The sequence below is a fragment of the Acinetobacter sp. CY17 genome (genome assembly GCF_059515825.1).
In genome coordinates, this window is record NZ_JCAKMX010000006.1 from 1 (window position 1) to 162,327 (window position 162,327).

Consider the following 162,327-nt stretch of genomic DNA (forward strand, 5'->3'; position numbering starts at 1 on the left):
TATAGCTAAAAACTTAAGATGAGCTACAATAGAAAAAACTCTAATCTTTAAGATCATGCCAAAAACATATTCTGTCGATCTACGCGAAAAAGCCATGCAGTTTTATAAAGAGTCAAAGCATAAATCGAAGACGTGCGAAATATTTAATATTGCCAGAACCACGCTCGATGATTGGATCCTGATCGAACAGCAGACCGGTCAGCTCAAACAACCTAAATCTCCAAATGTAGGACGCCCCTCAAAGATTCTGGACCTGCAAGCCTTTGAAGCATTTGTAAAAACAACCCCATTTACCCAAGCCAAAGATCTTATTCCCTTGTTTGAACAGCAATTCGGTTATAGCGTTGGCTATCATGTCATTTTAAAAGCCCTGAATAAGATGGGTTGGACGCGTAAAAAAAGAGTTTTCTTTACAAACAAGCCTGCAAGTTAAGCCGTGCTGTATTTGAGTGGTGTTTGCCTCAGTGGAAGCAGCAATATGGTGAAGATCACATTCTTTATATCGATGAATCAGGCATCAACACCCATGAAACCGCACAATATGGTTGGTCTCCAAGAGGTCAGCGCTGTCATGCTTTAAAGTCAGGTGGACATGGCACGAGAATCAGTATGATCAGTGCCGTCAGATCGAATACACCATTCAATTTTATTCAACCTTTAGTATTTCAAGGCTCGTGTGATCGGAATGTTTTTGTCTGTTGGTTGGAATATTTGTTGAAGGATTTAAAACAAAAGGATGAGCAGACTCAAAAATATTTGCTGATCTTAGACAATGCATCGATTCATAAAGGTCCCGTAATTGATGACTTGGCAGCACGATATCAAACAAGAATTGTTTATCTGCCTGCATATAGTCCTGATCTAAATCCTATTGAGAAAGCATGGTCTGTCTTAAAAAGTAAAGTCAGACATATGGTTGCTCAGAATAATAAAACACTTCCGGAAGCTTTGGATATTGCGTTTAGGATGATGTAGCTTATGTTTTATATTTAGCTATACGAAGTTTTTGAATAACGTGTGATGGTTTACCCACTGCTTTTTCTACTTCTTTAAATACCAAGCCACCACGTTCACCCAGTAACGTTGCTGCATTCTTCATTACTTTTAAACGCTTAGCTAAGGCAGGATTTTGAATTTCATGGAGCTGACGTGTGTAATGTTGAACTTCAAGATCTGTTAAGCCTGAAAGGTATGATGGAGCACCTAAAAGAGCTTGAAGTGTTTGCAAGTCTTTTTTCTGCTGTGCTTCTTCAATGAATTTGCGACGCTTGCTGTTATTCATATTTTTAACATGCGAGCGTATTTCATTAGCCACAGGGTCATTAGCACCTGCTGTCAAAGGTGTGGTTAGTTCCTTTTCAATATGTGCAATGCTTTTACTTAGGTTTGCATTTGCAGAATCAATAGATTTAGTAATTTTAAGAAGCTTCTTATTTGCAAAATCATCAGTTTGGATTAATTGAGCTGCTTCATTCCAAACAGGATTTCGCTTACTTGCTTCACGTGCTTTATGAATATCATTGATACCTTCGTAGGCTTCACTCAATGCTTGTGCAGCAATGTGAACATAAGAAGCAGTTTCTTCATCATAGCCTTGAAGGTGCTTGATATTGTCGGGATGTAGTGATGGTGTAATTAGAGGATATATAGACATTTTGAACTCGCATACTGGTTGCATAATTACTTATTGCTTACAACATACGAAAAACAAATTAAAATGGCGACGAAATCAAATAGATACAAATTATTTACAGCAAATAACAAATTATATGGGGGTATAAACAAGCATTTTTTTAGTGCGAAAAATAGCCGTTTTAAGCGAGTTTTTAGGGTAGCCAGTACCCTTGTACCAACCGAGTCCTTTAAGAGGCTATTTACCCCTGAAAGTCGTGCTAATTTCGCTATGTTTAAACCTGTATTTGGGGTAAAGGGTTTAATAATTTAATTAGCAGTAAGTATTCGTATTTTTAACCACAGTCTTAATAATTATTACTTTGAGTATGTAATCTATTGAACTAATAAATGGTTAAAAGTAATTAGTGAACCCCTATAGGAAAAAAAATAATTTTGTATAGGGGGGGTGGGGTCACCAGTAGGGTTCGCTACCTAAAGGTATATACCCTCTAGCGAACCCTGTTCGCTAGGGTATCGGGGGGTAGGTCGGGTTCACCAAATTAACCTACAGGTGAACCCTTAGCGAACCCATAGTGAACCCTAATAATTTGGTGAACCCCCTAGTGGTGCTTGGTTCGATATAGCTCTTAAATATTTATTTCCATTTGGACTAAGGTCTTGGTCTTTGATTTTGTTTTGTGACAATAATCTTTCTACTGCCCCTGCAATCCTTATTTGAGTAATTTCATATCCAGTATTTTTCATTCCATTCAACTGGTTTTTTAATGAATTCCTACTTGGGTAATTACCTTGACTACACTCACGAGAAATCCAGTTCCAAATAAAAATATCATCGGATTTATCGAGCTCAGCTAATTCTTGTTTTTCTAGCTCTGACTTTTGTATTGTGGTTATCTCGACTACAGGGGAAACCGCTAATGAAGTAATTGCTTTACCATTATCCTCATTGCCAGTATTAATTATATTTAATGTAAAATTATAATCTAAAGAATCATCGCCATCTTTAGATTTGGCAATTTTAAAACTTGCTTTACGCTTTTTTTTATCTGCAATACATTCTAAAGCAAAGTCTAAAGAAGCATATAAACTGGAGTGTCCTCGCATACCTTTATCATTAGCTTTACCAGTGTGGTGAACAATCAATACAACGCCACCAAGCTCTTGTTGAATATATTGGAAAGTTTTAATCATATAGCCCATATCTTTACTACTGTTCTCATCCATGTCGCCCCCTGCCTGAGCAAGAGTATCAATGCAAATGACACCTCCATCTAACCCAGCATCTTTAATTTTTTCTATTAGATAATCAATATTAGAGTTGTCTCTAAAATTGATATTAATGTCACGATTAAGGTGATTGATATTTGAGCTAGTATGGTTAAGAATTTTCCAAGCTTTAATCCTTTTAGGTATGCCTGCATTACCCTCTAAAGCAATATAGATTACAGGTTTCTTCTTTGTATCTTTTCCGAACCAAGCTTTCCCATTGCCTATATGGGCTAATAGGTCGATTGTTAAAAATGACTTATATGAGCCAGATGCGCCATAAATAGCACCAATACCAGTTTCAGGGATAATATCATCCACTAACCAAGACGGAGGAGGTAGCTTTTCTAAATCTTCATCGGTCAGAAAAAATGGTAATCTAGGATTATTGAATTGTTGAATGAAAGCATCCGTATCTTTCTTTTCTTTTTCTTGCCTAGCTCGAATCTTTTTTAACATGTAGTTTAAAGATGTATCGTTTTTAGTTGCTTTTTCACGTTTGCCCAGTTCAGACATGCGGAATAAACGTCTACATTGTTCGTTACTTTCACTATAAAAACAAAACATAGACATTAATGCCAAATCAGCTTCACTTTGACTTGGGTAATCATACTCTTGCCATTTTCCGCTACATAAATTATTAAATTTTTCGGCATTGGATTGTTGCATTAATTTTTCAACAATTACATTATCATCTTCGACTTCATATTTTTCTACTAGCTCAATGTTACTTGATGGCTCTAATGATGATAATTGCGTCACCATATTATTCAATAATTCAGAACGTTCATTGATAGGTTCACTTTTAAAAGTATTACCTGTACAAACAATAAAACGTTCTTGACTGTAAACTTCAACACCATCACGACGTCGGCCTTCGCCAATATTTCCTTTAACCCATATATGGAAGCCTTTACCACTTCGAGAATATTCAGTATAGCTATTGAAATTCCCAATAATGCTATCAAAGCGATCGAATTGTTCTGGTGTAGTCCATTTGGAAGCATCTGTACAGTTAGTTGCATCCTTAACGTCAAGGTCAATACATGTAAACGGATCCTCAGCACTCAGCATATAGCCAATGGAATAACCCTGTTGAGTTGTCTTAATACCATCTTTATCAACATTTGTTGTAATAAGTTCGCGATTATTCCATGCAAAGGTACAAGCATCACTAAAGTTCATCCACGTGGTAGGGTCATTTGATTTAGCAGGAATGGCATAACCGTCTACAACGTAAAGGGGAGCTTTGCTTGCTCCGCTTACAGCCCATTGAGCACGCTCTTTTAATTTTTCGGGAATGTTAGCCCATTGATTTGAATCATTAATAATGAAAGAGGGTTGCTGTTGGGCTTGGCTGCCTTGTGTAGTTTGCTGTGGTAAAATGTGGGTACGGTTTAAGCTATTCATGCCAGTTTATTCCTATCAAAAAGACTGCTTCGGCAGTCTTTTTTTGATTGTATGTTTACGATAGGCTTAGGTCGGGAGAGGTGTTAGACACAGGTTTCAATAAGCACAATACGTTTAAGAGTTAGAACAGAAAATTAATTATTTGTCGGAGGTTTGAACTGAATACGAAGACGTACTCGAATGCGCTTGTGCTTCAAGCCATGCCATTAAGGTTGAACGTAAATAGCGGACACGTGACTGGGTATCAGATCCCACTTTAATAAATTGTGGTCCTTTACCTTTAGTACGCCATATTTCAAGGGTATTCTTTTTAAAGCCAAGTAATGAAGCGGCTTCTTTAGTCGTCAGTAAATCTTTATGATTGTTTGCTGAAATAGTCATGTCAAAAGTTCCTTTAGTAATGAGCTATCTGACATGCAATAAAAAAGGGACAGATAGCTCAAGTTTAAATTAACCTTGAAGCCTCTATCACATGATAGATACAAGCTTAATAATGTAACCCATGTTACGTGAATATTAAGCGAGGTGTTTGCAGTTAAAAACAACTATATTATGTTTTATGTTAATGCACAAATGATTTTTTATGATTTACTTTTATCAATCCAATCAGCTACTTGCTGAACTTCGGGGCGTAAATATTGCAAGTGCGTAGTTTCTAAATAATGAATTGCTGTAACCCCTTTAGGCACATGGTTTGTCAGCAATTCAACCTTGTTTAAATCAATACCACAATGCGCCACTCCTATTGTGGTAAACGTCCGTCTAAGGTCATGTGCTGTAATTGGTGTTCCAGCAACTTCACTCATACGTTTCAATGAATCTCTAGGGTCAATAATGTGTCCTGACTTTGACCATGAAGCAAAAACAAAAGGTGAACTCTCTGTTCTAGGTCTAGCTTTGAGCAGCTCTATTGCTTGAGTTGATAAGGGTAAATAGACAGGATTGTGGTTTTTAGGGTCGGGTATATGCCACCATGCTTCCTCTAAATTAACTCTATCCCAAGTTAAAGAACGAGCTTCGCCTAATCGTGCACCTGTGAGCATTAGGAAAATAATTAAATCAATGCTTGCTAGAGTTTCACGGTTAAAAGCAGTTTCCCTTGTTGACCACAGGTATTTCCAAACATCATTTACCTTAGAATCAGGAATACGACTGGTACGAGGTTTTAATTTCACCATTTTCTTTTTAAGAATATTTACAGGGTTTTCCTGAATTAATGGTGTGCCATCTTCCTTTCTATATTCATCCATTGCGTAATTAATTAATGCTCGTAATACGCTGAATGCTTGATTAGCTTGGGCAGGTGCAGGGGCATTACCACGTAAACCATGTTCTTTAAGTTGGTTGTAGCGTTTATTCACATCCTCACGGTTAATTGCTGCAATAGGGGTATCCTGCCATGCTTCAAAACTTGTGGTCACATGTCTGCGAATTTCACTTTGTGAACTTGCTTTAAGCGATCTGTCTTTAATGTAAGAGTCGCAAACTTCACGCAATGTAATAGACATTAATGCATGTGCTTTTGCCTGTGCTGTTGGGCTTGTACCCATGCGCATTGTGCGTAAATGCTCGCGGGCAATGTCACGTGCTTGGTCAGGGGCAAAGACACCATACTGCCCGATAGTAATACGCTCCGAGCGACCATTAACACGGTTTTGCACAATAAAGCTAACACGACCTTTAGGGGTAACTCGAATACCGAAACCTTTTAATTCAGTATCCCATTCAAATTTATCTTTGCTGATTGGTGCAGGGTATTTGTCGATGAAGCTCTTAGTCAACTTAGGCATGATAGAACTCCTCACCGACATTGTAGTTGGCGATAAATGTAGTATGATTCATTTGTTGTTTCCTAGTAGGGATATAACCACAGGCAAGGACTATTGGCGTAGTCGCTTGCCTTTTTTGCACTGTAACTCGTAAGCAATTTGTAAGCGATACAGGGAAAGCATAAACAAGCTACATAAAACAAAATATAGCTTCAAGGCATTGTTTTGTAAAGGAATGTATGGCTTACTAAATGTTAATAAAGCCCAGTAAAATGTAAGTCCCAATAACTTGAAAACCGACGAGGGCTTATACCCCTCCGTGAGTTCGAATCTCACCGCTTCCGCCAAATTCAAAAAACCCCTGATCATTGATCAGGGGTTTTTTATTGCTCTTATTTTAATGTAAGAAAAAATTTAATTTTGAGTGCACTAAATTAAATAAAACTAAAATAATAAAAAAGAGGGCTGAGAAATGAACATACTTCTTGATTTAATTAAAAAGAATGAAGATATTCATGGCAAGAATGAAAAACTCGGATATATACAGAAGATTCGACATCAGATTCAACAACAACCCATCTCCGATATTGTAGATCACCAAGGCAATCAATACATTGACTTGGTTTTAGAGGGCGGTACAGTTTGGGGGATTGCATTAATTGGCTATACCTACACGCTTGAAAAAGCAGGTATTCGTTTTCTAAACTTAGCAGGTACTTCGGCAGGCGCAATTAATGCGACGATACTCGCAGCCTTAGGTACATCATCTGAGCCAAAAAGCGAGAAATTGATTGAAATTTTTTCTGAAATGGATTTTAACAGCTTTATCGATAGCGGAAAAACGGCTCAAAATTTATTAGATGATATAAAAGATAATGTATGGACTGCAATGCTTCCCAAAATGCTTTGGTTAGGACTACGAGGTAAATTTGGTGGCAGTACATTGGGCATTAACGCTGGGAAAGCTTTTGAAAAATGGCTTGAGACCACCTTAGCAATAAAAGAATGCCAAATACATACAACAGCGGATCTATTTCAAAAACTCAAGAATGAAAATTTAAGTATTCGAAAGCATGCACATCGTACACAGGCAGATGCAGACAGATTTCATCAGAATTTTAAAGTCAATCATTTAGCGATTGTTGCAGCGGATATCACCACAGAAAGCAAAATTATATTTCCAGAAATGGCGTATTTATATTGGGATGAGCCGTTAAAAACCCATCCTAAAAAGTACGTACGCGCATCAATGTCAATTCCATTACTTTTTGAACCGGTACGAATAAAAGATTTACCTCAAGATAGAAGAGACCATTGGCGTATATTAACTGGCTATCAGGGGGCAGTACCCGAAACAGCTTATCTTGTAGATGGTGGAGTTATTTCTAATTTCCCAATCGATGTTTTTCACGCCAATGATGTGATTCCGCTATGTCCGACCTTTGGGGTGAAATTAGGCATTGATAGAAAACACGCATTGAAGATTAAAGATATAAAGGATTTTGGAGCAGCATTGCTCGATACAGTGACCAATAATAGTGATTACAGCTTTTTATTTCATAATGAAGACTATAGTAAATTAATTGCTTATATTGATACATCCACTCCTTATAAAGCAAAAGAGCAAGATAAAAAAGGCACTTTTTTGAAGAAAATTTTGGCTAAATTTAAGCAGCCTGAGAGTGAGACATTTAGTTCTTTAGATTTTAACATGTCGAATCCCAAAAAGGCGGCACTGTTTGCCTTGGGTGCACAAGCCGCCTATGAGTTTATTTGCGGGAATGATTCTTATCATAAAACTTTAGATAAGGAAAAATTACCTGCAAATGCAATTTGTCCATTTGATTGGGAAGACTATAAAAAATTGCGAGAAAAACTGATTGTGACTGACCCAGACTTATATAAAGAGAAAAAAGAAAAACGTAGGTTAAAGTCATTATTTCCTTAATTGCCGAGTTTTGAACATATTTTAAAAAATTACGCTTCTGTACATGCTAAATATAGGCGCGGAGAAATCAAATAGTCAGAGGTTGTGACAAAGCGTTATCATAGACGTAAATATGCTTTGGATGACATGCATGAAAATTATTGCCGATGAGAATTTGGCCTTTACTGATTATTTCTTTGCTGAATTTGGCGAGATCAGCCATAAAGCTGGACGGACTTTAACAGCTCAAGACGTACAAGATGTCGATGCACTCTTGGTACGTTCAGTGACTCAAGTCAATGCGAAGTTACTCAAAGACAGCCAAGTTAAATTTGTGGGCAGTGCCACCATTGGTACTGACCATTTAGATCTTCAAACTTTAGACGCTCATCATATTGCATGGTCAAATGCCGCAGGTTGTAATGCCCAGGCCGTTGCCGAATATGTCATTACGGCGCTCCTCCATGTGCAACCACAACTCTTACATGCCAAGCACAACTTTACTTTAGGCATTATTGGCTTAGGTAATGTTGGCTCGCGTTTGGTGAAAATGGCAAAACTTTTGGGTTGGCAAGTGCTTGGCTATGACCCATTTGTACAATTAGATGGGGTAGAACAAGTTGATTTTGATAGCCTATTAAAACGTGCCAATGCCATTTCGATTCATGTGCCTTTAACCAAAACAGGCATGCATCCAACTTATCATTTAATTGATGCTAAAGCCTTGGCCAAGATGCCAGCAGATACGATTTTAGTGAACTCAGCACGTGGGCCTGTGGTTGCAGAAGCTGATTTAATTGCAGATATTCAAAAAACAGGGCGTAAGGTCGTACTAGATGTGTTTGAGCACGAACCTGAAATTACGGCTGAAGTCCTAGATTTAATCACACTTGTTACGCCACATATTGCAGGCTATAGCTTAGAAGGCAAAGCGCGTGGTACAAAAATGATTTACGATGCCTTTTGTCAAACCTTTGGCTTTAGTTCAAATAAACGCTTTGAAAGCCAATTGCCAGTGTGTGACCAATACTTTAAAGATCAAGATTTAACAGCTGTTTTAGCACAGCATTTGCGCCAAATCTATGATATTGCGCGTGATGATGCCAATTTACGTGCTTGTGTCAAAGACGGCAAAGTTGAACAAAAAGCCTTTGATTATTTACGTAAAACCTATCCGCTGCGCCGTGAATGGGCAGCCCATGCAGGACCACAAGCATGAGTATTGATTATCAACCCACTTGCGATTTAAATGCCTTACGTGCGCGTTCCAATATGTATGCTCAGTTACGCCAGTTTTTTGCTGAACGTGATGTATTAGAAGTTGAAACGCCTGTTTTATCACAGGCGGGTGTGACTGATGTGTATTTAGCTTCGGTGCAAGCTAAGCGTCATCTACAAGGTAAAGCACGCACTCATTATTTACAAACTTCGCCTGAATTTGCCATGAAGCGTTTATTGGCCAGTGGCAGCGGGCCAATTTACCAAATCTGTAAAGTCTTCCGTGATGATGAGCATGGTCGGAAACACAACAGCGAATTTACCATGCTGGAATGGTATCGTCCCGGTTTTAGTCTCAAAGATTTAATGCTAGAAGTGACTGATTTACTCAATGTAGTGTTAAAACAACGCTTTGGAGAAGTACGTCCGACCATTTTAAGCTATAAACATGCCTTTATGGATCGTTTAGATCTCAATCCGTTGCAGGCCACCTTACAAGAGCTTAAAGATGCTGCGCGCCGTGTGGGTTTAAATTTAGATTTAGGCGATGATCGTTTAGGTTATATCGACCTTTTATTCTCGCATATGGTCGAGCCAAGTTTAGGTTTTGATACCCCAGTCTTTTTAACCGATTTTCCACCAGAATTAGCATCATTGGCCAAAACGCGTATTGATGAAGACGGTAAGTTAGTGGCAGCGCGTTTTGAGCTTTATATTGAAGGTTTAGAACTCGCCAATGCTTATGATGAACTGATTGATGCCGAAGTTCTGCGTAGCCGTTTTGAGGCGGATAATCTTGAGCGTAACAAACTCGGTTTACCTATCATGCCGATTGATGAATATTTATTGGCAGCTTTACCGCATATGCCAGAATGTTCAGGCATTGCCTTAGGCATTGATCGTTTACTGATGATTGCCACGCAAAAAATGCGTTTAGAGCAGGTGATAAGTTTTCCTGCGGATCGCGCCTAAAACAAAAAAAGCACCCGAGGGTGCTTTTTTTATGACTGAATAGTTTGCTGGGCTTTAAGTCCATCTAGCGCTTCAATCCGACGCTGAATCAGCATTTCTCCAATATCAGGGCCTTTAATATCAGCAGGTAAATCTTGTGCTTTAATACTGCGCACCACCTGCATGGCATCTAATAAATACTGCGCTTGCGGATAAGCCCGATCTTCTAAGCCTAAGCGACCACGCGAATCACATTCACAGGCTTGTACAAAAGCTTCGACCCGTTCAGGACGACGTAGCACATCTAAACGCTGTAATAAACGCCATAAGGTGCCTGGCTTTAAATTTAAAGCTTGATGGCATTTAAGATGTTCTTTACAGACTGCCAAAGCCAATTGCTTAGTATTGGTCGGGACTTTTAAACGTTCACAGACTTCGGTAACCGGTTGAATACCGCGTTCTTCATGCATGATATGTCGTGGTAACTCATCCTTCGGAGTGAGTGCTTTACCTAAATCATGTACCAATACTGCAAAACGGACATCTAAATCGTAACCGGCTTTACAGGCTTGCTGTAATGACATCATGGTGTGAATACCACAGTCAATTTCTGGGTGATATTCAGGGCGCTGTGGAATGCCAAATAGGGCATCAATTTCAGGGAACAGCACTTTTAAAGCACCGCATTCACGCAGGACTTCAAAATATACATCGGCATGTGGTTCCATTAAGGCACGCGAAGTTTCTTTCCAAACCCGTTCAGGTGTCAGGGCTTCAAGCTCACCAGAGGCTGCTAAAGTGTGCATGAGAGTAAGCGTTTCAGGGGCAACCTTAAAGCCTAAGCCATGATAACGCGCAGCAAAACGTGCAATACGTAACACCCGGAGTGGATCTTCGACAAACGCATCCGAGACATGTCTTAATAGCCTAAGTTCTAGATCTTGCTGGCCTTGGTAAGGATCATACAGCTGACCTTGATCATCCATGGCCATGGCATTAATGGTTAAATCACGACGGATTAAATCCTGTTCTAAACTAACGCTAGGGTCCGTGTAAAATTCAAAGCCATGATAGCCGTGACCTGCTTTACGTTCGGTACGTGCTAGTGCATATTCTTCTTTTGTCTCTGGATGTAAAAAAACCGGAAAGTCTTTGCCTACGGGCTGAAAACCATCCGCAAGCATTTGTTGTGGTGTCGCACCAACAACCACATAATCTTTTTCGTGATAGGGGTGTCCGAGTAAGTGATCTCGTACTGCGCCGCCTACTAAATAAACTTGCATGAAAAAACCTCTATTCTTGAGGCAATCATGCAACAGAATAGAGGTTTTCTCAAGTCAAGAAATACGCTTTTGCAAGATTTTGCTTAGAGCGCGTCTTGCTCGGCTTGCTGAATTTCAGCCACGGTTAATGCAGTCATATTCACTACACGACGCGTCGTGGCAGTTGGTGTTAAAATATGTACAGGTTTTGCCGCACCCAATAAAATTGGACCAATGGTGACGTTATTACCCGAAGTGGCTTTGAGTAAGTTAAACGAAATATTGGCTGCATCTAGATTTGGCATAATCAATAAGTTGGCCGAACCTTTAAAACGTGAGTTCGGGAAAGCAAACTGACGAATATTCTCATCCAAAGCAGCATCGGCATGCATTTCACCTTCCACTTCAAGTTCAGGCGCAATTTCACTTAAGATATCAAACACTTTACGCATTTTTTGTGCGCTGGCATCATTTTGATCTGAACCAAAGCTTGAATGTGAAACCAAAGCCACACGTGGTGTCATACCAAAACGACGCACTTCTTCCGCGGCTAAAATAGTCATTTCTGCCAGCTGTTCAGCACTTGGGTTACGGTTAATGTAAGTATCAGCAATAAACAAGTTACGATCTTCAAGCATCAACGCATTTAAAGTAAAGAAGGTATTGTGACCTTGTTTTAGACCGATAATGTTTTTCACGAAGTCTAAATGAATGTCATAGCTTGAATAGGTACCACATAACATACCGTCAGCTAAACCGTGACGTACCAACATTGAGGCAATTAAGGTTGAACGACGACGTGCTTCACGCTGCGCATATTCGGGTGTAACGCCTTTACGCTGCATGATGCTGTAATAGTCATCCGCAAATTTCTCGTAATCTGCATTTTTCTCTTGATCAACAATGTGAATATTGACGCCATTTTCTAAACGTAAGCCTAATTTTTTAATGTTGGCTTCAATGACTGCAGTACGACCGACCAAGATTGGTTTGGCTAAGTCTTCATCGACTGCAATTTGTACGGCACGCAATACGCGTAGGTCTTCACCTTCAGCATAAGCAATACGTTTAGGATCAGTTTTGGCTTGGGCAAAAATTGGTTTCATCATAAATGCTGAGTTATACACAAACTCAGATAAACGTTGACGATAGACCGAGAAATCTTGAATTGGACGAGTGGCTACACCTGAATCCATGGCCGCTTTGGCAACAGCTGGCGCGATTTCCAAAATTAAGCGTTGATCAAGTGGGCGTGGAATTAAGTAATCACGACCAAATGAGGCAGATTTTTCACCATAAGAGGCGGCATCTGCTTCCACATGTGCCATACGTGCAATCGCATGTACACAGGCAATCTTCATATCTTCATTAATGGTGGTAGCGCCGACATCTAGCGCACCACGGAAGATATAGGGGAAGCACAGGGCATTGTTGACTTGGTTTGGATAATCCGAACGACCAGTTGCCATAATCACATCATCACGTGCAGCATGGGCATGTTCAGGCAGGATTTCTGGATCTGGGTTCGCAAGCGCAAAGATAATTGGATCTTTGGCCATTTGCTTGACCATATCTTGACTTAAAATGCCGGCAGCAGATAAGCCTAAGAACATATCTGCACCTGTCATAACATCAGCAAGTTGCGTGCCTTGAATGTCTTGAACATAGCGTTTTTTTGATTCGTCTAAGCCGGTACGCTGCGTAGTGAGTAGACCGCGTGAGTCCGCCACAATAATATTTTCTTTTTTAGCACCTAATGCACAGAGCAAATCTAAACAAGATAAGGCAGCAGCACCAGCACCTGAGGCAACAATTTTGATTTCGTCAATTTTTTTGCCGTTTAATTGCAATGCATTGAGTAATGCCGAACCGACAATAATTGAGGTACCGTGTTGGTCATCATGAAACACTGGAATGTTCATGCGTTCACGCAGTTTTTGTTCAATATAGAAACATTCTGGTGCTTTAATGTCTTCTAAGTTAATGCCACCAAAAGTTGGCTCTAGTGCAGCCACAATATCCACAATTTTGTCTGGATCATTTTCAGCAATTTCGATGTCAAATACGTCAACACCAGCAAACTTTTTAAATAAAACGCCTTTACCTTCCATGACTGGTTTTGACGCCAGTGGACCAATATTGCCCAGACCCAGTACCGCAGTACCATTACTGACCACAGCCACCAAATTACCGCGTGCAGTATACAAAGCGGCTGTTGATGGATCACGTTCAATCTCTAAACATGGTGCAGCCACACCTGGAGAATAAGCTAAAGCTAAATCGTGTTGGTTGATCAGTTGCTTACTTGGGGTGACGCTAATTTTCCCTGGTGTTGGGAATTCATGATAATAAAGTGCTTGCTGTTTTAATGATTGATCGTCCATTTGAATCTCGTTTTACCTTAAAGTTGCCGACCAGCGTACTGGTGGTGTTTGACCAAATTTGATCGAATATAACATTAGTGACAGTGTTCTAATAGACACGCTTGCTGCTTTTATAGACAAACTTAGATTGTAGATCTATGAATTAATAGTTAAATGGTATTAAAAGAATTGTATAAATCTAAGTTATTATTTTTATAAATTTTTTTTCTAGATTATAAGCTTGCTTTATGCAGAATTGCACGGAGTATAAACAGTTTTAGTGCCTAAGCGTAGAGATCTTAGACTAAAGTACCTTTGTGGTTTAAGATTTATCAAGTCTATGCCAACACAGCGATTGATTACTTTAGCGCAAAGTCTAACATTCAGTGCAATGAGATCAGCGCTGGAATTTGACTGAATCAGGATTCAGTTGTTGAGAAAACTGCTGAAATGATCAAGTCGAAGTCAGCCCTTTAAGTCAAAATAAGTCTTAAGCGAATCTCATCATATGCAATAAGAGCTGCAAAACGCCCAATAAAAAAAGCAGCCCTGAGGCTGCTAATTTCTTGTTGCTGTGTTTAAGCGACAAAATGATAATTAAGAATTGAGAGTGCCACCACAGGCGCTGTTTCGGTACGCAAAACACGACGACCAATACACCAATTGATAAAGCCCTTCTGATTGGCCACCGCAATTTCTGCCTCGCTTAAACCGCCTTCAGGTCCAATCAGTAAGGCTAAATCAGGAGTGGCTTTGTTCAGCACATTTGATTGGTCTTTATTGGGTGCAAGCACCAATTTGGTGGCTGGTAATGCGCTGTCCAACCATTTTTCTAAAGGCATTGGCGCTAGAATTTGAGGGACAAGATTTAAGCCACATTGTTCACATGCTGCAATCGCGACCCCTTGCCAATGATCAAGCTTTTTTTGGTCGCGATCATATTTTAAGCGCATTTCACAGCGTTCCGAGGTTAAAAGCTGAATTTTGCTTACACCCAGTTCCACCGCTTTTTGAATAGCATAATCCATACGATCGCCTTTACTCATCACTTGACCTAAGAGGGCAGTAAACGCAGGGGTACGATTGTCGGGATCAAAGCTCATTACCTGTACAACAGCGGTTTTTTTATTGACTTCAATCAGCTCGACTTGGTATTCACCGCCTTGTCCATTAAACAAAGTGGCTGTTTCGCCCACTTGAGCGCGGAGTACTTTACACCAATGATGAAACACGGTCTCGGTTAAATCGGCAGACGTATCAACCGTTAACGTCGCTTCCATATAAAAACGTGGCATAAAATACTCACTTTAAAAACAATAAAATTACGCGAGACCTAAGTCTTTAACTAACTGACGCGTTGGGTCGGTGGTGTTCATGGTGTAAAAATGCAAACTTGGTGCGCCGCCAGCAATCAGGCGTTCACATAGTTTCACAATCACTTCATGACCAAAGGCTTTAATCGAAGCTGTGTCATCACCATAAGTGGCCAATTGCTTACGAATCCAACGTGGAATCTCAGCACCTGTACCATCAGCAAAACGAATTAAATTGCTGGCGTTGGTGATTGGCATAATGCCGGGCGCAACAGGAATATTGACACCTTCTTTTTGAATACGTTCTACAAAATAGAAATACGCATCTGGATTAAAGAAGAATTGTGTTAATGCAGCATTAGCGCCGGCATTGGCTTTATCGCAGAAACGTTGGATATCTAAATCAAAGCTGTCTGCTTGTGGGTGCATTTCAGGATAAGCCGCCACTTCAATATGGAAATGATCACCTGAATGTTCACGGATAAAACGCACTAAATCCGTAGCATAAGGCAGTTCACCTAAACCGACTTGACCTGAGGGTAAGTCACCACGCAGTGCCACAATACGGTCAATGCCTTGTGACTTGTACAAATCAAGTAATTCGGCAATACGTGCTTTGCTATCACCAATACAAGACAGATGCGGGGCAACAGGTGTGCCTTTACCGTTAAAATCCGCTAAGGTAGACAAAGTACGTTCACGGGTAGAACCACCTGCACCGTAAGTCACAGAAAAAAACTCTGGATTGAGCAGTTGTAGTTCTTGATGCACAACTTTTAATTTTTCCGCACCTGCATCAGTTTTGGTGGGGAAAAACTCGAAAGAAATTGGAATCTGTTTAGACATATTTTAAATCCTATTTTTATAAATACTTTTTATGTTTGCCCTCATCCCGGCCTTCTCCCAGAGGGAGAAGAGGGGTCACTACTCCATTAAGAGAAGTAAGGAAGTCCCTCTCCTAACAGGAGAGGTTAGGAGAGGTGAAAAAAACTTAGTATTTATAAGCGTCAGACTTAAACGGACCTTCAACAGCTACACCTAAGTAGTCTGCTTGTTCTTGAGTCAATTGAGTTAACACACCGCCAAAACCTGCAACCATTGCCGCAGCAACTTCTTCGTCTAATTTCTTAGGAATAAGCTCTACACGGATTTTAGCCGCTTTTTCTTCTTCAGGAAGATCAGCAAATTTTTCAGCAAATAAGTGCATTTGACCGAGTACTTGGTTAGCAAACGAACCATCCATAATACGTGATGGGTGACCAGTTGCATTACCAAGATTCACTAAACGACCTTCAGATAAAAGGATTAAATAATCATTTTCGTTTTCTGAACGATAGACTTGGTGAACTTGAGGTTTTACTTCAACCCACTTGTAACCACGTAAGTAGTTGGTGTCGATTTCAGTATCAAAGTGACCGATGTTACACACAACCGCACCTGCTTTTAATGAATCAAGCATTGCAGCATCACAAACGTGGTAGTTACCTGTTGTGGTTACGATAAGGTCAGTGTTTTGCAAAAGATCAAGATTGACGTCTTCTTTTTTACCTGTTTGTACGCCATTTTTGTATGGAGATACAACTTCGTAACCATCCATACATGCTTGCATTGCACAGATTGGATCAACTTCAGTCACACGTACAATCATGCCTTCTTGACGAAGTGATTGTGCAGAACCTTTACCTACGTCACCGTAACCGATCACAAGCGCACGACGGCCAGATAACAACATATCTGTACCGCGTTTGATGGCATCGTTTAGAGAGTGGCGGCAACCGTATTTGTTGTCGTTTTTAGATTTAGTCACAGAATCGTTGACGTTGATTGCAGGCACTTTTAAAGTACCGTCACGTAACATTTCATACAGACGTTGCACACCAGTGGTTGTTTCTTCAGTTACACCGTGGATTTTCGCAATCACTTCCGGGTATTTTTCATGAACAAGGAGAGTTAAATCACCACCATCATCAAGAATCATGTTGGCATCCCAAGGTGTGCCGTTTACATTGATTTGTTGCTCAAGGCACCACATGTATTCTTCTTCAGTTTCGCCTTTCCAAGCAAAAACAGGAATACCCGCAGCAGCAATTGCAGCAGCAGCATGATCTTGCGTTGAGAAGATGTTACAAGATGTCCAACGAACTTCTGCGCCGAGTTCTACCAAAGTTTCAATTAAAACCGCAGTTTGGATTGTCATGTGAATACAACCCAAAATTTTTGCACCTGCAAGTGGCTTCGCCGCAGCATAACGCTTACGTAAACCCATAAGGGCTGGCATTTCAGCTTCTGCAAGTTTGATTTCTTTGCGGCCGTAGTCCGCTAAAGTGATATCCGCTACTTTATAATCTGTAAATGAAGCATTAACCGCGTTCATCACGATCTCCTTAATATTCATAGAAAAATTGATCATTCAGTTCGCGGATGCCGTTGTTGGTTAAGCCAGAAAAGTTTAACCGATCGTCGAGCCTGGCAAATCTTACATTTAGTGCCTGTAAAATAAGTCGCAGCATCCCTCGACTAGCGAAGTATTGTACTTGGAAAACTGCCAAGGGGAAAGCTATGTGCCTCAGTTTTGGTTGAATATTTAAGCACTAAATGGGCTTTGTTTTATATCTTTAAGGTATTAAATCTATACTTAAATAGTGGCGCAGGCCGATCTTCACTTCGCTTATGCTAAGTGATCGAAAACAACAGGAACAAGATCATAATGCGAAAAATTGTCCAGTATGCTGTGATGGGACTTACATTTGCCAGTAGCCCATTGGCTTTGGCGGATTGGGTGAAAGATGCCGCACAATCGGTAGAAGGCAAAACTATTCAGCTACGTCAGCATATTCATCAACACCCTGAACTGGGCAATATGGAATTTGAAACCTCAAAATTAGTACAAAAAGAACTTAAATCTTATGGTATTGAGGTCAAGACTGGTTTTGCTAAAACAGGGGTGATTGGTATCTTAAAAGGCGCTAAACCCGGCCCTGTGATGGCATTGCGTGCCGATATGGACGCATTGCCTATGCAAGAAAAAACCAATTTAAGTTTTGCAAGTCAAGTTAAAGCGATATATCAAGGCAAAGAAAGCCATGTTATGCATGCCTGTGGGCATGATGCACATACTGCAATGTTGTTAGGTGCAGCCAAAGTATTGGCGGAAAATAAAGCCAATATCGCAGGCACAGTGGTGTTTGTGTTCCAACCTGCAGAAGAAGGCGGGGCTGATATTGATAACTTTAGTCAAGGTGATCAAATTGGTTCACGTAAAATGATTGCTGATGGTGCATTTAAGCAAGTGAAGCCAGAGGTGATTTTTGGCTTGCATGTGATTGCGGGTATTCCAAGCGGACATTTACATTATAAGTCGGGGGCGATTTTAAATAGTGCTGATAATTTAAGAATTAGCGTCAATGGACAACAAGTACATGGTTCGATGCCATGGGCAGGGCGTGACCCAATTGTTGCATCTGCGCAGATGATTAACAATTTGCAGAGTATTATTAGTCGTCGCACAGATTTAACCCAAGGCATGGGCGTGGTGAGTATTGGACAGATTCAAGCGGGTACCGCAGGCAATATTATTCCTGAGCAAGTGTCGATGCTGGGTACGATTCGCTCCAATAATGAAAGTATTCGCGAGAATATTTTAAAAACGATCCCACAAGTGGTGGAACATACTGCGGCTGCACATGAGGTAAAGGCTCAGGTTGAGATTGCCGCCTATGCACCTGTGACCATGAATGACGCAACTTTAACAGAAGCCATGACAGCCACTTTAAAACAAGCAGCCAATGGCAATGTGAAAATTTTAGCCAATAATGCCAGTGCCAGTGAGGACTTTGCTTATTATGGCAAGCTGATGCCATCTTTATTTGTGTTTTTAGGGGCAACGCCTGCCCATCAAGATATGAAAAAAGCCGCGCCAAACCATAGCCCTTACTTTTTGGTGGATGATGCGACTTTAAAAACGGGTGTAGAAAGCCATATACGTTTTGTTTTGGATTATCCAAAAGTGGCAAGCCAAGTACAAAATGCTTGGAGAAATAAGATCTAGTTTTTAATTACTTAGGTTTAAGTTATTCTATGCGTAGGGTAACTTAACTATTTTATATAATGAAAAAACTAATTATTAGCTTGGCTGGTGCTGAGAATACAGGAAAGACACAAACTTTAACTTTATTGATTGAGATGTTGGTCAAGGATGCTTTTGCACAGCCTGATACTTTGGTCAAATGTTTAAAGATGGAAAATGCAGATATGCGTTTGATTGTAGCAATAGGTGATATCAAAGTTGCTGTGGATACCAAGGGTGATCCCGATACCAAATTATTCGAGCGCATAAGTGAATTAGATAGCTGTGATTACATTATTTGTGCGTGTCGTACACGGGGTGAAACATATGATGCAATTCAAGACTTTGCTCAAAAAACAAAACGCAAGCGTATTAAGCTACATACTTATGAAGTTGAACCTTCATTGAATCGAACTAATACAGCTGCGAGTCAAATTTTGAATGAACTGAAAGCGCAACATATCTATCAATATTTGATGAGTAAAGTGCATGAGCAACAAAAAGCCCTCAATTGAGGGCTTTATTTTTATGCATCTTTGGCTTCTAAAGCATCGGCTTTTTGGGTCCAAAAGTCGGCTTTTTCTTCATCGGCATCTACACCTAAAGCATTGGCATAAATAAAGGCTAAATCACGCATCGCTTGTAATTCGCCTAAGTTTGCAGCTTGTTCAACCAATTCCACAGATTTAACTACATCTTTTTCAACCACATCGCCACGGCGGTAAAAACCTGCCAATTCTAAAATCGCAGCAGCGTGCTTGCGTTCTGCAGCTTGTTTGAGCCAATTATGGGCATGTTCAAAATAAGTTTTCGCTTCTTCAGGATCTTCTTCTGCGACTTCTTTGGCATACACGGTATAACCTTCGCCTAGCCAATACATCGATTCAACATGACCTAAAGAGGCAGCTTTTAGCGCCCATTCTTCAGCACGTTCAATATCTTCATCGTGTTCGCTGCTCATATATAGTTGAGCTAAATCAAATTGCGCTTCTAAGTTACCAGCAGTGGCACGGTTTAATAGCGCTTTAGGCACAGAAATTGGAGTAGTCATGGGAAGATCTCAATAGAAAACCTACTAAGCCTAAGCTGCTTTATAAAAAAAGCAATCATCGTGAGATAAATTTTTACCAATGCGCTGCAAATTAAAATCTAGACAACAAAAAAGCCCGCACTAGGCGAGCTTTGTTAGACTTAAGCAATTAAAGCAAATGGATGAGCAAGGCTAAGCCACTTAAGATAATCGAAACAATAGCCAGTAATTTTACTTTATTGGCAAAATAGCTCAGCGTTAGGCCGACCATCAGCGCAGAAAAACTCAGTACCCCAATCCAATAGCTGATCATATTACTGATACTATCGCCATGAATGATACAAGCCACTAAGCCCGCAATCAGTAATAACCAACCCATGATGGTCGCAAGTTTGGTTTGCTTGGCATTCAATTCTTTGCCAAAAATCTGTTTTTGATGCTTGGACATCGAAGTGGCTAAGCCAATAAAACCTAAGTTACATAGCGCCCAAATGAAAATAAACCAACTCATTCGTTATTCTCCTGTGGTGCTTTGCCCGCTTTGGCTTTTTTTGCCGCTAGACTTTGGTGATTTTTAACTTTGATGAAGCTAAATCCAAATACGACTGCCAACACCCACATGGCTAAATCAAACGATGCAATCACCCATTGACCATTGGCAATACTGCTCCAGAGTGGCGCACCACCAGTGATAACGTTGAGTACGGGTAATAATGCAAATAGAGCAGTGGCAAGGGTCAGCATTTCTAGCCATGCTTGACGATGCTGACGCACTAAGGCATAGACAAACACCAAGCCCCAAGCGATAAAGAAAGCTCGAATCTCTAAGGCACTGCGTTTTTCAAGTTCAGCATCAATGAAACGGTTGGCATAAAAATACACTGCACAGGCAATCGGTAAACCAATAATCGCAGTGACGTTTAATACTTCTACTGTACGGTAGCCAAAAGATTTATAACCTTGTTTTTCTTGTTGCGGGGCACGTTTTACACACCACAATAACAAGCCAGTAGCGACCATCATAGTGCCTAAAATACCGGATAAGAACAGAATCCAACGTAACGATAAATCTACACCGCGTGCTTCATGCAAAGTGGTGGTGACGTTATAAATTGCTGCAGGAATGGTTGGATTTTTTAGCTTAGAACCATCATCTGGATTTTCAAGGCCAGTAACCCCGTTATAGCTTAAAGTTTGGTAAATATTACGATGGGCAACACTTTCACCATGTAAAGCACGTAGTTCAATTTCGGCTTTCGTGGTATTAGGTGCCACGATGGTAATTGTGCCGACACGATTGTTTGGCCATTGTTGCTGTGCATCAGCAATGATTGGGGCAAGATCAGTAAGTGGTGCAGGTTTGGGTTCGGCCTTAGGACGACGTTCACCGCGACCTTCGCCACGCGCTTGTTGACCTTCAGCACGTTCACCGCGATTTTCACCGCGTGCTTGTTGACCTTCAGGACGCGCTTGTTCAGGTGTTTCAATTAATGCTTTACGTTGTTCTTGTAAAAATGCGCCGCGGTTTTCATAAATTCGTTCTACACCCCATGGCATGAGGGTAAATAACAGCAGTAACAAACCACTAAAGGTAATCATTAAATGAAACGGTAGGGCAAATACCGCAGTGGCATTATGCGCATCTAACCAAGAGCGTTGACCTTTACCTGGGCGGAAGGTAAAGAAATCTGTAAAGATTTTTTTATGGGTAATAATACCACTAATGATGGCCACAAACATCAGCATGGTGGCGATGCCGACAATCCAACGTGCCCAAATTCGATCTAAACCGTACAGCTCAAAATGGAAACGATATAAGAAGCCACCACCACGGGTTTCGCGTGCTTCTAAAACTTCACCCGTTGCACTATCTAAAGTAATGCGTTGACCACCACGACGCGCGCGCGGGTCTTCATTCGCACCACGAATACTTAAAACCGTAGTATTTTGCCGTGATGTCGGCAATTGAATCGACCAACTGCCTGCCTGAGGATGGTTTTTTTGTAAATAATTTAAGGCAACTTGAGTTTGCTGAATTTGCGATTGACTTGGTACTGACTGATGCAGCTCAGGCTTCATCCACACACTAATTTCATTTTGGAAGAAACTGAGTGTGCCGGTCACAAAAATCGCATACAGCAGCCAACCTAAAATAAGGCTGGCCCATGTATGCAACCAAGACATTGACTGGCGTGGGCCTTCTGCTTTTCCATCTACACGCATTTTAGTTCCCTAAAAACTGAATTAAAATCCACAGCAACATGCTGGGTACAATAATGCCAAGACTGGCTTTTACGGTTTTTTGCACCATAAACACCCAAATAAATGCACCGCAATACACACAAAATGCAATTAAGGTGGCACTCATGGCAGCGTTGGCAGGCGTAGCAGAAAATAAATCGGCAATGCACATTGCACTTAAGGCAGCCAGAATATATCCCCCCACTAAAGCTAAAACAAAGCGATAGAGGATCATGAGGCGATAACTTAAAGGAGTTGCGGGCTTGGTTTTCTTTTTGACATTCACGCGTGGACTACTCATTGGGTCAAATGAATCCAATTGGGCTGGATTGTTCATGGGGCTTTAATCTGACACTGAATAAAATTTGCGAAATGATAACAATTATTATTTATGTTTCCTATCTGTTTTTACCAATAAAACTTAAAAAATTCATACTCTTTTATCTTGAAAGCCTAAGCAGATGCGATTCTGCGGCATATATCTTGCAAATAGCTTGCTTAGCATCACAATCAGGACAGATATGAACACACGACTTTATCCTTGCCACCGCACACAGGCAGAATATATTTTATTGTCCGCAGGGCTAGGCGGGCATGGCACATTTTGGCAGCCGCAAATTGCTGCGCTACAGCAATATTTTCATGTGTTGGTCTATGACCAAGCCGGCTGTCATGCAAATAGCGCTGTGTTAAAAGATGGCTATAGCATGACTGATATGGCACAAGAGTTATTGGATTTAATCCAACAAGAAAAAATTCAGCGTTTGCATTTTATTGGACATGCTTTGGGCGCTTTAATAGGCATTGAACTAGCACGCTTAGCACAAAGTTTAAATATTGATGTTTTAAGCTTAACGGCAATTAATGCATGGGATCGCCCTGATCCACATACGCTCAAGTGTTTTCAAGCCAGAACCCGACTCTTACAATATGCAGGGACTACAGCTTATGTCGAAGCACAAGCTTTGTTTTTATATCCACCGGCATGGATTTCTGCGCATCATCAAACGATTGCCAAACAAGAACAAAAGCAGTTACAAGATTTTCCACCGCCTGCCAATGTTTTGGCACGAATTCGGGCTTTAAGTGCTTTTCAAGTCAATGCCGAGCATCGTGCTGCATTGGCTAAAACTCGCCTGCATTTTATTGCCAATCGCGATGATTTTTTAGTGCCATATCAAAAAAGTGAGGATTTAAAACAAATTTTAGCGCATGGTAAGCTCAGTATTTTTAATCATGGCGGACATGCCTGCACCGTGACAGAAACAGAGCAGATCAATCAAGCGATTTTAAACTTTTTACAACCCAGTTTTGCTTGATGGTCTTTTTGATTAATACCGTCCTCAATGGGCGGTTTTTTTATGGCGCATTTTTTACCAAAAGTTCAAAAAACGCACCACTTTAAATCTGTGCTTCATAAAGCACCTTGCGATGAAAATCGTATATTTTACTTAATAGTCAAAAAAATATCTTCTAATTGATTGATTTAAATATACTAAATATATGTTGGCACAGCCTTTGCTAAATCTACTATGAAAAATAAAACTGCAATTGCAGTCAAAAATTAAAAGCAGAATAAACAGTGAGGTGTGTGATGAAAGTTGGCGTTTTTTGTCCTATTGGAAATAATGGTTGGTTACTCTCGGAAAATGCACCGCAATATCAGCCGAGTTTTGAACTCAATAAACAGATTGTGCAACGTGCAGAACATTACGGTTTTGACTTTGCTTTATCCATGATTAAGCTGCGCGGCTTTGGTGGTAAAACAGAATTTTGGGATCATAATTTAGAAAGTTTTACTTTAATGGCGGGCCTTGCCGCTGTGACCTCAAAAATTCAAATTTATGCCACTGCAGCAACCTTAGTCATGCCACCTGCGATTGTAGCGCGTATGGCATCCACCATTGATTCAATTTCCAATGGTCGTTTTGGTTTAAATGTGGTGACTGGTTGGCAAGCACCAGAATATAGCCAAATGGGCATGTGGCCGGGCGATGAGTATTTTGGCAAACGCTATGAATATTTGTCTGAATACGTGCAAATTTTACGTGAACTGTGGGCCGATGGACGTTCAGATTTTAAAGGTGAACATTTCACGATGAACGATTGCCGCGTCAGTCCCAAACCACAAGCCGATATGAAAATTATTTGCGCAGGACAATCGGATGCAGGTTTGGCGTTTTCCGCGCAATATGCCGACTATAACTTTGTATTTGGCAAAGGTTTAAATACCCCAACGGCTTATGCCGAAATTAACGAGCGTTTAAAAACCCATACCGATCAAACCGGTCGTGATGTACAAACTTATGTGTTGTTTATGGTGATTGCAGCCGAAACCGATGCTGAAGCCTTTGCGAAATGGCAGCACTATAACGAGGGTGCCGATGTAGAAGCGATTAATTGGCTGATGAACCAAGGTGGTAAAGACACTAAATCTGGCAGTGACACCAATATTCGCCAAATGGCATCGAGTGTCTCGCCGGTGAATATCAATATGGGCACCTTAGTCGGCTCTTATGCCAATGTCGCAAAAATGTTGGATGAAATTGGGGAGATTCAGGGCACAGAAGGCATCCTACTCACCTTTGATGACTTTATTCAGGGGGTGGAAGATTTTGGACAACGCATCCAGCCCTTAATGCAATGCCGTCAGCATGTTGTAGTGGAAGGTCAAACTTTGGAGAAAACCGCATGAGTATTATTTGTAGTGAATTTACCCAAGCCATTGGCACAGGCAAAGTGTTAAGTGCACGTCCTGAAGCGATTCAACTCGCGCCTGAGCAAACCGCATTGATTGTGGTTGATATGCAAAATGCCTATACCTCGCGAGGCGGCTATTTAGATTTGGCGGGTTTTGATGTATCACAAACGGCACCCGTAGTGGCCAATATTCAAAAAGCGGTGGATGCAGCACACAGTGCAGGCATGCAAGTGATTTATTTTAAAAATGGTTGGGACAAAGACTACCGTGAAGCAGGCGGAATCAATTCGCCTAACTTTCATAAATCCAATGCCCTCAAAACCATGCGCCAAAATCCAAAGCTGTATGGCAAGTTATTGGCCAAAGGGGAGTGGGATTTTGAACTGATTGATCAACTTAAGCCACAGCCACAGGATTTAGTTATTGAAAAACCGCGTTACAGTGGCTTCTTTAATACGGCTCTAGACAGCATGTTACGTTGCCGTGGTATTCGTAATCTGGTCTTTGTGGGTATTGCCACCAATGTTTGTGTGGAATCGACCTTACGTGATGGTTTCTTTTTAGAATATTTTGGTGTGGTGTTAGACGACGCCTGCCATCAAGCAGGGCCAAGCGAAGCACATGCTGCCAGTATTTATAATATTGAAACCTTTTTTGGGTGGGTTAGTACTACCGAAAAATTCTGCAACACCTTTCAAAACAATAACTTAAAATAATCTGCATAACGAGGACAACATGCCAAAACAAGTGATTATTCCCGCAGGAACTGCCAAGCCGCTAGCGCCTTATGTGCCTGCCACCCAAGCCGACAATATTGTGTATGTGTCAGGAACCTTGGCTTTTGATGAAAATAACAACGTACTGCATGTCGGCGATGCCGCAGCACAAACGCGCCATATTTTAGACACCATTAAAGGTGTGCTTGCGGCGGCGGGCGGCAGCATGGAGGACATCACCTTTAATCATATTTTTGTCAAAGATTGGGCCGATTATGCTGCGATAAATGCAGTTTATGCCGAATATTTCCCCGAAGATAAGCCAGCACGTTATTGCATTCAAGTGGGTTTAGTCAAACCTGAAGCTTTGGTTGAAATTGCCTCAACTGCACATTTATAAAATAAAAAACAGAGGTCAGTCATGAACAGTAAACTGCAATTCAAGAACAGCCTAGATGCTTTAAGTTTTCGACAGGGTATGGCACATTTAGCTGCGGCTGTGAATATTATTAGCACACGTACAGCACACGGTCAGGCAGGCTTTACCGCATCGGCAGTCTGTAGTGTGACTGACCAACCTGCCACCTTATTGGTCTGTATAAATCAGAATTCTTCGGTGTTTGAATATTTTCAAAATAGCGACGTGTTATGTGTCAATACCTTAAGCCATGAGCAGCAAGCACTGGCCAATTTATTTGCCAGCAAGACCGCACAAGCCCAACGTTTTAACTCACATGTATGGGGCACACTGCAAACAGGTGCACCCGTACTGCAAGAGGCTTTAGTGGCCTTTGATTGTCTCATTCGAGAGCGACATGCAGTAGGCAGTCATCTGCTTCTCATCTGTGAAGTACAGGCCATGCAAAGCCCCAAAGACACGAATGCTTTAGTGTATTTTAATCGTCAATATTGTGCGCCCATTGCAATGCCACATTAGGAGGGCAGCCGATGTCAAAAGAAGCTTGGTTTGCAAAATTTAAACCCTATCAAGGCAATTTAGATACTACGCCTGTGCAAATGGATGAATATTTACCCGCAGGCAAAAGCATCGTGCTTGGCTTGCAGCATGCCTTTGCTATGTTTGGTGCCACAGTGCTGGCACCATTACTGATGGGTTTTGACCCGAATCTGACGATCTTAATTACTGGGATCGGCACCATCTTATTTTTCCTCATGACGGGTGGGCGTATGCCAAGTTATCTTGGCTCAAGCTTTGCCTTTATTGGCGCAGTGGCTGCGGCAACAGGTTATGCTGGCGCAGGTTCTAACCCCAATATTGCCTTAGCCTTAGGCGGTACCATTGTCTGTGGCTTAATTTATGCGGCAATAGGTTTAGTGGTGATGAAAATAGGCACGGCATGGATTGAAAAACTGATGCCACCTTTAGTCACTGGCGCCATTGTGATGATTATTGGCTTAAATCTAGCGCCTGTGACCATTCAAAGTGTATCGAGTAATAGCTTTGATAGTTGGATGGCTGTCGTGACCATCTTATGTATTAGCCTTGTTGCAGTGTTTACCCGTGGCATGTTACGACGTTTACTGCTTTTGGTCGGTTTAGTGACGGCTTATGTGCTGTACTTTGTGTTAACTAATCTTCTAGGGCTAGGTAAGCCTATTGATTTTGCACCAATTGCCAATGCTGCGTGGTTTGGTTTGCCTAACTTTTACAGTCCTGTGTTTGAAGCCAATGCTATTTTACTGATTGCACCTGTGGCTCTCATTTTAGTGGCAGAAAATTTAGGTCACTTTAAAGCGGTGTCTGCCATGACGGGTAAAAACTTGGATCCTTATATGGGACGGGCTTTTTTTGCCGATGGCGTATGTACCTCATTGTCAGGTTCGGTGGGGGGTACAGGTATGACCACCTATGCGGAAAACATCGGGGTGATGGCTGTCACCAAAGTGTATGGCACCACCATTTTCGTGATTGCAGGTTGTTTTGCCATATTACTCGGTTTATCGCCTAAATTTGGCGCCGTGATTAGCACCATTCCTGTGGCATTATTAGGCGGTGCTTCAATTGTGGTGTTTGGGTTGATTACCATTGCTGGGGCGAAAATTTGGATTGATCATAAAGTTGATTTTACGCAAAACAGCACGTTAATTATTGCAGCGGTGAGTTTAATTATGGGTGCAGGTAATTTAAGTCTTAAAATTGGCAGTTTTGATTTGGGTGGGATTGGAACCGCAACTTTGGCGGCAATTTTACTGAATTTATTATTAAATCGTGGGGCAAAAAATAGCGTGTTGGATGCTAAACAAGCCGTATCACATTAAAAAAAAGAGCAGCTGAACGCTGCTCTTTTTAAGATTTAATCTTCAGGGTAAGCGACACGTTTTAAGGCGCGAATATCAGCTTCTGGTGAACACAGTGAAATAAACTCATAACCATAGCCACGCAGCAAGTGACCTTTACGTACTGCAAGCCAAGTGGTATTCACCCCAAAAATGTCGGTTGGGATTTGTTTTAAACGATAGTCACGTTCTTGGTCGTAAGCCACGTCGTTCACAATCCCAATCCCCATACCGAGTTCCACATAAGTTTTAATCACGTCGGCATCCAGGGCTGACATCACAATATCAAAATCTAAACCTGATTCTTCAAACGCTTTGTCAATTTTAGAACGCCCGGTAAAGCCCCCATGGTAAGTAATAATTGGATATTGCGCTAGTTCGCGAATGCCAATATTGCTTTTTTGCGCCAGTGGGTGATTTTGTGGGGTGATGATGCTGTGCTGCCAATTATAAAACGGCACACTGGCTAAGTTATCTTCTGTGGTTAAAGACTCGGTGGCAATACCAATATCCGCCTCACCTTGTAACAACATATCGGTAATTTCCACTGGACTCGCTTGTTGCAAAATCAAGTGAACCTTTGGAAATTCCTTTTTAAACTTATTCACAATTGGGGGTAACACATAACGCGCTTGGGTATGTGTGGTGGCAATGGTTAAGGTGCCTTCATCGACCTTGTTAAAATCGTCGGCTAAGCGTTTGATGTTATCTGCATCCACCAACATTCGTTCTACGATTCCCAGCAGCGCCTGACCGGGTTCAGTTAAACCCAGTAAGCGTTTACCTTTACGAATAAAAAGTTGTACGCCAAGTTCATCTTCTAAATCTTTAATATGCTTACTAACGCCTGATTGCGAGGTATACAACGCAGCCGAAGCTTCAGTCAGATTAAAGTTTTGTCTGACGGTTTCGCGAATAATCCGTAATTGCTGGAAATTCATATGTTGTTTACCCTTTGATACATGGGGCTAAAATTGCCCCATCTTTTTTGGTTTTATGCGACTTGATTTGCAAATAAGTGTAAGGCCGATGCAGTGAGCCATACAGTTTGATTTGGGCGGAACTGATGCAGTCTAGCTTCATCAGGGGTCAAAGAAATCTCAATCAGATTACCTTCACGACCTTCAAGTTCTGCCACAACTTTGCCTGCAATCCACAATTCACGAATAAATGTGGCTTGAATGGCATTGTCTTGAGGTTGAGCATGGATTTTTAGCTCATCTGGACGCGCAAAGGCAATCACATCGCCTTGTGGTCCATTTTTAGCGCTCGCCAATTGAATACGGTCTGCGCCAAATTGAATACTGCCGCCTTGATTCGTGCCTTCAAAACGGTTGGCTTGACCTAAGAAGTCAAATACAAACGGTGTTGCAGGGCGCTCATAGACCTCACGCGGCGAACCAATTTGTTCGACATTTCCTTTGTTCATGACCACAATTTGATCAGCTACTTCTAAAGCTTCTTCTTGGTCATGAGTCACAAAGATAGACGTAATATGTAATTCATCATGTAGTGTGCGTAACCAACGACGTAATTCTTTACGTACTTTGGCGTCTAAGGCACCAAACGGTTCATCAAGTAACAAGACACGTGGTTCAACCGCTAAGGCACGTGCGAGTGCAATACGTTGACGCTGACCACCCGAGAGCTGCGCTGGATAACGATCTGCGAGAAAGCCGAGTTGGACTAAATCAAGCAAACGCGTTACGCGTTTTTTAATTTCAGCTTCATTTGGACGTGTTGCACGCGGACGTACCCGTAAACCAAAAGCAATGTTGTCAAAGACCGTCATATGGCGGAACAATGCATAATGTTGAAACACAAAGCCGACTTCACGTTCACGTACATGTACGTTGGTGGCGTCTTCGCCCTCCAAAATCACTTGACCAGAATCCGCAGATTCAAGACCGGCAATAATACGCAGCAATGTTGTTTTACCACAGCCCGATGGGCCAAGTAGCGCCACCAATTGACCGTCTGGAAAATCTAAAGAGATGTTGTTGAGTGCATGGAATGCACCAAAGTGTTTTTCAATATTTTTAACTTGAATACTCATGAGGTCATTCCTTAAGAAGCTGAATCGTCATTTTTTTGGCTTTGTTTTTCTTGGCGAATTTCAACCCAACTTTTTAAAATTAAGGTCACAATCGCCAATAAAGCCAACAGCGAAGATACGGCAAATGCGGCACTAAAGGTATATTCGTTGTAGAGAATCTCTACATGTAAAGGCAAAGTATTGGTTTCACCGCGGATGTGTCCTGACACCACCGATACTGCACCAAATTCACCCATGGCACGCGCATTACACAAAATCACGCCATAGATCAAACCCCATTTAATATTGGGTAAGGTGACTTTCCAAAAAGTTTGCCAACCTGAAGCACCTAAAACAATCGCTGCTTCTTCTTCTTCAGTGCCTTGTGCTTCCATTAAAGGAATCAATTCACGCGCTACAAAAGGTACAGTAATAAAAATAGTGGCTAAGACAATGGCAGGTACGGCATATAAAATTTTAATGTCGTTGTCCATCAGCCAACCGCCAAACCAACCTTGAGTACCAAACATGAGCACCAGCATTAAACCTGCAATCACAGGTGATACCGAAAACGGCATATCAATAATGGTGGTTAAGATCGATTTACCACGGAAGTTAAATTTGGCTACAGACCATGCTGCGGCCACACCAAACACCACGTTGAGTGGTACCGCAATTGCTGCAGTGAGTAAAGTCAGTTTCACTGCCGATAAGGTATCCGGATGCACCAAGGCTTGAGTATATACACCAAGACCTTGTTTAAATGCTTCTACAAATACCAAAACCAGTGGCAATAATAAGCAGCTGACAAAGAAAATTAAGGCAATGCTAATTAAGGTATAACGTACCCAAAGCGGTTCTCGGGTCGCATCACGCGATTGCAACTTGTCGGCCAAAGCATTGGCATTGATATTCATCGTGCAGTTCTCCCAGTACGACGGCTGGCCCATGCTTGTACTAAGTTAATCAAGAACAAAATCGCAAAAGAAATCACAAGCATGACCACTGCAATGGTGGTGGCACCGGCATAGTCATATTCTTCTAAACGCGAAATAATCATTAACGGCGCAATTTCAGTTTCAAACGGTTGGTTACCGGCAATAAAGATCACCGAACCGTATTCACCCACACCACGTGCAAAGGCCAAAGCAAAGCCGGTTAACAGCGCTGGGAATAAAATGGGTAAAATCACTTTAGTGATGGTTTGAAAACGCGTGGCACCGAGTGCTGAAGCTGCTTCTTCAAGCTCGGTTTCTAAATCTGCCAGTACCGGTTGGACGGTACGCACCACAAATGGAATACCAATAAAAATTAAGGCTAACGTAATACCAATTGGGGTATACGCCACTTGAATACCAATCGGTTCTAAATATTGACCAATCCAGCCGGTTGGCGCATATAAAGAAGTTAGGGCAATACCTGCAACCGCAGTAGGGAGTGCAAAGGGTAAATCGACTAAAGCATCGACAATACGTTTGCCTGGAAAACGGTAACGTACTAAACACCACGCCAGTAATAAACCAAACACCACGTTAATAAACGCGGCCAATAGCGCAGTGGTAAAGCTGAGTTGCAGCGACTTTAAAATTCGCTCTGAACTAATAATTTCAATAAAACCGTCCCAACCAATGCCCAGTGATTTAATAAACACTGCAGACAAAGGAATCAAAACGATTAAGGATAGATACGCTAGGGTAAAGCCTAGGGAAAGACCAAATCCTGGCAGCACTCGGGATCGCTGCGACATGATTACTCCTCAAAGAGAGAATGTTGACCCAAATCAATCAACGCAAAATAAAAATCGAACTTTGTCATAAGCATAGAGAGCCATGCTTAAATTGCAAATTTAAAAAAATACTTGCCATCATCAGTAATGCTGATATGAGACATCTCGTTTTCTGAGATCAGATAATCAAAAATCTGCGGAAAAGGTCCAAAGCCTGAAGCAACATTAATATGACCGACTTGACCGAGATTCACAGGCTTGATTTGCCATGATTTGGCCAACTGTTTGGCATCATCAAATTGTAACCATGGATCATTTTCACTGATCAGCATGCTGGTCGGCGCTTGTGGCGAAATATTATGGAAAAAATCCGCATAATGATTAAGGCTATCGCGAGCAAAACCATTGTCACCAAAACGGGTAGGATTGGCAGGCGCCACCAACACGACATGTTGAATCTTGGCATTCAGCTCAGGAAACATATGCAGCGCGGCCATAGTGGTTAAACAGCCGAAGCTATGCGCCACAATTTGAAGCGGTGCTTGAAGCGGTACCACTGTGTTGACAAACTGTTGAACCCATTCATGTAACACAGGATGATTCCAGTCATTTTGTTGAACGCGGGAGCATCTTGGCAATTGATTTTCTAACCATGTTTGCCAATGCTGGGCTTCGCTACCTGCAACGCCAGGGACGATCACGGTATGAATCATGCGGATGCTCCTTATTCAATCTCAGCGTTTATTTAGCGCTGTTGGCTTTCACGATTTGGTCGAAGATGCCGCCATTTTCAAAATGAGCTTGTTGTACTTTATTCCATCCGCCAAATTCTTGGTCAATGGTGACCAGCTTTAATGGCTTAAAGATATGCTTATTTTTTTCTAAGGTGGCGACATCACGCGGACGGTAATAATGTTTGGCTGCTAAATATTGACCATAAGGTGAATACAAGAAGTTTAAATAACCTTTGGCTAAATGCTGGGTGCCGTGTTTAACCACGTTTTTCTCAACAATGGCCACTGGCGGCTCTGCCAAGATCGATAAACTTGGAGTAATAATTTCAAATTTACCCGGTTGCTCACGTACCGCTAAATATGCTTCGTTTTCCCAAGCCAATAAAACATCCCCAATGCCACGTTCAGCAAAGGTCGTGGTGGCACCACGCGCGCCAGAATCCAATACTTTGGTATTTTTATAAATTTTACGTACAAATTCTTGTGCAGTTTGCTCATTGCCACCCGCTTGGTGTTTAGCCCAAGCCCATGCCGCTAAATAGTTCCAGCGTGCGCCCCCTGAAGTTTTTGGGTTAGGCGTGATAATCCCCACATTATTTTTAACTAAATCGCCCCAATCCTGAATATTTTTCGGGTTGCCTTTACGTACTAAAAACACGATAGTTGAGGTATAAGGCGTCGAGTTATGCGGTAATTTTTTTTGCCAATCTTGCGGTAATAGCTGGGCTTTTTGTGCTAAGACATCAATATCAGCAGCCAAAGCCAAAGTCACCACATCGGCAGATAAACCGTCAATCACAGAACGGGCTTGTTTACCTGAGCCACCATGTGATTGCTTAAAGTTAATTTTTTGACCGGTACGCTGTTGCCAGTATTGACCAAATTGTTTATTGACGTCTTCATATAACTCACGTGTGGGGTCATATGACACATTGAGGAAGTCTTTGGCTGCAGCAAGGCTAGAAACAGATACAAGCGCGGCGATAATTCCTAATTTTAATGTAGCTAAGCGCATAGTCTTCCTCAAAAAAAGTTGGTGCTGTTGAAGTGGATGCAGCATAGCGCGAGTGTTTTTGCATAAAAAATAATAAAAAATGAATTTTATATAAGTAAAAAAGAAATAGAATCTGCACTCGATTAAATCCAAGCCGTTTTACAATAAAACTTAAAGAAGAGGGAGCTTCCACAATGCAATGTTTTAAAAACGGCAAAGCAGTTACACAGCTCGATTTAAATGACCGTGCCTTTCATTATGGGGATGGTTGTTTTAGCACCGCACGTATGATTGACGGTCAAATTGAACTACAAGTACGGCATATTGCACGGCTAGAGCAAGCCTGCCAAGCCTTACAGCTGCGCGCCAATTTAGTCTCTTTACCTGTGAGTTTGGCTCATTTACCCAAAGCCACTGGTACCTTAAAAATTGTGATTAGTCGTGGTGTGGGACAGCGTGGTTATAGCTTGCCTGATCAAGATGCGGATGTGTGGCTGTTTTTTTATCCTAAACAGGTACAGCCTTTTGCCCCTGAAACTATTCAAAGCGACGTGTTGAATCTAAGACTGGGACAGACCATGCCAGCTTTAGTCGGCATTAAAAGTTTAAACCGTTTAGAACAAGTCATGCTCAAAGCCGAAGCTGATGAACGTGGTTTCAGTGAAGCTTTGGTTTTAGATCATCAAGATCAAATTGTTGAAGGGGTGAGCAGTAACTGTTTTTTAAAGTTAAACAATACTTGGGTGACGCCAGAACTTCGCTATAATGGCGTCCAAGGTGTAATGCGTGCTGAAATTCTAGCGCGGATGCAACAACAAGGCATTGCCTGTGAAGTGCGCTCGGTGCATCACGACGAATTACAGCAGTTACAAAGTTTATTTTTCTGTAACGCCTTAAGCGCGATGAAAATGGTGACACAATTTGCCGATCAACAGTTACAGATCGACAGTTGTCAGACCTTATTCGCACAACTTCAACTCAATCAAATTGCTTAAATTATGGCGTCAAAAGCGAAAAAAAAATCATCTTATATTGGCTTAAAAGCGTTTGTTGTGCTGGCCTTGGCTATGTTGATGATTGTACTGGGGATGATATGGTCAAGTTTGTTTAAAGCCTATCCACTGGAGGGGAAAAAACAAATGCTGGCGATTAATCAAGGGGATACCTACTCAGGCTTTATCGATCAATTGGCCAAAGAAGACAAAGTGAGTTTTCCAGTGCTGCTTAAACTTTATCAAAAGTTTGTGATTAAAGACTCTTTAAAAGCTGGGGTGTATGAAATCACGGATCAAATGAGTGTGCGTGATGTACTTGGTATGATTTCAGATGCCAAAAATGCGCAAATGAACCGTATTTTAGTGATTGAAGGCACCACCTTTAAGCAATTGATTGAGCGTTTGAAAAAAGACGATTTGGTTAAGCAAGAAGTATCGCATTTACCCTATGATCAACTGCTACACGCTTTAAATATTCCTTATGCTCATCCTGAAGGTTTATTTGCCCCTGATACCTACTTTTTTGCCAAAGGCGAAAGTGATCGAAAAATCTTAATCGATTTATATCAACGCCAAATGAAGGCTTTAGATGCAGCATGGCAAAATCGTGCTGAAGGCTTGCCGTATAAAACGCCGTATGAAGCCTTAATTATGGCGTCAATTATCGAAAAAGAAACGAGTATTGACAGTGAGTTGCAACAAGTATCTGGCGTGTTTGCGCGTCGTTTAAAAATAGGGATGCGCTTACAAACTGATCCAACCGTGATTTACGGCATGGGTGACAATTATAATGGCAATATCACGCGTAAAGATTTACGCACGCCAACTGCATATAACACCTATACTATCAATGGCTTACCACCAACGCCAATTGCTTTACCAAGTAAAAAAGCCATTGAGGCAACCATGCATCCAGATAACTCTGATGCGCTGTACTTTGTCGCCACCGGCAATGGTGGACATAAATTTAGCGCTACATTGGCAGAGCACAATCGTGCCGTGCAAGAATATTTGCAAGTCTTACGCGCCAAAAAGGAATAAGCATGTTTATTAGTTTTGAAGGCACCGAAGGTGTCGGAAAAAGCACACTCATTCGTCGCATCTTTGATACTTTGCAGGCACAAGGTCAAGAGGTGATTTTAACCCGTGAGCCGGGTGGCACACCTATGGCAGAGCAGATTCGTAGTCTACTGCTGAGTGTCAATCACGATGAAGCCATGAGCCATGACACTGAATTATTACTGATGTATGCTGCACGTGCACAGCATCTCGCACAGGTGATTTTACCTGCCTTAGCTGCCGGTAAAACCGTGTTGTGCGACCGATTTAGCGATGCTAGTTTCGCTTATCAATGTGCGGGCCGCGGTTTAAGTGCAGAAAAATTAGCTTTATTAAACCAAAACTTTGTCGCCAAAATGCCAACTTTAACCTTTTGGTTAGATGCACCAATTGAAGTGGGGATGTCACGTGCCCGTGCCCGTGGTGAATTGGATCGTTTTGAGCAAGAAAAAGCAGTTTTTTTTGAAAAAGTGCGTTCAGGTTATGCCACGCTTTGTCAAAATGAGCCAAATAGAATCAAACGTTTAGATGCAACACAAACCGCCGATGCAGTATTTGCAGCGGCAATGCAGCATATTCAGGCCGTATAATTGGCAGAATATGCGATTTAGTTGAAAGTTACACTATGTTAAGGTGCATGCCTAATTGCTGTGCTGATTGGGCAGAAACACTATCACCAAGCACGCTGCTTTAATGTGGGAATTTGAGGACGAGCATGTCAAATGTAGATCATGAGTTAGTACGCTGCTATCGCGAGCAGGGCTACTCATTATCAGAAACGCTGGTTGAAATGTTAAATGAACATTACAGCCATCAAACCGAACGTCGCGGCTGTGGGTATACGCAAGCCACACGTGTTATTGCAGAATCAGTCAATGTGCCACGTTATCCAGATGAATATAAAGATTTACGCATTTTTCAAGATGTTGATAGCAAGCCGTTCAAGCAATTAATCTCACAAGCGGCCAGTCAGGGTTTAATTTTAGATTCATGGCGTAACCTAGATCAAAACCCTCATGTCTTGGCTTATCTTGCTCAGCATCAAAATGACTATGCACAAGCCTTAAGCGAGCAGGTAGAATGGCAAAAAAAATTACGTAACATGAGTGCCTTGCTTGAATTTGAAGAAAGTAAAGTTTTAGCCAATTTAATTGAAGATATTATTTTACCCAAAACAGCACAGGACACGGGTTATATCGAACTCGAGACCTTAATGGATAAGCCTAAAGTCGGTTCTTGTCCAATGGCAGAGAAATTCTTTTTAAAAATTGCCCATAATCAAGTGTTACGTCGTGGTGAAATTAATATTTTTGTCGATCATCAGCAACAACCGGTATTAATGGAAAAGCTCAATATGGGCGATAACCATTCTTGTATTAGTTTACAGCCTGTATTAATGAATGGCGTGCGTTTGCCACAAGGTTCGCTCTTTTCAGTGCGTTACGATGCAGACGCGATTGACAATAAACGCAGCAATAAAGGCTATAACGGCTTTGTAGCCCCTGTGAATGAAATGCCAGGATTTCATTTTTTGCGTTTGACCACGTTGGCCATTTCATCACAAAATCGTCGTCGTGCGTTTAGTAGCCATTTTGAGCAGCAAGTTCAAAATGGTTTATATAGTCCTGAAACCACGCAATTATCACAAATTTTACAGGTCGCTCAAGCGCAATAGGGAAATCGCCGTGCTTCATGTGTGTTATTCAGCGCAGTATTTTGCTCATACTCCAAGCAATAGTATGGAAAAATTGGCTTTAGTGGCTGAGGCATTAAGCCAATATGACTATGTGCGCTTTTATGAGCCTGAAGAACTAGATGTTGCAATGCTTAAACAATTGCATGAAGCAAGCTATGTCGAGGCGTTTTTAACCGGAGAGCCACGCAAATTAGCCACTATTCAAGGCTTTAAACCTTGGAATGCACAGCTAAAAGACGCAGTGCTTGCAGTAAATGCCGGTCAACTCAAAGCAGCTGAATTGGCCTTTAAACATGGCTTGGCAGCCAATATTGCACAAGGTTTTCACCATGCTAGTCCTGATTTTGGCTGTGCTTATTGTACTTTCAATGGTCTTGCCTTGGTTGCGCAGCAATTTCCAGATAAACGTATTTTTGTCTTAGATTGTGATCAACATGGTGGCAATGGTACTGCCGAATTTGTGCTCAAAATGCCCAATTTATATAACTTTAGCATCTATGGTCAGGCCTTTGGCTGTGGGAGTTATACGCGTGCTGAGACACGGCATATTCACCAAACTCAAGGGAGCTTTACTGAATATCAACAGGCAATTCATGAAGGTTTTGCAGCCGCCAAAGCATGGGGTGCAGATTTAATCATTTATCAAGCAGGTATGGACTGTCATCAGGATGATCCGCATGGCTCAACGTGGTTTAGCCGCGATCTGATTGAACAACGTGAACAGTTGGTCTTTGGTCTAGCGAAAAACAGTCAAATTCCAATGATGTTTGTCTTAGCAGGGGGCTATCAGCAACTCGCTCAGCTGATCCCACTGCATGTACGCACCTTTGAGATTGCACAAGCGGTTTATTATCCAGATGAATAAAAAAACGGATGCTTTGCGCATCCGTTTTGGTGGGCTTTAAGCCGTCAGTTCAACATTCACCAAAGGCTGATCGACCTGAAAATCAGGTGGATTGAGTACGGTTTTACGCAATTCAGGCGCAAGGTCTGGATAATCAAGCGTGTAATGTAGGCCGCGCGATTCTTTACGCGCCAAAGCACAACGTACAATCATTTCTGATACCAACACCAAATTACGTAGTTCAATCAGATTCTTACTGACTTGATAATCTTGATAATACTCTGCAATTTCTTTTTTGAGCATTTCGATACGATGTAGGGCACGTTGCAAGCGCTTAGTGGAGCGTACAATGCCCACATAGTTCCACATGGTCTGCCGTAATTCATCCCAGTTTTGTAAAATCACCACATCTTCATCTGGGTCAATGACTTGAGAGTCATCCCAAGCTGGTACTTGGGGCAGAGTAACAGGTCTGGTAAATTTCGCTTGAATATGTTGTGCTGCCGCCATGCCATAGACAAAACACTCTAATAACGAGTTACTTGCCATACGGTTGGCACCATGTAAGCCTGTATAAGAGGTTTCCCCAATGGCATACAAGCCTGCAAGATCAGTTTGGCTATGCTCATCCACGACCACACCCCCACAGGTATAGTGCGCCGCAGGCACCACAGGAATCATCTCCTTGGTGATATCAATGCCCAGTTCCATTAAACGTGCATATAGCGTTGGGAAATGCTCAATGATAAATTCAGCAGGTTTATGGGTAATGTCTAACCACACATGACGAATCCCTAAGCGTTTGATTTCATGGTCAATGGTGCGTGCTACAATATCACGTGGAGCTAATTCGGCACGTTCATCAAAACGTAACATAAAACGCTCACCATCAGGTAAACGTAAATAAGCCCCTTCACCACGCATGGCTTCAGTAATTAAAAACGAACGCGCTTGGGGATGGTAAAGACAAGTCGGATGGAATTGATTAAATTCCATATTGGCCACGCGGCAACCCGCGCGATACGCCATAGCGATGCCGTCGCCTGTGGCAATATCAGGATTGGAGGTATATAAATAAGCCTTCATCGCACCACCACAGGCAAGGGCAGTAAAGGGTGCTAAAAAGCTATGTACTTGTTCGGTTTTGTCATCGAGTGCATATAATCCTAAGGCACGGTTTTCACCTGCTTGCCCAAGTTTTTGTGTGGTAATTAAATCAATGGCAATAAAATTTTCAAAAATGTGAATATTGGCTTGTTCGCGCGCGCGTTCAACCAAGGTGGTGGAAATAGCACGTCCTGTTGCATCCGCTGCATGGATAATACGGCGCTGTGAGTGCCCCCCTTCACGAGTTAAATGTAATTGCTGCTGTTCATCTAAAGTAAATTGAACACCTTGATCTAATAAGAAATCAACAGATGGTTTGCCCCCTTCAACGGTTTGGCGCACTGCATTTTGCTCACACAGTTGTGAACCAGCAATCATGGTGTCATTAATGTGTTGTTCAATCGAGTCGGTTTGATCAAGCACGGCAGCGACACCACCTTGGGCATAAAAGGTACTCGCATCAGTCAAATCTGATTTGGCTAAAACTGCAATTTGCATGCTGTTGGGGAGTGATAAGGCCAGACTTAAACCGGCACCGCCGCTACCGACAATAATGACATCAAAATGATGGGTTGTAGGTAAATTAGACATGTCCATCCGCTAATTTAAAAAAAGTCCGATCATCTCAGCGCTTTTTTAAACAAAAGGCAAGTACAAAAATACAGCGGCGAAAAGAAAAATCATGAAAATGTGACTGTAGTCACATAAAAAATAACTACTTGTTTCTTCATAACTAATTCAACATATTGTTACTAAATAAAGACTTGGTTTATGTTAAAACCTTAATTATTCCTCCCAAACTGATAAAAACATTTGTGATCTTGCTATGAATAATCGCGTGTTAAAACAAAGTTTCTATGGCGTGCTGGTCACCTCAGCAGCAATGACAACCTCAGCAGCAACAGTGGATTTTTCTGACTTGGTGGCTCAGGTGAGCCCAGCTGTGGTCAGTGTAAGCGTCACTAAAAAAATGACTGAGCAAGAAGTGTTGCAGCAGCAAGTACCTGAATTACTGCGTCGTTTCTTTGGTCCCAATATTGTAGTGCCGCAACAGGCGATACCACAGGAAAAAAATAGTTATGGCACCGCATTTTTTATCGACAAAGATGGTTATTTATTAACCAATCATCATGTCATTGAAGATGCATCTAAAGTCACTATTACCTTAAATGATCGGCGTGAAATTGATGCCACTGTGGTCGGGAGTGATGAACGTACCGATGTTGCTTTGCTGAAGGTGACCGGCAGCCATTATCCACAACTTAAAATGGGCAATGTTGATCAACTCAGAGTCGGTGAGGCGGTATTGGCCATTGGTTCACCTTTTGGTTTTGACTACTCCGCCTCGGCTGGAATTGTCAGTGCCAAAATGCGCAATGTGACGGGTGAAAATGCAGTACCGTTTATTCAAACTGATGTGGCGATGAACCCGGGTAACTCAGGTGGGCCACTGTTTAACCAACGCGGTGAAGTAGTTGGGGTCAACTCTCGGATCTTTAGTGGTACTGGTGGTTATATGGGCCTATCTTTTTCGATTCCCATCGATGTAGCCATGGATGTGGCAGAACAGCTTAAGAAAAATGGCCGCGTGATTCGTTCTTATTTAGGCGTGCAACTGCAAGATATAGACCGTACTTTGGCTGAATCTTACCAACTAGATAAACCTGAAGGGGCTTTAATTACCCAAGTTGCGCCCAACTCACCAGCTGCACGGGCAGGTCTTAAAGCGGGTGATGTGATTTTACAGCTGAATGGCAATCCTATTCGTGAAACCTCACAATTATTAAATCTGCTCAATCGCACTGCACCGCAGCAAGTGATTCAACTACAAGTCTTACGTAATGATAAGCGCCAAACTTTATCGGCTACATTAAGCACAGCCCCTGATAATACGCCTGCTAAGCAACAAAGCAGCAGTCAAACCAGCCATAAAGGTCCAGTATTAGGCATTGCGATTCGTAATTTAACTGTGGATGAGTTAGGTCGCAGTGGCGTAAAAGGCGGTGTTTTTGTTCAAGAGGTGAGTCGCAGTGGGATAGCAGCTGAGGCGAGAATTCAAGCGGGTGATATTATTACCGCTTTCAATAATCAGCCGATTCAAAATAGCCAAGCCTTTATTGAAAGAGTTGCTCAATTAAAATCAGGACAAGTGGTACGTGTGTCTTTATTACGTAAAGGTCAAGCCATGATTTTAGGCATGCGGATTCGCTAAAATCAAAAGCCATGTTAAACATGGCTTTTTTTATCAACCGCGTTACACTGCAGCAAAAAAAAGGAAGTGGCACAAATGAGTGATATTTTTGATTTAACCATTCAGGTGCAACCTGAACATATTGATAGTTTAGGTCACGTCAACAACGTGGTGTATATGCATTGGATGCAAGATGTGGCAACAGCACATATCGAAGCTTTAGGTTTAGGCTTAACAGAATACCAACAGCTTAAGCATGCCATGGTTGCGGTTGAGCATCATGTGCAATATCGCAAGGCAGCATTTTTAGCCGATGAAATTATTTTAAGAACATGGCTCAACGATCTAAACAGCTTATATTCATTTCGCCAATATGCATTTTATCGTCAAAAAGATCAAAGTCTTCTTTTTACTGGATCAACCAAATGGGCATGTATTGAGCTGGCCACAGGTCGACCAAAACGGATGTCACCGACGTTTTTACAAGCCTACCAACCGCTGAGTGGTGATGAAAATCCATACGACTTTGGCATAAAACAACATTCTGCTTAAAAACTACCCATTTATTAACAAATGAGCATGATTTAGCTAGATTAAATATAGATGTTAGTAAAATTAATCATCTATAATAGCCTTAAGTCTATGCCAAGCATCCCTCTTCTCGCTTGGCATAGACTTAAAAATAAGCGCTGTCTTATTTTCACCTGTCTATGATTGTATGTTTTTAATGCACTTTGTTACTGCTGTATAAATGCGTGACTGCCAATTTTCTGAACGATTTCGAGCGATATTTGTTTAGCTCTATGTATTTTTAACGCGCGCCTGCTTATACTGTGCAGCATCTTCGGAATATCCTTTTTGCACCTTACGATTGCTGATGTAGTCTTGTGATCTGAATGTGTACACATTTTTAGAGTAGTTTATGGCAGTTGCTAAAAAGTCTGTAAATATCAAAAACATACGTAACTTCTCCATCATCGCGCATATCGATCATGGTAAGTCGACCCTAGCGGATCGTTTTATTCAAACCTGTGGTGGTTTGCAAGATCGCGAAATGCAAGCTCAAGTTTTAGACTCTATGGAGCTAGAACGTGAGCGTGGCATTACCATTAAAGCGGCATCTGTAACCTTATATTACACTCACCCAAATGGTGAAGAATATCAGCTGAACTTCATTGATACGCCGGGACACGTGGATTTCTCGTACGAGGTATCACGTTCATTGGCAGCTTGTGAAGGTGCACTCCTTGTCGTAGATGCGGCACAGGGTGTAGAAGCCCAATCAGTTGCTAACTGCTATACCGCGATTGAGCAAGGTTTAGAAGTTTTACCGGTTTTAAATAAAATTGATTTACCACAAGCTGAACCTGAGCGTGTCATTCAAGAAATTGAAGACATTATTGGGGTAGAAGCCACCCATGCGCCAACTTGCTCGGCAAAAACTGGTTTAGGTATTGAAGGTGTATTAGAGACACTGGTGGATACCATTCCTGCGCCTACAGGTGATCGTGATGCGCCATTACAAGCCTTGATCATTGACTCATGGTTTGATAACTACTTAGGCGTGGTGTCTTTAGTGCGTATTAAACAAGGTCGTGTGCGTAAAGGCGACAAGATGTTGATGAAATCAACCGGTCAAACGCACATTATTACCTCTGTAGGTATCTTTAATCCAAAACACACCGAAACCGATATCTTAGAAGCAGGTGAAGTGGGCTTTGTAATTGCCGGCATTAAAGACATTTTTGGTGCGCCAGTGGGTGATACCATTACCTTAGCCAGTACGCCAGATGTGGCGACTTTACCCGGCTTTAAGAAAGTGAAACCACAGGTTTATGCTGGTTTATTCCCAATTGATGCCAGCGACTTCGAACCGTTCCGTGAAGCACTACAAAAACTTCAAATTAACGATTCTGCATTGTTCTTTGAACCTGAAAGTTCAGATGCCTTAGGTTTTGGTTTCCGCTGTGGCTTCTTAGGCATGCTACACATGGAAATCGTACAAGAACGTTTAGAGCGTGAGTACGACTTAGACTTAATTTCATCTGCACCAACGGTAATTTATGAAGCAGTGATGAAAAATGGTGACACCATTTACATCGATAGCCCATCAAAAATGCCAGATGGTTCAACTGTTGAAGATCTACGTGAACCGATTGCTGAATGTAATATCTTGGTGCCGCAAGAGTACTTGGGTAACGTGATGACTTTATGTGTTGAGCGCCGTGGTGTGCAAAAAGACATGAAGTTTGTGAGTAACCAAGTAGCGATTACCTTTGAAATTCCAATGGCAGAAGTGGTCATGGACTTCTTTGACAAGTTAAAGTCATGTTCACGCGGTTTTGCCTCACTCGATTATAACTTTGTGCGTTTTGAATCATCATCATTGGTGAAAGTCGATGTACTGATCAATGGTGATAAAGTCGATGCTTTAGCGATGATTTGCCACCGTCAAGATGCACGTCACCGTGGTATTGCTTTAGTTGAAAAAATGAAAGATTTGATTCCACGTCAAATGTTTGATGTCGCGATTCAAGCGGCCATTGGTGCGCAAATTATTGCCCGTTCTACTGTAAAAGCAATGCGTAAAAACGTATTGGCAAAATGTTATGGCGGCGACGTGTCGCGTAAGAAGAAACTTCTTGCCAAACAAAAAGAAGGTAAGAAACGTATGAAACAAGTGGGTAGCGTTGAAATCCCACAAGAAGCGTTCCTTGCTGTGCTTAAAGTAGAACGCTAAAACATAAAGGAGTCGTATTGCCCATGGATTTTGATTTTAATTTAATCCTCGTTCCAGTCACATTACTGTTTATTGTGGTGTGGTTGCTCGACAAGTTTGTCTTTAAACAGCGCGAGCTTAAAGGTCGAGGCAATGAAAATTTTATCATTACCTGGGCATATGACTTTTGGCCAGTACTGGCGGTAGTGCTGGTACTGCGCTCATTTTTATACGAGCCGTTTAATATTCCATCCGATTCTATGGTACCTACCTTAGAAACAGGTGATTTTATTTTGGTCAATAAATTTGAATATGGCGTACGTTTGCCGATTATCAATCAAAAAATTATTGATACGGGCGAACCTGAGCGTGGCGATGTTGCGGTGTTCCGTTATCCACCCCAACCAAGTATTAGCTATATCAAACGTATTGTGGGTTTACCAGGTGATCATATTGTTTATGATCATGGGCAACTAAGCATTAACGGTGAAAAAGTGGCAAAAGTGCCATTTGAGTTTAGCCGTGAAAAAGATATTCAAGACACACCAAATTCGATTTATCATCAAGAAACTTTAGGCACGCATACCTTTACTATGCGTGAACTTGAAGGCGTAAACGTGGCACGTCAAGCACCCTTTATCAACTATGTTGAAAATGGTAAGTATGTGGACATGCAAGGTTTATATTGGGAAGTCAAAGTACCCGAAGGTCATTACTTCGCGATGGGGGACAACCGCGATCAAAGTGCTGACAGTCGTTTTTGGGGCTTTGTACCAGAAGAAAATTTAACTGGTCGCGCATTTTATATTTGGATGCATAAAGAACCAGGTTTCAAGCTGCCGTCATTTAGTCGTAACGGGAGTATTGATTAATACTTTAGGATAAAAACATGCGTCGCGCACAACAGGGCACCTCTTATATTGCAGTTTTATTGGTCATTATTGCTTTTGCGTTTATTGTAAAAGTGTTGGTGGCGGTGTGGAGTCCATATTGGGACAACCACGTAATTAACTCACAAATTGAGCAAGTCTTAGCTACGTCTAATCCACGCACCAGTCCTGCTCAATTTAAATCGCAGTTGGAACAACGTTTAGACATGAACAATGTTCGTGATGTGCAAACAGACGACATTCTTCGTGTAATGAATGCTGATGGTTTAAAAGTAAAAACCAATTATGAAGTAAGAAAACCATTCTTACTGAATGTTGATTTGGTATTAAAGTTCGAGAAAAGTTTTGATCAAAGCTCAGTCAAAAATTAGTGATATGCGCTTCGCAAGTCGTATCGGTTATCAGTTTAAACAGCCTGAATTGCTGCAACTGGCGCTGACGCACCGATCGGTTAGTCATAAATACAACTATGAACGCCTAGAGTTTTTAGGTGATGCGTTGTTAGGCATGATCATTGCCAATTATTTGTATCATGCTTATCCGACTGAAAATGAAGGTCGTTTAACCCGTATGCGTGCGACCTTGGTACGCCAAGAAGCTTTGGGTAAAATCGCTAACGATTTAAAGCTAAGCCAACAGTTAATTTTAAGCACGGGTGAGTTAAAATCGGGTGGTCATCACCGTGAATCCATTTTAGCCGATACTGTTGAAGCAATTATTGGCGCAATTTACATTGATTGTAACGACCTGAATGTACTACGTCCAATTGTGCTAAAATGGTATGAACCGTATTTAGATCACATTGAGCCAACTGATCAACTCAAAGATCCAAAATCACGTTTACAAGAATATCTACAAGCCCGTAAAAAACCTCTCCCTGTATACGAAGTGGTGGATATTCAAGGCGATGCCCCAAACCAGCATTTTAAAGTGCAATGTCAGGTTCAGGGTCTTGGCCTCATGATGGGTGAGGGCGCAAGTCGTCGCTTTGCTGAGCAAGCAGTAGCGGCGGATATTTTAAAATTATTGGAGCAGTAATCTGCCATGACACATTCTTCCGATCACATTGATGCTGATCACGAGTCGCAAGACAGCTCGAACGACTTAATTAGTCAATTTTTTAGCGAGCAAGGTACCGATATTCCGTCAGACTACCGCAGTGGCTTTGTTGCCATTGTGGGTCGTCCAAACGTAGGTAAATCGACGCTGATGAACCATATTTTGGGTCAAAAGCTCTCTATTACTTCACGTAAACCGCAAACCACACGTCATAAAATTGTGGGGATTGATTCACGCGAAAAATCGCAAGCGGTGTTTGTGGATACCCCAGGTATGCACAAAAAAGAAGTCCGTGCCATCAATAAAATGATGAACCGTGCCGCACATTCTGCGCTGCGTGACGTCAATGTGGTGTTGTTTGTTTTAGATGCAGATAAGTGGACACAAAATGACGAGCTCGTTTTGGAAAAACTTAAAAATGCAGATATGCCTGTGATTTTAGTGATCAATAAAATTGATACACTAGAAAACAAAAACCATGCTTTACCGCTGATCCAAGAACGCGCAAAACTCATGAATTTTGCAGAAATCGTACCGGTATCGGCATTACGTGGTGCTAATCTTGATCACTTACGTGACACGATCGCCAAATACTTACCGTTCCAGCCACCCCTTTACTCATTAGATCAATTAACCGATCGTTCAGAACGTTTCTTAGCCTCTGAAATTATTCGTGAAAAGATCATGCGTCAATTGGGTGAAGAACTGCCATACGATTTAACCGTACAGATCGAATCATTTAAAACTGAAGAAGCAGCTTTAAATGAAAAAACGGGTCGTATGAAAGCACCGTGTACCTATATTGATGCCACCATCTTTGTTGACCGTCCGGGGCAAAAAGCCATCGTGATTGGTGAAAAAGGTTCGAAGCTGAAAAAGATTGGTATGGATGCACGTGTCGACATGGAAAAAATGTTCGAACAAAAAATCATGCTAACGCTTTGGGTGAAAGTCAAAGGCGGTTGGTCAGATGACGAACGTGCTTTAAAGAGCTTGGGCTATAGCGATATCTAAACCTTAAACGAGGCAGAGTGATGTTAAGAATAATTGCAATTGTATTGTCTGTGGGATTATTACAAGGCTGTATTCATAAAGTGGTCACTGTGCCCGTGAAAGTGGCCTACAAAACCACCAAGGGCGTTGTCAAAGGCACAGCGGCCGTGGTGGGTGCTGTTATCCCAGATGGGGATGACGACGAAGACGATAAAAAAAATAAGCAGCGAGACTAAACGGTCATGCGCAATCAAGTATTGCATGGTTATTTAATTCATCACCGTAAATACCGTGAACGCAGTCATATTGTGCATTTATTTACCCAAGAATACGGCCGTGTCGATGGGCTACTTAGACAAACTCCACCACCACAATATCAGCCTATTAGCTTACAAGCCTCAGGAAAATCCGAACTTAAAAATTTTTCTAAACTCGAAATTATTCATCAGCCAATTTTTTTCTTTGGTGATGCTTTCTTTGCTGGCTTTTATTTAAACGAACTGATTTTAAGACTTTGTCCACTCGAAGAGCCAATGCCCAATACGTTTATTCAGTATGGGATCACCTTAAATGCCTTGCAAAATTTGGCTAGTCAAAGCGATGCCAAGCACTATTTAAAACAAATCTTACGCCAATTTGAGCATATTTTATTAGAAGAACTCGGCTATGCCATCGATTTTAATGTCGATAGCAACGGTCAGGCGCTTATGCCAGAACACTATTATATTTTTCAGCTGGGTGATGGTTTTTTGGTGACGCATTCAGCACAAAATAGTTTTTTAGGGCGGGACTTACTCAGCCTGTGTGTTTATGAAAAAGGTAGGGATTTTAGTCCACAGCAGTTACAATTGGTGTCGAAATTATATCGGCAAATCTTGAGTGCCTTACTTGGCGACCGTCCATTAAAGAGTCGTCAATTATGGATTCAAAATACGCAAACGCAGGATAAATAGGAACAGATTATGGCTGCATTATTGGGTGTTAACATTGACCATGTCGCAACATTACGCCAAGCGCGTGGCACGACTTATCCAGATCCAGTCAATGCTGCATTGATGTGTGAACAAGCAGGCGCAGAAGGGATTACCTTACATTTACGTGAAGATCGTCGTCATATTCAAGATGATGATGTACGTCGTATGCGTCCATTGCTCAAAACGCATATGAACCTTGAAATGGCAGTGACTGATGAAATGGTTGCCTTTGCCAAAGAAATCTTACCGCAGCATGTGTGTTTTGTGCCAGAAAAACGTCAAGAAGTCACCACTGAAGGTGGTTTAGATGTTGTTGGTCATTTTGAAGATGTGAAAAAAGCCACGCAAGAATTGGTGGCTTTGGGCTGTGATGTGTCGTTATTTATTGATGCAGATTTCGCGCAAATTGATGCAGCAGTGGCTTGTGGTGCACAAACCATTGAAATCCATACAGGTGCCTATGCTGATGCAGAAACTGGTGAGGCACAACAAGCTGAGCTTGAGCGCATTATTAAAGGCGCAGAATACGCAGCAGCCAAAGGTTTAGTGGTCAATGCTGGTCATGGTTTAAACCTAGACAATGTGACGCCAATTGCAGCTATTCCACAAATCCACGAATTAAATATTGGTCATTCTATTATTGCGGATGCCGTGTTTATTGGTCTACCACAAGCTGTACAGCAAATGAAAGCTGCGATTAAAGCGGCACGTTAAGAGTTGTTATGTCAAACATTGATTATGATGATCTAATGAAGCCAGTCATTGGCTTCTTAGGCTGTGAAACCCCAAAAGCATGGCTTGATGAAGCAGTGAATAATCTTGATATTTTAATGCAAGATCACGCCAACTGTGAGAAAAAAGCCGCGAGCACCGCTATGAACCTCATGTTCCGTTATAACTTCTTCTCGGACTTACAAGTACGTTTAGCGCAGCTAGTACGTGAAGAAATGTTGCATTATGAGCAAGTTCTGGAACTGATGAAAAAGCGCGGTCAAGCATGGATTTCTTTAAGCGCAGGACGTTATGCGGGTGGCTTACGTAAAGAAGTACGTACCTATGAGCCTGAAGCCTTAATTGATATTTTAGTCATTGGTGCTTTTGTAGAAGCGCGTTCTTGTGAGCGTTTTTATGCGCTCGCACCGCATGTCGATGAAGAGTTAGGGCGTTACTACCGTTACCTACTTAAATCTGAATCACGTCATTATGAAGACTATTTGACTCTTGCGGTGGATGTGGCCAAAAATTACAAGCTCAAGAATCCGCAAGAAACCATTCAAGATCGTATTGATCATATCCGTGAAGTGGAAAAAAATCTGATATTAACGCCAGATGATACCTTCCGTTTCCATAGTGGTGTGCCAGTACAAGCAGCCTAATACAAAATCCCTCCGTGTGGGGGATTTTTTAATGTATAGATTTGAGAATAATAATTATTTGCAAAATTAAAGCAAGCCACGTAGCATAATGTTTAAATGATATTTTAGTTTAAACTTTATGAAAATTTTCACACGTTCTTTAGCTATTATGGCGACACTAGCCGCTACTTATAGCCATGCGCATTATCCTTTTGTAGCCCCATTAAGCTATCAAACTTTTAATAATCACACGGCAGTTCTTGCAGGCTTTTATGACAATCCATTTGCTTCAGAAGTGGCGATTAAAAACTTTAAATTTCATTACCATACTCCAGAAGGTAAAAAGATTTACTTACAAGATGACGCCTTAAGCCAAACCCAAACTGTGACGAGTTTTAGTCTTGAAAATAAAATCGATGGTACTTACCGTATTCGCGCTGAAAAGCAAGGTTCGACTAGCCGTTTTGCTTTAGATGGCAAAACATGGAAGCCACTTATTGCTGCCAAGTTTGATCCTGCTAAAGCCAATGATAAAGTGTTTTATGCAGAACATTTAAAGAAAAACACTCAAGTAAAAACTGTTCAAACATTTGAAATCATTGAAACTTTTGTATCGCGTCGAGCAAAGTCCAACCATGTGATTCATCATATTCATGATGGTTTTGATGTGCAGTTTATCAGCCATCCAAATGCGATTAAAGCTGGCCAAGCGGTGCAATTTAATGTCTTAGACAATAAAAAAGGCGTGGCCAATGTAGAAGCGAAAATCTTGGCGCAAACCACAGATTTTAGCCGTGAGCAAAAAGTGTTAAAAACACTCAAATCGAATGCCAAAGGTGAGCTACATTTTAATGTAGAGCAGACAGGGCAATATTTACTCACCATTGATTATCAACAAGCTTTGACTCAAAAAGGTGATCAGCTTAAGCGTTATAAATATACTTTGGCATTTAATGTGACTGAGTAAAATCTAAACCTGCTGTGGCAGGTTTTTTATGCTTTGGAGATAGGAATTGGCATATCTGCTTTGGTTGAGCAAAATATTATTCCTCACAGCTTTGGCAATCATCGTATTGTTACTATTGAATTATTGTTCGATGTACTGGGGCAATTATAATGAGGGCAGTATTGGCAGTATGTGTCAATATGATCAACAGCAGCAACGTCATATTGCTATTGAACATTATAAAATTGAGCAGGGTGAAAAAGTTGCCTTGCCTTTGCATGAAGCAGATTGTTTAAAAGATTAGGCATAAAAAAAGCCCAAGTCTTAAATGCTTGGGCTTTTTAATATTTGGCTCTCCAACCTGGGCTCGAACCAGGGACCTGCGGATTAACAGTCCGTCGCTCTACCGACTGAGCTATTGGAGAATCTGAGTGCGATTATAGAGAGATTTTTCAAGTGGTCAAGATAAATCTACGAAAAATCATGTGAATGTATAGTATTTAAACAATATTGAAAAATATCATATTTTTTGGGTATGACTACTTGTCAAAAGTGAAGCTGCTTGTTAGTCTAAAAATAACAACAGCGTTTAGGTTTAACCTAAACAGTGTGGATTTAAACCAACTTGCCAGCACTAAAATGGCTAAATCGGAGACAGCGCATGCAGACGCTTACCATTTCAGAAATTTTCTCTCAATTTGCTTTTTATCAAGCCGAATATCTCAATATTTTAAATACTCCAGCCCAATATGCTACTCCTGTGCAACAGGCCAGTCTCGACCTATGGCCATTTAATCGTGCTGAATTGTGTTTAGGTGAATTGTTACAGTTGTGGTTGGGTAATAAGTGGGTGATTCAGCCTGCTGCACAAATTTTTGATGCCGATCCTGTATTAAAACGCCATTTGTCCCAGCAGCAAGATTTATATTTATATGATATTCATGGCAATATTTTAAACGGAAAATATGAAGCTTGGGCGTGGTCAGTCAGCCAAAATCAAGCCGTTAAAGTAGAAGTCGAAAGTGCAGTTCAGTATTACAGTATCTATAAGAGTTTAAGCGCACCGCAAGCGGCGTGACGCATGGTTTCTGCACGCTTTACAAGCGAGAACTGCTCGATTATGGTGTTTGCTCAAGAATAACAAGAGCCAAGCAACGATGACGCCCATCAGTCATGAACAATATATTCAAACTCAACATGGCCAACTGTATAGCAAATGTTGGCAAGTTGAAGGCAGCTTAAAAGCCCCAATTATTTTACTGCATGATTCACTGGGCTGTGTGGCACTTTGGCGGGATTTTCCAGCCCAACTTGCACAAGTCACCCAGCGTAGCGTGATTGCTTATGATCGTTTGGGGTTTGGTCAATCGAGTGCGCATCCCAAGTCCTTAGCATTAGACTTTGTGGTGGCTGAAGCAACACAAGATTTTAGTGCTGTTTTAAAGGCCTTTAATCTTCAAGAGTTTGTGGTACTTGGTCATAGTGTGGGTGGAGGGATGGTGGTCGCTTGTGCTGCAGCTTATCCAAGCCAATGCGTGGCTTTAATCACCGAAGCTGCCCAAGCTTTTAATGAAGATCAAACCAAGCAAGGCATTCAAGCTGCTGCAAAGATTTTTCAAGACCCTGAGCAATTGGCGCGTTTAGCCAAATATCATGCTGATAAAGCACAGTGGGTATTAGATGCATGGGTCAATACATGGTTAAGTGCAGGCTTTAGTGATTGGCATTTAGATGAACACGCTCAAAAGGTTCAAGCACCGAGCTTAATTTTGCATGGTGAGCATGATGAATATGGCTCAAATGCACATCCACAGCGTTTAGCTCTCAATATGGGTGAACAAGCCACAGTTAAAATTGTGGCGGGTTGTCATCATGTGCCGCATAAAGAACAACCCGATTATGTCCTGAAAACCATTCAGGATTTTTTAGCCAATTTGGCTTAAGGGTGAATTAGCATACAAGTTGCTGTGGCATAAGCATAAATTTTACCATCTTGGTCGACGATTTTTGCTTCCGAAATACCTAGGTTTTTGCTCATATTTAGCACTGTGCCTGTGGCAAGGAGTTCGGTATTTTTTGGAATAGGGCGACACATTTTGACATTCAGGTCAATGGTACCATAACCCACGCCTGCATCTAACATGGTATGGATGGCGCATCCTGTGGCTGAATCAAGTACAGTTGCGGCAAAGCCACCATGTACTCCGCCCAAAGGGTTTAAATGCCGTTCATCTGCTTTGACCTTAAAGCGCACCACACCCTCTGTGACTGCAAACAATTGCATGGGAATGGTTTGACTGATGCTGGCACGAGGTAGTTTTCCCAGACACATCGCGGTCAGCATCTCAAGGCCTGTCATTTGCTTGATATTCATTTTTATACTCATGATTTTTATTATGCTTTTAACTTAATGAAAATAAGCAGCTTTGGTCAAGTGTTAATGGCGTGACATATAAGTTTTGTCAAAGCTATCAAAATGACTTAATACTTTCATGCCAATGTGTTCACCCATCGCAGACGAGGCATGTTGATTATCGTCACTGACATCTAAGATATCTAAGTCGAGGCATAAGATCCTTGGACTTTGCACAATAATAAATTGCGGGGAATGCGGTTTTAAACACTTGGCAATATAGTGTTTAAGATTATGTTTGTGATAAACATCAATAACCTGATAACGCATAAAAGGCTCGTTATGGGAAAGATGGGGCTATCTTAGGCTGATGTGGCTGAGCTGAACAGCGAAATTACGTTGCAAAATATGTAGGCTTGGTAAATTTAAGTATTTATTTTTTAAAAACTCAGTTAAAAAATAAGCAGTTAATCTAAATGAAATCAATTGAAGCTAGCCAAAATATAAAAAACCCGCGACTGGCGCGGGTTTTTTATATTTAAATTATTTTTCAGCAGCAATTGAAGCAATCGCAGCGTCTACGCCTTCGATTGAATCAGCTGCTTTTTTGATACGTGCAAGCGCATCAACTAATACTTCGTCAGCTGTTGCATAAGAGATACGCATGAAACCGCCTAAACCAAATGCATCGCCAGGTACCACAGCAACGCCAGTTTCTTCTAATAACCATTCAGAGAATTCTGTGCAAGATTTTAAACCTTTAGCACGAATTAACGGACGGATGTTTGCGTATGCATAGAATGCACCGTCAGCAGGTAGGCAAGAAATACCATTGATGGCATTTAAACCGTTAACCACTAAGTCGTGACGACGTTTGAATGCTTCAATCATTGGCTCAAGCACGTCTTGAGGGCCATTTAATGCAGCTTCAGCAGCAACTTGCGAAATTGAAGTTGGGTTTGAAGTTGATTGAGATTGAATTTTCTTCATCGCACCGATAAGTTTTGCAGGGCCCGCTGCATAGCCAATACGCCAGCCAGTCATTGCATAAGCTTTAGATACACCGTTTAACACGATAACGCGGTCGTAAAGGTCAGGTGCAACGGTTGCGATGTTGTAGAACTCATCATCCCAACGGATTGGTTCGTACATATCATCAGAGGCAACAAAGACTTCTGGGTATTTACGCAGAACCTCAGCTAAGGCTTCTAGTTCTTCTTTGGTGTAGATCATACCTGTTGGGTTAGATGGGCTGTTGAGTACCACTAAACGTGTTTTGTCAGTGATTGCCGCTTCTAATTGTGCAGGGGTGATTTTAAAACGCTGTTCTTCACCGCATTTAACAATAACAGGTGTACCTTCAGCGATGATCACCATATCTGGATAGCTTACCCAGTACGGTGCAGGAATAATCACTTCGTCACCTTTGTTTAACAAAGCTAAAGCCAAGTTAAAGAAAGATTGCTTACCACCGCAAGATACCAAGATTTGGTTTGCAGCGTATTCTAAGTTGTTGTCACGTTTTAATTTGGCAATAATTGCTTTTTTGAGACCTGGCGTACCGTCAACAGCTGTATATTTTGTAAAACCATTGTTGATTGCTGCAATTGCGGCATCTTTGATGTGTTGTGGTGTGTCGAAATCAGGTTCGCCAGCGCCCAAACCAATCACGTTTTTACCCGCAGCTTTTAATTCTGCTGCTTTATTGGTCACAGCAAGAGTAGGGGACGGTTTGATACTATTTACACGATCAGAGAGACGTACGTCCACGGCAGTATTCCTTCTTATAGGGATTAAAAAATAAAAAGCATACTATCTTAGCCCAAAAATATTGCTTGTGCTGAAAAAAAAGAGAAAAAATGAAATTTAATTCGATATATCAAGCTTTTCTTTTGAAAAAGTTTAAGTCACTCGCATCAAAAGTAAAAAAACCTTAAAATAACGCTTAATTTGATATGAGCTGTTGTCATGACTAAGCAAACTGCTGTAAAAAAGCCGTTGGTAAATCTCCCATTTCCGACACAAACTGCGGAAGAAAAAGCCAAATTAGAAAAAGCACATAATGATGTGCGCCCTAAACCTGAACAATATGCTGACCGTACGTGGATGCCACCACGTGGTACACGTCGTTCAATGGGCAAACGTTAAAAAAAGCGCTCGATTGAGCGCTTTTTTTTTAGCCATTTTGACGTCTTTCATAACTCGGATTTTGTTGATAGTAGTGTTTTTTGTGTAAATACATATTTTGATCAGCGCGTTGTAGCATGCTGTGAATGCTCTCGTTGGGGTAGAGGGTGGCAGCCCCTAAAGAGACATTTAAACCATGCTGATATTGTTGTTGGTCGCGTTGTAACAGTTGCGTGAGCTGGGCTAAGTGTTGAGCCAACTGCGCTTGGTTGACTTCTGGCATTAATACAATAAACTCATCACCGCCTAAACGGGCCGCAAGGTACGGATAGCCCGCGATAAACCGCTGTAATAATTGACCGGCACGTTGTAATAATTGGTCACCTACCGCATGACCATATTGGTCATTAATGGGTTTTAAATGGTTTAAATCCAAGTAAATGCAAGACAAATCTTGAGGAGGTTGGCGCTCAAGTCGCTCTACTTCTTGCGTATAATAACCGCGGTTATACACGCCTGTTAAACTATCATGTTGACTTAAGTGTTCCAAAATATGTTCCGCCTGTTTTTGTGCGCTAATATCCGTTAGCGCAATTTGTAATAGTTGCCATTTAGGGTGGCTTGGGAAAATATTAAATTGCATATAAACGTGGCATGAACTGCCATCTAATCGAATAAAATAACTTTCTCCTTGTTGTTGTTCGGCACCTTGCCAAAGTGCCCATAATGACTGGCAAAAAAACTGTTTTAATGCCTCCTGCCAAAAAATCACATTTAAATTTTGTTTAAGGTGTTCAATATGATGCACCTGTATGAGGTCTAAAGCAGCCTGATTGGCCTTGATTAATTCAAGCTGATCTAAACAGCTACTAATCTGAGTTGTACACTCGGCTAAGGTGTGCTGTTGTAAATCGAGTTGTTCTAGGCACTGTTTAATGGCAGTGAGGTCGTATAGCAATAAGGCTGCTGGCGAGCTTTGAAATAAGGTTTCGGCAAGCTCACGATTTTTTGCTTCTAAACTTAAACTCTGTTGATAGGCACTAATATCTTCTGTAATAAAAAAAACTTTTGAGAAGTCATGCTGATGTTCGGGTAAAACGCAACCCCGGACTTGTAAATTTAAACGTTGGCCCTCTAAGGTATAGTGAATCGTGTCGCCAATAAATTCTAGCTGTCGTTGCCAGAGGGCCAGCAGCTGTGCGCTATGCCAAGGCACAATATCTTCACGAAAAATTTGAGTTAAATTGTTTTGCAGCTGATGAATATCTTGAGCTGCAAATAAATCTAAGGTTTTTTGATTAACGTCTAGAATTTTCACTGCACGAGCGCAGTGCAAGACTTCATCGGGGTGCTGTGCCAAGTAAGCCGCTAAATCGTTAATCCCTTGAGCGCGTAATTGATCCAGCCGTGCCAGTACTGGGCTAAAATCTTCAAGCCACATGGGGACTGGTGCAAGCGCAAAAATCACTGAATCAAAGCGTTCCATGAAAGTTCCAGTGCTATTGTTGTTATATAAAATTTATTTTACAGATATCTAGACTAGGGCTACAAAGCAAAACGTTGAAGATTAACATTTTGCTCTGTGCGCTGCTTTTGGTGGTGCAATTTCGCGACGTCCATGCCAAACATCCGCAAAATCTTGCTCATTGATGCCATAGAGTTCGAGTAAAGCCAAAATGACACCGCCAAATACCATAGGTGCTTCAGTTTTACGGTCAAAATCAAAAACTTTATTGTTTAGATTATGCAGAATATCAGCAATTTCAAAAACACGATCGCGTCCATTACTGTCAGTTGGGTACATTTGAGTGTTTAAAATAATCCGCGCCAAACTTTTTTCATTTTCAGAGAGGGCCAATACTTCAATGACATGCTCGCTATTTTCAGAAAAGATAATTCCATCGCGGAAAATAGTTTGTAAGAATTGCTGGCTCAGTTTGGGTAAGGCTTTTTCGACAAAAGGGCGGAAGGAGAGAGGGAAAATCACATTACGTGAAATGCCTTTAAACATCGGTGCAATTTCTTCTACGGTATAACCGGCAATCCCGCAGCCCACTGCTGTTAAAAAATATTTTTGTTTAGGATGATTTTTGGTGTAAATCTTGAAGTCATCCACATAGTGTTGAATTTGTGATAAAGGCATTTGCTGCAAATGTTCATTCATGGTGGGAATGGCAAAGCTCTGCCCAGACCAGCCTCGCCCGACACCCAAAAGTGCACCAAAATGTTCTACTGCAATCGCGGCGGCACCGCCATGATGTTTGCCAGCGAGGTTGCTACCAAACACAAATACCGTATCTTCAGGTAATGTTTTAACAATGCTTTCATCGTGATATTGGTAAGTCATAATGCTGCTTTTTGCGTCATATTTGAGTTTATGTTGCCCTTGAATAGGGAGGGGGTCAAGAGCTGAGTAAGAAAACACCTGAATAATCCTTAAATTAAACTGCAAGTAAATTTTTCAAGCAATTTTTTCAGGCTTTTCAAGTGATAGCAGGGCGTTGATATTTTTTTAAATCATATTGTAGCGTTTGAGATTCCCGTCATTTAGATACATTGTTGACATTGAGTATTTCGAGTTGAGTCCCATACAATACACGCTTATCTTTATCATAGTCTTCTTGTCTTATGCATGAACGTCAGCCGTTTCAACTCGTTACCGATTATCAACCTGCGGGGGATCAGCCACAGGCCATTGCCAAGCTGGTGCAGGGCGTGCAACAAGGCATGCATGATCAGTTACTACTTGGTGTAACGGGTTCAGGTAAGACCTACACGATGGCCAATGTCATTGCGCAAACCCAGCGTCCGACCATTATTATGGCGCATAACAAAACTCTAGCCGCACAGTTGTATGGTGAATTTAAAGCATTTTTTCCACATAATGCTGTGGAGTATTTTGTCTCTTATTATGATTATTATCAGCCTGAAGCTTACGTCCCCTCTTCGGATACCTTTATTGAAAAAGATGCGGCCATTAATGATCATATTGATCAGATGCGTTTATCGGCCACACGGGCTTTATTAGAACGCCGTGATGCGATTATTGTGGCATCCGTTTCTGCCATTTATGGTTTGGGTGATCCTGAAGCCTATATGAGTATGTTGTTGCATATTGTGCAAGGCGACCGTGTGCATCGTGATGAGATTATTCGTCGTTTAGTGGAAATGCAATATACCCGCAATGAACTTGAGTTCTTACGTGCTACCTATCGTATTCGTGGCGAAATTATTGATATTTTCCCCGCCGAATCTGATCAACATGCCATTCGTATTGAACTGTTTGATGATGAAGTTGATTCGATCCGTTGGTTTGATCCACTCACGGGTAAAATGGTAAAAAAAGTACCGCGTGTCACCATTTACCCTAAAAGTCATTATGTAACACCACGTAACCATCTTGAGCGTGCTATCGGTACCATTAAAGAAGAACTCAAAGAAAGACTCGAATTCTTCCGTGCCCATGACAAATTATTAGAAGCGCAGCGGATTGAACAGCGCACGCGTTATGATCTTGAGATGATGCAGCAACTGGGCTATACCAATGGTATTGAAAACTACTCACGGCATTTATCTGGGCGTCCTGCAGGTGAAGCACCGCCTACGCTCTTTGATTATGTACCTGATGACGCCTTACTGATAATTGATGAGTCACATGTGACGGTGCCACAAATTGGCGCCATGTATAAAGGTGACCGTTCGCGTAAAGAAAACTTAGTCAATTATGGTTTCCGTTTGCCAAGTGCTTTAGACAACCGACCCATGAAGTTTGAAGAGTGGCAGCGTATTACCCCACAAACCATTTATGTGAGTGCCACACCAGCCAAATATGAGCTTGAAAAATCTGAGCAAGTGGCCGAGCAGGTGGTGCGCCCAACAGGACTGGTCGATCCTGAAATTGAGATTCGTCCCGTACTGACTCAAGTCGATGATGTGCTGTCAGAAATTAATTTGCGTAAAGATTCTGATGAGCGTGTCTTGGTCACCACCTTAACCAAACGTATGGCAGAAGATTTAACCTCCTATTTAAAGGAATATGGGGTAAAAGTCGCTTATTTACACTCCGATATTGATACTGTAGAGCGAGTGAAGATCATTCACGAACTACGTACGGGTGTATATGATGTTCTGGTAGGGATTAACCTACTGCGTGAAGGTTTAGACATGCCTGAGGTATCCTTAGTGGCCATTTTAGATGCCGATAAAGAAGGCTTTTTACGTTCGGAACGTTCCTTAATTCAAACCATTGGTCGTGCTGCACGTAATTTAAAAGGCAAAGCCATTTTATATGCCGACCGTATCACCGATTCGATGCAAAAAGCCATCGATGAAACGGATCGTCGTCGCCGTAAACAAATTGAGTTTAATGAATTGCATGGCATCACACCACGTAGTGCCAAACGTCAAGTGATTAAAGAAATTGATACCGGTGAAGTGTTAGATGACGATCAAATTGAAGAAAATATCTCTGCACAAGCCAAAGCCTTAAATGCCGACGAGCAGCATCTATTGGCCAATCCAAAAGTCTTGGCCAAACATATGGCGAAACTAGAAAAAGACATGCTTAAAGCCTCTAAAGAATTGCAATTTGAACAGGCCGCACGTTTAAGAGATGAAATCTTGCGTTTAAAAGCGCAGATGCTGCAATAACTCTTTACATAACGCCACAGTCTTGTGGCGTTATTTTTGTTTAAGGTAGAAGCATTGGGCAATAGGGATATTGAACTATGCAACAAGCACAATTAATGTGGGCTTTAATATTATGTCTTGTGGTCAGCAGCGCCAAAGCACAGCCTTTGCATGCGATTTCTGACTTGCAGCTCGATCGTTATTTGGGGGTGTGGTATGAAATTGCACGTAAACCCTTTGCAGCACAAAAGCATTGTGATCAGGCTGCACGTAGTATTTATACTTTAAATGAAAATGGTCAGATGGCCATTGAACAACGTTGTCTTACGCGGCAAGGACGTCACTATCAACAAGTGGCGGAAGGATTTATTGCCAATCCACCGTTTAATTCAAAATTTAAAGTCAGTTATTTACCTGAAGCAGTGCGTTGGATTCCTGTATGGCGTGGTGATTATTGGGTACTCAAAATTGATGAAGACTATCAAACGGTGTTAATTGGTGAACCCAAGCGCCAGTATCTATGGCTATTGGCCCGTGAACCTGTGCTCAGTCCTAAAATTACCCAGCATTATTTAAATTATGCGGAGCAGTTAGGTTATAACTTAGATGACTTAATTTATAGTCAACATAAATAAAAGCACTTTTCGGGCCTTAAACTTCGGTTTATACCTAGGCTTTGACTATAATAGCGCGCTATGGCTTGGGTCTTGGGGAGAATAAACGATGTATAAGGGCGTGATGTTGTCAGTATTGGCATCGTTTACCTTTGGGGTCTTGTATTTTTACACTGAATTTTTAAAACCACTGGATAGTGAACAAACCTTCGCATGGCGCATGTTATCTACCTTGCCATTTTTAACCTTATTTATGTGGTGGAGTGGCGACCTAAACCGCGTGGCAGAGATCTTTAAACGTCTACTCAAACAGCCCCAGCTGATTTTTTGGCTGATCTTAAGTTCTTTTTTATGTACCACACAATTGTGGTTGTTTTTATGGGGACCTATTAATGGTCGGGGCTTAGAAGTATCTTTGGGCTATTTCTTGTTGCCTTTAGTGATGGTGCTAGTGGGCTGTGTTTTGTATAAAGAAAAACTCAGTGCTTGGCAAATTGCTGCGGTGGTGTTGGCGGTCATGGGTGTGTCGCATGAAATTTGGCGTATGGGACAAATTGCATGGGAAACCGCTTATGTCGCAGTGGCTTATCCTTTATATTTCTTTCTACGCCGTGTCTTTAAAACTGACCACTTAGGCGGTTTTTGGTGGGACTTAGCCTGTGTGATTCCGGTTGCAATTTATTTGGCGGCTTTTCATAGCAATAGTTTTGCAGTAATTGCGGATTTTCCACATTTAATTTGGGCGGTGATTGGTCTTGGTTTCTTAAGCTGCTTGGGCTTGGGGAGTTATATGCTCGCGAGTCGTTATTTACCTTTTGTGATTTTTGGTTTGCTTAGCTACTTAGAACCTGTGCTGTTGGCATTTGCCTCGATGATGCTCGGTGAGCGTATTGGTGCAGACGAATGGTTGACCTATGTACCGATTTGGCTGGCAGTGATTTTATTGGTGATTGAGGGAACCTTACACGTGACTAAGCAACAACAAAAGCAGCGTGCTTTGGCAAAAAATGTAGCCGCTTTTGAAACTCGTTTAGAGGAAAAACCACCTCAATAAGCATCTTTTAAGTTTTGAATGATTAAGCAGCACTTAGAGCGCTGCTTAAATTTTACTGAAAAATAACGTTTTTTTGCTTTTTAATAGCAAAATCATAAAAATAATTACAACTATTTTGCAATTTTATACTGAATATAGCGCAAAATCAGGCAAGCACAGGCAGCTTTTGATTCAAACTTTGGCAGAATTCCATTACAATTGTCGGGTTTTGAAATTTATGCCTAGATATACAATTAATTAGAGGACGTATCTGTGAGCAAAGAGACTATCATCGCCCTACATGCAGAGCACCAAGGTCGCTGGAAAAACCGTGAAGAACTTGCGGAACAAATGATCGCGTTAATCGGTCAGTTATACCGTGAAAAAAACATCGTGGTTTCAGTATTCGGTCGTTCTTTAGTTAACCGTTCTGTGATCCAGATCTTAAAAGCACACCGTCGTACTCGCGTACTTGACGTTGAACTTTCTGTTGTTAATACGTTCCCAATCATTGAAGCATTGGCGAAGTTAGACAACATCGGTACAGCTGAAATTGATCTAGGTAAACTTGCTGTTGAATTTGCAGCGCAAGGCGGCGACGTGAATGCATTCGTTGCAAACGCAGTTAAAGCAGCTGAAGGTCGTCCAACTGCTGTAGAAGGCAAAGACGTTGTACTTTATGGTTTCGGTCGTATCGGTCGTATCCTTGCACGCTTGATGATCAGCCAATCTGGTCTTGGTCGTGGCTTAAACCTAAAAGCAATTGTGGTACGTAAAACTGCAGATGGCGATTTAGAAAAACGTGCGTCTTTATTACGCCGTGACTCAATCCATGGTCCATTTGCTGGCACAATTTCTGTAGATGAAGAAAACGAAGCAATTATTGCCAACGGTCAATTCATCAAAGTGATTTATGCGGGTAAACCATCTGAAGTAGATTACACAGCTTACGGTATCAACGATGCATTAATCATTGATAACACAGGTAAATGGCGTGATGCTGAAGGTCTTGCTCAGCACTTAGAATGCCCAGGCGCTGCTCGCGTGATCTTAACTGCACCTGGTAAAGGTGACATGAAGAACGTGGTATTTGGTGTGAACCAAGCAGACATCTTAGATGAAGACAAAATCATCTCTGCTGCAAGCTGCACCACTAACGCGATTACACCAACACTTAAAGTATTAGAAGACAAATACAAAGTGTTAAATGGTCACGTTGAAACAGTTCACTCGTTCACTAACGACCAGAACTTAATCGACAACTACCATAAAGCAGACCGTCGTGGCCGTGCTGCAACACTAAACATGGTGATTACAGAAACTGGCGCGGCGAAAGCAGTTGCGAAAGCACTTCCTGCACTTAAAGGTAAGTTAACAGGTAACTCTGTACGTGTTCCTACACCAAACGTATCTTTAGCGATTTTGAACTTAACTTTAGACAAAGAAGTGGATCGTGAAGAAGTGAATGAGTACATTCGCCAAATCTCAATCAATTCAAGCCTACAAGGTCAAATTGGTTATACCAACTCGACAGAAGTTGTATCATCTGACTTTATCGGTTCACGCACTGCAGGTGTATTTGATGCGCAAGCAACAATCACTTCAGGTAACCGTTTAACCGCTTATGTTTGGTACGATAACGAAGTGGGTTATAGCTGCCAAGTATTACGTATTGCTGAACAAATGGGCGGCGTAAGCTACCCTAAAATTCCTGCGGAACAAACTGCATAAGTTGTAAAGTAAGAATAAAAAAGCGTCTCAGTTGAGGCGCTTTTTTTATGTTGAAATCAATGACGAGGCTGGTGCTCTTTGCTAGCCACATGATTCAAGCAAACTGATGGGGTAAAATAGGGGCGTTTCGCTAGGCTTTCAGCACTTAAAAATTAACGAAATGCAAAATACCTGCATTCTGGCTTAAATCTATTCGAGAAATTCTTTAAAATATGGCAGAATAGGCGGTTTTAAAGTTTTTAGAGGATTGGCAATATGCGCTTTGTTGATGAAGCAGTCATTACCGTAGAGGCTGGCGACGGTGGCAATGGCGTAGCCAGTTTTCGCCGTGAAAAATTCGTACCATTTGGTGGTCCAGATGGTGGTGACGGTGGTCGTGGCGGTAATGTCATTATTCAAGCTGACGAAAACACCAGTACCCTCGTAGATTATCGTTATACCCGTCGATTCCGTGCCGAGCGCGGTAAAAACGGTCGTGGCGCAAACTGTGCTGGTCGCGGTGGTGAATCTGTAGTGCTTTATGTGCCAGTAGGCACGACCATTGTTGATACCGAATCTGGTGACATTATTGGCGACTTAGTACAAAGTGGTCAAAGCGTAATCGTGGCACAAGGTGGTGATGGTGGTTTAGGTAATACACACTTTAAATCATCGACTAACCGTTCTCCACGTAAATGTACGCATGGTTTTAAAGGCGAATTCCGTGAAATTCGTCTGGAATTAAAAGTATTGGCGGATGTTGGCTTACTGGGTATGCCAAATGCGGGTAAATCAACCTTTATCCGTGCGGTATCTGCAGCAAAACCAAAAGTGGCAGATTATCCATTTACCACCATGGTCCCTAACTTAGGTGTAGTAGATGCCGATAGTCATCGTTCATTTGTGATGGCGGATATTCCGGGTCTGATCGAAGGTGCATCAGACGGTGCAGGTCTTGGTATTCGTTTCCTAAAACACCTTGCACGTACCCGTATCTTATTACACATTGTAGATGTTCAACCAATTGATGGTTCTGATCCTGCTTATAACGCGAAAGCGATTTTAAATGAGCTTGAGAAATTCTCCCCAACGTTGTCGAAATTACCAATTGTATTGGTACTTAACAAAGTCGATCAATTGGCAAGTGATACCCGTGATGAATGGTGTGACCATTTACTTGCAGAAATGCAGTGGACAGGTCCTGTCTTTAAAACGTCAGGTCTAACCTTTGAAGGCACCAAAGACGTTGTGTACTACCTGATGGATCAAATCGAATCACAACGTGAACGTGAAGTTGAAGATCCTGATTATGCAGCCGAAATGAAAGCCTTCCGTGATCAGCTTGAAGCTGAAACACGTGAGCAAACCATTGCTGCGAAAGAAGCGTATCGCGAAATGCGTCGTCAACAACGTCTTGCTGGTATTTTGGGCGATGATGAAGATGACGAAGACGATGAAGATAATGATGTGGAAGTGTACTACGTACGCTAACTGGTAAAACAAGTCTGAGGACAAGATGATAGAAGTGGTAGATGGGCAACGTCAGCTCAAGGATTGCAAACGAATCGTTGTAAAAATCGGATCATCTTTACTCACAGCAAACGGGCAGGGTTTAGATCTAGATGCTATCTCGCATTGGGCGGGACAAATCGCAGATCTACACAATGCTGGACACGAAATTATTTTGGTGTCATCAGGTGCTGTGGCTGAAGGGATGGTGCGTATGAAGCTTGACAGCCGACCCACAGATTTACCGAGTCTTCAGGCCTGTGCCGCCATTGGTCAAATGGGTTTGATTCAAACCTGGTCGAGTGTTCTTGAACAACATGAAATTCGTAGCGCGCAAGTGCTATTGACCCATGATGACCTAGCTGATCGTCGTCGTTACCTTAATTCATGTGATGCCTTACAGCATTTGATTGATTGGCGTGTGATTCCGGTCATCAATGAAAATGACACCGTATCTACCGATGAAATTCGCTTTGGTGACAATGACACACTTGCTGCCATGGTTGCAGGTCAAGTGCATGCTGATTTGTTGATTATTTTAACCGATCAAGAAGGCATGTTTGACGCAGATCCGCGTTCTAACCCAAATGCCAAACTGTTTACTACAGTACGTGCGATGGATGAGAGTCTGTTTGATATGGCAGGCGGTGGCGGGAAGTTTGGTCGTGGTGGTATGCTGACCAAAGTTCGTGCTGCACGTTTAGCGGCTAAATCAGGTTGTCCAACTTTAATTGCCAGCGGTGATAGTGACGCAGTATTGTCACGTTTAATGGCGGGTGAAATGCTTGGCACATTATTTATTACCGATGATGATCGTGTCACGGCACATCAGCAATGGTTAGCCGCACATTTACAAACCGCAGGTCGTTTGGTGATTGATGATGGTGCCATTAAAGCCATTAAAGACAATCATCGTAGTTTATTGCCTGTTGGTGTCAAAGCTGTGGAAGGGCATTTTGAGCGCGGTGATGTGGTGGAATGTGTCGATGCCCAAGGCCATCGTATTGCAGTAGGACGGGTGAACTTTAGTTCGCGTTCGGCTGAAATTGTTAAAGGTTTAGCCTCAGATAAAGTCTACCAAGTGTTAGGTGAAGCACGCTCGCTAGAGATGATTCATCGTAACCATATGGCGATTTACTAATATCAATTTAAAAAAATCCCGCCTTCGAGCGGGATTTTTTATGCCTTATTTAAATTGAATACTGCCATTGGCACTCACGCTAATCTTAGATTCACCTGCGGCAACTGTTTGTTCAGGCACGCCATCACTCGAGGCTTTGGCCATCATTGCCATACGTGGCATGGGTGCGCCATAATTGTTGGTATTTATGTTTAAGCTCACCAATTGATAGCCTGTTTTTTGCCATGCTTTACGCATGGTGTCAGCACGTTGTTGAAAGTTTTTAGAAGCTTCTAAGATTAACTCATTCTCAACTTTTTGACGCAGTTGCTCAGAGACTGCAAAATTAATCGCGCCAGTTTGTAACTCGGATTGCAACTCGCTAATCAGTTGGCTCATGGCTTTAAAATCAGTACTTTGTAAACGTAGTTCACTGCGTCCACGCCACTCTTTTAATTTACGATTATCAGGATCATAAATTGGGTAAGTGCTTTGTGCACCAGTTTCAATATTGACATGCGGATATTTTTTGGCCTGTGCCAAAGCTAAATTCATGGCGCTATTGATTTGAGTGGCCAGTTGATTGGGTTGTTTATGGGATTTTTCCACATATAACACGGCATGCATTTCGTCATTAGCCACTTGACGTTCAGCCTCAGCTTGTAAATTTACCACATTATAATTGAGCGGTTCTGCATGCAAGGTCGCCAAAGGTAAGCTTGCCACAAGGCTAAAAATCACCCATTTTTTCATCATCATTTTTACCATCATCCATTTTCGTACTGCAGTGAATATTAAAATTGCTTTGAGGAAAATTATGGCGTAATTTGTGGTAAGAATGTAAAGATTTAAACTCATTATGCATCTTGGATTATTTTAATAAGATTTTATAAAACAAAAGCTTAAAGTGGTTGAGTCGGTCTTTTAACTCCCAATTGAGTCGCAAAAAAAATATTCATCCATCGCTAGGGATTTCTTTCAACTGTCATAATGTGAGATGATAATTTAAGTCGTTGATACATGTGATTGTTTTTTTTCATGCATCTAGTCACGATTAAAGACTAAAAGTTATTTATTTTTTTTTTAAAATCTGTATCATCCGCCCTCTAGTTAGCAATTGCATCACCATGCACAAAACTCTAACTAGAACCTATAAAGCACCGAGTCAAAGGACCAAAAGTCACCAGACTTATTTCTTTCAACCCATATCAGAGATGGTAATTCGATATGAGCGTTACTTCAGTAAATCCTGCCACCAATTCCACAAACGAATACTACTTGACTCGCCAAAGTCAGATGGAATCGAATGTGCGTAGTTATCCACGTAAACTTCCACTTGCGATAGCGAAAGCACAAGGTTGTTGGGTTACCGATGTTGAAGGTACACAGTACCTTGATTGTTTAGCTGGGGCGGGTACCTTGGCTTTGGGCCATAATCACCCTGCAGTGATTCAAAGTATTCAAGACACACTTGCAAGTGGTCTACCATTACATACTTTGGATTTAACCACACCTTTAAAAGATGCGTTTACTGAAGCGTTACTTGAGCAATTACCTGGTGGCAAAGAAGAATATTGCTTACAGTTCTGTGGTCCATCTGGTGCAGATGGTACAGAAGCGGCGATTAAACTTGCAAAAACCTTTACAGGTCGTAGTTCAGTGATTAGCTTCTCTGGCGGTTACCACGGTATGACACACGGTTCATTGGCAATGACAGGTAACTTGTCTGCAAAAAATGCTGTGAATGGTTTAATGCCGGGCGTTCAGTTTATGCCTTACCCACACGAATACCGTTGCCCATTGGGTCTTGGCGGTGAAGCGGGTGTAGATGCTTTAACTTACTTCTTTGAAAACTTCATTGAAGATGTTGAAAGCGGTGTAACTAAGCCAGCAGCTGTGATTCTTGAAGCGATTCAAGGTGAAGGCGGTGTGGTAACAGCACCAGTAAAATGGTTAAAGAAAATCCGTGAAGTGACTGAAAAGCACAACATTGTCCTTATTCTTGATGAAGTTCAAGCGGGCTTTGCACGTTCAGGTAAAATGTTTGCCTTTGAACATGCGGGTATCGAACCTGATGTTGTGGTGATGTCTAAAGCAGTAGGTGGTAGCTTACCACTTGCAGTACTTGGTATTAAACGTAAGTTTGATGCTTGGCAGCCAGCAGGTCACACGGGTACATTCCGTGGTAACCAATTGGCGATGGGTACAGGTCTTGCAACGATCAAAACCATTAAAGAGCAAAACTTGGCACAAAACGCGCAAGAGCGTGGTGATTATCTACAAGCTGAATTGAAAAAATTAGCAGCGGAATTCCCATGTATCGGTAACGTTCGTGGCCGTGGCTTAATGATCGGTGTTGAAATTGTAGACGAGCGTAAAGCTGCGGATCATATGGGTTCTTTACCTGCTGATTCTCAATTAGCTGCGGCAATTCAAACGGCTTGTTTCAATAACCAATTGTTGCTTGAAAAAGGCGGTCGTAACGGTACAGTAATCCGTTTACTTTGCCCATTGATCATCACTCAAGAAGAATGTGTTGAAGTGATTGTTCGCTTCAAGAAAGCTCTTGCTGAAGCTCTAGTTGCTGTTCGAGGCGCGTAATAATGGTTGATTTTGCAGAACATCGTAAAGCGTTGCTCTGTAATGATGCTGCATCTATTGCTGACTATACGTCGGCAATGGAACAAGCAACTCAAGCAGTTGCAGCATGGTTACAAGACGACAAAATGTACACGGGCGGTAGCATCAAAGAGCTACGTAGCGCGATTGCATTTAATCCTTCTAAAGAAGGCTTAGGTGTACAAAAGTCTCTTGATCGTATGGTTGAGCTTTTCTTAAATAAAAGCTTAAAAGTACATCACCCACACTCACTCGCGCATTTGCATTGTCCTACGATGGTAACAAGCCAAATCGCGGAAGTGCTGATTAACGCAACCAACCAATCTATGGACTCATGGGATCAAAGCCCAGCGGGTTCTTTGATGGAAGTTCAGCTGATTGACTGGCTACGTCAAAAAGTGGGTTATGGTGCAGGCCAAGCTGGTGTGTTCACTTCTGGCGGTACCCAGTCTAACCTGATGGGTGTGCTTCTTGCACGTGATGCATGTATCGCAAAAAACTGGAAAGACGAAAACGGCAATCCGTGGTCTGTTCAGCGTGATGGCGTGCCAGCGGAAGCAATGCGTAATGTTAAAGTCATCTGTTCTGAAAATGCGCATTTCTCTGTGCAAAAGAACATGGCGATGATGGGGATGGGCTTCCAATCGGTAGTGACTGTTCCTGTTGATGAAAACGCACGTATGGACATGGACGCACTTGAGAAAACCATGGCTCACCTTCAAGCAGAAGGCAAGATCGTGGCGTGTGTGGTTGCAACTGCGGGTACTACTGATGCTGGTGCGATTGATCCATTGCATAAAGTACGTGAAATCACCAACAAATATGGCGCGTGGATGCACATCGACGCAGCCTGGGGTGGTGCTTTAATTCTGTCGAATGATCACCGTGATATGTTGGCTGGAATCGAATTATCGGATTCGGTAACACTTGATTTCCATAAGCATTACTTCCAAACCATTTCTTGTGGCGCATTCTTGCTCAAAGATGAAGCGAACTATCGTTTCATGCATTATGAAGCAGAGTACTTAAACTCAGCGTATGATGAAGAGCATGGCGTACCTAACTTAGTGTCTAAGTCATTACAAACCACACGTCGTTTTGATGCGTTAAAATTGTGGATGACTGTTGAAGCATTGGGCGAAGAGCTTTATGGTTCAATGATCGACCACGGTGTGACTTTAACACGTGAAGTTGCAGATTATATTACTGCAACTGATGGTTTAGAAATGCTGGTAGATCCACAGTTTGCATCGGTATTATTCCGTGTAATTCCTGAGGGTTACCCAACAGAATTACTTGATACCTTAAACCAGAACGTTGCAGATGAGCTATTTGCTCGTGGTGAAGCCAATATTGGTGTGACTAAAGTTGGTCAAGTTCAATCGCTGAAAATGACGACTTTAAGCCCTGTTGCAACTTTAGACAACGTGAAAAACTTGCTTGCACTTGTGCTTAGCGAAGCTGATCGTATCAAAGGCCCAATCGCAGATGGCACTTATACACCACCAATTGACTAAATCTTAAGATTGAAGCAATGAAAAAAAGCACCCCGTGGGGTGCTTTTTTTATGTCACAAGCTAAGTTGAAGTCATATATTTATTTCATATTTTTAAAGAGATAAGGGGTTAAATTTGCTAAGATAAATATATAAGATATTGTAAATAAAGATAAATTATCTAAAATTTTAAATATTAAAGCATAACGCTGAAAGTTAAATATCATCAAAGCGTCATCTACTTGTCACTTATCTGTCATATTTTAAAATCAAAATGCTTCTATCGAAAAAAGTACACAACTTAACAATTCTAGTGCTGTACTTTCGGGCTAATCAAGAGAGATGAGAATGCGCTTAACTCACATTGCTATCGCACTGGCAGCAGGTACTTTGGCAGCAACGACTGCCAATGCAGCACGAGACACAATTCAAATTGCTGGTTCTTCAACAGTTTTGCCATATTCAAGTATTGTGGCAGAAGAGTTTGGACATACCTTTCCCCAGTTTAAAGCCCCTGTAGTGGGTTCTGGTGGTTCATCAGGTGGTTTAAAGCAATTTTGTAATGGTGTTGGTGACAATACTATTGATATTGCGAACTCATCGCGCAAAATTAAAGACACTGAGCTTGCGAGCTGTAAACAAGCTGGTGTAAATCAAGTTTTAGAAATTAAAATTGGTTATGACGGCATTGTCTTTGCCTCAAATTCTAAAAAAAGTGAATATAAATTAAAGCCTTATCATGTGTTTGCTGCACTAGCTGCTGAGTTGCCATCTAAAGGTAAGATGGTGGCGAACCCGTATACACATTGGAACCAAATTGATAAAACTTTACCAAATGAACCGATTACCTTGGTAATTCCGGCATCGAATCATGGTACGCGTGAAGTGTTCCAAGAAAAGATGGTTGATGCAGGCTGTAACGCCTATGCTGCAATCAAGTCTTTAGACAAAGATGCACATAAAAAAGCGTGTACGACCTTCCGTAAAGATGGACGTGTGGTTGAGATTTCAGGTGACTATACTGAAACTTTAGCACGTTTAACGACATCACCAAGCGCTGTAGGTGTATTTGGTTTAGGTTTCTATGATCAAAACCGTGACAAGCTACGTGTAGCAACAGTAAATAATGTGGTACCGTCTGAAAAGACCATTTTAAATGGCGCTTATGCAGTATCACGTCCACTTTACTTTTATGTGAAGGGTGAACACTTAAAGTCGATTCAAGGCTTAAGTCAATTTACTGAATACTTCTTAAATGCCAAAGTATCAGGCAAAGGTTCAAAGCTTGAAAAAGCAGGTTTAATTGCTTTGTCGGATGCAGAGCGTGCTCAAATCTTGGCTAACTTTAAAGCTGGTCAAGCAGTGCAATAATTGATATCACAAAACCGCCAAGTCGCCTCAAAGCGTACTTGGCTTTTTTGCAATCTTTTTTCAAGTCATTGAAAAAAATGCTGGAGAAGACATGAATCTGCTGCTTATAGGCGTATTACTAGCTTTGATTGCCATTGCTTATCAAATTGGTTTACGCAAAAGTCGTCATTTAGCAGGTCAAGGCAATAACTCGGCGATGCTACATTCTCGCCCAGGTTATTACGGGGCATTGGTGGCCTTATGGTGTGGTATCCCTGCGATCATCATTTTATTGCTATGGAACCTCATTGAACCGAGTATTTTACGCCATGTGGTGTTAAACAATGTACCTGCTGATATTGCTGCAGGTTTAGATCCAGCAGGCATGAGCGTGTTGATGGATCGCGTACAAGCCATTGCTTCAGGCTTTGGGGTAAGTAATCAAGCGGCAAGTTATGAATTGGCCGCGGCAGCACAACTGGCAAAAATGGCCAGCATTGCCACCTTTGCCAAATGTGCAGTGGTGTTAACTGCGGCAATTGCTGGTTTATTAATCGCTAAAAAACGTTTAAGCCAGCACTACCGTGCCCGTAATCAAGTTGAAAAAGTGGTCAATATTGCACTCGCACTGTGTTCTGGTGTTGCAATCCTAACCACCATTGGCATTGTCATGTCAATGTTCAGCGAAGCGATGCGCTTTTTTAGCTTTGTTAGTCCTTTCGACTTTTTCTTTGGTACTCAGTGGAACCCAGGTTTTAGTACCTCAGGTTCAGCTGATGGTCAATATGGTCTCTTGCCACTGTTATGGGGCACACTGATGGTCAGTGGTATTGCACTATTAGTTGCTGTACCTGTTGGCCTCATGATTGCAATTTATTTAGCCGAATATGCTTCACCACAATTTCGATCTTGGGCCAAACCTGCCATTGAAGTGTTAGCGGGTATCCCAACCATCGTTTATGGTGTGTTTGCTTTAGTGGTGATGGGCCCATTTATTAAAGCTATAGGGGCAAGTATTGGTTTAGAAATTAATGCCACCAGTGCTTTAACCGCAGGTTTTGTAATGGGGATTATGATCATCCCATTTGTCTCATCCCTCTCAGATGACATTATTACCCAAGTGCCGCGTGCACTGCGTGATGGTTCTTTAGGCTTAGGTGCCACCAAATCGGAAACGATTCGTCAAGTGGTATTGCCGGCAGCTTTACCGGGTATTATTGGGGCATTTTTATTGGCAGCCTCACGTGCCATTGGCGAAACCATGATTGTGGTGTTAGCCGCAGGTAATAGCCCATTATTGCATGCCAATCCTTTAGAAGCGATCTCGACCGTTACTATTACCATTGTCAACCAGTTGACTGGCGATACTGATTTTGCCAGCCCACAAGCACTCGTCGCTTTTGCCTTAGGTTTAACTTTATTTGTGATTACCTTAGGTCTCAACATCATTGCACTGTATATCGTGCGTAAATATCGCGAGCAATACGAATGAGTACATCAAATCCATCCACCACTGTGCCTGAGTTTGATGCTAAGGCCGCGGCAGGTGCCCGTGAACAACGTAAGCTTAAAATTGCCAGTTCACTTGCTAAACGCCATCGTAAAGAAAAAATCTTTAAAGCTTCAGGCTTTATGGCGGTCATGGCTGGTCTGTTCTTTGTTGCGTTGCTATTTAGTAGCATTTTAGCCAAAGGTTTGCCTGCATTTTGGCAAACCAGCATGACTTTACCAATCACCTTTGATCGTCAAGTGATTGATGCTGGACCTAAACCAACCGCAGCTGCAGGTGAAACACCGGCACAATATGAGCAGCGTTATATTGCATGGCAAACCCAAATGGGCATGGTGGATTGGGATGCTTTAATCGTCAATGCGATGATTGCTAAAGATCCAAGTTTAACCAATTATCGTGATCAATTGTCGAGTCTGTATACCAGTTCAGAAGCCTATCGCATTCGTGACATGGTGTTTAAAGATCCAAGCTTAATTGGGCAAACCAAAGAGATTAATTTACTGGCTGATGCCAATGTAGATGTTTGGTTGGCTGGTAACATTGATCGTTCATTACCTGATGCGCAGCAACAATTAAGCCCTGAGCTACGCCAATTGGCCGATGATTTAAAAGCCAAAGGTGTGCTTGAGAGCAGCTTTAATACCAACATCTTCTATAGTGCGGACTCACGCAGTTCACCTGCAACCTCAGGTTTAGCAGGTGCCTTTATGGGCTCGCTATTTATGATGTTAATCGTGATTTTTATCTCGATTCCAATTGGTGTGGCATCTGCCATTTATTTAGAAGAATTCGCACCTAAAAATGTTTTGACAGATATTATTGAAGTCAATATTAACAACCTAGCCGCTGTACCTTCTATTGTCTTTGGTTTACTGGGTGCTGCGATCTTTATTGGTTGGATGCATTTGCCGCTGTCAGCGCCATTTGTGGGTGGTTTAGTGTTAAGTTTAATGACCTTGCCTACGGTGATTATTACCACACGTGCTTCATTAAAAGCGGTGCCACCATCGATTCGTCAAGCGGCTTTAGGTCTTGGTGCATCGAAAGTCCAAACCGTATTTCACCATGTCTTACCGCTGGCGCTACCTGGTATCTTAACTGGTGCTATTATTGGTGTTGCACAAGCATTAGGTGAAACAGCACCACTCCTTTTAATTGGTATGAGCGCCTTTGTTGCAAGTGTGCCTGCTACTCCATTTGATCAATCCACCGCATTGCCAGTTCAAATTTTCTTATGGCAAGGCAATGAATTACGTAATTTCTTTGAAGGGCGTACCGCTGCGGCGATCATTGTATTATTGGCCCTGATGCTCAGCCTAAATGCTTTTGCGATCTGGTTACGTAAAAAATTCGAAGTGCGTTGGTAATTGAGGATAAAATTGATGAATACTGTATTGGATAATGTGAATCCTGTGACTGAACAGCAAACGACGTCGCCACACCACGCCTTTCAAGTGCATGCTACACCTGCGACACAAGCAGAACAGGCAGCCAAAAATGTCAAACTCAGTGCATCTGATGTACATGTTTATTATGGCGAAACTGAAGCAATTAAAGGCATTGACTTAAGCATTTATGAAAATGAAGTGATTGCCTTTATTGGCCCATCGGGCTGTGGTAAATCAACCTTTTTACGTACCTTAAACCGTATGAATGATACCATTGATAGTTGCCGTGTGACAGGTAAGGTCATGCTCGACAATCAAGACATTTATGATCCTAATTTGGATGTGGTGTTGTTGCGTGCTCAAGTGGGTATGGTGTTCCAAAAGCCTAACCCGTTTCCAAAGTCGATCTTTGATAACGTCGCCTATGGTCCTAAATTACATGGTTTAGCACGTGATAAATACGATCTAGAAGAAATCGTCGAAAGCAGTCTACGTAAAGCCGGCCTTTGGGATGAAGTCAAAGATCGTCTCAATCAGCCGGGAACAGGCTTATCAGGTGGTCAGCAACAGCGTTTATGTATTGCACGTACTATTGCGGTTTCTCCTGAAGTGATCTTAATGGATGAACCATGTTCGGCACTCGATCCAATTGCGACAGCGAAAGTAGAAGAGTTAATTTCTGAACTCTCTAACCAATATACCATTGCTATTGTAACGCACTCGATGCAACAAGCAGCGCGTGTCTCAGATCGTACGGCTTACTTCCATTTGGGTGATTTAATTGAAGTGAACTCAACTGAAAAAGTCTTTACTCAGCCTGATCATCAGTTAACAGAAGCGTATATCACTGGACGTTTTGGTTAAAAGCTGCGTGATCAAAAAGAGCCTACGGGCTCTTTTTTATTTGTAAAAAACATTGAATTTTGTTTAATTTGACCTCATGTTCTTAAGGAACAAAAAATTATACGAGAGATGTATGCTATTTCATGTACCTAAGGTTCCTGCCGAAATTTCCATTAGCCACTTAAATGCGCGTGTTAATCAACAACGTAAAAAAATTGCGCAAATGACGGCATCTAAATTGGAACTATTACAGTTTAATCAGCAGCTCTCTAAAGAAGCGCGTGCGCGTAAAAAGAACAATGAAAAAGTCTATGTCCTTGATTTTAGTGGTGACACAGCAGCCTCAGCAGTAGAAAGTTTACGTGAAGAAATTACCTTAATTTTAGCGACAGCAGAAGCTGGACGTGATCGCGTGGTATTGCGTTTAGAAAGCCCAGGCGGAATGGTGCATGGTTATGGTTTAGCAGCAGCACAATTGGTGCGTTTACGTGAAGCAGGTTTTCATTTGACCATTTGCGTAGATAAAGTCGCGGCCAGTGGTGGTTATATGATGGCCTGTATTGCCAATCAAATTATCTCTGCACCGTTTGCGGTGGTGGGTTCGATTGGGGTCGTCGCACAAGTGCCGAACTTTAACCGGTTACTCAAAGAGCACAATATTGATTTTGAACTGTATACCGCAGGCGAGTATAAACGTACTGTCACCATGTTTGGCGAAAACACGCAAGAGGGTAAAGCTAAATTTGAACAAGAGTTACAACAAACGCATGCTCTGTTTAAACACTTTGTTGAGAAGTATCGTAATCAGCTCAATGTAGAACAGGTAGCAACTGGTGAACATTGGTATGGGCAGGATGCTTTAGATTTAAAATTGGTGGATGAATTAAAAACCTCTGATGAATATTTACTCAGCTTACTCGATCAACATGATGTGTATTGTATTCATACCCGTAAAAAACCAACCCTAGGGGAAAAGCTGGGCTTGCAAGCAGCACAGATGGCTCAAGGTTTGGTGCCAAGTGTGGTCAACAAGGTACTAGAGACCTTATCTCAAGCGAATAGTCATTTGGTTCAGCTGCGTGATCCTAAGCTTTAAAGCCTCGATACATAAAAAAACCAGCATGTTGCTGGTTTTTTTGTTTTAAGCGTTGTCGGGTTTTTAGGCTTTTGTTAAGTTAGAGCCTTTAGCATGATGCTATTGAAAATTTTGAGGACTCTATGGCGATTATCGTCGTTTTAAATAAAGAAAACTTAGCCACCTTACATAATACTGATACTCAATTGGTGGCACTGAATCAAGCATCCATCATCCAAATTAGTCATAGCCGCGATGATATTGCCAGTATTGTACGTGCAGGCAACAAACTGATTGTGACTTTAAATAATGGCGAAAAAATTACCCTTGAGCAGTTCTTTCATGCTGATGGCTCAACGCCACACAGCCTAGTATTCCCTAATCAAGATGGACAATTTGATCTGGTTGAATTTGATGGCAAAGGAAAAGTGATTCAGTATAACCCGATTCAACATTTAACCGAATTGGCCAGCAGTCAAACGTGGGTGAATACTCAACCCACCACGGTTGTGGCTGAAGAGCCCGTGGCCAATCCAGCATGGTATGAAAAATCGTGGGTCAAACCTGCCTTGGTGGTACTGGGTATTGAAGCAATCTACTTAACTGCATTTAAAAATGATGATGACAGTGATCGACCTAAAGATATTACCGCGCCTGCCACCCCAACAGCGACAATTGATGCTGCAGGAAAAGTCATTAGCGGTAAAACCGAAGCCAAAGCCAAAGTTTATGTGGTAGATCTACAAAATAATATTATTGGTGAAGCCACTGCCGATGCCAATGGCAACTACAGTATTCAATTAAAACGTGATGTCACCGATGGTGAACGCGTTGGTATTTATGCTAAAGATGCTGCCGGCAATCAATCCAGTCTTGTGGCTGTGACTGGCAGCAAAGACACCATTGCACCCAAAGCACCAGAAGCCCAATTTAATGAGGCAGGTAGTATCGTGTCGGGACGTGCTGAGGCTGGCAGTAAAGTCAATCTTTACACTGCGGATGGAAAGACTTTATTGGCAGGTCCAGTCACCGCTGGCTCAGATGGGTCATTCTCTTTAAGCATAACGCCAGCTTTAGCAAAAGATACGCAGGCGAAAGTCATTGCCCAAGATGCAGCGGGTAATCAATCACCACAAAGTACTGTGATTGTGGGACAAGATACTTTAGCACCGGCTGTAGCAAAGCTTGAAGTGAATAGCGTAGGTAACCAAGTGAAAGGCTATGCAGAAGCCAATAGCCGCATTGAGATTCATAATGACAAAGGCCAAGTGCTGGCGAGTACGAGTGCCAATAGTCAAGGCTATTTTGAGCTCAATCTTAATCCAGCCCTAACTGATCAAAGCAGCACGACGCTTGTGGTCAAAGACGCTGCTGGCAATGGCAGTGATGCTATTACTTTGAAACCAAGCCTTGATACCTTAGCGCCTGAAGCAGTAAAAGCCAGTATTAACGCAGAAGGTACAATCGTGACAGGTACTGCAGAGCCAAACAGCAAAATTAAAATTACCATCGTCAGTAATGGCCAAGAAACTACAATCGGTTCAGCGCAAGCCGACAGTGAAGGTAAATTTAGTATTACGCTCAATACTCCATTGCTGAATAATAGTAGCGCCAATGTCTATGCAACTGATGCTGCCAATAATCAGTCACTTGCCACGCAAGTGATTGGCCGCAAAGATACCATTGCACCGGCCAAGGTAAGTTTAACTACCTTAATTGTGGCAGATGATATAGGGGAGCAAAAAGGTAATATCAGCCAAAATACGCAAACTGACGATGCACGTCCACAGTTTAGCGGACGCGGTGAAGCCAATGCCACTTTAACCATTTATGATCATGGTATTGCCATTACCACAGTCAAAGTAAAAACGGATGGCACATGGACCTATACCCCTGATTTCGATCTAAGTTTAGGTGCACATAGCTTTACTTTTAGTCAGATGGATGCCAGTGGCAACACCAGTGCCATGAGTGATACTTTTAAATTTAGCGTGATTGAAGTAGCCGTGCCTGAGGTTGAGGAAACTGAAGAGGACACAGTCAGTGTCAGCTTGGCGATAGATGAAAGTTTGGCTTTTAATACAGCCCATACACTGGCGCAAGGCTTGCTTTTAGATGAAAACCAGAATGATACGGTTGAACCGATTCTAGCAGCCTTATTGGGTGAGCAAACAGCTGTGATGACAGCTGAAGTAGCGATTGAGCCTGTGCTGATCAGCACAACATGGCAACAAGATGACAGTTTGTTACAAGCGCAAAGTTATATTTGACACATCAAAAAAGCGGCGTTTAAACGCCGCTTTTTTAAGATCATAGATTAAATTTTAGCAATTAAAGCTTGAATTTGTTTGGCTTGATCCGCTGCATTACCGGTATAGGTTGCAGGTGTCATTTCGGCTAAACGGGCACGATCTTCAGCAGGAACTGCTTGTAATTCATCGCCGTTTACAAAGCTCACCATCATGTCACGTGTCATTGCTTGACCACGCGTCAGCGCTTTTAGTTTCTCGTATGGTTTTTCAACTGCATAACGACGCATTACAGTTTGAATTGGTTCAGCCAATACTTCTTGAGCATTATCTAGATCTTCTAAAATACGGTCAGCATTGAGTTCAAGTTTAGCAATACCTTTAGAGCAAGCTTCAAACGCGATTAAGCTTTGTGCAAAACCAACACCCATGTTACGAAGAACAGTTGAGTCGGTTAAGTCACGCTGCCAGCGCGATACAGGAAGTTTCTCACCAAGGTGCGCAAGCACTGCATTGGCAATACCTAAGTTACCTTCAGAGTTTTCAAAGTCAATTGGATTGACTTTATGCGGCATAGTAGACGAACCGACTTCGCCTTCTTTTAAACGTTGTTTGAAGAAGCCTAAAGAGATGTAGCCCCAAACGTCACGGTTAAAGTCGATTAAGATAGTATTAAAACGACGTAACGCGTCAAAAAGTTCCGCCATGTAGTCATGTGGCTCAATTTGCGTGGTGTACGGGTTAAATTCTAAACCTAAAGACTCTACAAATGCTTGCGAATGTGCAGGCCAGTTGATGTCTGGGTAAGCAGAATAGTGTGCGTTGTAGTTACCAACAGCACCATTAATTTTGCCTAGAAGTTCAACATTTTTAAATTGTTTGATTTGACGTGCAAGACGGTAAGCCACGTTCGCCATTTCTTTACCCAATGTGGTTGGGCTTGCTGTTTGACCATGGGTGCGTGACAACATCGGTTGTTCTGCATGTTTTTCAGCAAGTTCAACAATCGCATCAATGATTTGTTGCATCGCTGCAAGCAATACTTCACGACCATTTTTAAGCATTAAGGCGTGAGACAAGTTGTTGATGTCTTCAGAAGTACATGCAAAGTGAATGAATTCACCCGCATTCTTTAACTCTTCAATATCAGCGATTTGTTCTTTTAAGAAATATTCAACCGCTTTCACATCGTGGTTAGTGGTACGTTCAATTTCTTTAATGCGGTTGGCATTCTCTTCTGAGAAATTTGCCACGATTGCATCCAGTGCAGCATTTGTTTCGTTAGAAAACGCTGGAACTTCCGTAATTTCTGGACGGTTCGCAAGCGCTTGTAACCAACGCACTTCAACAGTCACACGAGCATGGATTAAACCAAACTCAGAAAGAAAAGGACGTAGAGCATCACATTTGCTCGCATAGCGTCCATCTAATGGAGAAAGTGCAGTTAAAGCGTTCATAGCAATTCCTTAAACTTTGGAATGAAACGTAAAAAATTCTGACATAAACATCACGTCGCCACCTGATATTGTAGGCGGGCGAGATCTTGAATATCGCGTACAAGCTTGCGCTTGCCAAAGAACACAAAATCCCATGAGCTGCCACCTAATTCGCGCCATAAATGTGCCATTTGTAAACCGGTAAATAATGAGGCACGAATACGGTTGGTATGTGCTGCATCTTTAAAGGCTTCGGCATTACCGCGCACCATAATGCGTGGATTAATGGAGCCTGCGGTTTCGACATAGGTTTGGGCAAGATTGGCAATAATGCTGGGATGGGAATAATTATGATCAAAGAAGGACAGCTGTTTTAATATTTTTTGCTGAGACTGGGCAATGGTGTGAACAAATTCAGGGTTGGCGTAGACTTTCTTCTCTAAATGCAACAAGGCCATTGCATAGCTCATTGGCAATTTAGTGTTGGCCAATTTAGGGAGTCTAGATTTAGGTGCGCTGCTAAAAGGTTGAGTTAAACAATTTTCAAAAGATTTCAGTCCCAAGGAGACATCGGCCAATTGATGAAAAAAATCTAAGGTCTGTTGGCTATTGCCTTGGCTTGGTCGAATATTGAGGCTGGCTTTAATTAACTGTTCGAAATAAAACAAACCACTTTCGCCCATACTCTGTCGACCGCCTAAGGCGGTCATATGTGTCAGCTGCGTGGCTTGAAATACCCCCGCCAAAGCCAAGGCACGATTTTGCCGTGGCGTTAACGTGGTCGACTGCTGAAAAGGAAAGCCAGCCATCTCAATATCCTTTATACAAATGCAGGCGTTGGTGCATTGGTGTGGTGAATCACACCACCCCCTAAGCATTCTTCACCTAAGTAAAATACCACGCTTTGTCCTGGGGTTACGGCACGTTGAGGTTCATCAAATTCAACCCGTACGCCCTCGGCAAAGTTTTCATCCTTAAATACCGTGCAATCTTGGTCAGGTTGACGATAACGGGTTTTGGCCGTGCAACGTAAACCCGTAGCAGGGATGTCTTGTTCGCCTGCCACCCAATCAATCGCTTGTGACCATAACATGGTGCTTTGCATCAGTGGATGCTCATGACCTTGACCCACCACTAAACGATTACCCGGAATATCTTTATATAAAACAAACCAAGCACCTTCAGCTGCACCTTTCAAGCCGCCAATACCAATACCACCACGTTGACCTAAGGTGTAGTACATCAAGCCGTGATGTTCGCCAATTTCAGTACCGTCTTCTAAGACAATTTTACCCGGCTGTGCAGGGAGATATTGTTGTAAGAAGTCATTAAAACGACGTTCACCAATAAAGCAAATACCGGTTGAATCTTTTTTCTTGGCAGTGACTAAATCGAGTTCTTCAGCGATTTTGCGCACTTGTGGCTTTTCAATTTCCCCCACAGGAAACAAAGTCTTATTAATTTCACGACCATGTACCGCATGTAAGAAATAGGTTTGATCTTTGTTTTGATCGACACCACGTAATAGCGGTGCATATTGTTCACCACGTGAATTGGTACGGGTTTCACCACGGCGGCAATAGTGACCTGTGGCAATAAAGTCTGCGCCTAAGTGAATAGCATGATCTAAAAAGGCACGGAATTTAATTTCTTTATTACATAAAATATCGGGATTTGGGGTGCGACCTGCGGCATATTCTGCTAGGAAATGCTCAAAGACACGATCCCAATATTCCATAGCAAAATTGGCTGTATGTAATTTAATCCCAATTTTGTCGCAAACGGCTTGTGCGTCGGCAAGATCGTCCATGGCCGTGCAATATTCCGTACCATCATCTTCTTCCCAGTTCTTCATGAACAAGCCTTCAACTTGATAACCTTGTTGAAGTAGAAGGGCAGCAGACACAGAGGAGTCTACACCACCAGACATACCGACGATGACACGTTGTTGCATAGGATTAGGCATCCAAATTTGAAATTAAGGGAGAGTTTTGGTGCTCATAAAGGAGCGATAAAGGATACGACTTGCCGGCTTTTGCATCTTGTACAGCTTTAATCACCAATGGACTACGGGCACGTGCAGTCTCTTGGAGTTCATCTAAGCTCATCCATACTGCACCAACAATGCCTGTATCGAGTTTGGCATCAGGAAAATGCTCAAGCACTTTGCCTAAAAAGCAAAAGCGATAATAGGTACGATCAGGGAACAGCGGTGGGGTATAGGTGTAGATGCCAAGCAGTGATTCAATACTCACGCGATAGCCAGTTTCTTCCAAGGTTTCACGAATAGCGGCGTCCATAATGGTTTCGCCTGCTTCAACGTGGCCTGCGGGTTGGTTAAATACGGTATGTGTCACGCCTTCTGTATGTTCTTCAACAAACAGGAACTTTCCGTCTTGTTCAACAACGGTGGCAACAGTCACATGCGCAGTCCAAGCAGTCATCGCAAAGCACCATGGAATAAAAGCCATATTCTACGCAATTTCTCATAGCTTGGCTATGCTCAGACAAGATTTGTTGTCTAGATGGGTAAATTTTAACGTAAAAAGTTAAAAATAAGTTGCTGTTAAATATTAACTAAATTAAATAAATATATTTTTAATCTATAAAAACAGCAGTCTAATGTTGCTTTTTCTCAACTATGCTGAGCATCTAGAGGTTGCTAAAAGGTTGATAAACTCAGATTTGCTGGCAAAACTGAGCCCTATAGGCCCAGCTTTTAGGTGATTTAAGCTTGTTCGATATAATGGCGTGATACCTTGACATAATTTTGTGCCGAATATGGTAAAAAATTACGTTCTTTTTCAGTTAAAGCGCGTACTTGTTTGACTGGACTACCTACATACAAATAACCGCTTTCGAGTCGTTTACCCGGTGGTACTAAGGAGCCTGCGCCAATCATCACATCATCTTCAATGATCACGTCATCTAACACCACTGTATTAATGCCAATTAAAACCCGATTGCCAATTGTGCAGCCATGTAAAGTCACATGATGACCAATCGTGACATCCTCACCAATAATCAGGGGGGAACCTTCAGGTTTATCTGCTTTTTTATGGCTGACGTGCAGCATCGCATGGTCTTGAACATTGGAATTTTTGCCAATTCGAATATGATTGACATCACCACGGATACAGGCAAATGGCCACACAGAAACATTCTCAGCCAATTCGACATCTCCAATCACAACAGACATGGCATCGATGTAACAGCTTGGAGCAAGCACAGGCTGAGTATTTAAATAAGGATGTATATTTTTAGACATATTTTTCTCACGATTATTTTAAGGCTAAAAAAAGCACGCTCGAAAGCATGCTTTTTAAAAGATATTAATCAATTAAAACAAGTTGCTAAAGAACTGTTTAATGTGATCTAACATACGTGCAAAGAAGCCTGCTTCTTCAACGTCTTTTAATGCCACAAGTGGCTTTTCTGCAATGACTTTGCCATCTAAAGAGGCAACGTATTTACCGACTACTTGACCTTTGGTTAAAGGTGCTGTGAGTTTAGGTTGGACCACAAGCTGAGTTTTAATCGCATTGGCCTGACCTTTAGGCATGGTAACGTTAAAGTTTTCAGCTAAACCAATTTCAGCTTCAGCACTCTTACCATACCAAACTTTAGCTTTGGCTAAGACTTGGTTGGCAGGTTGTACTTTGACGGTTTCAAAGTTGGCATAGCCCCATGCCAATAAGTTACGGGTTTGTGAGGCACGTTCCTGCATGGTCGGTGCACCAAAAATCACTGAAATTAAACGCATTGGGCCACGTTTAGCTGAGGTGGTTAAGCAGTAACCTGCTTCTTCGGTATGACCAGTTTTTAAACCATCCACACTTGGGTCAGTATAAAGTAGGGCGTTACGGTTACCTTGTTTGATCCCATTAAAGCTAAACTCTTTTTCTGAATAAATTGGATAGTATTTCGAGCTGTCATGGATAATATGTTGCGCAAGCGTCGCCATATCTTTGGCAGTCGAATAATGTCCATCTGCTGGCATACCAGTTGAGTTTACAAACTGGGTATTGCTCATACCGATACGTTTGGCTTCTTCATTCATCATATGAACGAAGGTGCCTTCATTACCAGCAATATGTTCTGCCATGGCTTTTGATGCGTCATTACCCGATTGCACAATAATGCCGCGCAGCATTTCCAAAACTGTTGCTGTACCGTTTAAAGGCACATACATACACGATTCTGTACTGCTACCACGGCACCAAGCCGATTCATTCATACGAACTTTTTCGTCTTCCGTGAGTTCGCCTTTTAATAACTTTTGTTCAATGATGAAGCTGGTCATCATTTTGGTCATTGATGCTGGTGCTAATTTTTCATTTTCATTTTTTGAAGCAAGGATTTGACCTGTTTCATAGTCCATCAAAACATAAGATTTGTTATTGAGTTCTGGTGGTGCTGATAACACAGTTGCTGCATAAGAAAAACTAGGCAAGAGCAAGAATGCAGCAAGGGCACTTTTACGGGTCATTCTAGATGGTTCCAATATCTTGAGGTAAGCACAATGAGCCTAGCATTCTAGGACAAAGTTCTAACAACTGCTATGGGGGAAGAGCCCTGATTCTCAAGATATTGTAAGCATTTTGTGTTATTTGTGATAAGTCGTCAGTTCTTGACAGATTTCGCGGTTTTTCACAGTGCCCGCTTGTTTGGCATCTTGTTGGGCTTCGAGCAAAATCGGTGCAGATTGCGTTTGTTGAGCAAAATGTTTTAAGGCGACTAGGGGTTGCTTAAGCTCAGGTAAATAGGACTGCACAAAGTTTTGATAGCCTTGCTCAAAGGCCGAGGGATTATCGACCAAGTTTGGGCAGATTTCAGATAATACAAAGAGGGCAGCTAATTCTTCTTCAGTGACATACTGGGTTGGAGTAACTTCGTGATTAGTGTCTTGAGCAATGGCCACAGGACTAGATACAGCAAAAACAGCGGTTAAACACAGCGCCAAATAACGCACCATCATTCTCCTTAATACATTTAAATACAGTGAGCTGAAATAGCAGACAAAAAACATGCTTGTTTTTTGTGCTTTTTAGCTTAAATTTTGCGAAAAAGTAAATATAACTTGCCAATAAAATGTGCAAAAGACAGCAAAAACCAGATAAAGGTCAGTAAAATACTAAAAAATATAAACACCTTGCTTTAAGCTAATGGCAAAGTACTTAAAACTGCGCGATATTTAGAATAAGCCTGTAAGAGTGTATTGATTTTAAGGATAACAACATGAACATTTTGATTGCCAATGATGATGGGGTTTTTGCACCGGGTATTATAGCCTTGGCACAAGCACTTAAACCATTGGGGCGCGTGGTGGTGGTCGCACCTGAAGCGGAGCGTAGTGGTTTTTCTTCAGCGCTGACTTTAGATCGTCCTTTACGTCCTGTAGAAATTTCTCCAGATGTATGGGCGGTCAATGGTACACCTGCGGACTGTGTCTACTTATCAATGAACGGGTTATTTGATTTTGAATTTGATTTGGTGGTCAGTGGTATTAATAGTGGTGCTAACTTAGGCGATGACGTTTTGTACTCAGGCACAGTTGGTGCAGCGTTTGAAGGGCGTTTAATGAAGCAGCCAGCCATCGCCGTGTCGCTCGCGGGTGCTAATGTACGCAGTTATTTAAAGCCTGAAGATTATCAGCAGGCTGCACAGTGGGTGCATGATTTTATTGCTCAAGGCGTGCCTGAATTACCGCCACGGCATATTTTTAATATTAATATTCCAGATGTGGCTGTACTTAAAGGGCAAAAGATCACCTATCAAGGCCGTAAACATTTATCGAAACCGATCACCAGTCAAGTGGACCCGCGCGGTCGGCAAGTGTTTTGGATTGGATTATCAGGCGAAGCAGTTACGGAAGCCAAAGCTGAACTGGGTGAAATTGGTTCAGATTTTGCGGCTATTCAAAATGGCTATGTCAGCATTACCCCAATTCAAATGGATGCGACCAATTACACAGTTTTGCCGGATTTATATCAACAATTTGGTTCACATTGAACTTGAATGTTATAACTTTGTGATAAAAAGCCGTGGCAACAGCGATAGCGTAATTTTTTTGCTAGTCTTAGCCACAATCAAAAATAGATGTTGTGGAGAGTTTTATTTATGTCAGTCCTTCAATCTCGCATGCTTACAAAGCCAAACGCCTTAGTTAAACAGGTGTTGTTATCCACAGCGCTGGTTTCGGTGGCAGTATTGACAGGATGTGCATCTAAACCACAAATTAATAACACAGCACGTTATGCAGTGGCACCAGATTTTTATACGGTACGTTCAGGCGATACTTTAAGTGGTATTGCTGGGCGTTATGGCTTAAGTTATGAAAGTATTGCCGCTATGAACGATATTGCAGCACCTTATAAGATTTATGTGGGGCAATCGATTCGTTTAAAAAATACAGGTGCTAAACGCACCACCACCACCCAAGCGGTGGCACAAGCAGCGCCAATTCAGCGTCAAAGTATTGCACTGCCAAGTCAAACGACCACAACAGTACAGACCCAACCCAAGCCACAGCCAACCGCGCCCGTGACACCGGCGGTCTCTACTAATAGTAACACAGGTCTAAAATGGGTCCGTCCAAGCGCAGGTGCAGTACTACATACTTTTGATTTAGATAAAAATGTTAAAGGGGTTCGTTTTGCTGGGCAAATGGGTGATGCTGTATTGGCCGCTGCCGATGGTCAGGTGATGTATGCTGCTGATGGTTTACCTGAGTATGGGCAACTGATTTTAATTAAACATATTAATGGTTATATCAGTGCGTATGCACATAACAGCAAGTTATTGGTACAAAGTGGACAAAATGTAACAGCTGGTCAAAAAATTGCAGAAATGGGCAGTAGCGGGACAACGCAAACCATGTTGGAATTTCAAGTTCGTTTAGATGGAAAACCAATTAATCCGAGTAATGTTTTACCAATTAATTAAATTTATCGAATACAAATAAATAATTTCACCGTATAATACAATGAGTTGCTTTTATTAAATTTATTTTGTTAAAAGCACTCATAAGTTCAGAGGGAAATTTATGTTAGATCAACTTCGAGCAATGGGAGTATTTGCTTGTGTAGTTGAGAAAAGCTCATTTAGTGGTGCTGCGCGTGAACTTGGAATCACAACCAGTGCTGTGAGCCAGCAAATTCGTTCGTTAGAACACGAGATGGAAGTGACATTACTACATCGTTCGACGCGTAAATTGAGTTTGACTGAGGCGGGACAGGCCTTTTTCCATAGCTGCCAAGAAATGCTTGCTGCTGCAGAGCGGGGTAAAATCCGTATTAATGAATTACGTGACGATTTAGTTGGGGAATTACGTCTTTCAGCCACACCAGAATTAGCAGCGCAGCATATTATTCCTGCACTGTCACACTGGATGTCAGCCCATCGTGGTTTAGCAGTACATGTAGAAGCAGAACATCAAGTAGCTGATTTAATTGAAAGCCGCATTGATATTGCCATACGTGTGGCAACACAAATAGATGAAAGCCATGTGGTGGCAGAACCTTTACTTCGGGTCGAGCAAATTTTAGTGGCTGCACCGAGCTATTTAAATCAGAATAGTCCTGTGTCACGTCCAGAAGATTTACTGCAACATGATTTATTGCCTGTGAGTCTACTTAAAGCTCAACCAGAGCTGAAGTTTAGCCATGCAGTTACAGGTGAACAGCTTGAGCTGAATATGCGTGCACGTTTAACCAGTAATAGCAGTTCAGTGGCCAAAGCGTTGTGTTTACAAGGCCATGGCATTGCCCGTGTTTGTTATTTAGATGTACAAAAAGATTTAATGAGCGGTGCTTTAGTTGAAGTTCTACCTGAATGGAAACTACCGGTTTTTAATTTATATGCAGTCACATTAAAACGCGAACAACAACCAATGAAAATTCATCGTTGTCTAGATGCTTTAAAACAATATTTTTGCCAAATGCCTGGGGGCAGAATTTACCAAGAAGCCTGTTAATTTCTAATTGAGCTTCACAAAAAAAAGCCGCAAATTGCGGCTTTTTGTGCATTTTAGCTTAAGCTAAAAAGTTTTTAATCATCAGTACTAAGCGTTCGATTAATTGATCCGCTTGGTCTTGGTCAATATTTAAAGTAGGTAATAAACGCACCACGTTGCCAGAAGTGACGTTAATAATGGTGTGATGTTCATCACGCGCAATATCAACCAGCTCACCACAAGCTTTTGGTAGTTCAATCCCAATCATTAAGCCAAAGCCACGCACTGTTACATTTTGATCTGCTAGCTTTTCACGTAGTTGACTAACAATATAAGCACCTTTTTCAGCTGCATTGGCCACTAAATCGTCTTTTTCAATCGTATCAATGACTGTGTATACCACACGTGAACCGAGCGCACTACCGCTATAGGTTGAACCATGATTACCAGCAGTCAGCACCCCGACACCACGACCTTGAGTCATTACCGCACCAATCGGGAAACCGTTACCTAAGCCTTTGGCTGTAGTTAACACATCAGGCACAATATTGGTATGTTGGTAAGCAAAGTATTGACCGGTACGGCCGTTACCCGTTTGGACTTCGTCTAGCATCATTAACCAATTGTGTTGGTTGCAAATGCGACGGATATCTTCTAAGTAGCTAAAGCCTTGTGGTGCAGTATTGACACCGCCTTCACCTTGAATCGGTTCCACTAAAATGGCCACGATGTCAGGATGATTGATGGCTGCTTCTTCAATGGCTTCCACATCACCAAACGGCACACGAATAAAACCTTCAACCAATGGGCCAAAGCCATCTTGTACTTTTTTATTGCCTGTCGCTGATAGCGTTGCCATGGTACGACCATGGAAAGAGTGATCGGCAACAATGATTTTCGGGTGGCTAATGCCTTGCAGATGGCCAAATTTACGCGCAATTTTAATCGCACCTTCATTAGATTCTGCACCACTGTTGGAGAAGAACACTTCTTCCATGCCAGCCACTTCTGCTAATTTTTGTGCCGCAGCAGTTTGCCAAGGCACTTCAAATAAGTTACTGGTGTGAATTAAAGTTGCAGCTTGTTCTGCAATGGCAGCAGTCACAGCAGGATGTGAGTGACCTAAACCACACACCGCAATCCCTGTTAAGGCATCTAAATATTCTGTACCATCTTCGGTATAAAGATAAGCACCTTGTCCTCGGACAAAGCTGATCTTTTGGCGGCCAAATACCGGCATTAAATGCGAGGGTTGATCAGTTTGTACCGGTGCAAGGGTGATATTATTCATGACGAACTCTTATCTGAGGAATAAAAAAAATTAGTCTGTATTTCGCAAAAGAAGCGTAAAATACACAGGATATATAAGCAAAAACTGTTTCGGATTGAAAGTCCAATTCGAAATAAAAATAGAAATATTGCTTTTGTCATATTGTTTTAGCTGGTTTTGGGTATAATGCAGCACAGATTAGTTGAGGATTTATCAATGACTGAACAAGTACGCGATACTGAAGCGTTAATTCGTGATCAAATTGCCAAACATGCAGTATTACTGTACATGAAAGGCACACCACAATTTCCACAATGTGGTTTCTCTGCACGCGCGGTTGAAGCACTCAGTCAAATTGGTCGTCCGTTTGCTTATGTAAACATTTTGGAAAACCAAGACATTCGTGCAACTTTACCGCAAATTGCCAACTGGCCAACTTTCCCACAATTGTGGATCAATGGTGAGCTAATTGGTGGTAGCGACATTATGTTAGATATGTTCCAAAAAGGTGAGTTACAATCTTTAGTTGAACAATATAGCCCAGCACCTGAAGCTTAAGCTTTTACTGCTGTGTGGTAAAAAAAAGCGCCCGTAGGCGCTTTTTTTTATGCTTCTGTTTCAGTGACTTGTTCAATCACTTCCTCAACTGCATTTTTGCTTTTTTTATCCTTATCCTTTTTCTTTTTTTTCTTCTTCTTTTTCTTCGGCTCTTCTTCAAATTCGGCGCCATCTTCTAAGGCTTGCCAGTATTCAAGTTGATTCATTACTGCAGCAAAAATCGAACCTTTGCTATAACGGCCTTTTTTATTTAAGTGACCTACAGGGCGCGCCATTAAAATTTCCAAAGCTTGGGCAATATTATCAATGGCATGAATATTGAATTGACCTAAATTGACCGCTTCAATCACATCTTTACGTAGCATTAAATGTTGCATATTTTGACGAGGAATAATCACGCCTTGTTTGCCAGTTAAGCCTTGTAATTTACACGCATCAAAGAAACCTTCGATTTTAGCATTCACGCCACCAATTGGTTGCACTTGACCCAATTGGTTCATCGAACCTGTAATCGCCCATGATTGATCAATTGGAATTTGGCTAATCGCTGAAATGAGCGCCGAAAGCTCCGCCACAGTCGCGCTATCGCCATCGACCTGACCATAACTTTGTTCAAAGGCAAGGGCAGCAGAGAAATGCAGGATTTGCTCGCGGCCAAAATGCGCTTTTAAGAACGATGACATTAAGAGCACGCCTTTGGCATGTAAAGAGCCGCCCAATTCCACACTACGCTCAATATCTAAGATATCACCGCCACCTTGATACACCGATGCCGTTAAACGCGACGGTAAACCAAATTCTACATCCGCATAGTGAATCACTGACAAAGCGTTGATCTGACCTAAACGATGACCTTTGGTTTCAATCAGCTGCGTACCACGAGTTAAATCTTCCCAATACAATTCACGTAGATAGCCTAAGCGATACTGACGATGTTGTAAGGCCATATTAATGTGTTGTTCGGTAACGATTTTATCTTGCGACTTTTCTGCATGATGATGTGCTTCACGAATCAAATCACCTAAAGTTAAGGCGTGCAATGACAGCGAGCTTTGATCTTCGGCTTGACGGCTAGAATCAGTCAGTAGCGCTGCGAGTGCTGAGCGGTCAAAGGGCAGAAGTTTGTCGCTTTGTACATAATCGGCAATGAGTTGCATATAGGCTTGTTCATTGCTTTCGTTACGTTGCAAGGTATCGGTAAAATCCGCACGAATTTTAAATACGCTACCAAGCTCAGGTTCAACTTCTAAAATTTGATAATAAATTTCTGGTTCAGCCAACAGCACCACTTTAATGTTTAATGGAATGGCTGCAGGTTCAATCGAGATACTACCGGTTAAGGTTAGCATATGTTCAAGTGAAGACAGTTTAAGTTGTCCTGACTTTAACGCACGTTTAAGCCCTTGCCATGCATAAGGCTGCTCAAGTAATTGCTCAGCTTCGAGCATTAAGAAACCACCATTGGCACGGTGTAAGGCACCTGAGCGAATTAAGGTAAAGTCGGTGGTGATGGTGCCGTGTTGAGTGAGTTGTTCGACATGACCCAATAAGTTGTAATGGGTAGGAAAATCCTCAAACACTACAGGTGCACCGCTATTGGCTTTATGTGAAATCACCACATTGGCTTGGTAACGCGCAGGCACACGGCTAAAATTGCTTGGGCGGAAATCATCTTCTTCTTGTTCTAAGATAATTTCTACATGGGCAATAATATCGTCAGCGTAGTCTTTGAGATAATCTTTAAGACCTGTGACTTCTTTGTATTTATTGGCTAAGGCAGTCATACGCGGCATCACCACTTGTTTGGCAATGTCGCGATTGAGCACTTGGACTTTATCACGGGCATGATCTTCAAGGTCACCTAAGTGTAAACCTAAACGATCGAGCTTTTTGTCCATATAACGCATGTTGGCAGCAATTTCACTTTGCTTGTCACTGCTTAAGTTGTCTAAATCTTGCTGAGTCAGTTCAATCAGCTTCTGGTCTTTATAGTGGACTGGTACAAAGCAATGTTCATCATCGCGCGACACCAGTTTTAAATCTAACTCTGCGCCTTCTTTGGTCAACTCTAGCAAAGCCTGTTGTTGCTCCAAGCCTGTTTGCTGACGAATCACTTCAATATGGTTGTGATAAGTTTCGGTACTAAAACGACGCTCGAGCTGTTTTAAAATGGTTTGCCAACATTGATGTAATTGCGCCTGAAATTTAGCTGCTTGACCTGCGGGTAATTCAAGGGCGATGGGTTGACGAGGTTGTTTAAAGTTATTCACGTAGACCCAATCGCTTGGGGTTGGCATGTCTTTGGCATGTTGCTCCAGTAAACGCTTGACCATGGTGCGTTTACCTAATCCTGCCGTGCCGACAGCAAAAATGTTATAGCCTGAATACGGTAGCGCGATGCCAGCCTCTACCGACGCACGGGCACGATCTTGGCCCAAAAAGTTATTGAGTGGCTTAATGCGTTTGGTTGAAGCCGGGATTTTGGCATAGTTAGGGATATGCGTGAGTTGACTAGAACGTAAACGAGTTTTTTCTAGAGTGTTTTGAATATCGTTTTGATCGAAAGCAGACACAAATTCTGCATGAGAGGGTTGTAATTGTTGCTCGCTTGGGGCGTTATTTTGCTCAAGTTTTTCGGTCACTGTATAGAATCCAAAACATAAATAAAAATGGAGTGAAGCCTTAAGGTATATGGGTTAGCCCTATAAATTCAAGCGAAACTCGCTCTGTTCAGTGAAAATATTCACACTGTCTCCGTAAATCTAGTTGAAACAGGCTGCATTAAGCGTTTGAATAGCGCTATTCGTTTTACAGAAAATAATAAGCAATGACCACACAATCGACTGGATGGAAATCGGCGTTTACGGCGTTTTTAGATCGACGCGCGCTGATCATGCTGTTCTTGGGCTTTTCTGCAGGTATTCCTATCCTGCTGATCTTTTCAAGTCTATCGCTTTGGCTAGGTGAAGCTGGTATTAGTAAAAGTGCGGTGACCTTTTTTAGTTGGGCAGCGTTGGGCTACTCCTTTAAATTCGTCTGGGCACCGCTCATTGATGAATTGCCACTGCCGTATTTAACCAAAGCTTTAGGTCGGCGCCGTGCTTGGTTGTTGGTTGCGCAAATCTTAATTATTTGTGCCATCGCCATTATGGCATGGTCAGATCCAGCCTTAGGGCAAAGTCAAGTCTATCAAATGGCGATTGGCGCTGTGTTACTTGGCTTTTCTGCCGCCACTCAAGATATCGTGATTGATGCCTATCGTATTGAACTGGCTGAAACCCAAATGCAAACCGTGTTGGCTTCGACCTATAACGCAGGTTATCGCATTGGCATGATTGTGGCAGGGGCAGGTGCCTTGTTTTTGGCCGCATCACTGGGTACGGCAAAAGGTAATTATATTTATGATGCTTGGAAAATCACTTACCTTGCTATGGCAGGGGTGATGTTTGTGGGCATTATCACCACCTTATGTATTCGTGAACCCGCAGTTGTGCGTGTAGCAAAAAATTATCAACGCAGCGATTATTATCGTTTAGTGCTGGTCTTTTTTGTGGCTGTAACGAGCTTTGTCTTAACGTATATCTATTCAGGTGATCTGGTGGCAACGCTCAAACATCAATTTGAGCTGACAGACGCTTTGGTTTTATTTGGCTTAGAAAGTCTACGCTTTTTAACGGCGACTGCTGTGGCTTTGTTAGTGGGTTCAAGCCTAGTGAAATTTGGCGCGGTCAATCGTGACATGGCCTATGCCACTTGGGTCAATCCAATTGCCGATTTCTTTAAACGTTATGGTGTAAAACTCGCGTTAGTCTTGTTGTTGCTGATTGGTTTTTACCGTATTTCCGACATTATTGCCGGGGTAATTTCCAATGTATTCTATCAAGACCTGAACTTTAGCAAAGAACAAATTGCCGAAGCAGTAAAAATTTACGGGGTGATTTTTAGCCTTGTGGGTGGTTTCTTAGGTGGCTTGTTGGCACAGCGCTTTAACATAATGAAGCTGATGTTTGTGGGGGCGATTTTAGCCTCATCCACAAACCTGATTTTTATTGGCTTGGTCAAATCAGGCGACAAGTTTGATGATGTAGTGGTTAATGTTGGTACACAGCAATACGTCGCAGCAGTCGATGAAGTGGGTTATTTTCAGGTTGCCGTGCCGAATGAGGTGCTGGTACAAAGCAATCAGGTCACAGTACAAGCTGGGCTTAATCAACAGCAACAGCAGGTCAGTGTGGCATGGCCCTATTTAAATGCAGCCAATCATGCACAAATTCAATTGTTGCCTATTCAAGTCACGCCAGATGCCAGCCAAAGCATTGTGGTACAAGGACAATTGTTTGGGGTTGATCCGCAACTGCTTAATACTGAGCAACCGGTGATTTTGAGCTTAAACGGCATAGATTACCCAGCAAAAATAGATGAAAATGGTGTGTTTAGCAGTGCAATTCCGGCGCTAGCACTCTTGCAAAGTCCTGTTAAAACAGTCACTGCACGTGCCAATCTCGTACAAGGTCAAGGTATTGTAACCCAGGCCAACTATCAAATTCGCCCAGCACAAGCTCTAGATATTGATCTTGAGCCGTTGCCTTTGGTCGGTAGTGCTGAGCAGGTGAACCTGACAGGTAAAGTGATTAAACCTTATAGCGACGCATGGCTGTATTTTGCCATTATTGTTGATAACTTGGCATCAGGGCTCGCAGGCGCGGCGTTTATTGCTTTTTTATCGAGTTTAACCAGTGTGTCATTTACTGCGGTGCAATATGCAATTTTTAGCTCACTGATGACCTTAACCCCTAAAATTTTAGGCGGCTATTCTGGCACCATTGTGACCAATATTGGGTATCCAAACTTCTTTTTAATGACCACCTTAATTGGCATTCCCATTTTATTGTTGGTGGTTTGGGTGGCACGCTTATTGCGTCAGCATCAACAAAACTAAGCGCTGCTGGTGGTAGTTCAAATTGAAATTTTGCCTTGAACTGCCTATAGTACTCAGCAAATAAACCAAAAGGATATAACATCATGCGCATGCTACATACCATGTTACGTGTAGGCAACTTAGAACGCTCATTGGCGTTTTACACTGAGGTGCTTGGTATGACTTTACTTCGTAAACGTGATTATGAAGAAGGTCGTTTTACCTTAGCTTTTGTGGGTTATGGCGATGAAGAAAATCATACTGTACTAGAACTTACTCATAACTGGGATACCGATAGCTATCAGCTGGGCAATGCCTATGGTCATATCGCCATTGCGGTAGAGGATGCGTATCAAGCCTGTGCAGAGATTAAAGCGCGTGGCGGTAATGTGGTGCGTGAAGCTGGCCCAATGAAAGGCGGCGTGACGGTGATTGCTTTTGTTGAAGATCCAGATGGTTACAAAATTGAATTGATTCAACAAGATTCTAACGCACGCAATAACTAAGCTGAGTTTAAACCTAGATGAAATAGATTCAGCTCACAGCTGAAAATATGTCATCTGTTTAAAGAAAAAGCAGGTGCTCGACCTCTGTTAAGATGGTCGGGCATTTTTATATCAAAGAATAATACTTGAGGGGTAGGGATACATGCTTAAATTGTTGGCGTTAGATCGTTTTACGCTGTTACTGTTTGTGATGGTGTTACTTGCGAGTTTTTTGCCTGTTTCAGGGCAGGCAGCAGAAGTTTTTGGCTATTTAACAACAGTTGCGATTGCCATCTTATTTTTTTTGCATGGTGCCAAGTTATCCCGTGAAGCAGTACGCGATGGTATTTTGCATTGGAAATTACATGGCTTAGTATTTTTATTCACCTTTGCTTTATTTCCGATTTTAGGCTTAGCGGCCAAACCGCTGTTATTGCCGCTACTTGGACAAGAGTTATATTGGGGTTTTTTATTCCTGTGCTTTTTACCATCTACTGTACAATCCTCCATTGCTTTTACTTCGGTGGCCAATGGCAATGTGGCAGGTGCGGTTTGTAGTGCCTCATTTTCTAATTTAATTGGTATGTTTATTAGCCCAATTTTAGTCAGCGTATTTATTTTAGGACAAAGTCAGCATAATTTTGACCCAACCCAGTCGATTCTACAAATTACCTTATTGCTATTGGTGCCGTTTATTTTGGGGCAAATCCTACGTCCTTGGGTGTTTCCTTATATGCAAAAAATGCCCAAAATCGTTAAAGTCTTTGATCAAGGCTCAATTTTAATGGTGGTCTATGGGGCATTTAGTAGCGCCGTGGTGGCAGGGTTATGGCAACAGGTGAGCCTAACCACCTTATTGCTGTTAATTTTAGTCTGTTCGGTGTTGCTCACGATTGTTATGCTATTGGCTTTATTGATTCCCAAATGGCTGGGCTTTAGTACTGCCGATCAACGCACCATTTTCTTTTGTGGCTCTAAAAAAACCTTAGCCAGTGGCGTACCCATGGCACAGATTTTATTCATTGGCCAACCACTGGGTATGATTGTGTTACCGATTATGCTGTTCCATCAAATTCAATTGATGGTCTGTGGAATGATTGCCAATTATTGGGCCAAGCACTCAGCAGAGCTTCAAGAATAAATTCGCTTTTCGCTGTTTGATCACGTATAATACGCGCAGCTTGTTGTGCTTAGCTCTGACGGTATCCGTCTCGGTGGGCCAAAAGAATGGTCTGTTATGGTGTTGATCTGCTAAGACATTAGCGATTCCTCATGTTTGAGAGTGATCAATTGCGATGACAGCAAAACCTTCTTAACTTTATGGAGTAATCGACCATGCGCGCCGATATTCACCCAAAATATGAAAACATCGTTGCAACTTGTTCATGTGGTAACGTAATCGAAACTCGTTCTGCTCTTGGTAAAGAAACGATTTACCTTGACGTATGTTCAGCTTGCCACCCGTTCTACACTGGTAAACAAAAGAACGTGGACACTGGCGGTCGTATCGACAAGTTCAAACAACGTTTTGCTGGTATGTCACGTTCTATCAAACGTGGTTAATCCAAAGCGAAAAAAAACGAGCCATTGGCTCGTTTTTTTTATGCAAAAAATTGGGTATTACCCACTTAATTAGTCATCAAGGGCAATTAAATGATCCAATTTCTTTTGGAAATAATCGCCTTGAATAAAGCGCGCATCTAAATTCCAAGAGTTGGCAAATAGCGTCATATCATCTAAACCACGCAGGATAATATCAACGGCTTTGATTTGGGAAAGTTCTTGCAAACGTTGCTGTAATTCTAGAGTTTGTTTGTCATTATGCAGGGCTAAAGTTAAGTCGTCATGCAGGGTCACCGCATGAAAGTCAATTTGTTTCAAAATCGATTCGCTATACATTGAGTAGCCAAAATCCCGCGCACTGATGGCTGCACCATGTTCATGCAACTGAGCAATTTGTCTTTGTGCTTCAGCAAAGTGGTTACTTAAATCTTGCTCAGAGAATTGTAACCATAAGGGATACTGTTCTTGGCTGCCGACAATACTTAAAAGCTTAGTGACCAAATCCGCTAAAGTGGCATCTTCAAGTAAGATGTGTTTGTTTAAGTTAACAATCAATTTGGCTTTTGGATATTGGGTAATAAAGTTATGTAATTGTTTACACGCTTCAACCAAAATCCAACGATCCACTTGAATCGAAAGTTCAGGTACTTCATCTAGATCGTTTAAGTTATCCAAACTCACCCAACGGTTTTGGTAAATAAAACCGCTGGTGACTTCATAAATGTATAACTCGCTATCGTGCTTATCATAAAGCTGTTGATATTTAAGATGGATTTGTCCTTGCTGTAGATCTTGCTGTAGGGTTTCAATTAAGCTCAGTTGCTCATGTTCAGCAGGCTGCTCTAAATTAAGTTCTAGCGCATCTGGACGTGAATTATGGGGTAAGGCTTGGGTAAAGGCATCACTCATAATTTGCTGTAAATGTGCTTGATCTTCAAACTCACGTTCAATGGTTCTATAACCAATGTTGAAATGAAGAGGATAGCTTTGTTGACCCACGGCCAATAACTGGGGTTTGAGTAAACTGGTTAAACCAATCAGTTTAGATTCGAGCTTTGCTTTGCTGTCGGCCTGAAATACACCCACATACACCATCGGCTCAATTTCAAAAACCGGTGCATGGGTTTGCTCTTTCAAAAAAACCTTCATACTGGCAAAGTAGTCTTTGGGCGTATGCCAAGCATAATGTAAGGCATCACTTGGGAAAGAGGCTAAAGAAAATAAAACCAAAGCATTAAAGCTAGCTGGCTGTTGCTGTAAACAGCGATTGATCTGTTGATAGGTGAGCGTGACTTTAGCCGCAGGAGCGGCTTCAGTTTTTGGTGTTAAACTGCTGAGGGCAAAAATATGTTCGCCTTGATCAATACTTAATTGCAACGTATCTTCATGATCAGTAGCCAATAAAAATTCTAAGTTTAAGGCAGCAGCACTGGCAATAGCAGGATTATTACTTTGTAAGTTAAAGCGACCTAAATCTAATTGTCCTTGGCTGATTTTTTTAAACCGCGATTTAAACTCATTGACATCTTGTGGCTGGAGCACATCGAGTAAGGGTAAGCCAATCAAATCATCCAGATCTTGAAAGCCAAACAAGGTTAAATACTCAGCATTGGCATGAATATGAATCCCTTCTTGAATCAGTGCCACAGGGCGGTTGCTTTCTTCAACTAAAGCTTGAGCTTGAGTATGTGCAGTTTCTAGCTCATTTAATAATTGTGTTTGCTGTTGTTGCAGGCGGCTAAAGGCCAGTGCACGCACCAAGCTTAAATAAAAGTGCTCTGGTTCAGCAAGGCTAACCACATCATAGACGCCTTTGTGCAGATAGCTGCTGTATTGATGTGTTTGATAGTGATCTGGACGTAAAAATAAAACAGGCAAATGTTGTTGGCTAGAGGCATGAATTAAACTTAAAGCTTGCTCCAATTTGAGATCATAAGCACGACCAAAAATTACCAAATCCCAGGGTTGTTGCAGCTGTTTTTCAAAGCTTTTTAAATCGTCTAGCAGTAAACCATGCATGTGATGGTCGTGGTTGTTTAGTAAATCAAAAATTTGGTTAAAGCCGATTTGGTTATCATCAATAATTAGAAGCCGAGTCTGCGTCTGCTTTAACTTTTTTGACAAGAGTAGATTTCTCATTTTAATGCTTCCCATAAATCATGATTGCTGACCTCGTATTGCTGTTTATGAATAAAATTCTCAATGATGGCGTGTTGGGCTTCATCAAGCAGTTCATATTCAAATTGCATAAAGCTCTGCGTGATCAACAAAGCTTTTACGAGATACACCTTAATCTCGGTATTCCCCAAGCGTAAAAAGATGGTTTGTTTTTCTCTAAAAATGGGTAAGCCTGGTAAAATCAAACTGTTTTTGACTAAATCCAGTTCGATATTTTGCATCAATAATGCAAAGTGATAATTGTTAACGGTGTTTTCGTTACGGATATGGACAGCGCAGGGATACATATGCTGCGCCAAGATTTCAATCCCCAGTTCCAAGGTTTTTTCCGTAGCCTGTTTAATCCAGCGGATGGTGGCACAGCGCCATTGGCTATGCGTGTTTTCTTGGACTAAAATCAACTCACCGGTTTTTAAGTTTTTAGGCGTTTCACCTGTCCAACGAATGCGGTAGCCATTTAAACTAATATTGACCACTTCTGCTGAATAAATTTGGCGTGCTTCACGATCAACAAATTTAGGTTCTTGTTGAGGTGGAGTGCTCGAACCCCCAAGTAAACTGGTGCTATTTTGCAGCTTATAAGCATTGTTGAGCTCTAAAGTATCAAAAAAAGCTTTGCCCTTGGAGAGATAAAAATGCGCTACAGCCAAACTAAAACAAATTTTAAGCGGGGCCGAGTAATCATACCGCTCAGAACGACGCCCAGTTTGGTTGCTTAATAAATTATGAATATGAAAATGTAGTGCTGGGGTCAGGAGCGACTTTTCATTGCTAGACAAATATTCGCTTTGCTTACGCTGTAAATCACTAAAATGTTCTAAGAGCTTTTGTGTGGCAATAAAAATATTGGGATTTAAGCTTTTGGCGTGGTTATTGTTATACATGGGTGGATGATCTTGACTGGTATCCACTGCATAACGTGATAACGTGGTTTCTTTAGGCAGTACTTGCACTAAACGCGCCCAATCGACACTACATAAATACAGGGCCTGAATTTCGGTTGGCCGAATTTGATGCGTGTTGAAAACCTCAAGCAGTATTAAACGCGCATAGGCCTGCGCCACAGTGGTGAGCTTATGCTCTGTACCTTGAATGTGGTTAATGTTGGTTTGATCAAAGTTATGCTCAATCGCCCACGTCAGTAATTGATGGGCAATCAGCCATTGTCCAGGTAAAGCTTCGCTATACAACATATGTTGCTGATAAAACAGCGCGCTAATTTGTTGTAAGGCATAATAGGTTGCCATAATGCGAACCGTGGCTAAATTACGCTTTTTGCGAAAAGCGAATAACGAAAACTGTTGATGTTGTAATTGTTGATGACTACGTTTGGCAATATCAATATAAATCTTACTGAAATAGCAACGCATCAAGGTTGCCAATTCAATAATATGATTATTTCGGTCACTTGAAATTAAACCTTGATTTAAAAAGTGTTTCTCTAAGCTAATTAACACATTTTCTAAGGTTGGATGCAGCGCTTGAATTAAATCAAAGCGTAAGGCTTCAGAGCATTCAAGCTCTGAGATTTCGAGTAAGGCATTAAATAAGGTTTTAGATGAATCACCCAATTGCAAAATGGATAAGGTCGACACCCAATCTTGGACACCTTGAATACTATGATGGCAAAAACTCAGCTTTTCTAATTTAGGTTGGGTTGGGGTGTGAAACAAATCTGAAGTTTGCATGGTCATCATGATCATAACTCAAAAATTCGTGGTGCCAAAAAGCGGAGTCTTATTATTTTCACCCGCAATTTCTCGAACAAGTTTAGGAACCAAATAACCCGGTAGGTTCGCTAAAACATCCTTGTAAATCAGCTCAGTTTGGTCTGGATTTAAATCGAAATGCTGTGCGCCTTTGACTTTGTCTAAGACATGTAAATAGTACGGCATCACGCCAGCATCAAATAAACGATAACTTAAATCGCTTAAAGTTTGTGCTGAATCATTCACACCTTTGAGCAGTACTGCTTGATTTAAAACAGTCATTTTATGCTCGACAAGTTGGGCAAGTTTGTGACAAGTAAAATCGTCTAATTCAGCAGCATGATTTGAGTGTACCACTACAATTATGCGTAGCCTACTGTTTTTTAAGATAGAAATGAGTTCATCATCAATACGATTTGGAATCACAATTGGAACGCGTGAATGAATACGTAAAAACTTCAGTTGTGGAATGCTACAGAGCCGTTCAATCCATTCGCCTAATTTACGATTAGATAAGGTCAGTGGGTCGCCGCCACTAAAAATCACCTCATTGATCTCAGGTTGGCTTTCAATATATTGCTTAATATTGTCCCAATCTTGGTTTTTAGGTAGGTTTTCTTGATAAGGGAAATGACGACGGAAACAATAACGACAATGCACCGCGCAAGCCCCAGTTAAGGTGAGCAAAAAACGGCTTTTATATTTGTGTAGTACGCCTGGTTGTTGATTGGCTTGTTCTTCACCTAAAGGGTCGGTGACAAAATCAGGATGCTCTTCAAGTTCTAAATGATGCGGCAGAACTTGCAATAACAGCGGATCGAATGGGTTGCCGACTTGCATTTTAGCGACAAAGGCACGCGGTACACGTAGTTTAAAGGTCTCTGCGGCCAAATGTGCGCCTGCCCATAAATCCTGAGGAAGTTGAAGCAGATCCAGTAATTCAGCAGGGTCAGTAATTAAATCACTGAGTTGAGATTGCCAGTTTTGCTCTTGATATAAATAGTTTATCATGCCAAATGTTTAAAATAATGCTCGGGAAGATGGGAGTGAGGAGCGTAATGCTGCTTAAATTCTAAGCGAATATTACGTTCTAAAGAAACCAGAGCGGCTAAAAAACGCTGCACTTTTTTAGTCTGTCGCTAAAGTATGCGATAATTCTACCGATAAGCGGGGAAGGGATAAACTAAAGTTTTGTTCTGTCCGTGCGTAAGATAAGCAGTCATGGCATAAAAAGGCGCAAATTTTCTGTTGATTGAAATTAATCCACAGTAGAATGAGTCCCTCGTGCCAAGTGCGATGTAAATTGCTGTTAGCATTTATAGATTTAATTATTTAGTTTGGAGTGAGCCAGTCATGGCCTATTATTCTACCAATGATTTCAAGTCAGGCCTTAAGGTTATGCTTGATGGTAACCCATGTTCAATCATGGAAAACGAATACGTAAAACCAGGTAAAGGCCAAGCGTTTAACCGTGTTAAGTTACGTAACTTAAAATCAGGCAAAGTGTTAGAAAAAACCTTTAAATCGGGTGATTCTTTAGAAGCTGCTGACATCCAAGAAGTAGAAATGAACTACTTGTATAACGATGGCGAAATGTGGAACTTCATGGACCCAGTATCATTTGAACAAATCGCTGCAGACAAAGTTGCAATGGGCGATGCGGCAAAATGGTTAAAAGACGACTCGAACGAACTTTGCACAATTATGCTTTGGAACGGTGTTCCATTGTCAGTGAGCGCGCCAAACTTCGTGGTATTAAAAATCGTTGAAACTGATCCAGGCGTACGTGGTGATACTTCTGGCGGTGGCGGTAAACCTGCTAAATTAGAAACTGGCGCTGTGGTACGTGTACCATTATTCGTTCAGCAAGAAGAAAGCGTTCGTGTAGACACACGTACTGGTGACTACCTAGAACGTGCATAATGGTTTAAAAATAGACTATTATCGAAAGGGGTGATGCAAATCACCCCTTTTTTAATGCCAAAGTATAAGAGGAAAACAACAACAACGAGCGTAGAGTCGCTTTAAACAGCAGACCTCGAAGAAATATAAGCTGATTGACAAGCAATGTAATATGAGGGATTAAATGGAAACTTTACAGACGAAGTCGAGCATGACTTCGAAAATGATTTGGCTGCTGGTGGCAATTGTCGGCGCAGTCTCCTTTGGGATCTTGGCTTTAAGCCGCGGTGAACACGTCAATGCCGTTTGGCTGGTATTGGCTGCAGCCTGTGTCTACAGCATCGCTTATCGCTTTTATAGTTTATTTATTGCCAATAAAGTCTTTGAACTCAACGCACGGCGTTTAACCCCTGCGCATCGTTTAAATGATGGTCTAGATTATGTCCCGACCAATAAAGGGGTGTTATTTGGACATCATTTTGCGGCTATTGCTGGGGCGGGTCCTTTAGTTGGGCCTATTCTTGCGGCACAGATGGGTTATCTACCGGGCACCATTTGGCTGCTTGTGGGTGTGGTGTTGGCCGGTGCAGTCCAAGACTTTTTGGTTTTATTTATCTCGACACGCCGTGACGGTCGATCTTTAGGTGAAATGGCCAAACAAGAACTGGGTACCTTTGCTGGTATTGTGGTGATGCTGGGTGCACTTGGGGTCATGATTATTATCTTGGCGGTATTGGCATTGGTTGTCGTGAAAGCACTGACCAATAGCCCGTGGGGCGTGTTTAGTATTGCAGCTACCATTCCAATTGCCATTTTTATGGGGATTTATATGCGTTTTATCCGTCCGGGTAAAATCGCAGAAGTCTCGATTATTGGTTTTGTATTGATGATGCTGGGCATCATTTATGGTGAAAATATTGCCCAACATCCATACTGGGGACCATTATTTACTTTAACCGGTACTGAACTGACTTGGGCACTGATTATTTATGGTTTTATTGCCTCCGTATTACCTGTGTGGTTATTGCTGGCGCCGCGTGATTATCTGTCTACCTTCTTAAAAATTGGGGTGATTGCAGGTTTAGCCATTGGTATTGTGTTTGCAATGCCTGAAATGAAAATGCCTGCATTTACCCAGTTTGTCGATGGTACTGGGCCAGTCTTTGCTGGTTCAATGTTCCCATTCTTATTTATTACCATTGCCTGTGGTGCGATTTCAGGTTTCCATGCTTTGGTTTCTTCAGGTACAACCCCAAAACTGGTCAATAACGAACGCGATATTCGTATGATTGGTTATGGTGGTATGTTGATGGAGTCATTTGTTGCCATCATGGCCTTAATCTGTGCCACGATTTTAGATCCAGGAATTTATTTTGCGATTAACTCACCGGCAGCTTTATTGGGTACAACGGTTGAGTCGGCCTCAGAAGCGGTACGTAATTTAGGTTTTGTGGTGACACCCGAAGCACTGACACTGCTTGCGCAAGAAGTGGGTGAAAGCACAATCTTATCACGTACGGGTGGTGCACCAACCTTCGCGATTGGTATGGCACATATCATCACTGAAATCTTTAACAGCCGTGAAATGATGGCATTTTGGTATCACTTCGCGATTTTATTTGAAGCTTTATTTATTTTAACCGCGGTTGATGCGGGTACGCGTGCGTGTCGTTTTATGGTGCAAGATACGGTAGGAATTGTGGTTCCTGCGGTAAAAAATTCATCAAGTTTTTTGGGTAACTTAATTGGGACTGCGGTGGCGGTATCTGGTTGGGGCTTCTTTGTTTATCAAGGTGTGGTTGATCCTTTAGGGGGCATTAACAGCTTATGGCCACTGTTTGGTATTGGTAACCAAATTTTGGCAGCCATGGCCTTAATTTTAGGTACGGTCATCTTATTTAAAATGAAAAAACAAAAGTATGTGTGGGTCACGATTGTGCCAACAATCTTCTTGTTTATTACTTCAATGACCGCAGGATGGCAAAAGATTTTCCATGAAAATCCTAAAATTGGCTTCTTGGCGCAAGCAGAGCGTTTTAATACAGCCATTGCCAATAATGAAATTTTAGCGCCAGCAAAAAATGTAGCAGAAATGCATACAGTCGCTTTATCTAATCAAATTAACGCGGGTCTTTGTGCCTTCTTTATGATTGTGGCATTTGTGATGTTATTTGCTGCTGTTGGTGTGGTCCGCCGTGCGCTGGCCAATCCACATCCAAGCGTGAATGAAGCCGAAGCGATTTATCGTGATCCTGAAGAGATTAAGCCGCAGGCGCATCACTAAGGTTGATGAGGGAATAGAAAATGAATCTAAAATTTGCCAAAAGCGGCAAAACGGTAATTTACAAAATCATTAAAATGACCGTGATGTCGCAAAAGGATTTAATTTTAAATCCAAAAAACTGGTCGCGTATAGCGACGCTTTGGCAGCGTTTACAGCAGAGTTTTCGTTTAATGGTGGGCGTACCAGATTATGAAAATTATGTAAAACATATGCAGCAGCACCATCCAGATTTAACACCTATGGATGCGAAAACTTTTTACCGCCACTGTGTGGATTCTCGTTATCCATCGGCAGGGGGCGGTATGAAAAAATGTCCTTGTTAATCTAATAAGAAAGCGTCTTTCGGGGCGCTTTTTTATTGGCTTAAATCTTATTCACGATTAATTTCTTTAGAAAAGCTGCAAAACACGCTATGTTAATTAAACACAATTTTTAATTGGGGATAAAAATCAGTGATTTGGGGCACAAAAGAAACAACGAATAAGCAGCTTACAACAAAACTACAGCAACAAAAAATCGCTGATTTTTTGCAGCAGCTCAATCACATGATTTTAGATAAATCAAAACAAACCCAATTGGCTCTCACCTGCCTATTGGCAGGTGGGCATTTGCTATTTGAAGACCTACCGGGGCTGGGTAAAACCACACTTGCCAGTAGCTTGGCTCATCTAACAGGCTTAGATTTTCAAAGGATTCAATTTACCAATGACATGCTGGCCAGTGATGTTATTGGCATTAATATGTTTAACCAAAAGACCCAGCAGTTTGAGTTTAAGCAAGGTCCAGTTTTTAGCCAAATTTTATTGGCCGATGAAATTAACCGTTGCAGCCCCAAAACCCAAAGTGCTTTGCTTGAAGCCATGGAGGAAGGCTATGTCAGTGTGGATGGCGTGCGTTATGCCTTACCGCAACCATTTTGGGTAGTAGCAACTCAAAATCCATTGTTTCAAAGTGGCACTTATGCCTTGCCCGAATCGCAGCTTGATCGGTTTTTAATGCGTTTATCTTTAGGGTATCCATCGCGTCAGGCCGAAAGCTTGCTGTTACAGCAAAGTAGCCGTCAAGCCCTAATATCCCAGTTACAAGCTGTATTTAATCCTGAAGAGATTCTAGCGCTCAAAGCCCAAGTTGATCAGGTTTATTTAAGCCCCGCTATTCTTGATTATCTACTCGATTTAGCGAGCATCACGCGTAAAAATCGCCATGGTTTATCCACGCGTGGCCTGTTAGCACTCAAAAAAGCAGCCCAAGCTTATGCTTTAATTTCTCAACGTGATTTTGTCAGTGCAGATGATGTACAAGCGGTGTTTAGCGCTGTGGTGGCACATCGCTTAAATATGACAGAAGTGCAAGCTGAAGCATTGTTACAGCAAGTGAAGGTCAGTTAATGCGCGCGCGTTGGCAACGCTGGGTAGAAAAACGTTTTTTATGGCAAGGGCATAAATTACTTAGACAACAAGACGTGTTGGTATTTGTATATCGACCGGGCTATATTTACTTGGCTTTAATTGTCATTAGCTTTATCGCAGGCGTTAATTACGCCAATAATTTGATTTTGGCCTTTTGTTTTTTAATCAGCAGTTTATTGTGTATCAGTTTTTATTTGGCGTATCGTCAGCTTAAAGGTTTGGAAATTACTTTAGATTATGACGAAGTGGGACAAGTTGGTCAGCCTGTAGAATTGATTGTCACTTTAAGTCAAACACACATTAGGGCGCGTTATTTAAAAGTCAGTGTTGGTCTGGAGCAGCAGTATGTGCATATGCAGCAGCGCTCTCAGCAAGTACGCTTTTATTTTCAACCCATTCAGCGCGGTGCCTTTTACTATCCTGATTTAAGTTTAATGTCAGTCTACCCACTGGGTTTAGTCCGTGCATGGACGCATGTCCATTTAAAACAACAACTGATTACTTGGGTGGCGCCGCAAGCTCGGATGCAGACTTTAGAGCAACAGCAGCGTGTTTTAGAGCAAGGTATGGATGAGTTTTATCAGCTGAAAAACTACCAACTGGGCGATCGTCTAAGTCAGGTGGCATGGAAACAGTTGGCGCGTGGACAGGGCATGTATATCAAACAATTTAGCCCGCATGCCAAGCAGCAACAGGTCGTCATTGATTATGCTGAGCTTACAGTCACAGAACATGAACATAAGTTGCAAGTGATGATGGGCTTGGTGGAGCAATGTGAGCGGCTGCAGCATGCCTATGTGCTGAAATTACCCCATCAGCAGCTCTGTTTGGGGCAAGGCGAAAGCCAACTACAACAGGCCAAACGCTTACTGGCGGAGGCTTAAACTATGATGCCCAATTCAATTCGTCAAAGTATTGTGGTTACGCTGATTTTATTGCTGTGCGCGCAAGCCTTATTTTTACCTCAACTTTTAGTGCTGCTGCTCATTGCGGTATTAATTTTATTTCTCACCAGTAGTAAAAAAGCCTATGTTTTACCCAAGCTACTTAATTTACTGGTGATTATACTTGCGCTTGGCGTGATTTATGCAGCGCAAGGTACATTTTTAGGAGTGGAGGCGGGCGTTGCCATTTTAACCAGTTTTCTATTTGCCAAAGTTTTAGAAAGCCAAAGCAAACGCGATTGGATTGTGGTATTTAATTTTGCTTTATTTGTCAGTGCCAGCAGCTTTTTATATAGTGCCAGTGTCTGGATGACAGCCATGGTGTTACTGAGTTTATTAAGTTGCCTTGTAGGTTTATATCGGTTACACCAGCTTAATTTTCAGACTCAAGCGACCACATGGCTGCAAGACAGCCAACAGATGGGTAAGCTGCTGTTATATGCAGCGCCATTTTTTTTGATTTTGTTTCTATTTTTTCCACGCTTACCACCACTTTGGCAGATGCCCATTGCCAGTTCACAAGCCACAACAGGGCTGAGTGATGAAATGGCACCAGGCGATATTGCTAATTTATCACAATCGAGTGCCTTGGCTTTTCGTATTGTGGGCAATATGACAAAGCTTCCGCCACAACAGGATTTATATTGGCGTGCTATGGTACTCGACCAATATGATGGGCAAACTTGGTCAGCGGATCCGAGTAATCACCACGCACTGTTTAAGCCACGCAATCAAGCTTATTCAGGGCTACGTTATCAATATCTAGCAGCTGATCCCCAGTCAAAATGGGTTACGGCTTTGGAATATTCGCAGCCTTTACAACGCGGCTATTATGTACAGCAAGATGGCGCAATTCGTGTCGCTAGACAGCATCATCGGCAAATGCTAGAGCTAGTCTGGTTGGGTAAACAGCAGTTACAGCCTATCAATCCGGCTGTACTGCAACGTAATCAACAGTATTTAAGCCACTATGACCCCCAAGCCCAACGTTTAGCTCAGCAACTTTATCAGCAAAGTCAGGCTGATCCGAATCGCTATGTACAGCAGATCTTGGCATGGTATAAAGCCCAAGGCTTTCAATATAGCCTAAGCCCCGGCCGCTTACAGGGCCATCACATTGATGATTTTTTATTTGATCAAAAAATTGGTTTTTGTGAACATTATGCATCTAGCTTTGTCATGCTAATGCGCTATGTGGGGATTCCAGCACGGGTGGTGATTGGTTATCAAGGTGGGCAAGCTGCACCAGATGGGCAAAGTTGGGAAGTAAGGCAATTGGATGCGCATGCATGGAGTGAAGTTTGGCTGGATGGACGCTGGCAACGTATTGACCCAACCGCAGCAATTGCCCCTGAACGTATTCAACAAGGGATTCAAAATAGCCTATGGCAGCAACAATCTGCGTTAAAGCAGCAACAACTGGCATGGACGAGCCGCTTACATATTTGGAGCGATTTTGTTAGTTATCAATGGCAAAACAAGGTGGTGGGCTATGATCAAAGCAAACAAATCAAGTGGTGGGGCAGTCTAGGTTTATCTACACCTTTACGTCTAATGATATTTGCTGGGCTGAGTATTATGGCAATGCTAGCCAGTGCATGGTTGGCACGTCACCTATATGTCTATTACAGCCAATCTGGCTATGAACGGCAACTGTTGGCCTTTGAACATCGCTTACAGGCTCAATTTAAAAAGGGCAGCGTTGAAAGCCATGCTGCATGGTTAGAACGTTTAAGTCTGAATGTTGCAGAGGATTTAGCGGGATTTTTAAGCACATTGGCGATCTATGACCGGCAATACCGTTATGCAAACAGGAAAAGCATGCCTCCACCGCCCCAATTGAAATTAATGCTTAAAAAATGCTCGCTTGAACTTAAGAAAAAGCATAAACCCTTGTCTTAGCTCAATTGTTTCGATTAATATGCTCATACCTTAGGTGTATAGCTCAGTTGGTTAGAGCGCTACGTTGACATCGTAGAGGTCAGCAGTTCGAGTCTGCTTATACCTACCAAGATTTTAAGAAACCACGCAATCGCGTGGTTTTTTTATGGCTTGAAAAAATCAGCGCAACGAAATTTAGCCAAGTTGATTAATTGTTGCATATTTTTTGTACATATTTGGGCGAATCTCGCCTAGAATAGGGGCGGTATAAAATTGCCAAAAATATGTATAAATTTTCAGCGAAATCGCAATCTAAAAGGATATTTCGTTGACTGAAAAGCCGTGAAGACCGATACTCTCAGGGTTTTATTTAAGCAAACCGGTTCGTAGGGGCTGTGCCACAAGCTTGGCCCTTAAAAACACAATCCAAAAGGGGATATATATGGCTGGTGGAAAGTCAAAAATCATTTACACATTAACTGATGAAGCACCATTATTAGCAACTTACTCGCTATTGCCTATCATCGAGACTTTTACTAAGCCTGCTGGCGTTGAGATTGTTAAAAAAGACATCTCTGTTGCAGCTCGTGTACTTGCAGAATTTTCAGAATTTTTAACTGAAGAGCAAAAGGTTAATGACAACCTTGCTGAACTTGGTCGTTTGACTCAAGATCCAAGCACAAACATCATCAAGCTACCGAACATCAGTGCTTCTGTTGCACAGTTAACAGCATGTATCAAAGAGCTTCAATCTAAAGGTTTTGCGATTCCTAACTATCCAGAAAACCCGACGACTGAAGAAGAAAAAGCACTTAAAGCACGCTTTGGCAAATGCTTAGGTTCAGCAGTAAACCCTGTATTACGTGAAGGTAACTCTGACCGTCGTGCGCCTACAGCGGTGAAAAACTACGCGAAGAAAAACCCGCATTCTATGGGTGAGTGGAAACAGTGGTCACAAACTCACGTTTCTCACATGCAAGAAGGCGACTTCTACCATGGCGAAAAGTCAATGACTTTAGACCGTGCGCGTAATGTGAAAATGGAGCTTATCACGAACGCAGGTGAGACGATCGTTCTTAAGCCAAAAGTTGCATTACAAGACGGCGAAATCATCGATTCTATGTTCATGAGTAAGAAAGCGCTTTGCGATTTCTATGAAAAAGAATTAGCGGATTGTAAAGAAGCAGGTATCTTGTTCTCTTTACACGTAAAAGCAACCATGATGAAAGTTTCACATCCGATCGTATTTGGTCACTGTGTGAAAATTTACTACAAAGAAGCATTTGAAAAACACGGTAAGTTATTCGAAGAGCTTGGTGTAAACGTAAACAACGGTATGGCCGGTCTTTATGAAAAGATCGAAACACTACCAACGTCACTACGTGAAGAAATCATTGCTGACTTACATGCATGTCAAGAACACCGTCCTGCGCTTGCAATGGTAGATTCTGCTAAAGGCATCACTAACTTCCATTCTCCAAACGACGTGATTGTAGATGCTTCTATGCCTGCAATGATCCGTTCTGGCGGTAAAATGTGGGGTGCTGACGGCAAGCCTTACGACTGTAAAGCAGTGATGCCTGAATCAACTTTCGCACGTATCTACCAAGAAATGATCAATTTCTGTAAGTGGAACGGCAACTTTGATCCAAAAACCATGGGTACTGTACCTAACGTTGGTTTGATGGCACAAAAAGCGGAAGAATACGGTTCACACGACAAGACGTTTGAAGTTCCAGCATCAGGTGTTGCAAACATCACTGATCTTGAAACTGGTGAAGTATTAATGTCTCAAAACGTGGAAGAAGGCGATATCTGGCGTATGTGCCAGGTGAAAGACGCACCGATCCGCGATTGGGTAAAACTTGCTGTAACACGTGCACGTAACTCTGGTATGCCAGCGATTTTCTGGTTAGACCCGTACCGTCCACACGAAAACGAAGTGATCAAAAAAGTTGAGAAATACTTAAAAGATCACGATACAGATGGTTTAGACATTCAAATCATGTCTCAAGTACGTGCAATGCGCTTCACACTTGAGCGTGTTGCTCGCGGTCTAGACACGATTTCTGTAACAGGTAACATCTTACGTGACTACCTGACAGACTTGTTCCCAATTATGGAACTAGGTACGTCTGCAAAAATGTTGTCTATCGTGCCTTTAATGGCAGGTGGCGGTATGTACGAAACAGGTGCGGGCGGTTCAGCACCTAAACATGTACAACAGTTAGTCGAAGAAAACCACTTACGTTGGGATTCTTTAGGTGAGTTCTTGGCGCTTGCGGTTTCTCTAGAAGAGATGGGCATCAAAGAAGACAACGCGAAAGCAAAACTTCTAGCTCAAACTTTAGATGCTGCAACTGGTAAATTGTTAGACAACGACAAGTCTCCATCACGTCGTACTGGCGAACTTGACAACCGTGGCAGCCACTTCTATCTAGCTAAATTCTGGGCTGAAGAGTTAGCATCTCAAGACCAAGATGCTGAGCTTAAAGCACAATTTGCTCCACTTGCACAAACGCTTGCTGCAAATGAAGAAAAGATTGTTGCTGAGCTTGCACAAGTGCAAGGTCAATCTGTAGATATCGGTGGTTACTACGCGATTGATACAGCTAAAGTTAATGCAGTGATGCGTCCAAGCGCAACATTAAATGCTGCTTTAGAAACAATTCAAGCGTAAGTTTGAGTTGAATAAAAAGCCGGTGCATTGCACCGGCTTTTTTTATGCTGCGTAGCCTGAGTGAGCGCTAGCTTGTGCTGCCCAAGTGTTTAATAGCACTTGCCACAGACTCAACAGATAATCTTGCATAGCTGCTCCTTAGTGTTTAACCATGACATGACGGATCACGGTATAATCTTCTAAAGCGTAAATCGACATATCGTTGCCATAGCCTGAGTGTTTCATGCCGCCATGTGGCATTTCACTGGTCAACATAAAGTGGGTGTTCACCCAAGTACAGCCATACTGTAAATGCGCGGCTAAACGATGAGCACGGCCAATATCAGACGTCCACACCGATGAGGCTAAGCCGTATTTAGAGTCATTGGCAAAGGCGAGGGCCTGCGCTTCATCTTCAAATTCAGTCACGCTAACCACTGGGCCAAAGACTTCATTTTGTACAATTTCGTCATCTTGACGTGCGCCAGCAAGTACAGTTGGTTCAAAGAAGAAGCCGGCACGCTTGGCACGTTGACCACCTGTAATTACTTGAATATGCGGTTGTTGCTTGGCACGCTCAACGAAACCTATCACGCGTTCTAAATGACGAGCGGTGATCACAGGACCGAGTTCTGTATTTGGATCATCTTGTTCGCCATATTGAATGGTGCTCACCGCTTGACCGAGTTTTTCGACAAATTTGGCATAAATGTCTTTTTGCGCGTAGATACGGCAAGGTGCAGTACAGTCTTGACCGGCATTATAGAAACCAAATGTACGAATACCATCGACCACTTCGTCAATATCGGCATCATTAAAAATCAGTACTGGTGCTTTACCGCCTAATTCCATATGCATTTTTTTTACCGAATCTGCAGTGTTGGCAATAATACGGCTGCCTGTTGCTACAGAACCAGTTAAAGACACCATCGCAATGTTTGGATGCGTCACTAAAGGCTCACCCACATTAGCACCGCTACCAAACAACACGTTCACAACGCCGGCTGGGAAAATTTCATTTAAGAATTCTGCTAAACGTAGTGCTGTTAATGGGGTTTCTTCAGACGGTTTTAATACCACAGTGTTACCCGCTGCCAAGGCGGGAGCCAGTTTCCATGCCACCATCATCAATGGATAGTTCCAAGGGGCAATCGAGGCAATCACCCCGAGTGGATCACGACGAATCATGGAGGTATGACCTTCTAAATATTCACCTGCAGCTGAACCTTGTAAGCAACGACTGGCACCTGCAAAGAAGCGAAATACATCAGCCACTGCAGGAATTTCGTCATTCAAGACTGCGCTATACGGTTTACCACAGTTTTTTGACTCTAAACGAGCAAATTCTTCAGCATTGGCTTCCAACACATCAGCCACTTTGAGTAAACATGCGGCACGGTCTTTGGGTGAGGTATGTGACCAAGTTTCAAATGCGTTACTCGCAGCATCAATGGCGCTGTTGATTTGCTCAAGGCTGGCTTCTGCAATCGTGATTAATGTCGTGCCAAGTGCTGGATTAACCACGGCTAAATGACGACCTTGACCTTCAAGCAATTGACCATTGATCAAGAGTTTATGTGATAGGTTTTCTGGTTGATAGGTCGCACCGTGTTCATGATCTTGTTCAAGTTCAAATACAGTATTGAGTTCAGTTTGCATATTATTATTTCCTTTAAGTTTTATGATTATTTAGATTGAAGAGTTAGATTCTTTGGCCAAGATCACAGGTTCTGCGTCTGGCGTTTTGTTTTCGGGTTGTTTTGGTTTTGAGAAGGTCCATGCATCGCCAAATGGGCTGTTGCCTTTGTCATATGGTTTGGCAAGTAGCATGTATAAGAAGCCTATGCCCAATACCACAGCTGTTGTTAAGAACATTGAGTAGTTGATGTACCAAGCTGCCTCAGGACTACGTGGCCATACCATATTAATGATGGCACTCACACCGTAAATTAAGGCTGCAATATTGACCACTAAGCCCCATTTACCTAAGTTAAATTGACCATTTGGACGCCAGCCTTTCGCGCGTGCAATCAGTGCCGCTACCACAATCAGTTGGAAAGTGATATAAATCCCAATCGCAGCAAAGGCAACAATTGTGGCCACTGCATCGGTCATCAGTAGACCTAAGCAGACAATGGCAGCAGGAATCACACCAGTCACAATTAATGCAAAGGACGGCACATGATTTTCAGATAAACGCTGCAGTAGGCGGCTCCCCACAATCATATCGTCACGGGCATAGGCAAATAACAAGCGACTTGCTGCGGCTTGTAAGCTTAAAACACATGAAATAAAGGACACCAGTACAATCGCCATTACCAGTTTGGCACCCACAGGACCAAAGGCATTGGTTAAAATCAGCGATACAGGATCAGTAATTTGACCTGAAAGTACTTTTTGCATATCTGGAATGGCAAGGATGAGCGCCAGACAGGCAAACATGGCCGCAGAACCACCAATATAAATGGTCATACGCATGGCTTTGGGAATACGTTTACCCGGATTGGGGGTTTCTTCAGCCACGTCACCACAGGCTTCGAAGCCATAGTATTGAAATAAACCTGCAAGAGAGGCGGCTAAAAATGCAGGTAGGTATGAACCATTGATACTGATGTCAAAGCTATTAAACAGAACACTAAACGGTTGATGACGCTCAAAAATCAGTAAGTACGCAGCAATGGCAATGGCACCAATCAGTTCACATAAAAAGCCAAACATGGCCACACGTGCCAATAACTTGGTACCGACTAAGTTGAGTAAAGTTGAAAATAAAATTAAACCTAATGCGATATAGATAAAGGCATTGGAACTGACTTCATTACCCAGCATGAGTGCCAAATAAGGGCCTGCACCTACGGATACACCCGCAATTGTAGCGCACAGTGCCCAAGCATAGACCCAGCCGGTCATCCATGCCCAACGTTTGCCCACTAAACGGCGTGCCCACGGATACGCACCGCCTGAAATGGGGAATTGCGAAACAATTTCGCCAAAGATTAAGCACACCAACAGTTGCCCAAGCCCAATCAACAGATAAGACCAAAACATGGGTGGGCCACCGGCCACAATACATAGTGCAAACAGGGTATAGACACCCACCACAGGCGACAAATAAGTAAAGCCTAAGGAAAAATTTTCCCATAAACTCATGCTACGTTTAAAGTCTGATGTATAGCCGAGTGCGCGCAGTTGTTCGGCATCGGCATCTAAAGTGTCATGGGGTTGATTATCAGAGGGTTGCTGCATAGGGTCATCCTCATATGATTATGGTTTGAGGATCTAAGCTTGAATGTGTTTAGATCCGAGTGTGCTTATGCTTCTGCAGCGGTTAATCCCATCTCTTGTTCATAATGAGGATCAAATTGTGATAACCATTGCAACATTGGGGCGTGATAACGGCTAAAACCTTTATAATCAATAATGTCTTGATTTAAAGTTTTCATGACTCTGTGCATACGTTTTGCCCAAGCAGGATTAGTAGCAATATCATTTAAGCTCAATAAATAGGTACGCACGGGAAAGACAATTGCATTACTGCGTGGTAAACGATGCAGCGGTTGCAATTCGATCCTTAAATAAACTTTTTCACCAGCATTTTCAGCCGTGACAGTGGTACGGTCAGGTGCCCAATCCGGTAAGCTCTCTGCAGAGACATCCAAGCGTGGATTGACAGTCAGTGACCAATTTAAACGACGCACCGGATGACCATTGCGTAAACGCAGTAAGAATTTTAAAGCACGGTCAAGCATGCCTGTTTCTTTAACTAAAGGTACTGGGCCATGAAATTCATGCCATGCCATACCTAAGTTAAAACGCAGTGAATAGTCAGCGCGTTGCGTGGCAATCCCTGCACCCCAATATAAAGTGTCATCGCGCTCTTCTTGTAATACCCAGTCACCTTGTGCTTGGCGGGTGATATATTCCATAGGCTCATACGGGAGCGTTGATGGATCACCAAAGGTAAAGTAATCATCAATATTTAACAGCGTGTTGCGCCAATGCCATTGATCACCTTCACGCTCTAAACTAAAATATTCAGGATAATCTTTGGCATAGGATTCCATGATCAATTCAAGCAAATCCCACTGCGCTTCCATCATGTGCGGTGCAGCCACATAGTGCATGCCGGGATCTTTTTCTAAGGTAATGGCACGGTCACGGCATTCGCTAATATAATGTTCATCAATATCAAACACGGCTTTTAAGGCATGTTCGCCAAAGGGTACATGTGGTTCTAAGTTCATTGAATACATATAGTGGTCATCTGGGAATGGCCACGGTGCGCGGGCAATACATTCAGGACTGTTGGCGTAGGTGTAGTCGTCACGATAAGTTTCGTCAGGGCGAAATTGAATGGGCATGTTGTTATTCTCCTAATTAGCAGTCAATGACGAGGTTTGAGCATTTTGCGCGTGACACACACGGCATAATTTTTTGATTAAGTTGTTTTTCTTCATCAGATAACCAGTCATCGCTATGAATGATGTCACCCTCGAGTGCAAGGACACGGGTTTCACACATGCCACATGCACCGCCGCGGCAAAGATAAGGAATGTCATGTCCGGCTGCTTCAGCTGCTTCTAATAAACTTTGGTCAGGCGACACTTGAATACGCGCACCGCTACGTGCCAAAATCACTTCAAAGGCTTCGCCGCTACTGCCTTGTTCTAAAAAGCGTTCATAGTGAATGTGGCTATCGGTCCAGCCCAATGCATGTGCCTGATGAATGGTGTCTTCGATCATGTGATCTGGGCCACACACGTAAACATCACTGCCAAGTGGGCGGTTTGCCAAGACACTGGCAATATTTAAACGTTGACCTTGATGCGCGGCATAAATATGAATATTTTCGCTGCCATATTGTTGCTGTAATTCTTGGCCAATGCGGGCATGTTCTAGACTGCGCACGGCAAAATGCACCTCAAAAGGCGTACCACGTACGCGCAGTTCTGCCAATTGCGAAGCAACCGGGGTAATCCCAATCCCACCTGCAATTAAAATATGTAAACGAGCGTGTTTGCTTAAAGGAAATAAATTAACAGGACGTAGAATTTCTAGCTCATCGCCTTGTTGCACGGCTTGATGTAAATAATTGGAACCGCCACGTCCGGTATCGACACGGCGCACCGCAATTTGATAATGACTGGTGTCATAAGGTGAACTCATTAATGAGTAAGCATTACGGAAACTACCTGTTTGATGAGGCAATACCAAGACAATATTGCTACCGCCTGAAAAAGGCGGTAGATGACTGCCTTCAATTGGGATGAGAGTAAAGCGTTTGATTTCAGGGCTTAAAGTTTCTATATGGCTGACGCGAACTTTTAAACTGCCGTTGGCTTGTCTCATGTGTCGAGCTCCTCTGCATGTGGATATTCACCGGCAACTTCGGCATCGGCTTTAACGGCTTGAAATGCAGCGAGACGACGAGAATAATGGTCACGGACGACTAAGGTGATGTGGCAATGTGGGCAGTCAAACACCCGTTGAGTGACATTTTCTGTGTAACCATCACAATGCACACACCAGACACGGCGTACAAAGGAGCCACAGTGCTCACGCAACACCTCATCGCTATTGAGATTAATTAGGGTTGCAGCTTGCATGGCAATGCCAATAAAGCTTTCTGAGCCTGCTAGGTACAAGCGTGTACCCATTTTGGCATTGGCTAAAATGACATGCAGATCATTGACTAAATCTTGGTTACTTGGGTACAGCTGTAAATCAATGTTTAAGGCTTGCAGCTGGTCTTGGAAATGTTGACCTGAAAAACTTTCGATTGAATATAAGACTTGAATAGATGCATCGCTTGGCATCTCGTTGAGGAGTCGTAACAGGGCTGCACCGCCACTGCCTTGAGCTGCAATCAAATGGTGCTTGCCTTCGGTCAGTGGCCTGAGTACATCATATATAGGTCTGCTTTTAATACCTGTAATTAGCATGCTTGTCCTTCTCTATTTTGAGGCTTAAATGCCTTTTTGTTATTACATGTCAAGTAGAGCAACGACTATGCCAAGTGTTTAAATGTTTGTTTTATATTTATATTTTTTGTGTTTTTAGCTTTTTTATGCTGCAAAAATGCCAATGTGGCTTGGCAATTTTGCAGACAACTTGCAAAAATGCAGACTTTAATTTTCGCTGCGCTGTAGCTTGCGCGTTAATGTGGCAACGTCAATGCCTAAACGTTGTGCAGCTTTGACTTTGCTGCCTTGGCAGGCAAGGGTTTTTAAAATTAAATCCCGTTCAAATTGTTGTACATGAATTTTAAGACTTGTCTCATGGTGGTTGGGTGCTTGTAGTTGTGGCAACGCTGAGTGCGCAAGGATCTGTTGCTCGGCAAGCTGGCCGAGTAGCTCAGGTGGTAAATGTTGAGTCTCGGCCAGTTCATCAGCCAGTACGGCCAAGCGCTCGAAAATATTCACCAATTCACGTACATTACCCGGATAATGATATTGCAGTAGTTTCTGGCGGCAGTCTGCTGATAAAGCTAAGGCAGGTTCTCGATTTTGATTAATGTGGTCCAATAGATTGTCTATGAGGATGGGCAAATCTTCTAAATGCGCGCGTAAAGGGGGAATATCAATAGGCAATACAGATAAACGGTAATACAGATCAGCACGAAACTCCCCACGTGCTACCAAAGCGCGTAAATCTTTATTGGTTGCCGTAATCACTTGAACCTGTACGGTTTTGGCCAGCGCAGAGCCGACCGGTTGAATGCTACTGTCTTCTAAAAATTTCAGTAGTTTGGCTTGTGCATGTAAGGGGATTTCACCAATCTCATCTAAAAATAGAGTTCCACCTGCTGCACTTTCGATATAGCCTTTTTTACCACTGTGTAGGGCACCGGTAAACGCACCACGTTCATAACCAAACATTTCTGATTCAAACAAACTGTCCGGAATACTGCTGCAATTGACATGAATAAATGGACGGTTATGCCAACCGGCAGCACGGTGAATATGTTGGGCGATGGCAGTTTTACCTACTCCTGGTTCACCTAACAGTAATAAACGTGCGCGTCTGCGAAAGGCACGTACTCCCATATCGGCAATATGTGACAGTAATGGTGAAAGATGCAAAGCACCTTGTTGTGGGTCCCCTAACCCCGCAGCACTATGATGCGGCATGGCTTTACGCCGTGGATCACGCTGTTCTGCATCATATTGCAATAACACGGTATAAGGTTTTTGCTGCTGGGTAGGGACCAATTGAATATGCGTGCTAAAAATATGTCCGTTAGCGTGCGGCGTATTGGCCTTATTGAGACCTTGCGCCAAGGCACGTTCAAATTCGGTATAATTTAGGGCAGCGCGTTGTATTAATTCACGATAATGTAAGCCCAACAGGTCTTGCCGCTTTAAGCGATTAATCCGTTCTGCAGCCAGATTCATTAAACGCAAAATACCCTCTTGATCATAGATCACAATGCCGTCATGAAAGCTGTCAAATAAACCATGTAAGCTACTTGAAGCAATACAGCTCTCTAGTGTATCTGGACTTAAGTCAACCGCTGAGCGCATGCCCATACTAAAACTAGGTAAAAAATCACGTTCTCTCATGGCGATAACTCATAAGCTGGCTGGTCATGGTGAGCAAGACGTAATACGGCAACGGTCCAGGTTAAGTTTTTTTGAATCCGAATCGCAGAGCAATGGGCGTGATAGGTCTGAAGTTGTCCTTGTAGATTGGTCAGCTCAATTTTTTGCCAAGCGCGATCCATCAGTGAGGATTGCATTAAGGTATGTACTGTTTTGGTGCCTTGAATAATACCAAAATGCTGTTCAAAGGCAGCATTGCGCCATTGCGGATGTGCAGTTTCATCAATCACCACCACTGCATCGGGAACCGCATCAAAAACTTGTCGGAGTGCGTGAATACGCTGTTCTGCATCTTGTTGTAAGTCAAATTCTTGGCTGACATCATATAAACTGCCCCACATACGCAGCATCTTGCCGTTTTCGATATGGGCACGTACATCGTTTTCTATATAGGCCAAAGAGCCATCATGACGACGGTCAACTGACAAAGCACCATTGACACAAAACTGACTCTGAATGAGGCGGCGTACAAATTCTTCATTGGCAGGACTGCGTGGCCAATACAAACGGACCGATTGCTGATTAAAGATGACATCACTAGGCATTTCATAGATTTCGCGCATAGCTTGGTTACACATCCGCCAATGTGACGGCGTTTCAAACACCTGTTTGACAATATCATCGGCACTTAAGCTCAAATCAATGGCCTGTTCCCATTCAATGCACCAATAAGCCACACGGGTGCTATACAGCATTTCACTCATCACTTGATTGGCATCTTCCAACTCATTGACCCGTTGACCTAAACTGCCTAAAGGCAAACACAATAAGTGTAGTACTGGTTCAGATTGCTCCCGCCAAGCCAAAATTCCACTGGCTAAGACATTAAAAAAGCGATGACTATGTTTTAAAAATTTGAGTTCTAGCTGTTGGACTTTTTCATCTGCAGGAGGGTATACAAATAGCTGTTGGATTTTGGCTAAGCTTTCTTGGGTTAAAAGCTCTGTGAAGGATAAAGTCATCAGATGCTCAGTCTCATAACCGAGGTGTTGGCTTAAACTGGCTGAGCATTCTAAGATGCGGCCATCTTCGGCAAAACTACACTGATGCACCAATCCTCTTTGGGTGAAGTGATTAAATAAATCTGTCATCTTGTGACATCCAATGAAGTTACATTGCGGCAAAAAATGCGAAATGTGTGCCAAGGCAAAACGTTGCTGGCTATGTTGCACATGTATTAGGTGAGATCGACGATTATGTAGTTATCATAAAAAATTCTATAAAAAATCATAAAATAGCCACATCGTTTTTGTCTCATAGTGGTGCTTGGCGTATTTTCTTAGTGCAGCAAAATACAGTACACTGCGCTAAGTCGATGCATCACAACAATACTGTTCCTTCAATTAAATTGATGTTAAGGATATAAACAGAGCATGATAAAAATAATATTTACTTTGGCAATTTTAGTGGCCTGTGTGGCCAGTTATCTGTTGTATCGTCAAGAGCAGCAGCACAAACAGCATGTGGCAGTGGTGGTGAGTGAGGCACAAAGCTCATTACAGCATGTGCAACAAAATCCCTATTATCATCGTCAACCTATAGAGACTCAGCGAGCGGTAACTGAGGAAGAATAGTTTGCTTTAACCATAGGCTTTTCAAGGCTTGAGATCGGATAATTTTTTTACAGTCATCTATCAATTAGATGCATTTTTTTAGAAACAATAAAAAATCAATGTGATATAATTGCTCAAGTGTATTGTTAAGTTAATGCGTTTATTTTTGTAAATGCTTGATTTAACTAAGGCGAGTAAAGCTGCATAAATGATATGCAGCTTTTTTATTTACACTGCTTCAATTTTAAATCTGTTATTTAAGTTTGATTCTAGGGTAAATGACTTCTCCTTTAAAATGGAACATTTGGCATATCCATTGCTTAATCTGCTGCAAAATCTCCCTTTTGTGTCATAAGTGGGTTTTTTAAATACCGCAATTAGGCATCAATTATTTATAGGGGCTAGGTCATGACGACTCCTAATCCATCTTCCGCAAGTATGCTAGAGCGTCTGTTTAAGTTAAGCGAAAATAAAACCAATTTTCGTACAGAAGTAATAGCAGGTATCACCACATTTTTAACGATGTGTTACATCATTATTGTCAATCCAATGATTTTATCTGAAACAGGTATGGATCATGGGGCTGTCTTTGTTGCAACTTGTCTTGCCGCGGCCATTGGCTGTATGGTTATGGGCTTGATTGCAAATTATCCTATTGCATTAGCACCCGGCATGGGCTTGAACGCTTACTTTACCTACTCGGTGTGTATGGGCATGGGCGTGCCATGGCAAACAGCGTTGGCTGCGGTTTTTGTCTCTGGGATGGTATTTATTGCCATCAGTATGTTTAAAATCCGTGAAGCAATTGTCAACGCCATTCCGATGTCGTTAAAACTTGCGATCGGTGGGGGTATTGGTCTATTCCTTGCGCTTGTGTCGTTAAAAAATGCCGGCATTATTGTCGATAATCCAGCCACTTTAGTGAGCTTAGGTGACTTAAAACAACCTTCTGTATTACTGGCATTATTGGGCTTTGTGATGGTGGTGGTAATGCACCATTTTAAAGTGCGTGGCGCCATTATTATTAGTATTTTAGCGATTACAGCCATTGCAACTGCTTTGGGATATAACGAGTTCCAAGGGGTAGTAGGCTCTATTCCATCACTTGCACCAACTTTTATGCAAATGGACTTTGAAGGTCTATTTACAGCCAGCTTAATTGGGGTCATTTTCGTTTTCTTCCTGGTCGATTTATTTGACTCAACGGGGACTTTAGTGGGTGTGTCACATCGTGCAGGCTTACTCAAAGATGGTAAATTACCGCGCTTGAAAAAAGCCTTGTTTGCTGACTCTTCTGCAATTGTGGCAGGTGCAGCCTTAGGTACCTCATCAACCACACCTTATATTGAATCTTCGGCAGGTGTGGCTGCCGGTGGTCGTACAGGCCTTACTGCGGTTGTGGTAGGGGTTATGTTCTTACTGTGCTTATTCTTAGCACCACTGGCACAATCTGTACCAGGTTATGCCACTGCACCTGCATTACTGTTTGTTGGTGTATTGATGATTCAAGGCATTACCCATATTGATTGGGATGATATTACCGAAGCAGTCCCTGCATTCTTAACCATCATCTTTATGCCATATGCATATTCAATTGCAGATGGTATTGCTATGGGCTTTATTAGCTATGCTTTAATTAAATTGCTCACAGGTAAGGCCAAAACTGTGCCATATATGGTATGGATTATTGCATTACTTTGGGCGCTTAAATTTGCGCTGTTTGGTGGTTAATTCCATCTAGACAACCTGAAGGGTGCTTGCCTAAGGTCAGCACCCTTTTTTATATCTAAAATAGGAAAATGTCATGACCCAGTTAGATTTAATTCGTGCTTTACCTAAAGCCGAGTTGCATGTGCATATTGAAGGTACTTTTGAACCTGAACTCATGTTTGCAATTGCGCAGCGTAATCAGATTGAAATTCCATATCAATCGGTTGAAGAAGTCCGTCAGGCCTATAATTTTCATAATTTACAATCATTTTTAGACATCTATTATGCAGGCGCACAAGTTTTAATTCATGAACAAGACTTCTATGATTTAGCTTGGGCATACTTTGAAAAATGTGCCAAAGATCACGTGGTACACACGGAAATGTTCTTTGACCCGCAAACGCACACTGAGCGTGGCATTGCTTTTGAAACTGTATTGAATGGTTTAAAGCGTGCCTGTGAGGATGCCAAAGACAAGCTTGGCATTAGCTCGCACTTAATTATGTGTTTCTTACGTCATTTAAGTGAAGAGGCGGCATTTGAAACGCTAGAACAAGCTTTACCTTATAAAGAGCAGATTATTGGTGTAGGGCTCGATTCAAGTGAAGTTGGGCATCCGCCTGAAAAGTTTGAACGTGTCTTTGCCAAAGCGCGAGAAGCTGGCTTTTTAATTGTGGCACATGCCGGTGAAGAAGGCCCAGCAGAGTATGTTTGGCAAGCGTTAGATGTGCTGAAAGTCAATCGTATTGACCATGGTGTGCGTTCAGAAGAAGATCCTGTATTAATGCAGCGTCTAATTCGCGACAAAATGCCGCTGACTGTATGTCCATTGTCAAACTTAAAGCTGTGTGTGGTCAAGGATATGCGTGAGCATAATATTCGTCGTTTATTGCAACAGGGCGTAAAAGTGACTGTGAATTCAGATGATCCATCTTACTTTGGTGGTTATATGAATGATAACTTTATTGCGATTACTGAAGCACTAGATTTAACTACCAATGAATTAAAGCAACTGGCGATTAATTCATTTGAAGCATCTTTTATGAGTGCCGAACAAAAGCAAAACTGGATTGCTCAAATCCAAGCACTCTAATGAATCCGGCAGCTTTAGCTGCCGATTTCTTTTAAGGTTTTTAAAATCATGATCAAAGTATTTATTCTAGCACTAAGTAGCTTATGGTTTAGCACCTCAGGGTGGGCCGCACCTAGCCTGACCCAAAAAGTGCTTAAACCTGTGATTGCGTATCAGTGTCAGCAAGAACTCAAAGAATCCAAAATATGGCGAGCGGCCAGTTGGCTAATGACTGCCGAACAAAAGCAAAGTAACCAAGACAGTATTTGTGGCTGTGTTAGTGACAATGCTATGAATGATATGGGCGCGAAAGAGGTTGCACTGGCTTTGGTCAATGAAGCTGAGAAAGACAAGTTGGTACGTAAAGCTGTTATGAATAGCTTGAAAGGTTGTATTTCGGCAGCAGTGAATTAATCTTTGGGTTGTTTAGTCATGCTGTCCAACACATGATCGCGATCAATAAAATGATGCTTAAGCGCTGCAGCAATATGCCCCACAATTAACACAGCCACTGCCCAAGATAAATAAATATGCAGGGGTTTTACAATGCCAAGAATCTCAGGATTCTGATTTAATAAACGTGGAAGTTCAAACAGGTATAACACGGGTGCAGGATGACCTGCGCTCCAACTGAATAAGCAACCTGTAATGGGCAGCGCAATCAGCATAAAATACAGGGCTAAATGACCCAGATGTGCCATTCTTTGCATCGTCGGGCTCATATGATCGGGGAGTTTGGGTGCAGGGTGGGTATAACGCCATAAAATCCGCACTACAAATAAGAAAATAATCACTGTAGCTATATTTTTATGTAAAGTAATCACATCGCCTTTAAAACTACCATCTACGTCGTAACTTAAAAAATTACCACTATAAAAACCAATCAACCAGGCAGCAATAAAAATAATGGCCATAATCCAATGGAGTACCTGGGCTGTACGCGTATAATATTGATTTTGCTGCATGTTGCTCTCATTTTTATCCTCATTGCCTAAAGTTTAAGCCAATTGAGCGCTGAGACAAACCATTCTTCTGCAACGCTTCGTTGCTTACCTTGCAACGCTAGTTGTTGGTATTTTATCCATCTGGCTTTTTAGCCAATTTCTTATATGCCAAGATTTGGGCACAATAGCCGTATACATCTTGTATCACTATTTAGGATAATGCTCGTGAAAAAATTAGTTGCTGTATTAGCACCGCTTGCTTTGGCTTTAACTGCGTGTGTAGCAACAGATACAACGTCAACCACTGGTACAACCTCTACGACTGTAGGTGCACAGCAATTGGCTATGGCCGCGGTCAAAGTAGGCGTACAAGCAAAATGCGTGACTGAACTTGAAAATAACAGCTATTGGAAAACAGGTTCTAAACTATTAACTGATGCCAAAAAACAAGAACTACAAACAGAAGTATGTTCATGTGTAGGTGAAAAAGCGACCACTTCTGTAACAGCAACAGATTTAATCATTGCTGCTATGGACAAAACGCAACAAGCAAGCTTAGCTTCAAAAGTAGTAACATCTACTTTAAATGCATGTGTGGTTGAAACCCTTCAAAACTAAGCTAAGCCTTTAGCTTATACTGCGACCTTGAGCCTCGGCTTTAGGTCGTTTTTTATTGAATAGCAGGAGAGAAGTGGATACAGATGTTAATTGCAGGTACAGATGAAGCAGGCCGTGGCCCATTGGTTGGATCAGTGGTGGCAGCGGCTGTTATTTTAGATCCCAAGCGACCGATTGCGGGTTTAAATGACTCCAAAAAACTCACTGAGAAAAAACGTGAACAACTGTTTGTTGAGATTCAAGAAAAAGCCTTGGCTTGGGCCATTGCAGAAAGTAGCGCGCAAGAAATTGATGAGCTGAATATTTTGCAAGCTTCGCTGTTGGCCATGCGCCGTGCAGTTGAGGGTTTAGAGATTCAACCTGAACATGTGCTGATTGATGGAAATAAACTGGTGCAAGGCTTAAGTATGAGCTGTGAAGCTGTAGTGGGTGGAGATGCTTTGCATGCTGAGATTTCAGCAGCCAGTATTTTAGCGAAAGTGACCCGTGATCGGCAGATGGTAGCGCTTAATGCACAATATCCACAATTTGGTTTTGCCAAGCATAAGGGCTATCCAACCAAAGCACATTTTGCTGCAATTGCTGAACATGGGGTGATTGCCGAGCATCGGCGTAGTTTTGGCCCAGTCAAAAAAGCACTTCTCGCTTTAGCGCAACATTAAAAAAATTTAAAGCGGCATAAATGCCGCTTTAGGAGAAAAACACCGATCTTAACGATTGTAGTTATTCTGCGAAAAATCACCTTCTTCAAAAGAAGGTTGATAATCCTGGTCTAAGTGCTGCAAATGTTCATGCATAGCACGTTCATGTTGAATGCGTTGGTAAATTTCTTCACGATGCACTGACACTTCTTTCGGGGCATTTACACCAATACGAACTTGGTTGCCTTTAACACCAAGCACAGTCACACTGACTTGGTCCCCAATCATTAAAGTTTCTCCGACACGTCGGGTCAGAATCAGCATGCTTATCTCCTTGCCAAATGCTATAAACTGCGATTTTTAAGATTTAAAACCAGTAAAAAAAACACAACCTTGAAACGAAAAAGTATTCATCTAAAAAGATGTATCGCATTATATGTCATATAACGCAATATATATTTTATACAGATTTACAAAAAATCCTTGTTTCCTAATATAACAGAGCCACTATAAAAGGAAATATAGTGGCTCTGTTTTTTTGTAGCGTTTCGCAACTATAGGTTAAATATGCTTATTTTCCCGTAGCTGCTAAAGCTTTAAGCGCGTACGCTTGACTCACCGTGTTCACGATCTAAGCCAAATGCAGTGTGTAGAGTACGCACTGCAAGTTCAAGATAATTTTCTTCAATAATCACAGAAATCTTGATCTCTGAAGTTGAAATCATCAAAATATTAATGCCTTCATCTGCAAGGGCAGTAAACATTTTGCTGGCTACGCCTGCGTGTGAACGCATACCTACACCAACAATCGACACTTTTACAATGTCATCACGTGTTGCAACTTCACGCGCGCCAATGTTTTGAGCAGTCTGCTCTAAAATAGCTTTGGCTTTTGCAAGTTCGCCACGATTAACTGTAAAGGTAAAGTCAGTCGTACCATCTTCTTCTACATTTTGGATGATCATATCGACTTCGATATTGGCATCACCAATTGGTTTTAAAATTTTAGATGCAATACCTGGCTCATCAGGCACGCCTAGAATTGTTAATTTCGCTTCGTCACGGTTAAATGCGATACCCGAGATAATTGGTTGTTCCATGTTGTCTTCCAATTCAGTCGTAATAAGTGTTCCGACGTTGTTTTTAAACTCTTCGTCAAATGCGCCATCGTTGTCATTGTCAAAGCTTGAAAGTACGCGTAAAGGTACTTGGTATTTACCAGCAAATTCAACAGAACGAATTTGAAGGACTTTTGAACCCAGCGATGCCATTTCAAGCATTTCTTCAAATGAAATACGATCGACTTTTTTTGCCTTTGGTGCAACACGTGGGTCAGTGGTATATACACCATCCACATCGGTATAGATTTGGCATTCGTCTGCTTTGAGTGCAGCAGCAAGAGCAACACCTGAAGTATCTGAACCACCACGACCTAGGGTTGTTGTGTTACCTTCGGCGTCAAAACCTTGGAAACCCGCAACAACAATCACACGACCTGCATCTAAATGCGAAGTCATCACGTCAGTATCAATCGATTCAATACGCGCTTTGTTAAATGCGCTATCGGTACGAATACCCACTTGACGACCAGTCAATGATTTAGCGCTCACACCTAGCGAGTTAAGTGCCATTGCTAACATGGAAATCGTGACCTGTTCACCCGTAGACACCATTTGGTCTAATTCACGTGGGTCTGGGGTCTCAGTAATGGCTTTCGCTAAAGCAAGTAGACGATTGGTTTCGCCACTCATTGCTGATACCACAACCACAACCTTGTGGCCGTGGTCATGCCAGCGCTTTACACGACGAGCAACATTTAAAATGCGCTCTGGAGTACCCATAGAGGTACCGCCATATTTTTGTACGATTAATGCCATAGTTGTTCCATATAAACCATGACCCTAAGCAACTTAGGGTCAGTTACACAAAAGGTGAAGTATTATTTTGCTGCCAACCAAGCTGCTAATTCAGCCATCACAGGAGCAAACTTCTCGTTTAGTGGCGCGCCACCTTGTGCTAAGTCAGGTTTACCACCACCTTTACCACCTAGCTCAGTGGCCAGATGTTTGATGATGTCACCTGCTTTAATAGACGAAGTGAAGTCTTTTGCTACAGAAGCCAACAGACTGACTTTGTCGCCTTCAACTGCTGCAAGTACAATCACTGCATTGTCTAATTTTGATTTTACACCGTCATGTAGGGTACGTAATGATTTAGCATCCATACCTTCAACAGTGGTAATTAAAGTTTGACGACCTGCAATCTCTTGAACTTGGCTAAGCAGTTCAGCAGCTTGAAGGCTGGCTAACTTTTGATTCAATTGTTCGATGTGTTTTTGTAAACTTGATGCTGTATCAGCTAAGGCTTCAACTTTCTCAATTGTTTGATCTTTTTGTGCTTTTAATAAGCCATTAATGGTGTTGATGTCACGATCTACTTTTTGAGCTACTTCAATCGCTTTGGTACCTGTCACAGCTTCAATACGACGAACACCTGCTGCAACACCACCTTCAGAGGTGATCTTAAACAGACCGATGTCACCAGTGCGTTTTACGTGAATACCACCACAAAGCTCAATCGAGAAGTTTTTCTCTTCAATCACTGAACCCATAGACAGTACGCGTACTTCGTCACCGTATTTCTCACCGAACAACATCATCGCGCCTTTTGCTTTCGCAGATTCGATGTCAAGAAGCTCAGTCGTTACAGGGGTGTTGGCAATGACTTCAGCATTTACCAGACGTTCAATTTCTTGCAGCTGTTCAAATGTCACTGGTTGATCATTGGCAAAGTCGAAACGTAACACGTCAGATGCAACCAATGAACCTTTTTGTTGTACATGTGAACCCAAGATTTGACGAAGCGCAGCATGTAGAAGATGCGTTGCAGAGTGGTTGCGTGCAGTTGCTGCGCGAATGTCTGCTTTTACAGTTGCTTCTACGTTTTGAGTAACTTTTAAGTTACCCATCGTCACGATCCCTTGGTGAACGAAGGCACCACCAGATTTTTTGGTGTCTTGAACTTCAAAAATACCAGTCTCGTTTTTGAAGAGTCCTGTATCACCAATTTGACCACCGCTTTCTGCATAGAAAGGCGTTTGGTTTAAAACAATGAGCGCTTCATCGCCTTCAACCACTTCATCCACTTGCTCGCCATCTTTATAGATTGCGATGATTTGACCTTCACCTGCAGTAGCATCGTAACCGTCAAATTGAGTTTCGCCTTCAACTTTGACAACGCTGTTGTAGTCGATTGCAAATTTACCTGCATCACGCGCACGTTGACGCTGAGCCGCCATTTCAGTTTCAAAGCCAGCTTCGTCAATGGTTAAATCACGTTCACGCGCGATGTCAGCTGTAAGGTCAGTTGGGAAGCCATAGGTGTCGTAAAGTTTGAAAACCACTTCACCCGGAATCACAGAACCTTTTAAGTTGGCAAGCTCGCCTTCAAGCAATTTCAAACCTTGCTCTAAAGTTTTCGCAAATTGCTCTTCTTCTTTCAGTAGCTGTGCTTCGATACGCGCTTGATTCACTGCAAGTTCAGGATATGCAGCACCCATTACTTCAATTAAAGGCTGCAACATTTTATGGAAGAATGAACCTGTCGCACCCAATTTGTTACCATGACGTACTGCACGGCGGATGATACGACGTAGCACATAACCACGACCTTCGTTAGACGGGTTTACGCCATCAGCGATCAAGAATGAACATGAACGTGCATGATCCGCAACCACTTTTAAAGATGCAGGATAGTCAACTGGTTTGCCAGTTTCTTGTGCTTTTGCTTCGAGTTCAGCCGTATCTAAACCAATGATTTCCGCAGCTGACTTAAGCAAGTGTTGGAAGAGGTCGATTTCGTAGTTTGAATTCACGTGTTGTAAAACTGCCGAAATACGCTCGAGCCCCATACCTGTATCAACAGAAGGTGCTGGAAGAGGGTGAAGCACGCCATCTGCAGTACGGTTAAACTGCATGAAGACGTTGTTCCAAATCTCGATGAAACGGTCGCCATCTTCTTCAGGTGTGCCTGGTAGACCGCCCCAAATGTGGTCGCCATGGTCAAAGAAAATTTCAGAACAAGGACCACAAGGACCTGTATCACCCATAGCCCAGAAGTTATCGGATGCGTATTGACCACCTTTGTTGTCACCAATACGGATAATGCGAGACGCATCTAGACCAATTTCTTTGTTCCAAATCTCAAATGCTTCATCATCGGTATGGTAAACAGTGGCATAGAGTTTGTCTTTAGGGAGGGCTAACCACTGTTCTGAGGTTAAGAATTCCCACGCAAATTTGATCGCGTCTTGTTTGAAGTAATCACCAAACGAGAAGTTACCTAACATTTCGAAGAATGTATGGTGACGTGCAGTATAACCCACGTTATCTAAGTCATTGTGCTTACCGCCTGCACGGACACATTTTTGTGAAGATGTTGCACGAACATAATCACGTTTTTCAAGACCCAAGAAGCAGTCTTTAAACTGGTTCATACCAGCGTTGGTGAACAATAACGTTGGGTCATTGGCGGGTACCAGAGAACTCGACGCGACACGTGTATGGCCTTTTGTCTCAAAAAAGCGCAAATATGCTTCACGAATTTCAGCTGATGTCATAAAACGAGTACTCACAACCAAGTCACTCCATAATTTCTGATTTGGCAAAAGCATGGCAGTCTGACAAGAAGGTTTCTTCTTTGCTGCGATGCGGGGGCTTAAAGATTAAAAAACGCCAAATTATACCGAAAAAACCCGTATCCACCAATGCTTTTAAGTCGATTGCCTGACAATTGCAAGATCAAGTTGTACAAAAGCCGTTAGGCACTTTTATACTCATCATAGAGCCAGTCAAATTTGGCAGGCAAGAGAACTATATCTTTTGACCAAAAGGTCTAAAATTGTCTTTGCGTTAGCTGTGACCATTTTTTACTTGTTTTAACATATAAAGTAAATAAAAAAGGGCGATTTTTTTATTTATTTTGCAATTTACTCAAATTTTATTCGAATAAATTCGAATAAAATTCTAATTTGCCTAAATATTGAGCTCTAAATTAGATTTAAACGCAAAATTTTCTCTCACGGTTGCTTTGAAAATCTATTAACATAAACTGGCTTGGCGTGAATTTAAAAGGAATACATATGCAACGGGTAGCCATTAACGGGTTTGGACGCATTGGCCGTAATGTTTTACGGGCTTGGTTTGAACATCCACAGCAGTTTGCTTTTGATTTGGTGGCAATTAACGACGTTGCAGATGTAGACACTTTGCTGCATTTATTTAAATACGATTCGACCCATGGCCGATTCCAAGGGCAGGTCAGTATTGAACAGCATAATGCACGGACTTTTTTAACCCTTCAAGCCGCGCAAAAAACTTTGCGGGTTGAAGTATTACAGCATAAACAGCCACAAGATTTACCATGGCGTCGTTTAAATGTGGACGTGGTACTTGAATGCACAGGTTTATTCCGCTCGCGTGCTGCGGCCACAGAGCATATTTATGCCGGAGCCAAACGCGTAATCATTGGCGCAGCGCCATTTGATACAGTCGATGCTGCCATTGTGTATGGGGTCAATCATCATGAGGTGAAAAAAAGCGATCAAATTATTTCTAGCGTGTCGTGTACCACCCAAGCTTTAGTGCCACTGGTTAAAATTATTGATGATGCCTTTGGGATTGAAAGCGCTTTAATGACCGAAATTCATGCCGTGACTGCCGATCAGTCAGTATTGGATCATGCGCATCGTGATTTACGCCGTGCTAGAGCCTCAGGACAAAATATTATTCCCACTACATCGAGTGCTTTAGGTGCTCTAAAGCAAGTCATGCCTAAAATGGAGGGGCGCATTGATGGTTATTCAATTCGCGTACCGACCATTAATGTGGCCGCCATTGATTTAAACTTTATTGCCCAATCGCCTATTGATGTAGCGCGTTTAAATCAGGTGTTGAGCCAAGCAGCGCACGGCGATTATGCCTGTATTATGCAAGTCACTGATGAACCTTTAGTGTCCTCTGATTTTAACCATTCACCCTATTCTTTAATTGTGGATTTGGGGCAAACCATGGTGGTGGGGCAACAAGCCAAAGTCTTTGCATGGTATGACAATGAATGGGGCTATGCCAACCGTCTATTAGATTTATGTCAATCTTTTGAGGCTTAAATCATGATCATTATTTTGAGTGTTTGTGTGCTGCTTAGCATCTTAGGCATAGGGCTGATTTTTAAGCGCGCGCAGCTTGCCCAACAGCAAATCCAGCATTTAAGTGCCAAAACTGCACATTTAGAACAGCATTTATCGCAAACCTTAGCTTTAATTCAAGACATCACTCAAAAAATGCAGCAACAACAGCAAGCCGAGACCCAGCAGCTGTTACGTGTACAGCAACTGGAGCAGCAACAAGCGCAGTTGGTGGCCTTAATGACACAATTGGTCAAAGCACAGCACAAGTAGGTCATCTACCCTGAGAGCAAACCTAGAGGTGCTGACTTGGTTGAAGAAATCCCTCAAGAGGACAATTAAAGCTTAAACTAGCGTATATGCAGGACATTGAAACTATCGCTAGCAATTGATGCTTAAGCGCATCTCTGGCCTTTTAAAACAGTGAAAAAAATGCATGACTTTAATTCGTGCCTATTTGCACGTCATTTGTAAAAAAGACTTGTGCAAGGGCTAAATTATCGTGCTAGACTAAGAGAAATCGGGTGTGCTCCCGATTTTTTTATGCGGATTTATTCCGCGCTGACAAGAATTTAGGTTTACAACATGCCCATTTCAGAGACATGGTTATTACCTGATGGTGTAGCTGATGTATTACCCGAACAGGCGCAAGTAATCGAAACTTTGCGCCGTGACGCATTAGATTTCCTCGCATCGCGTGGTTATCAGTTGGTGTACACACCTTTCATCGAATACATCGAATCTCTCTCTTCTCTTTCAGAATCGAATCAAGATTTAGACTTAGCCACTTTTAAAGTCATCGATCAGTTATCTGGCCGTTTACTTGGTGTGCGTGCCGATATGACACCACAAGTGGCACGTATCGATGCGCATGTACATCCTGTACATGGTGTGGCACGTTATTGCTATGCAGGAACGGTATTACATACGAAACCTCAAGGGTTTAATACCACACGTGCCCCATTACAGTTGGGTGCAGAATTATTTGGTTCAGACAGTATTGATGCTGATGTTGAGATGATTGATGTGATGTTGGGTTTGCTGAAAAAAGCAGATTTCGCACAAGGTATCCATCTTGATTTAGGTCATGTTGGCTTATTCCGTAGTCTAGTGAAACATGCGGGCTTAAACAAAGCCACTGAACGTCGCTTATCGGATTTGTATCAGCGTAAAGCATTGCCTGAATTGGCTGAATTTACTCAAGATTTAAACTTTGGTCAGGACTTTTATGCCCTTGGCCGTTATGCCAGTGATTTAGAACAATTAAAAGCACATTTAAGTGCTGAAATTGTTGCAGATGCTGCATTTAAACAAGCATTTGATGCCCTACATTCAACCAAGGCGGCCATTCAAGCGCGCTGGCCTGAGTTACATATTGGCATTGATGTGGTGGAATTACGTTCTTATCATTACCATACCGGTCTGATGTACGCGGTATATGCACCAAATCGTGCAGCACCATTAGCACAAGGCGGTCGTTATGATGGGATTGGCGAACACTTTGGTCGTGCGCGCCCTGCTACAGGTTTCTCATGTGACCTATATGCCTTAAGCGCAAGCCAATTTAAACAAGTTTCAGTTGTAGTTGCACCTAAAGGCACTGACGCAGCTTTGTTAAACGCGATCGAGAATAGCCGCGCACAGGGTCTAAGTGTAATCCAACTATTAGGTGATGATGATCTATCATCTGTTGCTGCTGCAACGCATCAATTGGTGCTTGCAGAGGGTCAGTGGCAGGTTCAACCTATCTAAATCGGTTATTGCCAGTTTATGCGCTGGCAATAGTTTTTTTATTTTAAGCATGATGCAATGAGGCTATTATGGGCAAGAATGTTGTGGTACTTGGTACCCAATGGGGCGACGAAGGTAAAGGTAAAATCGTTGACCTGCTCACAGATCAAGCGGCAGCGGTTGTTCGTTACCAAGGCGGACACAACGCAGGTCACACACTTGTAGTTGGTGGTAAGAAAACTGTATTACACCTCATTCCATCTGGTATTTTACGTGAAAACGTATTGTGCTTAATTGGTAACGGTGTTGTTCTATCTCCAGAAGCACTGATCAAAGAGATGGACATTCTTGAAAAAGAAGGCGTACCGGTTAAAGAACGTTTACGTATTTCTCCAAACTGTCCTTTAATTTTGCCAAACCACATCGCACTGGATCAAGCGCGTGAAATCAAACGTGGTAACGCAAAAATTGGTACAACAGGTCGTGGTATTGGCCCAGCTTACGAAGACAAAGTTGCACGTCGTGCGATTCGTGTCGCTGACCTTGTACGTGGTGGTGAACATCTTAAAGCACAGTTAACTGAGCTACTTGAATACCATAACTTCCAATTAACTCAATTCTACGGCGTAGAAGCAGTTAAATTAGAAGACGTACTTGCACTTTGCGACCAATGGCGTGAAGTGGTTGCACCACTTGTAATTGATGTCACTGGCGAATTGCATAAATACCGTAAAGCTGGTGACAACATCATGTTTGAAGGTGCGCAAGGTTCACTTCTTGACGTTGACCACGGTACATACCCGTACGTGACTTCTTCAAATACAACAGCGGGTGGCGTAAGCTCAGGTTCTGGTCTTGGTCCATTACACCTTGACTATGTATTGGGTATTACCAAAGCCTACACAACGCGTGTAGGTGCAGGTCCATTCCCAACTGAACTTGTTTACGATGCTGCCAACGATGTAGGTGATGCGATTGGTAAACACTTAGGTACAGTAGGTAACGAGTTTGGTGCCTCTACAGGTCGTCAACGTCGTTGTGGTTGGTTTGATGCTGAGATTCTACGTCGTTCTGTAGAAGTGAACTCATTGTCTGGTATTTGCTTAACTAAACTTGATGTACTTGATGGTTTAGAAGAAATCAAAATCTGTGTGGGTTACGAAGCTGCAGATTCAGGTTGCGTAGGTTCTTCTGATGCACTTGCATTTGAAACTTTAAAACCGATCTACGAAACCATGCCAGGTTGGTCTGAGTCGACTTTTGGTGCTAAATCACTTGATCAGCTGCCACAAGCAGCAATCAACTATATCAAGCGTCTTGAGCAATTGATTGAATGTCCAATTGACATCATTTCAACAGGTCCTGACCGTGAGGAAACCATTGTATTGCGTCATCCATTTGATGCGTAAAGCTTGGTATTAAAAAAAGCCCATCTTCGGATGGGTTTTTTTATGCCTCAATCGTCCGACTTTGCCAAGACTAAAGTGGCAGTGACCTAAAAATTCAGCTTGTTACAATCAAGGAAAATAAAAAATCAGGAAGATTTAACCAATGCAGCGTAATATTGCCAGCACCATTTTTTATTCGCTGTTGTTTGCTATGGGTGGGGCACCCACAATCGCGATGTTTATTATTCAAGCGCAGCCGCATGATCCTGCATTGATGTATCAAATTTTTATTGGCTTAACGGTCATGATAGCCTGTGTATTGGTGCCACTGATTTTAATGCAAAATGCCTATTTATGTTGGAAACGAAAAGATCTAAAACTTGAGCAAAAGATTAAACCTTTAATGCAGTTTTATTTGCTCTTAAATGTGCTATGTTTAGTTTATTGGCTGCTGTATCAATTTACATAAATAATATCAATAGCTGTAAATTTGACATATTTATTCATCTAACAATTACCTATAATTCATGTGATTGCATCAAAATAATAGTTTGGAGATTTGTCAATGAAAAAGCTCGCCTTGAGTGCTCTTGCTGTCAGTGCACTAACATTATCAGGCTGTGCGACTGTCGCAGATATGGCTGGAGCAGATAGCGCGACTTTAAATGTCACCGCCACAGAGGGCTTTAATAAAACCATCGCTGAGGCACGTAGTAATGGCACTTTAGATACATCATCAGCAACCTATAAACGTATTAATACGGTGTTTAATAACCTACGTCCTTATGCTGATCAAATGAATCAGACGGGTACTAAATTTAATTGGCAGTTAGCGGTGTTAAAATCAGATACTGTTAATGCTTATGTGGCACCAGGCGGTAAAGTGGTGTTTTATACGGGTATTGTCACTAAACTTAACCTGACTGATGCGGAAATTGCCGCCATTATGGGCCATGAAATGGTGCATGCCTTAGAAGAGCATGCTAAGCAAAAAATTGGTGCACAGGCCCTCACTAATATCGCGCTTAACATTGGTTTAGGTTATGCAGGTGTTGGTGAAGCAGGTACTGCTGCGGCGCAATTGGGTTCGCAAATTGGTGTTGGTTTGCCGTATTCACGTAATTTAGAAAGCCGTGCGGATCAAGGTGGCTTAATGTTGATGGCACGTGCTGGATATAACCCACAAGCGGCAATTACCTTGTGGAATAAAATGAGTGCTTTAGATGGTGGCAATAAGGGTGCAAGTTTCTTATCAACACATCCATCGAATAGTGCACGTACTGAAGCAATGCGTAAGAACTTAGGCCAAGCGCAAGCTTTATATAATCAAAGCAATAAAAAATAAGTTCAGTTCAAAAAAAAGGCGACTTAAGGTCGCCTTTTTTCGAGTCATCACATCATTTTTTATAGATAAAACGAAGCTATTTTTTCTGGCTCTACATCCAAATAAGCATTGCTTTGTTTTTCTTAAGGCGCAGGATTAGGTTGTTGAATATGGATTGCTTCAATTTCTTGTAAGATTTCAGGAGATAAATCAATCTCAAAGGCATCAATATTTTGTTTGAGTTGCTCGAGGTTGGTCGCGCCGATAATCGTAGAGCTGACAAAAAACTGCTGTTTAATAAAAGCCAAGGCCAATTCGGTTAAGCTTAAACCGTGTTTTTCTGCGAGCTGTGCATACTGTTCTGTAGCCCATTCACTTTGTGGATTGCTATAGCGACTAAAACGGCTAAACAAAGTTACCCGTGCATTGGCAGGACGTGCACCGTGACGGAATTTACCGGTTAGATAACCAAAAGCTAAAGGTGAATAGGCAAGTAACCCCACACCTTCATACTGCGCAATTTCTGCCATACCCACTTCATAGCTACGATTGAGTAAGTTATATGGATTTTGTACACTAACGACTTTTTCTAAACCCAGTTTTTCCGCCAAATGCAAGAACTTAAGTGTTCCCCAAGGTGTTTCATTAGAAAGACCAATATGACGAATACGACCTGCTTTAACTTCATCACTTAAGGCGGACAGCGTTTCTTCTAAAGGTGTGATCTCTAAATTTGAGTTAGCTTCTTGATTGCTATAGCCTAACTTACCAAAAAAGTTGCTGGGGCGCTGTGGCCAATGCAGTTGATATAAATCAATATAATCAGTCTGCAAGCGTTGTAAGTTGCCATCTAAGGCAGATTGAATATCGGCTTTGTTAAAACGGGTTTGCCCATCGCGAATATGACTGCCACCTTGAGCGGGACCCGCAATTTTAGAGGCCAAAAAGACTTTGTCACGGCCGCCGTTTTGTTTTAAATAGTTACCAATAATACGTTCAGTCGCGCCTTGAGTCTCAGGCTTGGGCGGTACAGGATACATTTCTGCAGTATCCCAAAAATAAAGTCCACGTTCTAGGGCATAGTCAAGCTGGCTAAAGCCTTCAGCTTGGTTATTTTGCTCACCAAATGTCATGGTGCCTAAACAAATCTCCGGCACTAAAATACCACTTTGACCTAAGCGATTAAACTTCATTTTTGATCCTAAGTTATTGTTTGTTTATGTGCGGCTAGCTTAAGCGCTTTAAGCTACCAATGAAAATGACAATTCTTGCTATGCTTGTGCGAAATTTGTTAAAACAATTGTCCAAAATGTAGCAGAGCATAAAAAAAGGCAAATGTCGAAACATTTGCCTTAAGCTTAATGGGCTTTAAGCTTACTCGTCGTCATCTAAATCATCTTCAGGGACTTTATTGTCGTCTAAAGAGCGATCGAAAATTAAGATGGCTTTACCATCTGTTTCGATCATACCTTGCTCTTCGAGTGTTTTGAGTACACGACCCACCATTTCGCGTGAACAGCCGACAATACGGCCAATTTCTTGACGCGTAATACGAATTTGACGACCGTTAGGTAAAATCATGGCTTCAGGTTGTGAAGACAAATCAATTAAGCAACGCGCAATACGACCAGAAACATCCACAAAGGCTAAGTCAGTCACTTTACGCGTGGTATTTTTTAAACGACGCACCAACTGGGCAAATACAGCATAGCTTAAATCTGGATACAGTTTGCTTAAGTCGTGGAAGTTTTCATAGGTCACTTCAGCGATTTCGCATACATCACGCGTGCGTACCTCTGCAGTACGTTGTGGATTTGATTCAAATAAACCCATTTCCCCAAAAAAATCACCTGGATTTAAGTAGGCAACCACAATTTCGCGATCATCATCTTCGCGTAAAATAATTGAAACAGAGCCTTTAAGAATAAGATATAAAGATTTTGATTCTGTGCCTGCATCTACAATAGTTGTGCGTTTTGGGTAGCGATTAATATAGGCACGTTTAAGGAGCGCTTTAACCGAGTCTGGGAGCTGACCTGGGGATAAGGCATCAGTGCTTAATTGTGAAAAATTTGCAGTCATGCTAACAATTCCGAATGTGGATAAACGATAGGCGTTGTAACCTAAATCTGCTGCTCACACGTCAAGAGATGAAATTCCGTATCAACTCAATTTATGTTAGTGTACAGTTACAGGGTAAATTTATAGCTTTTTTTAGGTAGTTGCAATGCAAACAACAGTTCAGTGGATGGATCACGTCGCATTTGAAGCCAAATCAGAAAGTGGTCATAGTATTACCATGGATGGTGCAGAAGCCTATGGTGGACAGAACCGTGGTCCACGTCCAATGGAATTAATTTTAATGGGTTTAGGTGGCTGTGCCTCGTTTGATATTGTGACCATCTTAAAGAAATCACGCCAAGATGTGACTGATGTTGTATGTCAGCTACAAGCAGAACGTGCCGAGAGTATCCCTGCGGTGTTTACTAAAATCCATTTACACTTTGTAGTGACGGGTCGTCAGGTCAAAGATAAACAAGTGGCTAAGGCCGTTGAGTTGTCTGCTGAGAAATATTGTTCAGCCAGCAAAATGTTGTCTGATGGTGGTGTGGAAATTACGCATGATTATGAAATTATTGAAATTTCTGAATAATAATGCTTAAAAAATAATCAATTAAAAGGCTGGTGGTTTATCAGTCTTTTTTTTGATCAATTGAGGCGATCATGATCAGTTTTTGTAACATTTTTTATAAAAAAACAAAATAAATTAATCAGTTATTTAAAATGACTTACCAAGTAGAGTGTTTTTAAAAATAATTTAAAAACTCAAGCTCAGCCCTTGAAATAGTGCATCCTCACTCCAATATTAATAATGTATTTTATCTGTATTTTTTATTTAAGTTTTTGAAAAATATATAAAAATAAATTGAAAAATACAGAACTGCTCCCATATATGCTTCAAGTCGAACATTTGCTGAGGAACAATAACAATGCGTTTTGAGAAATTTACCAATCGCTTACAGCAATCTCTATCAGATGCGCAGTCATTGGCTATGCGCCATGATCATACTGCAATTGATACGATTCATATTTTAGCCAGCTTACTTGAAGAAGCGAGCAATTTAAGCCTGTTACAACAAGCAGGTGGCAATCTACAGCAACTCAAAACTGCACTCCAACAAGCACTTAATGATGCTGCTCAGCTTGGTACACCAAGTGCGGATATCAATTTAAATCCTGAAGCGGTGAAAGCCTTAACCCTCGCAGACAGTTATGCCAATAAAGCGGGCGATGAGTTTTTATCTACCGATTGGGTGCTATTGGGTTTAAGTGAAGTGGGTGCCAGTAAAAATCTATTGCAAAAAAGTGGCGTAAACAGTCAAAGCTTACGCCAAGTGATTGAAAAAATCCGAGGGGATGAAAAAGTCATGAGCAATAATCATGAAGATCAACGTGACTCACTCAATAAATACACCATTGATTTAAATGAGCGTGCTTTAGCAGGCAAATTAGATCCTGTGATTGGGCGTGACGATGAAATTCGTCGTACCATTCAAGTCTTATCGCGTCGTACCAAAAATAATCCGGTATTGATTGGTGAGCCAGGTGTAGGTAAAACCGCCATTGTAGAAGGTTTGGCGCAGCGTATTGTGAATGGTGAAGTGCCAGACAGCTTAAAAGGCAAACGCGTGTTGTCACTGGATTTAGGCGCATTATTGGCGGGCGCTAAATATCGTGGTGAGTTTGAAGAGCGTTTAAAAGCGGTACTTAAAGATTTAGCTAAACAGGATGGCGAAATCATTTTGTTTATTGATGAGCTGCATACGCTTGTGGGTGCAGGTAAAGGCGATGGCGCGATGGATGCTGGCAATATGCTTAAACCAGCCCTAGCACGTGGTGAATTACGCTGTGTGGGTGCAACCACCTTAGATGAATATCGTCAGTACATCGAAAAAGATGCTGCGCTCGAGCGTCGTTTCCAAAAAGTCTTGGTGGATGAGCCAAGTGTGGAAGACACCATTGCGATTTTACGTGGTTTAAAAGAGCGTTATGCCACCCATCATGGCGTGCAGATTTTAGATTCAGCCATTATTGCTGCGGCAAAAATGTCACATCGTTATATCACTGACCGTCAATTGCCAGATAAAGCCATTGATTTAATTGATGAGGCTGCATCACGCATTAAAATGGAACTGGATTCTAAGCCAGAGAGTTTAGACAAACTCGAGCGCCGTTTAATTCAACTGAAAATGCAATTGGCTGCGGTGCAAAAAGATGAAGATGCCGGCGCCAAAGCTGAAGTTGATCATCTGCAAGCGCAAATCGCCGAAGTGGAAAAAGAGTATAACGATTTAGAAGAAATCTGGCGTGCCGATAAAGCCTTGGTTGAAGGCAATAAAGATTTACAAGTCAAGCTCGATCAAGCACGTATTGCTTTAGAAAAAGCACAGCGTGAAGGTAACTTAGAAGAAGCAGGGCGTTTGCAATATGGCGTGATTCCTGAGTTACAAAAGCAAATTGAACGTGTCGAAACTGCAACTGAAAGTGAAGCACCAAAATTGCTACGTAACAAAGTCACAGACAATGAAATTGCCGAAGTGGTGAGTGCAGCAACTGGCATTCCTGTGGCCAAAATGCTGCAAGGTGAGCGTGAAAAACTGCTGCATATGGAAGATTTCTTGCATCAGCGTGTGGTAGGTCAAGATGAAGCTGTAGTGGCTGTTGCCAATGCGGTACGGCGTTCACGCGCAGGTTTATCCGATCCTAACCGTCCAAGTGGTTCATTCTTGTTCTTAGGGCCAACGGGTGTGGGTAAAACCGAACTCACCAAAGCCTTAGCCAACTTCTTATTTGACGATGATAGCGCCATGATTCGCATTGATATGTCTGAATTTATGGAAAAACATTCAGTCAGCCGTTTGGTGGGTGCGCCTCCGGGCTATGTCGGTTATGAAGAGGGTGGTGTACTCACCGAGGCTGTGCGTCGTAAACCCTATAGCGTAGTGTTGTTTGACGAAGTGGAAAAAGCCCATCCAGATGTGTTTAACATTTTGCTACAAGTGTTGGATGATGGTCGTTTAACCGACTCCCAAGGCCGTGTAGTGGACTTTAAAAACACTGTGATTGTGATGACGTCCAACTTAGGCTCAAATGATGTGAGTGAACTAGGCAATCATGCAACGGATGATGAAGTACGTAGTGTGGTGATGGCGGCGGTCAGTGAACACTTCCGTCCTGAGTTTATTAACCGTATTGATGAACTGGTGATTTTCCATAGTCTGAAAAAAGCCCAGATTCGTGGGATTGCCGATATTCAACTCGAGCGTTTACGCAGTCGTTTGGTGGAACGTGATCTAAAATTGACCTTAGATGACGCTGCGTTTGATCAATTGATTGATGCAGGTTTTGATCCTGTGTACGGTGCGCGACCATTGAAACGTGCCATTCAGCAACAAGTGGAAAATGGTTTGGCACAGCGTATCTTAGCGGGTGACTATGTACCAGGTGACAATATTTTAGTCACAGCAGAAAATGGTCAATTGGTGTTTGATAAAGTCAAATTAAGTTAATGCAATAAAAAAAACCGCGCCTTGGCGCGGTTTTTTTATATACAAATATTAGTCCGTTTGAGGATGTTTAATTTTCCAAGAACGGTGAATTTTTTGGTTACGTTTAAAGTCAGGCCCAATGGTTTCGCTTGAAATTTCTTCCACATCAAAGAAGGCTAAAATTTCTTCGTCCATTTCAAAACCACGGTAGTTATTTGAGAAGTATAAGGTACCTTCTGTGGTTAAGCGGTTCATGGCGCGTTTTAGCAATGACAAATGGTCACGCTGTACATCAAAAGTACCATAGAATTTCTTAGAGTTGGAGAACGTTGGTGGATCAATAAAGATCAAGTCATATTGCTCATGACCTTCTTTTAACCACTCAAAGCAATCTGATGCAAAGAACATATGTTGTTCGTCAGCATGATCAACCGTTAAGCCATTGAGTACAAAGTTCTCTTTAGACCAGTTGAGATATGTATTGGACAAATCGACGCTGGTGGTACTTGCAGCACCGCCTAAAGCAGCATGTAGACTGGCTGTAGAGGTATAACTATACAAGTTTAAGAAGTGTTTACCTTTGGCCTCTTTGGCAATACGTAAACGCATTTGACGGTGATCGAGGAACAAACCAGTATCTAAATAGTCAGTTAAGTTGACTAAAATTTTAGCTTTGCCTTCTTGTACAATAAAACGCTTAGAGGCAGTACTTTGTTTGGTGTACTGGTTCTTACCTTCTTGACGGGCACGCGTTTTAATAAAGATCGCATCACGACCTAGACCCGTTACAGAGCGAATCGCTTGTAAGGCTAAGTTAAAGCGTTTTTTGGCTTTTTCAGGGTCAATGGTTTTAGGTGGCGCATATTCTTGCACATGCAAGCGATCGCCATATAAGTCAATTGCAACGTTAAAGTCAGGTAAGTCAGCATCATATAAACGTAAGCAATAAATACCTTCTTTGACTGCCCATTTCTTTAAAGTTTGCATGTTTTTGGTTAAACGATTGGCAAACTCAACAGCACCTTCAATTGGCTCAAACTGTTGTGGCTGCCATTCTGCCAAGAATGGTACAACTACGCTGGCCGGTTTTACTTGACCTGAACGAATGTAAATCGGTAATTTACCGTTCATTAAACGTAAGGTTTGTGGTGCATTAAAAGCAAGAACATCGGCTTGTTCAATTTGCGAGGCAATCACTGCCGCAGTTTGATTTGGGAAGTTCTTTTGTAACAGTGCTGATAAACCTAAATATAAAGCACGGTTTGAGGCTTTTTCACCTAAACGCTCACCGTATGGCGGGTTCGTCACCACAAAGGCATGTTTGCCTTCAGCTTTAAAGTCAGGCCAGTCGGCTAAAGTACGTTCTTCAATTTGAATTTGATCGAGTAGATTTTCAAAACCTGCCGCAATAATATTTTTCTTGGTGGCTTTAACTGCTTCCCAGTCGGCATCAAAGGCATACATTTTTGGTAAGTCTTTCGCAAGACCTGCTTGATGACGTTCAGCCGCTTCGGCCTTAATGCTCATCCACAGTTCGTGGTTATGACCATTCCAGCCATTAAAGCCAAAACGACGTACAAGACCCGGTGCACGATCCGTTAAAATCATTAATGATTCAATGATAAAGGTACCTGAACCACACATTGGATCGAGTAAAACTTCAGGCTGTACGTGTGCTAATTGTGCTTTATGTAAAATCGCAGCTGCTAAGTTTTCTTTAATAGGCGCATCAGTCATATAGTGACGATAGCCACGTTTATGTAATGAATCACCCGATAAATCTAAACAATAGGTATGCTCAGTTTTACCTGCCAAAATGTACATGGTGATTTCAGGTGCTTTGGTGTCAATACTTGGACGTTTACCCACGGCTTCCATAAAGGAATCGACGACACCATCTTTAGCACGTAAGGTCGCAAACTGAGTGTTGACTTTAATTTCGCGCTCGGTATGTAAACGAATGGCAAAGGTGCTTTGCGGAGCAAAAATCAATGACCAGTCAAAAGCCATTGCACCTTCATAGAGTTCTTCGGCAACATCACGCGCATCATGACTAAACTCAATGGCATGCGTGTGAATTGGCATTAACACACGTGAGGCTAAACGTGACCACATGCAAATGCGATAAGCATGTTCGAGTGTGCCTTGGAAAATTAAACGACCCGGTAAACGCTCAATCTTTTGAATTCCTAAATTTTCGATTTCTTCTTGAAGGAGGAGTTCAAGTCCATCTGCACAGGTGACCCAATACGTAGAAAGACGGGTTTTCGAATTCATGTAAATTTCCAAAAGCAATAAAGCAATCTATTATTTTAGCGTATTTTAGGCAGTTTAGGGGAGGGGCGTGAGGATTGTTTCAGGCTTTTCTTTTTTTAACCATGAACGCTTAAAAATACTACATATCATGGGCGGTGAAGATATGCCTAAAACTGCAGCTTTATTTGAGGAAAGCACACAGTATATCGAGAATCTGTTTAAATTATCTAATTGAATTATCAAATAAGAATTTTAGTTTTAATTTTTATTTACTCAGCTGCTTTTTGTACGAATGGTGTCTAGCTCATCTGCCCAAAGCCTTTAATCTCTGTATAATGCATCAACTTAACCGATAAGGAATCTCTCATGCACTTTGCTGCATTACACACCCCGAGCCAGATTCAACTCAATAAACACGGCAATTTAAAACATTTTTTGACCATTGAAGGTCTTTCAAAACAAACCCTCACCCAAATTTTAGATACTGCACAATCTTTCTTTAATGAACAAAATCAACTGATCACCAATAATTTGCTCGAAGGCAAAACGGTGATGAACTTGTTTTTTGAAAATTCAACTCGTACTCGTACTACTTTTGAAGCAGCTGCAAAACGTCTATCAGCCAACGTACTCAACATTGATATTGCCCGTTCAAGTACCTCTAAAGGTGAAACGCTGCGCGATACGCTATGGAATTTAGAAGCCATGGCCACCGATATTTTTGTGGTGCGTCATTCATCTTCAGGCGCAGCGCATTTTATTGCCAAAGACATTTGCCCAAATGTGGCCATTATTAACGCAGGTGATGGTCGTCACGCACATCCGACTCAAGCGATGCTGGATATGCTGACCATTCGCCGTGAAACCAAAAAGAATTTTGAAGACATGTCGATTGCCATTATTGGCGATATCAAACATTCACGCGTGGCACGTTCCGATGTTGCAGCACTACAAACTTTAGGTTGTAAAGATATTCGCGTGATTGCACCCAATACGCTCCTGCCTTACGGTTTTGACGAATATGGCCCAGAAGTGCGTTTATTTAACGATATGGAAGCGGGAATTCAAGACTGTGACGTGATTATTACTTTACGTATTCAAAATGAACGGATTGATTCACCAGCATTGGCATCTCAAGCTGAGTTTTATCGTATGTATGGTTTAAACCAAGAACGTTTAGCGCTGGCAAAACCAGATTGTATCGTGATGCATCCGGGACCGATGAACCGTGGCGTTGAAATTGATTCAAGTATTGCCGATGGCCCACAGGCGGTGATTTTAAATCAGGTGACGAACGGGATTGCGGTACGTATGGCAGTGTTGGCGCTTGCAATGCAAGGTCAGCTTGAAGCACAAGGTTTAATTGAAGCGATTGCAGGTTAAGGGATCAGTCATGACTATTGTAAAAATTGAAAACGTACGCGTACTCGACCCGATTGCTCAAACTGACAGCGTTGAAACCGTGTATATCCAAAATGGTAAACGCATTGCAGCTGTAGACACTGTGGATGAAACTATTGATGGTCAAGGCAAATGGTTGATGCCGACTATGGTGGATTTATGTGCACGTTTACGTGAACCGGGTCAGCAGCAACACGGGACTTTAAAATCTGAAGGTCGTGCAGCACGCGAAAACGGGATTTTGCATGTCTTTACCCCACCAGATTCTAAGCCGATTGTACAAGACAATGGCGCGCTTATTCATGGCTTAGTCGAAAAAGCCATGCTTGATGGTGGTATCTATTTAGAAGTGATTGGTGCACAAACTCAAGGTTTAAAAGGTCAGCAACCAGCGAATATGGCGGGTCTTAAAAAAGGTGGTTGTAGCGCCGTGACCAATGCCAACGCAGCATTTGCTGATGACGATGTGGTGCTTCGTACCCTAGAATATGCAGCTGGTCTCAATATGACCGTGGTATTTTATGCAGAAGAACCACAAATTGCCAAAGATGGCTGCGTACATGAAGGCTTTATTGCATCACGCCAAGGCTTACCGATGATTCCAGCACTGGCTGAAACGGTTGCCATTGCCAAGTATTTACTCATGGTCGAAGCCACTAAAGTCCGTGCGCATTTTGGTCTACTGTCAAGTGGTGCATCTGTAGCACTCATTCAAGCAGCCAAAGCCAAGGGTTTACCTGTGACCTGTGATGTAGCCATGCATCAACTGCATTTAACCGATGATTTAATTGATGGTTTTAACTCACTGGCACATGTACGTCCACCGTTACGTTCAGAGCAAGATAAACAGCTTTTACGTCAAGGTTTAAAAGATGGCGTGATTGATGCCATTTGTACCCATCATGAACCGCTCAGTGGCTCGGCAAAAATGGCCCCATTTGCTGAAACTGAGCCAGGAATTAGTGCATTTGATACGTTTATCGCCTTAGGTGTACAACTGGTGGATGAAGACTTATTATCAGCTTTAGAATGGGTTGAAAAAGTGACGCTTGCACCAGCTCAAGTGGCACAAATGGCTGAGCGCTGGCAGCGTGAAGCGGGCTTGGTTTTGGTTGACCCAGACTTAACATGGACCGTAGACAAAACCACAATTTTGTCACAAGGTAAAAATACGCCATTGCTGCAACAGGTACTCAAAGGTAAAGCATTGCGTACATTCAATGCATAAGCCTGAAGTATAGGTAAAAAGTCAGCTGCGGCTGACTTTTTTTATGCAAAGAGGGATGCTATGCGAAGAACAATAGGATGTTTGGCGGTGGCGATATTGCTCGCAGCTTGTCAACAGGAAGTGGCGCTAGAAAAAAATCAATGCAACGCAGACAGCTCCAAACAATTACTGATACAAAATTTAGAAAAAAATGTGCAACAACAATCTGTTCTACACCTGCAACAGCTAACCAAAAATGATGATCTACACATAGATCTGGCGCAATTACGCCAGCAATTATCAAGATGGCAATTTAACGTCACTGATGTGCGTACTGATCAAGCCGATGACAAAACCACTAAGCTACGTTGTGTTACCACCTTAGTGGCCAAAATGCCGCCAGATATGCTTATGGATGCGAATGCCACACGTGCCATCCGCGAACAGCCCACGGTGGCTCAGCAAGCCTTACTGGCACATTTAGAATTAAATCATTCCCAAGCCTTAGTGCAGCTGCATTATGCGGTACAACCCACCGACGATGGCAGTAAACTGTATGTGACTTTAGATAATCCCGAACCCTTGGCAGGTTTTATTCGCGATGTGAGTCTAGATGCGTTATTGCGTATCCCTTTAGAAGATGCGATTGTCGAGCAGCAACAACAAGAACAGCAATATATCGAACAACAGCAACAGCTACACGCTGCTTACCAAAATGTATTAGCTGAAGAAGCTAGAAACCGCCGTGACGTGGCAAATCAACAAATTAATTTAGTTTGGAATGCCACTACGCCACAAATTCGCAAATATCTATTGCCTGAGCAGCGTTTATGGCTGAAAAAACGCAAACTCGAATGTGAATTGGAAAGCCAAGAAGCCGAGCAAGCCGACGCTGCATACTTCGATTGTGAAGCCAAAATGACACGGGTCAGAACACAACTTTTAAGCAGCAAAATCCAACAACTCGAGCAACAAGTCGCACAAAGTGCACAGGCACGCGCAGCAGCAGTACAGGTACGTGCAGAACAACAACAGCGTGCCGCGCAAGTAATCGAGCGGCAGCAACAAGCAGATCAATTGGCGCGAGAGCGCCAAGAACAAGCCACCGCACAAGCCGAAGCACGCGCCTATGAAGCAGCGCGTTTAGAAGCTGAACGCGTACGTCTTGAACAGGCAGTCCAAGAAGCGCAGGCCATAGCAGAACAACAGCAGTGATGTTAGCTGTCAGGATTGACTAGAAATCATACAATTATTTACATAGTCTAAAGAAAGGCTCTTTACACTAAAAATGTAACTTAGATTACAAGCATACAATAATCACAATAAAATGAGGTCTTGGTATGACATTAGATATCATTGAAGTACTCAAGCAGAAAGTCTCTGCGATGGTATTGGATGGTGAAAAAGACTATGTCGTAGAAAAAAATCAGGCATTAGGCGCTTTTTATCCCATTTTACTTGCCTTACTCAAATCAAAGCCGGGCTTAATCCAAAGCTTACAAAATCAACTCAATCCAAGGATTACGGATTTATTTGCGGGCAATAGTGATTCAAAACAGCAATTACTTCAGCATTTGAGTCCCACTATTCCAGTTGATCAAACCGAAGCCACCTTAAACCGTGCCATCGCGCCGACTTTAAATGTACTTGAAAATGAAGCAGGCACTGCCGATGATGATGGTATTGCCCATTTCTTAACCACACAGTGGGCCAATATTCAACGTCACTTACCGACATGGGCATTGCCAATTTTGGCAGGTTTGGGTGTCACCACTGCTGCTGCACAAAATGTGCATCCAACGCCTACAACAACATCTGTGCATCCGCCAAAAGAAGAGAAAAAGTCAGGCTTTTTGCTGCCATTAATTGCTTTTTTAATTCTTGCAGCGTTATTGGCATTTTTATTTAAAGCCTGTAATGGTGATAAAAAAGTTGATCCTGCAACACCTGCGGCCACACAAGCGGCAGCAACTGAAGCTGCGCGTTTACAGTTAAATACAGGTGCGACGGGTGATTTAGTTACTTGTCAGGTGTATCTAAATAATCCGAAATACATGGATATCTTACAAAAAGAGGTGAAACAAATCTTTAACAATCCAACGGGCTGTGGTGCAGAGAGTAATGCCATGTATGGGAATGCTTTTGTCGATCAGGATGTAATTCCAACAGTATTAAAACATGTCAAAGGTGTACCCAATACCAATTTAGAATGGCAGGGGGATCAGTTGACAATCCAATCGGCTAACCCTGCTGATGCGGAAAGTTTAGCGGCTAAAATTAATCCACTGCTCAATAAATTAAAATTGTCAGTGTTGCCTGTTGTGGGTGCAGCCAGTGAGGCAGCCGCCATGCCAGCCAGTACGCCGGCTGAAGTGGATCGTGCCATTAATGATAGTGTGACCCAAGCAGGTCAAGCCTTATCAAGTATTGATCGTAATAACGTGACAGCACTGGATATTGCCAGTGCACTGAATTTACAGATTATTAACTTTGCGACTGCCTCAAGTGAAATTCCACAAACTAATAAAGCCATTTTAGATCAAGCTGCTGAATTGATGAAAAGTGCGCCACATGTGGGGCTAACGGTGGAAGGACATACCGATAGCGTGGGTAATGCTGCATCTAACAAGAGTTTATCCTTACAACGTGCCCAAGCTGTGGCTAAATATCTCGTCAGTCAAGGGGTGAATCCGAATCAGCTCAAAGCAGTTGGGTTTGGTCAAGAAAAGCCAGTGGCCGACAATGCAACTGAAGCGGGCAAATTTAAAAACCGTCGTATTGAGTTTAAAGTGGTCAATACCGAAACCGGTACCGTGCGTACGGTAGATGAGCAAGGTGTTAAAAAACAGCCTTAAGCGAAGTACGATAAAAAGGACGAATTGCTTCGTCCTTTTTTTATTGGCATGCTGTCACAAATGTTCAAGACTGAAGATATTATGCGAATTAGTTTACTGGGCGCGGGACGCGTCGCGCATCATTTAGCACATGTTTTAGCCAAACAGCATCAAATTGTAGATATTTATAGTCGCAGCTTAAGCTCAGCGCAACAGCTGGCTGATCGCGTGGCGGCACGTGCGGTCAGTGAGGTACAGCATTTAAACCCTGAGATTGATTTGGTAATTATTGCGGTCAGTGATCAAGCAATTCAAAGCGTGATTCAAGCGGTAGCGCCGTATTTGACCGAGGCTTGTATTGTGCATACTTCAGGCAGTACCCATATTAATGTGCTCAGCCAAGAGCATTCCCGTGTAGGCGTATTTTATCCGTTACAAAGCTTTAGTTTTGAAAGTCAAATTGATTGGACCAGTACGCCGCTGTTTATTGAAGCACAGCATGAGCAGGATCAAGGCCAATTATTGCACTTAGCTCAGCAGATCAGTGAGCGTGTTTATGCTTACACCTCTGAGCAACGTTTAAGCTTACATTTGGCTGCGGTATTTGCTTGTAATTTTAGCAATTCTTGTTTTGCTATGGCCAAGCAAATCTTAGATGCCAAACACGTTGATTTTAGTTTGCTTTATCCACTTATGCGAGAAACGACGCATAAAGCCACTCAGTATGATCCGAAACAGGTGCAAACAGGGCCAGCCATACGCGGTGATCAGCATATTTTAAATATGCATCAACAAATGCTGATAGATGCTAAGCGTGAAGATTTGCAGCAAGTCTATGCGCTCATGAGTCAGCAGATTCAACAGCAGCAATAACAACAGGGGAGTAAGCACTCCCTTTAAATTTTTAAGCATAAAAAAAGCCGAGATTGTTAATCTCGGCTTTTTCATATTCTGGAGCGGGAAAGGAGACTCGAACTCCCGACCCCAACCTTGGCAAGGTTATGCTCTACCAACTGAGCTATTCCCGCAATGAGGGTTATTATAGAGCATCGAAGCACAATGTCAACGCTGTACAATATTGACTGCTCAATTAATCAGCACGACGCCATACTGTACCTTGACGGGTATCTTCTAAAACAATGCCTTGATCGAGCAAATGTTGACGGATTTCATCGGCACGCGCGAATTCTTTGGCTTTTTTAGCATCCACACGCTGTTGAATGAAATCTTCAATTTGTTCAGGGCTTAGACCTAGGGCTTCCTGACCAATATCTGATTTTAGGAATTCATCTACATCGTACTGCACTAAACCTAAAATATCGGTTAAGTGACGCAGTGTTGCATAGGCGATGTGCGCTTGCTCAGCATTTTGCTCTTTCACTGCGGTATTTAATGTTTTGTTAATTTCAAACAATACTGCAATGGCTTCTGAGGTATTAAAGTCATCACGCATGGCGGTATTAAAGCGTTCTACTAAAGTTTCGTCTACCGCTGCAAGTACTTGATGACCATAAACCGCTTGATAGGCTTTAAATGAATGATAGAAGCGGGTTAAGGTGGTTTTGGCTTCTTTTAAGGCAAAATCAGAGAAATTCACTGGGCTACGATAATGTGAAGACACGATAAAGTAACGAATCACTTCAGGGTGGAATTTCTCCATTACATCACGAATGGTAAAGAAGTTGCCTAAAGATTTAGACATTTTCTCGCCATCAACGTTAATGAAGCCGACATGCATCCAATAATTGACATATTGTTCGCCAGTTGCTGCTTCAGATTGCGCGATTTCATTTTCATGGTGCGGGAAGGTTAAGTCTGAACCGCCGCCATGAATATCAAAATGGTTGCCTAAGCAGCAGGTCGACATGGCTGAACATTCAATATGCCAACCCGGACGACCATTGCCCCAAGGTGACGCCCAAGACGGTTCGTTTTCTTTGGCATGTTTCCATAACACAAAGTCAAACGGATGTTTTTTCTCAACTTCAACATCGACACGTTCAGATGCACCCGCTTGCATATCTTCAAGTTTACGACCTGACAAACGACCGTATTTGGCAAATTTTTCTACTTGGAAGTAAACATCGCCATTGCTAGATGGATAAGCAGTACCGTTATCCACTAAAGTGCCAATCATATTTTGCATTTGACCAATATAGTCAGTCGCGCGCGGTGCTTCATCTGGGTGTAAACAACCTAAGTTTTCGGCATCTTCATTCATGGCTTGAATAAAGCGGTCGGTTAATTGCGTAATTGATTCGCCATTTTCATTGGCACGTTTAATAATTTTGTCGTCAATGTCGGTGATATTACGTACATATTTAACTTTCCAGCCTTGACTACGTAAGAAGCGAATAATGTAGTCAAATGCAACCATGACACGCGCATGTCCAATATGACAGTAGTCATAGACGGTCATACCGCAAACATACATGTCAATTTGACCTTCTACACGGGGTACGAATTCTACTTTTTTGCGCTGCTCTGAGTTATAGAGAACAAATGGTTGCATGGCTTTTTCAATAAAAATTAACAAAAAGATGCGCTAATCATAACGTAACGCCCATTTTTCACAAAGTTTTCCGCGCTATTTTCCCAAAGCCAAGTGTGATCTTGCAAAAAGCAGGCGATTTTAAAAATGCCATTTGCATAGATATGCTAAAATTTGCGAAAATTCATTTTTGCTGACACCCCCTGATACACGCAGTAGCGTGAAGGTTAAGACATTGAATCCACCAAACATGCCCAATCTCGTCGACTTTGAAAAAGTTGCTTTAGAAACCTTAAAGATTGAAGAACAAGCATTGCAAGTCTTGGCAACACAGATTGACGCGCGTTTTCGCCGTGCCTGTGAAATTATTTTGCAATGCCAAGGTCGTCTTGTGATTACAGGTATGGGGAAGTCTGGGCATATTGGACGTAAAATGGCAGCAACTTTTGCTTCTACAGGCACACCATCATTCTTTATGCATCCGGGCGAGGCAGGTCATGGTGATCTCGGCATGCTCATGCGTGGTGATGTGCTCATCGCGATTTCAAATTCTGGCAAAAGTGATGAAATTATGATGCTGATGCCATTGATTAAGCATTTACAAGTGCCACTGATTACCATTAGTGGCGATGCTTCAGGTCCTATGCCACAAAATGCTGATGTTGCTTTAACCTTGGGCAATATTACTGAAGCCTGTCCACTCGGTTTAGCACCCACCTCAAGTACCACAGCAACTTTAGCCTTAGGTGATGCTTTAGCCGTGGCGCTGCTTGATGCGCGTGGCTTTACTGCTGATGACTTTGCCCGTTCGCATCCTGCTGGTGCATTAGGTAAACGTTTATTGTTACATGTCAAACATTTAATGCATACGGGCAAAGACTTACCCAAAGTTTCACCAAGCACACCAATGAATCAAGTGTTGTATGAAATTTCGGATAAACGCTTAGGTTTGACCACTGTTGTGGACGAAAACGATACCTTGTTAGGTATTTTTACCGATGGTGATTTACGTCGTTTAATTGACAAACAACAAGGCTTTGACGTGAATTTACCAGTGTCTGAGGTCATGATTGCTCAGCCCTCGACCATTTCGGCAGAGGCACGTGCAGTTGAGGCCTTAGAAAAATTACGTGATAAAAAGATTAACCAATTTGTAGTAGTGAATGATGCCAATCAAGTGATTGGCGTGATTAGCATGCATGATTTAATTCAAGCTGGGGTAAATTAATGGCTTCTTATATTTTGTTGGAACAAGCGCGTCACATTGAAGCCTTGGTACTAGATGTCGATGGGATTTTAAGTGACGGTTTTGTGACTTTAACCAACACAGGGGATGAGATTAAATCCTTTGATATCCGTGATGGTTTAGGCATGAAACTGGTGCAACAAGCAGGAATTAAAGTCATTATTATCACAGGTCGTAAGAGCAATATTGTTGAAAAACGCATGTCTGATCTTGGGGTGGATTTGGTTTATCAAGGCCGTGAAGATAAAGGCACTGCTTTACGTGAAGCCTGTGCACAATTAAACATTAAGCCCGAAGATTGCCTGTATATGGGCGATGATTGGCCAGATTTATCTGCCTTTGCCATTGCGGGCATGAAAGTGACTGTACCCAATGGTCATTTAGAAGTGCGCCGCCGTGCCGATTTAGTCACCCAAGCCTATGGTGGACGCGGAGCCGTGCGTGAGATTTGTGACATGTTGTTAATGTCCAAAGGTGTATACGAAGAGTTACTTGAAAAATACACCGCAATCCCACATAAATAATTCAACCGTTTAAGTGAAACCACAGCGATGGATACTAAAGTTTTATACGTCGCAGCAGTTGCGATTGCTGCTGTAAGTGGTGGTTACTACTATTACAGCGGCAAAGAGCAAAAGCTGGCAGCTGATGCTGCACAAAGCATGACTTATTCTGCTGAGAATATTCATTTGACCCAAACCAATGAAGAGGGGCAATTGTATGTTAAAGCGACAGTTGATCGACTCGAGCAAGACATGCAAAAGCAAACTGCTCAATTGGATAACTTAAAGGCTTCGATGTACGAAAATGGAGTGGTCAACTCGACTTTCGCTGCAAAAAAAGCCCACAGTTATAATGATAATGAAAAAGTGGTGCTTTCAGAGCAGGTCTCGGCCAGTAAAATTTTAACCGATGGGCAAATGCAACTGGACACCACTGAGTTAACGCTATATCCACAAAGCCGTGATATCGAAACGGATAAAATGGTGATTGTGCAATCACCGCAAGCTGAATTTGTAAGCCAAGGTTTGAAAGCCAATTTAAATGAAGGGCAATACGAATTTTTTAATATTCGAGGAACGTATGAACCGTAATTTTCAGCAAAGTCGCCCATTGCTTAAAGCAGCCCTGATTGGACTGACCATGCTTACAGCGAGCACTGCATGGGCTTTACCCTCTGATCGTAATCAGCCGATTTCCTTGGTGGCAGACCGCGGTAGTTTTAATGAAAAAAGTGGCGTGATGACCTACAGTGGTAACGTTGTAGTGGAACAAGGCACCATGAAGCTACAAGCAGCCAGCATTGTGGCCAATTTAAATGCTAAAAAAGAGATTAGCACCATTACTGCAACGGGTTCACCGGCACGTTTTCAGCAAAAACTAGAAGCCAATAAAGGCTTAGCTAAGGGTCAAGCCAATAAAATTGTCTATAATGCAGAAACTGGAATTTTGACCTTGTCTGGCAATGCGATGCTTGAGCAAGATGGCGCCAGTCTTAAAGGTGCGACTTTACGTTACAGCATGAATAAAGGTGATATTGAAGCGATTGGTACGCCAAATAAAACCGGTTCATCGGCAGGTCGTGTGCAAATTGTGATTCCGCCATCGAGCACTAAATCCTTCCCAGGAGCACGTGACTAATGCCTAGCTCTCAGCCGCAAACTTTAACCATCAAACATTTAGCCAAAAACTATAGCAAACGTTGGGTGGTCAAAGATGTGTCGTTTAGTATGCAAAGCGGGCAAATTGTCGGTTTGCTCGGTCCTAATGGTGCAGGCAAAACCACCAGTTTCTATATGGTGGTGGGTCTTGTGCGTATGGATAAAGGTGAGATTCATTTAGACCATTTAGACTTATCTGATCTGGCGATGCATGAACGTGCCCGCCAAGGTATTGGCTATTTACCGCAAGAAGCTTCTATTTTCCGCAAACTGACGATTTCGGAGAATATTATGGCGATTTTAGAAACCCGTAAAGATCTCAATAAAGAACAGCGTAAGCAACGTTTAAATGAGCTTTTGGCAGATTTTAAAATTACTCATATTAAAGATTCTTTGGGAATGAGCGTATCGGGTGGTGAGCGGCGCCGTGCTGAGATTGCCCGTGCCTTGGCGGCTGACCCTAAGTTTATGTTACTCGATGAACCCTTTGCCGGTGTTGACCCAATTTCGGTCGGTGATATTAAAGATATTATTACCACTTTGAAGGATCGCGGTATTGGTGTATTAATCACGGATCATAACGTACGTGAGACATTGGCCATTTGCGAACGTGCTTATATTGTCAGTGAAGGTGCTGTCATCGCTGAAGGTACACCGAAGGATATTTTAGCCAATGAGAAGGTGCGACAGGTGTATTTAGGTGAGGATTTTACAGTCTAAACAAAATTGTAAATAACTCGACGACCGGTCTATGACTGGTCGTTTTTTTATGTATGATAGGAAAAACAAGTCCTTGAAAATAAAAAAACAAAAATTTCTTTATAAACAAGGTAAAATACCCAAAAATATTAGCTCATTCATACTTATTGATTATGGCATTTAGACAAAAAACTAAAGCAAAACAAGGATGTGGGGTACACGCTAATGTGATTAAGGGAGTAATTTTGACATTATCTCTTGCGGTCGCTACAGCGTATGCGGATACACCTAAGCAGTATTTCAATACTTTGAAGGAAAACAGCCGTAACTTTTTGGCGCCTAAGAGTAATGAAAACTTTAATAAAGCAAATGTTCAAGAGCTGAGTAACTTCCAGGTCGACACATCCGCAATTCCCGAATTGCCGATGGTGACACGTTTTGATCCGAACCTACCGAGTGGGGCGAATTACACCCCCAGTATTAATCGTTTGAGTTTTAATGAAGCGATTTTACGTGCTGTGCAACGTAACCCGGATATTTCACAGGCGATTGCGACGTTAGCCTCGCAAAATGCCAATATTGACGTGGCCAAAGCTGCCTACTATCCACAGATCTCAGGTGGTTTAGGTACTGGGGATTTAACCAGTGGCGAACGTGGAAGACAGGTCATTAGTCTAAATGTTACGCAGATGTTGTATGACTTTGGCAAGGTCAAAAGTAATGTCAATGTAGAAGAGGCACAGCTGTTGGCTGAGCAGGCCAATGTATTGGTGAGTGTTGATGATGTGGCTTATCAAGCGGCCAATGCCATTGTCAATATTAAACGCTATCAAGAAATTACCAAAATCGCTGAACAGCAAATCAGTGGTATTGCGCGTATTAACGAAATTGCCAATCTACGTGCCCGCGCAGGGATCAGTAGTCAAGCCGATCCTGTACAAGCACAGTCTTATTTAGAAGCCTCACGCTCTAATATGATCGTGCAACAAACTCAGTTACGTCAGTATCAACAAAAACTACGCACATTGTTAGGCTTTGATGTGTCGGGCTTAGAGTGGACTTTACCTGAGCGTTTAATTGTCGACTCAAATCTCTATCAAGAGCCTGAATTTAACCAAGTGCCTAAAATGATGTTGGCACAAGCCCAGATTCAAGTTGCAAAAGCTGAAATAGAACAAACCCGTTTAAGTAATTATCCAACCTTGAATGTGAAAGGTTCGGTCAGTCAAGCAGTCAATGGCCGCAATCCGAATAACAATAAAGACGACGGTTTTTATAATTCCATTATGCTTGAAGCGAGCAGCAACTTTTATCAAGGTGGTGCCACTGCCTCGCGTACACGTGCTGCTAGTTATGCCGAACAAGCGGCACGTGCTCGTATGAATACTGAATACTTAAATGTGCTCGATCAAGTACGCGTGTTACGAGAAGAAATTGAAAATAAACAGCGTCAAATGAGTGTACTGATGGCGCGTAAAGAAACCGCAACACGCACCAAAGAGCTTTATCAGGAACAATATAAGCTTGGTACACGTACTGTGGTGGATCTTTTAAACGCAGAGCAATCAATTCATAGTGCGGCACAAGAGATTGAATCAGCACGTTATGATATCTATGCCGCGATTGTCAATTATATTGCGCAGACAGGACGCTCACGCGATTTATATGACCTAAATAATATTTCTATTCAGGGGTTTGAAGTTCAATAATGAGTACGAAAATCAACTACCAACCATGGCTGCAAGCGGTTCTCGTGATCGCAAGGCACTATCGTATTGAACCTTCGGAAGAGCGTATTCGTTTACAATTGGACTGGAATCCCAATCAAACTGTAGATGATGTAATCAACGTCATGGCACGCCAAGTAGGCATGAGTGTACGTAAAGCCGCATTTTCCGATGATCTAGTCAATCCATGGCGTTTGCCAGTGATTGTTGAGTTTAACGGTGGGCAAGTTGCAGTCATTGATAAAGTCGACAGTGAAGGCAATAGCAGTGTGCAATTTAGTGGTGATCAAGGTCTTGCACAAACCTTAACGCGAGAGCAGCTCAAAGAGCATGCGCGTTATGTTTATGTATTGCGTCCTGAAAAATCAGTGCCTGATGCGCGTGTTGATGAATACATTAAACCATTTGAAAAAAATTGGTTCTGGTCAATTGTCTTAAAAGACTGGAAACGCTACATGGATATTATGTTTGCCTCACTGCTGGCAAACATTTTGGCGCTGGCTACCATTGTTTTCTCTATGAACGTCTATGACCGCGTGATTCCGGCACAATCGATTCCTACACTGTGGGTCTTAGCCGGTGGTGTACTTATTGCCGCGATTTTTGAGTTTGTATTACGTGTGAGTCGTATTTATTTATCGGATGTGATTGGTAAACGGGCGGACTTACGTATTTCAGATCGTGTCTTTGGTCATGCAATTCGCATTAAAAACAGCGAACGTCCAAAGTCAACGGGGACCTTTATTTCGCAAATTCGTGAATTAGAAGGTGTCCGTGAACTGGTGACTTCAACCACCGTGACGGCAATTGCTGATTTGCCATTTTTCTTCTTATTCTTAGGGATTTTCTGGCTCATCGGCGGTAATTTATTCTGGGTGATGTTGGTGGTTGTGCCATTAATGATTTTACCAGGTATTTTAGCGCAAAAGCCTTTGGCTAAATTGGCACAAGAAGGCATGCGTGAAAGTGCGATTCGTAATGCGATGTTGGTTGAGGCTGTGCAAGGCATTGAAGATGTCAAGCTACTACGTGCTGAAGCGCGTTTCCAAAACCAATGGAACCATATGAATGAAGTCTCCGCCGATGTGGCAATGCGTCAACGTAAAATCGTAGGCTTAATGACGGCATGGACACAAAAAATACAAGGTTTAACTTTTGCGATTGTGGTGCTGGTGGGGGCATTTGCCGTAATGGACGGTGAAATGACTACGGGTGCATTGGTGGCATGTTCGATCTTATCATCTCGTATGTTAGCACCAATCTCTCAACTGGCAGGTGTACTTGGTCGCTTACAACAAGCTAAAGTAGCGAAAAAGGGTTTAGATGAGTTGATGAGTAAGCCTGTTGATCAACCTGATCATACTTCCTTGATTCATCGTCCAGCGATTCAAGGACATTATGAACTTGCAGGTGTGACCTTTAAATATGGTCCAGATGATCCAAAACCGACTTTAGTAATTCCTAAACTTGAAATTAAGCCTGGGGAAAAAATAGCGATCTTAGGACGTAACGGTGCGGGTAAATCAACTTTGCTGCAACTGTTATCGGGGATGCAAGAGCCAGTGCAAGGTAAAGTTAAGCTTGATGGTATTGAGCTCAATTTGATTGACCCATCGGATGTACGTCGTGATATGGGTTTACTCAATCAAGGCGCACAATTGTTCTACGGTACAGTGCGTGAAAACCTCACCTTAGGTGCACCACTCGCCACAGATGATGATATTTTACAAGCGCTGAAAATCACTGGTGCAATTAACTTTGTGCAAGAGAAAAAAGAAGGTTTAGATCATGTGATTTTAGAAGGCGGTGTTGGCTTCTCAGGTGGGCAACGTCAGGCACTGTTGTTATCGCGCTTACTTATTCGTCAGCCGAACATTTTATTGTTAGATGAACCAACCGCTGCCATTGATGATGTTTCTGAAAAACAATTGATTGATCATTTAAAAGGATGGCTCACCAATCGCACTATGGTGGTGGCAACGCATCGCCGTGCGGTATTGCAATTGGTTGATCGAATTATTGTGGTGAATGACGGTAAGATCGTGATGGATGGTCCACGTGATCAAATCTTAAATCAATCGACACAAAAACGTCCGGCACCAGCAGCAGGAGCGAAATGATGAGTAAAAAAGTACAAAAAGTCACTGAGCTCGAACCACCATTACCAAAATCTAGCATTACAATTTGGATTGTTTGTATTGGCTTGGCAGCCTTATTAACCTGGGCATGGTTATTTAAGTTAGAAGAAGTATCGACAGGTACGGGTAAAGTGGTGCCATCATCTAAAGAGCAGGTGATTCAATCTTTAGAGGGCGGTATTTTAACCAAACTCAATGTCAAAGAAGGTGAGATTGTTGAGCAAGGTCAGGTGCTGGCTCAACTCGATCCAACCCGTTTTGAATCAAATGTCGGTGAATCAGAGTCACTGTTACTATCGTCACTGGCCACTGCAGCGCGTTTACGTGCAGAAGTCAACGGCACAGCATTGGCTTTTCCACCAGAGGTGCTCAAAGAAGCCAAATTGGTACAAGAGGAAACCGCTTTATATAATTCTCGTCGTGCTAACTTAGAAGAATCTTTGTCAGGCTTACGTCAGGCTTTAAGTTTGGTTGAACAAGAATTACGTATGACAGAACCTTTAGTGGCCAAAGGTGCAGCGAGTGAAGTTGAAGTGTTACGTCTTAAACGTCAGGCCAATGATCTAAGCAATCAGATGAATGACATTCGTAACCAATACTATGTAAAGTCACGTGAAGAATTGGCCAAAGCCAGCACGGATATCCAGACGCAACAACAAGTGGTGCGAGGTAAATCGGATACTTTAAGTCGTACTATTTTTAAATCACCGATGCGTGGTGTAGTTAAAGAAATTGATGTCATGACCATTGGTGGGGTAATTCCACAAAATGGTAATTTAATGACCATTGTACCTTTAGATGAGAAGCTTCTCATTGAAGCACGTATTTCACCACGGGATATTGCTTTTATTCGTCCAGGCCAAGAAGCTTTGGTTAAAATCACAGCCTATGATTACTCTATTTATGGCGGATTAGAGGGTAAAGTGACTATCATTTCACCTGATACGATTCGTGATGAAGTGAAGCAAGATCAGTTCTATTATCGCGTTTATATTCGTACCGATAGTGATAAACTAAGCAATAAATCAGGCCAACAATTTAATATTACACCGGGTATGGTAGCGACGGTTGATATTAAAACTGGTGGTAAGACTGTGATTGATTACTTGATTAAACCATTTAATAAAGCTCAAGAAGCGCTACGTGAGCGTTAGTAAAGACTTTATATGAAACTGAAAAACCCGCCAAATTGGCGGGTTTTTTGTAGGTCAAATCAGCACTTGTTAGTCTACCTAAACACTCTTATTTAAGCCTATTTTTATGCTAACTATTTAATAATTAAATGATAACCATGTCACACATTTTGATGTGGTATAGGTTATATTATGTTAATGTATAAGGTGAATTATTTAACGATTTTTCATTAGATAATGACCATGTAAAACATAGGTTAGATTAGGATTAATATATGCAGGTGCAAATAATTTCTAAGGCGGCTTGGAGCAATCAAGTAGCCGAAAATCCACAAGCGGGTATAAAACTCAGTGAAGATTCGGTGGTATTACTTGATCTTGATCCAAAACAAATTAAAAGCATTGAATATTTAGGTAATAAGGTTGTTATTACCTTAAAAAATGGCCAAATTTTAGAAATTCAAAACTTTGTACAAGATGAAAGCTCATTGGTGTTTAGAACCAATGAAGAAGATCTATTTTATTACGATCTTGGGGATATTGAATACGTTAAACTCGATAAAATCGAGCCATTATTATATGCTGACTCAGAGTCAAGCGCTTTACCTTACCTCTGGCCGATTGTCACTGGTTTAGGAATTGCAGCATTAGCAGGTGCTGCTGCATCTGGTGGAGGTAGCTCGAAAGACACGACATCACCTGAGCTTGAAAACGCGCAAGTGACAGACCAGGGTCAAGTTGAGCTAGATTTCACTGAAAACCTAGACCCAGCCAACCCACCAAGCAGCAATGACTTCACTGTGATCGTGGATGGCAAAGAAGTTGAAATTGCTGACGTACTAGTGGATGGTGACAAAGCCACGCTGGTGCCGGTGAACCCAATCCTACCGGGTCAACAGGTTGAAGTGTCTTATCAAGATCCATCGGCTCAAGATGACGACAAAGCCCTACAAGACACCGCAGGCAATGACGTTGCCGACTTCAGCACAGGTCCAATCGAGAACAACTCGACTGTGGATGGTGTAGCGCCTAAGCTTGAAAACGCGCAAGTGACAGACCAGGGTCAAGTTGAGCTGGATTTCACTGAAAATCTAGACCCAGCCAACCCACCAAGCAACAATGACTTCACTGTGATCGTGGATGGCAAAGAAGTTGAAATTGCTGACGTACTAGTGGAGGGTGACAAAGCCACGCTGGTGCCGGTGAACCCAATCCTACCGGGTCAACAGGTTGAAGTGTCTTATCAAGATCCATCGGCTCAAGATGACGACAAAGCCCTACAAGACACCGCAGGCAATGACGTTGCCGACTTCAGCACAGGTCCAATCGAGAACAACTCGACTGTGGATGGTGTAGCGCCTAAGCTTGAAAATGTTACAATTAATGAACAAGGGCAAATAATTCTTGATTATGATGAATTGCTTGATGATTATTATTCTCCTGCTACAGAACAGTTCATTATTACAGTAAATGGTCAAAATTTAACTGAAGATCAGATTAAGGTTACGGTTGAGGCTGACAAAATCATCATCATTACAGTCCCTGTAATTCAAAAAGACGACACTGTATCGGTAAAATACACAGATTCAACTTCTGGAAATGATATTTTAGCGATTCAAGATGTTGCAGGAAATGATGCGGCTAGTTTTGACCTTGTAGTAGAACAAAATAACTCTATACAAAAGGTCACGCCACCTACCTCAGTGTCAATTGGCAATGGTGATGACTGGATTAGCCAAGCTGAAGTCAAGGATGGCAAAGTTGCGGTGACCGTTGCTTTACCAGCAGATGCACAAGCAGGTGATACTGTTTCAGTGAACGGTGTTGAACACGTAGTGACTGCAGCGGATCTTAGTGCCAAACACGTGATCGTTGATGTTGCAATGGACGCAGCCCAAGGCGCTGAATTTGTAGCGACAGCGACCATCAAAGATGCAGCGGGCAACCTGTCTGCACCAG

Annotated in this window: 142 protein-coding genes, 3 tRNA genes and 2 pseudogenes; 92 read left to right on the plus strand and 55 right to left on the minus strand. The window is 42.1% G+C overall.

Annotation, left to right across the window (positions count from 1 at the left end; all coding sequences use genetic code 11):
- Window positions 1-55: 55 nt before the first annotated feature.
- A complete protein-coding gene (locus AC5YCI_RS05830; protein ID WP_496130285.1) occupies window positions 56-433 on the plus strand; it encodes an IS630 transposase-related protein in 378 nt (125 codons plus the stop codon).
- Between the two features lie 23 nt (window positions 434-456).
- The gene (locus AC5YCI_RS05835) at window positions 457-975 is read left to right on the plus strand and encodes an IS630 family transposase (RefSeq protein WP_496130284.1); all 519 of its coding nucleotides are present in this window, start codon (window positions 457-459) and stop codon (window positions 973-975) included.
- A 1-nt stretch (window position 976) separates the two neighbouring features.
- Here the strand turns inward: AC5YCI_RS05835 and AC5YCI_RS05840 are convergent, their stop codons facing one another.
- The 4 genes from AC5YCI_RS05840 to AC5YCI_RS05855 form a co-directional block, all read right to left on the minus strand.
- Window positions 977-1,654, minus strand: a complete 678-nt coding sequence (locus tag AC5YCI_RS05840) for a hypothetical protein (RefSeq protein ID WP_496175284.1) — start codon at window positions 1,652-1,654, stop codon at window positions 977-979.
- A gap of 560 nt (window positions 1,655-2,214) precedes the next feature.
- Complete coding sequence (locus AC5YCI_RS05845; RefSeq protein ID WP_496175285.1) at window positions 2,215-4,311, minus strand: AAA family ATPase; 2,097 nt, start codon at window positions 4,309-4,311, stop codon at window positions 2,215-2,217.
- A 138-nt stretch (window positions 4,312-4,449) separates the two neighbouring features.
- The gene (locus tag AC5YCI_RS05850) at window positions 4,450-4,692 is read right to left on the minus strand and encodes a helix-turn-helix transcriptional regulator (protein WP_000155629.1); all 243 of its coding nucleotides are present in this window, start codon (window positions 4,690-4,692) and stop codon (window positions 4,450-4,452) included.
- A 200-nt stretch (window positions 4,693-4,892) separates the two neighbouring features.
- On the minus strand, window positions 4,893-6,101 hold the full coding sequence (locus tag AC5YCI_RS05855) for a tyrosine-type recombinase/integrase (RefSeq protein ID WP_496128629.1): 1,209 nt from the start codon (window positions 6,099-6,101) through the stop codon (window positions 4,893-4,895).
- A gap of 451 nt (window positions 6,102-6,552) precedes the next feature.
- Between AC5YCI_RS05855 and AC5YCI_RS05860 the strand changes: the two genes are divergently transcribed.
- The 3 genes from AC5YCI_RS05860 (at window position 6,553) to epmA (ending at window position 10,197) form a co-directional block, all read left to right on the plus strand.
- Window positions 6,553-8,028: a patatin-like phospholipase family protein gene (locus tag AC5YCI_RS05860; RefSeq protein ID WP_496128628.1), complete on the plus strand. Its 1,476-nt coding sequence runs from the start codon at window positions 6,553-6,555 to the stop codon at window positions 8,026-8,028.
- Window positions 8,029-8,158: 130 nt separating this feature from the next.
- Window positions 8,159-9,226 carry a 4-phosphoerythronate dehydrogenase gene (locus AC5YCI_RS05865; RefSeq protein ID WP_496128627.1) on the plus strand — a complete coding sequence of 356 codons (1,068 nt, stop codon included), beginning with the start codon at window positions 8,159-8,161 and terminating at the stop codon, window positions 9,224-9,226.
- Window positions 9,223-10,197 (plus strand): EF-P lysine aminoacylase EpmA, encoded by a 975-nt coding sequence (gene epmA, locus AC5YCI_RS05870; RefSeq protein ID WP_496175286.1) that lies wholly within the window; start codon window positions 9,223-9,225, stop codon window positions 10,195-10,197. Before AC5YCI_RS05865 ends, epmA begins: the two co-directional genes overlap by 4 nt.
- 29 nt (window positions 10,198-10,226) lie before the next feature.
- On the opposite strand, the gene AC5YCI_RS05875 is transcribed toward epmA, so the two are convergent.
- From AC5YCI_RS05875 to ahcY, 5 genes are all read right to left on the minus strand, one after another.
- Entirely contained in the window at window positions 10,227-11,459 is a 1,233-nt protein-coding gene (locus AC5YCI_RS05875; RefSeq protein WP_496128625.1) for a multifunctional CCA addition/repair protein, read from the minus strand.
- Between the two features lie 83 nt (window positions 11,460-11,542).
- Window positions 11,543-13,822, minus strand: coding sequence for an NADP-dependent malic enzyme (locus AC5YCI_RS05880; protein ID WP_496128624.1), 2,280 nt, complete (start codon window positions 13,820-13,822; stop codon window positions 11,543-11,545).
- Between the two features lie 557 nt (window positions 13,823-14,379).
- Window positions 14,380-15,096 carry a 16S rRNA (uracil(1498)-N(3))-methyltransferase gene (locus AC5YCI_RS05885; RefSeq protein WP_496128623.1) on the minus strand — a complete coding sequence of 239 codons (717 nt, stop codon included), beginning with the start codon at window positions 15,094-15,096 and terminating at the stop codon, window positions 14,380-14,382.
- Window positions 15,097-15,123: 27 nt separating this feature from the next.
- Window positions 15,124-15,960 carry a methylenetetrahydrofolate reductase [NAD(P)H] gene (gene metF / locus AC5YCI_RS05890; RefSeq protein ID WP_496128622.1) on the minus strand — a complete coding sequence of 279 codons (837 nt, stop codon included), beginning with the start codon at window positions 15,958-15,960 and terminating at the stop codon, window positions 15,124-15,126.
- A gap of 145 nt (window positions 15,961-16,105) precedes the next feature.
- The gene (ahcY, locus tag AC5YCI_RS05895) at window positions 16,106-17,488 is read right to left on the minus strand and encodes an adenosylhomocysteinase (protein ID WP_496128621.1); all 1,383 of its coding nucleotides are present in this window, start codon (window positions 17,486-17,488) and stop codon (window positions 16,106-16,108) included.
- 360 nt (window positions 17,489-17,848) lie between these two features.
- On the opposite strand from ahcY, the gene AC5YCI_RS05900 reads away from it, so the two are divergent.
- Both AC5YCI_RS05900 and AC5YCI_RS05905 read left to right on the plus strand, forming a co-directional pair.
- Entirely contained in the window at window positions 17,849-19,162 is a 1,314-nt protein-coding gene (locus AC5YCI_RS05900) for an amidohydrolase (RefSeq protein ID WP_496128776.1), read from the plus strand.
- A gap of 59 nt (window positions 19,163-19,221) precedes the next feature.
- A complete protein-coding gene (locus AC5YCI_RS05905) occupies window positions 19,222-19,695 on the plus strand; it encodes a hypothetical protein (protein WP_496128620.1) in 474 nt (157 codons plus the stop codon).
- 11 nt (window positions 19,696-19,706) lie between these two features.
- Here the strand turns inward: AC5YCI_RS05905 and AC5YCI_RS05910 are convergent, their stop codons facing one another.
- The 4 genes from AC5YCI_RS05910 to AC5YCI_RS05925 all read right to left on the minus strand — a co-directional run bounded on the left by AC5YCI_RS05910 (window position 19,707) and on the right by AC5YCI_RS05925 (window position 22,788).
- Window positions 19,707-20,231, minus strand: a complete 525-nt coding sequence (locus AC5YCI_RS05910; RefSeq protein WP_122898280.1) for a tetratricopeptide repeat protein — start codon at window positions 20,229-20,231, stop codon at window positions 19,707-19,709.
- A 148-nt stretch (window positions 20,232-20,379) separates the two neighbouring features.
- Window positions 20,380-20,721 (minus strand): DUF3325 domain-containing protein, encoded by a 342-nt coding sequence (locus AC5YCI_RS05915; RefSeq protein WP_496128619.1) that lies wholly within the window; start codon window positions 20,719-20,721, stop codon window positions 20,380-20,382.
- Window positions 20,718-22,433, minus strand: a complete 1,716-nt coding sequence (locus AC5YCI_RS05920) for a PepSY-associated TM helix domain-containing protein (protein WP_496128618.1) — start codon at window positions 22,431-22,433, stop codon at window positions 20,718-20,720. The genes AC5YCI_RS05915 and AC5YCI_RS05920 overlap by 4 nt, the downstream gene beginning before the upstream one ends.
- 1 nt (window position 22,434) lies before the next feature.
- Entirely contained in the window at window positions 22,435-22,788 is a 354-nt protein-coding gene (locus AC5YCI_RS05925) for a hypothetical protein (protein ID WP_496128617.1), read from the minus strand.
- A 184-nt stretch (window positions 22,789-22,972) separates the two neighbouring features.
- Here AC5YCI_RS05925 and rutD point away from each other — a divergent pair, with 184 nt between their 5' ends.
- From rutD to rutG, 6 genes are all read left to right on the plus strand, one after another.
- Window positions 22,973-23,770, plus strand: a complete 798-nt coding sequence (gene rutD, locus AC5YCI_RS05930; protein ID WP_496128616.1) for a pyrimidine utilization protein D — start codon at window positions 22,973-22,975, stop codon at window positions 23,768-23,770.
- A 275-nt stretch (window positions 23,771-24,045) separates the two neighbouring features.
- Entirely contained in the window at window positions 24,046-25,146 is a 1,101-nt protein-coding gene (gene rutA / locus AC5YCI_RS05935; RefSeq protein WP_496128615.1) for a pyrimidine utilization protein A, read from the plus strand.
- Complete coding sequence (gene rutB, locus AC5YCI_RS05940; RefSeq protein ID WP_496128614.1) at window positions 25,143-25,868, plus strand: pyrimidine utilization protein B; 726 nt, start codon at window positions 25,143-25,145, stop codon at window positions 25,866-25,868. The genes rutA and rutB overlap by 4 nt, the downstream gene beginning before the upstream one ends.
- A 19-nt stretch (window positions 25,869-25,887) precedes the next feature.
- On the plus strand, window positions 25,888-26,268 hold the full coding sequence (gene rutC / locus AC5YCI_RS05945) for a pyrimidine utilization protein C (protein ID WP_496128613.1): 381 nt from the start codon (window positions 25,888-25,890) through the stop codon (window positions 26,266-26,268).
- A gap of 21 nt (window positions 26,269-26,289) precedes the next feature.
- The gene (locus AC5YCI_RS05950) at window positions 26,290-26,805 is read left to right on the plus strand and encodes a flavin reductase (protein ID WP_496128612.1); all 516 of its coding nucleotides are present in this window, start codon (window positions 26,290-26,292) and stop codon (window positions 26,803-26,805) included.
- Between the two features lie 11 nt (window positions 26,806-26,816).
- On the plus strand, window positions 26,817-28,148 hold the full coding sequence (gene rutG, locus AC5YCI_RS05955) for a pyrimidine utilization transport protein G (protein ID WP_496128611.1): 1,332 nt from the start codon (window positions 26,817-26,819) through the stop codon (window positions 28,146-28,148).
- 35 nt (window positions 28,149-28,183) lie between these two features.
- Here rutG and AC5YCI_RS05960 read toward each other — a convergent pair whose 3' ends face one another.
- The 6 genes from AC5YCI_RS05960 to AC5YCI_RS05985 all read right to left on the minus strand — a co-directional run bounded on the left by AC5YCI_RS05960 (window position 28,184) and on the right by AC5YCI_RS05985 (window position 33,676).
- On the minus strand, window positions 28,184-29,107 hold the full coding sequence (locus AC5YCI_RS05960) for a CysB family HTH-type transcriptional regulator (RefSeq protein WP_496128610.1): 924 nt from the start codon (window positions 29,105-29,107) through the stop codon (window positions 28,184-28,186).
- Between the two features lie 53 nt (window positions 29,108-29,160).
- Window positions 29,161-30,222, minus strand: coding sequence for a sulfate/molybdate ABC transporter ATP-binding protein (locus AC5YCI_RS05965; protein ID WP_496128609.1), 1,062 nt, complete (start codon window positions 30,220-30,222; stop codon window positions 29,161-29,163).
- An 11-nt stretch (window positions 30,223-30,233) separates the two neighbouring features.
- Window positions 30,234-31,118 (minus strand): sulfate ABC transporter permease subunit CysW, encoded by an 885-nt coding sequence (gene cysW / locus AC5YCI_RS05970; protein ID WP_496128608.1) that lies wholly within the window; start codon window positions 31,116-31,118, stop codon window positions 30,234-30,236.
- On the minus strand, window positions 31,115-31,948 hold the full coding sequence (cysT, locus tag AC5YCI_RS05975) for a sulfate ABC transporter permease subunit CysT (protein WP_496128607.1): 834 nt from the start codon (window positions 31,946-31,948) through the stop codon (window positions 31,115-31,117). Before cysT ends, cysW begins: the two co-directional genes overlap by 4 nt.
- A gap of 86 nt (window positions 31,949-32,034) precedes the next feature.
- Window positions 32,035-32,640 carry an RBBP9/YdeN family alpha/beta hydrolase gene (locus AC5YCI_RS05980; RefSeq protein WP_496128606.1) on the minus strand — a complete coding sequence of 202 codons (606 nt, stop codon included), beginning with the start codon at window positions 32,638-32,640 and terminating at the stop codon, window positions 32,035-32,037.
- A 28-nt stretch (window positions 32,641-32,668) separates the two neighbouring features.
- Window positions 32,669-33,676 carry a sulfate ABC transporter substrate-binding protein gene (locus AC5YCI_RS05985; protein WP_496175287.1) on the minus strand — a complete coding sequence of 336 codons (1,008 nt, stop codon included), beginning with the start codon at window positions 33,674-33,676 and terminating at the stop codon, window positions 32,669-32,671.
- A 173-nt stretch (window positions 33,677-33,849) separates the two neighbouring features.
- On the opposite strand from AC5YCI_RS05985, the gene pabC reads away from it, so the two are divergent.
- The 5 genes from pabC (at window position 33,850) to AC5YCI_RS06010 (ending at window position 38,270) form a co-directional block, all read left to right on the plus strand.
- Window positions 33,850-34,650, plus strand: a complete 801-nt coding sequence (gene pabC, locus AC5YCI_RS05990) for an aminodeoxychorismate lyase (protein ID WP_496128604.1) — start codon at window positions 33,850-33,852, stop codon at window positions 34,648-34,650.
- Window positions 34,651-34,653: 3 nt separating this feature from the next.
- Entirely contained in the window at window positions 34,654-35,691 is a 1,038-nt protein-coding gene (gene mltG / locus AC5YCI_RS05995) for an endolytic transglycosylase MltG (RefSeq protein WP_496128603.1), read from the plus strand.
- 2 nt (window positions 35,692-35,693) lie between these two features.
- Window positions 35,694-36,299 (plus strand): dTMP kinase, encoded by a 606-nt coding sequence (gene tmk / locus AC5YCI_RS06000; RefSeq protein WP_496128602.1) that lies wholly within the window; start codon window positions 35,694-35,696, stop codon window positions 36,297-36,299.
- 125 nt (window positions 36,300-36,424) lie between these two features.
- Window positions 36,425-37,384 carry a hypothetical protein gene (locus AC5YCI_RS06005; RefSeq protein ID WP_496128601.1) on the plus strand — a complete coding sequence of 320 codons (960 nt, stop codon included), beginning with the start codon at window positions 36,425-36,427 and terminating at the stop codon, window positions 37,382-37,384.
- Window positions 37,385-37,394: 10 nt separating this feature from the next.
- Entirely contained in the window at window positions 37,395-38,270 is an 876-nt protein-coding gene (locus tag AC5YCI_RS06010) for an arginase family protein (protein ID WP_496128600.1), read from the plus strand.
- A gap of 36 nt (window positions 38,271-38,306) precedes the next feature.
- Here the strand turns inward: AC5YCI_RS06010 and nadB are convergent, their stop codons facing one another.
- The gene (nadB, locus tag AC5YCI_RS06015; protein WP_496128599.1) at window positions 38,307-39,953 is read right to left on the minus strand and encodes an L-aspartate oxidase; all 1,647 of its coding nucleotides are present in this window, start codon (window positions 39,951-39,953) and stop codon (window positions 38,307-38,309) included.
- Between the two features lie 229 nt (window positions 39,954-40,182).
- Between nadB and AC5YCI_RS06020 the strand changes: the two genes are divergently transcribed.
- The 13 genes from AC5YCI_RS06020 (at window position 40,183) to AC5YCI_RS06080 (ending at window position 50,787) form a co-directional block, all read left to right on the plus strand.
- On the plus strand, window positions 40,183-41,568 hold the full coding sequence (locus AC5YCI_RS06020; RefSeq protein ID WP_496128598.1) for a Do family serine endopeptidase: 1,386 nt from the start codon (window positions 40,183-40,185) through the stop codon (window positions 41,566-41,568).
- Between the two features lie 75 nt (window positions 41,569-41,643).
- On the plus strand, window positions 41,644-42,099 hold the full coding sequence (locus tag AC5YCI_RS06025) for an acyl-CoA thioesterase (RefSeq protein ID WP_496128597.1): 456 nt from the start codon (window positions 41,644-41,646) through the stop codon (window positions 42,097-42,099).
- A 370-nt stretch (window positions 42,100-42,469) separates the two neighbouring features.
- Window positions 42,470-44,287 (plus strand): translation elongation factor 4, encoded by a 1,818-nt coding sequence (gene lepA / locus AC5YCI_RS06030; protein ID WP_496128596.1) that lies wholly within the window; start codon window positions 42,470-42,472, stop codon window positions 44,285-44,287.
- A 23-nt stretch (window positions 44,288-44,310) separates the two neighbouring features.
- Window positions 44,311-45,138, plus strand: a complete 828-nt coding sequence (lepB, locus tag AC5YCI_RS06035; RefSeq protein ID WP_496128595.1) for a signal peptidase I — start codon at window positions 44,311-44,313, stop codon at window positions 45,136-45,138.
- A gap of 17 nt (window positions 45,139-45,155) precedes the next feature.
- Window positions 45,156-45,527, plus strand: a complete 372-nt coding sequence (locus tag AC5YCI_RS06040) for a DUF4845 domain-containing protein (RefSeq protein WP_496128594.1) — start codon at window positions 45,156-45,158, stop codon at window positions 45,525-45,527.
- The gene (gene rnc, locus AC5YCI_RS06045) at window positions 45,502-46,194 is read left to right on the plus strand and encodes a ribonuclease III (protein ID WP_496128593.1); all 693 of its coding nucleotides are present in this window, start codon (window positions 45,502-45,504) and stop codon (window positions 46,192-46,194) included. Before AC5YCI_RS06040 ends, rnc begins: the two co-directional genes overlap by 26 nt.
- A 6-nt stretch (window positions 46,195-46,200) precedes the next feature.
- Window positions 46,201-47,229, plus strand: coding sequence for a GTPase Era (gene era, locus AC5YCI_RS06050; RefSeq protein WP_496128592.1), 1,029 nt, complete (start codon window positions 46,201-46,203; stop codon window positions 47,227-47,229).
- Between the two features lie 20 nt (window positions 47,230-47,249).
- Window positions 47,250-47,444 (plus strand): NF038104 family lipoprotein, encoded by a 195-nt coding sequence (locus AC5YCI_RS06055; RefSeq protein WP_496128591.1) that lies wholly within the window; start codon window positions 47,250-47,252, stop codon window positions 47,442-47,444.
- Between the two features lie 6 nt (window positions 47,445-47,450).
- The gene (gene recO, locus AC5YCI_RS06060) at window positions 47,451-48,161 is read left to right on the plus strand and encodes a DNA repair protein RecO (protein ID WP_496175288.1); all 711 of its coding nucleotides are present in this window, start codon (window positions 47,451-47,453) and stop codon (window positions 48,159-48,161) included.
- Between the two features lie 9 nt (window positions 48,162-48,170).
- Entirely contained in the window at window positions 48,171-48,896 is a 726-nt protein-coding gene (gene pdxJ / locus AC5YCI_RS06065) for a pyridoxine 5'-phosphate synthase (protein WP_496128589.1), read from the plus strand.
- 8 nt (window positions 48,897-48,904) lie between these two features.
- Window positions 48,905-49,558 carry a MiaE family protein gene (locus AC5YCI_RS06070; RefSeq protein WP_496128588.1) on the plus strand — a complete coding sequence of 218 codons (654 nt, stop codon included), beginning with the start codon at window positions 48,905-48,907 and terminating at the stop codon, window positions 49,556-49,558.
- Window positions 49,559-49,676: 118 nt separating this feature from the next.
- A complete protein-coding gene (locus tag AC5YCI_RS06075) occupies window positions 49,677-50,504 on the plus strand; it encodes a DUF4198 domain-containing protein (RefSeq protein ID WP_496128587.1) in 828 nt (275 codons plus the stop codon).
- A gap of 130 nt (window positions 50,505-50,634) precedes the next feature.
- Window positions 50,635-50,787 carry a hypothetical protein gene (locus tag AC5YCI_RS06080; protein ID WP_496175289.1) on the plus strand — a complete coding sequence of 51 codons (153 nt, stop codon included), beginning with the start codon at window positions 50,635-50,637 and terminating at the stop codon, window positions 50,785-50,787.
- A gap of 45 nt (window positions 50,788-50,832) precedes the next feature.
- On the opposite strand, the gene AC5YCI_RS06085 is transcribed toward AC5YCI_RS06080, so the two are convergent.
- Window positions 50,833-50,908: transfer RNA gene (locus AC5YCI_RS06085), tRNA-Asn, on the minus strand.
- Window positions 50,909-51,144: 236 nt separating this feature from the next.
- On the opposite strand from AC5YCI_RS06085, the gene AC5YCI_RS06090 reads away from it, so the two are divergent.
- Window positions 51,145-51,561, plus strand: coding sequence for a hypothetical protein (locus AC5YCI_RS06090; protein WP_496128585.1), 417 nt, complete (start codon window positions 51,145-51,147; stop codon window positions 51,559-51,561).
- A gap of 79 nt (window positions 51,562-51,640) precedes the next feature.
- Window positions 51,641-52,426 (plus strand): alpha/beta fold hydrolase, encoded by a 786-nt coding sequence (locus tag AC5YCI_RS06095; protein WP_496128584.1) that lies wholly within the window; start codon window positions 51,641-51,643, stop codon window positions 52,424-52,426.
- Here the strand turns inward: AC5YCI_RS06095 and AC5YCI_RS06100 are convergent.
- From AC5YCI_RS06100 to AC5YCI_RS06110, 3 genes are all read right to left on the minus strand, one after another.
- Entirely contained in the window at window positions 52,423-52,857 is a 435-nt protein-coding gene (locus tag AC5YCI_RS06100; RefSeq protein WP_496128583.1) for a PaaI family thioesterase, read from the minus strand. The genes AC5YCI_RS06095 and AC5YCI_RS06100 overlap by 4 nt on opposite strands.
- Before the next feature lie 63 nt (window positions 52,858-52,920).
- The gene (locus tag AC5YCI_RS06105) at window positions 52,921-53,166 is read right to left on the minus strand and encodes a hypothetical protein (RefSeq protein ID WP_496128582.1); all 246 of its coding nucleotides are present in this window, start codon (window positions 53,164-53,166) and stop codon (window positions 52,921-52,923) included.
- A gap of 213 nt (window positions 53,167-53,379) precedes the next feature.
- Window positions 53,380-54,606 (minus strand): pyridoxal phosphate-dependent aminotransferase, encoded by a 1,227-nt coding sequence (locus tag AC5YCI_RS06110; RefSeq protein WP_496128581.1) that lies wholly within the window; start codon window positions 54,604-54,606, stop codon window positions 53,380-53,382.
- 198 nt (window positions 54,607-54,804) lie between these two features.
- Between AC5YCI_RS06110 and AC5YCI_RS06115 the strand changes: the two genes are divergently transcribed.
- A complete protein-coding gene (locus tag AC5YCI_RS06115; RefSeq protein ID WP_496128580.1) occupies window positions 54,805-54,984 on the plus strand; it encodes a hypothetical protein in 180 nt (59 codons plus the stop codon).
- A 28-nt stretch (window positions 54,985-55,012) separates the two neighbouring features.
- Here the strand turns inward: AC5YCI_RS06115 and AC5YCI_RS06120 are convergent, their stop codons facing one another.
- Together AC5YCI_RS06120 and AC5YCI_RS06125 are read right to left on the minus strand one after the other, a co-directional pair.
- Window positions 55,013-56,449 (minus strand): sensor domain-containing diguanylate cyclase, encoded by a 1,437-nt coding sequence (locus tag AC5YCI_RS06120; RefSeq protein WP_496128579.1) that lies wholly within the window; start codon window positions 56,447-56,449, stop codon window positions 55,013-55,015.
- 81 nt (window positions 56,450-56,530) lie between these two features.
- On the minus strand, window positions 56,531-57,310 hold the full coding sequence (locus tag AC5YCI_RS06125; RefSeq protein WP_496128775.1) for an A1S_2505 family phage non-structural protein: 780 nt from the start codon (window positions 57,308-57,310) through the stop codon (window positions 56,531-56,533).
- Between the two features lie 281 nt (window positions 57,311-57,591).
- On the opposite strand from AC5YCI_RS06125, the gene uvrB reads away from it, so the two are divergent.
- From uvrB to proB, 6 genes are all read left to right on the plus strand, one after another.
- On the plus strand, window positions 57,592-59,613 hold the full coding sequence (gene uvrB, locus AC5YCI_RS06130; protein ID WP_496128578.1) for an excinuclease ABC subunit UvrB: 2,022 nt from the start codon (window positions 57,592-57,594) through the stop codon (window positions 59,611-59,613).
- Window positions 59,614-59,690: 77 nt separating this feature from the next.
- Window positions 59,691-60,227: a lipocalin family protein gene (locus AC5YCI_RS06135; RefSeq protein WP_496128577.1), complete on the plus strand. Its 537-nt coding sequence runs from the start codon at window positions 59,691-59,693 to the stop codon at window positions 60,225-60,227.
- Between the two features lie 88 nt (window positions 60,228-60,315).
- A complete protein-coding gene (gene rarD, locus AC5YCI_RS06140; RefSeq protein WP_496128576.1) occupies window positions 60,316-61,260 on the plus strand; it encodes an EamA family transporter RarD in 945 nt (314 codons plus the stop codon).
- 252 nt (window positions 61,261-61,512) lie between these two features.
- Window positions 61,513-62,970 carry a glyceraldehyde-3-phosphate dehydrogenase gene (locus tag AC5YCI_RS06145; protein ID WP_496128575.1) on the plus strand — a complete coding sequence of 486 codons (1,458 nt, stop codon included), beginning with the start codon at window positions 61,513-61,515 and terminating at the stop codon, window positions 62,968-62,970.
- A 255-nt stretch (window positions 62,971-63,225) separates the two neighbouring features.
- Entirely contained in the window at window positions 63,226-64,440 is a 1,215-nt protein-coding gene (cgtA, locus tag AC5YCI_RS06150; protein WP_496128574.1) for an Obg family GTPase CgtA, read from the plus strand.
- A 25-nt stretch (window positions 64,441-64,465) separates the two neighbouring features.
- The gene (gene proB / locus AC5YCI_RS06155) at window positions 64,466-65,599 is read left to right on the plus strand and encodes a glutamate 5-kinase (protein ID WP_496128573.1); all 1,134 of its coding nucleotides are present in this window, start codon (window positions 64,466-64,468) and stop codon (window positions 65,597-65,599) included.
- A 45-nt stretch (window positions 65,600-65,644) separates the two neighbouring features.
- Here the strand turns inward: proB and AC5YCI_RS06160 are convergent.
- Window positions 65,645-66,265: pseudogene (locus AC5YCI_RS06160) on the minus strand (SIMPL domain-containing protein); the annotation flags it as partial.
- 540 nt (window positions 66,266-66,805) lie between these two features.
- On the opposite strand from AC5YCI_RS06160, the gene AC5YCI_RS06165 reads away from it, so the two are divergent.
- From AC5YCI_RS06165 to AC5YCI_RS06200, 8 genes and pseudogenes are all read left to right on the plus strand, one after another.
- Window positions 66,806-68,179: a diaminobutyrate--2-oxoglutarate transaminase gene (locus tag AC5YCI_RS06165; protein ID WP_496128572.1), complete on the plus strand. Its 1,374-nt coding sequence runs from the start codon at window positions 66,806-66,808 to the stop codon at window positions 68,177-68,179.
- A gap of 2 nt (window positions 68,180-68,181) precedes the next feature.
- Window positions 68,182-69,714: a pyridoxal phosphate-dependent decarboxylase family protein gene (locus AC5YCI_RS06170; RefSeq protein ID WP_496128571.1), complete on the plus strand. Its 1,533-nt coding sequence runs from the start codon at window positions 68,182-68,184 to the stop codon at window positions 69,712-69,714.
- A gap of 326 nt (window positions 69,715-70,040) precedes the next feature.
- Window positions 70,041-71,063 carry a substrate-binding domain-containing protein gene (locus AC5YCI_RS06175; protein ID WP_496128569.1) on the plus strand — a complete coding sequence of 341 codons (1,023 nt, stop codon included), beginning with the start codon at window positions 70,041-70,043 and terminating at the stop codon, window positions 71,061-71,063.
- A 91-nt stretch (window positions 71,064-71,154) separates the two neighbouring features.
- Window positions 71,155-72,534, plus strand: coding sequence for a phosphate ABC transporter permease subunit PstC (gene pstC, locus AC5YCI_RS06180; RefSeq protein WP_496128568.1), 1,380 nt, complete (start codon window positions 71,155-71,157; stop codon window positions 72,532-72,534).
- Window positions 72,531-73,922, plus strand: a complete 1,392-nt coding sequence (pstA, locus tag AC5YCI_RS06185) for a phosphate ABC transporter permease PstA (RefSeq protein WP_496128567.1) — start codon at window positions 72,531-72,533, stop codon at window positions 73,920-73,922. The genes pstC and pstA overlap by 4 nt, the downstream gene beginning before the upstream one ends.
- A gap of 126 nt (window positions 73,923-74,048) precedes the next feature.
- A pseudogene (gene pstB, locus AC5YCI_RS06190) lies at window positions 74,049-74,807 on the plus strand (phosphate ABC transporter ATP-binding protein PstB); the annotation flags it as partial.
- A 112-nt stretch (window positions 74,808-74,919) separates the two neighbouring features.
- On the plus strand, window positions 74,920-75,882 hold the full coding sequence (gene sohB / locus AC5YCI_RS06195; protein ID WP_496128566.1) for a protease SohB: 963 nt from the start codon (window positions 74,920-74,922) through the stop codon (window positions 75,880-75,882).
- 122 nt (window positions 75,883-76,004) lie between these two features.
- Entirely contained in the window at window positions 76,005-78,131 is a 2,127-nt protein-coding gene (locus AC5YCI_RS06200) for an Ig-like domain-containing protein (RefSeq protein WP_496128565.1), read from the plus strand.
- Window positions 78,132-78,178: 47 nt separating this feature from the next.
- On the opposite strand, the gene purB is transcribed toward AC5YCI_RS06200, so the two are convergent.
- The 7 genes from purB to AC5YCI_RS06235 form a co-directional block, all read right to left on the minus strand.
- Window positions 78,179-79,567 carry an adenylosuccinate lyase gene (gene purB, locus AC5YCI_RS06205; protein WP_496128564.1) on the minus strand — a complete coding sequence of 463 codons (1,389 nt, stop codon included), beginning with the start codon at window positions 79,565-79,567 and terminating at the stop codon, window positions 78,179-78,181.
- A gap of 50 nt (window positions 79,568-79,617) precedes the next feature.
- Window positions 79,618-80,355: a high frequency lysogenization protein HflD gene (hflD, locus tag AC5YCI_RS06210; protein ID WP_496128563.1), complete on the minus strand. Its 738-nt coding sequence runs from the start codon at window positions 80,353-80,355 to the stop codon at window positions 79,618-79,620.
- Between the two features lie 11 nt (window positions 80,356-80,366).
- The gene (mnmA, locus tag AC5YCI_RS06215) at window positions 80,367-81,500 is read right to left on the minus strand and encodes a tRNA 2-thiouridine(34) synthase MnmA (protein WP_496128562.1); all 1,134 of its coding nucleotides are present in this window, start codon (window positions 81,498-81,500) and stop codon (window positions 80,367-80,369) included.
- 4 nt (window positions 81,501-81,504) lie between these two features.
- On the minus strand, window positions 81,505-81,990 hold the full coding sequence (locus AC5YCI_RS06220; protein ID WP_496128561.1) for an NUDIX hydrolase: 486 nt from the start codon (window positions 81,988-81,990) through the stop codon (window positions 81,505-81,507).
- 284 nt (window positions 81,991-82,274) lie between these two features.
- Window positions 82,275-82,814: a gamma carbonic anhydrase family protein gene (locus AC5YCI_RS06225; RefSeq protein WP_496128560.1), complete on the minus strand. Its 540-nt coding sequence runs from the start codon at window positions 82,812-82,814 to the stop codon at window positions 82,275-82,277.
- A 72-nt stretch (window positions 82,815-82,886) separates the two neighbouring features.
- Window positions 82,887-84,035: a D-alanyl-D-alanine carboxypeptidase PBP5/6 gene (dacC, locus tag AC5YCI_RS06230; protein WP_496128559.1), complete on the minus strand. Its 1,149-nt coding sequence runs from the start codon at window positions 84,033-84,035 to the stop codon at window positions 82,887-82,889.
- Window positions 84,036-84,152: 117 nt separating this feature from the next.
- Window positions 84,153-84,521 (minus strand): MCR_0457 family protein, encoded by a 369-nt coding sequence (locus AC5YCI_RS06235; protein WP_496128558.1) that lies wholly within the window; start codon window positions 84,519-84,521, stop codon window positions 84,153-84,155.
- A 263-nt stretch (window positions 84,522-84,784) separates the two neighbouring features.
- Here AC5YCI_RS06235 and surE point away from each other — a divergent pair, with 263 nt between their 5' ends.
- The 3 genes from surE (at window position 84,785) to AC5YCI_RS06250 (ending at window position 87,521) form a co-directional block, all read left to right on the plus strand.
- A complete protein-coding gene (gene surE / locus AC5YCI_RS06240) occupies window positions 84,785-85,558 on the plus strand; it encodes a 5'/3'-nucleotidase SurE (protein WP_496128557.1) in 774 nt (257 codons plus the stop codon).
- Between the two features lie 108 nt (window positions 85,559-85,666).
- Window positions 85,667-86,491 (plus strand): peptidoglycan DD-metalloendopeptidase family protein, encoded by an 825-nt coding sequence (locus AC5YCI_RS06245; protein ID WP_496128556.1) that lies wholly within the window; start codon window positions 85,667-85,669, stop codon window positions 86,489-86,491.
- A gap of 100 nt (window positions 86,492-86,591) precedes the next feature.
- Window positions 86,592-87,521 (plus strand): LysR family transcriptional regulator, encoded by a 930-nt coding sequence (locus tag AC5YCI_RS06250; protein WP_496128555.1) that lies wholly within the window; start codon window positions 86,592-86,594, stop codon window positions 87,519-87,521.
- 58 nt (window positions 87,522-87,579) lie between these two features.
- Here AC5YCI_RS06250 and AC5YCI_RS06255 read toward each other — a convergent pair whose 3' ends face one another.
- On the minus strand, window positions 87,580-88,791 hold the full coding sequence (locus tag AC5YCI_RS06255; RefSeq protein WP_496128554.1) for an aspartate aminotransferase family protein: 1,212 nt from the start codon (window positions 88,789-88,791) through the stop codon (window positions 87,580-87,582).
- A gap of 195 nt (window positions 88,792-88,986) precedes the next feature.
- Between AC5YCI_RS06255 and grxD the strand changes: the two genes are divergently transcribed.
- Window positions 88,987-89,328: a Grx4 family monothiol glutaredoxin gene (gene grxD, locus AC5YCI_RS06260; RefSeq protein ID WP_496128553.1), complete on the plus strand. Its 342-nt coding sequence runs from the start codon at window positions 88,987-88,989 to the stop codon at window positions 89,326-89,328.
- 47 nt (window positions 89,329-89,375) lie between these two features.
- Here the strand turns inward: grxD and AC5YCI_RS06265 are convergent, their stop codons facing one another.
- Window positions 89,376-91,970 carry a Lon protease family protein gene (locus AC5YCI_RS06265; RefSeq protein ID WP_496175290.1) on the minus strand — a complete coding sequence of 865 codons (2,595 nt, stop codon included), beginning with the start codon at window positions 91,968-91,970 and terminating at the stop codon, window positions 89,376-89,378.
- A 185-nt stretch (window positions 91,971-92,155) separates the two neighbouring features.
- Here AC5YCI_RS06265 and AC5YCI_RS06270 point away from each other — a divergent pair, with 185 nt between their 5' ends.
- From AC5YCI_RS06270 to rpmE, 4 genes are all read left to right on the plus strand, one after another.
- Window positions 92,156-94,267 carry an AmpG family muropeptide MFS transporter gene (locus tag AC5YCI_RS06270; protein ID WP_496128551.1) on the plus strand — a complete coding sequence of 704 codons (2,112 nt, stop codon included), beginning with the start codon at window positions 92,156-92,158 and terminating at the stop codon, window positions 94,265-94,267.
- Between the two features lie 83 nt (window positions 94,268-94,350).
- Window positions 94,351-94,752: a lactoylglutathione lyase gene (gene gloA / locus AC5YCI_RS06275; RefSeq protein WP_496128550.1), complete on the plus strand. Its 402-nt coding sequence runs from the start codon at window positions 94,351-94,353 to the stop codon at window positions 94,750-94,752.
- A gap of 142 nt (window positions 94,753-94,894) precedes the next feature.
- Window positions 94,895-95,872, plus strand: coding sequence for a bile acid:sodium symporter family protein (locus AC5YCI_RS06280; protein ID WP_496128549.1), 978 nt, complete (start codon window positions 94,895-94,897; stop codon window positions 95,870-95,872).
- A 194-nt stretch (window positions 95,873-96,066) separates the two neighbouring features.
- Window positions 96,067-96,294 carry a 50S ribosomal protein L31 gene (rpmE, locus tag AC5YCI_RS06285; RefSeq protein ID WP_122898431.1) on the plus strand — a complete coding sequence of 76 codons (228 nt, stop codon included), beginning with the start codon at window positions 96,067-96,069 and terminating at the stop codon, window positions 96,292-96,294.
- Between the two features lie 69 nt (window positions 96,295-96,363).
- Here rpmE and AC5YCI_RS06290 read toward each other — a convergent pair whose 3' ends face one another.
- Genes AC5YCI_RS06290 through epmB form a run of 3 tightly spaced genes read right to left on the minus strand, consistent with a single transcriptional unit; the run spans window position 96,364 to window position 101,192 of the window.
- On the minus strand, window positions 96,364-98,448 hold the full coding sequence (locus tag AC5YCI_RS06290; protein ID WP_496128548.1) for an EAL domain-containing protein: 2,085 nt from the start codon (window positions 98,446-98,448) through the stop codon (window positions 96,364-96,366).
- Entirely contained in the window at window positions 98,430-100,166 is a 1,737-nt protein-coding gene (locus AC5YCI_RS06295; RefSeq protein ID WP_496128774.1) for a cyclic-di-GMP receptor FimW-related protein, read from the minus strand. The genes AC5YCI_RS06290 and AC5YCI_RS06295 overlap by 19 nt, the downstream gene beginning before the upstream one ends.
- Before the next feature lie 12 nt (window positions 100,167-100,178).
- Window positions 100,179-101,192 carry an EF-P beta-lysylation protein EpmB gene (epmB, locus tag AC5YCI_RS06300; RefSeq protein ID WP_496128547.1) on the minus strand — a complete coding sequence of 338 codons (1,014 nt, stop codon included), beginning with the start codon at window positions 101,190-101,192 and terminating at the stop codon, window positions 100,179-100,181.
- Window positions 101,193-101,534: 342 nt separating this feature from the next.
- On the opposite strand from epmB, the gene efp reads away from it, so the two are divergent.
- The 8 genes from efp to AC5YCI_RS06340 all read left to right on the plus strand — a co-directional run bounded on the left by efp (window position 101,535) and on the right by AC5YCI_RS06340 (window position 111,281).
- A complete protein-coding gene (gene efp, locus AC5YCI_RS06305; RefSeq protein WP_122898439.1) occupies window positions 101,535-102,104 on the plus strand; it encodes an elongation factor P in 570 nt (189 codons plus the stop codon).
- Window positions 102,105-102,267: 163 nt separating this feature from the next.
- Window positions 102,268-104,367: a carbon starvation CstA family protein gene (locus AC5YCI_RS06310; RefSeq protein ID WP_496128546.1), complete on the plus strand. Its 2,100-nt coding sequence runs from the start codon at window positions 102,268-102,270 to the stop codon at window positions 104,365-104,367.
- A 20-nt stretch (window positions 104,368-104,387) separates the two neighbouring features.
- Entirely contained in the window at window positions 104,388-104,690 is a 303-nt protein-coding gene (locus AC5YCI_RS06315; protein ID WP_496128545.1) for a YbdD/YjiX family protein, read from the plus strand.
- A gap of 132 nt (window positions 104,691-104,822) precedes the next feature.
- The gene (locus AC5YCI_RS06320; protein WP_496128773.1) at window positions 104,823-105,755 is read left to right on the plus strand and encodes an AAA family ATPase; all 933 of its coding nucleotides are present in this window, start codon (window positions 104,823-104,825) and stop codon (window positions 105,753-105,755) included.
- Window positions 105,755-106,660 carry a DUF58 domain-containing protein gene (locus AC5YCI_RS06325; protein WP_496175291.1) on the plus strand — a complete coding sequence of 302 codons (906 nt, stop codon included), beginning with the start codon at window positions 105,755-105,757 and terminating at the stop codon, window positions 106,658-106,660. The genes AC5YCI_RS06320 and AC5YCI_RS06325 overlap by 1 nt, the downstream gene beginning before the upstream one ends.
- 3 nt (window positions 106,661-106,663) lie before the next feature.
- Complete coding sequence (locus AC5YCI_RS06330) at window positions 106,664-108,622, plus strand: transglutaminase TgpA family protein (protein ID WP_496175292.1); 1,959 nt, start codon at window positions 106,664-106,666, stop codon at window positions 108,620-108,622.
- 32 nt (window positions 108,623-108,654) lie between these two features.
- Window positions 108,655-108,731: transfer RNA gene (locus AC5YCI_RS06335), tRNA-Val, on the plus strand.
- A 312-nt stretch (window positions 108,732-109,043) separates the two neighbouring features.
- On the plus strand, window positions 109,044-111,281 hold the full coding sequence (locus AC5YCI_RS06340; RefSeq protein ID WP_496175293.1) for an NADP-dependent isocitrate dehydrogenase: 2,238 nt from the start codon (window positions 109,044-109,046) through the stop codon (window positions 111,279-111,281).
- 138 nt (window positions 111,282-111,419) lie between these two features.
- Here AC5YCI_RS06340 and AC5YCI_RS06345 read toward each other — a convergent pair whose 3' ends face one another.
- From AC5YCI_RS06345 to AC5YCI_RS06375, 7 genes are all read right to left on the minus strand, one after another.
- Window positions 111,420-112,919 carry a gamma-aminobutyraldehyde dehydrogenase gene (locus tag AC5YCI_RS06345; protein WP_496175294.1) on the minus strand — a complete coding sequence of 500 codons (1,500 nt, stop codon included), beginning with the start codon at window positions 112,917-112,919 and terminating at the stop codon, window positions 111,420-111,422.
- 30 nt (window positions 112,920-112,949) lie between these two features.
- Window positions 112,950-114,506 carry an APC family permease gene (locus tag AC5YCI_RS06350; protein WP_496175295.1) on the minus strand — a complete coding sequence of 519 codons (1,557 nt, stop codon included), beginning with the start codon at window positions 114,504-114,506 and terminating at the stop codon, window positions 112,950-112,952.
- Between the two features lie 65 nt (window positions 114,507-114,571).
- A complete protein-coding gene (locus AC5YCI_RS06355) occupies window positions 114,572-115,621 on the minus strand; it encodes a heme-dependent oxidative N-demethylase family protein (RefSeq protein ID WP_496175296.1) in 1,050 nt (349 codons plus the stop codon).
- 16 nt (window positions 115,622-115,637) lie between these two features.
- Window positions 115,638-116,609 carry a PDR/VanB family oxidoreductase gene (locus tag AC5YCI_RS06360; protein WP_496175297.1) on the minus strand — a complete coding sequence of 324 codons (972 nt, stop codon included), beginning with the start codon at window positions 116,607-116,609 and terminating at the stop codon, window positions 115,638-115,640.
- On the minus strand, window positions 116,606-117,202 hold the full coding sequence (locus AC5YCI_RS06365; RefSeq protein ID WP_496175298.1) for a dimethylamine monooxygenase subunit DmmA family protein: 597 nt from the start codon (window positions 117,200-117,202) through the stop codon (window positions 116,606-116,608). The genes AC5YCI_RS06360 and AC5YCI_RS06365 overlap by 4 nt, the downstream gene beginning before the upstream one ends.
- 186 nt (window positions 117,203-117,388) lie before the next feature.
- Window positions 117,389-118,822, minus strand: coding sequence for a sigma-54 interaction domain-containing protein (locus tag AC5YCI_RS06370; protein WP_496175299.1), 1,434 nt, complete (start codon window positions 118,820-118,822; stop codon window positions 117,389-117,391).
- Entirely contained in the window at window positions 118,819-119,952 is a 1,134-nt protein-coding gene (locus tag AC5YCI_RS06375; protein ID WP_496175300.1) for a PAS domain-containing protein, read from the minus strand. Before AC5YCI_RS06375 ends, AC5YCI_RS06370 begins: the two co-directional genes overlap by 4 nt.
- A gap of 282 nt (window positions 119,953-120,234) precedes the next feature.
- On the opposite strand from AC5YCI_RS06375, the gene AC5YCI_RS06380 reads away from it, so the two are divergent.
- From AC5YCI_RS06380 to AC5YCI_RS06395, 4 genes are all read left to right on the plus strand, one after another.
- A complete protein-coding gene (locus tag AC5YCI_RS06380; RefSeq protein WP_496130420.1) occupies window positions 120,235-120,435 on the plus strand; it encodes a hypothetical protein in 201 nt (66 codons plus the stop codon).
- A 387-nt stretch (window positions 120,436-120,822) separates the two neighbouring features.
- Complete coding sequence (locus AC5YCI_RS06385) at window positions 120,823-122,145, plus strand: NCS2 family permease (protein ID WP_496130421.1); 1,323 nt, start codon at window positions 120,823-120,825, stop codon at window positions 122,143-122,145.
- Between the two features lie 73 nt (window positions 122,146-122,218).
- Window positions 122,219-123,217, plus strand: coding sequence for an adenosine deaminase (locus AC5YCI_RS06390; protein ID WP_496130422.1), 999 nt, complete (start codon window positions 122,219-122,221; stop codon window positions 123,215-123,217).
- A 48-nt stretch (window positions 123,218-123,265) separates the two neighbouring features.
- Complete coding sequence (locus AC5YCI_RS06395) at window positions 123,266-123,610, plus strand: hypothetical protein (protein ID WP_496130423.1); 345 nt, start codon at window positions 123,266-123,268, stop codon at window positions 123,608-123,610.
- Here the strand turns inward: AC5YCI_RS06395 and AC5YCI_RS06400 are convergent.
- Window positions 123,607-124,161 carry a cytochrome b gene (locus AC5YCI_RS06400; RefSeq protein ID WP_496130424.1) on the minus strand — a complete coding sequence of 185 codons (555 nt, stop codon included), beginning with the start codon at window positions 124,159-124,161 and terminating at the stop codon, window positions 123,607-123,609. The genes AC5YCI_RS06395 and AC5YCI_RS06400 overlap by 4 nt on opposite strands.
- A gap of 198 nt (window positions 124,162-124,359) precedes the next feature.
- Here AC5YCI_RS06400 and AC5YCI_RS06405 point away from each other — a divergent pair, with 198 nt between their 5' ends.
- Together AC5YCI_RS06405 and rnhB are read left to right on the plus strand one after the other, a co-directional pair.
- The gene (locus AC5YCI_RS06405; RefSeq protein ID WP_496130425.1) at window positions 124,360-124,758 is read left to right on the plus strand and encodes a hypothetical protein; all 399 of its coding nucleotides are present in this window, start codon (window positions 124,360-124,362) and stop codon (window positions 124,756-124,758) included.
- 83 nt (window positions 124,759-124,841) lie between these two features.
- On the plus strand, window positions 124,842-125,420 hold the full coding sequence (rnhB, locus tag AC5YCI_RS06410) for a ribonuclease HII (protein ID WP_496130426.1): 579 nt from the start codon (window positions 124,842-124,844) through the stop codon (window positions 125,418-125,420).
- Between the two features lie 48 nt (window positions 125,421-125,468).
- Here the strand turns inward: rnhB and csrA are convergent, their stop codons facing one another.
- The 3 genes from csrA to alaS form a co-directional block, all read right to left on the minus strand.
- Complete coding sequence (csrA, locus tag AC5YCI_RS06415) at window positions 125,469-125,723, minus strand: carbon storage regulator CsrA (RefSeq protein ID WP_122901904.1); 255 nt, start codon at window positions 125,721-125,723, stop codon at window positions 125,469-125,471.
- A gap of 272 nt (window positions 125,724-125,995) precedes the next feature.
- A complete protein-coding gene (locus AC5YCI_RS06420) occupies window positions 125,996-127,276 on the minus strand; it encodes an aspartate kinase (protein WP_496130427.1) in 1,281 nt (426 codons plus the stop codon).
- 62 nt (window positions 127,277-127,338) lie between these two features.
- Window positions 127,339-130,032, minus strand: coding sequence for an alanine--tRNA ligase (gene alaS / locus AC5YCI_RS06425; protein ID WP_496130428.1), 2,694 nt, complete (start codon window positions 130,030-130,032; stop codon window positions 127,339-127,341).
- A gap of 507 nt (window positions 130,033-130,539) precedes the next feature.
- Here alaS and AC5YCI_RS06430 point away from each other — a divergent pair.
- The 6 genes from AC5YCI_RS06430 to AC5YCI_RS06455 all read left to right on the plus strand — a co-directional run bounded on the left by AC5YCI_RS06430 (window position 130,540) and on the right by AC5YCI_RS06455 (window position 136,047).
- Window positions 130,540-131,565 (plus strand): type I glyceraldehyde-3-phosphate dehydrogenase, encoded by a 1,026-nt coding sequence (locus AC5YCI_RS06430; RefSeq protein ID WP_496130429.1) that lies wholly within the window; start codon window positions 130,540-130,542, stop codon window positions 131,563-131,565.
- 3 nt (window positions 131,566-131,568) lie between these two features.
- Complete coding sequence (locus AC5YCI_RS06435; RefSeq protein WP_496130430.1) at window positions 131,569-131,856, plus strand: hypothetical protein; 288 nt, start codon at window positions 131,569-131,571, stop codon at window positions 131,854-131,856.
- Window positions 131,857-132,168: 312 nt separating this feature from the next.
- Window positions 132,169-133,335: an ATP phosphoribosyltransferase regulatory subunit gene (locus tag AC5YCI_RS06440; protein ID WP_496130431.1), complete on the plus strand. Its 1,167-nt coding sequence runs from the start codon at window positions 132,169-132,171 to the stop codon at window positions 133,333-133,335.
- A gap of 68 nt (window positions 133,336-133,403) precedes the next feature.
- A complete protein-coding gene (locus tag AC5YCI_RS06445) occupies window positions 133,404-134,723 on the plus strand; it encodes an adenylosuccinate synthase (protein WP_496130432.1) in 1,320 nt (439 codons plus the stop codon).
- Between the two features lie 142 nt (window positions 134,724-134,865).
- Window positions 134,866-135,171 carry a hypothetical protein gene (locus AC5YCI_RS06450; protein WP_496130433.1) on the plus strand — a complete coding sequence of 102 codons (306 nt, stop codon included), beginning with the start codon at window positions 134,866-134,868 and terminating at the stop codon, window positions 135,169-135,171.
- Window positions 135,172-135,267: 96 nt separating this feature from the next.
- On the plus strand, window positions 135,268-136,047 hold the full coding sequence (locus AC5YCI_RS06455; protein WP_496130434.1) for a M48 family metallopeptidase: 780 nt from the start codon (window positions 135,268-135,270) through the stop codon (window positions 136,045-136,047).
- A gap of 122 nt (window positions 136,048-136,169) precedes the next feature.
- On the opposite strand, the gene AC5YCI_RS06460 is transcribed toward AC5YCI_RS06455, so the two are convergent.
- Both AC5YCI_RS06460 and crp read right to left on the minus strand, forming a co-directional pair.
- Window positions 136,170-137,219, minus strand: coding sequence for an NADP(H)-dependent aldo-keto reductase (locus tag AC5YCI_RS06460; protein ID WP_496130435.1), 1,050 nt, complete (start codon window positions 137,217-137,219; stop codon window positions 136,170-136,172).
- 181 nt (window positions 137,220-137,400) lie between these two features.
- Window positions 137,401-138,108 (minus strand): cAMP-activated global transcriptional regulator CRP, encoded by a 708-nt coding sequence (gene crp, locus AC5YCI_RS06465; protein WP_496130436.1) that lies wholly within the window; start codon window positions 138,106-138,108, stop codon window positions 137,401-137,403.
- A 145-nt stretch (window positions 138,109-138,253) separates the two neighbouring features.
- Here crp and AC5YCI_RS06470 point away from each other — a divergent pair, with 145 nt between their 5' ends.
- Together AC5YCI_RS06470 and clpB are read left to right on the plus strand one after the other, a co-directional pair.
- Window positions 138,254-138,679 (plus strand): OsmC family protein, encoded by a 426-nt coding sequence (locus AC5YCI_RS06470; RefSeq protein ID WP_496130437.1) that lies wholly within the window; start codon window positions 138,254-138,256, stop codon window positions 138,677-138,679.
- 337 nt (window positions 138,680-139,016) lie between these two features.
- Window positions 139,017-141,596 carry an ATP-dependent chaperone ClpB gene (gene clpB / locus AC5YCI_RS06475; protein WP_496130438.1) on the plus strand — a complete coding sequence of 860 codons (2,580 nt, stop codon included), beginning with the start codon at window positions 139,017-139,019 and terminating at the stop codon, window positions 141,594-141,596.
- 48 nt (window positions 141,597-141,644) lie between these two features.
- Here the strand turns inward: clpB and rlmKL are convergent, their stop codons facing one another.
- Window positions 141,645-143,852, minus strand: coding sequence for a bifunctional 23S rRNA (guanine(2069)-N(7))-methyltransferase RlmK/23S rRNA (guanine(2445)-N(2))-methyltransferase RlmL (gene rlmKL, locus AC5YCI_RS06480; RefSeq protein WP_496175301.1), 2,208 nt, complete (start codon window positions 143,850-143,852; stop codon window positions 141,645-141,647).
- Between the two features lie 345 nt (window positions 143,853-144,197).
- Between rlmKL and AC5YCI_RS06485 the strand changes: the two genes are divergently transcribed.
- The 5 genes from AC5YCI_RS06485 (at window position 144,198) to AC5YCI_RS06505 (ending at window position 150,146) form a co-directional block, all read left to right on the plus strand.
- The gene (locus AC5YCI_RS06485) at window positions 144,198-145,214 is read left to right on the plus strand and encodes an aspartate carbamoyltransferase catalytic subunit (RefSeq protein WP_496130440.1); all 1,017 of its coding nucleotides are present in this window, start codon (window positions 144,198-144,200) and stop codon (window positions 145,212-145,214) included.
- Window positions 145,215-145,224: 10 nt separating this feature from the next.
- Window positions 145,225-146,460: a dihydroorotase gene (locus tag AC5YCI_RS06490; protein ID WP_496130441.1), complete on the plus strand. Its 1,236-nt coding sequence runs from the start codon at window positions 145,225-145,227 to the stop codon at window positions 146,458-146,460.
- Window positions 146,461-146,520: 60 nt separating this feature from the next.
- Window positions 146,521-147,654 carry a lysozyme inhibitor LprI family protein gene (locus AC5YCI_RS06495; protein WP_496130442.1) on the plus strand — a complete coding sequence of 378 codons (1,134 nt, stop codon included), beginning with the start codon at window positions 146,521-146,523 and terminating at the stop codon, window positions 147,652-147,654.
- A gap of 125 nt (window positions 147,655-147,779) precedes the next feature.
- Window positions 147,780-149,294: an OmpA family protein gene (locus tag AC5YCI_RS06500; RefSeq protein ID WP_496130443.1), complete on the plus strand. Its 1,515-nt coding sequence runs from the start codon at window positions 147,780-147,782 to the stop codon at window positions 149,292-149,294.
- Between the two features lie 81 nt (window positions 149,295-149,375).
- Window positions 149,376-150,146, plus strand: coding sequence for a Rossmann-like and DUF2520 domain-containing protein (locus AC5YCI_RS06505; protein WP_496130454.1), 771 nt, complete (start codon window positions 149,376-149,378; stop codon window positions 150,144-150,146).
- A 79-nt stretch (window positions 150,147-150,225) separates the two neighbouring features.
- On the opposite strand, the gene AC5YCI_RS06510 is transcribed toward AC5YCI_RS06505, so the two are convergent.
- Window positions 150,226-150,301 (minus strand) — tRNA-Gly (locus AC5YCI_RS06510).
- Window positions 150,302-150,363: 62 nt separating this feature from the next.
- On the minus strand, window positions 150,364-151,785 hold the full coding sequence (gene cysS, locus AC5YCI_RS06515; RefSeq protein WP_496130444.1) for a cysteine--tRNA ligase: 1,422 nt from the start codon (window positions 151,783-151,785) through the stop codon (window positions 150,364-150,366).
- Window positions 151,786-152,014: 229 nt separating this feature from the next.
- Between cysS and AC5YCI_RS06520 the strand changes: the two genes are divergently transcribed.
- From AC5YCI_RS06520 to AC5YCI_RS06560, 9 genes are all read left to right on the plus strand, one after another.
- The gene (locus AC5YCI_RS06520; protein ID WP_496175302.1) at window positions 152,015-152,992 is read left to right on the plus strand and encodes a KpsF/GutQ family sugar-phosphate isomerase; all 978 of its coding nucleotides are present in this window, start codon (window positions 152,015-152,017) and stop codon (window positions 152,990-152,992) included.
- Entirely contained in the window at window positions 152,992-153,534 is a 543-nt protein-coding gene (locus tag AC5YCI_RS06525; protein WP_496130446.1) for a KdsC family phosphatase, read from the plus strand. The genes AC5YCI_RS06520 and AC5YCI_RS06525 overlap by 1 nt, the downstream gene beginning before the upstream one ends.
- Window positions 153,535-153,561: 27 nt before the next feature.
- Window positions 153,562-154,104, plus strand: coding sequence for an LPS export ABC transporter periplasmic protein LptC (gene lptC / locus AC5YCI_RS06530; RefSeq protein ID WP_496130447.1), 543 nt, complete (start codon window positions 153,562-153,564; stop codon window positions 154,102-154,104).
- Entirely contained in the window at window positions 154,094-154,651 is a 558-nt protein-coding gene (lptA, locus tag AC5YCI_RS06535; protein ID WP_496130448.1) for a lipopolysaccharide transport periplasmic protein LptA, read from the plus strand. Before lptC ends, lptA begins: the two co-directional genes overlap by 11 nt.
- Window positions 154,651-155,391, plus strand: coding sequence for an LPS export ABC transporter ATP-binding protein (gene lptB, locus AC5YCI_RS06540; protein WP_496130449.1), 741 nt, complete (start codon window positions 154,651-154,653; stop codon window positions 155,389-155,391). The genes lptA and lptB overlap by 1 nt, the downstream gene beginning before the upstream one ends.
- Window positions 155,392-155,543: 152 nt before the next feature.
- Complete coding sequence (locus AC5YCI_RS06545) at window positions 155,544-157,079, plus strand: TolC family outer membrane protein (protein ID WP_496130450.1); 1,536 nt, start codon at window positions 155,544-155,546, stop codon at window positions 157,077-157,079.
- Window positions 157,079-159,217: a type I secretion system permease/ATPase gene (locus tag AC5YCI_RS06550; protein WP_496130451.1), complete on the plus strand. Its 2,139-nt coding sequence runs from the start codon at window positions 157,079-157,081 to the stop codon at window positions 159,215-159,217. Before AC5YCI_RS06545 ends, AC5YCI_RS06550 begins: the two co-directional genes overlap by 1 nt.
- Entirely contained in the window at window positions 159,217-160,389 is a 1,173-nt protein-coding gene (locus tag AC5YCI_RS06555) for an HlyD family type I secretion periplasmic adaptor subunit (protein WP_496130452.1), read from the plus strand. Before AC5YCI_RS06550 ends, AC5YCI_RS06555 begins: the two co-directional genes overlap by 1 nt.
- 254 nt (window positions 160,390-160,643) lie before the next feature.
- A partial coding sequence (locus AC5YCI_RS06560) for a SwmB domain-containing protein (protein WP_496175303.1) occupies window positions 160,644-162,327 on the plus strand: 1,684 nt, incomplete at its 3' end.

Bases quoted from the DNA above. Each gene is read 5' to 3' on its own strand.
- csrA (WP_122901904.1), bottom strand. From the start codon at position 125,723: ATGCTGATTCTGACCCGACGTGTCGGAGAAACTTTAATGATTGGGGAC.
- lptC (WP_496130447.1), top strand. From the start codon at position 153,562: ATGGATACTAAAGTTTTATACGTCGCAGCAGTTGCGATTGCTGCTGTA.
- rutB (WP_496128614.1), top strand. From the start codon at position 25,143: ATGAGTATTATTTGTAGTGAATTTACCCAAGCCATTGGCACAGGCAAA.
- cysW (WP_496128608.1), bottom strand. From the start codon at position 31,118: ATGAATATCAATGCCAATGCTTTGGCCGACAAGTTGCAATCGCGTGAT.
- AC5YCI_RS05985 (WP_496175287.1), bottom strand. From the start codon at position 33,676: ATGCGCTTAGCTACATTAAAATTAGGAATTATCGCCGCGCTTGTATCT.
- AC5YCI_RS05915 (WP_496128619.1), bottom strand. From the start codon at position 20,721: ATGAGTTGGTTTATTTTCATTTGGGCGCTATGTAACTTAGGTTTTATT.
- AC5YCI_RS06280 (WP_496128549.1), top strand. From the start codon at position 94,895: ATGCTTAAATTGTTGGCGTTAGATCGTTTTACGCTGTTACTGTTTGTG.
- AC5YCI_RS06490 (WP_496130441.1), top strand. From the start codon at position 145,225: ATGACTATTGTAAAAATTGAAAACGTACGCGTACTCGACCCGATTGCT.
- surE (WP_496128557.1), top strand. From the start codon at position 84,785: ATGAACATTTTGATTGCCAATGATGATGGGGTTTTTGCACCGGGTATT.
- AC5YCI_RS06135 (WP_496128577.1), top strand. From the start codon at position 59,691: ATGCAACAAGCACAATTAATGTGGGCTTTAATATTATGTCTTGTGGTC.
- AC5YCI_RS06355 (WP_496175296.1), bottom strand. From the start codon at position 115,621: ATGCCCATTCAATTTCGCCCTGACGAAACTTATCGTGACGACTACACC.
- AC5YCI_RS06385 (WP_496130421.1), top strand. From the start codon at position 120,823: ATGACGACTCCTAATCCATCTTCCGCAAGTATGCTAGAGCGTCTGTTT.
- AC5YCI_RS06450 (WP_496130433.1), top strand. From the start codon at position 134,866: ATGCAGCGTAATATTGCCAGCACCATTTTTTATTCGCTGTTGTTTGCT.
- AC5YCI_RS06390 (WP_496130422.1), top strand. From the start codon at position 122,219: ATGACCCAGTTAGATTTAATTCGTGCTTTACCTAAAGCCGAGTTGCAT.
- AC5YCI_RS06200 (WP_496128565.1), top strand. From the start codon at position 76,005: ATGGCGATTATCGTCGTTTTAAATAAAGAAAACTTAGCCACCTTACAT.
- AC5YCI_RS06235 (WP_496128558.1), bottom strand. From the start codon at position 84,521: ATGGTGCGTTATTTGGCGCTGTGTTTAACCGCTGTTTTTGCTGTATCT.
- AC5YCI_RS06435 (WP_496130430.1), top strand. From the start codon at position 131,569: ATGATCATTATTTTGAGTGTTTGTGTGCTGCTTAGCATCTTAGGCATA.
- AC5YCI_RS06270 (WP_496128551.1), top strand. From the start codon at position 92,156: ATGACCACACAATCGACTGGATGGAAATCGGCGTTTACGGCGTTTTTA.
- AC5YCI_RS06505 (WP_496130454.1), top strand. From the start codon at position 149,376: ATGCGAATTAGTTTACTGGGCGCGGGACGCGTCGCGCATCATTTAGCA.
- AC5YCI_RS05845 (WP_496175285.1), bottom strand. From the start codon at position 4,311: ATGAATAGCTTAAACCGTACCCACATTTTACCACAGCAAACTACACAA.
- crp (WP_496130436.1), bottom strand. From the start codon at position 138,108: ATGACTGCAAATTTTTCACAATTAAGCACTGATGCCTTATCCCCAGGT.
- AC5YCI_RS06445 (WP_496130432.1), top strand. From the start codon at position 133,404: ATGGGCAAGAATGTTGTGGTACTTGGTACCCAATGGGGCGACGAAGGT.
- AC5YCI_RS06405 (WP_496130425.1), top strand. From the start codon at position 124,360: ATGCTCGTGAAAAAATTAGTTGCTGTATTAGCACCGCTTGCTTTGGCT.
- AC5YCI_RS06295 (WP_496128774.1), bottom strand. From the start codon at position 100,166: ATGACCATGCAAACTTCAGATTTGTTTCACACCCCAACCCAACCTAAA.
- AC5YCI_RS05880 (WP_496128624.1), bottom strand. From the start codon at position 13,822: ATGGACGATCAATCATTAAAACAGCAAGCACTTTATTATCATGAATTC.
- AC5YCI_RS05875 (WP_496128625.1), bottom strand. From the start codon at position 11,459: ATGCAAGTTTATTTAGTAGGCGGCGCAGTACGAGATCACTTACTCGGA.
- AC5YCI_RS05865 (WP_496128627.1), top strand. From the start codon at position 8,159: ATGAAAATTATTGCCGATGAGAATTTGGCCTTTACTGATTATTTCTTT.
- AC5YCI_RS06555 (WP_496130452.1), top strand. From the start codon at position 159,217: ATGAGTAAAAAAGTACAAAAAGTCACTGAGCTCGAACCACCATTACCA.
- AC5YCI_RS06040 (WP_496128594.1), top strand. From the start codon at position 45,156: ATGCGTCGCGCACAACAGGGCACCTCTTATATTGCAGTTTTATTGGTC.
- AC5YCI_RS06485 (WP_496130440.1), top strand. From the start codon at position 144,198: ATGCACTTTGCTGCATTACACACCCCGAGCCAGATTCAACTCAATAAA.
- rutD (WP_496128616.1), top strand. From the start codon at position 22,973: ATGAACACACGACTTTATCCTTGCCACCGCACACAGGCAGAATATATT.
- cgtA (WP_496128574.1), top strand. From the start codon at position 63,226: ATGCGCTTTGTTGATGAAGCAGTCATTACCGTAGAGGCTGGCGACGGT.
- AC5YCI_RS06315 (WP_496128545.1), top strand. From the start codon at position 104,388: ATGAATCTAAAATTTGCCAAAAGCGGCAAAACGGTAATTTACAAAATC.
- dacC (WP_496128559.1), bottom strand. From the start codon at position 84,035: ATGACCCGTAAAAGTGCCCTTGCTGCATTCTTGCTCTTGCCTAGTTTT.
- rutG (WP_496128611.1), top strand. From the start codon at position 26,817: ATGTCAAAAGAAGCTTGGTTTGCAAAATTTAAACCCTATCAAGGCAAT.
- AC5YCI_RS05925 (WP_496128617.1), bottom strand. From the start codon at position 22,788: ATGAACAATCCAGCCCAATTGGATTCATTTGACCCAATGAGTAGTCCA.
- clpB (WP_496130438.1), top strand. From the start codon at position 139,017: ATGCGTTTTGAGAAATTTACCAATCGCTTACAGCAATCTCTATCAGAT.
- AC5YCI_RS06545 (WP_496130450.1), top strand. From the start codon at position 155,544: ATGGCATTTAGACAAAAAACTAAAGCAAAACAAGGATGTGGGGTACAC.
- AC5YCI_RS06105 (WP_496128582.1), bottom strand. From the start codon at position 53,166: ATGCGTTATCAGGTTATTGATGTTTATCACAAACATAATCTTAAACAC.
- AC5YCI_RS06360 (WP_496175297.1), bottom strand. From the start codon at position 116,609: ATGAGACAAGCCAACGGCAGTTTAAAAGTTCGCGTCAGCCATATAGAA.
- AC5YCI_RS06020 (WP_496128598.1), top strand. From the start codon at position 40,183: ATGAATAATCGCGTGTTAAAACAAAGTTTCTATGGCGTGCTGGTCACC.
- AC5YCI_RS05910 (WP_122898280.1), bottom strand. From the start codon at position 20,231: ATGACTACTCCAATTTCTGTGCCTAAAGCGCTATTAAACCGTGCCACT.
- AC5YCI_RS05855 (WP_496128629.1), bottom strand. From the start codon at position 6,101: ATGCCTAAGTTGACTAAGAGCTTCATCGACAAATACCCTGCACCAATC.
- era (WP_496128592.1), top strand. From the start codon at position 46,201: ATGACACATTCTTCCGATCACATTGATGCTGATCACGAGTCGCAAGAC.
- AC5YCI_RS06225 (WP_496128560.1), bottom strand. From the start codon at position 82,814: ATGTCTAAAAATATACATCCTTATTTAAATACTCAGCCTGTGCTTGCT.
- AC5YCI_RS05900 (WP_496128776.1), top strand. From the start codon at position 17,849: ATGGGACTTACATTTGCCAGTAGCCCATTGGCTTTGGCGGATTGGGTG.
- mltG (WP_496128603.1), top strand. From the start codon at position 34,654: ATGGCGTCAAAAGCGAAAAAAAAATCATCTTATATTGGCTTAAAAGCG.
- rnhB (WP_496130426.1), top strand. From the start codon at position 124,842: ATGTTAATTGCAGGTACAGATGAAGCAGGCCGTGGCCCATTGGTTGGA.
- pabC (WP_496128604.1), top strand. From the start codon at position 33,850: ATGCAATGTTTTAAAAACGGCAAAGCAGTTACACAGCTCGATTTAAAT.
- rlmKL (WP_496175301.1), bottom strand. From the start codon at position 143,852: ATGAATTCGAAAACCCGTCTTTCTACGTATTGGGTCACCTGTGCAGAT.
- lepB (WP_496128595.1), top strand. From the start codon at position 44,311: ATGGATTTTGATTTTAATTTAATCCTCGTTCCAGTCACATTACTGTTT.
- sohB (WP_496128566.1), top strand. From the start codon at position 74,920: ATGCTATTTCATGTACCTAAGGTTCCTGCCGAAATTTCCATTAGCCAC.
- rpmE (WP_122898431.1), top strand. From the start codon at position 96,067: ATGCGCGCCGATATTCACCCAAAATATGAAAACATCGTTGCAACTTGT.
- AC5YCI_RS05980 (WP_496128606.1), bottom strand. From the start codon at position 32,640: ATGATTCATACCGTGATCGTCCCTGGCGTTGCAGGTAGCGAAGCCCAG.
- metF (WP_496128622.1), bottom strand. From the start codon at position 15,960: ATGTCTAAACAGATTCCAATTTCTTTCGAGTTTTTCCCCACCAAAACT.
- tmk (WP_496128602.1), top strand. From the start codon at position 35,694: ATGTTTATTAGTTTTGAAGGCACCGAAGGTGTCGGAAAAAGCACACTC.
- AC5YCI_RS05860 (WP_496128628.1), top strand. From the start codon at position 6,553: ATGAACATACTTCTTGATTTAATTAAAAAGAATGAAGATATTCATGGC.
- lptB (WP_496130449.1), top strand. From the start codon at position 154,651: ATGCCTAGCTCTCAGCCGCAAACTTTAACCATCAAACATTTAGCCAAA.
- AC5YCI_RS06100 (WP_496128583.1), bottom strand. From the start codon at position 52,857: ATGAATATCAAGCAAATGACAGGCCTTGAGATGCTGACCGCGATGTGT.
- AC5YCI_RS06170 (WP_496128571.1), top strand. From the start codon at position 68,182: ATGGTTGATTTTGCAGAACATCGTAAAGCGTTGCTCTGTAATGATGCT.
- AC5YCI_RS06520 (WP_496175302.1), top strand. From the start codon at position 152,015: ATGCCCAATCTCGTCGACTTTGAAAAAGTTGCTTTAGAAACCTTAAAG.
- AC5YCI_RS06290 (WP_496128548.1), bottom strand. From the start codon at position 98,448: ATGGGAAGCATTAAAATGAGAAATCTACTCTTGTCAAAAAAGTTAAAG.
- cysS (WP_496130444.1), bottom strand. From the start codon at position 151,785: ATGCAACCATTTGTTCTCTATAACTCAGAGCAGCGCAAAAAAGTAGAA.
- purB (WP_496128564.1), bottom strand. From the start codon at position 79,567: ATGAACGCTTTAACTGCACTTTCTCCATTAGATGGACGCTATGCGAGC.
- AC5YCI_RS06125 (WP_496128775.1), bottom strand. From the start codon at position 57,310: ATGACTTACCAATATCACGATGAAAGCATTGTTAAAACATTACCTGAA.
- AC5YCI_RS05950 (WP_496128612.1), top strand. From the start codon at position 26,290: ATGAACAGTAAACTGCAATTCAAGAACAGCCTAGATGCTTTAAGTTTT.
- rarD (WP_496128576.1), top strand. From the start codon at position 60,316: ATGTATAAGGGCGTGATGTTGTCAGTATTGGCATCGTTTACCTTTGGG.
- AC5YCI_RS05840 (WP_496175284.1), bottom strand. From the start codon at position 1,654: ATGTCTATATATCCTCTAATTACACCATCACTACATCCCGACAATATC.
- AC5YCI_RS06175 (WP_496128569.1), top strand. From the start codon at position 70,041: ATGCGCTTAACTCACATTGCTATCGCACTGGCAGCAGGTACTTTGGCA.
- AC5YCI_RS06455 (WP_496130434.1), top strand. From the start codon at position 135,268: ATGAAAAAGCTCGCCTTGAGTGCTCTTGCTGTCAGTGCACTAACATTA.
- hflD (WP_496128563.1), bottom strand. From the start codon at position 80,355: ATGGCTGGCTTTCCTTTTCAGCAGTCGACCACGTTAACGCCACGGCAA.
- AC5YCI_RS06525 (WP_496130446.1), top strand. From the start codon at position 152,992: ATGGCTTCTTATATTTTGTTGGAACAAGCGCGTCACATTGAAGCCTTG.
- AC5YCI_RS05965 (WP_496128609.1), bottom strand. From the start codon at position 30,222: ATGAGTATTCAAGTTAAAAATATTGAAAAACACTTTGGTGCATTCCAT.
- recO (WP_496175288.1), top strand. From the start codon at position 47,451: ATGCGCAATCAAGTATTGCATGGTTATTTAATTCATCACCGTAAATAC.
- AC5YCI_RS06500 (WP_496130443.1), top strand. From the start codon at position 147,780: ATGACATTAGATATCATTGAAGTACTCAAGCAGAAAGTCTCTGCGATG.
- AC5YCI_RS06255 (WP_496128554.1), bottom strand. From the start codon at position 88,791: ATGAATAATATCACCCTTGCACCGGTACAAACTGATCAACCCTCGCAT.
- AC5YCI_RS06370 (WP_496175299.1), bottom strand. From the start codon at position 118,822: ATGAGAGAACGTGATTTTTTACCTAGTTTTAGTATGGGCATGCGCTCA.
- AC5YCI_RS06165 (WP_496128572.1), top strand. From the start codon at position 66,806: ATGAGCGTTACTTCAGTAAATCCTGCCACCAATTCCACAAACGAATAC.
- lptA (WP_496130448.1), top strand. From the start codon at position 154,094: ATGAACCGTAATTTTCAGCAAAGTCGCCCATTGCTTAAAGCAGCCCTG.
- cysT (WP_496128607.1), bottom strand. From the start codon at position 31,948: ATGTCGCAGCGATCCCGAGTGCTGCCAGGATTTGGTCTTTCCCTAGGC.
- AC5YCI_RS06400 (WP_496130424.1), bottom strand. From the start codon at position 124,161: ATGCAGCAAAATCAATATTATACGCGTACAGCCCAGGTACTCCATTGG.
- uvrB (WP_496128578.1), top strand. From the start codon at position 57,592: ATGCATGAACGTCAGCCGTTTCAACTCGTTACCGATTATCAACCTGCG.
- AC5YCI_RS06245 (WP_496128556.1), top strand. From the start codon at position 85,667: ATGTCAGTCCTTCAATCTCGCATGCTTACAAAGCCAAACGCCTTAGTT.
- AC5YCI_RS05920 (WP_496128618.1), bottom strand. From the start codon at position 22,433: ATGCGTGTAGATGGAAAAGCAGAAGGCCCACGCCAGTCAATGTCTTGG.
- AC5YCI_RS06470 (WP_496130437.1), top strand. From the start codon at position 138,254: ATGCAAACAACAGTTCAGTGGATGGATCACGTCGCATTTGAAGCCAAA.
- AC5YCI_RS05830 (WP_496130285.1), top strand. From the start codon at position 56: ATGCCAAAAACATATTCTGTCGATCTACGCGAAAAAGCCATGCAGTTT.
- pstA (WP_496128567.1), top strand. From the start codon at position 72,531: ATGAGTACATCAAATCCATCCACCACTGTGCCTGAGTTTGATGCTAAG.
- AC5YCI_RS06550 (WP_496130451.1), top strand. From the start codon at position 157,079: ATGAGTACGAAAATCAACTACCAACCATGGCTGCAAGCGGTTCTCGTG.
- proB (WP_496128573.1), top strand. From the start codon at position 64,466: ATGATAGAAGTGGTAGATGGGCAACGTCAGCTCAAGGATTGCAAACGA.
- AC5YCI_RS06420 (WP_496130427.1), bottom strand. From the start codon at position 127,276: ATGGCATTAATCGTACAAAAATATGGCGGTACCTCTATGGGTACTCCA.
- AC5YCI_RS06365 (WP_496175298.1), bottom strand. From the start codon at position 117,202: ATGCTAATTACAGGTATTAAAAGCAGACCTATATATGATGTACTCAGG.
- AC5YCI_RS06345 (WP_496175294.1), bottom strand. From the start codon at position 112,919: ATGCAAACTGAACTCAATACTGTATTTGAACTTGAACAAGATCATGAA.
- AC5YCI_RS06055 (WP_496128591.1), top strand. From the start codon at position 47,250: ATGTTAAGAATAATTGCAATTGTATTGTCTGTGGGATTATTACAAGGC.
- AC5YCI_RS06495 (WP_496130442.1), top strand. From the start codon at position 146,521: ATGCGAAGAACAATAGGATGTTTGGCGGTGGCGATATTGCTCGCAGCT.
- nadB (WP_496128599.1), bottom strand. From the start codon at position 39,953: ATGGACATGTCTAATTTACCTACAACCCATCATTTTGATGTCATTATT.
- gloA (WP_496128550.1), top strand. From the start codon at position 94,351: ATGCGCATGCTACATACCATGTTACGTGTAGGCAACTTAGAACGCTCA.
- efp (WP_122898439.1), top strand. From the start codon at position 101,535: ATGGCCTATTATTCTACCAATGATTTCAAGTCAGGCCTTAAGGTTATG.
- rutC (WP_496128613.1), top strand. From the start codon at position 25,888: ATGCCAAAACAAGTGATTATTCCCGCAGGAACTGCCAAGCCGCTAGCG.
- AC5YCI_RS06325 (WP_496175291.1), top strand. From the start codon at position 105,755: ATGCGCGCGCGTTGGCAACGCTGGGTAGAAAAACGTTTTTTATGGCAA.
- AC5YCI_RS06120 (WP_496128579.1), bottom strand. From the start codon at position 56,449: ATGGAACGCTTTGATTCAGTGATTTTTGCGCTTGCACCAGTCCCCATG.
- AC5YCI_RS06310 (WP_496128546.1), top strand. From the start codon at position 102,268: ATGGAAACTTTACAGACGAAGTCGAGCATGACTTCGAAAATGATTTGG.
- AC5YCI_RS06250 (WP_496128555.1), top strand. From the start codon at position 86,592: ATGTTAGATCAACTTCGAGCAATGGGAGTATTTGCTTGTGTAGTTGAG.
- AC5YCI_RS06440 (WP_496130431.1), top strand. From the start codon at position 132,169: ATGCCCATTTCAGAGACATGGTTATTACCTGATGGTGTAGCTGATGTA.
- ahcY (WP_496128621.1), bottom strand. From the start codon at position 17,488: ATGAACGCGGTTAATGCTTCATTTACAGATTATAAAGTAGCGGATATC.
- epmA (WP_496175286.1), top strand. From the start codon at position 9,223: ATGAGTATTGATTATCAACCCACTTGCGATTTAAATGCCTTACGTGCG.
- lepA (WP_496128596.1), top strand. From the start codon at position 42,470: ATGGCAGTTGCTAAAAAGTCTGTAAATATCAAAAACATACGTAACTTC.
- AC5YCI_RS06395 (WP_496130423.1), top strand. From the start codon at position 123,266: ATGATCAAAGTATTTATTCTAGCACTAAGTAGCTTATGGTTTAGCACC.
- AC5YCI_RS06115 (WP_496128580.1), top strand. From the start codon at position 54,805: ATGACTAAGCAAACTGCTGTAAAAAAGCCGTTGGTAAATCTCCCATTT.
- rutA (WP_496128615.1), top strand. From the start codon at position 24,046: ATGAAAGTTGGCGTTTTTTGTCCTATTGGAAATAATGGTTGGTTACTC.
- AC5YCI_RS06340 (WP_496175293.1), top strand. From the start codon at position 109,044: ATGGCTGGTGGAAAGTCAAAAATCATTTACACATTAACTGATGAAGCA.
- AC5YCI_RS06075 (WP_496128587.1), top strand. From the start codon at position 49,677: ATGAAAATTTTCACACGTTCTTTAGCTATTATGGCGACACTAGCCGCT.
- AC5YCI_RS06080 (WP_496175289.1), top strand. From the start codon at position 50,635: ATGTACTGGGGCAATTATAATGAGGGCAGTATTGGCAGTATGTGTCAA.
- AC5YCI_RS06430 (WP_496130429.1), top strand. From the start codon at position 130,540: ATGCAACGGGTAGCCATTAACGGGTTTGGACGCATTGGCCGTAATGTT.
- AC5YCI_RS06025 (WP_496128597.1), top strand. From the start codon at position 41,644: ATGAGTGATATTTTTGATTTAACCATTCAGGTGCAACCTGAACATATT.
- AC5YCI_RS05960 (WP_496128610.1), bottom strand. From the start codon at position 29,107: ATGAATTTCCAGCAATTACGGATTATTCGCGAAACCGTCAGACAAAAC.
- AC5YCI_RS06375 (WP_496175300.1), bottom strand. From the start codon at position 119,952: ATGACAGATTTATTTAATCACTTCACCCAAAGAGGATTGGTGCATCAG.
- pstC (WP_496128568.1), top strand. From the start codon at position 71,155: ATGAATCTGCTGCTTATAGGCGTATTACTAGCTTTGATTGCCATTGCT.
- AC5YCI_RS06220 (WP_496128561.1), bottom strand. From the start codon at position 81,990: ATGACTGCTTGGACTGCGCATGTGACTGTTGCCACCGTTGTTGAACAA.
- epmB (WP_496128547.1), bottom strand. From the start codon at position 101,192: ATGATAAACTATTTATATCAAGAGCAAAACTGGCAATCTCAACTCAGT.
- AC5YCI_RS06330 (WP_496175292.1), top strand. From the start codon at position 106,664: ATGATGCCCAATTCAATTCGTCAAAGTATTGTGGTTACGCTGATTTTA.
- AC5YCI_RS05905 (WP_496128620.1), top strand. From the start codon at position 19,222: ATGAAAAAACTAATTATTAGCTTGGCTGGTGCTGAGAATACAGGAAAG.
- grxD (WP_496128553.1), top strand. From the start codon at position 88,987: ATGACTGAACAAGTACGCGATACTGAAGCGTTAATTCGTGATCAAATT.
- AC5YCI_RS05885 (WP_496128623.1), bottom strand. From the start codon at position 15,096: ATGCCACGTTTTTATATGGAAGCGACGTTAACGGTTGATACGTCTGCC.
- AC5YCI_RS06090 (WP_496128585.1), top strand. From the start codon at position 51,145: ATGCAGACGCTTACCATTTCAGAAATTTTCTCTCAATTTGCTTTTTAT.
- AC5YCI_RS06005 (WP_496128601.1), top strand. From the start codon at position 36,425: ATGTCAAATGTAGATCATGAGTTAGTACGCTGCTATCGCGAGCAGGGC.
- AC5YCI_RS06350 (WP_496175295.1), bottom strand. From the start codon at position 114,506: ATGCAGCAACCCTCTGATAATCAACCCCATGACACTTTAGATGCCGAT.
- AC5YCI_RS05850 (WP_000155629.1), bottom strand. From the start codon at position 4,692: ATGACTATTTCAGCAAACAATCATAAAGATTTACTGACGACTAAAGAA.
- AC5YCI_RS06460 (WP_496130435.1), bottom strand. From the start codon at position 137,219: ATGAAGTTTAATCGCTTAGGTCAAAGTGGTATTTTAGTGCCGGAGATT.
- AC5YCI_RS06070 (WP_496128588.1), top strand. From the start codon at position 48,905: ATGTCAAACATTGATTATGATGATCTAATGAAGCCAGTCATTGGCTTC.
- AC5YCI_RS06095 (WP_496128584.1), top strand. From the start codon at position 51,641: ATGACGCCCATCAGTCATGAACAATATATTCAAACTCAACATGGCCAA.
- mnmA (WP_496128562.1), bottom strand. From the start codon at position 81,500: ATGCAACAACGTGTCATCGTCGGTATGTCTGGTGGTGTAGACTCCTCT.
- AC5YCI_RS06380 (WP_496130420.1), top strand. From the start codon at position 120,235: ATGATAAAAATAATATTTACTTTGGCAATTTTAGTGGCCTGTGTGGCC.
- pdxJ (WP_496128589.1), top strand. From the start codon at position 48,171: ATGGCTGCATTATTGGGTGTTAACATTGACCATGTCGCAACATTACGC.